The 230,686-nt window shown below is 59.8% G+C and carries 193 protein-coding genes, 1 tRNA gene, 3 rRNA genes, 1 other RNA gene, 38 pseudogenes and 1 riboswitch (2 of these 237 running past the window's edge); of the genes and pseudogenes, 143 read left to right on the forward strand and 93 right to left on the reverse strand.

The features are described from left to right. From purU to G7066_RS17735, 5 genes are all read right to left on the reverse strand, one after another. Positions 1-519 carry the 5' portion of a formyltetrahydrofolate deformylase gene (gene purU / locus G7066_RS03155; RefSeq protein WP_166328950.1) on the reverse strand. The gene continues 366 nt to the left of window position 1, outside the view, so 519 of the gene's 885 nt are visible here — the first part of the coding sequence; its start codon is at positions 517-519; its stop codon lies off the left edge, out of view. A gap of 91 nt (positions 520-610) precedes the next feature. Continuing rightward, a complete protein-coding gene (locus G7066_RS03160; protein WP_166328951.1) occupies positions 611-1,237 on the reverse strand; it encodes a signal peptidase I in 627 nt (208 codons plus the stop codon). Continuing rightward, positions 1,230-2,015 carry a hypothetical protein gene (locus G7066_RS03165; RefSeq protein ID WP_166328952.1) on the reverse strand — a complete coding sequence of 262 codons (786 nt, stop codon included), beginning with the start codon at positions 2,013-2,015 and terminating at the stop codon, positions 1,230-1,232. The genes G7066_RS03160 and G7066_RS03165 overlap by 8 nt, the downstream gene beginning before the upstream one ends. Before the next feature lie 11 nt (positions 2,016-2,026). After that, on the reverse strand, positions 2,027-2,242 hold the full coding sequence (locus G7066_RS03170; RefSeq protein WP_166328953.1) for a hypothetical protein: 216 nt from the start codon (positions 2,240-2,242) through the stop codon (positions 2,027-2,029). Then, complete coding sequence (locus G7066_RS17735) at positions 2,239-2,781, reverse strand: RICIN domain-containing protein (RefSeq protein WP_425280786.1); 543 nt, start codon at positions 2,779-2,781, stop codon at positions 2,239-2,241. Before G7066_RS17735 ends, G7066_RS03170 begins: the two co-directional genes overlap by 4 nt. A gap of 136 nt (positions 2,782-2,917) precedes the next feature. Between G7066_RS17735 and G7066_RS15625 the strand changes: the two genes are divergently transcribed. Next, the gene (locus G7066_RS15625) at positions 2,918-3,127 is read left to right on the forward strand and encodes a hypothetical protein (protein WP_244303238.1); all 210 of its coding nucleotides are present in this window, start codon (positions 2,918-2,920) and stop codon (positions 3,125-3,127) included. Positions 3,128-4,021: 894 nt separating this feature from the next. On the opposite strand, the gene G7066_RS03180 is transcribed toward G7066_RS15625, so the two are convergent. Further along, complete coding sequence (locus G7066_RS03180) at positions 4,022-4,618, reverse strand: alternate-type signal peptide domain-containing protein (protein WP_166328955.1); 597 nt, start codon at positions 4,616-4,618, stop codon at positions 4,022-4,024. A gap of 303 nt (positions 4,619-4,921) precedes the next feature. Beyond that, positions 4,922-5,004: riboswitch (ZMP/ZTP riboswitch) on the forward strand. A gap of 16 nt (positions 5,005-5,020) precedes the next feature. On the opposite strand from G7066_RS03180, the gene glyA reads away from it, so the two are divergent. From glyA to ccsB, 5 genes and pseudogenes are all read left to right on the forward strand, one after another. Continuing rightward, positions 5,021-6,304 carry a serine hydroxymethyltransferase gene (glyA, locus tag G7066_RS03185; RefSeq protein ID WP_166328956.1) on the forward strand — a complete coding sequence of 428 codons (1,284 nt, stop codon included), beginning with the start codon at positions 5,021-5,023 and terminating at the stop codon, positions 6,302-6,304. A gap of 5 nt (positions 6,305-6,309) precedes the next feature. Next, entirely contained in the window at positions 6,310-7,209 is a 900-nt protein-coding gene (locus tag G7066_RS03190; RefSeq protein WP_244303239.1) for a bifunctional methylenetetrahydrofolate dehydrogenase/methenyltetrahydrofolate cyclohydrolase, read from the forward strand. Positions 7,210-7,301: 92 nt separating this feature from the next. Continuing rightward, positions 7,302-8,003 carry a VTT domain-containing protein gene (locus G7066_RS03195; RefSeq protein ID WP_166328958.1) on the forward strand — a complete coding sequence of 234 codons (702 nt, stop codon included), beginning with the start codon at positions 7,302-7,304 and terminating at the stop codon, positions 8,001-8,003. Between the two features lie 73 nt (positions 8,004-8,076). Continuing rightward, a pseudogene (locus G7066_RS03200) lies at positions 8,077-8,816 on the forward strand (VIT1/CCC1 transporter family protein). Between the two features lie 124 nt (positions 8,817-8,940). Continuing rightward, a complete protein-coding gene (ccsB, locus tag G7066_RS03205; protein ID WP_166331883.1) occupies positions 8,941-9,804 on the forward strand; it encodes a c-type cytochrome biogenesis protein CcsB in 864 nt (287 codons plus the stop codon). Between the two features lie 104 nt (positions 9,805-9,908). Here ccsB and ppk2 read toward each other — a convergent pair. The 12 genes and pseudogenes from ppk2 to G7066_RS03255 all read right to left on the reverse strand — a co-directional run. After that, positions 9,909-10,802, reverse strand: a pseudogene (ppk2, locus tag G7066_RS03210) (polyphosphate kinase 2); the annotation flags it as partial. A gap of 185 nt (positions 10,803-10,987) precedes the next feature. Continuing rightward, the gene (locus tag G7066_RS03215; protein WP_166328959.1) at positions 10,988-11,296 is read right to left on the reverse strand and encodes a metal-sensitive transcriptional regulator; all 309 of its coding nucleotides are present in this window, start codon (positions 11,294-11,296) and stop codon (positions 10,988-10,990) included. A 45-nt stretch (positions 11,297-11,341) separates the two neighbouring features. Continuing rightward, positions 11,342-12,256 (reverse strand): EamA family transporter RarD, encoded by a 915-nt coding sequence (gene rarD, locus G7066_RS03220; RefSeq protein WP_166328960.1) that lies wholly within the window; start codon positions 12,254-12,256, stop codon positions 11,342-11,344. A gap of 3 nt (positions 12,257-12,259) precedes the next feature. Then, complete coding sequence (locus G7066_RS03225; RefSeq protein ID WP_166328961.1) at positions 12,260-12,712, reverse strand: GNAT family N-acetyltransferase; 453 nt, start codon at positions 12,710-12,712, stop codon at positions 12,260-12,262. 56 nt (positions 12,713-12,768) lie between these two features. Beyond that, complete coding sequence (locus G7066_RS03230; RefSeq protein ID WP_244303240.1) at positions 12,769-13,689, reverse strand: ROK family protein; 921 nt, start codon at positions 13,687-13,689, stop codon at positions 12,769-12,771. After that, positions 13,686-14,384, reverse strand: a complete 699-nt coding sequence (locus G7066_RS16820) for a hypothetical protein (protein ID WP_280116231.1) — start codon at positions 14,382-14,384, stop codon at positions 13,686-13,688. Before G7066_RS16820 ends, G7066_RS03230 begins: the two co-directional genes overlap by 4 nt. After that, entirely contained in the window at positions 14,372-15,199 is an 828-nt protein-coding gene (locus tag G7066_RS16825; RefSeq protein WP_280116232.1) for a glycoside hydrolase family 3 N-terminal domain-containing protein, read from the reverse strand. Before G7066_RS16825 ends, G7066_RS16820 begins: the two co-directional genes overlap by 13 nt. Before the next feature lie 5 nt (positions 15,200-15,204). Continuing rightward, on the reverse strand, positions 15,205-16,029 hold the full coding sequence (locus G7066_RS03240) for a carbohydrate ABC transporter permease (RefSeq protein WP_166328962.1): 825 nt from the start codon (positions 16,027-16,029) through the stop codon (positions 15,205-15,207). 55 nt (positions 16,030-16,084) lie between these two features. Continuing rightward, a complete protein-coding gene (locus tag G7066_RS03245) occupies positions 16,085-16,879 on the reverse strand; it encodes a carbohydrate ABC transporter permease (protein WP_244303241.1) in 795 nt (264 codons plus the stop codon). A gap of 132 nt (positions 16,880-17,011) precedes the next feature. Next, positions 17,012-17,980 carry an extracellular solute-binding protein gene (locus G7066_RS03250; RefSeq protein ID WP_341873904.1) on the reverse strand — a complete coding sequence of 323 codons (969 nt, stop codon included), beginning with the start codon at positions 17,978-17,980 and terminating at the stop codon, positions 17,012-17,014. 68 nt (positions 17,981-18,048) lie between these two features. Next, positions 18,049-18,354: pseudogene (locus G7066_RS16830) on the reverse strand (extracellular solute-binding protein); the annotation flags it as partial. A 76-nt stretch (positions 18,355-18,430) separates the two neighbouring features. Next, on the reverse strand, positions 18,431-19,639 hold the full coding sequence (locus tag G7066_RS03255; RefSeq protein WP_166328963.1) for an ROK family transcriptional regulator: 1,209 nt from the start codon (positions 19,637-19,639) through the stop codon (positions 18,431-18,433). A 158-nt stretch (positions 19,640-19,797) separates the two neighbouring features. Between G7066_RS03255 and G7066_RS03260 the strand changes: the two are divergent. From G7066_RS03260 to nagA, 3 genes and pseudogenes are all read left to right on the forward strand, one after another. Beyond that, positions 19,798-20,876 (forward strand): annotated as a pseudogene (locus G7066_RS03260) (ABC transporter ATP-binding protein). A 23-nt stretch (positions 20,877-20,899) separates the two neighbouring features. Next, positions 20,900-21,697 (forward strand): glucosamine-6-phosphate deaminase, encoded by a 798-nt coding sequence (nagB, locus tag G7066_RS03265; RefSeq protein ID WP_166328964.1) that lies wholly within the window; start codon positions 20,900-20,902, stop codon positions 21,695-21,697. Further along, positions 21,694-22,932, forward strand: coding sequence for an N-acetylglucosamine-6-phosphate deacetylase (nagA, locus tag G7066_RS03270; RefSeq protein WP_244303242.1), 1,239 nt, complete (start codon positions 21,694-21,696; stop codon positions 22,930-22,932). Before nagB ends, nagA begins: the two co-directional genes overlap by 4 nt. Here nagA and G7066_RS03275 read toward each other — a convergent pair. Continuing rightward, on the reverse strand, positions 22,862-24,283 hold the full coding sequence (locus G7066_RS03275) for an S-layer homology domain-containing protein (RefSeq protein ID WP_166328966.1): 1,422 nt from the start codon (positions 24,281-24,283) through the stop codon (positions 22,862-22,864). The genes nagA and G7066_RS03275 overlap by 71 nt on opposite strands. 219 nt (positions 24,284-24,502) lie before the next feature. On the opposite strand from G7066_RS03275, the pseudogene G7066_RS03280 reads away from it, so the two are divergent. Further along, positions 24,503-25,716: pseudogene (locus G7066_RS03280) on the forward strand (NADP-dependent isocitrate dehydrogenase). 98 nt (positions 25,717-25,814) lie between these two features. Here the strand turns inward: G7066_RS03280 and G7066_RS03285 are convergent. Further along, positions 25,815-26,774 (reverse strand): LacI family DNA-binding transcriptional regulator, encoded by a 960-nt coding sequence (locus tag G7066_RS03285; protein ID WP_166328967.1) that lies wholly within the window; start codon positions 26,772-26,774, stop codon positions 25,815-25,817. 262 nt (positions 26,775-27,036) lie between these two features. Here G7066_RS03285 and G7066_RS03290 point away from each other — a divergent pair, with 262 nt between their 5' ends. From G7066_RS03290 to G7066_RS03320, 8 genes and pseudogenes are all read left to right on the forward strand, one after another. Beyond that, complete coding sequence (locus G7066_RS03290; RefSeq protein ID WP_244303243.1) at positions 27,037-28,686, forward strand: ABC transporter substrate-binding protein; 1,650 nt, start codon at positions 27,037-27,039, stop codon at positions 28,684-28,686. A gap of 43 nt (positions 28,687-28,729) precedes the next feature. Then, positions 28,730-29,680: an ABC transporter permease gene (locus G7066_RS03295; protein WP_166328969.1), complete on the forward strand. Its 951-nt coding sequence runs from the start codon at positions 28,730-28,732 to the stop codon at positions 29,678-29,680. Beyond that, positions 29,677-30,594, forward strand: a complete 918-nt coding sequence (locus G7066_RS03300; RefSeq protein ID WP_166328970.1) for an ABC transporter permease — start codon at positions 29,677-29,679, stop codon at positions 30,592-30,594. Before G7066_RS03295 ends, G7066_RS03300 begins: the two co-directional genes overlap by 4 nt. Next, complete coding sequence (locus tag G7066_RS15630) at positions 30,594-31,079, forward strand: ATP-binding cassette domain-containing protein (protein WP_244303244.1); 486 nt, start codon at positions 30,594-30,596, stop codon at positions 31,077-31,079. The genes G7066_RS03300 and G7066_RS15630 overlap by 1 nt, the downstream gene beginning before the upstream one ends. Further along, positions 31,076-31,426, forward strand: coding sequence for a hypothetical protein (locus G7066_RS15635; RefSeq protein ID WP_244303245.1), 351 nt, complete (start codon positions 31,076-31,078; stop codon positions 31,424-31,426). Before G7066_RS15630 ends, G7066_RS15635 begins: the two co-directional genes overlap by 4 nt. Further along, entirely contained in the window at positions 31,423-32,241 is an 819-nt protein-coding gene (locus G7066_RS03310) for an ABC transporter ATP-binding protein (protein WP_166328971.1), read from the forward strand. The genes G7066_RS15635 and G7066_RS03310 overlap by 4 nt, the downstream gene beginning before the upstream one ends. Positions 32,242-32,312: 71 nt before the next feature. Continuing rightward, positions 32,313-33,376 (forward strand): annotated as a pseudogene (locus G7066_RS03315) (C45 family autoproteolytic acyltransferase/hydrolase). A gap of 81 nt (positions 33,377-33,457) precedes the next feature. Further along, positions 33,458-34,693, forward strand: coding sequence for an MFS transporter (locus G7066_RS03320; protein ID WP_166328972.1), 1,236 nt, complete (start codon positions 33,458-33,460; stop codon positions 34,691-34,693). A gap of 86 nt (positions 34,694-34,779) precedes the next feature. On the opposite strand, the gene G7066_RS03325 is transcribed toward G7066_RS03320, so the two are convergent. The 3 genes from G7066_RS03325 to G7066_RS03335 are packed head-to-tail and all read right to left on the reverse strand — an operon-like array spanning position 34,780 to position 37,224. Then, positions 34,780-35,682: a helix-turn-helix domain-containing protein gene (locus tag G7066_RS03325; protein WP_166328973.1), complete on the reverse strand. Its 903-nt coding sequence runs from the start codon at positions 35,680-35,682 to the stop codon at positions 34,780-34,782. A 28-nt stretch (positions 35,683-35,710) separates the two neighbouring features. Then, positions 35,711-36,796 carry an LLM class flavin-dependent oxidoreductase gene (locus G7066_RS03330; RefSeq protein WP_166328974.1) on the reverse strand — a complete coding sequence of 362 codons (1,086 nt, stop codon included), beginning with the start codon at positions 36,794-36,796 and terminating at the stop codon, positions 35,711-35,713. Between the two features lie 53 nt (positions 36,797-36,849). Further along, positions 36,850-37,224: a DUF2568 domain-containing protein gene (locus G7066_RS03335; protein WP_166328975.1), complete on the reverse strand. Its 375-nt coding sequence runs from the start codon at positions 37,222-37,224 to the stop codon at positions 36,850-36,852. A 160-nt stretch (positions 37,225-37,384) separates the two neighbouring features. Here G7066_RS03335 and G7066_RS03340 point away from each other — a divergent pair, with 160 nt between their 5' ends. The 14 genes and pseudogenes from G7066_RS03340 to G7066_RS03395 all read left to right on the forward strand — a co-directional run bounded on the left by G7066_RS03340 (position 37,385) and on the right by G7066_RS03395 (position 51,306). Further along, on the forward strand, positions 37,385-38,800 hold the full coding sequence (locus tag G7066_RS03340) for a ferredoxin reductase family protein (protein WP_166328977.1): 1,416 nt from the start codon (positions 37,385-37,387) through the stop codon (positions 38,798-38,800). Continuing rightward, positions 38,800-39,210 carry an FMN-binding protein gene (locus G7066_RS03345; protein WP_166328978.1) on the forward strand — a complete coding sequence of 137 codons (411 nt, stop codon included), beginning with the start codon at positions 38,800-38,802 and terminating at the stop codon, positions 39,208-39,210. The genes G7066_RS03340 and G7066_RS03345 overlap by 1 nt, the downstream gene beginning before the upstream one ends. Positions 39,211-39,415: 205 nt before the next feature. Beyond that, positions 39,416-40,003, forward strand: coding sequence for an FAD:protein FMN transferase (locus G7066_RS03350; protein WP_166328980.1), 588 nt, complete (start codon positions 39,416-39,418; stop codon positions 40,001-40,003). A 32-nt stretch (positions 40,004-40,035) separates the two neighbouring features. Next, complete coding sequence (locus G7066_RS03355) at positions 40,036-40,707, forward strand: response regulator transcription factor (protein WP_244303246.1); 672 nt, start codon at positions 40,036-40,038, stop codon at positions 40,705-40,707. Positions 40,708-41,095: 388 nt separating this feature from the next. After that, positions 41,096-41,950, forward strand: coding sequence for a sensor histidine kinase (locus G7066_RS03360; protein ID WP_166328984.1), 855 nt, complete (start codon positions 41,096-41,098; stop codon positions 41,948-41,950). Positions 41,951-42,062: 112 nt separating this feature from the next. Further along, positions 42,063-42,245, forward strand: a pseudogene (locus G7066_RS17310) (amidohydrolase family protein); the annotation flags it as partial. A gap of 113 nt (positions 42,246-42,358) precedes the next feature. Beyond that, a complete protein-coding gene (locus G7066_RS03365) occupies positions 42,359-43,177 on the forward strand; it encodes an amidohydrolase family protein (RefSeq protein WP_341873848.1) in 819 nt (272 codons plus the stop codon). 46 nt (positions 43,178-43,223) lie between these two features. Further along, positions 43,224-43,661: pseudogene (locus tag G7066_RS16840) on the forward strand (hypothetical protein); the annotation flags it as partial. Between the two features lie 113 nt (positions 43,662-43,774). Beyond that, positions 43,775-44,878, forward strand: coding sequence for an ABC transporter substrate-binding protein (locus G7066_RS03370; protein ID WP_280116287.1), 1,104 nt, complete (start codon positions 43,775-43,777; stop codon positions 44,876-44,878). Positions 44,879-44,950: 72 nt separating this feature from the next. Beyond that, the gene (locus tag G7066_RS03375) at positions 44,951-45,928 is read left to right on the forward strand and encodes an ABC transporter permease (RefSeq protein WP_244303247.1); all 978 of its coding nucleotides are present in this window, start codon (positions 44,951-44,953) and stop codon (positions 45,926-45,928) included. Next, complete coding sequence (locus tag G7066_RS03380) at positions 45,925-48,327, forward strand: ABC transporter ATP-binding protein/permease (RefSeq protein ID WP_166328986.1); 2,403 nt, start codon at positions 45,925-45,927, stop codon at positions 48,325-48,327. Before G7066_RS03375 ends, G7066_RS03380 begins: the two co-directional genes overlap by 4 nt. 118 nt (positions 48,328-48,445) lie before the next feature. After that, positions 48,446-49,018: an NfeD family protein gene (locus G7066_RS03385; RefSeq protein WP_244303248.1), complete on the forward strand. Its 573-nt coding sequence runs from the start codon at positions 48,446-48,448 to the stop codon at positions 49,016-49,018. Between the two features lie 10 nt (positions 49,019-49,028). Further along, positions 49,029-50,729, forward strand: a complete 1,701-nt coding sequence (locus G7066_RS03390; RefSeq protein WP_166328990.1) for a flotillin family protein — start codon at positions 49,029-49,031, stop codon at positions 50,727-50,729. 40 nt (positions 50,730-50,769) lie between these two features. Further along, entirely contained in the window at positions 50,770-51,306 is a 537-nt protein-coding gene (locus G7066_RS03395; protein ID WP_244303249.1) for a PH domain-containing protein, read from the forward strand. Positions 51,307-51,336: 30 nt separating this feature from the next. Here the strand turns inward: G7066_RS03395 and G7066_RS03400 are convergent. Further along, positions 51,337-51,923: pseudogene (locus G7066_RS03400) on the reverse strand (YqaJ viral recombinase family protein). 344 nt (positions 51,924-52,267) lie between these two features. Here G7066_RS03400 and G7066_RS03405 point away from each other — a divergent pair. The 15 genes and pseudogenes from G7066_RS03405 (at position 52,268) to G7066_RS03480 (ending at position 72,588) form a co-directional block, all read left to right on the forward strand. After that, positions 52,268-52,990 carry a response regulator transcription factor gene (locus G7066_RS03405; RefSeq protein WP_166328992.1) on the forward strand — a complete coding sequence of 241 codons (723 nt, stop codon included), beginning with the start codon at positions 52,268-52,270 and terminating at the stop codon, positions 52,988-52,990. Positions 52,991-53,036: 46 nt separating this feature from the next. Beyond that, positions 53,037-55,493: an HAD-IC family P-type ATPase gene (locus tag G7066_RS03410; RefSeq protein ID WP_166328994.1), complete on the forward strand. Its 2,457-nt coding sequence runs from the start codon at positions 53,037-53,039 to the stop codon at positions 55,491-55,493. 244 nt (positions 55,494-55,737) lie between these two features. Further along, a complete protein-coding gene (gene rplJ / locus G7066_RS03415) occupies positions 55,738-56,247 on the forward strand; it encodes a 50S ribosomal protein L10 (protein WP_166328996.1) in 510 nt (169 codons plus the stop codon). Between the two features lie 80 nt (positions 56,248-56,327). Continuing rightward, complete coding sequence (rplL, locus tag G7066_RS03420; RefSeq protein WP_166328998.1) at positions 56,328-56,708, forward strand: 50S ribosomal protein L7/L12; 381 nt, start codon at positions 56,328-56,330, stop codon at positions 56,706-56,708. A 237-nt stretch (positions 56,709-56,945) separates the two neighbouring features. Then, positions 56,946-58,681 (forward strand): annotated as a pseudogene (locus tag G7066_RS03425) (ABC transporter ATP-binding protein). Further along, positions 58,681-60,744, forward strand: a complete 2,064-nt coding sequence (locus G7066_RS03430; protein ID WP_166329000.1) for an ABC transporter ATP-binding protein — start codon at positions 58,681-58,683, stop codon at positions 60,742-60,744. The pseudogene G7066_RS03425 and the gene G7066_RS03430 overlap by 1 nt, the downstream one beginning before the upstream one ends. A 170-nt stretch (positions 60,745-60,914) precedes the next feature. Beyond that, positions 60,915-61,748 (forward strand): hypothetical protein, encoded by an 834-nt coding sequence (locus G7066_RS03435; protein ID WP_166329002.1) that lies wholly within the window; start codon positions 60,915-60,917, stop codon positions 61,746-61,748. 4 nt (positions 61,749-61,752) lie between these two features. Then, positions 61,753-61,851, forward strand: an RNA gene (gene ffs / locus G7066_RS03440) — signal recognition particle sRNA small type. A gap of 38 nt (positions 61,852-61,889) precedes the next feature. Continuing rightward, a pseudogene (locus tag G7066_RS03445) lies at positions 61,890-63,336 on the forward strand (phytoene desaturase family protein). Between the two features lie 75 nt (positions 63,337-63,411). Next, positions 63,412-65,538: a phosphate acetyltransferase gene (gene pta, locus G7066_RS03450; protein WP_166329004.1), complete on the forward strand. Its 2,127-nt coding sequence runs from the start codon at positions 63,412-63,414 to the stop codon at positions 65,536-65,538. Beyond that, positions 65,535-66,722, forward strand: coding sequence for an acetate/propionate family kinase (locus tag G7066_RS03455; protein WP_166329006.1), 1,188 nt, complete (start codon positions 65,535-65,537; stop codon positions 66,720-66,722). Before pta ends, G7066_RS03455 begins: the two co-directional genes overlap by 4 nt. 56 nt (positions 66,723-66,778) lie before the next feature. Continuing rightward, a complete protein-coding gene (locus tag G7066_RS03460) occupies positions 66,779-68,686 on the forward strand; it encodes a DNA polymerase III subunit gamma and tau (protein ID WP_425280751.1) in 1,908 nt (635 codons plus the stop codon). Between the two features lie 853 nt (positions 68,687-69,539). Further along, positions 69,540-70,136, forward strand: coding sequence for a recombination mediator RecR (gene recR / locus G7066_RS03470; RefSeq protein WP_166329010.1), 597 nt, complete (start codon positions 69,540-69,542; stop codon positions 70,134-70,136). Positions 70,137-70,231: 95 nt separating this feature from the next. Next, entirely contained in the window at positions 70,232-71,509 is a 1,278-nt protein-coding gene (locus tag G7066_RS03475) for an aspartate kinase (RefSeq protein WP_166329012.1), read from the forward strand. Positions 71,510-71,523: 14 nt separating this feature from the next. Then, positions 71,524-72,588, forward strand: a complete 1,065-nt coding sequence (locus G7066_RS03480; protein ID WP_166329023.1) for an aspartate-semialdehyde dehydrogenase — start codon at positions 71,524-71,526, stop codon at positions 72,586-72,588. 106 nt (positions 72,589-72,694) lie between these two features. On the opposite strand, the pseudogene G7066_RS03485 reads toward G7066_RS03480, so the two are convergent. The 5 genes and pseudogenes from G7066_RS03485 to G7066_RS03505 all read right to left on the reverse strand — a co-directional run bounded on the left by G7066_RS03485 (position 72,695) and on the right by G7066_RS03505 (position 83,526). After that, positions 72,695-73,907, reverse strand: a pseudogene (locus G7066_RS03485) (IS3 family transposase). A gap of 1,200 nt (positions 73,908-75,107) precedes the next feature. Further along, positions 75,108-76,991 carry a glycoside hydrolase domain-containing protein gene (locus G7066_RS03490; protein ID WP_166329025.1) on the reverse strand — a complete coding sequence of 628 codons (1,884 nt, stop codon included), beginning with the start codon at positions 76,989-76,991 and terminating at the stop codon, positions 75,108-75,110. Then, entirely contained in the window at positions 76,991-78,052 is a 1,062-nt protein-coding gene (locus G7066_RS03495) for a hypothetical protein (RefSeq protein ID WP_166329027.1), read from the reverse strand. Before G7066_RS03495 ends, G7066_RS03490 begins: the two co-directional genes overlap by 1 nt. Positions 78,053-79,868: 1,816 nt before the next feature. Further along, the gene (locus G7066_RS03500) at positions 79,869-80,807 is read right to left on the reverse strand and encodes a metallophosphoesterase (RefSeq protein ID WP_166329137.1); all 939 of its coding nucleotides are present in this window, start codon (positions 80,805-80,807) and stop codon (positions 79,869-79,871) included. A 4-nt stretch (positions 80,808-80,811) separates the two neighbouring features. After that, a complete protein-coding gene (locus G7066_RS03505) occupies positions 80,812-83,526 on the reverse strand; it encodes a transglycosylase domain-containing protein (RefSeq protein WP_166329139.1) in 2,715 nt (904 codons plus the stop codon). A 111-nt stretch (positions 83,527-83,637) separates the two neighbouring features. Between G7066_RS03505 and sp36 the strand changes: the two genes are divergently transcribed. Continuing rightward, positions 83,638-83,805 (forward strand): Sp36 family protein, encoded by a 168-nt coding sequence (gene sp36, locus G7066_RS03510; RefSeq protein WP_166329141.1) that lies wholly within the window; start codon positions 83,638-83,640, stop codon positions 83,803-83,805. 1 nt (position 83,806) lies between these two features. After that, positions 83,807-84,280 (forward strand): RidA family protein, encoded by a 474-nt coding sequence (locus G7066_RS03515; RefSeq protein WP_166329143.1) that lies wholly within the window; start codon positions 83,807-83,809, stop codon positions 84,278-84,280. Between the two features lie 65 nt (positions 84,281-84,345). On the opposite strand, the gene G7066_RS03520 is transcribed toward G7066_RS03515, so the two are convergent. The 3 genes from G7066_RS03520 to acs form a co-directional block, all read right to left on the reverse strand. Then, on the reverse strand, positions 84,346-86,763 hold the full coding sequence (locus G7066_RS03520; RefSeq protein WP_244303250.1) for a transglycosylase domain-containing protein: 2,418 nt from the start codon (positions 86,761-86,763) through the stop codon (positions 84,346-84,348). Continuing rightward, on the reverse strand, positions 86,736-87,005 hold the full coding sequence (locus G7066_RS15640; protein ID WP_244303251.1) for a hypothetical protein: 270 nt from the start codon (positions 87,003-87,005) through the stop codon (positions 86,736-86,738). The genes G7066_RS03520 and G7066_RS15640 overlap by 28 nt, the downstream gene beginning before the upstream one ends. Positions 87,006-87,141: 136 nt before the next feature. Then, complete coding sequence (gene acs, locus G7066_RS03525) at positions 87,142-89,130, reverse strand: acetate--CoA ligase (protein ID WP_166329145.1); 1,989 nt, start codon at positions 89,128-89,130, stop codon at positions 87,142-87,144. 346 nt (positions 89,131-89,476) lie between these two features. Between acs and G7066_RS03530 the strand changes: the two genes are divergently transcribed. From G7066_RS03530 to tmk, 8 genes and pseudogenes are all read left to right on the forward strand, one after another. Next, complete coding sequence (locus G7066_RS03530; RefSeq protein WP_341873849.1) at positions 89,477-90,391, forward strand: TadA family conjugal transfer-associated ATPase; 915 nt, start codon at positions 89,477-89,479, stop codon at positions 90,389-90,391. A gap of 68 nt (positions 90,392-90,459) precedes the next feature. After that, positions 90,460-91,053, forward strand: coding sequence for a type II secretion system F family protein (locus tag G7066_RS03535; protein WP_280116259.1), 594 nt, complete (start codon positions 90,460-90,462; stop codon positions 91,051-91,053). Then, positions 91,002-91,346, forward strand: a complete 345-nt coding sequence (locus tag G7066_RS03540; RefSeq protein WP_244303252.1) for a type II secretion system F family protein — start codon at positions 91,002-91,004, stop codon at positions 91,344-91,346. Before G7066_RS03535 ends, G7066_RS03540 begins: the two co-directional genes overlap by 52 nt. Before the next feature lie 147 nt (positions 91,347-91,493). After that, the gene (locus tag G7066_RS03545) at positions 91,494-91,808 is read left to right on the forward strand and encodes a DUF4244 domain-containing protein (RefSeq protein ID WP_166329151.1); all 315 of its coding nucleotides are present in this window, start codon (positions 91,494-91,496) and stop codon (positions 91,806-91,808) included. A gap of 49 nt (positions 91,809-91,857) precedes the next feature. Continuing rightward, positions 91,858-92,160 (forward strand): TadE family type IV pilus minor pilin, encoded by a 303-nt coding sequence (locus G7066_RS03550; RefSeq protein WP_244303253.1) that lies wholly within the window; start codon positions 91,858-91,860, stop codon positions 92,158-92,160. A gap of 41 nt (positions 92,161-92,201) precedes the next feature. Next, a complete protein-coding gene (locus G7066_RS03555; RefSeq protein WP_166329155.1) occupies positions 92,202-92,996 on the forward strand; it encodes a M23 family metallopeptidase in 795 nt (264 codons plus the stop codon). Positions 92,997-93,172: 176 nt separating this feature from the next. Next, positions 93,173-95,990, forward strand: a pseudogene (gene topA, locus G7066_RS03560) (type I DNA topoisomerase). 3 nt (positions 95,991-95,993) lie between these two features. Further along, positions 95,994-96,613: pseudogene (gene tmk / locus G7066_RS03565) on the forward strand (dTMP kinase). Positions 96,614-96,694: 81 nt separating this feature from the next. Here tmk and mtnA read toward each other — a convergent pair. Beyond that, positions 96,695-97,729 (reverse strand): S-methyl-5-thioribose-1-phosphate isomerase, encoded by a 1,035-nt coding sequence (gene mtnA / locus G7066_RS03570; protein WP_166329157.1) that lies wholly within the window; start codon positions 97,727-97,729, stop codon positions 96,695-96,697. Between the two features lie 38 nt (positions 97,730-97,767). Further along, entirely contained in the window at positions 97,768-100,101 is a 2,334-nt protein-coding gene (gene purL, locus G7066_RS03575) for a phosphoribosylformylglycinamidine synthase subunit PurL (RefSeq protein WP_205881516.1), read from the reverse strand. A 162-nt stretch (positions 100,102-100,263) separates the two neighbouring features. Between purL and G7066_RS15215 the strand changes: the two genes are divergently transcribed. Then, positions 100,264-101,211, forward strand: coding sequence for a hypothetical protein (locus tag G7066_RS15215; protein ID WP_205881517.1), 948 nt, complete (start codon positions 100,264-100,266; stop codon positions 101,209-101,211). 49 nt (positions 101,212-101,260) lie between these two features. Continuing rightward, positions 101,261-101,764: a GNAT family N-acetyltransferase gene (locus G7066_RS03585; RefSeq protein WP_166329159.1), complete on the forward strand. Its 504-nt coding sequence runs from the start codon at positions 101,261-101,263 to the stop codon at positions 101,762-101,764. Here G7066_RS03585 and purQ read toward each other — a convergent pair. From purQ to G7066_RS03600, 3 genes are read right to left on the reverse strand one after another with little or no spacing between them, the layout of a single operon-like run. Then, entirely contained in the window at positions 101,761-102,465 is a 705-nt protein-coding gene (gene purQ / locus G7066_RS03590) for a phosphoribosylformylglycinamidine synthase subunit PurQ (RefSeq protein ID WP_166329161.1), read from the reverse strand. The two genes, G7066_RS03585 and purQ, sit on opposite strands and share 4 nt — an antisense overlap. Then, positions 102,465-102,734 (reverse strand): phosphoribosylformylglycinamidine synthase subunit PurS, encoded by a 270-nt coding sequence (gene purS, locus G7066_RS03595; RefSeq protein ID WP_166331888.1) that lies wholly within the window; start codon positions 102,732-102,734, stop codon positions 102,465-102,467. Before purS ends, purQ begins: the two co-directional genes overlap by 1 nt. 52 nt (positions 102,735-102,786) lie before the next feature. Next, a complete protein-coding gene (locus G7066_RS03600) occupies positions 102,787-103,683 on the reverse strand; it encodes a phosphoribosylaminoimidazolesuccinocarboxamide synthase (protein ID WP_166331889.1) in 897 nt (298 codons plus the stop codon). Positions 103,684-103,866: 183 nt separating this feature from the next. Between G7066_RS03600 and G7066_RS03605 the strand changes: the two genes are divergently transcribed. Beyond that, positions 103,867-104,574: an SRPBCC family protein gene (locus G7066_RS03605; protein WP_166329163.1), complete on the forward strand. Its 708-nt coding sequence runs from the start codon at positions 103,867-103,869 to the stop codon at positions 104,572-104,574. 8 nt (positions 104,575-104,582) lie between these two features. On the opposite strand, the gene G7066_RS03610 is transcribed toward G7066_RS03605, so the two are convergent. From G7066_RS03610 to G7066_RS03635, 8 genes and pseudogenes are all read right to left on the reverse strand, one after another. Further along, positions 104,583-105,965, reverse strand: coding sequence for an MFS transporter (locus G7066_RS03610; protein ID WP_166329165.1), 1,383 nt, complete (start codon positions 105,963-105,965; stop codon positions 104,583-104,585). A 99-nt stretch (positions 105,966-106,064) separates the two neighbouring features. After that, positions 106,065-108,254: a bifunctional salicylyl-CoA 5-hydroxylase/oxidoreductase gene (locus G7066_RS03615; protein ID WP_244303254.1), complete on the reverse strand. Its 2,190-nt coding sequence runs from the start codon at positions 108,252-108,254 to the stop codon at positions 106,065-106,067. Then, positions 108,251-108,445, reverse strand: a complete 195-nt coding sequence (locus tag G7066_RS15645; RefSeq protein ID WP_244303255.1) for an NAD(P)-binding protein — start codon at positions 108,443-108,445, stop codon at positions 108,251-108,253. Before G7066_RS15645 ends, G7066_RS03615 begins: the two co-directional genes overlap by 4 nt. Before the next feature lie 30 nt (positions 108,446-108,475). Further along, positions 108,476-110,113 carry an AMP-binding protein gene (locus tag G7066_RS03620; protein ID WP_166329166.1) on the reverse strand — a complete coding sequence of 546 codons (1,638 nt, stop codon included), beginning with the start codon at positions 110,111-110,113 and terminating at the stop codon, positions 108,476-108,478. Between the two features lie 79 nt (positions 110,114-110,192). After that, entirely contained in the window at positions 110,193-110,654 is a 462-nt protein-coding gene (locus tag G7066_RS03625) for a cupin domain-containing protein (RefSeq protein ID WP_166329168.1), read from the reverse strand. A gap of 169 nt (positions 110,655-110,823) precedes the next feature. Beyond that, on the reverse strand, positions 110,824-111,375 hold the full coding sequence (locus G7066_RS15650) for an acyl-CoA thioesterase (RefSeq protein ID WP_425280761.1): 552 nt from the start codon (positions 111,373-111,375) through the stop codon (positions 110,824-110,826). Between the two features lie 35 nt (positions 111,376-111,410). Then, positions 111,411-111,815: pseudogene (locus G7066_RS17315) on the reverse strand (acyl-CoA thioesterase domain-containing protein); the annotation flags it as partial. Beyond that, entirely contained in the window at positions 111,730-112,578 is an 849-nt protein-coding gene (locus tag G7066_RS03635; protein ID WP_341873851.1) for a fumarylacetoacetate hydrolase family protein, read from the reverse strand. The pseudogene G7066_RS17315 and the gene G7066_RS03635, both read right to left, overlap by 86 nt. Positions 112,579-112,760: 182 nt before the next feature. Between G7066_RS03635 and G7066_RS03640 the strand changes: the two are divergent. Further along, positions 112,761-113,141: pseudogene (locus G7066_RS03640) on the forward strand (RidA family protein); the annotation flags it as partial. 183 nt (positions 113,142-113,324) lie between these two features. Then, the gene (locus G7066_RS03645) at positions 113,325-114,116 is read left to right on the forward strand and encodes a PaaX family transcriptional regulator (protein ID WP_166329172.1); all 792 of its coding nucleotides are present in this window, start codon (positions 113,325-113,327) and stop codon (positions 114,114-114,116) included. Between the two features lie 28 nt (positions 114,117-114,144). On the opposite strand, the pseudogene purD reads toward G7066_RS03645, so the two are convergent. Then, positions 114,145-115,397, reverse strand: a pseudogene (gene purD, locus G7066_RS03650) (phosphoribosylamine--glycine ligase). 88 nt (positions 115,398-115,485) lie between these two features. Between purD and G7066_RS03655 the strand changes: the two are divergent. From G7066_RS03655 to tatA (G7066_RS03675), 5 genes are read left to right on the forward strand one after another with little or no spacing between them, the layout of a single operon-like run. Further along, positions 115,486-115,947 carry a VOC family protein gene (locus tag G7066_RS03655; protein ID WP_166329174.1) on the forward strand — a complete coding sequence of 154 codons (462 nt, stop codon included), beginning with the start codon at positions 115,486-115,488 and terminating at the stop codon, positions 115,945-115,947. A 29-nt stretch (positions 115,948-115,976) separates the two neighbouring features. Next, positions 115,977-116,342, forward strand: coding sequence for a sterol carrier family protein (locus tag G7066_RS03660; RefSeq protein ID WP_166329176.1), 366 nt, complete (start codon positions 115,977-115,979; stop codon positions 116,340-116,342). Positions 116,343-116,384: 42 nt separating this feature from the next. After that, a complete protein-coding gene (locus tag G7066_RS03665; protein ID WP_166329178.1) occupies positions 116,385-116,744 on the forward strand; it encodes an MFS transporter in 360 nt (119 codons plus the stop codon). A 33-nt stretch (positions 116,745-116,777) separates the two neighbouring features. After that, the gene (gene tatA / locus G7066_RS03670; RefSeq protein ID WP_166329180.1) at positions 116,778-117,041 is read left to right on the forward strand and encodes a twin-arginine translocase TatA/TatE family subunit; all 264 of its coding nucleotides are present in this window, start codon (positions 116,778-116,780) and stop codon (positions 117,039-117,041) included. Positions 117,042-117,074: 33 nt separating this feature from the next. Continuing rightward, positions 117,075-117,284, forward strand: a complete 210-nt coding sequence (tatA, locus tag G7066_RS03675) for a twin-arginine translocase TatA/TatE family subunit (RefSeq protein WP_166329182.1) — start codon at positions 117,075-117,077, stop codon at positions 117,282-117,284. 44 nt (positions 117,285-117,328) lie between these two features. Here the strand turns inward: tatA (G7066_RS03675) and purF are convergent, their stop codons facing one another. After that, positions 117,329-118,789 (reverse strand): amidophosphoribosyltransferase, encoded by a 1,461-nt coding sequence (purF, locus tag G7066_RS03680; protein WP_166329184.1) that lies wholly within the window; start codon positions 118,787-118,789, stop codon positions 117,329-117,331. Positions 118,790-118,933: 144 nt separating this feature from the next. Between purF and purM the strand changes: the two genes are divergently transcribed. Continuing rightward, entirely contained in the window at positions 118,934-120,046 is a 1,113-nt protein-coding gene (purM, locus tag G7066_RS03685) for a phosphoribosylformylglycinamidine cyclo-ligase (protein ID WP_166329186.1), read from the forward strand. 143 nt (positions 120,047-120,189) lie between these two features. Here the strand turns inward: purM and ispF are convergent, their stop codons facing one another. The 3 genes and pseudogenes from ispF to G7066_RS03700 all read right to left on the reverse strand — a co-directional run. Beyond that, positions 120,190-120,657: a 2-C-methyl-D-erythritol 2,4-cyclodiphosphate synthase gene (ispF, locus tag G7066_RS03690; protein WP_166329188.1), complete on the reverse strand. Its 468-nt coding sequence runs from the start codon at positions 120,655-120,657 to the stop codon at positions 120,190-120,192. Next, a complete protein-coding gene (gene ispD / locus G7066_RS03695; protein WP_166329190.1) occupies positions 120,654-121,433 on the reverse strand; it encodes a 2-C-methyl-D-erythritol 4-phosphate cytidylyltransferase in 780 nt (259 codons plus the stop codon). The genes ispF and ispD overlap by 4 nt, the downstream gene beginning before the upstream one ends. A 95-nt stretch (positions 121,434-121,528) precedes the next feature. Continuing rightward, positions 121,529-122,011 (reverse strand): annotated as a pseudogene (locus tag G7066_RS03700) (CarD family transcriptional regulator); the annotation flags it as partial. A gap of 163 nt (positions 122,012-122,174) precedes the next feature. On the opposite strand from G7066_RS03700, the gene G7066_RS03705 reads away from it, so the two are divergent. After that, positions 122,175-122,777 carry a DNA modification methylase gene (locus G7066_RS03705; protein ID WP_166329192.1) on the forward strand — a complete coding sequence of 201 codons (603 nt, stop codon included), beginning with the start codon at positions 122,175-122,177 and terminating at the stop codon, positions 122,775-122,777. 86 nt (positions 122,778-122,863) lie between these two features. Here the strand turns inward: G7066_RS03705 and G7066_RS03710 are convergent, their stop codons facing one another. Genes G7066_RS03710 through G7066_RS15665 form a run of 3 tightly spaced genes read right to left on the reverse strand, consistent with a single transcriptional unit; the run spans position 122,864 to position 124,856 of the window. Continuing rightward, positions 122,864-123,565 carry a response regulator transcription factor gene (locus G7066_RS03710; protein ID WP_166329194.1) on the reverse strand — a complete coding sequence of 234 codons (702 nt, stop codon included), beginning with the start codon at positions 123,563-123,565 and terminating at the stop codon, positions 122,864-122,866. 14 nt (positions 123,566-123,579) lie between these two features. Beyond that, complete coding sequence (locus tag G7066_RS15660) at positions 123,580-124,299, reverse strand: sensor histidine kinase (protein WP_244303257.1); 720 nt, start codon at positions 124,297-124,299, stop codon at positions 123,580-123,582. Continuing rightward, a complete protein-coding gene (locus G7066_RS15665; protein ID WP_244303258.1) occupies positions 124,242-124,856 on the reverse strand; it encodes a cell wall metabolism sensor histidine kinase WalK in 615 nt (204 codons plus the stop codon). The genes G7066_RS15660 and G7066_RS15665 overlap by 58 nt, the downstream gene beginning before the upstream one ends. A gap of 112 nt (positions 124,857-124,968) precedes the next feature. On the opposite strand from G7066_RS15665, the gene phoU reads away from it, so the two are divergent. The 3 genes from phoU to rlmB are packed head-to-tail and all read left to right on the forward strand — an operon-like array spanning position 124,969 to position 128,148. Further along, a complete protein-coding gene (phoU, locus tag G7066_RS03720) occupies positions 124,969-125,610 on the forward strand; it encodes a phosphate signaling complex protein PhoU (protein WP_166329196.1) in 642 nt (213 codons plus the stop codon). 46 nt (positions 125,611-125,656) lie between these two features. Then, complete coding sequence (gene cysS, locus G7066_RS03725; RefSeq protein WP_166329198.1) at positions 125,657-127,153, forward strand: cysteine--tRNA ligase; 1,497 nt, start codon at positions 125,657-125,659, stop codon at positions 127,151-127,153. Next, positions 127,150-128,148 (forward strand): 23S rRNA (guanosine(2251)-2'-O)-methyltransferase RlmB, encoded by a 999-nt coding sequence (gene rlmB / locus G7066_RS03730; RefSeq protein WP_166329200.1) that lies wholly within the window; start codon positions 127,150-127,152, stop codon positions 128,146-128,148. The genes cysS and rlmB overlap by 4 nt, the downstream gene beginning before the upstream one ends. Here the strand turns inward: rlmB and G7066_RS03735 are convergent. Beyond that, entirely contained in the window at positions 128,143-128,625 is a 483-nt protein-coding gene (locus G7066_RS03735; protein ID WP_205881518.1) for an Rv3235 family protein, read from the reverse strand. The two genes, rlmB and G7066_RS03735, sit on opposite strands and share 6 nt — an antisense overlap. Positions 128,626-128,821: 196 nt before the next feature. On the opposite strand from G7066_RS03735, the pseudogene G7066_RS03740 reads away from it, so the two are divergent. Further along, a pseudogene (locus G7066_RS03740) lies at positions 128,822-130,331 on the forward strand (sensor histidine kinase). Here G7066_RS03740 and G7066_RS03745 read toward each other — a convergent pair. The 3 genes and pseudogenes from G7066_RS03745 to G7066_RS17740 form a co-directional block, all read right to left on the reverse strand. Then, entirely contained in the window at positions 130,328-130,681 is a 354-nt protein-coding gene (locus G7066_RS03745; protein WP_166329204.1) for a hypothetical protein, read from the reverse strand. The pseudogene G7066_RS03740 and the gene G7066_RS03745 sit on opposite strands and share 4 nt — an antisense overlap. Beyond that, positions 130,678-132,051: a hypothetical protein gene (locus G7066_RS15670; protein ID WP_244303259.1), complete on the reverse strand. Its 1,374-nt coding sequence runs from the start codon at positions 132,049-132,051 to the stop codon at positions 130,678-130,680. The genes G7066_RS03745 and G7066_RS15670 overlap by 4 nt, the downstream gene beginning before the upstream one ends. Before the next feature lie 185 nt (positions 132,052-132,236). Further along, a pseudogene (locus tag G7066_RS17740) lies at positions 132,237-132,503 on the reverse strand (PspC domain-containing protein); the annotation flags it as partial. A 77-nt stretch (positions 132,504-132,580) separates the two neighbouring features. Here G7066_RS17740 and G7066_RS03760 point away from each other — a divergent pair. The 3 genes and pseudogenes from G7066_RS03760 to G7066_RS03765 all read left to right on the forward strand — a co-directional run bounded on the left by G7066_RS03760 (position 132,581) and on the right by G7066_RS03765 (position 134,653). Continuing rightward, on the forward strand, positions 132,581-133,528 hold the full coding sequence (locus G7066_RS03760; protein WP_244303260.1) for an ATP-binding protein: 948 nt from the start codon (positions 132,581-132,583) through the stop codon (positions 133,526-133,528). Beyond that, a complete protein-coding gene (locus G7066_RS15675; protein WP_244303261.1) occupies positions 133,474-133,956 on the forward strand; it encodes a sensor histidine kinase in 483 nt (160 codons plus the stop codon). The genes G7066_RS03760 and G7066_RS15675 overlap by 55 nt, the downstream gene beginning before the upstream one ends. After that, positions 133,949-134,653 (forward strand): annotated as a pseudogene (locus G7066_RS03765) (LuxR C-terminal-related transcriptional regulator). Before G7066_RS15675 ends, G7066_RS03765 begins: the two are co-directional and overlap by 8 nt. Positions 134,654-134,658: 5 nt before the next feature. Here G7066_RS03765 and G7066_RS15680 read toward each other — a convergent pair. From G7066_RS15680 to G7066_RS15690, 3 genes and pseudogenes are all read right to left on the reverse strand, one after another. Then, a complete protein-coding gene (locus tag G7066_RS15680; protein WP_244303262.1) occupies positions 134,659-135,276 on the reverse strand; it encodes a dolichyl-phosphate-mannose--protein mannosyltransferase in 618 nt (205 codons plus the stop codon). Positions 135,277-135,422: 146 nt separating this feature from the next. Next, positions 135,423-135,941, reverse strand: a pseudogene (locus G7066_RS15685) (phospholipid carrier-dependent glycosyltransferase); the annotation flags it as partial. Further along, complete coding sequence (locus G7066_RS15690) at positions 135,851-136,183, reverse strand: hypothetical protein (RefSeq protein WP_244303263.1); 333 nt, start codon at positions 136,181-136,183, stop codon at positions 135,851-135,853. The pseudogene G7066_RS15685 and the gene G7066_RS15690, both read right to left, overlap by 91 nt. 60 nt (positions 136,184-136,243) lie before the next feature. On the opposite strand from G7066_RS15690, the pseudogene G7066_RS03775 reads away from it, so the two are divergent. Further along, positions 136,244-138,009: pseudogene (locus G7066_RS03775) on the forward strand (proline--tRNA ligase). 55 nt (positions 138,010-138,064) lie between these two features. On the opposite strand, the pseudogene G7066_RS03780 reads toward G7066_RS03775, so the two are convergent. The 4 genes and pseudogenes from G7066_RS03780 to G7066_RS15700 all read right to left on the reverse strand — a co-directional run bounded on the left by G7066_RS03780 (position 138,065) and on the right by G7066_RS15700 (position 140,825). Then, positions 138,065-140,333 (reverse strand): annotated as a pseudogene (locus G7066_RS03780) (heavy metal translocating P-type ATPase). Next, positions 140,330-140,536 carry a heavy-metal-associated domain-containing protein gene (locus tag G7066_RS03785; protein WP_166329210.1) on the reverse strand — a complete coding sequence of 69 codons (207 nt, stop codon included), beginning with the start codon at positions 140,534-140,536 and terminating at the stop codon, positions 140,330-140,332. The pseudogene G7066_RS03780 and the gene G7066_RS03785 overlap by 4 nt, the downstream one beginning before the upstream one ends. A gap of 26 nt (positions 140,537-140,562) precedes the next feature. Continuing rightward, positions 140,563-140,715, reverse strand: a complete 153-nt coding sequence (locus G7066_RS15695) for a hypothetical protein (protein WP_244303264.1) — start codon at positions 140,713-140,715, stop codon at positions 140,563-140,565. Beyond that, positions 140,712-140,825, reverse strand: a complete 114-nt coding sequence (locus G7066_RS15700) for a metal-sensing transcriptional repressor (protein WP_244303265.1) — start codon at positions 140,823-140,825, stop codon at positions 140,712-140,714. Before G7066_RS15700 ends, G7066_RS15695 begins: the two co-directional genes overlap by 4 nt. A gap of 317 nt (positions 140,826-141,142) precedes the next feature. Here G7066_RS15700 and yiaA point away from each other — a divergent pair, with 317 nt between their 5' ends. From yiaA to infB, 4 genes and pseudogenes are all read left to right on the forward strand, one after another. Continuing rightward, positions 141,143-141,532, forward strand: coding sequence for an inner membrane protein YiaA (gene yiaA, locus G7066_RS03795; RefSeq protein WP_280116234.1), 390 nt, complete (start codon positions 141,143-141,145; stop codon positions 141,530-141,532). Positions 141,533-141,638: 106 nt separating this feature from the next. Next, positions 141,639-142,633 (forward strand): annotated as a pseudogene (gene nusA, locus G7066_RS03800) (transcription termination factor NusA). 209 nt (positions 142,634-142,842) lie between these two features. Next, positions 142,843-143,100 carry a YlxR family protein gene (locus G7066_RS03805; RefSeq protein WP_166329212.1) on the forward strand — a complete coding sequence of 86 codons (258 nt, stop codon included), beginning with the start codon at positions 142,843-142,845 and terminating at the stop codon, positions 143,098-143,100. Positions 143,101-143,175: 75 nt separating this feature from the next. Continuing rightward, positions 143,176-145,951 (forward strand): annotated as a pseudogene (infB, locus tag G7066_RS03810) (translation initiation factor IF-2). A gap of 198 nt (positions 145,952-146,149) precedes the next feature. On the opposite strand, the gene G7066_RS03815 reads toward infB, so the two are convergent. The 4 genes from G7066_RS03815 to G7066_RS03830 all read right to left on the reverse strand — a co-directional run bounded on the left by G7066_RS03815 (position 146,150) and on the right by G7066_RS03830 (position 148,453). Continuing rightward, complete coding sequence (locus tag G7066_RS03815; protein WP_166329214.1) at positions 146,150-146,548, reverse strand: DUF805 domain-containing protein; 399 nt, start codon at positions 146,546-146,548, stop codon at positions 146,150-146,152. A gap of 266 nt (positions 146,549-146,814) precedes the next feature. Continuing rightward, positions 146,815-147,489, reverse strand: coding sequence for a DUF805 domain-containing protein (locus G7066_RS03820; RefSeq protein ID WP_166329216.1), 675 nt, complete (start codon positions 147,487-147,489; stop codon positions 146,815-146,817). A 102-nt stretch (positions 147,490-147,591) separates the two neighbouring features. Next, positions 147,592-147,999 (reverse strand): VOC family protein, encoded by a 408-nt coding sequence (locus G7066_RS03825; RefSeq protein ID WP_166329218.1) that lies wholly within the window; start codon positions 147,997-147,999, stop codon positions 147,592-147,594. Between the two features lie 10 nt (positions 148,000-148,009). After that, positions 148,010-148,453, reverse strand: a complete 444-nt coding sequence (locus G7066_RS03830) for a helix-turn-helix transcriptional regulator (RefSeq protein ID WP_166329220.1) — start codon at positions 148,451-148,453, stop codon at positions 148,010-148,012. A gap of 37 nt (positions 148,454-148,490) precedes the next feature. Between G7066_RS03830 and rbfA the strand changes: the two genes are divergently transcribed. Then, positions 148,491-148,934 carry a 30S ribosome-binding factor RbfA gene (rbfA, locus tag G7066_RS03835; protein ID WP_166329222.1) on the forward strand — a complete coding sequence of 148 codons (444 nt, stop codon included), beginning with the start codon at positions 148,491-148,493 and terminating at the stop codon, positions 148,932-148,934. After that, positions 148,931-149,320 carry a hypothetical protein gene (locus tag G7066_RS03840; RefSeq protein ID WP_166329224.1) on the forward strand — a complete coding sequence of 130 codons (390 nt, stop codon included), beginning with the start codon at positions 148,931-148,933 and terminating at the stop codon, positions 149,318-149,320. The genes rbfA and G7066_RS03840 overlap by 4 nt, the downstream gene beginning before the upstream one ends. On the opposite strand, the gene G7066_RS03845 is transcribed toward G7066_RS03840, so the two are convergent. Continuing rightward, on the reverse strand, positions 149,321-150,244 hold the full coding sequence (locus G7066_RS03845) for an HhH-GPD family protein (RefSeq protein ID WP_166329226.1): 924 nt from the start codon (positions 150,242-150,244) through the stop codon (positions 149,321-149,323). A 39-nt stretch (positions 150,245-150,283) separates the two neighbouring features. Between G7066_RS03845 and truB the strand changes: the two genes are divergently transcribed. The 7 genes and pseudogenes from truB (at position 150,284) to G7066_RS03875 (ending at position 156,495) form a co-directional block, all read left to right on the forward strand. Then, a complete protein-coding gene (gene truB / locus G7066_RS03850) occupies positions 150,284-151,252 on the forward strand; it encodes a tRNA pseudouridine(55) synthase TruB (RefSeq protein WP_244303267.1) in 969 nt (322 codons plus the stop codon). Continuing rightward, a complete protein-coding gene (locus G7066_RS03855) occupies positions 151,249-151,605 on the forward strand; it encodes a hypothetical protein (RefSeq protein ID WP_166329228.1) in 357 nt (118 codons plus the stop codon). The genes truB and G7066_RS03855 overlap by 4 nt, the downstream gene beginning before the upstream one ends. A gap of 84 nt (positions 151,606-151,689) precedes the next feature. Continuing rightward, positions 151,690-152,157, forward strand: coding sequence for a hypothetical protein (locus tag G7066_RS03860; protein WP_166331892.1), 468 nt, complete (start codon positions 151,690-151,692; stop codon positions 152,155-152,157). Continuing rightward, positions 152,144-152,839, forward strand: coding sequence for an adenylyltransferase/cytidyltransferase family protein (locus G7066_RS03865; protein WP_244303268.1), 696 nt, complete (start codon positions 152,144-152,146; stop codon positions 152,837-152,839). Before G7066_RS03860 ends, G7066_RS03865 begins: the two co-directional genes overlap by 14 nt. After that, the gene (locus G7066_RS15705; RefSeq protein WP_244303371.1) at positions 152,794-153,093 is read left to right on the forward strand and encodes a riboflavin kinase; all 300 of its coding nucleotides are present in this window, start codon (positions 152,794-152,796) and stop codon (positions 153,091-153,093) included. Before G7066_RS03865 ends, G7066_RS15705 begins: the two co-directional genes overlap by 46 nt. A 181-nt stretch (positions 153,094-153,274) precedes the next feature. Beyond that, positions 153,275-155,426 (forward strand): annotated as a pseudogene (locus G7066_RS03870) (DEAD/DEAH box helicase). Between the two features lie 31 nt (positions 155,427-155,457). Continuing rightward, positions 155,458-156,495: a 6-phosphofructokinase gene (locus G7066_RS03875; RefSeq protein ID WP_205881519.1), complete on the forward strand. Its 1,038-nt coding sequence runs from the start codon at positions 155,458-155,460 to the stop codon at positions 156,493-156,495. Here the strand turns inward: G7066_RS03875 and G7066_RS03880 are convergent. Continuing rightward, positions 156,492-156,716: a glutaredoxin domain-containing protein gene (locus G7066_RS03880; RefSeq protein ID WP_166331893.1), complete on the reverse strand. Its 225-nt coding sequence runs from the start codon at positions 156,714-156,716 to the stop codon at positions 156,492-156,494. The two genes, G7066_RS03875 and G7066_RS03880, sit on opposite strands and share 4 nt — an antisense overlap. A gap of 301 nt (positions 156,717-157,017) precedes the next feature. On the opposite strand from G7066_RS03880, the gene G7066_RS03885 reads away from it, so the two are divergent. The 6 genes from G7066_RS03885 (at position 157,018) to ilvA (ending at position 162,585) form a co-directional block, all read left to right on the forward strand. Continuing rightward, positions 157,018-158,349: an inorganic phosphate transporter gene (locus tag G7066_RS03885; RefSeq protein ID WP_166331894.1), complete on the forward strand. Its 1,332-nt coding sequence runs from the start codon at positions 157,018-157,020 to the stop codon at positions 158,347-158,349. Next, the gene (locus G7066_RS03890; protein ID WP_166329232.1) at positions 158,346-158,630 is read left to right on the forward strand and encodes a hypothetical protein; all 285 of its coding nucleotides are present in this window, start codon (positions 158,346-158,348) and stop codon (positions 158,628-158,630) included. Before G7066_RS03885 ends, G7066_RS03890 begins: the two co-directional genes overlap by 4 nt. 58 nt (positions 158,631-158,688) lie before the next feature. Continuing rightward, positions 158,689-159,033, forward strand: a complete 345-nt coding sequence (locus G7066_RS15710; protein ID WP_244303269.1) for an aldehyde dehydrogenase family protein — start codon at positions 158,689-158,691, stop codon at positions 159,031-159,033. Then, the gene (locus tag G7066_RS03895; protein WP_244303270.1) at positions 158,946-159,989 is read left to right on the forward strand and encodes an aldehyde dehydrogenase family protein; all 1,044 of its coding nucleotides are present in this window, start codon (positions 158,946-158,948) and stop codon (positions 159,987-159,989) included. Before G7066_RS15710 ends, G7066_RS03895 begins: the two co-directional genes overlap by 88 nt. 158 nt (positions 159,990-160,147) lie before the next feature. Beyond that, a complete protein-coding gene (locus G7066_RS03900; RefSeq protein ID WP_166329234.1) occupies positions 160,148-161,347 on the forward strand; it encodes an AI-2E family transporter in 1,200 nt (399 codons plus the stop codon). Then, entirely contained in the window at positions 161,344-162,585 is a 1,242-nt protein-coding gene (ilvA, locus tag G7066_RS03905; RefSeq protein ID WP_166329236.1) for a threonine ammonia-lyase, read from the forward strand. The genes G7066_RS03900 and ilvA overlap by 4 nt, the downstream gene beginning before the upstream one ends. Positions 162,586-162,610: 25 nt before the next feature. On the opposite strand, the gene G7066_RS03910 is transcribed toward ilvA, so the two are convergent. After that, on the reverse strand, positions 162,611-163,219 hold the full coding sequence (locus tag G7066_RS03910; RefSeq protein ID WP_166329238.1) for a TetR/AcrR family transcriptional regulator: 609 nt from the start codon (positions 163,217-163,219) through the stop codon (positions 162,611-162,613). Between the two features lie 134 nt (positions 163,220-163,353). On the opposite strand from G7066_RS03910, the gene G7066_RS03915 reads away from it, so the two are divergent. Together G7066_RS03915 and G7066_RS03920 are read left to right on the forward strand one after the other, a co-directional pair. Continuing rightward, entirely contained in the window at positions 163,354-165,075 is a 1,722-nt protein-coding gene (locus tag G7066_RS03915; protein WP_205881520.1) for an amidohydrolase, read from the forward strand. 174 nt (positions 165,076-165,249) lie between these two features. Continuing rightward, positions 165,250-166,505, forward strand: a pseudogene (locus G7066_RS03920) (APC family permease). A 14-nt stretch (positions 166,506-166,519) separates the two neighbouring features. On the opposite strand, the gene greA reads toward G7066_RS03920, so the two are convergent. Next, entirely contained in the window at positions 166,520-167,005 is a 486-nt protein-coding gene (greA, locus tag G7066_RS03925) for a transcription elongation factor GreA (protein ID WP_166329240.1), read from the reverse strand. Between the two features lie 142 nt (positions 167,006-167,147). After that, positions 167,148-167,633, reverse strand: a complete 486-nt coding sequence (locus G7066_RS03930) for a DUF4307 domain-containing protein (RefSeq protein WP_166329242.1) — start codon at positions 167,631-167,633, stop codon at positions 167,148-167,150. Positions 167,634-167,719: 86 nt separating this feature from the next. On the opposite strand from G7066_RS03930, the gene mca reads away from it, so the two are divergent. The 3 genes and pseudogenes from mca to recQ all read left to right on the forward strand — a co-directional run bounded on the left by mca (position 167,720) and on the right by recQ (position 170,708). Continuing rightward, on the forward strand, positions 167,720-168,589 hold the full coding sequence (gene mca / locus G7066_RS03935; protein ID WP_205881521.1) for a mycothiol conjugate amidase Mca: 870 nt from the start codon (positions 167,720-167,722) through the stop codon (positions 168,587-168,589). After that, positions 168,586-168,831: a hypothetical protein gene (locus G7066_RS03940; RefSeq protein WP_166329244.1), complete on the forward strand. Its 246-nt coding sequence runs from the start codon at positions 168,586-168,588 to the stop codon at positions 168,829-168,831. The genes mca and G7066_RS03940 overlap by 4 nt, the downstream gene beginning before the upstream one ends. Beyond that, positions 168,831-170,708 (forward strand): annotated as a pseudogene (gene recQ, locus G7066_RS03945) (DNA helicase RecQ). The gene G7066_RS03940 and the pseudogene recQ overlap by 1 nt, the downstream one beginning before the upstream one ends. 6 nt (positions 170,709-170,714) lie before the next feature. Here recQ and G7066_RS03950 read toward each other — a convergent pair. The 4 genes from G7066_RS03950 to G7066_RS03965 all read right to left on the reverse strand — a co-directional run bounded on the left by G7066_RS03950 (position 170,715) and on the right by G7066_RS03965 (position 172,861). Further along, a complete protein-coding gene (locus G7066_RS03950) occupies positions 170,715-171,179 on the reverse strand; it encodes an SRPBCC domain-containing protein (RefSeq protein ID WP_166329246.1) in 465 nt (154 codons plus the stop codon). 121 nt (positions 171,180-171,300) lie between these two features. Then, a complete protein-coding gene (locus tag G7066_RS03955) occupies positions 171,301-171,444 on the reverse strand; it encodes a hypothetical protein (protein ID WP_166328070.1) in 144 nt (47 codons plus the stop codon). Positions 171,445-171,468: 24 nt separating this feature from the next. Continuing rightward, positions 171,469-172,242, reverse strand: coding sequence for a phosphonatase-like hydrolase (locus G7066_RS03960; protein ID WP_166329255.1), 774 nt, complete (start codon positions 172,240-172,242; stop codon positions 171,469-171,471). Positions 172,243-172,270: 28 nt separating this feature from the next. Further along, the gene (locus G7066_RS03965) at positions 172,271-172,861 is read right to left on the reverse strand and encodes a GntR family transcriptional regulator (protein ID WP_244303271.1); all 591 of its coding nucleotides are present in this window, start codon (positions 172,859-172,861) and stop codon (positions 172,271-172,273) included. Positions 172,862-173,229: 368 nt separating this feature from the next. Between G7066_RS03965 and G7066_RS03970 the strand changes: the two genes are divergently transcribed. Genes G7066_RS03970 through G7066_RS15725 form a run of 5 tightly spaced genes read left to right on the forward strand, consistent with a single transcriptional unit; the run spans position 173,230 to position 177,083 of the window. Further along, complete coding sequence (locus G7066_RS03970) at positions 173,230-174,423, forward strand: TIGR03364 family FAD-dependent oxidoreductase (RefSeq protein WP_166329257.1); 1,194 nt, start codon at positions 173,230-173,232, stop codon at positions 174,421-174,423. Positions 174,424-174,471: 48 nt separating this feature from the next. After that, positions 174,472-175,383 carry a phosphate/phosphite/phosphonate ABC transporter substrate-binding protein gene (locus tag G7066_RS03975; RefSeq protein ID WP_244303272.1) on the forward strand — a complete coding sequence of 304 codons (912 nt, stop codon included), beginning with the start codon at positions 174,472-174,474 and terminating at the stop codon, positions 175,381-175,383. Next, complete coding sequence (locus G7066_RS03980) at positions 175,383-176,186, forward strand: phosphonate ABC transporter ATP-binding protein (RefSeq protein ID WP_166329259.1); 804 nt, start codon at positions 175,383-175,385, stop codon at positions 176,184-176,186. Before G7066_RS03975 ends, G7066_RS03980 begins: the two co-directional genes overlap by 1 nt. A gap of 10 nt (positions 176,187-176,196) precedes the next feature. Then, positions 176,197-176,622 (forward strand): hypothetical protein, encoded by a 426-nt coding sequence (locus tag G7066_RS15720; RefSeq protein ID WP_244303273.1) that lies wholly within the window; start codon positions 176,197-176,199, stop codon positions 176,620-176,622. Next, the gene (locus G7066_RS15725) at positions 176,610-177,083 is read left to right on the forward strand and encodes a PhnE/PtxC family ABC transporter permease (protein WP_244303274.1); all 474 of its coding nucleotides are present in this window, start codon (positions 176,610-176,612) and stop codon (positions 177,081-177,083) included. The genes G7066_RS15720 and G7066_RS15725 overlap by 13 nt, the downstream gene beginning before the upstream one ends. A 9-nt stretch (positions 177,084-177,092) precedes the next feature. On the opposite strand, the gene trhA is transcribed toward G7066_RS15725, so the two are convergent. Then, entirely contained in the window at positions 177,093-177,857 is a 765-nt protein-coding gene (gene trhA, locus G7066_RS03990; RefSeq protein WP_166329261.1) for a PAQR family membrane homeostasis protein TrhA, read from the reverse strand. 115 nt (positions 177,858-177,972) lie between these two features. Between trhA and G7066_RS03995 the strand changes: the two genes are divergently transcribed. From G7066_RS03995 to G7066_RS04010, 4 genes and pseudogenes are all read left to right on the forward strand, one after another. Further along, on the forward strand, positions 177,973-178,758 hold the full coding sequence (locus tag G7066_RS03995) for an isoprenyl transferase (RefSeq protein WP_166329263.1): 786 nt from the start codon (positions 177,973-177,975) through the stop codon (positions 178,756-178,758). Between the two features lie 4 nt (positions 178,759-178,762). Continuing rightward, positions 178,763-179,419 (forward strand): annotated as a pseudogene (locus G7066_RS04000) (SDR family NAD(P)-dependent oxidoreductase); the annotation flags it as partial. A gap of 178 nt (positions 179,420-179,597) precedes the next feature. Further along, positions 179,598-180,923: an amidohydrolase gene (locus G7066_RS04005; protein WP_166329265.1), complete on the forward strand. Its 1,326-nt coding sequence runs from the start codon at positions 179,598-179,600 to the stop codon at positions 180,921-180,923. A 43-nt stretch (positions 180,924-180,966) separates the two neighbouring features. Further along, positions 180,967-181,722, forward strand: a complete 756-nt coding sequence (locus tag G7066_RS04010; RefSeq protein ID WP_205881522.1) for a nucleoside phosphorylase — start codon at positions 180,967-180,969, stop codon at positions 181,720-181,722. Positions 181,723-181,726: 4 nt separating this feature from the next. Here G7066_RS04010 and G7066_RS04015 read toward each other — a convergent pair whose 3' ends face one another. Continuing rightward, positions 181,727-182,218 (reverse strand): S-ribosylhomocysteine lyase, encoded by a 492-nt coding sequence (locus tag G7066_RS04015; protein WP_205881523.1) that lies wholly within the window; start codon positions 182,216-182,218, stop codon positions 181,727-181,729. A gap of 146 nt (positions 182,219-182,364) precedes the next feature. After that, positions 182,365-182,718: a hypothetical protein gene (locus G7066_RS04020; protein WP_244303275.1), complete on the reverse strand. Its 354-nt coding sequence runs from the start codon at positions 182,716-182,718 to the stop codon at positions 182,365-182,367. 379 nt (positions 182,719-183,097) lie between these two features. Between G7066_RS04020 and G7066_RS04025 the strand changes: the two genes are divergently transcribed. From G7066_RS04025 to G7066_RS17325, 5 genes are all read left to right on the forward strand, one after another. Beyond that, the gene (locus G7066_RS04025; protein WP_166329267.1) at positions 183,098-183,679 is read left to right on the forward strand and encodes a phosphorylase family protein; all 582 of its coding nucleotides are present in this window, start codon (positions 183,098-183,100) and stop codon (positions 183,677-183,679) included. Positions 183,680-183,739: 60 nt separating this feature from the next. Continuing rightward, a complete protein-coding gene (locus G7066_RS04030; protein ID WP_166329269.1) occupies positions 183,740-184,534 on the forward strand; it encodes an MOSC domain-containing protein in 795 nt (264 codons plus the stop codon). 125 nt (positions 184,535-184,659) lie between these two features. Further along, positions 184,660-184,923, forward strand: a complete 264-nt coding sequence (locus tag G7066_RS04035) for a hypothetical protein (protein ID WP_166329271.1) — start codon at positions 184,660-184,662, stop codon at positions 184,921-184,923. A 205-nt stretch (positions 184,924-185,128) separates the two neighbouring features. Beyond that, positions 185,129-185,851 (forward strand): hypothetical protein, encoded by a 723-nt coding sequence (locus tag G7066_RS17320; RefSeq protein ID WP_341873853.1) that lies wholly within the window; start codon positions 185,129-185,131, stop codon positions 185,849-185,851. 11 nt (positions 185,852-185,862) lie between these two features. Continuing rightward, a complete protein-coding gene (locus G7066_RS17325) occupies positions 185,863-186,867 on the forward strand; it encodes a bifunctional 3'-5' exonuclease/DNA polymerase (RefSeq protein ID WP_341873881.1) in 1,005 nt (334 codons plus the stop codon). 5 nt (positions 186,868-186,872) lie between these two features. Here the strand turns inward: G7066_RS17325 and G7066_RS04045 are convergent, their stop codons facing one another. Beyond that, on the reverse strand, positions 186,873-188,381 hold the full coding sequence (locus G7066_RS04045; RefSeq protein ID WP_166329273.1) for an aminotransferase class I/II-fold pyridoxal phosphate-dependent enzyme: 1,509 nt from the start codon (positions 188,379-188,381) through the stop codon (positions 186,873-186,875). A 290-nt stretch (positions 188,382-188,671) separates the two neighbouring features. Here G7066_RS04045 and G7066_RS04050 point away from each other — a divergent pair, with 290 nt between their 5' ends. Further along, positions 188,672-189,103, forward strand: a complete 432-nt coding sequence (locus G7066_RS04050) for an Hsp20/alpha crystallin family protein (protein ID WP_166329275.1) — start codon at positions 188,672-188,674, stop codon at positions 189,101-189,103. 246 nt (positions 189,104-189,349) lie between these two features. On the opposite strand, the gene fosX is transcribed toward G7066_RS04050, so the two are convergent. Then, the gene (gene fosX / locus G7066_RS04055; protein WP_166329277.1) at positions 189,350-189,805 is read right to left on the reverse strand and encodes a FosX/FosE/FosI family fosfomycin resistance hydrolase; all 456 of its coding nucleotides are present in this window, start codon (positions 189,803-189,805) and stop codon (positions 189,350-189,352) included. Between the two features lie 341 nt (positions 189,806-190,146). Next, positions 190,147-190,236, reverse strand: a tRNA-Ser gene (locus tag G7066_RS04060). A gap of 104 nt (positions 190,237-190,340) precedes the next feature. On the opposite strand from G7066_RS04060, the pseudogene G7066_RS04065 reads away from it, so the two are divergent. The 3 pseudogenes from G7066_RS04065 (at position 190,341) to mqo (ending at position 194,197) form a co-directional block, all read left to right on the forward strand. After that, positions 190,341-191,241: pseudogene (locus G7066_RS04065) on the forward strand (dihydrodipicolinate synthase family protein). A 57-nt stretch (positions 191,242-191,298) separates the two neighbouring features. Next, positions 191,299-192,652, forward strand: a pseudogene (gene radA / locus G7066_RS04070) (DNA repair protein RadA). A 97-nt stretch (positions 192,653-192,749) separates the two neighbouring features. Next, positions 192,750-194,197 (forward strand): annotated as a pseudogene (gene mqo, locus G7066_RS04075) (malate dehydrogenase (quinone)). A 90-nt stretch (positions 194,198-194,287) separates the two neighbouring features. Here mqo and G7066_RS04080 read toward each other — a convergent pair. Together G7066_RS04080 and G7066_RS04085 are read right to left on the reverse strand one after the other, a co-directional pair. Beyond that, a complete protein-coding gene (locus G7066_RS04080; protein ID WP_166329279.1) occupies positions 194,288-195,055 on the reverse strand; it encodes an HAD-IIB family hydrolase in 768 nt (255 codons plus the stop codon). A gap of 8 nt (positions 195,056-195,063) precedes the next feature. Continuing rightward, positions 195,064-195,513, reverse strand: coding sequence for a DUF6941 family protein (locus G7066_RS04085; RefSeq protein ID WP_166329281.1), 450 nt, complete (start codon positions 195,511-195,513; stop codon positions 195,064-195,066). A 107-nt stretch (positions 195,514-195,620) separates the two neighbouring features. On the opposite strand from G7066_RS04085, the pseudogene argF reads away from it, so the two are divergent. Together argF and argH are read left to right on the forward strand one after the other, a co-directional pair. Next, positions 195,621-196,555, forward strand: a pseudogene (argF, locus tag G7066_RS04090) (ornithine carbamoyltransferase). 2 nt (positions 196,556-196,557) lie between these two features. Further along, on the forward strand, positions 196,558-197,997 hold the full coding sequence (argH, locus tag G7066_RS04095; protein WP_166329283.1) for an argininosuccinate lyase: 1,440 nt from the start codon (positions 196,558-196,560) through the stop codon (positions 197,995-197,997). Between the two features lie 96 nt (positions 197,998-198,093). Here argH and G7066_RS04100 read toward each other — a convergent pair. From G7066_RS04100 to G7066_RS16850, 4 genes and pseudogenes are all read right to left on the reverse strand, one after another. Continuing rightward, positions 198,094-199,751 (reverse strand): annotated as a pseudogene (locus tag G7066_RS04100) (GMC oxidoreductase). A 103-nt stretch (positions 199,752-199,854) separates the two neighbouring features. Continuing rightward, complete coding sequence (locus tag G7066_RS04105) at positions 199,855-200,655, reverse strand: YegS/Rv2252/BmrU family lipid kinase (RefSeq protein ID WP_244303276.1); 801 nt, start codon at positions 200,653-200,655, stop codon at positions 199,855-199,857. Positions 200,656-200,657: 2 nt separating this feature from the next. Beyond that, complete coding sequence (locus G7066_RS16845; RefSeq protein WP_341873882.1) at positions 200,658-201,119, reverse strand: FAD-linked oxidase C-terminal domain-containing protein; 462 nt, start codon at positions 201,117-201,119, stop codon at positions 200,658-200,660. Then, on the reverse strand, positions 201,014-202,297 hold the full coding sequence (locus tag G7066_RS16850; RefSeq protein ID WP_280116235.1) for an FAD-binding oxidoreductase: 1,284 nt from the start codon (positions 202,295-202,297) through the stop codon (positions 201,014-201,016). Before G7066_RS16850 ends, G7066_RS16845 begins: the two co-directional genes overlap by 106 nt. A gap of 20 nt (positions 202,298-202,317) precedes the next feature. On the opposite strand from G7066_RS16850, the gene G7066_RS04115 reads away from it, so the two are divergent. From G7066_RS04115 to G7066_RS04145, 7 genes are all read left to right on the forward strand, one after another. Then, a complete protein-coding gene (locus G7066_RS04115) occupies positions 202,318-202,926 on the forward strand; it encodes a TetR/AcrR family transcriptional regulator (RefSeq protein ID WP_244303277.1) in 609 nt (202 codons plus the stop codon). After that, positions 202,923-204,392 carry a glycerol-3-phosphate dehydrogenase/oxidase gene (locus G7066_RS04120; protein ID WP_166329285.1) on the forward strand — a complete coding sequence of 490 codons (1,470 nt, stop codon included), beginning with the start codon at positions 202,923-202,925 and terminating at the stop codon, positions 204,390-204,392. The genes G7066_RS04115 and G7066_RS04120 overlap by 4 nt, the downstream gene beginning before the upstream one ends. A gap of 45 nt (positions 204,393-204,437) precedes the next feature. Next, positions 204,438-204,764 carry a hypothetical protein gene (locus G7066_RS04125; RefSeq protein ID WP_166329287.1) on the forward strand — a complete coding sequence of 109 codons (327 nt, stop codon included), beginning with the start codon at positions 204,438-204,440 and terminating at the stop codon, positions 204,762-204,764. A 110-nt stretch (positions 204,765-204,874) separates the two neighbouring features. After that, positions 204,875-206,086: a metallophosphoesterase family protein gene (locus tag G7066_RS04130; RefSeq protein ID WP_166329289.1), complete on the forward strand. Its 1,212-nt coding sequence runs from the start codon at positions 204,875-204,877 to the stop codon at positions 206,084-206,086. Continuing rightward, a complete protein-coding gene (locus G7066_RS04135) occupies positions 206,086-206,235 on the forward strand; it encodes a hypothetical protein (protein WP_166329291.1) in 150 nt (49 codons plus the stop codon). The genes G7066_RS04130 and G7066_RS04135 overlap by 1 nt, the downstream gene beginning before the upstream one ends. Then, positions 206,232-206,711, forward strand: a complete 480-nt coding sequence (locus tag G7066_RS04140; protein WP_166329293.1) for a hypothetical protein — start codon at positions 206,232-206,234, stop codon at positions 206,709-206,711. Before G7066_RS04135 ends, G7066_RS04140 begins: the two co-directional genes overlap by 4 nt. Before the next feature lie 43 nt (positions 206,712-206,754). Next, entirely contained in the window at positions 206,755-207,261 is a 507-nt protein-coding gene (locus G7066_RS04145) for a hypothetical protein (RefSeq protein WP_166329295.1), read from the forward strand. A 3-nt stretch (positions 207,262-207,264) separates the two neighbouring features. Here G7066_RS04145 and G7066_RS04150 read toward each other — a convergent pair whose 3' ends face one another. Then, complete coding sequence (locus G7066_RS04150) at positions 207,265-208,593, reverse strand: FtsX-like permease family protein (protein WP_166329297.1); 1,329 nt, start codon at positions 208,591-208,593, stop codon at positions 207,265-207,267. Beyond that, entirely contained in the window at positions 208,590-209,312 is a 723-nt protein-coding gene (locus G7066_RS04155) for an ABC transporter ATP-binding protein (protein ID WP_244303278.1), read from the reverse strand. Before G7066_RS04155 ends, G7066_RS04150 begins: the two co-directional genes overlap by 4 nt. 239 nt (positions 209,313-209,551) lie before the next feature. On the opposite strand from G7066_RS04155, the gene G7066_RS04160 reads away from it, so the two are divergent. Together G7066_RS04160 and tyrS are read left to right on the forward strand one after the other, a co-directional pair. Continuing rightward, entirely contained in the window at positions 209,552-210,379 is an 828-nt protein-coding gene (locus G7066_RS04160) for a nucleotidyltransferase domain-containing protein (protein WP_166329299.1), read from the forward strand. Between the two features lie 99 nt (positions 210,380-210,478). Beyond that, positions 210,479-211,792, forward strand: coding sequence for a tyrosine--tRNA ligase (tyrS, locus tag G7066_RS04165; RefSeq protein WP_280116236.1), 1,314 nt, complete (start codon positions 210,479-210,481; stop codon positions 211,790-211,792). On the opposite strand, the gene G7066_RS04170 is transcribed toward tyrS, so the two are convergent. Beyond that, the gene (locus G7066_RS04170) at positions 211,789-212,721 is read right to left on the reverse strand and encodes an Lrp/AsnC family transcriptional regulator (RefSeq protein WP_166329303.1); all 933 of its coding nucleotides are present in this window, start codon (positions 212,719-212,721) and stop codon (positions 211,789-211,791) included. The two genes, tyrS and G7066_RS04170, sit on opposite strands and share 4 nt — an antisense overlap. Positions 212,722-212,872: 151 nt before the next feature. Here G7066_RS04170 and G7066_RS04175 point away from each other — a divergent pair, with 151 nt between their 5' ends. The 5 genes and pseudogenes from G7066_RS04175 (at position 212,873) to G7066_RS16860 (ending at position 218,695) form a co-directional block, all read left to right on the forward strand. Next, positions 212,873-214,585 (forward strand): amidohydrolase, encoded by a 1,713-nt coding sequence (locus G7066_RS04175; RefSeq protein WP_166329305.1) that lies wholly within the window; start codon positions 212,873-212,875, stop codon positions 214,583-214,585. A gap of 55 nt (positions 214,586-214,640) precedes the next feature. Continuing rightward, positions 214,641-215,995: pseudogene (locus G7066_RS04180) on the forward strand (MFS transporter). 106 nt (positions 215,996-216,101) lie between these two features. Next, complete coding sequence (locus G7066_RS04185) at positions 216,102-217,700, forward strand: thiamine pyrophosphate-binding protein (protein WP_166329307.1); 1,599 nt, start codon at positions 216,102-216,104, stop codon at positions 217,698-217,700. Between the two features lie 3 nt (positions 217,701-217,703). Beyond that, positions 217,704-218,177: pseudogene (locus G7066_RS16855) on the forward strand (Rossmann-fold NAD(P)-binding domain-containing protein); the annotation flags it as partial. Positions 218,178-218,260: 83 nt separating this feature from the next. Then, entirely contained in the window at positions 218,261-218,695 is a 435-nt protein-coding gene (locus tag G7066_RS16860; protein WP_280116237.1) for an NAD(P)-dependent oxidoreductase, read from the forward strand. On the opposite strand, the gene G7066_RS04195 is transcribed toward G7066_RS16860, so the two are convergent. Beyond that, the gene (locus G7066_RS04195; protein ID WP_341873854.1) at positions 218,623-219,294 is read right to left on the reverse strand and encodes a helix-turn-helix domain-containing protein; all 672 of its coding nucleotides are present in this window, start codon (positions 219,292-219,294) and stop codon (positions 218,623-218,625) included. The genes G7066_RS16860 and G7066_RS04195 overlap by 73 nt on opposite strands. A 135-nt stretch (positions 219,295-219,429) precedes the next feature. On the opposite strand from G7066_RS04195, the gene speB reads away from it, so the two are divergent. From speB to G7066_RS15730, 8 genes and pseudogenes are all read left to right on the forward strand, one after another. Beyond that, on the forward strand, positions 219,430-220,377 hold the full coding sequence (gene speB / locus G7066_RS04200) for an agmatinase (protein WP_166329309.1): 948 nt from the start codon (positions 219,430-219,432) through the stop codon (positions 220,375-220,377). A 109-nt stretch (positions 220,378-220,486) separates the two neighbouring features. Beyond that, positions 220,487-220,900, forward strand: a complete 414-nt coding sequence (locus G7066_RS04205; protein WP_166329311.1) for a YybH family protein — start codon at positions 220,487-220,489, stop codon at positions 220,898-220,900. After that, on the forward strand, positions 220,897-222,321 hold the full coding sequence (locus tag G7066_RS04210; protein WP_166329313.1) for a purine-cytosine permease family protein: 1,425 nt from the start codon (positions 220,897-220,899) through the stop codon (positions 222,319-222,321). Before G7066_RS04205 ends, G7066_RS04210 begins: the two co-directional genes overlap by 4 nt. Positions 222,322-222,485: 164 nt before the next feature. Then, positions 222,486-223,877, forward strand: a pseudogene (locus G7066_RS04215) (pyridoxal phosphate-dependent decarboxylase family protein). 481 nt (positions 223,878-224,358) lie between these two features. Next, a 16S ribosomal RNA gene (locus tag G7066_RS04220) occupies positions 224,359-225,879 on the forward strand. Between the two features lie 493 nt (positions 225,880-226,372). Next, positions 226,373-229,474 (forward strand): 23S ribosomal RNA (locus G7066_RS04225). A gap of 133 nt (positions 229,475-229,607) precedes the next feature. Next, positions 229,608-229,724, forward strand: a 5S ribosomal RNA gene (gene rrf / locus G7066_RS04230). Together the 16S, 23S and 5S rRNA genes form the textbook arrangement of a ribosomal RNA operon. A 111-nt stretch (positions 229,725-229,835) precedes the next feature. Next, on the forward strand, positions 229,836-230,686 hold the 5' end (the start) of the coding sequence (locus G7066_RS15730) for a hypothetical protein (RefSeq protein ID WP_244303279.1). 1,039 nt of this gene lie beyond the right edge of the window; only the first 851 of its 1,890 coding nucleotides appear in the window; it begins with the start codon at positions 229,836-229,838; its stop codon lies beyond the right edge, outside the window.

A 230,686-nucleotide genomic window follows, 5' to 3' on the forward strand; every position in this document is an offset into this window, starting at 1 on the left:
ATCGAGTTCTTCGACGGCTTCAAGCACACGCGCCTCGAACTCAGCTTTGTCAGTGGCGTTTGCGATCCTGCGCTCTTCAAACGGAACACCATAGAACTCGGCGATGTCTCGTACGGTGTCGTGATTCGAAAGCACCAGTGGCACCTCTATGGGCAGTTGCCCACCGCGACGACGGTACAGCAGATCATTGACGCAGTGGGTAGCGGTAGAGGCGAGGATCAGTGTGCGCACCGGGCGCCCCACCCGGTCAAGGCGCCAGTTCATGTTGTAGCGCTCGGTTACGGGTGCAAGTGTGCCGCTGAAGCGTTCCTCAAACGTCTCGGGCTGCGAGACGGCCTCGACCTGCAGACGCATGAAGAATCGTCCAGTATCGGCGCTCGCAAACTGCTGGCTCTCGGCGATGTTGCCGCCAGCGGCGACGATGGCACCGCTAATGGCGTGCACGATTCCTGGGCCATCGATGCAGGAAAGAGTGAGGACCCACTGAGAGGCGGAGCTGTTCTGAGCGCTGGTGTTCACGAGATACAAGGGTAGCGGGTCAGAACGACATGGCCAGCACCTTAGACCGGTGGGTGCCTCCACGCCAATGTCGGCGGTGAGCGCTTCTTGCTTAGGATGTAGGTTTTTTGCGCGCCCGATCGCGCAGGCTCGAGACCACCATCCAGGCTGCGTATGTGAGGAGTCCACCGACGGCGATCGCTATTGCGATCGCTTTGCTTTGCCCGGTGAACACTGCTGTAACCCAACCCACGTAGGGAATCGCGTACCAAACAGTTCCTCTGATTTGCACCTCTTGAACGGGGGCGGGGTCCGGTTGGGGGTTGGCGTCTCCCTTGGTGACAAATACCGGGGATCCGTCGGCCAGGAACTGTTTCTGGGTGACACGGTGAGTGACCAGGGTGTCTTTGCCGCTGTTCAGTTGATAAGTCAACACCATGCCAGGGCGAATATCTGAGACCTGAGTTGGCCGCACCACCACCATGGTTCCGGGAGGAAGAGCGGGCTCCATTGAGGAGGTCCTGACGGTGAGCGCAGTGGAGCCGGTGACTGCAGGGACGACAATAGTGGCTATTCCTATGCCAACAAAAAGCAGTAATAATCCAAACGTGAGACCGGTGCCAAACGCTCGAAACGTTGCTCGAACTCCCCGTCGACTACTCGTTGCGCGGTCGGCCGCCCTGCGAGCACGTCTGGAATCTGCAGGCTGGTCCGCCTGCTGCACGGCACTATCAGTCATGCGCTTCCACGATCGTGGCGAGATTTTTGGGGTGAGCGTTGAGACCTACAAGCTTGTGCCTTCTGCGGACGAGCACACCCAACAGCAGCCCTCCGGCAACCCCGAGAGCGCCAGCCCACACCGCTAGTACAAACGATGCGCCACCCGTGGTGACCAACTTGGGGCTTGCCAATGGGGCCTTTTGCGTCGATGTCATCTCGCAGGCTGCCCCAACGGCACGCCGTTCTACTGCCGCTGCCTCTTCGAGCACGCCACGCAGCTGAAACCGCACAGTTCCGGTCGCTCCATCGCGTTTGTTGAGGTGAGGATCAATAGCCGCGGTTAACGAGAGTTCTTTGACTTCCCCTGGATTGAGGAGAACCTCATGCGACAAAACCGTACAGGTGCCGTTGCGGATGCCGTGTGCAATTGAAACCGGCTCAGTCCCTGAGTGGTCCTTTTCTGCGATGGACAGCGAAAAGCCTCGGGCGAGTTCCGAACTGTTGGAGATGGGGTTGATGAGCTCGATCTGAAGTCGTCCGGTTGCGGGCCCTTCGTTGCGCACCCAGACTCTCTCAACGTTTTGCGCTCCGGGCACCGATATTCCCATGTCCTCGAAAACCGGAAGAGAGGTGTTGGAGTCGAAGTTCGTTCCATCGTGAGAAACGGTGAGGCCACCAGGAGACGCATGCGCAGTGGTGGGGTTCATGCCGCTGCAAACTAGAAGAAGTAACGCGACAACGCACACTGCCGCACCGAGGGGAGTGCGACGTACGCGGAAGAGTTGATCGAGCTTCATATCCTGCATGGTCACCCGACGCCGGAGGTCGCCGTAACATTGTTGCCGACGCGCGAGAGTTGAATGTCGTCCCATAGCACGACCCCGGTTGTATCCACGATTCTGAATTCACTTGTGCCGCTGGGAAGGTGATTCGTTGACGAAGGACTGCCCGCGGTGTAGGTGTACTGAATGTAGGTACTCGCCGCTGCGGCGGTCGTCACGTTGATCCACTCTGTCCCCCTCAAACGCTGGAGGGTGGCAGAGGCCGAAAGAGATGACCCCCAAACGTAAAACGGAGGGTGGAGCCTGACTGAGAATACGTAAGCGGTTCGCGCTCAAGAACAATTTGAGCGGTGGAATCTGTACAGGGTACGGTTGGCATACTCGCGGTATTTGAGGTGCTTCTGAGGCTCAGGCATCTTCCGTTTGCCACACTGACGAACTGGAACGTTAGGGGCGCGGTAGTAGTAATTTGCTGCACGTACCATTGTTGAGAGGCGCTGGAAGAAGCGTTTTGGATTAGTTCGCTGTTCGAAGCGTCGTAGGTGAGTCTCGTGCCCAAAGCGTGTCGAGGGCGAATGGTGACGAGAGACTGGTCTGATTCAGATACGGGAACAAACTCCCACCGTTGGTTCGAAGCAGCGTGGCAGCCGTATGAAATGGCGGAGGATCCAGCGCCGCCGCTCGCAGTCACATCCATGCAAATGCCATTGTTTGCTTTGCTGCGCATCGTAAACCAGTGTGAAAGTTCTGGGGTAAAGAAGCCTGGTGTAAGCGGAAACATTCCCTGTGTCCGCTGAGTGTTTGTCGCAGAAGTCGCCGACGCTATCCAGCCATCAGAGTTGAGTGTGACCCTTATTTGGGGCTGCGCCTGCTGTGTCCCTGACGTCGTTGCCAAAGCGGTCCAATCGGGGATGGTCGTGCGAACGCAGTATGTGATGCTCTGGCCCGCTGCAAGCGAAGGCGTGAGCGTCGGCGACGCACCCCAGGTGCCGCTTGCAGCACCGCCAGGAACGGTCGCACCAGAGACACATTCGGATGTGTTTGACACGGCCCAGACCGAGATCGGTAGCTGTGCGCCGAGCGTCTCACCGGACGTCATCTGGACGTTCGCTACTCCCGCGATTTGACCCGTGTTGGTGACGGTGAACGTGCCCGTGCTAGTCAACGAGTTCGGAAGGTAAGTCGCCGAAAGATTGGGAAAATTCGAGTGTGTGATACTGACGCTTTGTGTGCTGATCGTCCCAGTAGCTGACACTGTTGTGCTCCAGAATGCCCATGCTCCGCTGCCGCCAGCCGCGAGGAGAAAAGCAACGAGTCCAGCGACCAAGGGGATTCTTCTCCGGCGAAACCAAGATTGGGTTTTCTGGAGAGTAGGGCTCTTATCCTGCATTCTGCTCACCCGTAACATTCAGAGCGAAATTGAGTGATTGCCCACTCGCACTCACAGGGGTATTGGCCGCAAGACCAACTTCGAGGCACAGCCAGCGCGTTGTTCCCGCGGCGGCTGTACTGAAAGCACTCGGCGTAACGTATCCGTTGAGGGTCCCTGCGTGCCCGTGAGACCCGGTGCGCAACTCGCAGAGTTTTGAACAGGTGTAACCCGTGCGGTGGCGTAAGACATCAGGGACGGTGTTGTTGTTGCGGTTATCTGCACAGTGAGAGAGCTGCTCGCGTCTCCAGTATTTTTCACGGCAAATGCCTTGGCGATTGGTTTTGCTGGTGCGACTGACCAGGTGCCAAGCGCTGCCGATGTCGAGTCGTTAATGAGAAGGGTGAGTGTTCCAGAGCTCACGGTAGCTCCCGGGGCCGAACCGCTTGCTGAAAGCCAAGCATAGGTTCCGCCTGCGCCACTCAGGCCAAGTATGACCGCAAGCCCTGTTGCAAAAGTGGAGGTGACCAGTGCGCGTCGCTTTGAACGCAGGGCAAGATCTCGACGTTGTCGACGTGTGCCATGCTGAGGTATTGTTCCCCGCACCGAGTCACCTCCTTTCTTTTGCGATTGTTACTTGTCAAGCTGACTGTTATAGGGAGGCGTCAACCTGAGTCACAGTAAGCGTGAAGTTCGACAGGTTTACCTTGCCGCTCTTCGCGGGATTATCTTGTGCCGTGGTGCCAGTAAAGGGCCAGTCGATGGTTGCAGTAATGGTCGTCGTATAGCTCGCCGACGAGTTGCTCTTGTGGTCGAACGTGTCGGGTTGCGCCGCGACAGGGGTTGCTCCTGTGACGGCGTAACTGACGCTGTTTGTCAAGCGAGCCGCGAGTGCGGTGTCTGCGCTCGTTGGGCTGGCGGGCGCGGCAACCGAGCCCCCTGCCAGGCCGACTTTGAAGCGCAGGTCTTGGCCCTGAGTCGTAATCGATGCCGGGAAGGAATATGTGAGCTTGTCTCCGGGTACCATGCGCAGAGCGGAAATGTCAGCAACAGTTGTCTCCGCTCCCGTCGTGTGTTTGATCTTCCAGGTGGGTGTTCCTGTGGCTGTCAGGTGCAGATTGCCGGCCGTGATCGCGCTCTGGCCGCTAATGTTTGCGCTGTCGTTCCAGTAGGCGAGTGTTCCGCCTGAACCGATGAGCAGCAGCGCTGCTGCACCCGTTGCAATTGCGGCCTTTGCTATTTTCTTCATGTGTAAGGTGTCCTCTCGCGTTTTGGGGGTTGTCAATCGTCGCCAAATTGGCGATTGCTCAAGTCAGACGAAGTTCGCGCCCCAAAGTGCGGCAAAAACCTCGCGAAATATTTGAAGCTGTCTTCCACGTGCGATCATAGTCATGAATCTAAGAGCGTCACCGTAAAATATATGAATCTTGCCTAAGTCATATTTTCGCGGCCTGATTGCGTTGATTTTCTGTTACTAGTCCACAATTGTTCTTTAAGTCGTGACAGTGGATCTGGTGTGTTAGGGCGTTCAACGCTCACTTTTGCTACACTCCTGTCTAGTCGTAACTGGCGTGCAGATGGGACACCATCGGGGAACGACACACGAGTTTTAGGCCGCTCGCCTGGGTCGCTAAGTTCATGGAGGATTTCTATGTCAACCCAGTCCGCTTTTTTCAACGAGCCGCTTGAGGTCGTCGATCCCGAGATCGCAGAAGTTCTGAAGAACGAGCTCAACCGCCAGCGTTCCACGCTTGAAATGATCGCGAGTGAAAATTTCGTGCCTCGCGCGGTACTTGAGTCGCAGGGCTCCGTGCTCACGAATAAGTATGCCGAAGGTTACCCTGGGCGTCGTTACTACGGCGGCTGCGAGTTTGTTGACGTTGCAGAAGACCTCGCTCGGGATCGGGCAAAGAGCCTCTTCGGGGCAAAGTATGCCAACGTGCAGCCCCACTCGGGTGCCTCGGCTAACGCCGCGGTGCTGAGCGCGATTGCTGAGCCCGGCGACACGATCCTTGGCCTTGAACTCTCGCACGGTGGACACCTGACCCATGGCATGAAGCTGAACTTCTCGGGCAAACTCTACAACGTTGTCTCATATGGCGTTGACCCCGAGACCTTCCTCGTTGACATGGATGTGGTGCGCCAGAAAGCGCTTGAGACGAAGCCCAAGGTCATCATCGCGGGCTGGTCGGCATACCCCCGCACGCTCGATTTTGCTGCGTTTCGTGCGATCGCCGATGAGGTTGGTGCAACCCTCTGGGTCGACATGGCCCACTTTGCAGGCCTCGTCGCAGCGGGCATTCACCCGAGCCCCGTGCCGCACGCGCACGTCACCTCGTCCACCGTGCACAAAACCATTGGTGGCCCGCGCTCTGGCTTCATCCTCACGAACGATCTTGAGATTTACAAGAAGCTCAACTCGAACGTATTCCCCGGCCAGCAGGGTGGCCCGCTGATGCACGTGATCGCTGCCAAGGCGACTGCGTTCAAGCTTGCGGCGACCGACGAGTTCAAGGAGCGCCAGCTGCGCACGGTGTCGGGAGCCAAGTTGCTCGCTGACGCACTGACCACCGATGCTTCCCGCGCAGCGGGTGTTGACGTGCTCACCGGTGGCACCGACGTGCATCTTGTGCTCGCCGATCTGCGTAACTCGCCGCTTGACGGTCAGCAGGCGGAGGATGCGCTGCACGCCGTTGGCATCACTGTCAACCGCAACGCAGTTCCGTTCGACCCCCGCCCTCCGATGGTCACCAGCGGCCTGAGGATCGGCACCCCCGCTCTAGCAACCCGTGGCTTTGGCGACGCAGAGTTCACCGAGGTTGCCGACATTGTGGCCCAGACGCTGCAACAGTCGGGCGATGTTGCGGCGCTGTCGGCACGCGTGAAGGCGCTCGCCGACGCGTTCCCGCTGTACCCCGGCCTCGAGGAGTGGTAAGCCGCGTGACAAGCGAAACTGCTAGTCAGTCAGCGCAGATCCTCAACGGCACGGCTGCGGCAGCCGCGATCAAGCAGGAACTCACCGAACGAGTTGCCGTTCTTAAGTCCCGCGGGGTCACCCCGGGGCTTGCGACGGTGCTCGTCGGTGAGGATCCGGGATCGCAGTGGTATGTCGCGGGCAAGCACCGCGACTGCGCTGAAGTTGGCATGAAATCGATCAAGCGTGAGCTTCCTGACACCGTGTCCCAGGAAGAGCTTGAGGCGGTCCTTGCGGAGCTGAACGCCGACGAAAGTTGCACCGGCTACATTGTGCAGTTGCCGCTGCCGAAGCACATTGACACCGACCGCATCCTTGAATGCATAGACCCCGCGAAGGATGCCGACGGCCTGCACCCGACCAATCTTGGTCGTCTCGTACTGAACGCCAACACCAAAATCAATTCACCCCTGCCGTGCACGCCGCGCGGTGTGATCGAGCTGGTGGAGCGCAACGGTCTCTCGTGGGCCGGCAAGCACGTTGTGGTTGTCGGCCGTGGTGTGACGGTTGGGCGACCCATCGGCCCGTTGCTTACCCGCCGCGAGTTTAATGCGACGGTGACGCTGACCCACACTGGTACACAAGATCTGGGTGCCGAGCTGCGACGGGCCGACGTTATCGTGGCCGCGGCGGGCGCTGAAGGTATTGTGCGTGCTGAAGACGTGAAACCCGGTGCGATCGTGCTTGATGTGGGTGTATCTCGCAAGGTTGACCCCGAGACTGGCAAGAGTAAGGTCGTGGGCGACGTCTCACCAGAAGTCGCACAGGTCGCGGGCTGGATCTCGCCCAACCCGGTGGGTAGGCCCATGACCCGGGCCCTGCTCTTAAAAAACGTGGTGGAGATGGCTGAGCGCGCTTCGGCGTAGTCGCTCAGGGTTCGTCCCAGCGGAGAGGTGCATAATGAGTCGGGGCCATTGCTTCGCGCTCAAAATCAACGACACGAAAGTCGAGCCTTTCTGTGACACTGCCGATTTCCGCCGCGAGCGCGCTCGCGACCGTTCCAGCACTTCTCGGGATTGACTGGCTTGACCCTGAAACGCTTCTCAAGACCGGTGGTTGGATCGCCCTGATCCTCGCGTGCGCCTTTGTGTTCTTGGAAACCGGCGTGCTGGTGCTCGCGTTTTTGCCGGGTGACTCACTGCTATTTACCGTCGGGCTGTTTACCGCCACCGGTGTGATCGATGTGCCGATCTGGATCACCTGCATCTTGCTGTTTATCTTCGCGTTTGCTGGTGACCAGATGGGCTTTATGATCGGTCGAAAACTTGGGCCTGCGATTTTCAAGAAAGAGAAGAGCCGCCTCTTCAATCCCGAAAACGTTGCGCGTACGCACGCCTTCTTCGAAAAGCACGGACCGAAGGCGATCATTATTGCCCGCTTTCTGCCTGTGTTCCGCGCCTTTGTGCCAGCCGCCGCCGGCGTCGGCCAGATGCGGTACCGCCACTTTGTCACCTACAACGCAATTGGTGCGCTGCTCTGGGGCGTTGGTGTGACGCTGCTCGGGTTCTTCCTTGGCCAGATCCCCTTTGTGCGCGAGTACAGCGAGATCTTCATTATCGTGCTTGTTCTGATTCCGGGCATCCCGATTTTGATCGAGGCGATTCGCGCATTTATGTCGTGGCGTGCGAATCGTCGGAGTGTCCCAGAAGAGCAGGCTTAGCCTCTGCTCAGACGCAACTAATGCGAGCCTAACCTTGCTTGCGGGGGTACGACCCAGCGAGGATGATGAAGACATGACTAGCAAACCCAGTGACATTGAGGCCGCGATTCATCACCTGCACGAGGCCCACACCGATGAAAAGGTTGGGCAGCGCCTGAACTGGCTTCGAGCCGGTGTGCTCGGTGCAAACGATGGCATCGTGTCGGTAGCGGGAGTCGTTGTTGGTGTGGCCGCGGCGACACCGGGTAATGTCGTCGCGATCCTGACGGCGGGTGTTGCTGCCCTGGTCGCCGGAGCCTTCTCGATGGCCGGTGGTGAGTACGTGTCGGTGAGCACGCAACGCGATACCGAAAAGGCCCTCATCGCGAAGGAAATTCAGGAGCTCAACGAGCAGCCCGCTGCTGAACTGGCTGAACTGACTGGCTTGTATCGCAAGCGGGGGCTCTCCGCGAAGCTCGCGCGTCAGGTCGCGGAAGAACTCACCGCGCACGATGCGCTCGCAGCTCACGCCGAGGTTGAACTTGGCATAGATCCCGAAGAACTGACGAGTCCGTGGGTTGCGGCGCTCTCCTCTTTTGTCGCTTTCACCGTTGGTGCGCTGATCCCGCTTATCTTGGCGGTCGTCTCGGGTGATCATACGATTCTAGTGACGGCTGGAGCGGTGGTTATCGGTTTGTTCTTGACGGGTGGATCAGTGCTCGGCTCGGCAAGGCACCGCTGCTTCCAGCGATCCTGCGCAATGTGCTGATGGGGTCCGCGACAATGGTGGCGACCTATGCGATAGGTCTGCTGTTTGGTGTCGCGATTGGTTAAGTAATTCCAACGGGCGTGGAATAAGATCTGTGCCCATCGAGCGATTTCTGATTCAAAGGATGTAAGGTTGAGCTTTGTGCTGACTGAGCTGGAACAATACTCCACGATTCTTCTGTATTCGGCGATGGTTGTGTACGCGATTGCCTTTGTGTTCTACGCGGTGGATCTCGCAAACCGAAGCGGTGACGTTGATGTTGTGCAGACGGCAACGCCGGCAAAACCTTCGCGATCCCGCAGCCTGCGGATTGGCTTCTCGCTCACCGTGCTCGGCTTCATTCTGCAACTGGGTGCGACGATTTTGCGCGGGATCGGTGCCGAGCGAGTGCCGTGGGCCAACATGTACGAGTTTGCGCTTACCGCCACCTGCGCCATCGTCTTTATCTTCTTGCTGGTGCAGTTCTTCGTTGATCTGCGCTTTCTCGGTGCGCTTGTGACCGGCATGACCGTGCTGTTCCTCGGAGTGAGTAAGGTCAACTTCTACGTTGAAATTGTGCCGCTGCCACCGGCCCTTGACTCTTATTGGCTGGTCATCCACATACTTGTGGCAGTGCTGGCAGTTGGATTCTTAACGCTCTCGTTTGGTCTCTCGGTGCTTCAGCTCTTGCAGTCCCGCCGCGAGGCTCAACTTGCCGCCAAGGAGCCTGTCAAGGGTCTACGCTTCCTGACGAGCCTGCCCACAGCCGTGCGTCTTGAAGACTTGTCCTACCGCATGGCCATCATCGGCTTTGTGTTTTGGACCTTCACGCTGATCGCTGGGTCCATCTGGGCAGAGGCCGCGTGGAGCCGCTACTGGGGATGGGACACAAAGGAAGTCTGGACCTTTGTCATCTGGGTGCTCTACGCCGGGTTTATTCACGCCCGGGCGACGCGCGGCTGGCGCGGCACGCGCTCAGCGTGGCTGTCTATTATCGCCTACACGGCGGTCATCTTTAACTTCACTATCGTGAACGTCTTCTTCAAAGGCCTGCACGCGTACTCGGGGCTGTAGCTCGGACACGCGGTTCGTCCAGCACACGACGAGAGCCCGGTTTTACATGACTTTCCCGAGGTGAAAGATGTAAAACTGGGCTCTCGTGCAGCTGGCCGAAAAGACTAGCCTCCGTTGACGACCGGGAAGGTGCCCGTCGGGGTTTCACCGTCGTCGTAAACCTCAGAAGGCGGCCCGATCAGCTTCGGGTCGGGAGTACCAACAACCGCGTGATCCTTGTCCGGGTAATCGAACCGTGAGAGCACCCATCGCATCGCCTCAAGGCGTGCGCGCTTTTTGTCGTTTGACTTCACCACTGTCCACGGTGCGTGCGGCGTATCAGTGTAGAAGAACATCGCCTCTTTTGCGGCCGTGTAATCGTCCCACATATTGACGCTCGCGAGGTCAGTCGGCGAGAGCTTCCACTGCTTCACGCGATCCTGTGAGCGCGAAACGAAGCGCTCGTGCTGCTCCGCTTTGCCAACGGAGAACCAGAACTTCATGAGGTGGATACCGGAGTTGGTGAGCATACGCTCGAACTCAGGAGCCGACCGTGTGAACTCGAGGTACTGCTGTGGGGTGCAGTAACCCATGACACGCTCAACGCCGGCACGGTTGTACCAGGAGCGATCAAACAAGACGATCTCGCCCGCAGCTGGAAGGTGCTGCGTGTAACGCTGGAAGAACCACTGGGTCTGCTCACGCTCGGTCGGAATCTCAAGGGCGACAACGCGTGCGCCACGAGGATTCATGTGTTCAGTGAAGCGTTTGATCGCACCGCCCTTGCCCGCGGCATCGCGGCCTTCAAACAGAATGACGATACGCTCGCCCGACTCCTTGACCCAGGCCTGCAGCTTTAGTAACTCGATCTGCAGCTTGCGCTTTTGCTTCTCGTACTCCTTGCGCGAAATCTTTGTGTCGTAGGGATACCCCTGTCGCCACGGCGCGTCCTTGCTGTTGTCTTCTTTGGTGTCTTCGCCGAGCAACTCACTGATTTCGTCGATTTCGGGAGTGACGTCGACCTGTCCGGGGGCGCCATGTCGAAGTTGTCAGGCTTCTGAGCAGTAGTTAGTTCGTGTTCCATGGGTGTTCCTTCGCTGTGAGGACCGGCGCGATCACGCACACGCCACCTCTCAGTCTAAAGAATGCAGCGCGTTCTCACAGAATCGTCTGGCAAAATGCTCCAATTCGCTGCGCAATCTGACTAGCGCACGAGTCGTGCGATGGCCGCCGAGACCTCTTCGAGTTTCTCCGCGGCAACCTGTCCTCCTTCGGCGGCTGCCGCGGTGACGCAGTGGCTCAGGTGATCGTCGAGCAAGGCAAGAGCAACCTGTTCCAGTGCTTTCGTTGCCGCTGAAACCTGGGTAAGAATATCGATGCAGTACTTGTCTTCTTCGACCATGCGCTGCACCCCACGAACTTGACCCTCGGCACGCCGCAATCGCTTGAGTACCTGGTCTTTGTTCTCAATGTAGCCGTGCCCGGTGGGTTCGTTGTTGATGGTGTCTGCCATGCCCAGAACACTACACGCGGTGGCGGTGAAACACGTAGTTGCGTGCTAGCTCGATCCGGGCCGCCGTCGGGATCGCAGTACGGTCGCGACGCCTCCGATGACGAGGATGAGAACCGCGGCCCAGATCATGATGTAGATGTACCACTCGCCTCCGGTAATTCGTTCGCCAATGAGGAGCGAAGCCACGACCAGCAGAGCCGGTTCGAGGTAACTGAGCAGCCCGAACAAGCTCAGCGTCAGCAGCCGGGACGCCACCACATACAGCACGAGTGCGATCCCGGTCCACACGCTAAACAGTGGGGCTGACCACCACAGCGAGGGGTTCTCTGCGATCGCCGTTCCCTGAGTAATTTCGATGACAACCAGCACGAGGGCCAGGGGCGCGAGCGCCGAGAACTCCCAGAACATTCCACCGAGATGGTTGGTGCCCAGGGAGCGCCTGAACACAAAATAAACGGGGTAACCGAGGCAGACCAGCAGAGTCTCCCACGAGATGCCCCCCACGCGTATGAGTTCAACAGTTACCCCGGCAGCGGCGACTCCCGCGGCCAGCCACTGCCACCAACTGAGTTTGTCCTTGTACAAGAACCGCCCGATCACAACAAGCACCAGCGGCAGCAAGAAATAGCCGAGCGCCACGTGCAGCCCCCGCCCATGCATAGGAGCCCAGGTAAAGACCCAGAGCTGGGCAGCGATCAGGAGTCCACAAACGATGCTGCCCAGCAGCAGAAGTGGCTGGCGGCGAATGCGATGAGCGATCTCGGTGACGAGGTGCCACTGCCGCACTGCCAACAGGGCGAGCAAAATAACCGGAATGGTTACGAGATTACGGACACCCCAGATCGCCTCCGCCGGGGCAGGCGCGAGCATCGGCGTGACAAAATACACACCCGCGAAGGCGACGGAAGAACCGACGGAAGCGAGTGCTCCGCGAGAACCTCGACTGGGGGAGAGCGTCACGCCTTACAGGTCGATGGCGCCGATAACTTCGCCGTAGGGAGTCTCTCCCACTGGCTTGAAGCCCATAAATAAAAAGAACTCTTCTGGGCCGTCTTCGCCACGCTCCCACAGCACGGTGAGGCGGTCGACGCCTCGGCTGCGAGCCTCTTCAATCAGCGCGTTCACGGCGAAGGTGCCAACACCCATTCCCTGGGCGTCCGCATCGACGTTAATGCGCCACAGTGCCGCGCGGAACTCTTCCTGCGGAGCATCGGGGTCGAAGTTTCCATGAATGAACCCGACAACGCGGTCGTTGTCGAGCACCACACGCTGCCAGGCTGTGTGGGCTGGGGTGACTGCTGCTGCTGCCGCGTAGGAGACAGGAGTGATGAACTGTTCCTGTCCAGGCTTCAGGCTCAGCGCGTTGACGTGCATGATCGTCGCGGCCGAGAGTTCTTCGAGTCTGAGTTGGCTCATGGTTCCAGGCTAGCGTGTGTGGGCGGAACCGCAAGCACGGGTTCCTGCGAAGAGGCTCAAATCCGTTCGTCAAGACTGATATGAGAGTGCAGCGCCCACGGCTGCCGCCGAAGAATCTTCGGGCAGGATCCGAATCCGTGAGCTAATTTCCAGGCTCGCAAGAAACGGAGATTCTGAGGCACTGTGGTCAAGGTTTTTGCGGATCCCGTCGATGAGCGGTTCCCCAAGCAAGCGAAGACCCCCCCAATCACAAGCGTGTGTGGGTCGAGTGTCAGCACCAGCAGTCGAACCGCGGTCGCGGCACCGTCAATGAGGTGTTCAAGGGCCGCCAGGGCGTCAGCGTCTCCGGCTGCAATAGAGGTCAGGAGCACATGTCCGCTTGCATCCGGGCGCCAGAACGAGGTCAGTGCTGAGCCACTCGCCACAGTTTCAAGGCAGCCCTTCTGCCCGCACGGGCACTGCCGCTGCAACGGATCGATTGCGAGGTGCCCAATCTCTCCAGTGATACCGTGCGCGCCGCGCACGGGGAGGTCGTCGATAACGTAGCCCGCGGCTAGGCCGGTGCCGAGATTCAGGTAGGCGGTGGTGCCCTCAAGCTGCATGAGGTGTGCGGCACCAATCGCAGCGGCGGTCACGTCGTTGTCAATGGAGACTGGGATGCTGAGCCTCTCCTGCAGGAGGGGGCCGAGATCAAGGCTGTCGATGCCGATGTTGTAGGCGTGCCGCACCATTCCGAGTTCGTGGTCGATCTGGCCCGGGATCCCAATGCCGAGTGACGCGAACTCTGAACGCTCGCGTCCGCAGCGTTCGGTGAGCCCAGCAACGGCCCGCTCAACGGTGTCGAGCAAACCCTGGGTGCCTTTCAGCGTGGGCAACTGGATCTCAGCCTCGATCTGGCCGCTAGGGTCGAGCGCCAAGGCCACGGTGGAGGTACCGCCGATGTCCATGCCGATGTGAGCTTGGTGTGATTCGGTCATACGGGGGTTTCCTCGATTAGGCTGAGTAGTGCGGAACCGACGAGTCGTGTGGCTCCATAGCAGGCAATATCAGCGTACCCCGCTGGGCTGGCAGGCCACCCGGTTTCTATCGTCAAGATTGGGACCCCGGCAGCACGAAGCGCATCGATGCCGTCGCGGGCGAATGCGTGGCGATGCAGATCACGACCTATGACGATGGCTCCGCTACTGTTGGAATCCGCCACAGGCCAGGGCAGTGGGCTGCCGCTGTCTACTGTGAATTGATCTCGGTGCGCAAAACGCTCGGCAGCGGCTGCCGCTGCGGCCAGGGGAACTTCAGCCGCAGCGAAGGGGCCCCAAGGCACGTGACCAACGGCCATGTTCGATTCGGTCTCCACTCGGATTACGCGTGCACCCGGGTGTGCGCTGATCCATGCCCGAGCGGCGGTGGCTCCCGAAAAGCTCTCAGCGATTCTCGTGAGTTCGATCGCTGAAATCTCACGCTGGGCTGCGTTTTCTGAAGTGGCACTCGCGAATAGGGTTGCGCCTGCGGCGGCAAACTCTCGCACTCGCTCCTGCGCTTCTTGCACGCGCGCCTCCGCAAGAGTGCCGCTCGCGACCGCTTCAAGAACATGGTCTTCAATTTCGCGCAGCTGTTCTAGGGATGTGTGTGCGCCAAGGCACAGCAGATCGCAGCCTGCCTTCAGTGCTCGCACGGCTGCCTCCGGGATCCCAATCTCGCCACTCGCCCGCGCATGTCGAGGGCGTCAGAGACGATGACTCCGGTGAACCCCAGTTGCTCCCGCAACAGTCCTTGCAGAATCGTCTGGCTCAGCGTCGCAGGATTAACCGGATCAAGCTGCGGCAACAAAATGTGGGAGGTCATGATTGCGCGAGCCCCAGCCTCAATTGCCGCACGGAATGGTGGAAGGTCACGCTGCTCGAGCAGTGAAAGGGGAACGTCAACAACAGGAAGTGCAAGGTGCGAGTCCTGTGTGGTGTCTCCGTGTCCAGGGAAATGCTTGGGGCAAGCCTGTGCCCCGGTTCGCTGGAGTCCTCGCACCCATGCGGCCGTGTGCTTCGACGCGAGTTCGGGATCCGCACCAAAACTCCTGGTCCCAATGACCGGGTTCTCGGGGTTGCTATTGACGTCGGCGTCGGGAGCGAGGGCAAGGTTGAAGCCTGCTTCCAAAATGTCGTAACCGACACGGGCACCGATTTCGGCCGTGTACTCAGAGTTGTTGATGCGGCCCAGCACAGCAGCACCAGGGTAGGGAGCGCCCGTGAGGTAGTGCAGTCGGGTGACCTCACCGCCCTCTTCGTCGATGGCGAGGATCGCCTGCGGTGCCGCCTCACGTAGTGCGTTGCCAAGGGCTTGTAGCTGCGCAGTGTCGGCCACGTTTTCACCGTACACGCAGGTCGATTGCAATCCATCGTTTAAGGCGTCGATCAGCCAGGTGGGCGGAGTGAACCCTGCAAAACCGGGCATGAGCGTTCCGCGAATAGTGCGTCGCAGACGTTCTGTGTGCACGGCGCTCACCCCTTCACCGCTCCGCTCACGAGGCCGCTCGTCATTCGGCCCTGCACAAACAGGAAGAAGATGATGACGGGGACAGCCACGAGCGTGGAAGCAGCCATGACCTCTCCCCAATCGATCGCGCGTGAGGAGGATTGCTGAATGAAGCCGCGCAACCAGAGCGGGAGCGTCTGGGTTTCGGTGTCCTGGAGAATAACGAGGGCAACGGTGAACTCGTTCCAGGCCTGCAGGAAGGCATAGACACCACTCGCAACGAGACCGGGTGCGAGGAGAGGGAAGGTGATCCGCAGGAACGCCTGTGTGCGACTGAGGCCGTCGACCATCGCCGCCTCTTCGAGGTCGGCGGGCACACCCGCGACAAACCCGCGCAGCATCCAGATGGTGAACGGCACAACCGCGGCGATGTAGATGATGCTCACACCAATGACCGAATTGAGTAGGCCGAGTGATCCCATCAGTTTGTACTGCGCGATGAACATACCCTCAGCAGGGAGCATCTGAATAAAGAGCACCGCCAGCACAAAACTACGGCGTCCCTTGAATCGGAATCGGCTAATGGCGAGGGCCGCCAAAAACGCGAAGATAAGGCAACAGACGACGGCGAGCCCGGCGACTGTGAGGCTGATCCCGAGGGCCTGGAAGAAACTGCCGTCTTCGGTGACGGAGGCAAAATTCTTGAATGATCCGCCGACCGGAAGCAGCGTGGGGGTTGTCTGCTCGAGCACCACACTCGGCAGTAGCGAGGAGTTGAGCATCCAGTACACAGGGAAGACCCAGACGATCGCGATCACAATTGCGAGTAGACCCAGAAGCGTGCGTTTCATTACGACTCGTCCTCCTTGAGTAGATTGCGCACATAGGCCCAGCTCAGCGCGATGGTCAGGAGTAGCACGAAGATAGACATGGCACTCGCCATGGCGAAGTCGCTTGACCCAACCCGAGCTTGTAGATGAAGGTGCCGAGCACATCGGTCTGGCTGGCGATGGAGCCGCGATCCTGCAGTAGTTTGATTTGGGCGAACACACGGAGATCCCAGATGATCTGCAGGAGCATTACGATGCCGAGCACTGGCTTGATGATTGGGACGATGATGAAGCGTAGCCGCTGCCAGGGACCGGCTCCGTCAAGCTGAGCAGCTTCGAGGACCTCACCCGAGACCTGGGTGAGGCCGGCGTAAATTGCGAAGGCGGCAAACGGAACCGACATCCACACCACGATGATGAGGGCAACGCCAAAAAACGAGAGCGGATCCTGCAACCAGTTGTGGCCCTGCGAGGGGATCCCAAGATTTGTGAGCAGCCAGTTGACGAAGCCGCGACGCCAATCGAACATCCAGTTCCAGATGGTCATGGCCGCGACTACAGGGGTTGCCCAGGCCAGCAGAAGCGCAATCTGTAGGGTGATGCGGATTGGGGTGGAGACAGCCTGCATGAGTAGGGCAAGACCGATGCCAAACGCCATCGTTACCGCGGCAGTGACTAGGCAGAATGCAACGGAGCGACCGACAACCAGCCAAGTCTCGGGGTTCGTGAAGAGTGTGATGTAGTTGTCGAACCAGACCCAGTCGGGTGCCTGTCCGAACTGCTGCGCAAGGCCGAAGTGCTGCATCGAGGTAATGAGCTGCCAAATGATCGGGTAGCCCAGAGCGAGAAGCACAATCAGTACGGCCGGCAATAGCAAGGTGTACGGAGTGAGTAATCGACGGAGTGGCCGCCGCGGGCTAGGTGGGGCACCTGAACTCATCGGGATCCTCATTCTTACGTGTGGAAGAAGTGTTGGGGCGGCTCACACCGCCCCAACAGGTGGTTACTTGACGTTCAGCAACTCGTCGAGCTTCGTGTTGGTGTCTTTTGCGAGCTTGCTGAGGTCTTTCGAGTCACGAATCTGGGCGAAGAACTCCTCCATGATGCCCTTCGACTCGATGGCGGCCCAGCCCGGTGCGGCGGGTGTGAGCTTCGAGTTCGAAGCCGACTCGATGAGGGCCTTCGCAAACTGATCGTCACCGAGTGAAGAGGTGTAGTTCTGGTTCGCGGGGCCGAGACCGTTCTTGCCGAGCATGGTCTGGTAATCCTCAGAGTAAATGATCTTCAGCAACTCCTTGGAGAGCTCGGGCTCCTTTGTTTTTGCCGAGATACCGATGTTCGAGCCACCGGCGAAGACAGGGGCGGGTTTGCCGTCGTTGCCTGGCAAAACGAACGTACCAAAGATGTCGTCGTTCCACTCGCGAACGGGGTTGCCGTCCTTGTCTTTTGTGAGATCACCAATTGACCAGTGTGCCCAGCCTGGAGCCATGATGGTTGCGGCAGACAGTGAGACGTCTGAGGTGACGTTGCCGTTTTCGTCCTTCACCTGATCTGAGTCGTTCAAGAACTGGTACTGATTGGCGTCTTTGGCGTCGTTCGGAGCCTGAGAAGCGGTCTTGTAGAGCTGCTGTAACTGCTCCATGCCCTTGATTGATTCAGGAGAATCGAGTGTTGCGACCCACTTGCCGTCCTTCAGCTGCGCGATATCGCCGCCGTTCGCGAATATCCACGAGATGCCATCGCGCCAGTCCTGGCCGCCGAGGTAGAAACCCGAGAAGTTATCGATCTTCTTGGGATTCTTTTCGGTTATCGTCGCCACATTGGTGTTGAACTGGTCGAGTGTTGTTGGCACGTCGACGCCAGCTGCTTTCCACACGTCCTTGCGGTAGAACATGTAGCGCGAGCCGAAGTAGTAGGGGAGAGTGTAGTTCTTGTCTTCAAACTTGCCCGCCTCAACAAATGACTGCAGCAGATCGCTGCCCCGAGTTCGTCGTACATGTCGCTGACATCAAGAAACGCGCCCACGTTGGTAAATGTGGGCGACTGAGTGTTGCCGATCTCCGTGACGTCGGGAGTGTTGTTTTCGTCGGGCAGAGCTGTGGTCAGTTTCGTGACCAGGTCATTCCAGTTCTGCTCTTCGATTTTGAGGGTAGCACCTGTTTTCGCCTTGAACTCATCCTTGAGATACGTGCGAAGTTCGTCAGGGGTGTCACTTCCTGCGAGCCAGAGAGTGATCGACTTGCCCTCGCCGCTCACCTTGTCATCGGACGCGCCCTGGCTGCAGCCCGTCAGCAGCATTGCGGAGGCAACGACCGCGGCGGTGATGCCCGTGAGCTTTCGTTTCATGGTGTGTACCTTTCTTCTCTGCGTTCCGGCGGGTGCCGGGCCGCGGTCTGTGGGTTGGTTGTTGGCCTTGTGGCCGTCAGCTCACCCCAAGCTGTTCTGTGAGCACGATCGCGGTGGCGCCGCGCAGCACCAGGTCCTTGCCCTGGGAGCTTGTGCGCAACACGAGGTTGCTGTGGGAATCGGGCATGGTGCGACGCTGCAAGATCTCGAGTGTTGCTTCTGCGAGGGTGCCCTCAACGAGTTCTTCTGGTCCCGCAATAACCACCTCGGCGAGGTTGAGAACACCGACCACTGGGGCGAGCGCGATGCCGAGCCGTTGACCGGCCTCGCGTAGAACCCGTTCCCGGCCCGGGGTGTTGAGCCCGCTTGGGGATCCGCCGCTGGCCTTGAGCGCTCTCGTGAGTGCAGGGACCGACAACCAGTGTTCAAGGACCTGCTCGCGAGAGTAGGGGGCGTCGAGGCCAAGGTCGGTGCCGACCATCACCTGGCCGATCTCACCCGATGCAAAATAGGTGCCTGTGACGGGCCGACCGCCGATGATGAGTCCTGAACCGACACCGTCGCCGATCGCAATGAGAATAAAGTTGTCGCTTGAGTCGCCGTAGCTGTACTCGGCGAGGGCCGCCACGTTTGCATCGTTTGCGACCACGGTGGGTAGACCGGTGCGCTCTTCGAGAATGCTGCGAAGCGGCAGATCCTCCCAAGCAAGGTTTTGTGCGGTGCGCACAACGCCCTCGTCGTCGACCACACCTGGAGTGCCAACGCCGAGCCCGAGGAGCGATATGTTGGGATTTACCTGCTGCTGCAGATGCAATGCCAGGTTTGCAGCGAGGGTGCAGGCTTCGTCTCCGACAGCGCCGTCGTTGGCGGCCTCCGCGCGTGCGAGCACCTCACCCGCGATGGTCATGACCGCTCCGCGGAGGCGACGATGGTCACTGAGGTCGAGTGCCACAACTGCGTGGTTATCGCGCGCGAGGTCTACTAGGGTGGCCGGTTTGCCGGGGCGCTGTGACTCTTGATGTCCGAGTTCTCGCAGGAGGCCTTCATTAAGAAGTTCCGCAACCAAGCCTGAGATGGTCACCTTGGTGAGACCGGTCGCCCGCGCGAGGTCGGCTCGGCTGAGCGGATCCGAAAGATACAGGGTCTGCAGCACGAGAACGCGGTTGTGCTGTTTGGCATCACCTGGCGTAGCCTTGAGCGCCGTGCGGGGCGAGCCAGCGCGAAATGCTGCTCCGGACGGGCGTGTGCGCCTGTCGGAGTTTTGGTGCTGCAATGCGACCTTCATAAGAGTTAGTAAAGCTAACGAACTAAATAATTGCAAGTCCATTATTTTGCGCCGATGCCGTGTTACGCTGACCTCGACCGGTGGATTACGGCGATGCTCCGGGCAACAACTCTTCACAATGGATCGTCCGGCGCGTACCTGTCGGTGAGAGGAATATCATGGCGTCAGTAACTTTTGAGGGCATCTCACGCACCTATCCCGGGGCGAAATCGGCCTCTGTTGAGGATCTCAACCTAGAGATAGGCGACGGCGAATTTCTGGTTCTTGTTGGCCCATCTGGGTGTGGCAAGTCAACCACGCTGCGCATGTTGGCGGGCCTTGAAGATGTAGATGCCGGCCAGATTCGAATTGGGGATGAGGACGTTACAAGCACACCCCCGAAGGATCGGGACATCGCGATGGTGTTTCAAAATTATGCCCTCTACCCCACATGACAGTTGCCGAGAACATGGGTTTCGCTCTAAAAATTGCGGGAGTAAGCAAGGAAGAACGTATCGCCCGCGTGGGGGAGGTCGCAAAGATGCTTGACCTGGAACCGTTCCTCGACCGCAAACCAAAGGCGCTTTCTGGTGGACAACGACAACGGGTCGCAATGGGGCGTGCCATTGTGCGTCAGCCTCGTGTGTTTCTGATGGATGAACCGCTCTCAAACCTCGACGCAAAGCTGCGGGTACAGACACGAACGCAGATTGCCTCGCTGCAGCGGCGGCTCGATGTCACAACGGTCTACGTCACGCACGATCAGACCGAAGCGCTCACAATGGGGGACCGCATTGCAGTATTGAAAGAGGGCAAGCTGCAACAGGTCGGGACACCCCGAGATCTGTATGAGACCCCGAAGAATGAGTTTGTGGCCGGGTTTATCGGGTCACCGGCAATGAACTTCTTTGCCTCGAAGATCTCCGACGGTGGGGTGGAATTTGGATCACTCACGATCCCGGTTGAGCCAAACCTTCTCGAGCAGTTGACTAGCTCGGAGGTGACCATCGGGGTGCGGCCGGAAGACCTGGTTTTGGTGGGTTTGGGTGAGCCCGGCCTCGACATCGTTGTTGACCTGGTTGAAGAGCTCGGCGCTGACGGCTATCTCTACGGTCACACACTGGGGGATCGCGTGGACATTGTGGCGCGCGTCGACGGGCGTAACCACCCAGCGGCGGGTGACGCTGTTGCCGTGATACCGAATTCCGAGCATATTCACTTATTCGATAGTGAGAACGGTGAGCGGCTGAGCCGGTAGATGGCCTCGGGAAAGGACACCAGATGCGAGTGTTGATAGTCGAAAACGAGACTGACGTCGCGCGAGCGGCGGCCGAGCAAGTCGCTGGGGTGATTCGGGCTGGCCGAGCCTCGGGCAGAGCGGCCGTGCTCGGGATAGCAACCGGATCCTCACCGCTCGGCATCTACCGTGAGCTCGCCAGCGAGATTCGGGGTGACAAGCTCGATACGGCAGGGGTTTCCGCGTTTGCGCTCGACGAATACGTGGGACTCGATGCGGCGCACCCCGAAAGCTATCACTCGGTTATTCGGCGTACGGTTACGGAGCCGCTGCGGCTCGATCCCGATCGCGTCCACGTACCCAATGGCACTTCTTCTGACCTTGAAGCGGAGTGTGCGGCGTATGAGCGGGCGATTCGGGGCGCGGGCGGGATTGATCTGCAACTGCTCGGGGTCGGCAGCAACGGGCACATCGGATTCAACGAACCCGTCTCTTCGTTTGCATCGCGGACCAGGTTGAAGACCCTCGCGCCACAAACCCGGGCAGACAACGCCAGATTCTTTGACTCGGCAGAGCAGGTTCCCGTGCACTGCATCACGCAGGGGCTCGGCACGATCTTAGAGGCTGATCGTCTGCTATTGGTGGCACACGGCGCAGCTAAAGCCAACGCGGTCGCGCGCATGATCGAGGGGCCACTCACGAGCATGTGCCCGGCTTCCGTGCTGCAACTGCACCCCGACGCGACGGTGATTGTGGATCGCGAGGCCGCCGCCGAACTCCAACTGGTGGACTATTACGAATGGGTGCAACACCACCTGCCCGAGGAAGCCCAAGGTTCGTGACTGAGACGCTGCTCGCGGCGCGCGTAGCGACCGCAACGGAAGTCCACTCGCCGGGATGGATCACGATTCGCGGTGAACGGATTGCGGGAGTGGGGAGCGGAAGGTGGCCTGCGACCGAGGGAGGTGTGCGAGATCTGGGCGACGTGACTCTGGTACCCGGGTTTGTTGACGCTCACGTGCACGGCGGGGGCGGAGCGGGTTATACCGGGATTGGCGTTGAAAGCCAACGGAAATCCGCGCTGGTTGCGCGGGAAGCGCACCTTCAACACGGCACAACTGCAACTATGGCCAGCCTCGTGACCGCGAGCCCTGAGGCGTTGCGGCAAGGGGTGCAGGGTCTTGCTGAGCTTGTGCGCGAGGGTCTTATTGACGGCATCCATCTTGAGGGGCCGTGGTTGAGTCGATCCCGCGCAGGTGCGCACACCATCTCACAGTTGCGGGATCCCGATCCTGTCGAAATTGAGGCATTGCTTGCGGCGGGCGGTGGCACTATCTCAATGGTCACAATTGCGCCTGAGCTGCCCGGAGCCCTTGACGCGGTGAAGCGACTTGTTGAGGCAGGTGTTGTGGTTGCTGTTGGTCACAGCGACGCGGACTACGCGACTGTCGTTTCTGCGATCGAGGCCGGAGCGAGGGTCGCCACGCACCTGTTTAACGCGATGCGACCGCTGGATCATCGTGAACCCGGGCCAATTCTTGCCCTCATGGAGGATCCGCGGGTCGCTCTTGAGCTCATCGCTGACGACGCACACCTGCACGCCTCAGTGCCAGCCTGGGTAGAGGCCGCTGCAGGTGTCGATCGAGTGCTGCTCGTGACCGACGCCATGGACGCCGCAGGGTGCGGCGACGGTGCGTACCGCCTCGGAGGGCTCGAAGTTGAAGTGCGTGGCGGAGTCGCGCGACTCTGTGGCAGCGACACCATCGCGGGCAGTACCGCCACGATGGATGCGCTGTTTCGGAGGCGTGCGAGTGTCGGCGAGTGGAGTGATGAGGCGATCCTGGCGGCTGTGCGTGAAACCTCTACTAACCCGGCGCGGGTGCTCTCTTGGGGTGACGTGGGTGATCTTGCTGTCGGCAAACACGCGAGTCTTGTTGTGCTCGATAGTTCGCGCAGGGTGACCGGGGTCATGCTGCGCGGTGAATGGGTTCGTGGGGTGGGGAGAGCTACGCTCGGTAGTTCTCGACTAGGCGGTACACGAACGCCGCCATGGCCTCTCGCGACAGGGAATCCTTAGACAGGAACTTGCGGCCGTTGGCCGTTTTGCTGCCGGTCGTAAGCTTTGCCTCGTGTAACCAGGTGATCTCAGTGTAGAACTTCGATTTGGGTGTTAGGTCTGCAAATGGCGACTTCTTCGGCGCCTTGAAACCTTTGGGCGCCTCAAGACGGTACATGAACGCTGCCATTGCTTCTCGGCTGAGGCTGTTATTTGGTCGGAAATCGGGTTTGCCTGATTGGTTTGCATACCCCCTCGATAGGCCCCGCTGCCACATCCAGGTGATTTCTTTGTAGAACGGATCACCCGGGTTCACGTCTGCGAAAGGGGATTCGCTCGGAGCTTGGTAGTTCTTTGGGGCCTCGAGGCGGTAAACGAAGGCAGCCATTGCTGAGCGCGTGAGATTTTCACTTGGCTTATAGAGAGGTAGTTCAAACCCCTGTGACCAGCCCCGTGAGTAGCCGTTGCAATACATCCAGGCGATTTCCTTGTGAAATTTGTGCTGGAGCGACACGTCTGAAAAGGCCTGGAATGACTCTGGCCAGCGGCAAGGGCCGTAACAAACAACGACGACTCCAGCAGTTGCAGTGGAAGCTGAGTGGTTGCCGTCGCCAACATAGCTCGCAACGAGGTCGTGGGAAGAGGTGAGGCCCTGAGCAAGAGTGAAAGAGCCTTTGAAACTGCCGTCTTTTGCGAGCTGTGCAGAGCCCACGGTTTTGCCGCCCAAGCTGAAGATAACCGAGCCGGTGGGAGAGGTGCCCAATTGTGTGGTGACTCGGCCCCCTACTGATTCGCCGTTGTCGGTCGTCCACGAAGCATCAATCTTCGTTGTGGCTTGCTTCACCGTGAGTGAACCCTCTGCGGTCGCAAGCACCGTGGCTATCGCAGCGGCATCAACTATGGATACTGAGAGTCGGTGATCGCCCGCCGCAATTGATGCCTTTGGGAGCGTGAGTTTTGCTGTGCCAGATGAAGTGAGTGAAACCGTTTTCAGCACCGCACCGTCAACGGAAACGATCGCTGCAAGTGCAGTGTCAACTGGAACATTAGTGGCTTGCAGAGAGACTGCGGTTGTTTGTCCGAAGCTGATGGTTGGGGCAGTGATCGATACGCTCGGCAGCGGAGCCTCAACGGTCGTCGGGGAAACTTCCGGAGTTTGTGTTTTTATCGGGTCGGCTGCTTCGCTTGAGAGTGATGAGGGATCCTGTACCTCTCCTGCGGAGGTCTGTTCGTTTGCGGTCCCCGAACCCTCTGAGTCCAGTGGTGAAGCGAAGGCAGTGCTTGTGGGAGCCGCCACTGCCATGACGAATGTGGCTGAGAGGACTACGCCGAGCAGGCGCGCGTTTTTTGCTCGGAAAATGGTCTTGCGCATGCTGGGATCACAAGCTTTCTAAGGGGTCCAGGGGTTGGTGACGATTGTAACCCAGGTTTTTGGGTTGGCAATATGGAATTGGAAAGTAATTTATATAGAAGTGACACAAGTTCAAAAATATCTTGACGTCGAGATACTCTTGAAATCTCAGGTAGGATGGACTCTGGCCTCACAAAGGCATGCCCACGGTAGCGATGAATCAAGATATTGGGAGAAACGTTGGCGAAGATCAAGGTTGAAGGAACAGTTGTCGAGCTCGATGGCGACGAGATGACCCGCATCATCTGGCAGTTCATCAAGGATCGCCTGATCCACCCCTATCTCGACCTGACGCTCGAGTACTACGACCTCGGCATCCAGTACCGCGATGAGACCAACGACCAGGTCACCATCGACGCGGCGCACGCGATCCAGAAGCACGGCGTCGGTGTGAAATGCGCGACGATCACGCCCGACGAGGCGCGCGTTGAAGAGTTCGGTCTCAAGAAGATGTGGCGCAGCCCGAACGGCACGATCCGCAACATTCTCGGTGGCGTGATCTTCCGTGAGCCCATCATCATCTCGAACATCCCGCGTCTTGTGCCGGGATGGAACAAGCCGATTATTATCGGTCGTCACGCGTTCGGCGATCAGTATCGCGCGACCGACTTCCGCTTTGTGGGTGAGGGCACCCTCACTGTTGAGTTCACGCCGAAGGACGGCTCCGAGCCGCAGAAGTTTGAGGTCTACCAGTCGCCCGGCGACGGTGTAGCCCAGGTGCAGTACAACCTTGACGATTCGATTCGCGACTTCGCGCGCGCCTCACTGAACTACGGCCTCGGCCGCAACTACCCCGTCTACCTCTCCACTAAGAACACGATCTTGAAGGCCTACGATGGTCGCTTCAAGGACATCTTCCAGGAGATCTACGACGCAGAGTTCAAGGAGCAGTTCGAGGCCGCTGGTCTCACCTACGAGCACCGCCTGATTGACGACATGGTCGCGTCGGCCATGAAGTGGGAGGGGGCTATGTCTGGGCTTGCAAGAACTACGATGGCGACGTGCAGTCGGACACCGTTGCGCAGGGCTTCGGTTCGCTCGGACTCATGACCTCGGTGCTCGCTACTCCCGATGGCAAGGTTGTTGAGGCTGAGGCCGCGCACGGCACCGTGACCCGTCACTACCGCCAGCATCAGCAGGGCAAGCCCACTTCCACCAATCCGATCGCCTCGATCTTTGCGTGGACTCGTGGCCTGCAGCACCGCGGCAAGCTTGACGGCAACCAGGCGCTGATCGAGTTCGCCCTGGCGCTCGAAGACGTTGTGATCAAGACCGTTGAGTCGGGCAAGATGACAAAGGATCTCGCGCTTCTGGTGGGCCCAGAGCAGTCGTATTTGACGACCGAGGAGTTCCTCGCCGCAATCGACGAGAACCTGCAGGCGCGACTCGCGTAGTTGTTTACCGCGTGTCACTCACGTGGGGAGGGGTCGGTGCTTCGGTGCCGGCCCCTTTTGTTCTACAAAGCGGGGTGAGAAGAGAAAGCTGAGCGGGATCAGCGGGCCGTCGACTGCCGCAGGTTGAGCGTCGCGCGCGGAGTGACCAGGGGGCCCTTGACGCGCTGACCCTCAGCGAGCTTGACCGCGATTTCGACGGCGAACTGCGCAATCGCCTCCGGCTTCAGATCGAGGGTGGTGACCGTCGGGGTGGAGGTCTGGTTCTGCAGTGATCCTGAGCCCGCGGCAACCATGAGGTCCTGGGGAATTCGCAAGCCTCGTCGAAGGGCTGCGGCTGTAACTCCGGCAGCGTGGCGTCCGGTAAGGCAGTAGATGGCGTCGGGGTGCTCTGCGGGGTCTCCCGAGAAGAACTCGTCCATCACTGCGTCACCGACGCGCTCACCCTCGGCCTCGGGCACTGACATGACAAGTGGTCGGAGATTCCGCGACTCGCTCCAGCGAACAATGGCGGTCTGTGATGCGAGGTTCCAGTCATTGCGGTCGGTGCCGGTGACGAGCGCGATGCGGTTGGCGCCGGCATCTGAGAGGTGGGCAAGCATCATCTCGGTTTGGGTGTCGGCGTGCTCTTCGATCGCGAGGAACTGACCGCGCCGAGCAGGATCCTCACCCACGCATACAAAGGGGATGCGCTGCTCAGAGAGCATCGTGAGTACGGGGTCGTTTTCGAAGGGTTCGGTGACGATGTACGCGTCCGCCGCGAGTGCGCTGAAGGGGACCCCGGGCTTCGTTGGATCGTCGATGAGCATCATGCTGTAGCCGTGCTCCATCGCGGCGAGTGAGGCGGCGCCGGCGGTGCGCAGAAAGTAGTCGACGCCCTCGGGTAAGAAGGTGTCGAGGCTATGGAAAGGCCTGATCACGAGCGCAAGTAGGCCGAGTTTGGAGTTCTGTAGACCGCGCGCAATTGGGCTGGGGCGATAGCCGACCTCCGCCGCGATTTGTTCGATGCGATCGATGGTTTCTTGCCGCACGATGCCCTTGCCGTTGAGAGCGTGCGACACGGTCGTGGGGACACCCCCGCGGCTTTCGCGACGTCGCGGATTGTTGCTCTGCGGCTCTCCTGCATTTGGCTAGAGTACCGGTTTCGGTGCCGCGTCGCTGAATCACCTGTCTCAAAACGTCGATTCTTCGCCCGTTATGAAACCGCAACAACCAAACCGTTTTGCACAAACCGTTTTGGGTGATACTCTCCTCGTGGATCTTCAGTCCAGCGCTGTGCCGGATCGGTTGGATTCAATGACGAATTTCGAATGGAGAGATATCTTGAAACTCGCAAAGACGAGAGCTTCGATTGCACTTCTTGCGGCGGCGAGCCTTGCGCTCGTGGGGTGCAGTTCCGCAAACCGCGGCGGCGACGAGACTAAAACCCCCAACGCAGAGCTACTGCAGACCACCCCCGCTGCAAAGGGCGACGCGGGCAAGGTCGTGTGGAACTCTACCTACGGTGAGCTGGCAAACCTCGACCCGATCAAGGCGTTCAACTACCCCGAGAACACGGTGGTCGCAAACCTCTGCGAGGCGCTGTTCCAGATGCAGCCCGACTTCTCCATCAAGGAGAACCTCGCAACTGGCGCTACCACCGAAGACGGCACCGTCTGGAAGATCGGCATCCGCGACGATGTCACGTTCTGGGACGGAACCCCCATGACCGTTGAAGACGTTATCTTCTCGCTCAACCGCAACATCGACCCCGCCGAGGGTAGCTACTGGGGTGGCGGTGTTGTCGCCAACATCACAGACATCAAGAAGACCGGCGACAACGAGATCACCATCTCGCTGAAGCAGCCGGACAACCTGCTGCCTTCCTCGCTCTCCACGATCATCGGCACCGTCGTGCAAGAGAAGCAGCGCAAGGCTGCTGGTGACAACTACGGCAACCCAGACACTGGCGTGATGTGCACCGGTCCGATGAAGTACACCCCCGGAAAGTGGAAGCAGGGCCAGTCGATCACGCTTGAGCGCTACGACGGCTATTGGAACTCCGAGGAGGCCGCAAAGTCGAAGGAGGTTGAGATCGGCTTTGTGGTTGATCCGACTGCAATCGCAAACGGACTCAAAACCGGCGAAATTCAGGGTTCCTACGACGTGCCGCTTCCCGCGCTCGGTGAGCTGTCGAGCGGCACTTCGGGCTCGATGTTCAGCGGTCAGGGCATGCAGATCATGGCTATCATTTCGACCGGCAACGGGGCGTTCGGTGATCCCGCTGTGCGTCGCGCTCTCACCAGGGCTACGGATCGCCAGGCTATTGCCGACACGGTCTACGAGGGCACGGGAACCCCGTCCCGCTCGGTCGTGCCGCAGTCGGCGTGGGATCGTTACCCCGACGCCGCGAAGTCGCGCGACGAGAAGCTGCCCGACCTCGGCTTTGATATCGAAGCTGCGAAGGAAGAACTGAAGACGGCAAAGGTCGACACCTCAAAGCCCATCAAGATCGCGTACCCCAGCGAGCGCAGCTTCTACGCCGACATTCTCAACGAGATGGCGAATGGTGCGAAGGAACTCGGACTGACTCTCGAACCCACGGGTGTGCCGAGTGCGCAGTTTGGTGCGTTCTTCTCGGATCCCGAGGCACGCAAGGGCTACGACGGTTTCGTGACAACGAACTACCTGAGCGCACCTGAGCCGCTGCTGCACCTGATCAGCGTTGCGAAGACCGGCAGTGACCAGAACTACTCCGGCTTCTCCGACCCGAAGGTTGACGCCGCACTCGACGCTGCTCTGGCGGAGACCGACGAAACGAAGCGCTCGGAGCTGACCGTCGATGCAGAAGCACTGATCATGCAGCAGCAGCCCTGGGTGCCGATCAATGACCTCGCGGTGCGCATGTACATGAACGGCGAAATTACCGGTGCACCCGCTTCGTTCGTGTACCTCTACTACCCCTGGGCCGCGGACCTTGGCTCCGCCAAGTAAGCATCGCGAATAAGTCAGTGAGTTTCGCAGAAAGGGGTCGTTCATGACCTACGTGCTGAGACGAATCGGCGCGCTCATCGCCGTGCTCATCGTATCCAGTTTCATCGTGTTCTCGGGCATGTATCTAGCTCCGGGAAGCCCCGAACAGTTTCTTGTTCAGGGTCGCACAGTGAGCCCGGAGGTGCTCGAAGCGATTCGAGCACAGTACGGCTTGAACGACCCCTTCCTGCTTCGCTACTGGCACTGGCTGATTGATGTCTTGCAGGGTGATCTTGGGCGGTCATTACTGACACAGCAGGACGTGTCTTCGCTCGTCGCCTCGCGCCTCCCGACAACCCTTTTTTTGGCCGCCTTCGCCGCGCTCCTCATCGTCGTCTTTGGCGTGGGGCTTGGTATTCTTGCAGCTACTCGCTCGGGCGTCTTCGAGAAGCTCGTGGTGTTCGGCTCGAACCTCGGCTTTGCGGTGCCGACCTTTTTTGCGGCGTTGATCTTGATGTTTCTCTTCGGCTCAAACCTCGGGTGGTTTCCGGTTTCGGGTTCGGGCACCGGCTTTGCCGACCGAGTCTGGCACCTGACACTGCCCGCGATCGCGCTTGCCTTCCCAGGAATAGCCGTGGTCGCGCGCATCACGCGAACTGCGGTGCGCGAAGAGCAGGATTCAGACCACGTGGTGATGGCGATTGCTCGAGGAGTACCGAAACAGCTTGTGCTGTGGAGACACACGATCCGCAACTCGATGCTGCCGGTGACGACGGTGCTCGGCACCAACATTGCCGGACTTCTCGCGAGCGCGTTTGTGATCGAGTACGCATTCACCCTCGACGGCATCGGATCGCTGCTCGTCAACTCGGTGCAGAAAAAGGACTTCGCGGTGGTGCAGGCGATCGCGCTCATTATGGTGCTGGCCTTTGGCCTCATCAATCTGATCGTTGACCTGCTGTACGCGGTGATTGATCCGCGAGTCCGACTGAGCACAAAGGTGGCAGCACGATGATGAAGACAAGCACTAACACAACTTCGCAGGACACGGTTGCGGTGCAATTGCTGCGCAAGCACCGGAACGATGTGCCAACTGGGGGCTGGCGACTGCTCACGCGGCGCCTCGGCCCGGTTGGAGTTATGAGCGCCGCTATCATTCTTCTCGTCATCTTGGTAGCGATCTTTGCGCCGCTGCTTGCTCCCTACGATCCACTCGAGGGCACAGTGACCATGCGGCACCAGGCCTCGAGCATTGAGCACCTCATGGGCACTGACCAGTCGGGCCGCGATATTCTCTCGCGGATCATCTGGGGCGCGCGCACAAGCCTCCTTGGCCCGACAATCGTCGTGGTAATCACGGTGGTACTCGCCACGACACTCGCACTTACCGCAGTGTGGTTCGGTGGCAAGGTCGACGCCCTCATCAGCCGAGTGCTCGACATCCTCTTCGCGTTCCCGAACATGCTGCTTGCGATCCTTGCGGTTGCCATCTTCGGGCCTTCGCTGCTGACCGCGTCGATCGCCCTGGCAATCGGATTCACGCCCTATTCGGCGCGCGTGATCCGCTCCGTTGCGCTCCGCGAGCGTAACCTGCCCTACGTCGCTTCTGCACGACTGCAGGGCATCTCGGGCTTTATCATCACGATTCGACACATTTTGCCGAACGTGCGCACGCAGATCCTCACAGGTATGACGATTAACTTCGGCTACGCCATGATCGAGCTCGCAGCGCTCTCGTTCCTCGGGCTGGGTGTGCAACCGCCAACCCCCGACTGGGGCCTGATGGTGTCGAATGGGCAAGCCTCGCTGCAGCAGGGCTACTGGGAGCAGAGCGTCTTTGCTGGTCTCGCAATCGTGATCACCGTCGCGGCTTTCGGGTACGTCGGTGAGCAACTGGGCGGCCGTCGAGCCGCAGGAAGGGTCCGCTGATGCTCAAGATTAATAACCTTGTACTCACCGTGACCGATCCCGACACTGGGCAGCAAACAGAGATCTTGCACGGTAATTCGTTCGAGCTTGCGCAGGGAGAGGCCCTCGGCCTGGTTGGCGAATCGGGCTCGGGCAAGTCAATGACCCTGCGCTGTGTGCTCGGGATTGAACCGCCCGGTGCCCGCGTCACCGGCGAGATCGAACTCGACGGCACCGACATGCTCCGGGCCAACGGAGAAGCACTTCGAAGGATTCGTGCGAACGACCTCGCCCTCATTGCGCAGAACCCGCACGGTGCGTTGAACCCGGTGCTACCCGTGGAGCGCTTCTTGATCGAGGGCATGTCCGACGCCCGTTCGATGGATAAAAAGGCTGCCAGAGCGCTCGCCGCAGACCTGCTGCGCCAGGTCGGCATCGACGATACCGAGCGCGTGTTGCGTTCGTACCCGCACCAGCTGTCGGGGGACTGCTGCAGCGCGTTGTGATCGCCGGGGCGATCTCGGGCGACCCCAAGCTGCTGCTCGCCGACGAACCGACCACCGCCCTCGACGTCACCACGCAGGCGGAGGTGGTTGCGATTCTCGACGAGAAGAGGCGCGAGCACGGGCTCTCGATGGTTTTTGTGACGCACGATCTCGATTTGGCCGCAGCCGTGTGTGACCGCCTCGCTGTGATGAAGGATGGCGAGATCGTCGAGATCGGTACACCAGAGGGGATCCGGGATCACCCCCAGACCGAGTACACCCGTAACCTGATGGCAGCTAGGCCGATGCTGTATCCCAAGGGCCACCCCGCGGCGTTTCTTTCAGAAGACAAGGAGGCCCAAGCATGAGCGCGATCATCGAGGTCGAGCAGTTGAACCGTACCTTCCACCTGTCACGGAAGTCATCTGTGCACGCACTCAACGATGTCTCTTGCGAGCTGCGTCAGGGCACGTGTTTGGCGGTTGTCGGTGAATCGGGATCGGGCAAGTCGACTCTCGCTCGTGTGATTGTCGGCCTGGAAACCGCCGACTCTGGCACGGTGAAGATCGCGGGCACCGAGGTGAAACCAACCACAGCACGGCGCCAGCTACGCGAGCGGGCCAAGCTCGTGCAGATGGTATTTCAAGATCCTCAGGGGTCACTCAATCGTTCTCTGCCTGTCTCCGCCACCATCGATGAGATGCTACAGGCGCACCGCAACGATCTCGACCGGGCGGGTCGCAGAGCTCGTATGCTTGAGCTGTTCGCAGAGGTCGGACTCACCGAGCGTCACGCCGACGCAAAACCCGCGGCGCTCTCGGGAGGCCAAAAGCAGCGCGTCGCGATTGCGCGGGCGCTCGCCGCTGAGCCGCAGATTCTGGTGCTTGACGAAGCCGTTTCGGCACTCGATGTTTCGGTACAGGCGCAGGTGCTCGACCTGCTGAAGCGGCTGCGCGCTGGGCACGGGCTGTCGTACCTCTTTATTACCCACGACCTGTCAGTCGTGCGCGATATCGCGGACGACGTTGTGGTGATGCGGACGGGGCAAATTATCGAGCGCGGCACCGTTGACAAGGTGCTTGATGATCCTCAACAGGCCTACACAAAACTCCTCATCGCTTCAGCACCGAGGCCCGGCTGGAAGCCAGAGAGAGGGCTGCGGGCAGCACTCGTTGGATCCTAGCCTGAGCCTCACTGCAAGATGGATTTGATAAACAATTGTTCGATCACAATGAATTGACGGGAAAATTGGGGATGCTGAACACCACCGAACGGCTGCACCTGCGAGTTGCTGGCGCGACGAGTCGCGAGCTTGGCCTCAGCCGAGGCACACAACTGCGAGGCAGTCTTACCGCTGCCTACACGAGGTACGCAGAGCTTTTTCGTGTGCTGGGGGTGAGCGAGGCGCAAGAGCACGAGGGTGCTGACCGCGTGATCGAGGTACTGCATGAGTGGCGACCTGCTGTGGTCGAAGAACTCGCGGGGATCGCCGAGGGGTCGGGCCTCCAACTCGCTCAGATTGCGGCGCTGAACGCGCGGACCGAGATCATCGCAATGGGGCCGCGCGGATCGAGCGAGTGCTCGACCGTGACTGCGCAGATCAATGGACACCGCTACGGGGTGCAGACCTGGGACTGGCATATTGAACTTGATCCGTTCTGGCACACACACGAGGTCACCGGCCCGGGTTATCGTTACGCGGGCCTGACCGAACAGGGCATTGTAAGTAAGATCGGCGTCAACGAGGCCGGTCTCGCCCTGCACTTCAACATCTTGGGGCATCAGGCTGACGGACCAGGGGAGTTCCGATGCACGTGCTCTCTTCCGCTGTGCTTTCTGAGTGTGCGACCGTGCGTGAAGCAATCGACCTGATCAGCTCCGCGCCGATTGCCTCGTCGTCGGCGTTCACGATGCTCGACGGAACTGAGGCCGTGTCGGTCGAGATGAGCCCGACCGGCATCTTCGAAATCGCCGAGGTTGACGGGGCCGTGCAGCGCACGAACCACTTTCAAAACAGCACCCCACTCGCTGAGCAGAAGACCGAAGTTTATGAACCCGACTCGACAGAGAGACTGATACTCATCCGGGAGCGGCTGGGCTCGGGTGCGCCCGGTGATCTCCCCGCAATGGTGGAGCTGTTGGTAAGCGGTGCCGGTGATCCGCCCCTCAGCTGCGTTGCCGACATGTCTAAGCAGTACGGGGAACGCTGGGCGACTCTCGCCACCATCGAAACCGACCCCGACGCGCGAACGATCCGCATCCTCGACGGCATGCCAACCGAGGCGGCAAACGGTGAGTGGCGGGAACTGCAGGCATAATCGTGTGAGCGCTGGATGATCGGTCGGACGGTCGGGACAGCGAGTCGGGTGGAGCGCTCGAAACCCGGGGAACATGGAAACATGACAACGACTGCCCCCATTCCACTGCAAACGACCGCGCACAAGCAGAACGCCGCGCACCAACAAGGCATGCCGTACGGCGCGCTGATCACGATGATGCTCATGAGCTTCTTTTTGGTCACGGCCGAGTTCTTGCCGAGCGGCATGCTCACTCGAATTGCCGAGGGCCTGGGCGTGACAACGGGCCAGGCAGGCCAGATGGTGTCGATCACGGCGCTCGCTGGCCTGCTGGCCGCCCCAACGGTGGGCATACTGCTGCCGCGCCTTGACCGGCGTTCACTGCTGATATGGATGGCGATTGCCGCAACAATTTCGAACGCGCTGGTTGCGGTTGCCCCGAGCCTGATCCTCGTGATTTTCGCGCGTTTTTTGCTGGGTGTCGCCATTTCTGGTTTCTGGTCGATGTCGATCACGGTAGCCGCTCGTGTCGCAGGGCCGGAACGTCTTGGGCGCGCGGTCATGTTCAACTCCGCGGGTGTTTCGCTGGCGACGGTGGCCGGGGTGCCGCTGGGAGTGATGCTGAGTGAGCTGATTGATTGGCGCGGTGTGTTTGGTGTTGCGGCCCTGCTGAGCGCCATTCTTGCTGTGGTGTTGCGTGTGATGCTGCCGTCGGTGCCGGCCGCGGGATCGGCACGGCTGTCGACGCTGGTCGCTGCACTTCGCAGGCCAGGCATCGGGTTCGGTGTTGTCGCCAACGTGTTTGTTGTTGCTGGCCACTTTCTTGCGTACACCTACGTGCGGGTGGCGCTTGAACGGGTAAGTGAGGGCGGAACTCGGATCGGAGCCGACACCATCGTTATCTTGCTTGCCTTCTTTGGGTTGGGCGGTCTCATTGGCAACGCCGTCATTGGCATGATTGTGGATCGTCGCTACCGCGTGCTCGCCGTTCTCACTCCGCTGGTCATCGCTGGGTTTGTGCTGCTTGTCGCGGCGGCTTCCGGATCCCTGTGGGCAACCGGAGTCGCGGTGTTTGCGTGGGGATTTTTCTTTGCATCGTGGTTGCTCATCGCGAACACCTGGGCTGGGCACCGGCTACCCGATCAGCTGGAGGCTGGCGGAAGCCTGATCGTTGTTGGGTTCCAGTCCGGCATCATGATTGCCGCTGCCGCGGGCGGGGCGCTAGTCGACGTGCTCGGGATCGGACCCGTGTTTGTTACGGCGGCGATTCTGTTGCTGCTTGGTGCACTGCAGTTTGGGCTCTCCGACAGGATTTCGGAGCGGCACAGCAAACAGTAGTAGCTGCCGAGACAACCTCTCGCTGGCGCCCGTGGTATTTATGCCGCGGACGCCAGTGCTGGTTATGCAGCGGGCGCCTGTGCTGGTTATGCCGCGGGTGTCTGCGTTGCGTCGATGCGCCAAGCTGACGGTGACTTGCCAACGTGACGCCGGAAGGCGCGGCTGAAGCCGTCGTCCGAACCGTAGCCGATCATGCGTGACACCTCGGAAACACCAACCCCTTGAGCAAGCAGCTCTTGCGCTGAGCGGATTCTCACCTCGGTGACGTAATTCACCGGTGACACCCCGGTTGCAGATCTGAAGCGTTCGGCAAAAGAGGAACGTGACATCGCTCCAGCCTTGGCGAGGGTGTCGAGGGTCCATTCTTTACCGGGATCGGCGTGGATCGCCTCGACCACTCGATCTAAAAATGGGTCATTCGTAGACGATGGCCACCCGGCCGGGGCGCAGCCACGCAGCACCCAAGCCCGAATGACCGTCACGAGTACAGTGTTTGCCATCATCTTGCACACCACCGAGCTGCCGATCTGATCGGCGCAGGGGTCTTGATCGTAGCTGACGTCTGGGCCGAGCTGTGAGGCAAGAGCTGCAACGGCCGGCTCACTTGTTAGCAGGTCACGCACGGTAATGGTGTCTGGCAGCAACGCAAGAAGGTGCGCCGCAGATTCGGTGAAGTCGAGTGACGACACAAAAATAAACGCGGGATCGGAGGTTCGCAGCGAGTGGGGGTGCTGGCCGGTAAAGAGCAGGGCGTCACCGCTCGTGTACTGCGCTGCACGAGAAAGTGTGTCCACACCAATGGTGCCGTTGATCACATAGACCAGTGTCACGCTGTTTTTTGGTACCGCGATGACGTCTTTGGGCTTCAGCGTGACGCGGTGCTGACGCAGCAGGCGAGCGTCAATGCCCGCGAGCACGCGGTCGATGGCCGCAGCGGAATTGCGCGGAGCCAAGGGCGCCGAGCTGTCGGCGAGCGGGAGGGAACTCATGCGGGAGACAACGCTGGGATGCCTCCCGCTATTCCGCGTAGCTCTCGGCCAGCAGTTCGCGTACGCGCGGGATCACCGCGGTGCCGTAGAGTCCGATGCTTGAGATGAGTTGCTCGTGCGGCATCGTGCCGCTCGAGTACTTGAGATCGAAGCGATCAGCCCCGAGTGTGCGCACGGTTGCGGCTATGCGCTGCGCGACCGTTTCGGCAGAGCCAACATACAGGGACCCAGAATCTGCCTCGCGTTCAAACTCGGCGCGAGTGGTGTTCGGCCAGCCTCGTTCGGAACCGATGCGGTTACGGTTCTTCTCGAAGTGCGGCCACAACTGATCTCGAGCCTCCGCGTCGGTCTCGGCGACATGCCCCGGTGAGTGCACGCCTAAGGGCATCGGGGCGCGGCCCAGCTCGTCCTGTGTCTGCCGGTACAGGTTTGCGAACGGCAAGAAGCGGGAAGGATCACCACCAATAATAGCGAGCATCATTGGGATGCCTGATTGCACGCTACGCAGCACCGAGTGCGGGCTGCCGCCGACACCGATCCAGGAACGCACTCCGTTCGGCTGCTCCGTTGTCGGGTAGATGTGCTGATTTACGAGTGGACTGCGGTGTTTGCCCGACCAGGTCACCGGACCTTCGCGGCGTAGCAGATCGAACAGGTCGAGCTTTTCTGCAAAGAGCGCCTCGTAGTCACTGAGGTCGTAACCAAATAGCGGGAAGGACTCGGTGAACGAGCCTCGCCCGAGGATCACCTCTGCGCGCCCGTTGCTCACCGCGTCGAGCGTCGCGAAGCGTTGGTAGACTCGCACGGGATCGTCGCTCGACAGAATTGTCACACCGGTTCCCAGCAGGATCCGCTCGGTCTTTCCCGCGATGGCCGCGAGCGTGATTTCGGGTGCACTGATGGCGAAGTCATCGCGGTGGTGCTCACCGAGAGTGATTGCGTCAATGCCGAGCTGGTCGGCGAGAACCGCCTGCTCAACAACGTTGCGGAGAACCTGGGCGTGACTCTCGGGTTCGCCACTTGGGGTGTGGGTGATGTCGCCGAAGGTATCGAGGCCGAGGATCAGCTCGGCGGCATTCGCACCGGCGACCGCTTGAATGGGGGAGTTGCTCATGCCGACTGTAACGGCGCTGACTGCCTCTGTATTCCGGGAGGTCGGCCTTGAGGCTAGCGACGCGGCGTCGAAGCGAGGTAACCGACAGTCGCCGCGATGATGCCGAACAGCGCGGCCCACACCCAGAAGATGCCGAAGGTCAGCATTGCGGCGACCGCAGCCGCGAGCAGCAACAACTCAACGAGCGCCTGCCCGAAGCGATCAGTTCGTAGCACCGGTCGCGGGGAGAGGAAGAGCGCCCAGAGGAGCACCGAAAGTACAAGAAACCCGATGCCGGTCAGGACGCCAGGGAAGGGAAGCGGCCACTCGACAAATCCCCACACCGTCACCGCGACGATGGCGATGAGGTGGAAAGCTCCGCGCAACAGCACCAGGGTAGAGCCTGTGCGGGCGGACTGTGCGGGGGAAGGATCAGAAGTGCTGGTCACCCGTACAGCTTACCGGCAAGACAGGTTTTCAGAGTTGCGCCCCTGGTCGACCGGCGACCTTGCGCGACGAAGCGGACTTCGCATCTCTTCTAAGAATGCTGGAAGATTTTCGCTGGATCATGAACTCACGCGCTTACGAAACGCAAGTGAGGAGACGGCAATGACTGTCATAGATCGATCCCAGAAGCTCTTGAAGCCACCTCTGAGCTCCTCGAAGGTGCGCCTACCTGCTGCCTCCCGTAAACGACTATTGGTTTTTGACGTGCTCATTGTGGCGTGCTGGGTGTCTACCGGAGTTGCGGTGGCGCTCTACCTCTCCTCAGGTGGATTAGCCGCGGTGGTGGATCCTGGCACCGCGCTTGAAGGCGCTGGGATTGTCGCCGGCCTGATAGGCACGAATCTGATTTTGATCATGCTGGTGCTTGCCGCACGCATTCCTCTGATTGACCGGGCGGTAGGTCAAGACAGAGCGATGATCCTGCACGGCAAACTGGGTAAGCCCGCACTGCTCTTGCTGATTGCTCACGGGCTGCTGCTGACTGTTGCCTACTCGCTCGAAAACGGGGACGGCATCGTGTCTGAGACCGCCGCGCTCCTGGGTACCCCAGACATGCCTACCGCCTATGTGGGGTTGGGGCTAATGCTTGTTGTTGTTGGCACATCGATTGTTGCGGTGAGAAAGCGTCTGCCCTACGAGGTGTGGCATGCGATTCATCTGGTGAGCTACGCTGCGGTGGTGGTGGCGTTGCCACACCAGCTCAGTGCTGGAGCCGTGCTCGGAGAAGGAACCCTGCAGCGAACCTACTGGATCACCCTCTACGTCGTGGCTTTTGCGTCGATTCTGGTGTTCCGGTTTGTGCGTCCGATCGTGGCGACGTTGAAGCACTCGTTCAGGGTGCTCGCGGTGGAGCGGGTCTCGAACGACGTTGTGTCAATTTATCTCTCGGGAGACAACCTGGATGCCTTCCAAGCGGTTGGTGGACAGTACGCGGTGTGGCGATTCTGGTCACGAGGGACCTGGTGGCATGCCCATCCGCTCTCTTTCTCAGCAGCTCCGAACCCGGCCGCTGTTCGTGTGACACTCAAGGTGAGCGGTGCTGGAACCCGCGCGATAGCCGGGGTGAAACCAGGAACACGGGTGAGTTTTGCCGGACCCTACGGAACATTTACGAGCAAGACCCGCACTTCGCCGTACCTGTCAATCATGTCGGCCGGAATTGGGGTCACCCCGGTTCGTGCGCTGCTCGAACACTCCGCACTCCGCCCGGGAGAAGCCACCATTCTGTTGCGCGGAAGCGATAGCAGTCAGACCTATCTTTGGGGTGAGGTCGAGCGCCTTGCTCAGCTCACAGGTTCCTCTATCTCGGCGATGGTGGGTCGACGGGCCAGCGGACAATCTTCGTGGATGTCGGCTGAGGCCGCCTCGAACGGAGTGTCACTACTCAGCTTGTTTCCCCACTTACTCGAGTCAGATTTTTACTTCTGCGGTCCAAAAGGTTGGGCGAACGCAGTACTTCTTGAGGCGCGGGCCGCGGGGCTGCAGCCTCATCAAATCCACGTAGAGAGGTTTGACTGATGAGAAAACGTGCACTTGCAATCGGTATTCTTTCGACCTCGGCGGTGCTCGGTGTTGGGTGGCAAATCGGGACGACGATTCAGCCAGCCATTTCGACGGCAGCTCCGACTCAGACCCAGGCTGTGACTGGTGTTGACGGAACGTTCGTTGGCGCAGTCTCACAGACTCCCTATGGCAATGTCCAAGTGCAGATTACGGTTGCCAAGGGAACCATTACCGACGTATCGGCGCTTCACTTGACCGACTCGAACGGCAGATCAGTGAGTATTAGTAACCGGGCCGAACCCGTGCTGCGTCAAGAAGCGCTGAACGCCCAATCTGCATCGATCCAGTCGGTCTCGGGGGCAACCTACACGAGCGAGGGGTACATCTCCTCGCTGCAAGCCGCTATTGATCAGGCAGGACTCTAATCATGTTCACTCACGTCTTTTCCACCATGGGTACGGTTGTGAGCATCCAGTCTCTTGCGCCGCTTCGTGACGAGGTGGCGCGGGGTGTTGAACGAGTATTTGCAGAGTACGACCATCGTTTTAGCCTGTACCGACCAGACTCAGAAGCCTCCCAAATTGCGGGGGCGAACTCTCCCTTACCCGCGCTAGCGAGGCATTTCGCCGTGTGTATGCCCAATCTGTTGAGTGGGAACAGCTCACAGACCGAGCATTCACTCCCTACAGGCCTGACGGCGTGCTTGATCTGAGCGGCATCGTGAAGGCGGTCGCGATCGCGGCGGCAGGGAAGTTGCTTGAGGATCAGGGCCCCGCGAACTGGATGCTCAACGCAGGGGGTGATCTGCTGGCAGCGGGTGCCGCCGGTGACGGTTCGTGGAGATTTGGGATCGTTGACCCCTCCGATAGAGCCCGACTGCTTTGTGCGGCATCACTTGAAGGGGCCCAGAAGGCAGTGGCGACGTCGGGCACCTCAGAACGTGGGGACCACATTTGGCGCACGAACGAGCGCTCCGACATTCAGCAGGCCACCGTGGTTGCGGGGTCTATTGAAAAAGCGGATGTGCTGGCAACAGCCATTGTCTCTGGTGGCTCCGAGACCATGCAGAGTGTGCTTGAGTATCGAGACGTAGATGTTGTTGCGGTGGATACACAAGCAACTATCTGGGCATCGCCTCGGTTGCGCTGCAACTCCACTCTGCAAGCAGCACCCCAGCAATCTCCTGCGTTTAGCGCCATGAAACTCCAAACTGCATGACTGTCTGGTGGAGTTCTTCCTATAATTCAGGTGTGACGGAAACGGCCAGAGTTCTCGTGGTGGAGGATGACCCACGCCTCCTATCAATGCTGGTTGATCTGTTGCGGTCAGAGGGGTACGAAGTGGTGTCGGCCCGAGACGGTCAACGAGGGTTGCACGAAGGGCTCACGCAGCGCTTTGATGTGCTGTTGCTCGACCGTGGGTTGCCCGCCATCGAAGGACTCGATGTGCTCACAAAACTCCGGTCTCGTGGTGTGCTCACCCCAGCACTTATTCTTTCAGCGCTCGCGAACCCCGCTGACCGGGTAGAAGGGCTTGACCGAGGCGCCGAAGATTACCTCTCAAAGCCGTTCGATATTGACGAGCTTCTCGCCCGCATTCGTGCGCTACAGCGGCGGGTACTCTCGAGCACACCGGTGCTGTCCATTCCCGGTGGTTCTCTTGACACCCAGAGTCGTGCGATTTCGCAGAAAGAAGGATCTGTGATCCACCTCTCTGAACGGGAGTGTGACCTGCTTGAACTGTTTGCGCGGCACCCTAGCCAGGTGTTCTCACGCGCTGACCTTCTGCGCGGGGTGTTCCCAGAAGCCGAGGATCTTGGCATCATCGACACTTACGTGCACTATCTCCGCAAGAAGAATGGTCGAAACACCGTCGAAACCGTGCGGGGAATCGGGTATCGACTCGGGCGGATGCCGTCGTGACGAGTTCAAAGCGTTCGTTTGTGCGGCGACCGGGTATGCTCGCGCGGCTCACCGCGCAATTTGCGGGTCTCATCTTCGTAATTCTGGCGCTGGTGGGCGTGCTGGTGTACTCAATCGTTGCGGGCAGTACTGACGAGGCCAACGAGCGCGCGCTGCAGAGCGCCGTTCGTATGGATTCTCCCCAGGACGCGCCCAGCGATATGCTGGTGACCTTCTGGGGCGGCCCGCAGCGACCTGACCGGGCTCAGGTTCCACCCAAACTTCCGCCCGGACTGCCGGACACAGACGCAATAGAGCGGGTCGCGCAGACTGGCGCTGAAGAAGTTGGCCGAGTGACTATTGGCGGTGATCCTTTTCTGGTTTTGACCTCTCCGCAGGGGATCGTGTTGTGCAGGTCGCACTCAACACACACGAAACAGAGGAAGAGCTGCGGCGCTTATTGGCAGCGCTGCTCGCGTCGGGTCTCGTGGCGACGCTGGTTGGCGCCGGTCTTGCAGCTCTCATGGCCAGGCGTGCGATGCGTCCAATGGCGGAGGCACTCGCCATCCAGCGGCGCTTCATAGCTGACGCAAGTCACGAGCTTCGTACGCCACTCACTCTCATGAGCACACGAGCGCAAATGTTACGACGCAGCGCTGTCGCTGCGAATGAAGACCCAGCTGGTCTAGATGAATTGATTACTGACGCGAACCAATTGACCGAAATTTTAGAGGATCTTCTTTTGGCGGCTGACCCGCGCGCTGATGGAGAACTGGAGACAGTTGAGTTGGTCGGGGTCGCCCGTGAAATCTATGCTCGCTTCACAGAATATGCCGCCGAGAGATCGATTGTGCTGAAGCTTGGGCATGTTCCTGCGCACGCGCTGGTGCGGGCCAGAGCTGCTGCGTTGCAGCGTGCAGCGACAGCCCTGCTCGAGAATGCGCTCGATCACGCCGAGTCGAGTGTGGTGATCGAGGTGAGGCATGAAGCAAAACGTGTGCTGTTTGAGGTCTTGGACGACGGCCCCGGTTTGCCCGTGGATGCTGAGCAGCACCTGTTCGAACGGTTTGCGAGCAGCCGGGTACACAACCGTGACTCCGAGCCGCGCTCGGGTCGCCACTACGGACTCGGACTCGCCCTTGTCTCTGAGATAGCTCACCGCTTCGACGGGGGAGTGTACGCCACCTGTGCGCCGGGTGGCCGCGGTGCGCGAATTGGTGTGTGGTTGCCAGCTACGAACACAACCGAGCGTGCGGCGCAGTGAATAGGGGTGGAGGCGTCCAGCCGGATGCGACCGGTGGGCACCGGGGGCTGCAGAAGCGGCACACTCGCTCCGTGTGCTGACGGATCGTGGCGATTTTACGCAACCCACTCGTGTGAGCTGGGCCGACGGTACGTTTGCGCTGGGAGGTGACCCGCAGCCCACGGATCTTGACGGCACTGGGCTCTGGATCATTCCGGGAGTCGTTGATGCACACCTGCACGCGGCCTGGCACGAGTTTGCTGCCTCCGACAGGGAATCCGCGGATCCCGAGCACGTGCGATTGGCAACCGCCGCCGCACTCGCACGCACCCTTGCCGCGGGTGTGACGAGTGTGCGTGACGCTGGTGGGCTCACAGCGGCTGCACTGCGTGGGGTTCCGGGGGCACGCGGCCTCGTGTGCAGCTCTCGGTGTCTCTTATTGATCGTGCTGCGGCCGACGCGGCCGGGGGTGTTGCTGCGGCTGCTGAGCACGCACTTGCGTCGGGGGCACGGTGGATCAAGCTTGTCGCAACCGCGGGGGTCGCTGCCTCGCCATCCGCCGAGTTAGATCCCGCGTTTTCGCGAGCGGAACTGCGTGACGCGGTGTGCCGAGCAGATCGAGAGGGGGCAGGTGTGATGGTGCACGCTTGGGGCGGAAGCGCCATAGACGACGCGATTGCTGCGGGGGCGATGAGTATTGAACACGGCATGTACATGACTTCCGCGCAGGCAGCGCATGCTGCCGCAAACGGCATGACCTATGTGCCCACACTTCGTATCTACCGCCTGGTGCAACGCATGATTATCGAGAAGAAATTGCCGCGGGCGTTCCGTGCCCGGGTCGACGATGCAGTTGCGGTGCATCCCGGGGCCGTCCTGCGAGCCCGCGACGCGGGGCTCACTGTCGCGCTCGGCACCGATTATGGTACTTCGCAGCAACACGGCACAAACCGCCTCGAGTTTGATGCTCTCTTGGGTGCCGGGTTGAGTCCTGAAGAAACGTTACTTGCAGCCACCCGCTCTGGTGCGGCCCTGCTCGCGAGGGTAGCGGCTGATCCTGCGGCGTTGCCTGACGGCCGGATCGCGGAGGGCTCTATCGCCGATGGTGTCATCTTGCGAAAAAACCCTTTGGAACCAAGCGGGTTCGCTGATCCCGAAACCGTTGAGGCCGTCATAGTGGCGGGAAGGATGATCGGCGCGAAACAACTTGCAGAATTGCGCTCGCTAGGTGGGTGCCCGACAGAGTGATTGAACTGGTTTAGTGCCACGTGGCCAAAGTGGTCCATCCGTGCTGATGGTTGTACGGTCAGTTAATAGACCATTTTGCTGCGCTCAATTGCGCACCTCAACGGAAGGACTAGCCGTGCTTCGCCAGATCAGAACCCGACGCAGGGGACTCACCCTCGCGGCCTCAGCCCTTGCCGCTGCCCTCTTGCTCAGCGGGTGTGCGTCGGGCGCTGCCCCCGCAGAGACCCAGGGCGGCGGCGCAGCAAAGCCCGTGAGTGGCGGCACCCTCACCTTTGGTCGGGTGGCAGCCGTGAATGACCTCGATCTCAATCAGCAGATCACGGCCAACAATGCATTTGCGATCGACAAGATTTTCGAGCCTCTCGTCAGCTTTGACGAAAAGGGGAAACTTATCCCGTGGCTTGCCGACTACGCGGTTTCTGACGACGGTCTGAGCTACGTGTTTACGCTGCGGGACGGGCTTCAGTTTTCGAACGGCAAAGCTGTGACACCAAAAGATGTCGACTTCTCGCTCAGCCGCCACCTCAAAGTTGAGGGGCCGCTGCCGCTGGGGCACCCATTGAGTCGATTACAGAGACCGGTGAGCGTGAGGTCACGATCACCCTCAGCGAGAAGTACACGCCGTTTTTGTCGGAGCTGGCGGGGTTTTCGAACGGCATTTTCCCTGCAGATTTTGGCGGTAAGCCTGAGAAAGAGTTTTTCAAGAGCCCAGTTGGTACCGGTCCGTTTGTTGTTGACAAGTGGGATCCGAATGGTGACATCAGCTTCGTGAAGAACACACACTACTGGCAGAAGGGGAAGCCGTACCTCGACGGTCTCGTCTACAAGTTCATCGCTGACGACACACAACTACAGCAGCAGCTTGCCGCCGGTCAGATTGACGCGATCGATACCGTGCCAGCAGCGAACGCGGCTGCTATTGACTCCGCTGGCGATACGGTGCTCTCAAAGACCGAATCCTGGTCGACTGAGCAGGTGTTCTTTAACACACAGCGTAAAGAGTTCGCTGATGAGCACGTGCGTCGCGCCATCGCCCATGCCCTCGACCGCGAGGGGATCACCGGGGCAACCACCTTTGACACGGCCGAAGTGGCCAACGTGCTTCTGCCACCGAGCATCCTTTATTCGGCGAACGATGAAAAGGGAATTGCACTCTCCCACGACGTCGCGGCGGCCAAAAAGGAACTCGCGGCCTCTGCGTTCCCAGATGGCTTCTCTGTCACGCTGCTGCTCGCGAGCGGCAATTCGCAGCGCGCCCAGATCGCCCAGGCTGTTCAAGAGCAATTGGCAGAGATCGGGATCACAGTCAAGATCGAGCAACTCGACATCGCCGTGTTCCGCGAGCGCTTCTTTGCCTACGACTACGACTTCATGCTGAATAGCGGGCAGTCAGACGCACCCGACCCCAACGGGTTCATTACCTTCCAGGCCGACCCGGACGGTTTCAGCAAGTCGTACTGGACGCACTATTCAAACGACGAGGTGACCAAACTCATGCTTAAGGGGCGCGCCACACCGGACGGGCCCGAGCGCGAGGCAATCTACCGCAAGATTCAGCAGATTCTCGCGGACCAGGTGCCATACATTCCGCTGTTCTTCCCGTCGAACCTCAAGGCGACGACCGACAAAGTACACGATTTTGCAGTGTTGCCGAACGGCAGCGTGCGCTTTGAAGATGCGTGGATCGAGGCAGTCAGCTAGCTGAGGCACTTTCGCAGGCGTCGCTGAACGACGCAACCCGGAGCAGTTCGAGATGCAAGATAGTGTGAACTCGTGGTGAAGCAGGCGATGATGACAGTCGCTCGGGTGACCGGGCGGCTGCTTGCGCGTGTGCTTCCCGTGATGCTCGGTGTGGTTATTGCCGTCTTTTTTCTACTGAGGCTGGTACCGGGAGACCCCGCACGCATGATTCTTGGTGAGCGGGCGACTCCAGAGTCTATCGCTGCCCTGCGTGAACAGCTTGGTCTTGATCTGCCGCTGTGGCAGCAGTTCTGCAACTTTGTGGCGCAGTTGTTCACCCACTTCGATACGGGTAACTCTCTGGTCACGGGCACCTCCACACGTTTGCTCATCGCTGAACGCGCACCTGTGAGCCTAGGAATTGTTGCGCTTGCGGTGGTGCTTGCAATCGTCATCGCCGTTCCTTTGGCCGTCATGGCGGCGCGTAACAGAGACGGTTTCGTAGACCACGTTGTAAGAATTTTGCCCACGGTAGGCATGGGCATGCCGCTGTTCTGGGTCGGCCTGCTGCTCATCATCGTGTTTGCCGTCCAACTGCGCTGGTTTCCCGTCGGTGGAGTTGGATCGGGGCCGGGTGAACCGCTGCGGAGCCTGTTTCTGCCAGCGCTTGCGGTTGCGCTCGGACTTGCTCCGCCGCTCATTCGATCTCTGAGAACTCAACTTGTTGAAGTGTTTGAGGCTGATTTTGTAACGACGTTTAGGGCGGCCCGGGTGCCCGAACGACGTATTCTAGGGAGACACGTGCTGCGAAACTCGGTGCTTCCCACCCTCACGCTGTTAAGCGTCAGCACTGCGTACCTGATCGGTGGCACGCTCGTTGTCGAGAAAGTTTTTGGTGTTAACGGTCTTGGCACACTGCTGTTTCAATCAATCGGGAGCCGAGATTTCCCCGTGGTTCAGGGAGTTGCACTGTATTGCGCCGTTCTCGTCGTCCTCGTGACGACGGTTGCGGGAGCGCTTGCTGCGCTGCTTGATCCACGGTTGCGGTCGGCCAAGGGGAATCCAACATGAGGGCGTGGCGGCGAGCGCTGCACTCGCCCACGTTGCTCGCGGGTTCCCTGCTGTTCGCCGTGATCGTGCTCCTCGCGTTTTTCGCGCCCGTGATCGCACCCTATTCGCCGACCTCACAAGATCTCTCCGGTGGGTTGCTTCCGCCCTCACCTGAGCACTGGTTTGGAACCGACCAACTCGGCCGAGACGTGCTCTCACGCATGCTGTTCGCCGCACAAACTGATCTTCGTGTTGCGCTCGCCGCTGCGGCTGCACCGTTTGTGATCGGGGTGACGGTGGGGCTTGTCTCGGGATACTTCGGTGGCGCGACAGACTGGCTTGCCTCGCGCGTCACCGACACCGTCATTGCGTTCCCCTTTTACGTGATTGTGATTGCGATTGTGTTTGCGGTTGGTGCGGGCGAGATCGGCATCATCGTTGCGTTCGCCCTCGTCGGGTGGACCGGCTATGCGCGCGTGTTGCGCGCGATGGTTTCTGCGCTGCGTGATTCTGGTTGGGTTCAAGCGGCGCGTGGCGGTGGTTTTTCGCACGCGCGTGTGTTGGTTCGACATATCTTGCCAAACATTCTTCCGCAAGCCCTCGCGCTGCTTGCCAGTGAGATTGTGCTGATTATGGTGGCCATTGTGACGCTGGGCTACCTTGGCCTGGGAATCCAGGCACCAACGCCGGAGTGGGGTACGATGATTGCTGATTCCCAGCAGTTCATCACCACTCACTGGTGGTTGAGCACTCTTCCGGGACTCGCTGTGGTCGTGACCGGCATCGCGTTTTCACTGCTGGGCGACGGGCTCGGAGATGTGTTGCGTGTCGCTGGCGGTCCCGATCGTTCAAGACGTCTCACCGCGAAGGTTAGCTCGCTCCGGCGCAACGGTGAAATCACTCCCGGTGCGGTGCGGCTGAGGGGACTCAGGGTTGTGACCACCGGTTCAGCTGAACCACGTGAGCTGGTGAAGGGCATTGATCTCGACGTTCAACCCGGTGAGGCCGTGGGACTTGTGGGTGAGTCCGGCGCAGGCAAGAGCCTGACGCTGCGTGCGATCCTCGGGTTGATGCCTCGAGGGACACGAGTGTTAGAGCATCATGAGTCAGGGACGAGCGCTGTTGCTGGCGGCACCATTGGCATGGTGTTTCAAGATCCACTCACCGCTCTTGACCCGCTCTCCAGAGTAGGATCTCAGCTTCGTGAAGCTCTTAAGGTGGACGGGAGAGCGTCGCAACACCAGGTACGTAGCCTGTTGGAAATGGTGAGGCTCCCCGACCCTGAACGGATTGCGCGCTCGTATCCGCATCAACTGTCGGGTGGACAGCGGCAGCGCGTAGTCATAGCAATGGCACTCGCTGCTGATCCTGCGGTGTTGCTCTGCGACGAGCCGACCACCGCGCTGGATGTGACGGTGCAGAGTGAGGTACTCACGCTGCTGCAGCAATTGCGGCGAGAGCGCGGCTTGACACTTATTTTTGTGAGCCATGACCTTGCAGTGGTGGCTTCGGTGTGCGAGCGCATAGTGGTGATGCGCCAGGGTAGAATTATAGAGACCGGAAAGACTCGCCAGATCGTGAATGCTCCTCGTGAGGCGTATACTCGGGCGCTCGTGAACGCAGTGCAGGAGCTGCCGCCCGTGTCGTCAATTCGGGACGGCCTTCCGGCACCTCGCTCCGGCGTCACCACTAAGGGCAGCGCTGCCATTGAGCTTGAAGTCCGTGCAGCAGAGATTCGATACGGTGGTGTTGCCGCGGTGAAGAATGTCTCGTTCCAGGTCGAGTCAGGTGGGGCTCTCGGTATTGTTGGTGAGTCCGGGTCTGGCAAGACCAGCATTGCGCGTGCGATTGCGGGTCAGCTGTCATTGGTGAGTGGTGATGTGCTTTTTGAGGGAAATAATCTGAACGGCAGGCGTGATCCGCGAATTCAGCTGGTGCAGCAGGAGCCCGCTTCTTCGCTCAATCCACGCATGAGCGTTGCCCAAACGCTTCGCGAATTTCTGAGGCACCACCGTAACCCCACATCGGTTGAAGAGCTTCTGGCGCTCGTGCACCTGGAAGTTGAACTGGCGGACGCCTACCCCCACGAGCTTTCTGGTGGACAAAAGCAGCGCGTCGCGATCGCGCGAGCGCTCGCCGCAAGACCGCGGGTTCTTCTTGCAGACGAGATAACGAGCGCGCTTGACCTCTCTGTGCAAGCAGCAATTATCAAGCTTCTGGCGGATCTGCGGCGAGATCTGGGGCTCACACTGCTGTGCATCTCTCATGACCTTGGAGTCGTGCGAGCGCTATGCGATGCAGTCGTAGTAATGCGGAGTGGCGAGGTTGTCGAGATTGGTGGTGCCGATTTCTTCACTGCTCCGCGTACCACATACAGTCGAGACCTACTTGCAGCGGTGCCGAGACTACCGCAGGGTTAATTGTCGGCTGAGAGGACTGGTGAGACCCGGAGTATCTCTTCGGCACTGCCCTTTGCTTCCGCATAGGTAGACTGGAGCGAATTGGTAGTCACAATGGAGGCGGACTTTGGACGGCGTCATGAACTGGGTTGATCGGCTCCTTGACGGTTCCCTCTTTGCGGGTAGCATTTTTCTCGTTATTGGCATCGTTGGTGGTGTGCTGCTGATTCTTTCGCTTGTGCTCGACGGAATCTTTGATGCCTTTGATTTTGGTGATGGTCCACTGAGTCTCACTACCATCGCTGCGTTTACCTCAATATTTGGATTCACCGCTTTTGCCAGTGTGGGGGCTGGAATGGCGACTCCCGTTGCCGCGGTTGTCGGAGCGGTCGTGGGGGTTCTGGGTGGCGCAGCCGCTTGGTGGCTCAGCAGACTCATTCGCAGTGCCGAGTCAAGCACCGCGGTGAGTGGAAGCGATCTGATCGGTGCTGAGGGTGCTGTCGTGCTCGCGATTCCTGAGGCTGGCCTTGGCGAAGTTGCACTGACCATGCACGGGGAGCGGGTATCGCTCGCCGCCTCAGCTGACGCTCCAATAGCGCGCGGTACCGCAGTACGTGTGGTGCAGACCCTCACTTCTACATCAGTCCGCGTTGAGCCGGTCCTCCCCGGGACGGGCTCGACAGATAGCCCAGTCGACCACTCGAACCCTTGATCGGAGCCCCGTGATATTTGCTAGCCCTGCCATTATTGGCATCTTTGGTGCGGTCATCGCACTCGTACTCATCGCGCTTGTCATTATTAAGCGATACCGCATCGCAAAACCCGATGAAGCCATCATTGTCACCGGTGGCAGAGGCAAAGAAGTTGTCGACCAGGTGGGTAACAAGACGCGCGATCTCTCCGGGCAAAAGGTTGTTACGGGCGGCGGGGTTTTTGTGCTTCCGTTTGTTCAGAAATCTTTCACAATTTCGCTGCGTTCTCGTCGGCTCTCAATTGTCACCGGGGCTCAGACCACTGACGGTATTACTATTCAGGCGCAGGCCGTTGCCGTTGTGAAGGTTGGCGGCTCACAAGAGATGATCCGCGCCGCGGCTCAGCGATTCCTCTCGAATTCTGACGAGATCGACGAATCCACCCAAGAAGTGCTTTCTGGTTCGCTACGCTCGATCATCGGTGGGCTCACCGTGCTCCAGATCATTCGGGATCGTGCGGTAGTTGCACAGAGTGTGCTTGAGGCGGCAGAGGAAGCACTAACAAAGCAGGGTCTAGTTGTCGATACTCTGCAGATTCAAGAGATTCGCGACGGCGCCGACTACATCTCGAACATTGGTCGCCCCGAGGCCGCGAAGGTGCGCCAGGAAGCCGATATCGCTGAAACCAATGCGTACCAGGCGTCACAGGAAGCAAAAATTGCTGCCGAGCGGGTGCTGCTTGACCGAAATCGTGAGTTGAAGCTGCGCCAGGCAGAGATCCAGGTAGAGACTGACAAAGCAACCGCGCAGGCATCTGCAGCGGAGCCGCTTGAGCAAGCGATTCAGCAGCAGGCGATTGTTCAGCAGCAGCAGATCACCGCGCAGAAAGAGGTTGCGCTCCGCACCGAGCAGCTGAACGCCGACGTGCGTGCCGTCGCTGAGGCCGAGGCTTACCGTGTTGAGGCCCTCGCGAAGGCCGAGGCCGCGGCCTCCGTTTCAGCGGCCGAGGGTCGCGCGAAGGCCATTGAACGTGAAGGCCTCGCAAACCGTGCGGCGCGTATCGCTGCCTCTGAGGCGGTTGAGGCCGAGGGCAGGGCTGAGGCGGCCGCCCTCGAGGCAAAAGGAACAGCCGAGGCAATTGCAATCGACGCCCGCGCTCGCGCGCTTGAAACGCAGTCGCAGGCGGTGCTTGCTCAAGAACTCATTCAGCTGCTGCCTCAGATCGCTGGCGAGTACGCGCAAGCGATTAGCGCTATCGATAGCATGACCGTTGTTTCTGCAGACGGCACCTCAAAGGTTGCGGCTGACGCGATGGGCAACATCAAAGGCATGCTTGAGATGACGAAGGAGACCGTCGGCATCGACCTGGTCGGAATGCTGAATGGAGTTGTCGTTGGGGGCGCCACTGGCGCCGCGGCAGGTCGCGCTTCGAGCGCTCCACGAGCCGGCTACAACAGGCCCACTGCAGATATCGCGCAGGCTTCACATGGGCGCGAAAGCTCTCAGCTGACTTCGGACACCGTGCAAAAGTTGGGAAATACTGCGGAGTCACTCGCTCGCTCAGCTGAAGGGCTTGCAAGCTCCGCAGAAGAGATCGCTGGTTCGACAACAGACATTGCGTCGAAGGCACAAGCGGCTACGCAACGTGTTGCCGCCGAGAGCGGCGGTGCAGCGACAGAAACCGCTCCTGTTGCCCCGGCTGCAGACGCCGCCGACAACTCAGTGGTGTAGTTGCAACCCCTGACGCCGCCTGAACAGGCACAATAGGGGGATGGCTTCTCGAGACAGTGGTGTGCCGAGCGCAGATTTTGATGCTGCGCTCGGCCCCGTACCCGCAAGTTTTTCACGACCCGAGATTGTGGTGGTGCGGTTTCGTCGCCACGGTAGCCGACTTGTTCTGCCAGTTCTTGTGCTTGTCGCCGTCGCTGCAGCCACAGGCTACTGGGTCGGCGGGCTTCCGAACGCATGGATGAATATCGCCGCGGCGGCGGGTGCTGCATTGCTGGCCCTGTTGTTCGGGATCGTCCCTATTTTGATCTGGTTAACCCGCCGAACAACCATCACCACAAGGCGGATTATTCTGCGGAGCGGGTTTTTTGTTCGACACCGCACTGAGGTCATGCTTGCGAGAGTGCGCGAGGTGAAGTCAAGCCGGACTCTTGCGCAGCGGATGCGTGGCTCAGGTGACGTCGTGCTGCTTCACGGAATTGATCGTACTGTCCTAAGCGATGTGCCAGGATCAGAGGGGTCATCGATGCGCTTCAGGAACTCAGCGAACGAAACTATGAGCACTCCACCAGTGTGGTGAACCCGACTCTGGGGTAACAGAGAAGATGGCTCAGCTGGTACGAGCGATGAGTTCATCGATCAGCTGGCTTGCGAGCTTGACCAGGCGTTCGATTTCCGTTTCGTCGCGGTCAACCCAGCGACACTCAGGATCCCCCACCGGCACGAAGTTTTCGTGACGCTCCCACACCATGAGCGTGCGCTCTGCGCCGAGCACGTACTGCTGCCACCACACCTGGCGAAGGTAGTTCCTTGGGATCGTGCGCCATGCCTTGTTGGTCGTTTTGATCTCGGCGAGTTCTATAGTTCCCTGCTCGCGAAACGCGAGTCCGTCGGGGTGGCAAGGTGTCGCAGATCCGCCTCCGCGTGAAACAATGCCTGGCTTGGAAGGATCCCGTATTCTCGAAGCACCCACGCGGCTATCTCGGGTTCGCGAGCTTTGCCGTGCTCTGTATAAGCATTACCCACAAAACGGCTACCGTGCAGCTTCTCATGTGCTGCGGCATTGATTGAGTGTGGCGTCGATAGCTTTGCGACGTCCGTTGCGGTAATGCCCCGTGCCCGCGCGCGCATCCAAGCCATTCGGTCGGTTCCGTCAGTGACGACTCTTGTGAGATAAGCGGGTGAAAGGTCGTGCATCCTGTAAGTTTGACATGGTGGCCCGAACGTGGCTCCCAACTCGCCGGTTCCTGAGCTGTTTCAAGGGTATGAAGAACGGTACTGTGACCTCGTGTTGTGGGACACGACAAAGAAGTCATTACATTATTGTCTACATGAGTAGATTCGACGGGAAAGTATTAAAAATACTGGAGGAAACCCCCGGTTTTTGGGAGAACTTGTCAGTCTGAATGACTACACTCTCAAAGAGGGGTTCCACGATGGGGACAGCGTGGAGAGTTCAAGCGCCAGCTGTGATTAGGGTCAATCGGTACGAAGGAACCCTGTTTTACAGACGCAATTCGTAATAGGGAATCAGGTAAAAAATGGCAACACAAACACCGAAGAACGGTGGCGGGGACAAAATTCGTGCGCTTATCGTAGACGACGAAGAGTCGATCACGCAGCTTATCGCGATGGCGTTGCGCTACGAGGGATGGCACGTTGATACCGCTTCGAGTGGTCAAGAGGCTCTCGAAAAAATCCGCACGACCTCACCTGATGTCGCAGTGTTTGACATCATGCTCCCCGACTTTGACGGCATGCAGATGCTTTCCCAGCTGCGCAGCTCGGGTGAAATGCTTCCCGTGCTGTTCCTGACCGCGCTCGATTCGGTAGAGGATCGTGTGAATGGTCTGACTGTCGGTGGAGATGACTACGTCACCAAGCCGTTTAGCTTGGAAGAACTTATTGCACGTCTGCGCGGTCTCGTACGCCGCTCTCAGATGACGGCAGCGCTGCAGCCCGACCCCGTGTTGCGTGTGGGTGATCTCACTTTGAATGAAGAGAGCTATGAGGTTGAGCGTGCCGGAGAACCTCTCACCGTCACCAATACAGAGTTCGAGCTTCTGCGGTACCTCATGCGTAACCCGAATCGCGTTCTCTCGAAGGCGCAGATCCTTGATCGCGTTTGGGCCTACGACTTCTCCGGAAAGTCGACGGTGGTTGAGCTCTACGTGTCGTATCTCCGCAAGAAGATCGACACCGGTCGCCCGACAATGCTGCACACGGTTCGCGGTGCCGGGTACATGCTGAAGCCTGCGAACTAACCTCGGCTTCACAAAACTGACTGCAATAACCCCGTAGGCTCGTTCCATGCAATCGGGGACTGAAGAGACACGCGACAAAAGCGAACCGCGTGTCTCTTCAGTGTTTTCCGGGCTCCGTGAAGCGGAAGCTGAGAGGCGGCACCTTGCTGGACTCGGTAACGTTCTGCCAAACGGGTCCAGCCGATCCCTCTGGGAAATTCTCCTCGCGAACGTATTCACGCTGTTCAACGCAATCGTCTTTACGGGCTTTGGGATCTTGCTTGCGCTCGGGCGCTGGCAAGATGCGCTCTTTGGGCTACCGGCACTCTTCAACACGATCATTGGGGTTGTCCAAGAGTTCGGTGCGAAGCGAACGCTTGATCGACTCGCCGTGCTGAACGCACCCACCGCCCGGGTTATGCGTGAGGGGCGCGTCTCTGAAATTGCTCTCGATCGTGTGGTTATGGGCGATCTTTTGGTGCTGCGCACGGGCGACCAGATCACCGCTGATTCCAGGGTTGTGCAGACAGACGAGTTCGGGCCGGGCGGGCTTGAAATCGATGAATCACTGCTCACCGGTGAATCGGTCGCTGTTCGCAAACGTGTTGATGCCGAGGTGCTTTCGGGCTCGAGTGTGGTCGCAGGATCAGGACTGGCCGAGGTGATTCGAGTCGGAGCTAATTCGTACGCCGCCAAGCTGACCTCGGAAGCCCGCAAATTTTCGCTCGTGCGTTCCGAGCTTCGCAGCAGCATCGACCGCCTACTTCGCTGGATCACCTGGGCCTTGGGGCCCATGATCCTGATCGTCGTGAACGGCCAGATGCAAGCGCAGGGCGGCTGGGAAGTCGCAATCGAAAATGGACAGTGGCGCGAGGCCGTCGTGGGTGCTGTTGCTGCGGTGATTGCGATGGTGCCTCTCGGGCTTGTGCTCGTGACCAGCATTGCCTTCGCTGTGAGTGGTGTGGCTCTTGCAAATAGGCAGGTACTGATTCAAGAGTTGCCGGCTGTTGAGGGGCTAGCCAGAGTTGACATACTTTGCTTGGACAAAACGGGCACACTCACAACCGGCGAGATGATGTTTGACCGATCCCACATGCTTCACGAGGTACCAGGGTGGCAACAGGTGCTGGGCTACTTAGGGGAGTCGCCGGAGGCGAACGGGACCGCGCGCTGTCTCGCTGAGCCTTTTGGTAGTGCGACAAACGGTTTTGAGCCGGTCGGTGCGGTGCCGTTTGACTCCGTGCGAAAGTGGAGTGCACTTGCCAGTGATAGCTCCACTGGCTCCGTAACTTCGGGAACCTGGGTGCTTGGTGCTCCTGACTTCGTGCTTGTGTCAGAGGGAGGATCCGATGCGGCTGACGGGCCATTGTCACTGGCGGGTGAACTCGCTGAGGCCGGTCTCAGAACACTGGTACTCGCTTACAGTGCTCAGACAATTCACCTCACCTCCGACGATGATCCCGAATTGCCCGAGGGGCTGATCCCCGTTGCGATGCTCACTTTCCGCGAGCAGGTGAGATCCGACGCCGCGCAAACACTGAGCTATTTTGCTGAGCAGGGCGTTGGCGTCAGAGTGATTTCCGGGGACGATCCGCGAACCGTCTCAGCGGTGGCGCGGGAGGTCGGGCTGAGCAGCGAGGCCGGTTTTGATGCCCGGAAGCTGCCTCAAGACCTGGATCAGCTCGCTGAGGTACTTGAGCGAGAACATGTGTTTGGGCGAGTGACGCCGGCGCAGAAACTCGCGATTGTGCATGCTCTGCAGAGTCGTGGACACGTAGTTGCGATGACTGGGGACGGTGTCAACGACGCGCTCGCGATCAAAGAATCTGATCTTGGCATCGCAATGGACACCGCTGCGCAGGCCACGAAGGCCGTCGCGCGCATCATTCTGCTTGATGGGCGGTTTGACCGTATGCCCGGTGTGGTTGCAGAAGGGCGGAGGGTTATTGCGAACATCGAGCGCGTTTCAATGCTCTTTCTCACTAAAACCACCTACGCCTTCGCGGTTGCTGTTGTGTTTGGTGTGCTCTCCTGGAGCTTCCCCTTTTTGCCGCGACAGCTTTCGATTACCGACGGCCTGACGATCGGCATTCCAGCATTCTTTCTCGCGCTCATGCCTAACGCGACGCGATACCGCTCCGGATTCTTGAAGCGCTCTCTTGCCTTTGCGATTCCCGCGGGGCTCATTGTTACAGCCGGACTCATTGCGCTCAAAATACTTGGGGATCAACTTGGTCCGTTCAGTGTTGAAGAAATGCAGTCCGCTTCGACGTTGACACTCGCGGGGATCGCCCTTTGGGTGCTCGCTGTGATGGCACGGCCTGTGAGTCCATTTCGGATTCTGATTGTGCTCTCGATGTATGCGGGGCTGGCGCTCATCTGGTTGATCCCGCTCAGTCAAGGGTTTTTCCAGGTGACATGGCTGCCGAACCCACTGGGGGCGATAGTGCTTGGCGTCGTAGTGGTCGGCGTGGTGCTTGTTGAGGTTCTGCGAGCTTGGCATCTGCGGTTTACGCGCAAGTGATCCGCCAGCAAAACTGTGCTAAAGTATCCAACGGCCCAAGACCGCCGGTAGGATTCGCAAGAACCCCAGAACGTTCGTGAAAGCGAAGACCAGCGCAGGTACGATTTTCCTTGAGTAGGGATCTGATCCCGAACTTTTTGAAGCTCCGTGCGTGCGCGCCGGAGCTTTTGTTGTTTCATGAGCTCTGAGTGGCACGGCCCTCGAGTAGCATCCGCTACCCGGGTACAACAAGCTAGGGAGCGCCATGGCTACGAAGGATGCTACGGTTGCCGATCTTCAGAAGAAGTTTGAAGAGTCGTCCGCCGTTCTGCTGACTGAGTACCGCGGTCTCACGGTTGCACAGTTGCGGGATCTCCGTAACTCCATCCGCGAGCACGCGACGTACGCTGTGGCGAAGAACACGCTGACCAAGATTGCGGCGAACAAAGCCGGGATCACTGTTTTCGATGACGAGCTTGCCGGTCCTTCGGCTCTCGCTTTCGTTCACGGTGACACCGTTGCTGTCGCAAAGGCACTGCGTGACTTCGCCAAGGCAAACCCTCTTTTGGTGGTGAAGGCGGGCTACTTCGATGGCAAGCCTCTGACCGCCGTTGAGGTAGGCAAGCTTGCCGATCTCGAGAGCCGCGAGGTGCTGTTGGCTAAGGCCGCTGGCGCCATGAAGGCTTCGCTGATCGGTGCTGCACAGCTGTTCAACGCTCTGCCCGCTAAGGCCGCTCGCGGCTTCGGCGCGCTGCAGGAGAAGCAGGACGCATAGATTCGGCTCTTGCCGGTTCGGAACCAATAAGATCCGCTCTTTGCGCAGCTGCGTAAGAGCAAATATCAAGGAGAAACACAATGGCTAAGCTTTCAACAGAAGAGCTGCTTGAGCAGTTCAAGGGCCTCACCCTCATCGAGCTCTCCGAGTTCGTGAAGGCATTCGAGGAGGAGTTCGACGTTTCCGCTGCTGCTCCGGTTGCGGTTGCTGCTGCTGGCCCCGCTGCTGCTGCAGAGGCAGTCGAAGAGAAGGACGAGTTTGACGTCGTTCTCGAGTCGGCTGGCGACAAGAAGATCCAGGTCATCAAGGTTGTGCGCGAGCTGACCGGCCTTGGCCTGGGCGAGGCAAAGGCTCTCGTTGAGGAAGCTCCTAAGAACGTGCTCGAGGGCGCGAAGAAGGAAGCTGCTGAAGAAGCAAAGGCTAAGCTCGAAGAGGCAGGCGCTGGCGTCAAGCTCGCGTAATTCTTTTCGCTTACGCGAATCTGGGCGACTCTCCTGCGGGAGAGTCGCCCTTTTTTGCGCGGGAGAGCTGGTGGTTATAGGGATTGAACTGTCAATGTCTGGGGTCCCTCGTACAGTTTCCTTAGCCGAATAACTGGCGTAATTTCGGGTCATCTGCTACGGTGATCCGGCTGCTGTTCCGCTTAGCCGTGTGGATTGCGACTAAGTGTTCAGCACAGGACCAAAGAAAGGACCCTCGTGGCCCTCATATCTCTTGCACTACGACACGCAAAGAAGTACTGGCTCTTCATAAGTCTCGTACTTGTGCTTCAATTGCTTTCGACCATTGCCGCACTTGCTCTGCCGAGCTTGAACGCGAAGATCATTGATCAGGGTATTGCCAATGGTGATACCGACTTCATCTGGAATACCGGCGGCCAGATGCTCCTCATCTCACTTGGCCAGGTTGCTTCCGCCGTTCTCGCTGTCTATTTCGGGGCGCGAAGCTCGATGGGCATTGGGCGAGATCTGCGCCGTGAGGTCTACCGTAAGGTTGACTCACTCTCCACCCTCGAAGCAACCAACTTTGGTGCTGGCACTCTCATTACCCGCGGCACAAACGACGTGCAGCAGATTCAGATGCTTGTGCTCATGACGCTGAACTTCATGGTGTCTGCCCCATTATGGCAATCGGTGGCATCATCATGGCGCTGCAAGAAGACGCGGGCATGGCCTGGCTTGTCTGGGTGTCGGTTGCTGTTCTCGCGGTGATCGTTGGTTTTCTCGTATGGCTTTTGTTGCCGCTGTTTCGCACTATGCAGGAACGAGTGGACTCGATCAACAGCGTACTGCGTGAGCAGATCATGGGCATCCGCGTGGTTCGCGCATTTGTTCGTGAGAACTTTGAAACTGATCGATACGGTGATGCGAACCGAGCTATCACTGATGTTTCGGTAAAAGTCGGCAACATTTTTGTGCTGATGTTCCCCGTAATCATGATGGTCTTGCACTTTGCAACCGCCGCAGTGCTGTGGTTCGGAGGACATCGTGTTGACGAGCAACTTGTTGAGGTCGGGTCTCTGACAGCCTTCCTTCAGTATCTGCTGCAGATTCTGATGGCGGTCATGATGGGTGTCTTTATGACCATGATGATTCCGCGTGCGGTGGTTTGTGCGGAACGTATTCGGGAATTGCTAGACACGAAGTCGAGCCTCCAATTTCCGAAGCAGCAGACTGAACCGACTCCGACCGAAGGTCGCATCGAATTCTCCGACGTGACCTTCGGTTTCCCAGGTGCAGAGAAACCCGTCATTAATGGTGTTTCGTTTGTCGCTGAGCCGGGTCGAACGACCGCTATCATCGGTTCGACGGGAGCCGGCAAAACCGTTCTGCTCAATTTGATGCTGCGTCTGTATGATCCGCAGTCCGGCAGCATCACCATTGATAAGGTCCCTGTTTCTGCGCTCACCAGGGCACAGCTTGCGGAGACCGCAAGTCTTGTTCCTCAGCGTCCCTATCTCTTTTCAGGTACGGTCGCCTCGAACCTTCGGTTTGGGCGAAGTGATGCCACCGATGAAGAACTGTGGGAGGCGCTTCGAGTCGCGCAGGGTGAAGAGTTCGTGCGTGAGAAAGAAAAACAACTTGATGAGCCAATTTCGCAGGGCGGAACGAGCGTCTCAGGCGGACAACGCCAGCGCCTTTCAATAGCTCGTGCTCTGGTAGCAAAGCCGAAAGTCTATCTTTTTGACGATTCCTTCTCGGCGTTGGATGTTGCCACCGATGCTCGACTTCGAGCAGCCTTGCCGGATGCCACCGCTGGCGCAACGACGATTATCGTGGCACAGCGGGTGTCGACGATTACTGAGGCTGATCAGATTTTGGTCATGGAAGACGGTGAGATCGTGGGACGTGGCACGCATGACGAACTTCTTCACACCAATACGGTGTACCAAGAAATTGTGAAATCCCAGCTTGAGGAAGCGGAGACGGTCTGATGGCGCGCAAGAAGAAAGAATCCGCGGCCGAGACAGGTGCAGTCGCAATCGATGAGTTCGAACTGCCCGACGACTACCAGCCTGACGGTGACGACTGGTTCGGTGGGCAGGCAGCTAAGAAGGCCAAGCATTTTTGGCCAGCCGCGAAGCGACTTATTGGGTTGCTCGCGCCTGAGAAATGGCTGTTCCTGTTCGTTGTGGTCCTGGTGGTGGGTTCCGTGGTTCTCACGGTTATTGCGCCCAAAATTCTCGGCCAAGCCTTCGATGTGATTTATAACGGTGTGCTGGGCAATCAGTTACCTGCGGGGGTCCCGCTTGACCAGATCATCGAGCAAGCGCGAGCGACAGGTCACGGTGACTTTGCCGACATGCTGTCAGGTTCTCAGGTGGTGCCGGGGCAAGGAATCGATTTTGCGGCACTTGGACAGTTGATACTGATTGTTCTTAGTTTGTACCTTGTCGCTTCCTTCTTGATGTGGCTGCAGGGATATGTTCTGAACCGCCTGGTTATGCGCGTTGTCTACACACTGCGACAGGACATTGAAACGAAGCTGAATCGCCTACCCCTGAGCTACTTTGACGGACGCCAGCGGGGCGATGTGCTTTCACGGGTAACAAACGATGTCGACAACATTCAGCAAGCGTTGCAACAAGCGTTCTCGCAGTTGGTGCAGTCGGTACTGACTGTTATTGGTATCACCGCAATGATGTTTGTTGTTTCTTGGCAACTCGCGCTCATCGCGCTCATCGCGCTGCCCTTGTCTGGCGCTATCGCGGGGGTTGTCGGTGTTCGTGCACAGAAACTATTCGTGGCGCAGTGGAAAAATACCGGCGACCTGAACGGTCACATTGAGGAGTCGTTTACCGGGCATGAACTGGTGCGCATCTTCAACCGCGACCAAGAAATGGTTGAAGAGTTTGACCGACGCAACGAGGGACTGTTCGAGGCATCATCTAAAGCGCAGGCTCTTTCAGGCACGATCATGCCCGCCATGCAGTTTGTGCAGTACCTCACGTATGTGTTGATCGCAGTTGTGGGAGCCCTACGTGTTACTTCAGGGCAGATGAGCCTTGGCGATGTGACAGCGTTTATTCAGTACTCTCGTGAGTTTGCGCAACCGATCGGCCAAATGGCGGGGATGGCGAACATGCTCCAGTCGGGTGTGGCATCCGCTGAGCGCACCTTCGAGCTGCTTGACGCTGATGAGCAGGATCCTGATACCGCAAACGAGAAGCTGCCCGAGCGGTGCGACGGTCACGTGCAGTTCGACGACGTGAGCTTCAGCTACGATCCCGAACAGCCACTCATCTCAAACCTGTCGCTCGAAGCGAGTCCCGGCCACACGGTCGCGATTGTCGGCCCGACCGGTGCCGGTAAGACGACGCTCGTGAACCTCGTCATGCGGTTCTATGAACTCGACGGCGGCAAGATCCTGCTTGATGGCGTTGATATCACGCAGCTCTCTCGGGCCGATCTGCGTAGCCAAGTTGGTATGGTCCTGCAGGACGCGTGGCTGTTCAACGGTACGATCCGCGAGAACATTCGTTACGGTCGTCTCGACGCTACCGACGAAGAAGTTGTCGAAGCCGCGCAAGCAACCATGGTGGACCGCTTCGTGCGGCAGTTACCTGAGGGCTACGACACGGTTATCGAAGAGAACGCTTCGTCGTTGTCTGCGGGCGAACGTCAGCTGCTGACGATCGCGCGTGCGTTCATTGCGAACCCGTCGCTGCTGATCCTCGACGAGGCGACATCATCCGTCGATACCCGCACTGAGGTGCTAGTGCAGACGGCGATGCAGGCGCTGCGCGCCGACCGCACCTCGTTTGTGATTGCGCACCGACTGTCAACGATTCGTGACGCCGACTCAATCCTCATGATGGAGCGCGGTCGCATTGTTGAGCAGGGCACACACCTTGAGTTGCTTGAGCGTCGTGGCGCCTACTACAAGCTGCACCAGGCTCAGTTCGCCGGAGAAATCGACGAGGAGCAAACTGAGGAAATCCTCACCGGGCCGGCTCCGATAATGACGGAGTCGATTGCGACCGAGGTAAAGGAATAGCCGTACCCCATGACAGTGAAATCCTTGAGCGAACTGGAGCGGTTTCCGCGACGGGATGACGCCTCGCGAGACTCACCAATGGCGAATCTCGCGAGGCAGGCCTTGTCTGTCGGTGAAGCGATGCTGGGAGCCGAAGCCGACGGCTTGGTGCGTACCCCAGAAAATCACCAATGACCAAAGCGCGAGCCATAATCTTGGGCTCTGTTCTTGCGGTAGTCGGGCTCTACGGAGGACTGACTTCGCTTGGAGTAGACAGCAAAACACCCGGCATTGTGACGATTGTGGTTTTTGGGTTCTTCGCGCTGATCGCTTTTGGGATGGTACCTCAGGGCGATCCCCGGGGGTCGTTTCGCCTCATCAATGCGACTGTGATGACTCGTGCTGAGCGACCAACGGCCGATTCGTGGGTGCATCTCGCACCCACGCAGGCCGCGCGCATAGCGCTTGTTTTCGGTGTCATTCTAGGATCACTCGGGCTACTGGTAATGGCACTGAGTGGAGTTCTGCAAGTGGTTGGGGTCATGCCAAAACTGAACTCCGCAACAAACTCCGTGTTTCTGCTGTTGATATCTGTGGTGGTTGCCGCACTGGGGTGCTTGGGTCTTTGGATCTCAGTGCTTCTCTTGGGGCGTCGCCAACGCAATGGAAGCTTTGGTACTCGGCCAAGCGGCATTGCTCTTGGTGAATCTTCCGTTGCGGTGCGAGTACCGGGCAAAGACATTGAAATTCCTTGGGCTCAAATCAAGAGTGTGGAACCCGTGATTGTGCCTGTGCGAGATGCCGAGGACCTCTGCATGATCCGGTTGGTGCTGTCGCCGGGCGGATCGATTACTGACCGGGTGCAAATGCTCTCCGCAGACGGCTACCAAGTGCCAACAGATGCTCTTTACACCTCGCTGCGCTGGTATCACGCGCATCCCGAGGCTCGTCGAGAGCTGGGGCGGGTGGAAGGTCAACAGAGATTGCAAAGCTGGTGTGATCAAGCGGTCGCCAAGATCCGCTAGACTGTGTAAGCCCCCATGTGGCGGTACCTCGGCGAACTCCCCCAGGACGGAAACGGAGCAAGGGTAGTCGGGCTCTACCGGGTGCATGGGGGGTCTTGCATGCCCGGAAGTGTTTGTCTGTCGGCGCGGTAGGCTCAACGCATGAGTTCTTCACGTGGTGCCGCTGTCGTTGGTGCCGGCCCCAACGGGCTTGCGGCGGCGGTGACGCTGGCCCGAGCGGGCATTCCAGTCACCGTATATGAGGCCGCCGAAACTGTCGGTGGCGGAACCCGCACAGCGGAACTCGTGCAACCGGGAGTGCTCCACGACGTGTGCTCGGCGATCCACCCCATGGCATTAGCCACCGATTTTTTTAGGCAGTTCGAGCTGACCCGCAGAGTGGAGTTCGTTGTGCCGGAGGCGTCCTACGCGAACCCCCTCGAAGGCTCGCGGGCTGCAATGGCTTATCGCAACCTCGATCGGACTGCTCAAGAAATCGGTAGAGACGGGGCTGCCTATGCCCGCTTCTACCGTCCGCTTCTCAGGCGCCTTGAAGGAGTCATCGATTTTTCGCTCGGTGGTAACATGCTGCGCTGGCCCTCAGACCTTCCTGCCGCGATCGCGACTGCGCTCCGAACTGCTGAGCAGGGCACCCCTCTGTGGAATCTGCGGTTCCGCGAAGAGTTTGCTCCCGCGCTCATCTCTGGTGTTGCCGCGCACAGTATCGGGCGGATGCCCAACCTTGCTACCGCGGCGGTTGGCACCGTGCTCGGTGCCCTCGGCCACGCGAGTGGGTGGCCGGTGCCGGTTGGTGGTTCCCGAGCGATCACCGATGCGCTCGCGGCTGATTTGCTCGCGCACGGTGGCCGAATTGAAACCTCGCGCGATATTGAATACATCGATGAGCTCGGCGACGCGCTCGTGCTCTTCGACACCTCCGCGCGTGGCCTCGAACGAATCGCTGGGTCGCGCCTTCCGAAGCGCTACCGGCGTGCGCTTTCCAAGTTTCGCTACGGCAATGCCGCCACCAAGGTTGACTTTGTGCTCGACGGTCCAATTCCTTGGACCGATCCCCGCGTCAACGCCGCGCCCACGGTGCACCTGGGTGGTTCCCGAGCCGAGGGGCCGCTGCCGAGCAGATCGTCGTACGCGGCGGGCACCCCGGACGCCCCTATGTGCTGCTCGCGCAGCCGACCGAGTTTGACCCCGAGCGTAATCCTGCGGGAGTCAACGCGGTCTGGAGCTACACGCACGTGCCTGCCGGATCGACGATAGATATGTCGGGGCCAGTAATCTCACAGATCGAACGGTTTGCCCCGGGTTTCGAGACCGGATTCAAGCCGTTAAGGTGACTACGGCGGCCGATTTCGCGGGGTACAACCGCAATTACATCGGTGGAGATTTTAGTGCGGGTGCCGTTTCGCTATTGCAACTGGTCAAACGTCCTGTTATTGCGCAGGATCCTTGGCGCACCCCGGCGAAGGGTGTGTATCTATGCTCATCGTCGACTTCTCCGGGACCCGGCGTACACGGGTTATCTGGCTGGTACGCAGCCCTCTCAGCCCTGAAAAACGAGTATGGCCTGCCTGCGCCCGATCTGTCTATGTAATCCGTGACAAAAGCTCCGCCGCAGGAACTGCGAATCGGGAGCTAAGCCTAAGGCAAGCTCACTAAGCTTAAATACGTGGCAGCAAGCATTTACTTGACATCGGCCGAAGGTAGAACTGGTAAGAGTGCGGTTGCACTGGGGGTGCTCGACGCGCTGCTTCCAGATGCACCGAGAGTTGGTGTGTTCAGGCCGCTGATCCGCGCTGGCGCACGTCGTGATCGGGTGCTCGAGTTGCTACGTGGGCGAGCTACCGCCGACGTGCCGTACGAGGCATGTATTGGCGTCACGTATGAGGAAGCGAATGCTGATCCTGACGGGGCTATGGCAAGGATCGTCGCCGCGTACCAATCGCTCAAGGCACACTGCGATGCCGTTGTTGTCGTTGGTTCGGACTTCACCGATGTGGCGGTGCCCACTGAACTGTCTTTTAACGCGCGCATCGCCGCGAACCTTGACGTGCCGGTTATGTTGGTGCTCAGCGGCCGTGCAAGCGACAGCCTCGAGCAGCTCGGCCAGATCCCGGCTCGCGCTCCAGAGGAGATTGCGCAGATCGCTGAGATTAGTCTGAATGAGCTCAAGAAGGGGCACGCGACGGTACTTGCGGCGCTGGTGAATCGCTCTGATCCCGAGCACCTTAGCGACATTAGTGTCGCGGTGTCCGCTTGCCTACCCAAAGATGTGCCCGTGTGGGCGGTGCCCGAAGAAGTGCTGCTGGTGGCGCCGCAGGTTTCTGCCGTTGTCGCCGCGGTTGAGGGCAAGCTGGTGCGAGGGAGCGCCGAGCTGCTTGCCAGGGAGGTACGCGAGATAGTTGTTGCGGGTATGGCGATGGAGCACGTGCTACCGCGGTTGCTCGAGGGATCCGTTGTGGTGATCGCGGCCGATCGCGCTGAGACGCTGCTAGCCGTGTCGATGGCGCACGAGGCCCCAACGTTTCCGACTATCGCGGCGGTTGTGCTGAACGGCGACTTCGCGTTGCCGCCTGATGTTGAGCGACTGCTCGACGGCATCGACTCTAGGCTGCCGATTATTCGTACGAGCTTCGGTACCTTCGAGACTGGGCGTCGCATCATGCAATCGCGCGGCTTGCTCACTGAGGAGTCACCTGCGAAGTTTGACACAGCACTCGCGCTGTTTGAGCAGCACGTTGACACGGCTCTGCTGCGCGAGCGGCTCCGGCTGCACCGCGGCGGGATCCGCACACCAGTCATGTTTGCGTACGAACTCTTCGAGCGGGCCACCGCGGCGAACGCTCACATTGTGCTGCCGGAGGGTGGGGATGACCGGATCCTGCGCGCCGCGAGCACACTGCTTGCGCGCGGAGTGGTGAGACTCACGATCCTCGGCGACGAATCCGCCGTGCGCAAGCGTGCAGGTGAACTGGGCCTATCGATTGATGCGGCAGAGGTTATCGATCCGGCGACCTCCGTTCTGCGAAACCGCTTTGCTGCCGAGTATGCACGGCTGCGGGCTCACAAGGGTATGACCCTGGAACGAGCCCGAGAGGTGATGCTGGACGGCAGCTATTTCGGCACGATGATGGTGCAGCTTGGCATCGCCGATGGCATGGTCTCTGGGGCAGCGAACACGACCGCCCACACAATTCGGCCGAGCCTGGAGTTCATTAAGACCAAGCCAGGTGTGTCCGTTGTGTCGAGTGTGTTTTTTATGGCTCTTGCAGATCGGGTGTTGGTCTACGGAGACTGCGCGGTAAATCCCGACCCGACCGCGCCGCAGCTCGCTGACATCGCAATATCGTCGGCAGAGACCGCCGCTCAGTTCGGAGTAGAGCCCCGCATCGCAATGCTGTCCTACTCGACGGGGGAGTCTGGAACCGGCGCCGATGTCGACGAAGTGCGAGAGGCGACCGCCCTCGCCCAGGCGGCACGCCCCGATCTGCTCATCGAGGGTCCCCTGCAGTATGACGCAGCGAGTGACCCTTCGACCGGTGCTTCGAAGTTGCCTGGATCCGAGGTTGCAGGACGGGCGACCGTGTTTATCTTCCCCGATCTGAACACAGGGAATAACACCTACAAAGCTGTGCAGCGTTCCTCGGGGGCAGTAGCTGTTGGGCCTGTACTTCAAGGACTGAATAAGCCCGTTAACGACCTCTCGCGAGGGGCGACGGTCGAAGATATTTTGAACACCGTGGCGATCACCGCGGTGCAGGCGGGAGCTCAGAAAGCGGCGGAGGCTGTGGCATGACGACAATTTTAGTGGTGAACAGCGGTTCGTCCTCGGCCAAGTATCAGCTGGTAAACGCAACAAATGGTGAGCGCTTCGCCTCGGGGCTCGTCGAACGGATCGGCGAATCCGTGGGTCGAATCAGGCATGAGACCGACGAAGTGCTGAGTGAGCTTGAACTCGCGGTTCCGGATCACGCGGCCGGATTCGCTGCGATGCTTGACGCGTTTGCGCGCGCCGGTACTCCTGTCTCTGGACTGGGCATTGCGGCTGTAGGGCACAGGGTTGTGCAGGGCGGCAGCGAGTTCGTCGAGCCAACACTGATTACTGATGCGGTGGCCGAGCGGATCCTCACGCTCGGTGAGCTTGCCCCTCTGCATAATCCGGCTCACTACCAGGCGATCGTTGCGGCCCGTGTTGCGTTTCCCGATGTTCCGCACGTGGCAGTGTTCGACACCGCTTTTCACCAAACGATGCCTCCCGAGGCCTACACCTACGCAATTGATACGGCAGTAGCCGGTGAGCACGGGATCCGACGTTACGGATTTCACGGGATCTCGCACCTGGTTGTGTCGCGGCGCGCCGCCGCATTCCTTGGCAAGCCGGTCTCTTCTCTGAAACAGGTTGTGTTGCACCTGGGAAACGGTGCCTCTGCGTGCGCAATTGACGGCGGCATTTCAGTTGACACGTCGATGGGGCTGACACCGCTTGAAGGTCTTGTCATGGGGACCCGTAGCGGTGATCTTGATCCCGGCCTCATGCTGCACCTGCTGCGTGCCGGCTACGACACAGATCAGCTCGATCAGCTGCTCAATAAGCGTTCGGGGCTGATGGGGCTTGCTGGATCCAATGATTTCCGAGACTTGCAGCGCGCGGCAGGGAGCGGCGACGCTGCTTCCCAGCTCGCCTTTGGGGTCTACGTGCATGCGATCCGCCGGTACCTGGGTGCGTACCTCGTTGAGCTCGGTGGTGCAGACGTGATTGTGTTCACGGCTGGTGTGGGGGAGAACTCACCTGCTTTGCGCGCCGCGGTCTGTGCAGAGCTGGACTGGTTCGGGGTGAGGATCGACGCCTCCCGAAATGCTGCGGTCGGAGGCGGCCCGCGCCGCATCAGCACGGACAATTCGCGTGTTGACGTGTTGGTTGTTCCGACTGACGAGGAAGCTGAAATCGCACGTCAAACCTGGCAATTGGTGTCAGCATAGCTTTCGCTCCGCTGCAGACCCCGTGAACGTCGGAGGGTGCCGGTAGCATTGGTTTTGTGGTTGCAGCTCTCTATCGCCGTTATCGGCCAGACTCCTTTGCTGAGATGATCGGCCAGTCCCAAGTGACTGAGCCGTTGATGACTGCGCTGCGCACGGGCAGGGTTGGCCACGCCTACCTATTTAGCGGGCCACGAGGTTGCGGCAAGACAACCTCGGCCAGAATTCTGGCGCGCTGCCTCAACTGTGCTGAGGGGCCGACCGATGTTCCGTGTGGCACTTGCCCCAGCTGTGTTGAACTGAGCCGTGACGGTGGCGGGTCACTTGACGTCGTTGAGATTGACGCTGCGAGCCACGGTGGTGTAGACGACGCGCGAGACCTTCGCGAGCGTGCGGTGTTCGCTCCGGCCCGCGACCGCTTCAAAATCTTCATCATTGACGAAGCGCACATGGTGACGCCGGGCGGCTTCAATGCGCTACTCAAGATCGTTGAAGAGCCGCCGCCGCACGTCAAGTTCATCTTTGCAACGACCGAACCCGACAAAGTGATCGGCACAATCCGTTCGCGCACCCACCACTACCCGTTCCGGCTGATCGCACCCGCTACTCTCATCGACTACGTGCAGACACTCTGCGACAGCGAGGGCGTGCAGGTTGAGCCCGGCGTGTTGCCGCTTGTCGTGCGGGCTGGCGGCGGATCAGCGCGCGATACGCTTTCAATTCTCGATCAGCTGATCGCGGGATCCGAGGGTAATCTCGTCACCTCGATTCGAGCGGCGGGACTGCTCGGGTTTACGCACACGGAACTGCTTGACGATGTTGTGGTTGCTTTTGGAACACACGACGCTGCCGCGGCCTTCCAAGCGACCGATCGAGTGGTGCAGACGGGTCAGGATCCGCGGCGCTTTGTCGAAGACCTGCTTGAACGCCTGCGCGACCTGATCGTTGTGACGGCCACGACCGTCGAGGGCGCTGCCGCGGTGTTTCGCGGGGTGCCGCAGGATCAGCTCACCCGCATGTTCGAGCAGGCGCAAGCCTTTGGCCCGGGTGAGCTATCTCGCATCGCCGACACTGTGAGCGCGACGCTCGACAAGATGGTGGGTGCGACCGCTCCGCGCCTCCAGCTTGAGCTCATGATTGCTCGTGCGCTTGTGGTGCACGGAGAGAGTGCTCAGCGGAGTGCTGGTGCTGGTGTTTCGGCGGGTCTTGCCCCTCGACAGAGCGGCGGTCAGCCTGCGCCCGCAGTGGCCGCTCAGCCAACCTCGCCGCAGCCACCGGCTCGACCTGCCCACGATCCCGTCGCAGCTCTTGCGGCCGCTCGGGGCGCGGTGAATGCACCGGAACCAGCACCCGTGCCGGAGACGGCACCCGCGACTGGCCAGGCACCTGCCCCCGCTGCACCCAACGCCGCGCAGACAGCAGCCTCCATCCGCGACTTCTTACGCGAAGACGACTCAGTGGCGACCCCGCCGGCTGCCCAGCAACCCACGCCACAGGGAGCCCCGCAGCAGGCGGCTCGGGCCCCGCAGTTGGCCGAGCCGAGCTCTGCGCCCCACCCGAACGAGGCAGCGGCATCCTTTGGCCGCCCGATCTCCGACGTACTCAGCACGAGCCAGATTGAGAGTATCGGTTCTGAACCCGCACCCGCACCCGCACCCGCGGAGGCTGCTCCAACACTAGCCTCTGTGCCAGCGCCGGGGCCCGAGAGCGGTGCAGAACGCGCAGCGGTCACCGCACCCGGCCCGGTAGCCGAGGCTTCCGCCGCTGAAAATGCTGACGGCCCGCACCGAAGCCCCTCAACCCGGGCGAAGGGTCGGAGCTTGAGGATCTGCTTGAGGTGTGGCCCGATCTTCTCGAAGAGATTCTCGAGCGTGATCGCGAGGCCTGGAACGCCGTTCGCTCGGTCGTGCCACTCTCGCTTGAGAGCGACGTGCTGGCGGTTGGACTCGCTTCGCAGTCAGACCTAGCGGCATTTAAGTCCGTGGGAGCCGGACCGCTTCGCGAGGCGATCCTGTCCGCAGTTGGCGTGAGAGTGAAGTATGTTCCGAAGCGCCTTCCCGAGGGCCATGCTGCCGGACCTCAGAACGCTCCCCGTGAGACGCAGACCGGCTCAGCGGCTGACGCAGAGGAGCCCCATCGAGCGGGGCAATCCAGCGGCCCGGTGAACCAAACGAGCCAGAGCACACGAGCGAATTCCGACGATCCTGAACAACGCGCTGCAGCGCGACTTAGTGCTCTCGGTCCCGCGCTCGCCGCACCAGCGTGGGCAGATCCGCAGCCTGACTCAGTGTCCTCGATTGCCGAGGTGCTTGAAACTTCTTCGACTCCCGATCCAGAAATTACCGCGGCACACAAAAACCCACAGCCCACAGTTGACTCTTCGGAGGAACCCTCCGCTGAGCAGGCTACGTCAGAGCAGACCTCCGCTGAGGCGCCGGATGCATATGTTGAACCCAGTGACGACCTGTATGGAGACGGTGATCCGTACGCCGAGGGGGATCCCTGCGCAGAAAGTTCTGCTGGAATCGCTCAAGACACTTCTGCGCAGTCGCAGTCGCAGATGCAGGAGCAGACGTATTCAGCGCCCGAAGGGGCCACCTCGAGCCAAGAATCCGCCGATCCCGAGCCCCCGAAGCGGTCGAAGTAGCGGCCGACACTTCGCCAACAGCTGACCCCAATTCAAGTGCCGCCGCCCCGCCGCAAGAAACGGTGCGTGCTGCGCCGACCTTCACTCGCTACGGTGAGGCCGTTGTGCGCGAAGTGTTGGGGGCCCGATTCATTGAAGAGCGTCCGCTCCCACCTCGCCAGGAGGCATAGCCCGTGTACGACGGAATTATTCAGGACCTAATCGACGAGTTTGGCAGGCTCCCCGGCATCGGCCCGAAGTCGGCACAGCGCATTGCGTTCCACATTCTGCAAACGCAAAACTTTGACGTGACCAGGCTCGCGGAACTACTCAACGACGTGCGAGAGAAAGTGCGTTTTTGTGAGGTGTGCGGCAACATCACCGAGCAAGAGCAGTGTGCGATCTGTCGAGATCCGCGGCGTGACGAGACCCTCATCTGCGTGGTCGAGGAACCGAAGGACGTGGTCGCAATTGAGCGCACCCGCCAGTTCCGCGGTCTTTACCATGTGCTCGGTGGTGCGATCAGCCCGATCGATGGCATCGGCCCCGACGACCTCAGCATCCCGAAACTCATGCAGCGCCTTAGCTCAGGCGAGGTGAAAGAGGTGATCCTCGCCACCGATCCAAACCTTGAGGGTGAGGCAACGGCCGCCTACCTCTCGCGCCTACTCACCGCCATCGAGGTGCCCGTATCGCGCCTCGCGTCGGGGCTGCCCGTTGGCGGCGACCTTGAATTCGCTGACGAGGTCACTCTGGGTCGTGCCTTCGAGGGGCGTCGCAAGGTCGAATAACCTCTCTGTGAACTACGGTGCCCAGCCACCCGCCATAACACGCATACATCGTCCGGTAGACTGGCCCTGGCCCAGAATCCAAGGAGGAACCCCGCGTGGCATTGATCGTGCAGAAATTTGGCGGATCCTCGGTGGCCGATGCAGAAAGCATCAAGCGTGTGGCGAAGCGAATCGTTGAGGCGCGTCGCGCGGGCAACGAGGTTGTTGTTGCGGTGAGCGCGATGGGCGACACTACTGACGAGTTACTCGATCTCGCTGCCGCGTGTACTCCGATCCCTGCCCCGCGTGAGCTCGACATGCTGCTCACCGCGGGCGAGCGCATTTCGATGGCGCTGCTTGCCATGACCATCAAGGGCATGGGCATCGAAGCACTATCGTTCACGGGCAGCCAGGCCGGCATGATTACCACCGCCGAGCACGGTTCCGCGAAGATCGTCGATGTGACGCCCGGTCGTGTGCGTGAGGCGCTCGACCAGGGTGCAGTAGCGATCGTGGCTGGATTCCAGGGCTTCAGCCGTGACTCCCGCGACATCACCACGCTGGGCCGCGGGGGATCCGACACCACTGCCGTTGCCCTCGCAGCCGCACTCGGCGCCGATGTGTGTGAAATCTACACCGACGTTGACGGGGTTTACACGACTGATCCTCGCATCGTTCCGCTCGCGCGCAAGATCGATTCGATCACTGCAGAAGAGATGCTTGAACTTGCGGCTTCTGGCGCGAAGGTGCTTCATCTTCGTGCTGTCGAGTACGCACGCAGGCACGGAGTGGTGCTGCACGTTCGCTCCTCATTTTCAGATGAGCAGGGCACAATCGTCTACGACCCCGCGAAGGGGCATCCGAAGGGAGAACAGGTGGAAGAGCCGGTCATCACGGGTATCGCCGCGGAGAAGGACGAAGCAAAAATTACGGTTGGTGGCGTTCCAGACGTGCCGGGCAAGGCAGCACAGATCTTCGAGATTGTCGCCGCCACCCACGCCAACATTGACATGATCGTGCAGAACGTCTCGGCCGCCGATACGAACCGCACCGATATTTCCTTCACTGTTCCGACTGGTGACGGCAAGCGGGTCATTGACGCGCTTGAGGCTGAGCGAGAGGTACTCGGCTTCGAAAGCCTGCAGTATGACGACCAGATCGCCAAGGTCGCCGTCGTTGGTGCGGGCATGCGCACGAGCACGGGTGTTTCAGCGATGCTGTTCCGTGCTTTGTTTGAGGCCGACATCAACATCGAGATGATCTCGACCTCCGAGATTCGCATCTCGGTCGTCACGAGGGCTGACCTTATGGACAAGGCCGTGCGAGTATTGCACACCGCCTTCGGCCTTGACAGCGACACTGAAGCAATCGTTTACGCCGGTACCGGCCGATAATAAGGGGAGTAGCCATGTCTGAGCAGCAGGGAGTTTCCGTCGCCGTTGTTGGAGCGACCGGTCAGGTCGGTGCGGTGATGCGCCGTCTGCTTGATGAGCGTGATTTTCCAATTGGATCGCTGCGCCTCTTTTCGAGCGCTCGTTCGGCAGGCACCACTATTGAGTTCCGTGGCCAGCAGATCGTCGTGGAAGACACGGCGACCGCCGATCCTGCTGGCATCGATATCGCACTCTTCTCTGCGGGAGGCGCGGCCTCGAAGGCCCACGCCGAGCGCTTCGCCGCGGCAGGTGCCACGGTGATCGACAATTCGAGCGCGTGGCGCATGGACCCCGAAGTGCCGCTTGTGGTGAGCGAGGTCAATCCGCACGCGATTGAGGATGCCGTGAAGGGCATCATCGCAAATCCGAACTGCACGACGATGGCAGCAATGCCCGTTATGAAGGCGCTTGACGCAGAGGCCGGTCTTGAACGTTTGATTGTCACGACGTTTCAGGCAGTTTCAGGATCGGGCCTCGTTGGTGCCACAGAACTCGCCTCGCAAGCCGTGGCAGCCGTTGAGAGTGGCAATCTTGAGCGACTCGTGCACGACGGTGCAGCCGTCACTTTCCCTGCTCCACAGGTCTACACCAAGACGATCGCCTTCGATGTGCTCCCGCTTGCGGGTTCAATCGTGGACGACGGCCAGGGCGAGACCGACGAAGAGAAGAAGCTTCGCAACGAGAGCCGCAAGATTCTCGAACTTCCCGAACTGCTCGTAGCGGGCACCTGTGTGCGCGTCCCCGTGTTCACGGGTCACTCGCTGTCGATCAACGCTGAGTTCGCGCGTCCCATCTCTGCGGATCGTGCGCGCGAGGTACTCGCAGCTGCGCCTGGTGTGCAGCTGAGTGACGTGCCCACGCCGCTTGAGGCGGCGGGCCAGGATCCCAGCTTCGTCGGCCGTATCCGCGAGGATCAGTCGGCTCCCGAGGGCCGCGGTCTCGCGCTCTTCATCTCGAATGACAACCTGCGTAAGGGTGCGGCGCTGAACGCTGTGCAGATCGCAGAGTTGGTGGCGGCTCGGAAGCTGGTTGCGGCGTAGTTTGTCGCGCAAAGCACTGACTGGATTGCCCTGAAACGTCTGTTGGGCGGATGAAACAGGGGAAGCCGTTGGACCTTTACCCCGGATAGTGGACACGGGGTTATGGCTACGCTGCAGCAGCAAGCATAGCTGATTCAAACGCGTCAGGCGCGACTTGCCCGAGGTAGGAGTGGCGGCGCTTCGTGTTGTACCGGTTCACCCACCTGAACACCTCACGGCGACATTCATGCTCGTCCCGAAACGCTGCCCGTCCGTGCAGGACTTCACGCTTGAGCGCCGCGTTGAACGACTCAGCGAGCGCGTTATCCGCTGAGGAACCGACAGCCCCATTGACTGCGTCACCCCCAGCTCTGTACACAACTGCGCGTACGCTTTCGAGGTATAGACGCTGCCGTGATCTGAGTGAAAAATGGTTCCGTCAAGTGAGCCACGCGCGGCTCTGGCTGCGGTCAGTGCATCACTGACGAGTTCGGTACGCATGTGGTCGGCAAGCGCCCACCCGGCCAGCTTTCTCGAACACAGATCGATCACCGTCGCGAGGTACCAGTTCTTCCCACCCACGATGGGCAGGTACGTGATATCGCCGACATAGCGGGTGCCTGGCGTGTCAGCGGTGAAGTCACGCTGCACCAGATCAGCGACCTTCTGATCATTGGGGTCAGGGACCGTGGTCTTCACCCGACGCAAGAGCCTGATCCCTGAAAGCCCGTGCTCGCGCATCACTCGCGCGACGCGCTTGTGATTCACCCGTTCGTTCTCGGGTGCCCCGTCGTTTAAGTCCGCGGTCACCCGGGGTACCCCGTAGGCGGGATCCCCGCCAGCCTCACGGTCTTGCGCACGTCTCACTCGCGCAGCAAGCGCTTCGTCGGCTTGCGTGCGGGCGGCCCGTTTCGGGGCAGCTTCCACCCACGCATAATACGAGGAGCGAGCAACGTCGAGGACTCGGCATAGCCACTTCACCGGGATGGTGTCACGGTGGTCGTCAATGAACTGGAAGCGGCTCACCAGTTCATCTCTCCCGCGAAATATTTGGCTGCCTGGCGGAGAATATCGCGCTCGGTCTCAAGCTTGGCTTTCTCGTTTTTCAGGGCGCGGTTCTCGGCAAGGAGCGCAGCCACCTCACCCGTCTCTACTAAGTCGGTAGCAGCGCGGCTGTCACGGTTTGGGGGCGGCGTGGTGCGGTACTTCTGCAGCCACAGCGACAGTGTTGACTTGCCGATGCCGAGATCACTCGCGATCGAGTCGAGGGTCGCTCCTTCGGTGGTTTCGTAGAGGTCAACGGCTTGCCGTTTGAAGTCCTCGGAGAATTGTTTGGGCATGGTTCTATGGTCTCGCTTTCTGCCGGAAAACCCGGCATCAGCGTGTCCACACTTCGGGGTAAAGGCCCGTTGGCTCCCGTGGAGTATGAGCGAATGTTGCTTGCATGAACTGAGTACCGCCGTAGCAATACAGATTGATGAAAAGTTTGGCCGTTCGCGAGAAGACTCGCCGTGACTGCTGAGAACCTAAAAAGCGTCCGCGATACGGTAGTAAAAGCCGCACCGAACAGAAGTCACGCGCTACCCGTTAGCCAAACCAGGAGGCTCACAAACCTCAACGGGACGATCAGTGCGTGAACTAATGTGGTGCTGAATTTAGTAGTGCAAATGAGACTGTGGCTGTGGGTGCTACAAGAGCTATCAGCGCGAACGGCCCGGTAAGGGGTCTTGGGAGTTTTGAGTACCGGTAGATCAGCGCAAGTGGGCCCGTTAAGAAAGCTGTTAGACATATTGCGAACTCGACGGCGAAGGCAGTGTCGTAGTCGTTTTGGGGAGTGTTCCAGAACGTGGGAGTGACAACGTGTCGCAATGCGATACACCCCAAAGTCCGACTGCAGCGACGACTAGGAGAGCCCAGTTCTGCACATAAATCGTTTCAGTTCTATTGAAGAATGGGACTGCGGCAGCGCTCGTTATGCAAAATAGGGTCATCCACGCAAGCGTCGGCGTGACGTGCAAGATATCGCCAGTCTGTGGCCCCAGGAAGCTATTGATGGCGCTCGTATAAGCAACGATTAAATACGCGATCGTAACTGCGACTCGAGGGAGCCAGACCATCATCTTCATCCGAGTCGGTTGAGTCTTTGGGTAACAGCAGCCTTGAATTCAGAGAGCTCCGAGGCTGTTGGGTCAGGTGCCCCATCCAAAAACTTACTTCGTGGAATGGTGTTCCAAGGCCAAAAACTGAAGATACCCCTATTGCGCTACTCAACGTCGTATTGTTTGTGAAGCGTTTGGAAATGAAAGCTGCAATTCGTGAAGTAGGGTTAGAGTAAGTTACCATGTGCTCTCGCACTGCTTCATCAAGCGGGATGCCAGGATAAACTTCCATTTGCCTGCCGATCAGCCATCCATCGGCATCAGCAACAAGGTCTGCATAGGAAAAGGATGATGAAGGGTCACTCTGGTTGCCAAGGTGTTGGTTTACCCATTGTGTAATGGATAGGGAGCTTCTTGTATTTTTGTAGTCTGCCCAAAGAGTCACGAGGTCAAGCGCCCATCCCCCAAGGTCGCCCATACCGCAGCCTGAACTCCCCGCTTCTGCCCCCAATCTAGGACGCCCTGAAGTGTCGCGAACATATGGAAAACATCCCCGCCGTCATATCCTTCTTCGAACTCGGAATCTTGCGGACTGGTGCCGACAGCACGGACAGCAGAGTAGATATTCGAATACAGGGGATTGTTCTTGATTTGGCCGACAAAGGATGCATACAGTTGCCACGACTTGTCGTCGTAGTGACCTATCAGTAGGCAGGCTACAGAAATTCGATTGATGTATTGAAACTCCACACTAAATTTTGTGTAGACGATGTGCTCAGTTAGTGTCTGGTGCTTAGCAACTGCCCGAAAAAGAGAGTTCCAATTGTCATCAATTCGGGGTACCGAGCGAATCTGAGTGCTATTTACAGGTTGAGCACGTGAAGATACTTGGTTTTTGTCGATGTTGATGGAATGGAGCTCTTGAATTTGGCTGTACATCCAGTTTTGAGGCATCGGGAAACCGAGATTTCCGCTGTATCCCGTAGACATTGCGCTGACCCAGATACCTTCAGCACGACCTGCTTCTTGAACGATCCGACACACATTTCGCGTGCCATAGACCCCAACTCGGTAGTTGTAGTAGAGAGAGATTGCGAGGCCTGCCTTGACACCGTCAAAGTAGTCGAGCACAATACTGGAAGCTTCGTCGCCTGTCGCGTCATAGTCAACGGCGAAGAAAATCATGATTCCTTCACTGAACCCGAGTTGTCTTGCGCGGATAGCGGCTTGTTGTCCGTGGTCGTATCCAATGGCGTATGTGAAATAATCTGGACCGTTGTTGTAGTTCTGGAAGATTGGGAGCAACTTTAGCCCATGGTCGAAAAGCGTTTCTAACTCGCCCGGAGCGATCGCTTGACCGGCTACAGTGAGGTAGCGCCCCGCCAAGCGGTAGCCTTCGTTCCAGCGTGCTGTTGCGAACGCCGGTGTGATTGGTGTGCTCGTATCAAAACCAGTAACGGCGCGGTTGGGGTCGCCGGTGGATACAAGCAATGCAGCCCAAGTCCCAAAGTCCACTGTGCCAGTGGCGGAGATTTCCATGAACTCCTGAAAGGCGGTGATTTGGTTGATCATCTGTTGGCTGCATACCCCGTTGATTGTTACGGAGTAGCCATTCCCTGCCAAGGCAATCTGGCATAACCGGACAAAATTCTTGGCTCCGTCTGTTGCTCCTGGCCCGAACGAAGCTTGTGCTTTAAGGCCGGTCTGTGTACCTGGGCCGAAGTTTCCATTTGCAGTACCGTCAGCCATGCCGAGCTCGTACTGTATCGCATACATGACAGCCTGCTGGAGAGAGCGAGTGAACAAACCATCGCAAGGCACCACGGTGAAGTCTTGTCGGTTCATATATTTGCCATTCAGCCAGCGCTGTCCTTCCCGGATGCTCGCAGTGCCACCGCTCAACAACACGTAAGCATCCATCGTGAGAAGCGACCGCATTAGCTTTACATCCACCGTCTGCGCTATGGATAGTCCGAGATCGGAACGTACTGAAGCAACAGATGCACCAACAGTTGAGCCCCAGGTGTCGCCCACTACGCCGCCGTTGTAACCTTTGCACCATAGGGCGCACTGCAGAATCCAGCTAATCCTTGGTTTGTTTGAAGACGAGGAGAGTGTGCCAACTTGGCTTGTGAATGCGGCAGTAGTGGCAGGTCCAAAGCCATCCGACCGGGGGGATACCCCCAATTCAATTTGGAGTGCCCTCGTGAGAGCAAACATCGTAGGCCAGCCGGTTTTCCCGTTTTCAGGTGCAGCAACATAACCAGCTACACCTGCGTAAGCTTTATTCAAGAATTGCTGGGAGGCAAGTACTTGCGTATCCACTATTGTGTCTCCTTCGTCCACCCATGAGATGTGTTCCCTGTCTGTCGGATGAGACTCAACTCTGCGTTCTCTGGCCCGAACATGCTCACAACGCAGCTTAGAAGTTGTTCGCCCAACGTTTCCTTGAGTGCATCATCGATGGGGGCAAAGTCCAATCGGATGCTTTGCCCGGCCGGAATCGGGGCTTGAATAACAAACTTCGCCGTAGTCTTGTCGGGATTCGTGTCCTCAAAGTACTCAAACGGCACCTCACTCGTTTCATCATTATCCCAGTACGCGGAACTTACAGATAGCTGCATCTCCCCACCCGGAGCAGACTCTACGGTCAGCGAAGCACCTGCAGGAACAGCGCCTGGGCCTATAGATGACAAGCGAACGCTTTGTGGCAATGTCCGTATCTCCTGGTCTTCCGGCTTCCCAGAGACAGACGCCCAAATGATCGAAAGCTCACTCCCCCAAACTTCACCAGGTCTCGCAGATAGTGAGGACGTCGCGACTATCTCAATTGGTGGCTGCTCGGGAATCGAGATGCGAGCAACCGGTGTGTATTCCCCTGCGATCTGATCGTTCGGGTAGGCGATTCTCGAGCGTAGTGGTAAAGCGCAGACGAGCTCCTCGGCAGATGATCCCTTGTCAATACCGGAGAGGGGGAATGACATGGTTGAGATTCCGGCATGCTCGGTAATCACGTGTTTCGTCAAGGTGAGGGAGTCGCCAGCTACTATCACGACTGAATCCGAATGAACTGCCGCAACTGAGCTAGCCCAAGAGATGTCCACGGTACCTTCAGAAAGCTCTTCAAAGCCAGCTGTGGGGCGAAGCAATAGGGTTAACGGAATGAGTGCAGGCAACGCCCCTGACCAATCCTGTGCAAAGCCGTAGCTCTCGCCAATGCTAAGTTCTGCTGAAACTGCGTTTTCCTCAGCTCGTGCGTGCGCCGAACTCGGGGCATGGAAGAGTGAGAATGCAGCGACGCCGAAAGTTACTCCGAGCAAAGTGCGACGGTTAACACCTGAATCTCCCACCGGGTCTTTGTGTTGAGAAAACGACTCAATTCTCATTTCGAAATCTACTCATCTCAATTCGGGTGGAAGTGTCCTGGCAATGACATTCTTAACGCCGCTCCTGATGGAAGCAATCTCCCCACGGAACGGGTCAGTATCAAGAGGAAGACGCTATTCTGCTTAGGAAAAGCTGCCGAGGTTCACATACTATGGGCGTTCTAGATGGAGCTTGGCGTGAGTCATGGAGCGGTGCAGCGTGTCTGGGATCAATTCGGTGAAAGTGTTGAGCCGGCGCGCTTCTAAGTGCAGTGAGTCGGCTCAACTCGTTGCATTCATATCCCCACTTGTGCATGAAGATGTTTGGGTGGCAAGTGTCCCCCCCTAAAGAACCGCCGCCGTAACTGCAGCAGCAGGTCAACCCAAACGAAGTTCACGCTCCGTCGAACCCTGGAAGTGTCATGAGGGCTTCATAAGGGCCTGTAGGTCAGGGGAATTCGTTCCAGAGACGGCTGCATCTTGGAAGGGGGAGCCGGGTAGCGGAGATGACATGATCAGCGAACTCTTGCTGACCAATCGGATTGGAATTGCATGGTTAGCAGGAGTTCCCTGTGTTCAGTTTTTTGGGGCACACGCCCATTGTTTATCAAAGTGCTGGTGTGGACCTTATCCCCAGGGGCTGGTTGCAATATTGTAGTAGGATGACCCCTGTCCGTTATAACCCAAATACATCTGGGAAGTTACCTGCAAGGCATTCCAAGTGATGATCGATGGATTATAGCAGACTGTTCGATCGCCTCCATATAGATTGGCTGTTGGGCAGCTTCCTTGGCCTGCGTACGACACCTTTCCGTTGTTATTCAAATTGTAGGATTGGCCGGGGCTAATCTGAATCTTCTTTGACCCCGTATTTCGAATAATTACTGCCGATTGCGCGACGTTTTGCCAGCGTATGACGCAGGAACGCATAGCGGTCGAGGTGTTGGTGGTCTGCATGGTGGCTGCCTTAGAGCAGGTCCAGTTGCTTGGAACGGCCCAATCGCTTGCAATCATTTGATACCACCCTTTTTGTGCGACTAACCCTCGGCTGGGTGTGGCGGTTGTTGCGTTGGGCGCATGGCCTGAGTTGGCAAGCGCCACCGACGAAGGTTGTGCGCTCATCAGAGACAAAACGAGAAGGCCTCCGGTAGCTATGGCTGTGTATACTCTCTTCAAAATACATCCTTTCTAAGAAATATTTCTTTTTACATTACCCATAGGCGTAGTTTTGCGTCAAATTGACGGCTTGACTCATCTAAGAGGCCTGGGAACAACTGCGCCTACCTTACGGAAGAATGTCCGCGTAGTTTCTGGGCTGGACGATTAGGTAGCTATCGATGAGATTGGTGAGTTCCTGCCGACCGATTTCCCTGCTACTTGGATCATTGCTTCCACATACGTAATCCGGCGCGTTGTACCTGCAAGAGTTGGCACATGAGCGTGACACGGTGGTGGCCTTCTTTACAAGGACCGGCTCATACTTGCGCGCTACCGCTGTTCCCTTGTTCAGTGACCAATCGAACGGCATTTGCTTTGAACTCGGTCGTGAACTATTTCCTGGGCCCGGGTCAGGAGAAAAGCATGTAGAACGGTTTCCTTTCATCGAGGGCACCGTTGTTTGCGCAAAGCATGACACCCCAAGTCGTTTTCTCTAGCGTTTGTATGTGGCATTCATTAGGTGGTGCTATTAGGCGGGTAGGCCTGCAATCATTGAAAAGGGTGTGAGTGTAATTCAGCTTGGATAGGTCCGAAACAATTGTGTGCTTCCCTGACCACAGAAACTCACTATGACCAGATTCTTGTACCGATCAGGCGCTTCTTCAGTTACCTGGGCATTTTAGCGAGGCGTTTCCAGGGTAATGAGGCTCGCCTCCGGCCTGCAGGCAAAGCGCACGGGGGCGTAGATTGAGTTGCCGAGGCCCGCGCTCACGTTAAGGAATGCCGCTCGGTGAGCGTCGTACCAAACGCTCAGGCCACGTGCCTGAGCCACCGGCAGGTCGCAGTTGGAGGTGAGTGCGCCGACACCGGGTACGCGCACCTGTCCGCCATGGGTGTGACCCGCGAGGATTAGGTCAGCGCCGTCTGTAAGCAGCTCGCCAAGCGGTTCCTGGTACGGCGCGTGTACGACGCCGATGCGCAGGGGATGGGTCGAGGCCGATGCCGAGTCTGTCGGTGCGGCGATTGACGCGAGCGACTCGCGCATTAGCTCGACATCGTCGTAGCGGATGTGTGGATCATTGAGTCCGAGTAGCTCAAGCCCGGTATCACGAAGCTGAAGCGATGCTGCCGCATTATTGAGGTTGATGCAACCGAGATCCTCGAGCCCGCGAGTGAGTCTCGCGTTGTCGATGTCGGGCTTCCTCGTACTGAGGCGGCTCGGCTCCATGAGGTATTTCAGCGGGTTCTTGAGGTGCGGTGTGTAGTAATCGTTTGAGCCGTGCACGAATACGACCGGGGCCACCTCGGTGAGAGGCTGTAGCGAGTGCAACAGCGCCGTCCGCGCTTCCAGGTGCCCCATCAGATCACCGGTCAGCACAACCAGGTCTGGGCGAAGCTCGGCCAGCGAGCGTACCCAGTTGATCTTGTTGGTCTGCCAAGGTGCGAGATGCAGGTCTGAGAGCTGTAGCACGCGAAGCGGTGCGGCACCCTCAGCAAGCAGCGGCAACGTGTGCCTGCGAATCGTGAAGAGGCGGCGCTCAATGAGCGTTGACCACAGCACAGCGCCGGCAGCGACCGTCCCAAGGACGGCCGCTGCGCGGCGCGATGAAGCTGTCACCGAGTTATCGCTTCGAGCAGGCCAGGGAGAGTGTGATCTGGCTGTCAGATCTCACCTCGGTTCCGCTGCTGGGATTGACGGCAACGACCTTGTTCTTAGACGGGTTTTGCTTGCCGCCAGCCTCACATGTGAAGTCGACATTGGAGAATCCGGCACTGCTCAGTGTGGCCTTGGCGCTGTTTCCGGTCGCACCCACAAGGCCGTCAGGAATGGGGAAGGCTTCGCCATTACTGCGATTGACCGTGATTCTCGAACCCAAACCAATTGAATCTCCAGCCGCAGGATCGGTTCCTGCGACCAGCCCTCGAGCGACCGAGGAATCAACCTCGCCGCCGTCGATTACGTCGAATCCGTTTGAGGTAAGCAGTTGTCTGGCTTCCTCGAACGACTTGCCCTTCACATCGGGGACAGTCACCATCGTTTGCTGAACCGAGGTTGCTGAGGGTTCGGGAAAGGCGTCTCCGCCGTATTTTGCGTCTGCCACATTCATGGTCGCTGGCCAGATAGTTTGGTCAGCTTCCATCAAACGGTTGCCGGAAGGTCCGACAAACCCCTGAGTCGTAACCCTGCCGCAGGTGCTGGGATCTTCAGGATTGGCGCAGACCGGACCAGCATTGCCGACCCAGGTCGCGGTCGCAACCTTGGTGCTTGCGCCCACGGTCCAGTTGTCTACAACGTCATCGGTTGTTCCGGTCTTTGCGAGGTGCGGAGTGCCGATGTTTGACTGTGCGTGCCGTGCGAGTCCATTGTTGACTGTGTACTGCAGGGCGTACGCAACACCGGCGGCGACCTCGGGACTGAGCGCCTCGCTGCACTTGCTCTTTGTGAACGCCACATCCTTGTCGTCTGCGTCAGTAATTCGATCGATCGGCATGGGGGTGCACACCTCACCGTTGCCGGCAAAAGCTGCAAACGCGGAGGCCATTGTGATCGGCGCGATCTCGTCGACGCCACCGTATACGTTTGAAGGCACCATTGACAGGTCACGCGGCTCACCGTGGAGGGTTGGGATCTTGTTCTTGCCGACCTGGTCTTGGCCAACGAGGCCGGCGTCTGCCTCCCCCTGGGTCCAGGTAGCCTGATCTGAGGCGCGGTGGATGCCGAGCTTCTGGGCCGTGGTGAAGGTCTCGCACAGGTCCATCTTCTGCTGCATCGAGACGAGACCACCGTTGACCGAGTTTGCAATCGCGGTCAGTACGGGTTGGTTGCCCTTGGTGCCCTCATTATCGTTGGTGAACGCAAACGAGCCATAGCCGTAGACGCCGTCGGGCAGACAGGATGCCTGGAATGAGTTCTCTTGCACAGTGCGACCGTTGAGGTTTACGATGTCGCGCACTGAGTGACCCGTGCGGATCCACTCTGCCAGGGTGACGGGTTTGAACGTTGAACCAACCTGGAAGCCGCTTGAGCCACCATCCTCGTAATCGGTGCTGTAATTGATCGTGGTGTAGCCGGGGTTCTCTTTCAAGAAGTCTTCGGCATTATTGAAGGGTCTGTTCTGAGTCATGGCGAGGACGCGCCCGGTACCGACCTGGACGCTAGTGGTTGCGGAGCCCACGTCAATGCCGTCCATCAGCTCCGGCACGTTTTCTCGTGTGGCCTGACGCGCTGCCCACTGCATATCGAGATCAATCGTGGTGTAGATCTTGTAGCCACCTCGACTGAAATTGAAGGCGCGCTCCTCAGGGCTCCCGCCAAACTTCGGGTCCTTCTTAATGGTGCGAACGACATAGTCGCAGAACGCGCCGAGGCCGTAGTTCGTAGTTTCGCTCTGCTCTGCAATATTACAACCAGCAATATTCCGCTTGATGTTGGGTTTGACCTCGGTGGCAACCGCTTCGTCGTGCTGGGCCTGAGTGATCTTGCCCGTGCGCAGCATGCTGCCCAGAATCTTGTCGCGACGCATCTTGTTGTCGGGAATGTTTTCAGGGACGTCGATCTGCAGCTTGCTGGGGTTGTTGACCGTAGCGATGAGGCTCGCGGCCTCAGCAAGGGTCAAATCCTTAGCCGACTTATTGAAGTAGAAGTTGGCGGCTGATTCGATGCCGTAGACCTTGCGACCGAAGAGCGCGATGTTGAGGTACCCGAGCAGGATCTCGTCCTTCGAGTACTTCTTCTCGATGCTGATCGCGTACTTCATCTCCTTCAGCTTGCGATCGATGCTGTCCTTCATCGCGGCCTTGTACTTTGCCTTGCTCTCTTTCTCATCCGGGATCGCGAGCGCTTCCTGGATGAGTACATTTCTCACGTACTGCATCGTGACCGTTGAGGCACCCGAGTACCCGGTGCCCGCTGCGTTCTGAAGCACTGCACGACTCGAAGCCAAGACGTCAACACCGCCGTGAGTGTAGAAGCGCGGATCCTCCTCCGCGACAGTCGCGTCTTTTGCGTACTGCGAGATGTCTTCCCACTTCACCGTCTTGCGATCCTGGTCGTAGAACGTCGCAAGCTCCACGTCACCCTCAGGAGATGACGCGTAAAGCGTCGAAGGCTCAGCGAGCTGACCGGGGTTCAGATGGTTTGGCAGCTTCTCGAAGATATCTACCGCGGTCGTTGCCGCCATGCCGCTTAAGGCTACGACGGGCGTGACTGCTGCGGTCACGAGAACGCCCGCAATGAGACACATTGCGATGGCTCCAATGATGCCGCCGAGGGCATTTCCGGCTGAGCGAGGCTTCACCGTCCGGGCGCGCGAAGACTGAGATGTCCGTTGGGTCATAGAATCTAGGGTAAGCGAAGCTTGCTGACAATTCAGCTAGGTGGAGAAATCAACTGGTTCTATCCAGGTTTCTCCGCGCTTATTTGTTCGTCTATCGGAGAGGATCCGCACGTGAGTGAATCCGCAGAAGTACAGCGCTGGGAGTACTTCGTAACACCGTTGCTCCTGCACAATGAAGCGCAGATTCTCAATAACTGGGGTGCGCAGGGCTGGGAGCTCGTGCAGATTATCGAAGGACCAGCTGGTGGAAACGTCGCGTATCTAAAGAGGAAGGCCTGAAATGTCAGTGATTGAAGAGCGTTTGAGCGAACTTGGATTTGAGATTCCCGAGGTGGCCGCGGCCGTTGCCGCCTATGTGCCTGCGATCCGTGACGGCGACTACGTGCTGACTGCGGGGCAGCTGCCCTTCGTGGACGGCAAGCTGCCAGTCACCGGCAAGGTAGGCGAGGGCGAAGGCCTCGTGTCTCCCGAAAAAGCTGAGGAGCTCGCTCGCCTGTGTGCACTGAACGGTCTGGCAGCCGCGCGCGGTGTGCTCGGATCACTCGACAAGATTACGCAGGTTGTGAAGGTGACTGCGTTTGTCGCCTCCGATCCCTCCTTCGCGGGGCAGCCCGCGGTTGCCAACGGGGCCTCGGTGTTCCTAGGCCGTGTGTTCGGAGACACTGGGATCCACGTACGCTCCGCGGTTGGAGTCTCGGTTCTGCCGCTCGATGCGCCCGTTGAGATCGAGTTTGTGTTTAAGGTCGCTGACTAGTCTTTAGGTCGAACCAGTGCGGGGTCAGGATCCCAAAGGATCCTGACCCCGCACTTTTTGTGATGTTATGGCTTCGAACACGCGAGCGTCAGCCTGATCTCTTGGCTGAACGGGACCTCCGAGCCACTCGCTGGATCGACCGAGACCACCTTGTGCTTGCGCTTATCGGCCTTCCCGCCAGCCTCGCAGGAGAAGGTCACTGAAGAGAACCCTGCCCCGCTGAGTGCGGCCTCCGCACTGCTTCCGGTCTCGCCAACGAGGCCATCAGGTATCACTGAAGCCTGGCCATTGCTTATAAAGAGGGTGATGCTTGATCCGATAGCGACGGTGGCGCCAGCCGCGGGTTCGGAGTTTGCTACTTGACCCTGCGGCACCGAGGAATTGACCTCTCCGCCGTTCACGGGAGTAAAACCAACGTGCGTGAGCATGGCGGCGGCCTCGTCGTAGCTCTTGCCCCGCAGATCCGGGATCTGGGCAGTGTTCTGGCGCACGGATGCGCTTGACGGTTCAGGGAACGGGTCTCCGCCGTACTTGGCATCAGCGACGTTCATGGTGGCTGGCCAGATGCGCTGGTCGGCCTCCATCAGCAGGCCCCCTGAAGGACTTAAGAACCCCTTCGTGGAGACACGATTCCAAGTACCATCGGCGCCCTGAGTTGGGCCCACGTTACCAACCCAGGTTGCCGTAGCAGCTCTTGTGCTCGCACCAACGGTCCAGTTATCGACCACATCGTCGGTGGTGCCAGTCTTAGCAAGATGCGGGATACCGAGCGAGGACCTTGCATGATCGGCGAGACCATTGGTCACTGTGTATTGGAGCGCATAGGCCACACCCGCAGCAACCTCGGGGCTAATCGCCTCCTTGCACTTTCCCTTGGTGAACTCAACCGGTTTGTCGTGAGCGTCAAGAACCTCATCGATGGGGGAAGGCTCACAGACGACACCATCGGCAGCAAACGCGCCGAAGGCCGAGGCCATCGTGAGTGGCGCGATCTCGTCGACGCCACCGTACACGTTCGAGGCCGCAAGCGTAAGTTCGCGGGCGCCTCCGTTGAGTGTGCGGTTGATATTCTTGCCGACCTGGTCTTGAGTGGTTCGTCCTTGATCGACGTCTTCCTGCGTCCAAGTTGGCTGATCGGACGCGCGATGGACACCAAGCTTTTGAGCCAGACCGATGGTGTCACAGATGTCCAACTTCTGCTGCATGGAAACGAGCCCGCCGTTGATGGAATTGGCGATCGCCGTAAGAACGGTTTGGTTGCCTCTGATGCCTTCATTGTCGTTGGTGAAGGCGAAGGACGCACCCCCGTAGACCTCACCAGGGAAACAGGAGGCCCTCAACGAGTTTTCTTGCACCGTGCGACTGTTGACGTTTACGATGTCACGCACGGAGTATCCGTTGCGGAACCACTCCGCGAGAGTAAACGGCTTGAAGGTCGAGCCGACCTGGAAGCCGCTTGAGCCGCCATCTTCGTAGTCGGTGTTGTAGTTAACCATCGTGAACCCAGGATGGGCCTTCAAGAACTCGTCGGCGTTGTTGTAGGGCCGATTCTGCGTCATGACGAGTACACGACCCGTGCTTGGCTCGATACTTGAGGTCGCAGAACCCACGTTGATGCCCTCCATGAGCTCGGGAACATTCTCTCGGGTCGCCGTACGCGCGGCATCCTGCATCTCAAGGTCGATTGTGGTGTAGATCTTGTAGCCACCGCGGCTGAAGTTGAAGGCCCGCTCTGCCGCGGACTTTCCAAATTTCTCATCATTCTTGATGGTGTTGAGTACGTACTCGCAAAACGCGCCAACACCGCGACGCTGCTCAGCCACGAAGCATCCCGGCTCACGCGGGGTAATATTCGGCTCGATCGGGGTTGCGACGGCATTGTCAAACTGCGCCTGCGTAATCTTGCCGTGCTTCAGCATGCTCGCCAGAATCTTGTTGTCGCGGCGTTCTTTGTTCGCAGCCCTATACTTGGGAATATCGATCTGCAGGCGGCTCGGGTTGTTGACCGTTGCGACTAGGCTGGCTGCCTCTGCCAGCGTCAGATCTTTGGCTGATTTACCGAAGAAGTAATTTGCCGCCGACTCGATGCCGTACACCTTGCGCCCGAATAGGGCGATGTTGAGATAGCCGAGCAGAATTTCGTCTTTGGAATACTTCTTCTCAATGCTAATCGCGAGGCGCATCTCCTTGAGCTTGCGCTCGGGAGTATCGGCAGTAGCCTCTTCGTAGGCGGCGTCGCTTTCGTTCTCGTCGGGAATGGCGAGGGCATTTTGAATGAGCACGTTTCGCACGTACTGCATCGTGATCGTTGAGGCACCCGAGCGTCCGGTTTTCGACACGTTCTGCAGAGCGGCGCGGGCAGAGGCGAGCAGATCAACGCCACCGTGAGAGTAGAAGCGGGGATCTTCTTCAGAGACCACCGCGTCTTTGACGATCTGGGGAATCTCTTCCCATGTCAGGGTCTTGCGATCCTGGTCGTACACAACCGCGATCTCCTCATAAACATCATCAGCATTCTTTGCAAGGAACGTCGACGCTTCAGCGAGCTGCGAGGGTTGAGGTGATTCGGGAGTTTTTCGAAGATATCGACCGCCGTTGTCGCCGCCATTCCGCTCAGCGCCACAACCGGTGTGATGGCTGCTGCCACGAGCACACCCGCGACCACACTCATGGCTATGGCACCGAAAGCCCCACCAAGGCCGCCCCCGGCTGAGGGAGGTTTCACTGATTTTGTCTGCGATGACTGAGGAGTCCTTTGGGTCATGGGACATCAGGCTAAGTTAGCTTGCTGACAAAAATGGTGAGTCTGAGTAAACGTTGCGCATCTACTCAGGTTTCTCAACTCAGCCGGAGACCGCGGGTTACAGGCCCTTTTCTGAGCGCACGCGATCCGAAATGATCTGCATAACGGAGGTGTCGGCGAGGGTAGTGACATCGCCGATCTCCCGTCCTTCAGCAGCGTCTTTGAGTAGACGGCGCATGATCTTGCCAGAACGAGTCTTGGGCAGCTCATTCACCACAAACACCTGTCGCGGTCTCGCGATCGCGCCGATCTGTGTGGCTACGTGCTTTTTGAGTTCGGCTTCGGCCTCATCCGCAGTAATGATCTGCTGCTGTGATTTGAGGATCACGAACGCAACCACTGCCTGGCCCGTCGTTTCGTCATCAGCGCCCACAACGGCCGACTCTGCAACCGCTACGTGGTCCACGAGGGCTGACTCGATCTCGGTGGTTGACAGGCGGTGCCCCGAAACATTCATGACGTCATCGACGCGGCCCATGAGCCAGATGTCGCCGTCCTCATCGACGCGTGCGCCGTCGCCCGCAAAGTACTGTCCCTCTACCTGTGACCAGTAGGTGTCGACAAATCGAGCGGGATCCCCCCAGATGCTGCGCACCATGGACGGCCACGGGCGGCGGATAGTGAGTAGTCCGCCCTGGCCACGATCCACCCGACGGCCCTGGTCGTCGACGATGCTGACGTCGATGCCGGGCTGGGGTGATTGCGCGCTGCCCGGTTTCAAAGCCGTGAGACCGGGTAGCGGCGAGATCATGATCGCACCGGTTTCGGTCTGCCACCAGGTGTCAACAATCGGTGCTTTCTCGGCGCCGATGACCTCGTGGTACCAGCGCCAAGCCTCTGGGTTGATCGGCTCACCAACGCTGCCGAGCACACGAATCGACGAGAGATCGTATTGTTCGGGCACCTGACGCCCGACTTTCATGCAGGCGCGGATCGCCGTGGGAGCTGTGTAGAAGATGGTGACGCCGTACTTCTGAACGATGCTCCACCAGCGGCCCCAGTTGGGCGTCTCAGGCGTGCCCTCGTAGATGACCTGGGTGGCCCCATTAGCGAGAGGGCCGTAAACGACGTAGCTGTGACCTGTGATCCAGCCGATGTCCGCCGTGCACCAGTACACGTCGGTTTCTGGTTTGAGATCGAAGATGTCACGGTGGGTGGCTGTCACCTGGGTGAGGTAACCACCTGAGGTGTGCAGGATCCCCTTTGGCTTCCCGGTGGTGCCGGAGGTGTACAGGATGAACAGCGGGTTTTCTGCCGGGAATCCTTTGGCCTCGTGTTGGTCGTCGTAAGCCGTGACTTCTTCATGCCACCAGAGATCGCGGCCTTCCTGCATCGAAACATCGTTGCCTGTGCGTTGCACGACGAGCACGTTTTTGACCGTGCTGCCACCCCCGCGCAGAGCGAGCGCATCGTCGACGGTGGGCTTGAGCGCTGACACCCGGCCCTTGCGGTAGCCGCCGTCGGCGGTAATGACGAGTTCGGCCTCGGCGTCGTCAATGCGGGCACGCAAGCTGTCTGCGCTGAAACCGCCGAATACCACAGAGTGTGCAGCGCCGAGGCGCGCGACCGCGAGCATTGAGATGACCGCCTCGGGAATCATCGGCATATAGATAGCGACGCGGTCGCCCGCTTCGACCCCCAGACTCGTGAGCATGTTTGCTGCGCGCTTTACCTCGTGGGTGAGCTCTGCGTAGGTGATGGTGCGGGTGTCGCCAGGCTCACCCTCGAAGTGGATCGCCACGCGATCCCCGATGCCCTCCGCGATGTGACGGTCGAGGCAGTTCGCAGCAACGTTCAACTCTCCGTCGGCAAACCACTTCGCAAACGGAGGGTTTGACCAGTCAAGGATCTCAGTAAAGGGCTTCGTCCAGCGCAACTCGTTCGCGCGTTTGGCCCAGTAGGCTTCAGGATCCTCCGCCGCCCGCCAGTATACCGAGGGGTCACTTACGTTGGCCTGCGCACGAAATTCCGCTGACGGCGGGAAGGTGTTCTGCGCTTCATCCTGGCCTAGAGGATGGCTTTCAATGGTGCCGTGATGCTCAGTCATGGACGTCGTTATCCGTTCAGTCGACCTTGTAAGGAATTGGGCCGCGATACTGCGGGACCAGCGCGGCTGGGCCGCAATTCCCAGCGTATATCTTTGCTTTGAACTTCGCTCACAACCCCCTACTTTCGGAGGGGGCTGCCCATAATATCCACAGTTTCGTCAGGGGGCACCGCAGCCGCGAGCACTCTGTTTGTCTTGTGGTGTGAGCGCACAATTTGATCTGAGATCGTCACCTGTGGGTCCTGCAAAAGAACTTGTTGCTGTCAAATCTCTGGACCATCAACCTCAACGTGTCCCCGCCCGAAGTGACCGCTTGAACTCTGCTGCTCGACGAGCGTTGGGAGGGTTGCTGTCGTTGCTAGATGACCCAGAACTGCGCGACCTGTTGGTGCAGGTGCGTGAGGGGATCGGAGAGCTCTGGGTGGATCGTGGTGGGCAACTGCAGGAAGTGACGAAATGGAAAGCGACGCCCGAAGCCGTGTACGGCTTTGCGAGGGACCTGATCGCGGCGGGTGGTAGGCATCTTGATGAACTGCACCCCTGTGCAAACGTGCAACTCGGTGATGGGATTCGAGTGCACGCGGTACTCCCACCAATCGCGGTGTCGGGGGCAGCTGTATCTATTCGCGTACCCCGGATGACGGTGCCCGACTTCGGCGAACTTGTTGACGGTGGACTGTGCGGAGCCGCAACGGCCGACCGCCTTCGGCGCGAGGTGAAATTGCGGCAGAACTTGCTCATAACGGGTGGTACGGGAAGTGGAAAGACGACCCTGCTCGCGGCTCTCATGGATCTTGTTGGCAAAGAGGAGCGCGTCGTGACGATTGAAGATGTTGCAGAGTTGCGACTGAAGCACCCACATATCGTTGCTCTCGAAGCCAGGCAAGCGAATATTGAGGGTTCTGGTGAGATTACGGTTGATCGCCTCTTGCGAGAAGCTCTGAGAATGCGGCCTGATCGAATCGTTTTGGGGGAGTGTCGCGGTGCAGAAATTGCGACGCTGCTCGCCGCGTTGAACACCGGACACGACGGTGGCGCGGGCACCCTTCATGCGAGTCGACTCTCTGACGTGCCAGCCAGACTGGAAGCCCTTGGGGCCCTGGCCGGGATGGAAGAGCGAGCACTTGGACGCCAGGTGGTTTCTGCACTGCACACAATCGTGCATGTCGAGAGAAGCGCCGCTGGGCACCGGATCGCTGCCCTCGGGAAACTCCTCATGTCTCCGCAAGGCACACTCACAATAGAGAGAACTGCGCTGTGAAGTGGTGGCGTTCAGTATCCGGCAGAAATGTGTCTGACCCGGGAACGATTGCGGCGCGCTGTGCTTCAATGCTGCGGGGTGGGGTAATGCCCCAGCGTGTCTTTGGTCTTATTGCGAAGGACGCCCCCATGTCGGCGATCGAACACCAGATTCACCGACTTATTGAAGCGGGCGAGTTGCCGGGCGTCGCAATCATGGCCTGCGCAATGGAGTGGCAGACTGCCTATCGCGGACGTACAAACGACACGATTGAGTGGAGACTTCTTGCTGCAGCCTGGCAGCTCGCCGAAGAGACCGGAGCACCGCTTGCGGATGCGCTTGAGCGTATCTCGATGGCGTTACTTTCCCTGCGCCGATTGCAGGAGCGCAGAGACATACTGATAGCCGGACCGAAGGCAACCACCCGAATGGTGGTGACCCTTCCTCCTTTGGTTCTCGCAATGGGGTGGTTATTGGGGTTCGATCCATCGCCGGTGCTCCTCAGCTGGGCGGGAGCCACTATGGTCTCTGTGGGGCTTTTGCTGCTTGGCGCGGGGGTGTTCTGGGCTCAGCGGCTCACACAGCGTGTCCAAACGCAAGACCGTGTTGCTGGAGTTGAACTCGAACTTGTATGGATCGCGTTGAGAGGCGGAGGATCCCCGAGGACGCCGTGCGTCGGGTAGTTGATTGCATCGATCAAACTGGAAATGACTGGGTCGCCTTTGAGCGTTTTTGTGGGGATGGGAGTCTTTCCGAGGTCATGCGGCGCGCTACTTCTGTAGGCATCCCACTTGGGCCGTTGCTGCTGTCTGAATCGGCTGCTCTGCGAGCGAGCAGCCACACTGAGCTTGAAGCCGCGGCCGAACGTCTCGGTGTAGGCATACTCGTTCCCCTGGGCATCTGCATACTGCCCTCTTTCATCGTGATGGGGGTGCTTCCCGTCGTGATCAGCATGGTGGGAAATCGGCCGTTTTAAGTCGACCACTTTCGCTAACACCCCGGTTGTGTCTGTTGTTTCTCAGATCCTTTCCACAAACAGCACCAATTCCACATCTGCCATGTGCATCCAAGGCAGCATTGAGTCACCGGTGGATGCCGGGTCGTGTTAACGAAAGGAGTTCCCATGGGTAGCAAACTCGAGCTTGTCCGAAACGAACATCAGTTGCAGGCTGCTGAGAAGCCAATACATAACCCTGTCGAGCGCAGTGGTCCATCACAAAAAGATGAAGCGACTTGGCTGGACACAAAGGCACGCAGGGCTGTCGGTGTCGTCAGGCGTGTGCTGCGAGACGAAGAAGGTGCTGTTACTGCAGAGTATGCGATTGTGATCGTTGCGGCCGTTGCATTTGCTGGAATTTTGGTTGCCATCATGCGCTCAGACACAATTCGCACGATGCTCGTTGGGCTTATTGAAAATGCGCTGGGCACAGGTGGCTGAGCACAATCGACGAGGGCAGTCGACGCTGTGTGCAGACGAACAAGGAACTGTGACTGCTGAGTTCGCGCTTGTTCTTCCCGCTGTGGTGATCGTGCTGGGTTTGGTGATCGGAGGGATACTGCTCGCGACTCACAGAATCACTCTGGTGTCTCTCGCGGGAGAGATATCCAGGGCCGAGGCGCGCGGAGACAGCAACGCGGCCGCGGCGGTTCTCGCGCGCGTTGGCAACGAAACCACTATTCGGAGATCGACGGAGGGAGCGTTGTACTGTGTCGCACTCCGCTCACGCCCGGCATCTGGGCTTCTCTCTCAGGTCTTCATTACAGCAAAATCCTGTGCTGCCGTAAGTTAGCTCGATTGAGTTAGGAAATCGCAAATGATTGAAACAAACAGATGAGCGTCCCCATCATGGTGGCGTGTTCTGCTGCAGCGCTTTGCCTGGGGCTGCCGGTGCTCGTTGCTTCCGGCAGCCTCGAAGCTAAACATCGCGCTGCCAACGCTGCTGATGCAGCCGCGCTCGCCGCAGCCGATGCCATGACCGGATGGATCGAGGTGGGCTCCACGCCCTGCGACCTGGCCGAGCAAGTGGCTGCTGCTTCAAATGCAAAAGTGTTGGAGTGCTCTGCCGACCCTGCCGAAGTAGGCATGAAAGTTACTGTGCGAACTGAGCCTCCAATTGTTGCTGAGGCGAAAGCCTATGCCGCGGCTGAGCGAAGTGCCTGGACTGACATGAGTCCAGTGGGCGAAAACGGGTGGGCCTGGCCATCGAACGTGCGCGGTATTTCACAAGGGTTTCATGACGGGCTGGCTATTGATCTCGCGGTGAGCGGAAGTGGGACGCTTTATGCCCCGTTTGGCGGCGTAGTCGTTCGCGCGGGACCCGATGGTGGCGGAATACCAGAGGCGTGTGAAACGCATCCGAACTGGTGGCGGGGGCAAAACTACACCGTGTTGATTCGGCACGAGTACCAAGGTGAGGTCGTCTATAGCTCACACAATCATCTCGTACCGAGTTCTCTTGAGCAGTGGGGCATTTCTCCGGGGACGAGAGTGAGCGCTGGGCAGCCAGTTGCCGAAGCAGGCATGAGCGGCTGTACGTCTGGGCTGCACACCCACTTCACCCTGAGTAGCAAACCGATAAATGCTTTCCCCGATCTGAACCCCTACAAATATCTAGGTCCGCCCTAAAAACGTCGTCGGCGCGCGGTACCTGAGAACGGAAGGATACCTTTTACATGTCAGACTGTGTATCGTGACGGTGCGGCCTCAGTTAATGAGCCCACGCCGGGGCTTCGGCCGCGATTATCGCATCGAACGTCCAAAGCGTCGTAGACATTGAACCTGTTGAACCCAGAAGGAGTCCCGTGGAGGGCACGAAGAAGCTTGTCATCGTGGAGTCGCCGACAAAGGCGAAAACCATTGGTGCGTACCTCGGCAATGATTATCAGGTCATTGCCTCGGTGGGACACGTGCGTGACCTCGCGGAACCGTCTGAGCTGCCGACGGACCTGAAAAAGGGCCCCTTTGGCAAGTTCGCTGTAGATGTTGAGAATAACTTCGCCCCCTACTACGTCGTAAACGACAACAAAAAGAAGACCGTCTCTGAACTGAAGCGCGCGCTCAAGGATGCGGATGAACTCTGGCTCGCAACTGATGAGGACCGTGAGGGAGAAGCCATCGCGTGGCACCTGCTTGAGGTACTGAAGCCGAAGGTGCCTGTTCGTCGAATGGTGTTCCACGAGATCACTAAAGAAGCTATTGAGCAAGCGAAGCAGAACACTCGTGATCTCGACACCGCTCTCGTTGACGCGCAAGAAACCCGCAGGATTCTTGACCGTCTCTACGGCTATGACATCTCCCCCGTGCTGTGGCGCAAGGTCGCTCCGAAGTTGTCCGCCGGGCGTGTACAGTCTGCCGCCACGCGACTCGTTGTTGATCGTGAGCGTGAGCGTCTTGCGTTCCGCTCTGCGGAATACTGGGATCTGCTCGCAACGTTCCAACCAAATGGTGGGACTGGCTTCGAAGCGAAGCTTGTTCGGCTCAATGAGCAGCGGCTCGCGACTGGCGGGGATTTTAACGATGACGGTGCCCTCAAAGATAAGGCAGCAAAGGCAGGCGTGATCCTGCTGGGTAAGGATCGTGCGCAGAGCCTCGCTGCCCTGCTTTCCACGAATGTGCCAGCCAAGGTGCTGTCGGTAGAAACAAAACCACACACTCGACGCCCAGCAGCTCCGTTTACAACTTCGACGCTTCAGCAAGAGGCCTCTCGTAAGCTTCGCTACAGCTCGCGGCAAACGATGTCTTATGCGCAGTCGCTGTATGAAAACGGCTACATCACTTATATGCGTACCGATTCCCCGACGCTGTCTCAGCAAGCAATAACCGCAGCACGGGCGCAGGCCGCCGCGCTTTACGGTGCTGAAACCCTGCCTGAGAAACCGCGTGTGTACACCGGCAAATCCAAGGGGCTCAGGAAGCGCACGAGGCTATCCGGCCGGCAGGAGACACCTTCCATAAACCAAGCTCGCTCAAGGGCAAGCTGAACGGCGGGGAATTCTTACTGTACGAACTCATTTGGAAGCGCACAGTGGCCAGTCAAATGGCAGATGCGAAAGGTTCGACCGACACGGTCACCCTCGGTGCGCAAGTGCAAGAAGCAGGCGTATCAGGACAAACCGACGCTGAATTTACCGCAAGTGGTACCGTCATCACCTTCCCAGGATTCCTGCTCGCCTATGAAGAGGGCAAAGACGAAAAGCGCGGCGCTTCAGAGGAAAACGTCACGCTGCCCCAGCTCAGCAACGGTCAGAAGCTTGCCATTAACGACCCTGAGGCAAAGGGCCACGAGACGAGCCCACCACCGCGTTACACCGAGGCAAGCCTTACGAAGCGCCTGGAAGAGCTCGGCATCGGTCGTCCGTCGACGTACGCGGCGATCATCAGCACCATCATGGACCGCGGTTACGTGACCAAAAAGGGTCAAGCCCTCGTACCGAGCTGGATCGCATTCTCGGTTGTTCGTTTACTTGAGGAACACTTCAGCGAACTTGTTAATTATGACTTCACCGCTGAGATGGAGAGCGACCTCGACCAAATCGCTGCGGGCGAAACTGACCGCAGTTCGTGGCTGAGCGCCTTCTATTTCGGCAGTGATGATCACCCTGGACTGCGAGGCGTCGTTGATAACCTGGGCGAGATTGACGCTCGCGCCATCAATACGATCAAGATCGACGACGAGATATCTCTACGAAACGGTAAGTACGGTCCGTTCCTTGAAGTGTTTGACGAGAAGTGTGAGGTCGGTGAAGATGGCGCGCTCAAGCCGCGCAGCGTCAATATTCCAGATGGGCTTGCCCCCGACGAGCTGACCCCGAGAAGGCCCACGAGCTAGCTGATGCCGAGCCGGCAGAAGATCGCGTAGTGGGTATCCACCCCACAACGGGCAAAACCATCATTGCCAAAAATGGTCGTTTTGGGCCCTACGTCACTGAACTTCTCGCCGAAGGGGAAGAACTGCCAAAGGGACAGAAGCCTCGAACCGCCTCACTTTTCAAGAGCATGGATCCTGCAACGGTCGATCTAGATACGGCTGTCGCGCTGCTTGATCTGCCACGCGTGGTGGGCAAAGATCCTGAGTCTGATGCCGAAATTACGGCTCAGAACGGCCGGTACGGCCCTTACTTGAAGAAGGGGACCGATACTCGTACATTGCCCACAGAAGACGCAATCTTCTCGATTGACCTTGCCGGTGCCCTCGAACTACTTGCTCAGCCAAAATACGGTGCCCGCAAGGCTGCATCCGCGCTTAAGGAGTTCGATGCTGATCCGGTGAGCGGTAAGCCGGTGAAGGTTAAGGACGGCCGCTTCGGCCCGTACGTGACCGATGGTGAGACAAACGCGACGATCCCGCGCGGTGACAGTGTCGAAGACATTACCTTCGAACGAGCAACCGAGTTGCTCGCGATCAAGCGGGCTAAAGGTCCTGCGAAGAAGAAAACTCCCGCCCGTAAAGCAGCAGCAAAGAAAAAGCCCGCGACCAAGAAGCCAGCTGCGAAGAAGCCGATCGCCGCGAAACCTCGTGCGGAGCGTACACCCGAGCAGAAGGCGGCCACAGCCGCTAAACGTGCAGCTACAATCGCGGCAAAGAAGGCCGCTGCCGCGGCCACAGCCGCGGGTGAGTGACGCATGAGCGGGCTCTTTATTACGCTGGAGGGTGGAGACGGTGCTGGGAAATCCACCCAGGCAGAGATGCTTGCCGGATGGCTCAGCGAGCGCGGTCATGAAGTAGTGCGCACGAGGGAGCCCGGCGGCACGTCCCTCGGCATTGAACTGCGGAAGCTGCTGCTGCATGGGGAGAGGTATCTCCGCGCGCGGAGGCACTGCTCTACGCAGCAGATCGCGCTCAACACGTCGCGACCATCGTGCGCCCGGCGTTAGAGCGTGACGCTGTTGTTGTGCAGGATCGCTACATTGATTCGTCGCTTGCTTACCAGGGAGCCGGACGAGTGCTCGACGTCGAAGACGTTCGCGGGATCAGTGAGTGGGCGACCGAAGGGCTGCTGCCCGACCTCACCGTACTGCTAGATATCGACCCAGTAGAAGGTACGGCGCGTCGAGAATCGCGTGGAGGGTCTGACGACCGTTTAGAAGCAGAAGCGATTGAGTTTCATCAGGCTGTGCGCGAGGGCTTCCTGGGGCTCGCGAGGCAGGATCCTGATCGCTTCCTCGTGCTTGATGCGACTGCTCCGGCAGACGAGATTCATGCGCGACTACTTGCAGCGGTGTCTCCGCTTCTCCCGCGCTAGTACAGCCCCTGTAAACGCGTCCCAGCACTATGGTTACTCAAAATGCTGGGACGCGTTCACCGGCAGGGAGACTAGCCCTGCTTAGGAAATCGCGGGAAAGAGCGGTTGATTCTCTGTAGCTGGCTCGACCACACTGCGCTCCGTCACAATTGCTGAGATCAGGTCATGCGGTGTTACGTCGAATGCCGGGTTGAAGGCGCGCACGCCCTCTGCGGCAGCGCGAACCCCAGCGAACTCGAGAACTTCAGCATCTGACCGCTCTTCGATCTCGATCTCGTCTCCCGTGGGAGTTGCCTCATCGACGGTGGAGTACGGTGCAGCAACGACAAACGGGATGCCTTTGCGTTCGCAGGCAAGTGCCAGCGCCACGGATCCAACCTTGTTGGCGGTGTCGCCGTTCGCGGTGATTCGATCGGCACCGATTACTGCAAAGTCAACGAGGCCGCGCAGGATGGTGCTTGCAGCGGCACCATCGACCTCAACCAGGTGCGGGATTCCGTCGTTTTTGAGCTCCCAACTGGTGAGGCGGGTTCCCTGCAGCAGCGGGCGTGTCTCGTCCACGTACACAAGCTCCAGGCGTCCGCGCAGGTGCAGTTCGTGCAGAATGCCGTATGCCGTACCCCAAGCGGTTGTCGCGAGTGCTCCGGTATTGCAATGGGTTACCGCGCGCAGGGGCCGGTCGCCAATCTTAGCGAGAAGCCAGTCTGCGCCGAGTCGTGAAAGTTCGCGGTTTGCCTGTTCGTCTTCTCGGCCGACGGCGTGAGCTTCGGCGAGAACTCGTTCGAACCCCTCGGCCACAAACTGCTCGGCACGACGTGCGCCCCAGGCGAGATTGACCGCGGTGGGGCGAGCATTCGCGACCGCGTCGATGTTCTGTTTCACCTCATCAACCGACCACCCTTTGCGCGCACCCTCGTGCAGCGCGAGTGCAACCCCGTAGCCTCCGGAGGTGCCAAGAGCGGGAGCGCCGCGCACCGCGAGGCGCTGAATTGCGTCGATCAGCGCTTCAACGGTCGACACCTCAAGATAGGTTTCTGACCCCGGAAGCAGCGTCTGATCGAGCAACCGAATATGCGACTCGGTTCCTGCATCGATCCATTCGATTGCGCGCACCATAATTATTTGCTCCCCTTGAAATGTGTGGTGATAGAAAACTACTCGGCGACGACCGGGCCAAAACGGGCCGGGAGTGTCTCACTCGAGGCGGCCCCGAGTTCCGCGAGTGGTAGTGTAAAGCGATCCTGCACCTCGATCGCAGCCTCAGCCCCAGCGCCATCGGTCACGCCGATGCGCAGCACGGGGAAGTCACGACCCGAGCACAGCCCGCGGAACTTCACCTCTTCTTCGTGGGGCACAGCAACGAGCACACGCGCCTGCGACTCCGAGAACAAGGCAGCGGTCTCATCAACCCCGTCGCGCGACATGATCTCGTCGATCCACACGCGCGCTCCCACACCGAAGCGCAGCGCACCATCGGTCAAAGCCTGTGCTAGGCCTCCCTCGGAGAGGTCAACGGCCCCTGACAGCAACCCACCCTGTGCGGCAGCGTGCAACAGTTCGGCGAGCGCGCGCTCGGCAGCAAGATCTGCGATGGGCGGGCGGCCACCGAGGTGGTCGTGCACAGTTTCGGCCCAGGCAGAGCCGTCGAGTTCGTCGCGGGTCACACCGAGCAGGTAGAGGTGCTCGCCCTGATCCTGCCAGCCACTCGGCACACGGCGTGCAACGTCGTCGATGATGCCAAGCACACCAACAACAGGGGTCGGGTGGATCGGAGTGTCGCCGGTCTGGTTGTACAGCGAAACGTTGCCGCCGGTGACCGGCACCTCAAGCGCGAGGCAGGCGTCCGAGAGCCCCTCGACCGCGCGCGAGAACTGCCACATGACCTCGGGGTTTTCGGGGCTGCCGAAATTGAGGCAGTCGGTGACGGCAGTAGGCACCGCACCCGAGGTGGCGACGTTGCGGTACGCCTCTGCGAGGGCGAGCTGTGATCCGACAAAGGGATCAAGCTGGCAGTAACGGCCGTTGGCGTCGGTTGCGATTGCGACGCCGAGCCCACTCTCCTCATCGACGCGGATCATGCCAGCGCCGTCAGGGAAGGAGAGTGCGGTGTTTCCGAGCACGTACTTGTCGTACTGGTTTGTGATCCAGTCGACCGAAGCTTGGTTCGGTGACGCCGCGACCGCAATCATCTGCGCACGCAGTTCTTCGCCGGCCGTTGCACGGGCGAGCCCGGCCGCATTGACCGAGTCAGCCTGCAGTGCGTCGATCCAAGTTGGGTAAGCAACAGGGCGCTCGTAGACGGGACCGTCGACCGCGACGGTGGAGGGATCGACGTTCACGATCTCCTCGCCACGCCAGTTGATGATCAAGCGGTTCGTGTCGGTCACCTCACCGAGCACACTCGTCTCAACATCCCACTTCGCCGTGACGGCCAAAAAGGCCTCAAGCTTCTCGGGGGCCACAACTGCCATCATGCGCTCCTGGCTCTCCGACATGAGGATCTCCTCAGCGGTGAGCGAGGGGTCGCGCAGCAGCACACTGTCGAGCTCGATGAACATGCCACCGTCGCCGTTCGCGGCGAGCTCCGAGGTTGCGCATGAGATGCCGGCCGCGCCGAGGTCTTGAATGCCCTCAACCAATTCTGCGTGGAACAGCTCAAGGCAGCACTCAATGAGCACCTTTTCGGCGAAGGGATCGCCAACCTGCACGGCTGGACGTTTGGTCGGCCCGCCCTCGCTGAAGCTATCTGAAGCGAGGATCGACGCACCGCCGATGCCGTCGCCGCCCGTGCGGGCACCAAACAGAACGACCTTGTTGCCGAGACCCGAGGCGTTGGCGGTGTGCAGATCTTCGTGACGCAGCACACCAACACCTAGCGCGTTGACGAGCGGGTTTGCCTGGTACACCCTGTCAAACACCGTCTCGCCGCCGAGATTCGGAAGACCGAGGCAGTTTGCGTACGACGAGATGCCGGAGACAACGCCGTGCACCACGCGGGCTGTGTCGGGATCATCGATCGCACCAAAACGTAGCTGATCCATGACGGCTACCGGGCGCGCACCCATCGAGATGATGTCGCGAATAATGCCGCCGACACCCGTTGCCGCCCCCTGGAACGGCTCGATGTACGAGGGGTGGTTGTGGCTCTCGACCTTGAATGTCACCGCCCAACCCTCGCCAATATCGACCACACCGGCGTTTTCGCCCATGCCGACGAGCAGGCGCTCTTTCATCTTCTCGTTGACCTTCTTGCCGAACTGGCGCAGGTACATCTTTGACGACTTGTATGAGCAGTGCTCCGACCACATCACTGAGTACATGGCGAGCTCTCCCGAGGTGGGACGACGGCCCAGGATCTCGCGGATGCTCAAGTACTCGTCCTCCTTGAGCCCGAGCGCACCGTACGGCTGCTCCTTCTCGGGAGTTGCTGCCGCGTCGGCAACAGTGTCAGGGCGGGGACCGGTAATGGTTGCGCTGGATTCAGTCACGCTCGATGTGCTCCGTTGATCTAGGCGGGGATCGGGCGGCTCGCGCCCGTGCGATTGCCATGGGCTGCGAGCCGAAAGTACTGCTCCAGTCTACGCGGGAATTGCTGTTGCTTTTTGCTTCTGAAAGTAGCGATTCCCAGCAGAACACGAAAGACTGAACGCATGAGTGACTTGAACACACCGACACCACACTCGGAGACGCCAGCGCCGACGCAAGCTGCTCCGGCCTCTGCCGCCCCGGCAGCTCCTACGGCCCCAGCTTTGCAGCCGCCTCTCACAGGCGCACCGTTGCCGTCTCAGACGGATTCTGCAAAGAGCCCACGCAAGCTGCCGATGTTTTTGAAGATCAGCATTGTGCTGCTTGCGGCGCTGACGCTCGCTTCGATCTCGCTGCTGTTTATTGGTGATTTTGAGGGTAAATTTGAGCGGGTTTTCTCGACCTTCGCGCTCTTTGCTGTCTTTGTGCTGCTCACGGCATTCGACACGCGTCGCCAGCAGAAATCAGAGTGGTACGCTCCCGTTGCGCTGGTCGCTAATGCCTACATTCTGGGTGTGCTGCTCACCGTTATCTGGATGACAAAGTTTGACTACTTCTCGCTCCTTTTTGAGATCTTCTGGAAATCTGTCTTTGTCATCTTGGTGACTCGGCTCGTGATTCTGTGCTGTCAGTTGCTGCTGAATATGGGTGCGAAGGTAAGCGCTGTCGTGACCCGGTTCGCTTTTGTGACGAGTGCGTTTGCAGTGCTGTCTGGCATTCTCTTCACAGCACCGGTTGCTATCGACGCCTTCGATCTGTACATTCCCGATGTCTACTGGAAGATTGCTACGGCAATGCTGATATTGACCGCTCTGGGACTCTCCATCACGCTTCTGTTGCGCTGGTCCGCTGGATCAGAAGAGCGTGAAGCTACGCGAGCTCAGCAGCGTCAGTTCGCGAACCAGATGCCTTACTCTGCGGTTCCCGCGCAGTCGTTCCCGCAGGTCCAGCCGCTGCAGGCCGCCCCTGCGCCTCAGCAGACACCAAATCTGCTGCCGTGGCCTACATTCGCTGATGGGCGTCCGCTGCCCATGGGACCAGACGGTCAGCCGGACTTTTCGGTTCTGGGCTAAGTGTTCATATGGCCCCGCGGCTATCGGCCGCGGGCCATATGCTTCTACGGTGAGCAATCCCTTGAATATCCGACGCGTTCGGCCAGAAGAGTACCCGTCCGTAGGTGAGCTTGTGCGAGCAGCCTACGAGAGTGAATATTTGCTTGAATCCGACTACCTCGACGAAATTGAGGATGTGGCTGGTCGAGACTCCGTCTCTCAGGTGCTCGTGGCAGAAGAGGGCGGCAAGATTCTTGGCTCCGTCACAATCCCTCACGAGGGCGAGCGATTGCTGTCTAGCAGCGCATCTGATGAGATGGACGTGCGGTTGTTAGGGGTCTCTGGAGGCGCCCGCGGAAAAGGTGTTGGTGAAGCGCTAATGAGGTACGTTGCCAGCGTTGCTCAGGATCGCGGCTTGTGTCGATTGGTTCTCCATACCGGCGATCAAATGGTCAAGGCGCACCGACTCTACGAACGCCTCGGTTTCCAGCAGATCCCTGAGCGGGAATTCACGATCGAGACGATCAGCGGTACGCGCCGAATCATTTCGTATGGGCTCGAAATCGCGAGCTAGACCTTCTGTGCGAGCGCCTGCATGGCGCTCGTGAAGAATCGCAGGCCGTCGAGCCCGGAGCGCATCGCAGCGGGAGTGTCAGGCCCGAAACCTGGCTCGACCGCGTGTTCTGGGTGGGGCATGAGACCTACGACGTTGCCGCGCTCGTTCGTAAGCCCCGCAATGTCGTTGAGTGACCCGTTCGGATTGACACCCGCGTAGCGGAAAGCAATCAGGCCTTCACCCTCGAGGCGCTTCAGGGTTTCGTCGTTGGCAATGTAGCCGCCATCGCCGTTCTTCAGCGGAATGACGATTTCTTCACCCTGCTCAAACTCGCTCGTCCATACCGTGCGGTTGTTCTCGACGATCAGTCGCTGATCACGGCGCACAAACTGCTGGTTTGAATTGCGGATCAGTCCGCCGGGAAGCAAGTGTGACTCAACGAGCACCTGAAAGCCGTTGCAGATGCCGAGTACGGGCATGCCAGCGTTAGCAGCGGCAATCACCTCCGTCATGATCGGTGAAACAGCAGCGATGGCGCCGGGACGCAGGTAGTCGCCGTAGCTAAACCCTCCGGGGAGCACAATCGCGTCGACACCCTGGAGATCATGATTAGCGTGCCACAGTGCTACGGCCTCGGCATCAGCTAGACGGATCGCGCGTTGCGCATCGCGGTCATCAAGTGAACCGGGAAACGTGACAACTCCGATGCGGGGTGCCATTACGCGTCCACCCCAACGGGTGCACCATCAACGGTGATCGATACGACGTCTTCGATGACTGCGTTTGAGAGCGTCTCGTCTGCTACCTTGCGGACCTCCGCGAGCACTGCATCCGTCACGTCGCCGTCAACGGTGAACTCGAAGCGCTTTCCGATGCGCACATTCTGAAACTTACCGTGACCGAGGCGATCCAGCGCTCCGGTGGTTGCCTTGCCCTGTGGGTCAAGCAGTTCGGCCTTGGGCATGACATCTACAACAATCGTGGGCACCGGTTCTCCAAATCCGTAGAAAGTGAGCAGGCTCATTCTAGCCTGTGTGAGATCAAGCCCATGTTTCACCGGTGAGTCGGGTATACAACTCGCGGTAGCGTTCCTGGGTCTGGGCCACAATTTCTTCCGGGAGCACGGGAGGAACGCCCTGCTGATCCCAGTTGCTGCGCAGCCAGTTGCGCACAATCTGCTTGTCGAACGACGCGAGTCGTTCCTCCCCGCTCAGAGCCGCATCGAAGTACACACTCGCGTCCCAGTAGCGCGAGGAATCGCTCGTGAGCACCTCGTCTGCGAGCAGCAGATCACCCGTTTCAGGATCTCGCCCAAACTCAAATTTTGTATCGGCGAGGATCACGCCGCGCTCTGCAGCGAGGTCACGTGCCGCAGCGAAAATTCGCGTGGAAGCATCGCGCAGTGCGGCGGCTACCTCGCGGCCAACGAGTTCAACGCTGCGTTCAAAAGAGATGTTTTCGTCATGTTGCCCGAATGGTGCCTTGTATGCGGGGGTATAGATGGGGGTTTCGAGCAGGTCTCCGTCTTCGATTCCGGGCGGCAACTCAATTCCGCACACGGCTCCCGTTTGCTGATACTCCAAGAACCCCGAACCGGTAAGTGCGCCTCGCACGACACACTCGATGGGATACATCTTGAGGCGGCGGGACAACATTGAACGATCCGCAACCTCGCTGGGAACCGTGGGTGCACTCTTGGAGTCGGCCAAGTGATTCGGCATATCTATGCGCGAAAACCACCAGTTAGATAGTTTCGTCAGTAGGGCTCCCTTGCCCGGGATCGGGGGTTCGAGCACGAAGTCAAATGCGCTGACGCGGTTGCTCGCAACCACCAGAAGGGTGTCGTCGGGGCCTTCAACGGGCACATAGAGATCTCGCACTTTGCCGGAGTAGCTGTGCGTCCAGCCACGGAGCTCGGGTGCAGTGGGCAGGGGCATGGCTGAGGAAGTTTGCGGCACCCATTCATTCTTGCACTTCGGTGGCGGACAATTGGATCATTTCCGTCTCGACATTCCCACTCGGATAGGGCTAGTTGTCAGAGGAGAGGATTAAGGTCTTAACGTAAGACAGGGGGCTGAGTTGCAAGGGTCCTCAACTTACGAAACTTGCACAGTTCTGAAGTGTCATCCGAAAGGGGAGCAATGATCCCGTTGGGACCAGTGGTAGCCCGCAGTAAAGCGCGTGCTGCCCGAGCTGCGGTATGGCAATATCTGGTTGACCCTGAGCGCCGAAAAGTGTGGTGGCCCGAGTTGCGACTCGACCCGCGAGTGGGCGGAGCCGTCTCGGAGCGCTGGGCCGAAACTAGCGGAGACTCCCAGGTGAGCCGCGATGCCTCGGGCGAGGTGGATGTTCTCGTTGAGGGGCACGCTATTGGTTTTCGCTGGAGCGAGGCTGGGGATGAACACTCGACAGCGGTACTCGTGACACTGCGTTCGAGTGGGCCGAACACCGGAATAACTGTCACCGAGACTGGGTTTGACGCGCTCTCTTCACCCGCCGAGAGCGCCGCCGCCTCGCAGGAAGGGTGGCACGTGCTGCTTGGTGACTTGGTTGAGGCTGTTGAAGCTGCGGTCGCTTCGGGTGCGTACTCTGAAGACGCGGTCGAACCGGTTGAGGTCGTTCGGCCCGTCGAAGTCCTTGAGCCTGAGCTCGAACCCGCTCCTGAACTCGAACCCGCTCTTGAGCCCGAAATCCTTGAAGACGAGCCGGAACAACCCGCCGACGAGCTCAAGTCTGAACCCGCCGACGAGGCGAATGAGGGTGAAAACGATACTGATCCTGAAGAACCCAACTTCGATGATCTGATCCGAGGGTCGCAGACTAACTAGTCGAGCGCCTACTGTGTCGCTCGAGGATCCTCGAACGGTGTCTTACGCGGAATCAATGCCACGGCAAAGGCTGCGACGAGCGCCACGATACCGAAAGTGATGAAGTTCCATTCGGTACTCACCTGCATTGAAGACAGCCAGCCGCCCACGACCGGACCGAGGATCGCGCCGACGCGCGCGAAGCTGAGTGCCCAGCCTGTGGCGGTTGCTCGCATGAAACCCGGGTAATAGTCGGCGATGTATCCAGTTAGCACGAGCGATGTTGAGATGGATCCCACCCCGGCGAGACCCACAAGGGTCATCGTCAGGAACAGCGAGTGCGGGAACATCATCAATACACACGCGGCTCCGCCAACGAGGTAAAACACAATCAACACTGAACGCTGTCCGAAGCGGTCGGCGAGTGCGCCAAGGATAAGTCCGCCGACCGCTGCCGACAGGCTGAACACCAGTAAGAACGTGAGCGCCTGTCCCATTTCATAGCCAGCCTCGCGCATCACGTTTGGCAGCCAATTGTTGAGACCGTAGACGAGTAGCATGCCGCAGAAAAGTGCAATCCAAAGTGGGATCGTTGAACTTAGATACCGCAGTGAGAACAGTAGGGACAATACCCTCTGCCAAGGAGCCTGCGTCGAAGCGCTCTCCTTTGGTGCTGGCGCAACTGGGTCGTAGGGCGTAATTTTGAGTTTTTCCGCGAGTTTCTTTGCCCGATCCTGCAGACCGCGAGCTTCCAGGGACTCCAAGGATTCCGGTAAGAATATGGCGATGACGGGGATCAATAACACAGGAACTGCACCGAGGCCCACGATCCAGCGCCAGGCGTCTTGGTTTTCGACGAGCACGGTATCGCCGATCGTTGCTGGGAACTGCGCAAAGACCGCGGTACCCACGAGCGCTGCGGCAACGATGCCGAGTGAGTATGCAGAGAACATGATCCCGTAGTTCAGAGAGCGACGTTTCGGTTCGGAGAATTCAATGGTCATTGCGGCCGCTACGGGGATCACGCCGCCCATGCCGAGCCCGCCGATCAATCTGTAGAGCCCAAACATGTCGGGGGTTGTTGCGAACGCGGCCCCAAGCTGGGTGAGTGTGTACAGCGCCATCGAAACGAGAAGCATGTTCTTGCGGCCGAATCGATCGCTGAGTGTGCCGATAACGAGGGCACCGATCAACATGCCGACGAGCGCGTATGCGGCGAGGCCACCGAGTTGCAGCGGATCTGGCGGACCCCACGGCGCATAGGTTTTGAGCGCCGGGATGATCACTCCCAGTACGCCAATGTCGTAGCCCTCAGAGAGCGTCGCGAGCCAGCAGCAGATGAGAACGCCGAGAGTGACTCTGCGCGGAACGGGCCAGTGGGTTGCGGGGGCGGTTTTTTCAGTGGTAGACATCGTTGTCTCCTTGTGTCGGAACCGTTGTGGTGACAGGCAGGTTCGCCAGTGTCCGTCGACTAGTTTGGGGCCGTCGACAGACACTGGCGGTCGTAAGTTTTAGACGTTGACGGTGCTGCCGTACACCGCGGGTGTCCAGCGACGGTGCGGGTACTCGTGGCTCGCTTGCGGATCACGAATCAGCGACAGCCTGGGGCGGATCGCGTCGGTGCGTGAGCTCGGCGGCTTACGTGATCCTGCCCGGTACTGGGGAATCCACTCGGCACCTTCGCCGCGGTATCCAAGGTCCGCCGCCGCATGCAGGGTCCAGTGCGGATCAAACAGATGCGTTCGACCAAGTGCCACGAAATCCGCGCGACCCGCGACCAGGATCGAGTTCACATCGTCGTAGGACGAGATCGCCCCGACCGCAATCACGGCGACGCCAGCGGCTTCGGCAACTCGGTTGCGGATCGCGTCTGCAAACGGTGTCTGGTAGCTGCGGCCGAAGACGGGTTTCTCCTCTGACGTGATCTGACCCGAGGAGACATCGATTGCATCTGCGCCGTGCTCAATAAATGCCCCTGCAATTGCGACCGCGTCATCGATGGTGTTGCCGCCCTCGATCCAGTCAGTTGCCGAAAGGCGCACGGTGAGAGGGCGCTCAGCTGGCCAGGCGGCGCGCACCACGTCGAACACCTCCAGCGGGTAGCGGAGGCGGTTTGCGAGGCCGCCACCGTATTCGTCGCTGCGTTTGTTAGAGATGGGCGACAGGAAAGATGAGAGCAAGTAGCCATGTGCAGCATGCACCTCAAGCAGGTCAAAGCCAGCAGCCGCTGCTCGTTTGGTTGCCGCTACAAACTCATCGCGCACCTGATCCATGTCGTCCCGATCCATTTCGCGCGGTGTCTGGTTTGCCGAGCTGTACGGGATTGCTGAAGCAGAAACGAGAGGCCAGTTGCCATTTTCGAGGGGTTGATCGATGCCCTCCCACATGACGCGCGTGGATCCCTTTCTGCCAGAGTGGCCGAGCTGAACTCCAATCTTCGCGGTGGAGGTGTCGTGCACATAGTTGACGACGCGTGACCATGCAGTGCCCTGCTCATCTGTATAGAGCCCGCTGCAGCCCGGTGTGATGCGTCCTTCCGATGAGACACAGACCATTTCGGTCATGACAAGTCCGGCACCCCCTGTGGCGCGGGAACCTAGGTGTGCGAGGTGGAAGTCGCCGGGCAGTCCGTCGATCGCTGAATACATATCCATCGGTGACACGATGATGCGGTTCTTTAGCTGGAGCTGCCCAATGCTGTGCGGCCGGAACAGTGGGGGTTCATCTTCGGTGCGGCCTGGGCCAGCAGACTCAAGCACGCGCTTCGCAAACTCAGGATCGCGCAAGCTAAGGTTCTCGAGGGTGATGCGACGACTGCGCGTCAGGAGGTTGAACGCAAACTGCAGAGGATCCTGACCTGCGTACTGGCCAATGTTCTCGAACCACTCCATCGCTGCCTGCGCGGCGCGCTGCAGTGAGGCGGCAACCGGGCGCCGCTCGGTCTCGTAAGCAGTGAGGGCCGATTCGAGTGTCGAGTTCTCGTGAATGCAGGCTGCGAGCGCGAGAGCATCCTCCATTGCGAGCTTGGTGCCCGAACCGATCGAGAAGTGTGCGGTGTGTGCTGCATCGCCTAGGATGACGAGGTTTTGGTAGTGCCATGCCTCCGCGCGCACCACCTGGAAGTTGATCCATTTCGAGTTGTTCGCGAGGGTGTCCGCTCCATCGAGAATGTCGGCGAAGTAGTGCTTTATCTTGGCGATTGCCTTTTCGTCGCTGACCCCGGGAGGAAAGATCTCGTTTTCGGTCTCGTCAAAACCCGCGGCGCGCCATACATCCTCGTGCATCTCGATGAGGAAGGTGCTGCCCTTGTCAGAGTAAGGGTAGCCGTGCAACTGCATGACACCGTGGGGAGTGTTTTGCACGTCGAAGGTGAATGCCTCAAACACGCGGTCGGTGCCGAGCCAGATGTACTTGTTGACGCGGCGATCAAGAGTGGGCTTGAAGTGCTCTGCGAACTGGGTGCGCACGAACGAGTTGAGGCCGTCGGCGGCTAATACGAGGTCGTAGTCGCGCATGAGGTCGGCGGCATCAGGGGCGAGTGTGCTGAAGTGGATCTTCACTCCGAGTTCTTGGCAGCGATCCTGCAATAACATGAGTAATTCTTTGCGGCCCATGGCAGCAAATCCCTGGCCGCCGATTGTAAAGGTTTCGCCGCCAAAGCGAATGTCGATGTCGGTCCAGCGAGCAAACTGCTCGCTCATTCGCTGAGCGATGACGGGATCGGCGTTTTCGATCCCCCGAGGGTCTCGTCGCTAAACACGACGCCGAAGCCGAACGTGTCGTCTGCAGCGTTGCGTTCCCAAATGGTGATGTCGTGGCTGGGGTCCAGCTGCTTCATGAGTGCGGCGAAGTACAGCCCACCGGGGCCGCCGCCAACAATTGCTACTCGCATGATGTTCTCCTTAGATTGTTGGGAAAGAGTTCAGTGAGTTGAAACGGTCGCCAGTTCGGCGGCAACCCGGTCACGCAACACAAAGTGCTGAACTTTTCCACTGGGGTTTCGGGGCAGCTCGTCGACAAAGTCGATGCGCCGGGGGCACTTGTAGATCGCCAAGTTCTCTTTCACGTGTGCCTTAATCGACTCTGTGATCTCTTCAGATTCGGCGACACCGTCGCGCAGCACCACAAAGGCGTTAACGATGACGCCCCTGGCTGGATCCGGTCGCCCAATCACGGCGCACTCAAGCACCTCGGGATGTGTTTCCACAACCTCTTCGACCTCGGGAGCACCGATGTTGTACCCGGCCGCGATGATCATGCTGTCGGTGCGTGACTGATAGAAAAAGTAGCCGTCCTCGTCCATCAAGTAGGCGTCACCGGTCACGTTCCAGCCGTTCACCACGTAGTTCTTCTGGCGTTCATCATTGAGATAGCGGCACCCGGTTGGGCCAACCACGGCGAGCCGTCCAACCTGGCCGGGTGGCAACTCATTACCGTCATCGTCGAGCACCGTGGCTCTGTACCCAGGGACCGCTTTGCCGGTGGCGCCTGGACGAATGTCATCGCCCGCAGCCGAGATAAACACGTGCAGCATTTCCGTTGATCCGATGCCATTCACGAGTTTGAGGCCAGTTGCCTGCCGCACGGCTTCGAACGTTTCCTTGTTCAGGTGTTCGCCGGCTGATACGGCGACACGCAGCTTCGCAAGCTCACTCGCTTTGCCTTCTTTAAGGGCGGTGCGGTAGCCCGTCGGGGCCGTGTAGAACACGGTAACCCCAAAATCTGTGATGAGGTCAGCGAGTTCCATCGGGCTCGCTTTTTCAAGAATGACCGAGCTGCCTCCTGTGCGAAGCGGAAACACGACGAGCCCGCCAAGACCAAAAGTGAAGGCGAGCGGTGCGGTGCCAGCCGTCACGTCCTCTGGTGTGAGTTTCAGGATGTGTTTAGCGAAAGTGTCTGCGTTCGCGAGAATATCGCGGTGAAAGTGCATGGTGACTTTGGGCTCACCCGTTGTACCCGATGTGGCACCGAGCAGTGCCACGTCGTCGGCTGCCGTTTCAACGGCCGCGAATTCGCCACTCTTGGTCGCGCACGCAGCCATGAGTGTGTCATCGTCACCACCCAGGACTGCGATAGGGGTGCTGCCAAAGACCTCCGACATCTTCGACATTGCTCGATGGTCGATGATGGCTACATTGGGGAGCAGCTTTTTGGCAACGTTACGCACCTCGCGCTTGCGCCAGGCGACCATGGTCGTTGCGACAATGCCGCCCGCCTTTATGATGCCGAGCCAGCAGGCGACGGTCCAGGCGTTGTTGGGGGAGCGAAGCAACACTCGATTGCCGGGTATTAGGCCGTAGTCTTCAGTGAGTACCTGGGCGACCTGGTTGGCGCGCTTTTGTAGATCGCCGTAGGTCCAGGTCTCGGCACCCGGCACGCGAATGGCAAGATTGTCGCCACCAAACTTGCGCACGCCCTCATCGATGAGTTCTTCGGCGGCGTTGAGCTTGGTGGGGTACTGAAGCTCAGGAAGTGAAAATTCGAAGTTTGGCCAGCTGGCCTGCGGTGGGAGTGATTCTCGAGCGAAGTGGTCAGTGTAACCGGATGGGGAAAGCTCCATTGCTTATCCGTGCTTCCTAATAGATGTGCAGGTCTCTAATGGGGTGGTTGGTCGGCCTCAGGAAAGGCCGACCAACGCGCTATGCGCGGCGGTATCCCTCAAGCTCCGAGTCGGCGACATCAGGCAGGTCGAACACGATGTTGTCGGGGGTGCGGGCGGTCAGCCAGATGAGTTCGTCGGTTACCGACATATTGACTTCAACGTGGGGCATGAACGGGGGAACCCACACCCAGTCGCCAGCCTTCATGTCGACATAGGTTCTGAAGCCCTCGCCAAAGTAAATGCGACCATGGCCGCGCAGCACGTAGCCGCCTGTTTCTGCTTCACCGTGGTGATGGGGTAGGGAGCGGTATCCTGGCTTGTTTGAAACCTGACCGAACCAGATCTTGGTGGCTTCGGTGTGCTGCGGGCCTACGCCAGTGACCCGAATGCAGTCTCCCGAAGACAGCGTCCGGGTGTCTTCTTCGCCCGAACGGGTGACCTGGGGAACCTTGTCCCAGCGCAGATCTTGCTCGGCAACAACCGCTGAAGGTGATGACATATTTACTCTCCTTTGAATTGATTACTGGTGGTGAACGCTCAAAACGAGACAGGTCTCTTCGGTGAGGTGAAAATTATCCCGCTTATGTCATTATGGTGACGTTCGTTACGTTGAACGTATATTGAAGATTACCTCTGCGACGTTCGGGTGTCAAAGGAAAACCTAAAATTTATGCATGCCGGATCATGCCCTCCTGTAGAACTGTTGCGACAAGGTCGCCCTGTTCTGAGTAGAAGCGACCAAGGTTGAGGGCTCGACCCCCCTGTGCCCCGGCGCTTTCCTGTGCATATAGGAGCCACTCGTCGGCTCGCGCGGGCTGGTGGAACCACATGCTGTGGTCGAGGCTTGCCGTGACGAGCCCGGGGGAGGACCAGTTCAGGCCGAGTGCTCGCAGTGAGGGCTCGAGGATTGTGTAGTCGCAGACGTAACTGAGGGCGATCTGCTGTGTGCGTGCATCGTCGGGTAGCTTGTCGAAGGCACGGATCCAGACCCCCTGCTCGGGCGCATTTTCTGACGAATTTGTGTACACGGGATTGGGTGCATGGCGTATGTCGAAGCTGCGGCCGCGCGACCAGTAGTCACCCTCGGGTGAGGATCCCGCATTGCGTGCGTCGAGATAATCGGCGGAGCTTGGGAGGGTGCCCGGTGTTGCGTAGTTAGGTGCTGTGGGGCGTAGCTGTTCCCTGTCTCGGGGGCCTGAAACGAGGCCGTGGTAATAAATACCACCTTGCCGCCCTGGTAACCCCGTACGTGGCGCGTTGAGTAGCCGCGACCGTCGCGCAGCAACTCAACCTCGTAGCGCACGGGCTCGCCGATTTCGACGGGGCGCAAAAAGGAGCTGTGTAGTGAATGCAACCCGCGATCATCGCCGATTGTCGCGATCGCGGCGGCGGCGGCCTGAGCTACGGAATCGCCCCCGTAAGCCTTTGGCCACGGTACGTACTGCGGCATGGCGGTGAATGCTCGATCAAACACCTCTGGCTGTGTTTCTTTGAGTTGGATCGCCGCGAGGAAGCGTTGTGAATCGGCGCGATTCTCGCGGGTGATTGGGGGGTGGCTCATCTTGTTCTCCTTTTTACACTGACTCGCTGCTGGGTAACCGCATCCGGTTGCGCAGTGTGCCAATGCCTTCGATGTGTGTGGTGAGAACCTCACCGTCATGCAGCCAGCGCTGCGGATTCCTTCCCAATCCCACCCCACCCGGAGTCCCAGTCAGCACGATATCGCCGGGCCTGAGTATGGTGAACTGGGACACATAGGAGATAAGGGTGGCTGAGTCAAACACGAGTTCTCGTGTGTTGCTCAGTTGCACGACCTCACCGTTAATATCTGCGCGGATCTCGAGCCCGTCTTTCGGGGAGATCTCGTCGGCCGTCACAATGAACGGACCGAGAGGTGTGGTGTTATCCCAGGCTTTGCCCTGGAACCACTGCAGTGTGCGGGATTGCCAATCCCGAGCTGACACGTCATTGGAGGTTGCATAACCCAGGATCGCGTTTGCCGCCTCGGCGGGAGTGGCGCGCTGAACCGGGGAGCCAACGATAACCGCGAGTTCGGCCTCCCAGTCAACCTTGTGCGACCCGGTGATCGTGATGTCGGCATCAGGGTCGGTCAGTGTGTCGGCGAACTTTGCGAACAGTGTTGGGAATATCGGGATCTCGCGCTTCGCCTCGATGATGTGGTCGTGGTAGTTCAGGCCGCAGCACACGATCTTGGCTGGGTGCTGAACCGGGGTGAGCATTGTGGCCTTATCTTCTGCGATGCGTTGGCCTGTGGTGCGCGCGACATCAATCCCGTTTCGCCAATCGGGGTTGGCTACGAGCGCGCCGACATCCGCAGCATCAAGCAGAATCCAACTGTCGCCTTCGCGCAGGGCGGCCCTGGTTTGTTTGTTGGGCAGGCTAAGTGTTCCTAAGTGCATCATTGCTCCGAAAGGTAGGTGGGGTGGGGTTTTGAGGGTGCCGCAAATCAAACCGCGCGAAAACACCCCAAGTATGTCAGAATGTTCACGAACGTCACAAGTGCGAGATGTGTATCTCAATTGATTCGGGTTCAGAGAATCCGTCACCATGAAAAGGAGACAGTGTTGTCCACACAGGTCATTAACCCCCGCAGCTCTGCAAGCCTGTTGGGTTTGCTCACGGAGTGAAAGCCGGTCCCTTCGTGTACCTTGGCGGGCAAACCGCGCTTGATGCTGACTACAAGATTGTTCCAGGCGGGATCATCGAGCAGTTCGTGCAGGCTTTCGGTAATGTGCTTGCCACTCTCGAGCACGCTGGAGGTAAGCCGAGCGATCTCGTTGACGTGACCATCTACCTCACTGACGTGGAGGACTACCAGCGAAACGGCCGCGAGATCGGTAAGCTGTGGCGTGAGATGGCGGGCACGGAGTACCCGGCAATGGCGGGTATCGGCGTGACGAAGCTGTGGCAGCCCGAGGCGCTGATTGAGATCCAGGGTGTTGCCTACATCGCCGGTGAATCATAGAAGGTTGGTCTGCGCCGACATTCTGACCACACGCCGCGGGGCACGATCTCAAGGCTAGCTGTTTCTGAAATGATCACATCTGGACGACTGGGTTCAAACGTAGCGAGCCCAGTGGGTTGAACTCCCGGTGAAATCAAGCAGAACAGGACGCCAATGAGTCCCAGTACTTCAAGGACACTCCTTGTGACTCTGATTGGCGCGTTCGCGAGGCGGACCGGAGACTGGTTGTCAATCAAGGGCGTTGTCGGACTACTTGAAGAACTAGGTATTGACGACTCAAGTACACGCACCGCAGTTTCCCGTTTGAAGAAGAAGGGGTGGCTCGCTCCCGAAAAACGCGATGGCAGAAGCGGTTATCGACTCACTGAATTGGCAAAACAGTCATTCGCCTCTGGAGACGCGGTGATCTGGCACGCTCGGCAGCCCGCGCGCCTTGAAGATGGCTGGTGTATCGCGACATTCTCGGTGCCTGAGCAGCAACGGGCCAAACGACATCTGCTGCGCTCTCGCCTCGCGGCTCTAGGATTTGGCAACGTCGGTCAAGGATCTTGGATCGCCCCAGCCCGCATGGCGGCAGATGCACTTGAAATCATCGACGGGCTTGGGCTGACGGACTACACCAACATTCTGGTTGGACGTCATGCGGGTGGGCAGGATCTCGCCCGTATGGTTCGCGAGAGCTGGGATCTTGAAACGATTGAAGCGGGATACCGTAACTACATTTCTCGACATCAGCTTGGCTTCCAGGCGCTGTTGAGGCAGTTTGACGGTGATGTGCCTCCGCGTGAGAGCTACATTCACTACCTTCGTGCCCTAGACGACTGGCGCGTGCTGCCGATGCGCGATCCAGGTTTGCCGCGAGAGTTGCTCCGAAGCGATTGGCCGGGAGATCCTGCAACGAAGCTTATCGAGGAGATTGTGATGCAGCTCGAAGATTCCGCTCTCGTGTTCGTGCGTGAGGCACTTGGGAGCTAGTCGTCGTTCTCTTAGTGGAGCTGGCTGGCTAGGCTACACGAGCCGCGATATCGGTTCGGTTCTGCGAGCCCTCAAGTTTGATCTTGTCAACCGCCTCATAAGCGCGAGAGCGAGCCTCGGCGAAGTCCGTACCGCGCGCCACAACTCCGAGCACACGGCCACCGGTTGCGATCCACTCGCCGTCACTCCCGCGGGCGGTCGCGGCATGCACAGTGTGAACACCGGGCACCTGAGCAGCCTGGCTCAGTCCGCTGATCACCCGGCCAGCCGTAACCTTGCCGGGATAGCCTTCGCTGGCGACTACCACGATAACCGCGGGATCCGTGGCGAACTCCGGCTCAGGCTGCTCGGCGAGCGCTCCGGTTGCTGCCGCCAGCAGATACTGGCTGAGAGGAGACTTGAGCCTCGCGAGAACAACCTGGGTTTCGGGGTCGCCGAAGCGTGCGTTGAACTCGATAACCCTGACGCCGTTCTCCGTGACAATGAGACCGCAATAGAGCAGTCCGATAAAAGGAGTCCCCTCGGCCTCAAGCTGACGGATAGTTGGAATTGCGACGGTGCGTGTGATCTCTTCGACGAAGTCTGCGGCCACCCAGGGGAGCGGTGAGTATGCTCCCATACCCCGGTGTTTGGGCCTTCGTCGCCGTCGAAGATTCGCTTGTAGTCCTGTGCCGGACTGAGGGCGACAACATCGTGTCCGTCAGCGAAGAAAAAAAGTGACACCTCTTGGCCGTCGAGAAACTCTTCTACAAGCACGTCACCGTAAGGTGACCATGTCGCAACGTGGTCTAGCGCAGCCTCCCGATCCGTTGTGACCAGCACTCCCTTGCCCGCGGCGAGCCCATCAGCCTTCACGACGTAGGGAGCACCAAAGTCGTCAAGTACAGAGCCCGCTGTTTCGGCGGAGTCCACACGCGCGGCGCGGCCTGTTGGCACACCGGCAGCATCCATGATGCGCTTTGCGAACGCCTTTGATCCTTCAAGAGCCGCCGCATCCTGATTTGGACCGAACACCGGAATGCCGGCGGCCCGCAGCGGGTCCGCAACCCCGGCTACGAGTGGCGCCTCGGGGCCGATGACCACAAGATCGAAGCCGCGATCCTGAACGAACGCCGCCACTGCCTCGGGATCTGTATACGCAAGCTCGGGTGTCTCCACCCCGCTCGCGGCGATGCCTGCATTACCGGGGGCGCACACAACTTCGTGGGCCGCCTCCTCGGAGAGCAGGGAAAGAACAATGGCGTGTTCGCGGGCACCGGGGCCCAGCACGAGTATCTTCACCGCTCCAGAATACTGGTTTGTGTCGGTGAGTGTGGATAGCGCGTTGGTCACCTCCATAAGTGGCGGTCTGCCGCATTATGATGGGGATATGGCGCTCTACTGGAAGCTTGTCATTGATTGCGGTGATCCGAACGTGCTCGCCGATTTCTGGGCGGCTGCGTTGGAGTACCTGGTTGAAGATCCGAGCGCCCTTATCGCGCAGCTGCGTGCCGCAGGTCAATTGCCCGACGCGGCCGTCGTTGACTATGGCGGTGGGCAGCGATTTGCTGGGCTTGCTGCGATCCGCCATCCCGAAGATCCTTTTGACGAGCTCAGTGACGTCGGGCATGGGCGAAGACTTCTGTTCCAGGAGGTTCCCGAGAAGAAAATCGTAAAAAACCGTCTGCACATTGATGTGCACGGCGGCGACGGTTCGCCTGAGTCGCTTGAAACCCTCGTAGAGCGGCTCGAGAGGCTTGGTGCTGAGCGAGTGAAACTGGTCGATCAGGGTCCTGCGGGGCGCTGGTGGGTTATGCACGATCCTGAAGGAAACGAGTTCTGCGCTGCCTAACAGCGCCACGATTGGTAGGGGCTGTACAGTTGGCAAAACGCAAGATTTCGATCGAAGACGGGCAGGCTGCGTTAGCAGCGGTTGTCGCAGGGGGCAGTGGCCGCAGTAGCTTGGCTACCGCAGTGCGTTTTCTGCTTGAGGATCTCGCTGAGCTTGCACCCGGAAATTCCGTTGAGGTGAGGGTGCCACCCTTTGGTGCAACACAGTGTGTTCCCGGGCCGCGGCACACTCGTGGCACGCCTCCCAATGTGATCGAGATGGATCCTGAAACCTGGATCGCGCTTGCTACTGGGACGTTGGATTGGAATGAAGCGCTGACCTCGGCACTGGTGGTGGCTTCGGGATCGCGAGCCAATCTTGATGGGTTGTTGCCATTCGCACGCCCTCGTGTGTGATGGCTGTTCGTTTGCCCAGCTGTAAGCTGCGAGAATAGGGGTATGAGTATGTCTGATCCCGCGGCTGAACCGGTCGAATCTGCTGATTTCGACGGCGAAGAAGTTGCGCAGGAGCCCATCGTTGTGGAGTCTGAGATCGAGGTGACCCTGCAGCGTTCCGTGCGAGTTGGTCGGGTCATTATTGGCGCCGCCATCGTCGGGGGTGTGGTTGCCGCGCTGGCGGCACTGTTCTTCCCGATCGACGAGAAGGCCGACTACACGATGGGTCAGGTCATGGGATTTTCGGCCTTGATTGGGATCGCAGCTGGGCTGGGCATTGGCGCTCTGCTCGTGCTGATTCTGAATGCCGCAGCAAAACGGCGACGCGGTACCGGGGTCGCTATCCAGTCTGACGTGCGATAATCGCACTATATCCGATCGAACGGAGTCTAGATCATGCTGCAAAATCTCGGGGGTTGGCACCTTCTTGTCATCGTCTTTATTGTGCTGCTGTTGTTTGGTGCACCCAAGTTGCCGGGTCTTGCGAAGAGCCTGGGACAGTCGATGCGAATCCTGAAGAAGGAAGTTTCGTCGGAGAACACCGAAAAAACAGACGGTACGGCCCCTGCTGCTGCGCCTACGGTTGCCTCTGAAACTGCTGCTCCCGCTCCGGTCGTCGAGCAGCCTGTTGCCAAAGAGCCAAACACTGACGTGCGATAATGGGCAGACCTCTATGATCGGAGCAATCCCGTAATGTTTGGAAACCTGTCAGGACCGACCATGATTGTCATCCTGTTCATCGTGCTGTTGTTGTTTGGTGCACCCAAGCTGCCGGGTCTTGCGAAGAGCCTGGGACAGTCGATGCGAATCCTGAAGAAGGAAGTTCGACCTGACGAGGATGCAAAGGCCGATGTTTCGGCCGAGGCTCCCGACACAGAAAAGCCTGACAGCGAAAAGAAGTAGGGGCTTCTTCGGCGTTCTGTGATTTCTGAGCAGAACGCCCCAGCCTAGCTCTCTTGCGTCGCCTCGACCCACGAGAGGTACTCGGAGTCGATGTTGCCAGCCGCATAGACCCCGGTGAAGCAGCTTTCCTCAAGCTGGGTCACCACGGACTGGCCATCGAGAATCGCGCGGTTCATTCCCTCAACAGTCTGATAAATAAGGTGATCCGCGCCGAGCTCTGCAGCAATCTCTGCCGGAGTGCGATTGTGGGCGATGAGTTCGTTGCGTGAGGGCATATTGATGCCATAGACGTGCGGGTGCGTGACCGGCGGTGCTGCAGAAGCAAAAACGACAGACTTTGCACCTGCGGCGCGGGCCATCTCGACGATCTCGCGTGAGGTCGTGCCGCGCACAATTGAGTCGTCAACGATCAGCACGTTTTTGCCCCTGAACTCGACGCTCATCGCGTTGAGCTTCTGGCGCACGCTCTTCTTGCGAACGGCCTGGCCCGGCATGATGAAGGTGCGGCCGACGTAGCGGTTTTTGAAAAAGCCCTCCCTGTAGGGGATCCCGAGCTTCTGCGCGACCTGCATAGCACTGGGTCTCGCGGAGTCGGGGATCGGCATGACCACATCGATATCGAGGTCAGGTAGTTCGGTCTGGATCTGCTCGGCGAGCACGTCACCAAGACGGAGACGCGCGTCGTACACCGAGATTCCGCTGAGCACCGAGTCTGGGCGTGCGAGGTAGATGTACTCAAAAGCGCAGGGCAGCAGACGCGGATTCTTCGCGCACTGTCGCGACTGCATGGTGCCGTCGGGGGAGATGAGAATGGCTTCCCCTGGCTCAACATCGCGCACGATCTCGTAGCCACCAGATTCAAGCACCAGGGACTCGGAAGCCACAACCCAGTCTTCGTTGCCACTTGCATCGACACGACGACCAAGAACGAGCGGGCGGATCCCGAACGGATCACGGAAGGCGAGGAGCCCATATCCGGAGATCATCGAGATTGCTGCGTAGGATCCTTCGACCCGATCATGAAGGCGCGACACCGCACCAAACACCTGATCGGCGTCGAGCGAGAGGCCAGCGATCCCTGCCTGCAACTCGTTTGCGAGAACATTCAGCAGCAGTTCCGTGTCGGAGTGGGTGTTGAGGTGGCGGCGATCCACGTTGTAGAGATCCGCCGTCAGCTCGCGGGTGTTGGTGAGGTTTCCGTTGTGCACGAGAATGATGCCGTAGGGAGCACCAACGTAAAACGGCTGGGCTTCTTCTTCTCGCTCGGCCGATCCGCGCGTCGCATAGCGCACGTGTCCGAGGCCGACATTTCCGGTCAAGCGGCGCATGTCGCGAGTGCGGTAGGCCTCGCGAACCTGACCCTTGGACTTCACAATCTGAAAGAAGTCACCATCGAGGGTAGCGATGCCGGTCGAGTCTTGACCGCGGTGCTGCAGTAGGAGCAGGGCGTCATAGACCTGCTGGTTGACGGGCTCGGACGAGACAATACCAACAATGCCGCACATGCTTTGTGAATAGCTCCCTGGGAGATGGGTAGGCGCCGCGCTGACGCACCTCAATAGTTTCCCACACTCAGGCTGGGTGTGCGGACCCGGGGCGACATTTATTTCGGTTCAAACCGGCATCCTGTGGCAGGGTACGCTGGTGGGGTGACTGATAACGCGTCGATCTATGCCCAATCCGGAGTAGACACCGCTGCAGGTGATCTCGCCGTCGAGCTCATGAAGTCTGCGGTGTCGCGCACGCATGGCCCAGAAGTGGTCGGTGGTGTTGGCGGATTCGCCGGTATGTTCGACGCTTCCGCGTTGCTCGGCTACAAAAAACCCTTGCTTGCCTCGTCGACAGACGGGGTCGGTACCAAGGTCGCGATCGCGCAGGCGATCGACAAACACGACACCATTGGGCAAGACCTGGTGGCAATGGTCGTTGACGACATCGTTGTTGTTGGTGCGAAACCGCTGTTCATGACCGACTACATTGCGTGCGGCAAAGTTGTGCCGCAGCGCATCGCTGACATTGTGCGCGGGATCGCTGAGGCCTGCGAGGCGACCGGCACCGCTCTGGTTGGTGGTGAGACCGCAGAGCACCCCGGGTTGCTCGGGCCCGACGACTACGACGTTGCCGGCGCAGCAACCGGTGTGGTTGAGGCCGACCGAATGCTCATGCCATCACGCGTACAGGATGGCGACGTTGTGCTCGCGATGGGTGCTTCAGGTCTGCACTCGAACGGATTCTCGCTCGTGCGGCACATTCTTTCGGAGCGGGGCATCGGCTACGAACAGCACAGCAATGAGCTCGGTGCGAGCTACGGTGAGGCACTGCTGACACCGACGGCCCTTTACACTTCACCCCTGTTGCGGGTACTTGAAGATCCCACGCTCGACGGCGCGATCCATTCCTTGAGCCACGTGACTGGAGGTGGGATCGCGGCGAACCTCGCTCGTGTACTTCCTGTTGGTGCGTGGGTGGAGTTGGATCGTGGCACCTGGTCTCCGCTGCCCGTGTTTAGGCATCTTGCAGATCTCGGTGGCCACACGCTTGAGTCGCTTGAGGGGGCGTGGAACCTTGGAATCGGCATGTTTGCGGTGGTCTCGGCTGAGCGATCGGCACACGTCGCTGCCGCGTTGACTGCGGAGGGCCTCGACACCTGGGTTGCAGGTACGATTTCGACCGCGCCGCGTGACTTAGTGGGCTTTGAGCAGGGAGCAAAGGGTGTTGACGGTGGTGCGGTGCGCCTCGTGGGGGCCTACACCGAAAGGTAACCCTTTCGTGTTGACTGGCCTGGCGACCGCAGAGACAACCCTCCGCATGAACCCATCAGGCTCGATGGAACGGCTCGGGTTAGTGGGACGCGGGGATCTTGCAGTCGTGCATCTGAACCTCATTGTGGAGCAGGAACCAAGGGTTAGCTTCGCGTAATTAAGGCTGTCGCTATGACCGCGATGCCCTCGCCGCGACCAGTGAAGCCGAGGTGATCGGTAGTGGTGGCGCCGAGGCTGACCGGAGCCCCGACGAGTTCTGACAGAATCTGTTGCGCCTCGTTGCGGCGAGGGGCGAATTTGGGGCGCTCGCCGATGATCTGAACCGAAACGTTGCTGGGCTGCCAGCCGTGTCCGGCAAGACGTGTGAGTGCGGCTTTGATGAAGTCAGTGCTGGCGGCGTTTTTAGTGGTGGGATTGTCAACACCCACGAGGCCACCGATGTCTCCGAGGCCAGCCGCTGAGAGCAGGGCATCAACGATCGCGTGGCACACAGCGTCTCCGTCGCTGTGGCCAGCCAAGCCTGGCTCGCCGGGCCAGTCGAGCCCCGCCAAACGAAGAGGTGATGCCGGGTCGTAGGCGTGTACGTCGAACCCGGTGCCGACACGGATCATGCTTCCTCCGCCAGGCCGACCACATTGGCTGCGAGAAAGAACTCAAGGATTCGTAGATCATCGGGAGTTGTGAGTTTATGCGCGCGCATCTCGCCGGTCACCGTGCGCACACGAGCACCGGCACGCTGCACAACCTCGGCATCGTCGGTTGGAGGATCCGTGTGTAACTGCGCTGTAGCGTGTGCCGCGGCAATCGTTTCTCGAGGGAACCCCTGGGGGGTTTGAACAGCAACCAGGGGAGTGCGGTCAATGGTTTCGTGAACAATGCCTTCTGCGTCAACGCGCTTGAGCGTATTAGCGATGGGAAGCGCAGGCACGACTGAGTCACCTGTCCGATGCACCTCGCTAATGACCCGCTCGAACAGCTCAGCGCTGGCAAAAGGGCGTGCTGCGTCGTGGACGAGAACCGTGTTGACTGATTCTGGCAGAGCATCGATGCCAAAACTGACCGACTCATGACGTTCTCTGCCGCCGGGCACGACCGTGACTGACCACGAGCTGTCGGGTTGCACGATGCTGTCGATGAGGTCAAGGGTCTGCGCTGCGCGTTGCTCTGGGACAACAATGACCAGGTGGCCCCGGTGCGGGAGCGAAGTGGCCACCGCGATCCCGAACTCGATCAGGGTGCGACCTCGCAGTTCGACGAACGCTTTGGGAACTGCGGCTCCGAGGCGTTCGCCGCGGCCAGCGGCGACGAGCACAACCCCGAGCATTGGGAGGCTGTGTGGCGTTGCCCCGCCGGGCGTCTGTTCGTTGCTCAGTGCAGAACCATTCATGTACATAGGTTACTCGGGTCCGGTCGGAATCGCCGCGGCAAAAAGAAACGCCCTGCACAATTGTGCAGGGCGTTTCGCGTTAGTCTCCCACTATGGGTGGCAAGCACCTCGTCGAGCACCGCGTTGGCCTTATCTTCATCAGTCTTCTCGGCGAGCGCGAGCTCAGACACGAGAATTTGACGAGCCTTCGCGAGCATGCGCTTCTCTCCGGCGGAAAGTGAACGCACCTCTTGATCTCGACGCCACAAATCGCGCACAACCTCGGAAACCTTAATGACGTCTCCGGAAGCCAGTTTCTCAAGATTCGCCTTGTATCGGCGCGACCAGTTGGTCGGTTCTTCGGTGAAGGGCGCGCGCAGCACCTCGAACACACGCTCGAGGCCCTCCTGATCAATGACGTCACGCACACCAACCAGGTCGCAGTTCTCCGCGGGTACCTCGATGGTGAGATCGCCTTGATTCACCTGCAGCTTCAAGAAAAGTTTCTCTTCGCCGCCAAGTTTGCGTTTCTTCACCTCGATGATCTTGGCTGCGCCATGGTGGGGGTAGACAACGGTCTCTCCGACCTCAAATTGCATCGAGTGGCTCCTTTACAGTCCAGCCACTAGAATACCACAGCTCTCCGGTATTGGGTTAGGATTACCTAAGCTGCGCCGGTTGTGTGCTCACAGATAAGATAAATATCAGACTGTGGTCGCTTCCCGTGGCCCATCTTACGTATTTACGGCTCGGAGGATCACCTTGAAGATTCGGATCGCCTCGTCTATCGCACTCGCGGCGGCTATTGCACTCGGTGCATCCGGTTGCACCCTGATTGCGCCACAGGCAACGCTCATCCCTTACGCACCAAGCGATGGCGTCGACGTCACTGTTGATGGCGTGAACGTGCGCAACCTGATGTTGATCGCCGACGAGACTGGCGAGAACTTCAATGTTGTCTTCAGCTCGGTGAACCTCACCGGCCAGGAACACGACCTCACGATTACCTTCACTGGCAAGGGTTCAGAGACGGCCCGCGCTGAGTTCACTATCCCCACCGGCAACACTCGCTTCGGCAACCCCGATGGTGCCGAGGTGCCCGTGCTCGTCACGATTCCGGGCCTTGAGTCAGGACAGACAGTCGACGCATATTTTCAGACTCAAAAGTCTTCAGAAAAGCAGAAATTTGTTCCTGTGCTGGATGGTGAGCACGAGGAGTACGCGGATTACGTGCTGCCGGCCGACTTCAGCAAGAAAAATGATAACGCTTCCGAAGCAGCCAAGAAGAAGGCTGCTGAAGACGCAAAGGCAAGCGACACAAAGATCAACGATGACAACACCACTGAGAGTGACACCAGCAACTAGTCACCCAGTTTGCAAAGCGCCCGCCCGAACCTATTCGGGTGGGCGTTTTGTGTTGTCGGGTGGGATCCACAGCGACCCCGCGGATGTCACCCGAAACGGTATCCAACTCCTCGTACGGTTGAAATGAGGGAGGGTTTCGAAGGTTCTTCCTCGATTCGAGCCCGGATGCGCTTGACGTGCACATCGAGAGTTTTCGTGTCGCCGTAGTAATTGCTGCCCCATACTCGATCAATGAGTTGTCCGCGTGTCAGTACTCGACCGGAATGTCGCATGAGCATTTCGAGCAGCTCAAACTCGCGCAGTGGCATTGCCACTTCTTCACCACGCACTGTAACCGCGTGACGTTCCGTGTCGAGGCACACACCAAGTTCATCGAGCACCTGTGAGTCGGCGGGCGGCGCAGCCGATTCGTCAACGGGGGCGGACACGGGTCGACGTAGAGATGCGCGGATACGGGCGAGTAGCTCTCGAGTTGAGTAGGGCTTTGTGATGTAATCGTCGGCTCCCAGCTCAAGCCCTACAACGATATCGATCTCACTGTCTTTTGCGGTAAGCATGATGATCGGAACCTGAGACGTGAGCCTGATCGCGCGGCAGACCTCGGTGCCAGGCAAACTGGGCAGCATTAAGTCAAGCAGTACTAGGTCGACAGGAGCGGCTGCGAAGGATTGAACAGCCTCGGCGCCATCGTCAACAACAGTCACCCGGTATCCCTCGCGCTCGAGAAGAAACGCGAGTGGTTGCGAGATCGATTGCTCATCTTCAACGAGCAGAATGTGCTGTGGCATGGGCGAGACTCCTTTTACTGATCTGACGAGGGGTTTTGGCGCTCAGCGGGTCGAGTGGCAGAACTCTTTACAATGCGACGCGCTTTCTTGACGCGCTTTGCAGACTTTGCGGAGACCCCCGAATTTGAATCTATGACTGGAAAATGAAGAGTGAAGCTTGATCCCACTCCGGGCTGGGACCACACATCGACATCGCCGCCGTGCGCTCGCATGGTGTGTCGGGCGATACTGAGGCCAAGCCCGGTGCCGCCCTCACCGCGCGTGCGAGCGCCGTCGATGCGATAAAAACGTTCAAAGATGCGAGAGAGGTGTTCCGCTGGCATGCCTGCACCCTGGTCCGTGACGGTCACCAGAAAATTATCTTTATCGAACGACATGCCGATCCCGACTCGCCCTCCCTCGGGCGAGTACCGTATCGCGTTGCTGAGAAGGTTTGCCACGGCCGAGCCAAGCGAGGTTGGTCGGCCGAGAATCACGGCCTCGCGGGCCGTATCGGCATCGTCGGTTACAACAAGCTCGACACTGTTTTGTGTTGCAAACTCGCGGTGTGATTCGACCTCGCTGCGAACGAGGTCCCTGAGGTGCACTCGTTCGCGATCCTCAGGTCGCAGCGTCGACTGTGCTTCAGATAGTTGGATCACATCTCGCGAGAGTTCACCCAGGCGGCGAGACTCCTTCACGAGACTCTTTGCAAAGCCGCGCACAACCTCGGGTTCTCCAGCGGCTTGCTGCACGGCCTCCGCGAGGAGGCCGATCGCTGCGATGGGGTCTTGAGCTCGTGGCTCACGTTTGCGATGAAGTCTCGCCGCATGGCGTTCACCCGCTGTTCTTCACCTATATCCTCGGCGAGGACAACCACAAAGCGGCGCTGCAGTCGCACGATATGAATGCGTACTGTGTCTCCGGGGTCGCTCGGATCAGGCTCGTGGGTATCGGGCATGCCCGTGGTCATAACGTTTCTTACACGCTGCAGGAAGGAAGGGTCTCGCAACTCCTCGCCACTAATGTGCTGCTCTTGGCGGGCTGTGGGGTTGGCGTAGACCGCGGTAAGTGAGGAATCGAGAATCACCGCAAACGTCTCAACCTCATCGAGAATTGAGGTTGCGATCTCTGGCAGCTCGGGTCGCATCTCTGCGGATCGCCTCCGTCCCGCTGCCTTGGCGCTCACTATTGCGGTAGCGGTGCCCGCCCCAATGACAATGCCGAGCCCAACAGAGGCGAGCACGAGCGCGGTCGGATCCATGCCTTTATCGTAGGCTGCTTGGCCGAGCGGAAGAGTAGAGTTCAACATTTGTTCATCTGGTGGTGTGGCGCGGTTCATGAGAACAGCCCACACTTGAAGCAGTGCGCACAGGCGCAATTAGAGGCGCCGCTGGCGCAGCAGCAATGAGAGAGGGGACCGCATGCGTGAGGTCTTTCAGCAGTCACTTCGTGAAGTGCAAGATCGTCTGGTAGAAATTGCCAGCCTCGTGGAATCTTCGATTACCGCGGCGACAACGGCGTTTGGCGAGTCTGACGTGGCGCTCGCTGAGGGAGTCATTGACAACGTGGACGAGATCGAAGAGATGGCGGCAACGCTTGACCAGCTCGCGATCGACATTCTCGCAAGACAGCAGCCAGTCGCATCGGACCTGCGGCTTGTCGTGGGAGCTTTGCGAATGAGCGCCTCGCTCGAGCGTATGGCCGATCTGGCGCAGCATATCGCGCAGTTGGCGCGCTACCGCTACCCGGAGAGCGCGATCCCGAAGGGGCTAAAAAAGACCTTTGCGCGTATGGGGGCTCTCGACGTCAAGATGGCGGGAAAGATTGTCGAGCTGCTCCGGACGCAGGATGCGGCCGTCATTGACGAGGTTCGAGACCTCGACGATGACCTCGACGAACTGCACGCAAAAGTGTTCGAAAAGGTACTGAGCGACAAACTCGCAAACGACCCTACCGGTGTCGTAGACGCTACGCTTGCGAGCCGCTATCACGAACGCTTTGGTGATCATGCCGTGAGTGTTGCCAAGCAGATGCAGTTCTTCTTGAGCGGATCCCTAGATTAAGGATCAACACACGTAACAAAGCGAGTGCTCACGGTAGGCTTTGAGCGTGAAACAACGCATTTACGACTCGCGCGCACAAGGGCTCGTCGACTTCACCCCAATGGTGGCCGGAGAGATCGGCATGTATGTGTGTGGGCCGACGGTGCAGTCAGAATCCCACATTGGGCACCTGCGCAGTGCGCTCGTCTACGACCAGATGCGGCGCTGGTTTACCGCAACGGGTCACCGAGTCACGCTGATCCGTAACGTGACTGACATTGACGACAAGATTCTCGAAAAATCTCAGCAGGGTCAGGCGGTCGGTTGCTTCGAGGAGTGGTGGGCTCTTGCATACCGAATCGAACGTGAGTTCACCGCGGCATACGAGGCCATCGGCGTACTTGCGCCAACATACGAGCCCCGTGCCACCGCAAACATTCGCGAAATGGTTGCGCTGATTGAACGATTGATCGAACGCGGTCACGCCTACCCTGCGGCGGATGGCTCTGCGAGTGTCTACTTCGACACTGCAAGCTGGTCGGACTATGGGTCTTTGACTCGGCAAAAGCGTGATCAGATGGAGGATGCCGCCGATTCTGAGCCGGTTGGCAAGCGGGATCCGAGGGATTTTGCGCTTTGGAAGGCGCATCGTGACTCTGAACCTGAGACGGCAGCTTGGCCGTCGCCGTGGGGACTCGGTCGCCCGGGGTGGCACATTGAGTGCTCGGCCATGGCGTCGCGGTATCTCGGTGAAGAGTTCGATATTCACGGCGGCGGGCTCGACCTGCGCTTTCCGCATCACGAGAACGAAATGGCCCAGTCGACGGCGGCGGGTTTCAGGTTTGCGCGACACTGGATTCACAACGGCCTTGTAAATACCGGTGGCCAGAAGATGTCGAAATCACTCGGCAACTCGCTATTCGCTTCTGAACTGTTGCGGGCTGCGCGGCCGATCGTGCTGCGTTACTACCTGGGGTCGGCACACTATCGTTCGGTGCTTGACTACTCAGCAGAAGCGCTCGAAGAGGCGGCAATCGCGTTTAGTCGCATTGAGAGCTTCCTCGATCGAGCCTGGCGTTTTGTAGCGGAAACCCAGGCTAATCCCGTCGCGGGCGAAGCCCACGCTGCCCTTTACTTAGGTGCACGTAACGGCTCAACCTCGAGCGAGGCTTTGCCAGACGCCTTCGTGGCGGCTATGCTTGACGACTTCGGCGTTCCGCAGGCGCTTGCGGCGCTTCACGGCGCTGTGCGGGCAGGCAACACGGCGATTGATGCGGGTGACACCGACTCCGCACTCGCTCGCGCGTGCGAGGTCGTCGCGATGCTTGATGTGCTGGGAATTGACCCTCGCTCGAAGGAGTGGGGTGGATCCTCAACCTTCGAAACGAGCACTGGGGGAGAACCTGCGGCCCTCGATGCTCTCGTAGGCGCACTCATTGAGCAGCGTGCTCAGGCCCGCGCAGAAAAAGACTTTGCCACAAGCGACGCAATTCGAGTTCGTTTGCTTGAGGCGGGAATCACACTTGAAGACAACCCAACCGGAACACGCTGGAGCCTGACATGAGTAACAAGAGCAACCGCACGGGAGCCGTGCGCAAAAAGGGACTCGGCAAGGGCGTGGGTTCCGGAGGGCAGGGGCGTCAGGCTCTTGAGGGTCGTAAGCCAACTCCAAAGGCTGAGGATCGACCCTACCACCCCGCTGGTAAAGCAAAAGCGGCGAAGGATCGTTATGAGGCCGCCAAGAAGCGCCATATGGCGGGTGGCCCTGATCGTGGAGGCCAGCGTGGTGGTAGCAAAAAGAGCGATGATTCCGAGCTAGTTACCGGGCGCAACTCGGTTGTCGAGGCGCTGCGCGCCAAGATTCCCGCGACGACGCTCTACATTGCCGCACGTGTCGAAATGGATGATCGCACGCGCGAGATTCTTCGCCTTGCAACGCAGCGGAATATTCCGGTTCTTGAGATCATGCGGCCCGAAATGGATCGGATGCTGGATCGTGACAGCGTGCACCAGGGTGTTGTGTTGAAGGTGCCGCCGATGGAGTATGCCCATCCCATGGATGTGCTTGACGGTGTGCTTGATCATGATGGAAATCCCCTTCTGGTTGCGCTTGATGGTGTCACGGATCCGCGCAACCTTGGTGCCATCATCCGGTCCGTCGCCGCGTTCGGCGGGCAGGGCGTTATCGTGCCGCAGCGGCGCTCAGCGGGCTTGAACTCTGCCGCTTGGAAGACTTCGGCGGGTGCCGCGGCGAGGATTCCGGTGGCGATGGCCTCGAATCTGACGCAAACACTCAAAGAGCTCAAGAAGCGTGGAGTGTTTATTGTTGGGCTTGATGGCGGCGGCGATGTGATGCTGCCTGGCCTGGAGCTTGCGGACCGTCCAATGGTGCTGGTCATTGGCAGCGAGGGCAAAGGCCTTTCACGTCTCGTCGCCGATACCTGTGATGCGATTGTGTCGATCCCGATCTCTGCGACGACGGAATCCCTCAATGCAGGCATCGCTGCGAGCGTCGCGCTGTATGAAGTCTCAAAGTTGCGCGCAGAAAAGTCCTCATAATACGGTGAGGTCGGTCGCTCGCCAGCGCTGGTGCAGAAACTCCAGTCGGATGGCAATTGCGGTCGATCGAACCTCTGTCTGTACGACCACAGTTGCCTCGGCAACGCGGTTTGAAAGCTGGCTGAGGTGGACCTTGCCGGGGACGGGAACTAGGCGGCGGTTGTCGCGGTAGAGAGAGCGCCGTTCGGTCCAAGCTGCCCGGCGTGATGTGAGTTGTTCTACGACACCCCTCGTGATCCAGGCGCCAAGCTGCGCAATAGAACGAGATCCGTCGAGTGCTTCATAACCGTAGATTGCGAGTTTTTGAATCATTCGCGAGTCCGGCGGGGGAATGTCATCAGAGGGTAGTCGCTGGTGGTCCTGAAAGCCCTTCAGTCTGGGGACCGCGTGTAAGTGTCGTTTGGGGTGGGAGTCGTGCGGCGTAAGTGCGAGAACAGGTTTGAGCGCGAGCGATCCCCTTGTTGTATGCGATGACATTACAGAACCTTTCTGGCTATTTTGTGGCTATTGGAAAGTTTTTAGCTGATGTTTATTTATGAGAAGGCTTCGGGTTTTAACCATAAAACGTTTGCCTTAGTGTGCGTCAAGATCACCTGAGCCCAGGCCATTTATGGCGTGATTGAAGAGTGCAAAATGGAGCTCGTTGTTGTCGTGAGTGCCATAGGCTTGTCTGGTGGCAACTTTGCGGAACCTTACGGAAAAGTACTCGTCTCTCAGCGAAGAAGAGATCGAGTGGCTTGAGCTGCTCAGCCTCGACTGGCAACTGCTTGCCGACTTGGCACTGAGCGATGTGGTGCTTTGGGTGCCAACCTCAGATGACGGTTACCTCGCGGTGGCGCACAGCCGTCCGGCGGGATCCGTGACGCTGTTCTATCGAGATGTCATCGGTGATTTTCTGCGTACAGATTGGCGTTCGCTCGTTGATGAGGCGATGGAAACTGAGCAGCCCGCGGTTTCAACCTCACCTGCCTGGTACGAAGAGAACCCAATGCGTCTTGCAGCGTATTCGGTCAATCGACGCGACAGTTCGGGACAGACGCTCGGCCCGTTCGCGGTGATCACCGTGCACACAAGTGTGGCTGACACTCAAAAAGCCTCACGCATTGCCGCAGCTTTCCGTGAGGTCTCCGAAGATCTATTTGGTATGGTGCAGCACGGTGAGTTTCCGGTTCCCGGAAATACCAGGGGGGAGAACAGGGATCCCCGCGCGCTTCGGATGGGCTTGTCCGGGTTAACCTGGACGGCATCGCGACCTTCGCTAGTCCAAACACCCAGACCACGTTCTACACGATTGGGTTTCGAGACGAAATCGAGGGCGAAGACTTCTCAGAGGTGATCGCGAATGTTGTCAAGGGCCAATTCGACACCAATGAGTCGCTCCCGTTAATCGCCCAAGCGAAGGTTGCGAAGCGTGTCGAGATCGAGGCTGGTGGTCGAACTATTACCCTGCGTTCGATCCCGGTTACTCGAGACGGTCAGCGGGTTGGTGGTGTGGTGCTCACGCGCGACATCACTGAACTCAGGCAGCAGGCCCAAGAGCTGGTCACCAAAGACGCCACCATTCGCGAGATTCATCACCGCGTGAAGAACAATCTGCAGACCGTTGCCTCACTCCTGCGTGTTCAGGCTCGCCGTGCGCGCAGTGAGGAAGCGAAACAGGTACTTGGGCAGGCGATGCGACGTGTTGCGGCTATTGCGGTCGTGCATGACACGCTTTCGACTGGGCTCTCACAGATTGTTGACTTTGACGTTGTGTTTGACCGTGTGCTGGGTCTGGCAGCTGAGGTTGCAAGCCTGCACGGCACTACGGTTCACCCGCGCAAGGAAGGCAAGTTCGGTGAGCTTCCCTCCGAATACGCAACTCCGCTCGCGCTTGCCCTCACCGAGATTGTGACCAACGCCGTGGAACACGGACTTGCTGGACGCGAGGGGAGGTCACTATCAACGCTCATCGCAGCGATGAGCGGCTCGCGGTTGAGGTTATTGACAACGGTACGGGACTGCCCGGCGGCACCGTCGGTGACGGACTCGGTACTCAGATCGTGCGCACCCTCATCGAGGGTGAACTCGGTGGATCGATTGCCTGGGGTCCTGATGTGGGCGGCGGAACCCGGGTGGCGATCCAAGTGCCACTGCACTGGATCTCCACCCAGACCCGCGAAATGCCGCGTGTAAAGGGTTAAGGGCGGCGGTTGCGGATCAGGACCGCTGCGCCGACCCCGAGCAACAGCAGGCCGAGCCCGATGACGGTTGCGGTGATCCACGTGGTTGTGTCCGGCAGACCCGGGTAGAGGGTTCGCTGCGCAACGTAACCGCAGAACGCGAGGATCAGGGCACCCCAGACAATCGGCCCCGTTCGTGGTTGAACTCGACGAGATACTGCCGTTCTTCCCGCACCAGCATCTCGCAGTGTTGGTGCTGGGGGTGCGGCTGGTGAGGAATGTGGCTGCTGCTCTCCCAGCGCTTCAGTGGGTAGCGAGCCCGTGGGATCCTCGTCGGGAACCTGACCTATTGGTTGTGGCTCGGTATTCATCGTGCTGCCTCCAGCTCTAAGTCTTTGATGTCTTGCTTGAGCTGAGCGCGTTCTGACTCGAGCTTGTTGCGGTCGCTCCTGCTGAGCCCGGGCTCATCAAGCTGCCACTCGACAGTTGCGAGCTTATCTTCGAGTTGCTCCATTTTTTCGGAGGAGCGCTGGCTCGGTTGTTCCGTGGAGCTCGGGCTCGTCGGGTTGATCTCGGAAACCGTTGTTCCCTGTGGATCAATCACTTTCACATTGCCGGCGAGTAGATAGACAGTGACTTGAAATACCGAAGCGGAACTGCCCTCGTTTGAGCTGAAATTTGCCGTGATCGTTTTGCCGAGAAAGGGTCCTGCCGCATTCAGCTTTGTGTCACCTTGCTGCTCTGTGATGTTTCCCGCGAGCACTCTGACATTGACCTTCGTGGATCGATCTTGGGGAAGCGTTACCGTCGAGTTCCCGGCGAGCTGCCAGATCACAAAGTCATCTGCTGTGTCTGCATCAGGACGATGCCCCTTGGAATCATTGAGATGGCTCAGGTCGAGCCGTGTGTTGCCCGCGATGAGAACGGCTCCGGGGGCCTTTGCGCCATTGAGATCCATCGTGCCGAACGGCTGGAACTGGGTACCCCACGGAAGAATCGAGGTAAACATCAGCGTTACTACTCCACAGGCTGCGAGAAAGCCTATCCAGCCGGTATTGCGGCCGCGAATTCCCGCGACGATCAGCGAGATCGCTAGAACCGCGAGTGCTGCGACGAGCGCCGCGACAGCGATGCTGCCAGGGGCCGATATGACACCACCGACGCCGTTTGCCCAGAGTGCGGTGATCCCACCGGCGAGTAATGCGAGTGCGAGGGTGAATGTAATGTGCGCGGTTCCCAGCTTTCGGGCCTCGTGCTGCTCCGCATACCTCGCGCTCCAGTCGTCTGCGCGTTTGCCAAGATCTTGGCCCCAGGCATCGGCCTTTTTGCCGAAATCCTGGCCCCAGGCGTCAGCTTTCTTGCTGAAATCCTCGCCCCAGTTACGGGCCTGCTCGCCGAACGGCGCGCTGGAGCCTGCTGTCCAAGTGGAACTGCGTCCCGCTGAGTCTGCCGTCCATTGCTGTTGTGAGGTACCGCCGGTTGCGTCCGCTGAGTCAGCCTGGTCCTTCGAACGTTGGGTGTCGGCTGGCGCTGGTCCTGCGTCCGTTTGAGGTGGCGCGGTGGCGCTGGGAGTATAATCGGTGCTTCCAGGGGTGCCTGAGTTTGTGTATCCCGACTGCTGTTTGGCAGCTTGCTCTCGTGCGAGGTGCTCGGTACCCCGAGCACGAACGGTTCGCGAGATCCAGATTGACGCAAATACGATAATGGCGATCCAGACGAGCCAGGTGATTGTTCCTGACAACCAACCGGGTAGACCAAACACGCCCCAGGGGCAAGGGCCCATCCGAACGCACTGGGGGTGAACAGATTGAGCAATGCTGGGATGGCCATCAGTGCCACCACAACTACTGCGACGATCGTCCACCCCTCTGCTCGCCCCCGGAATAGATCCTCCAGTCGGATCCGACCTGAGAAATCTGGCAAGAGGAGCCAGCCGGCGAGGTAAAGAAGAATCCCTGGGCCGCCAAGCAGCGCGAGAACAACGAAGATGCCACGGACGATGAGCGGGTCAATGCCCGCTTTCGCTGCTATTCCGCCAGCTACACCGGCGAACCAGCGATCGGATCCGCGGGCAATACCGAGCCCGCGAATCCAAGCGAAGAAACCGCCTGTGGGTTGAGGAGGAGACTGAGGATCTGGATCGGGTGTTGTGTTCATGTTGTAAGTCTGCCGATGTTGCGTTGGTCGTGCCATCGGGGTTCACCCTGATTTGCCCCTGAGTCTTGTGTTCTGAACCCCTGAATGTCGGCGCTAGGTGCTTGGATAGATGCATGGCCGCTGTCCCACTCACACGTTCGCGCGATGACCGCATTATCGCGGGTGTGTGCGGTGGACTCGCAGCCCATCTGAGCTTGCCTGTGGTTGCAGTGCGTATTGCAGTACTGGTACTCGCGCTGTTTGGGGGAGCAGGAACCCTGCTGTATCTCTGGTTGTGGATCACGGTGCCTGTGCGGAGCGAGGCAGATGGCATCGTGCCGCTACGCAAGGCACTAACGAGACCTTCTGAGCCAAAACTGCCGCCTCTCTTTTCTTCTCCCTTGAACGGCAAAGCCGCGTTCTTTCCGCCCGTTGGTGAATCGCAAAGTCCGCCAAAACCAGAGACCGACACGCACCTGCGACCGCGATGGCCAATCGCGGAACTGCTGTTAGGGACATGTCTGCTCGTCGCCGGAGTAGGGCTTGTGCTCTCTCAAATTGGGGTACAGATCAACCTTGAACTCATCCTCCCCGCAATGGCGGTGCTGGTAGGGGTTGGGCTGGCCTGGTGGCAAATCGCAGATCGGGATCGGCCAGACCGTAACCAAGTGCCCCGTGTGCTGGGTGCACTAGCGCTCGTGGCCGTCGGGGTACTGATGTTTTTTGTGACGGCCCAAGAGCCGAGTGTCTGGACGGTCGTGGCAGCGGCAGCGGCTGTCTTGGCGGGAGTGGCCCTGGCTATTGCGCCGTGGTTGCTTCGTGTGAACCGCGAGCTCATGGCTGAGCGCGCTGCTCGTGCGCGGGAGAGCGAGCGCTCGGAGATTGCTGCCCACCTGCACGATTCGGTGCTGCAGACGCTTGCTCTGATTCAACAGCGCTCGGACCCGGGTAGCGAGGTCGCGAGGCTCGCCCGTCGGCAGGAACGTGAATTGCGAGAGTGGCTGTTCCGCACCGCAGACGGTGCCCCGTGGAACAGGTGGAAGCCGTTGACACTGAGTTGCGAGCGCACGCGGCGGCGCTAGAAAATGAGTATGCGGTTCGTTTTGAAATTGTCGCGGTCGGGGCTGGCGAAGGGGTTGTTGCCCCGACGGCAATCGTTGCCGCGGCGCGTGAGGCAATGCTGAATGCTGCCAGGCACGCCGGTGGTGATGTCACTGTGTACCTTGAAGTGACTCCGGATCGCGTCACTCTTGACGTTACAGACCGCGGGCCGGGTATTGACGCTGAGGCGCTACCAGAGGGCCGCATGGGCGTGCGGGAGTCCATTCTTGGGCGCATGGAGCGCGCCGGCGGAACCGCGAGGATTGTTCCGGGGCCGGGAGGCAATGGCGCCGCTGTCAGGCTATCCCTTCCGAGAGATCAGGATTCGACTCAGGGCCAGTCAGTTGGCGGGCCAACAACTGTGCCAAATCACACCGTCAATGTTACCGAGGGGAAATCACATGAATGAGCCATATCGTCCCCAACCGAGGGATCATGCGGGTGCCGAGCCGAATCCCATTCGTGTGGTGATCGTTGACGACCACCAGATCTTTCGAACAGGTTTGCGCGCAGAACTCGGAGCAGAACTCGACGTTGTTGGAGAATCGGCGACGGTCGACGAGGCGATTGCTGCAATCCCGAGTCTCAAGCCAGACGTCGTTTTGCTCGACGTGCACCTCCCGGAGGGAAAGGCGGCGGTGGTGCCGAAGTGCTGCGAGAACTCTCTGAACGATCGGAGGTAAAAGCGACGCGATTTCTTGCGCTGAGCGTTTCTGATGCGGCTGATGACGTGGTGAGTGTGATTCGAGCGGGGCGCGCGGATATCTCACGAAAGCCTCCTCCGGGGCCGAAGTCACGGCCGCCGTGCTGCGGGTTTACGGTGGAGACGCGGTGTTCTCCCTCGGCTCGCGGGGTTTGTGCTTGATGCTTTTGGAACGGGCACTGGTGAGACGGCAGACGCTGATGACGAGCTCGACCGGCTGTCAACGCGTGAACAAGAGGTGATGCGCATGATTGCACGCGGGTACGCTTACAAAGAGGTCGCAGCCGAGCTGTTTCTTTCGGTAAAAACGGTGGAGACTCACGTCTCGAATGTGCTGCGTAAATTGCAGCTCTCGAACCGCCACGAGCTGACCGCCTGGGCCCTGAGCCGCCGTTTGCTGTAGCGAACTCAGTCCCAGCCGGGTAGCCACATGTGAGCCTGCCAGAACCAGTCGGCGACTCGCATGCCCGACCACACCGGAAAGAATAGGAGCGCAAGGACCGTGGCAGCCACGAGAAATAACGCGACCGCGACTCTTCGACCACGTATCGCGTCTTCGTTAAACGTTAGTCGAAGCCCGGGCACGCGAGCGGGTGCTTCTCCGATGGAGACGCTGCACAGCATTCCCAGCACCATGGCTAACGCGAGTGCCGAAAAAGGTGTGAGCACGACCGCATAGAACTGGAAAACGGCGGAACGAGACAGGGTGAGAACCCAGGGCAGCCAGCCCGAAAGGTAGCCAACTAACACGAAGGTGCTCGCGGTCGCGAGAGAGCTCACGAGCCGTTGACTCGGGTGCGACGCAAATGATCGCAGTACGAGCCACAGCAGCACAAGGAGAGCTGCGACCCCACCCCAGGTCACGAGAATATTCGGAAGCGCCGAGATCCCTGCGGTGCAGCCTCCACCGCAGCCCTTGTCCCAATTGACTTCGTACATTGCTGTGGGGCGAAGGGCGAGCGGCCAGGTGAGCGCGTCGGCCTGGTAAGGGTGAGGTGCAGAAAGTGTGCTGTGCCACTTGAACATGTCGAGGTGGTACTGGACCAGGCTGGCGGGCCAAAACTCTCCGGGTTTACGCCCCAACCGCCAGTGGTGAAGATCCAGCCGCTCCAGCTAGTGAGATATACGAGTAAAGCAGCGGGCACTGCAGTGGCAGCGGTGAGGCCGGCGCGCACAACTGAGCCTATCCAAGAGCGCCCGTCATTTCTCAGCAGGAGCAGATCCCGGACCGCAACGAACACCATAAAAAACGCGAGCGGGTACAAACCGGACCACTTGATTGCGGCGGCGGCTCCGAAGGCGAGGCCGGCCGCGAGTAACCACGGCCTGAACCAGCGTGGGGTCGGTCGTTTGCGGGCGTCCGGTAGTGCCGGCTCTGGCGTGGCAGCTTCAGCGGACGCCTGAGTAACAATGCTCAGATGATCTCTCCACACGAATAAGGCACCCAACATGATCGCCAGTGCCAAGAACCCGTCGAGCAGGGCCACCCGGGTCAACACAACGTGCACTCCGTCAACGGCCAATAACAGCCCCGCGACACAAGCGATGACCATGCGCCGAGAGATCAACCATGCAAGACGCATGGTGATCCCAACTGTCGCTACTCCTGCAAGCGCAAGGGCGCTGCGCCACCCCCACCCGTTGTCAGGACCAAATAGCAGGATCCCGAGCCCCAGAAGCCACTTGCCCAGCGGGGATGGACCGAGTAAGAGGCCGTATCTGTGAACCCGAGCGCGTTCGGAAGCGTCGGATCGTCATTGGGCCAGGTCGTCGGGTACCCGTGTGCAAGCTGGCTGATCGCATCGCGCACGTAGTAGATCTCGTCGAATACAAGCGTGCTCGGGCTGCCGAGCGCCCAGAACCGCAACACGGCCGCGATCCCGAGCACAAACAACGGCGCAATCCAGCGCAGGTGGTGACGGACAGCGAGCATGAATACAGCATATGCGGCAGAGTGCGCCACAAGCGGCCTGGTGCGGGCTACGATGGTGGGGTGATTACGCGCCTCAGCAACTACTTTCTGAAGACCCTCCGCGAGGATCCCGCCGACGCCGAAGTGATGAGCCACAAGCTCCTCGTTCGTGCGGGATACATTCGTCGCCAGGCGCCGGGTGTGTTCGGATGGATGCCACTCGGACTCAAGGTAAAGGGCAAGCTCGAGCAGATCATTCGTGAGGAGATGCTCGCTGCTGGTGCGCACGAGGTGCACTTCCCCGGGCTGCTGCCGCGAGAACCCTACGAGGCGACGGGCCGCTGGGAAGAGTACGGCGATGCACTGTTCCGCCTGAAGGATCGGCACGGCGCCGACTACCTGCTCGCGCCGACGCACGAGGAAGCCTTCACCCTCATGGTGAAGGACATCGTTACTTCGTACAAAGACTTGCCCCTCGCACTGTTCCAGATTCAAGACAAGTATCGCGACGAGGCACGGCCCCGGGCCGGTCTGTTGCGCGGGCGTGAGTTCACCATGAAGGACGCGTACACCTTCGACGCCACCGACGCGGGGCTCGACGCCGCCTACCAAAAGCAACGCGACGCCTATGAGCGAATCTTCACACGGCTCGGGCTTGAGTATGTGATTGTGTCGGCTGACGCAGGGCCATGGGAGGATCGCGCAGCGAGGAGTTTTTGCTGCCAACCGCGATTGGCGAGGACACGTTTGTGCGCTCTGCCGGAGGGTACGCCGCGAACGTTGAGGCGTATGTAACGCCCGCGCCCGATGCACTGCCGATTGAAGGATTACCCGCGCCCGTAGAACTGGACCCCGCTGTCACTCCGACCATCGACACGCTGGTCGAGCACCTCAACAGTGAGATGCCGCGTGAAGACGGTCGGTCTTGGACGGCAGCTGACACGCTGAAGAACATCGTGCTCGCGGTGACACCCGTCGGTGGTGAGCGCGAGATTGTGGTTGTGGCGATCCCGGGCGACCGCGACGTTGACATGAAGCGCGCCGAGGTTGCGTTCCCAGGGTGCGAGGTGGAGCCCGCAACGGCTGCTGATCTTGAGAAGAACCCACTGATTGTGCGTGGGTACATCGGACCCGGCACGGCGGGCGCTGCGGTGCTCGGTCTTGAAGGCAGCACGGGGCTGCGCTACCTGCTGGATCCGCGCATTGTTCCAGGCACCTCCTGGGTGACCGGCGCCAACAAAGATCTGACGCACGTCGCAAACCTGGTAGCTGGCCGCGATTTTGTTGGCGACGGCACCGCCGATATCGCGAACGTGCGCGACGGGGATCCGGCGCCTGACGGATCGGGGCCGATCGAGACGGCGCGCGGCATGGAAATTGGCCACGTGTTCCAGCTCGGCCGTAAATATGCTGAGGCCCTGGGCCTCAAGGTGCTAGACGAAAACGGCAAGCTGGTCACGGTGACCATGGGGTCGTACGGCATCGGCGTGACGAGGATCATGGCGATTCTCGCCGAACTGCACCACGACGATCGTGGCCTCATGTGGCCTGCGGCCGTCGCTCCGTTCAACGTGCACGTGGTTGCGACGGGTAAGGATCCCGTGGTCTATGAGGTCGCGGAGCCGCTGGTTGCCTCCCTCGATGCCGCTGGCATTGAGGTGCTCTTTGACGACCGCCCGAAGGTCTCGCCCGGTGTGAAGTTTGGTGATGCCGAGCTGCTGGGTGTGCCGTGTGTCGTCGTCGTGGGTCGTGACGCAGCCGAGGGTTTTGTTGAGGTGTGGGACCGTGCGGCAGGCACGAAGGATCGCGTTGCGATTGCCGACGTGCCCGCGCTGTTTGGCATCTAACACGATGTCGAAAGAGGCATAGAACTTCCCAGGGTTCTATGCCTCTTTCCTATTGTTATGGGTTTGTCGTCTTAAAGCCGCGCAGCCTGAGGCTGTTCGTTACAACAAACACCGACGAGAATGCCATTGCCGCCCCGCGAGCATTGGGTTGAGTAGCCCGGCTGCCGCGAGCGGGATCGCCGCTACATTGTAGGCGAACGCCCAGAACAGGTTTGTTTTGATTGTGCCGAGTGTGCGTCGCGAAAGCCGGATCGCGTCGACCGCTGCACGCAGATCTCCGCGCACCAGGGTAATGTCGGAGGCCTCGATCGCCACGTCGGTTCCCGTGCCCATGGCGAGACCCAAATCCGCTTGTGCGAGAGCCGCAGCGTCATTGACGCCGTCACCAATCATCGCGACGGACTTCCCCTGAGCCTGCAGCCGCTTCACAACCTCGACCTTGTCGGCGGGCATGACCTCGGCTATGACGGTCTCTGGCCCCGCGTCGATGCCGACTGCTTCTGCCACCGTGGCCGCCACGGCCGCGTTGTCTCCAGTGAGCAGAACCGGCGTCAAACCGAGAGCTCGCAGCCCGCTTATCGCTTCGGCAGAGGTTTCCTTGATGGCATCAGCAACCACCAATACACCTCGCGCTTTCCCATCCCAGCCGACGGCGACCGAAGTCTGTCCGCGCTCAGAGGCAGCGACCATAGCGCTCTCCAGGCTGGGTGTCAGTGGCAACGACCAGTCAGCGAGCAACCGCGGACGGCCGACGAGCGTCACGTGGCTGTTTCCCTCGTGCGAGACGGTTCCCTGCACTCCAAGACCCTCGACGTTTGCGAAGTTCTCGACTGAGGGCAGCTCACCGACCCTCGCTGTGGCGCCAGCAGCGATCGCCTGTGCGATCGGGTGTTCAGAGGCATCTTCGAGCGCTCCCGCGTACCGCAGCACATCTTCTTCGTGCTCACCGTCGGCGACAATCACCTCGGTGAGCGTCATCTTGCCCGTGGTGACGGTGCCGGTTTTGTCGAGTATAACGGTGTCGATGCGACGGGTGGTCTCCAATACCTCGGGTCCCTTGATCAAGATCCCGAGTTGCGCGCCGCGACCCGTTCCCACCATAAGTGCGGTTGGTGTTGCGAGTCCCAGCGCGCACGGGCACGCGATGATGAGTACCGCAACAGCGGCGGTAAACGCCGCTGTCAGACCAGCGCCTGAGAGCGCCCAGAACACAAAGGTGGCAAGAGCGAGACCAATGACAATTGGCACGAAGATTCCTGAAATTTTGTCGGCAAGCCGTTGAGCCTTTGCCTTGCCATTCTGGGCATCCTCAACGAGCTTCGCCATTTGGGCAAGCTGGGTGTCGGCACCGACCCTGGTCGCTTCAATGACGAGGCGTCCACCCGCGTTGATCGTTGCGCCGACGATGGTGTCGCCGATCCCCACCTCCACCGGCACGGACTCGCCAGTGACCATGGACGCATCAACCGCTGAGGCCCCCTCAACAATCGTGCCGTCCGTGGCGATCTTCTCGCCCGGTCGCACGATGAAGTGGTCGCCCACCACAAGGTCGTCAGTGCTGATTCGCTCTTCGACACCGTTGCGCAGCACCGAGACCTCTTTCGCGCCGAGCTCAAGCAGCGCCCGCAGCGCGCCCCCCGCCTGCCTCTTGGAACGCGCTTCAAAGTAGCGGCCGAGCAAAATGAAGGTGATGACTCCGGCGCCAACCTCAAGGTAAATATTGCCGGCTCCATCGCTCTGCGCAACGGTGAACTCAAACCCGTGGGTCATGCCGGGCATGCCGGCGGTGCCGAAGAACAGTGCGTACAGCGACCACGCGAAGGCAGCCAGTGTGCCCATCGAGATGAGGGTGTCCATAGTGGCCGTCGCGTGCTTCAGGTTGGTCCAGGCCGCCTTGTGGAATGGCAGGCCGGCCCACACGATCACGGGTGCGGCGAGCGTGAGTGACAGCCATTGCCAGTACGTGAACTGCAGGGCTGGGACCATCGCCATCGCAACGACGGGCACGGTGAGGATCGCGGAGACGATCAATCGGTTGCGCAGTTCACGCACGGGGCCTCTGCCGCCACCTGTTCAGGATCAGTGCCCTTTGGCCTCTTCGGCTTCGGCAGTGCCGCCGAGTAACCCGCCTGCTCGACTGCCTCGAGCAGTGCTGCGGTGTCGACCCCCGGCGCGAAGCTGACCTTTGCCTTTTCGGTGGCGTAGTTGACCGTGGCCGTCACGCCGTCGAGTTTGTTGAGCTTGCGCTCGATCCTGTTCGCACAAGATGCGCAGGTCATACCGCTAATGGCGAGCTCGACCTGCTGGGTGCTGAGTGCTGTCATGAGAGCTGGTAGCCGGCTTCTGCGACGGCCTCACGGATTTTCTCAGTGTCGACGGGGTCGTCGCTTGTGACGGTGAGGTTGCCGCTTGCGAGGTCAACATTCACGTCCGTGACACCGGCGACCTCGCTCACCTCTTCGGTGACGCTGCGCACGCAGTGGCCGCAAGTCATTCCGGTGACGGTGTAGGTGGTAGTGGTTGCCATGAGGGGCTCCTTTTGTTATTAAAATCTTATGACCGCACGAGGCAGGCGATGGCATCTGAAGCTTCCTGCATCTTCTCTTCGGCGATTGTTCCGCCGGTCGCTCCTGCGTTCGCCGCGTAATGACTGAGGTGGTCGTCGAGCATCTTGAATGAGATGGATTTAAGCGTTTGGGAGGTCACTGGTCTTTTTCAACCATGCGCCGTAGACCACGCACTTGGCCCTCGGTGAGTCGAAGGCTCGCGAGGTACTTTGCCTTGTTTGGTAAGTAGCCATGGTCGTGGGTATTCACGGTGATCCTTTCGTAGGGGAACCTCTGCTGTGCCGAGAGTTAGATACCCCATAGGGGTATTTTGTGTTTATGAACTTATACCCCAGTGGGGTATAAGTCAACCGGGTTCTGGTGAGGGGTCATATTCCCGACCGGCCATGCGTCAATGGCATAGTGATCTCAGGAATGCAGGGGCACCACATAGGGCGCCCAGGTGCTTGAGAACAAAGGAGTTTGAAATGGTTGATTCGCAGGAAAATGCATCGAAACCGACCCCCGCCTTTATTGGTGCGTCTTGGGTTGCACTGGCACTTGGCATGGGCACTTAGCTCATCGGATTGTCTAATGCAGGGATGGAGCTCAATGAAAAGGGTTACTATCTCACCCTTTTGCTGTTTGGGCTTTTTGCTGCTGTATCGCTGCAGAAGACAGTTCGAGATCGATCCGATGGTATTGCAGTCACGAATCTCTATTACGGTCTCGCATGGTTTGCGCTGGTTGCCTCGCTCAGCCTGCTCGCAATTGGGCTCTGGAATGCCGGGAGCCTCTCTCTGAGCGAAAAGGGGTTCTATGGGATCAGTTTTGCCATGAGCCTGTTTGCATCGGTGGCGGTGCAAAAAAACGTGCGAGATCTTTCGCAGTTCAAGGGTGAAACAGAAGCCGAGGAACCCGCCGCGTATCAGGCCGAACCCGCACACAACTTCTTGCCGACATCCGGCGCGCACTAGTTGCCACGGGCTCACGTGTGGCATACGCCGGACTCCCTGGAGTACCCTGGTCACTTGACCCATTTGGGTTCACATCTGAATAGACATTTCAATACGAGGAGGCATCGTGAAGATTGATCTCGCCATGTTGCGCGGACTTGAGCGTGAGAAGGACATTCCCTTCGAAGAGCTCGCCGAAATTATCGAGCAGGCAATTCAGTCTGCATATTTGCGGCACGCGGAGAACCAGGGCATCCCTGTTCCAGATGAGCACCGAGTGAGGGTGCAGCTCGACCGGAAGAGCGGCGAGATTACCGTCCTCGTGCCCGAGGTTGGCGATGAGGGCCAGGTAGTGGGCGAGGCTCACGTTATGACTGACGAGTTTGGTCGTGTTGCCTCGAGCGCGGCGAAGCAGGTTATTAACCAGCGCCTTCGTGATCTTTCGGACGACGCTGTTCTCGGCGCGTTCAAAGACAAAGAGGGTCAGATTGTCTCGGGTGTTGTACAGCAGGGGCCGAACCCCCGCATGGTGCAGATTGATCTTGGTGAACTTGAGGCGATCCTGCCCCTGAAGAGCAGATCGCGGGGGAGTCTTACCCGCACGGTACCCGTATGCGCGTGTATGTTACGAGCGTTTCAAAGGGTCTGAAGGGGCCGCAGGTTGTCGTGTCTCGCACCCACCCCGGACTTGTGCGCAAGCTGTTTGAGCGTGAGGTGCCGGAGCTCTCGGAGGGGCTTGTTGAGATCGTCTCGCTCGCTCGCGAGGCCGGTCACCGCACAAAGGTTGCCGTTCGCGCTAAGAAGTCGGGGATCAACGCCAAGGGCACCTGCATTGGTGAGATGGGCAGCCGTGTGCGTGCTGTGATGGCCGAGCTCGGTGAAGAGAAGATCGATATTGTCGATTATTCGCCGGAGCTGCCAATGTTTGTGGCAAATGCACTATCACCCGCCAAAGTGACCGACGTGTTTATGCTGAACGAGTCGCTCAAGCAGGTGCGCGCGCTGGTGCCTGACTTCCAACTTTCTCTTGCGATTGGCAAAGAGGGACAAAATGCCCGACTCGCCGCGAAGCTGACGGGCGCAAAGATTGATATTCAACCCGACTCGATCATGAACGACTGAGCTAGTCGGGTTGAGCATTGATCTTTGCGCCGGAGCGCGTTGAGAAAATGCGCCAGCGTTTTCGCGCTCCGGTGGCGAGCGATAGTGAGCCCAGCAAGTACTGATATTCAACCCGACTCGATCATGAACGACTAGTCCAGGTGGTCTGTGTGCACTCTCAGGGTTGAGACCCTGAGAGTGCGCAAGCGTGAAAGAAGGATGCTGGTAAGATGGTTCCGGTTCGGACCTGTGTCGCGTGTCGCAAACGCGCCCCGCGCACAGACTTGCTTCGAGTGGTGCTGCGCGATGATCGGCTAGTGGCTGATGATCGCGCGGTTCTTCCTGGGCGAGGAGCTTGGGTTCACCCCTCAGCTCATTGTCTGGATCTAGCGGTGACTCGCGGAATGTTGTCGCGTGCACTGCGCGCATCGGGGAAGCCCGATGCAAGCCCTTTAGAGAACAGGCTGAAAACACTTATGGATAACTAATGAGCGGCTCAAAATGAGACCCGTCCGTTAATCATGGTTCTCGCCTGTCTGGGCGTGAACCCAGACAGGAGAAAAGTGGCTAACCCACGCGTACACGAGATCGCTGCTGAGATCGGTGTAGATAGCAAGGTCGTTCTGGCCAAGCTGAAAGATATGGGCGAGTTCGTTAAGGCGTCCTCGTCAAGCGTTGCGCCCCCGGTAGCGCGCAAAGTAAAGGCTGCTCTTGAAGCAGAGGGCGTCACCAAAGCGAAGGGCGAAGAGCCCGCTGCGCAGGCGTCGGAGGCAAAGCCTGCCGCCAAACCAGCGGCTGACAAGCCCGCTGCGAAGAAGCCTGCCGGACCTCGTCCTGGCCCCAAGGCCCCGCGAAGGCTGCAGAGCCCAAGCCCGCCCCAGAAACTCCCTCCCTCGCACCTCAGGCCCCCGCCGCAGCTGAGAAGCCTGCCCCGGCAGCGCCAGAGGCCGCGGCTAAGACTGAAGCAAAGACCGACGCGAAGCCCAGCGCTAAGCCCGGTGCCAAGTCGAACGCTCCTAAGCCGGGCGGTCCGCGTCCAGGTAACAACCCGTTCGCTTCAAGCCAAGGCATGGGCATTCCTCGTCCACCGCGTCCAGGTAACAACCCGTTCGCGCCGAATCAAGGTATGAACCGTGGTGCTGGCGGAGCCGGTGGTGCTGGCGGCGGCAGTGGTCGTCCTACGCCAGGCAATATTCCTCGCCCGACACCTCGCCCCAGGGCGCCGGTGGCGGCGGTCGCCCCGGTGGTGCTGGTCGCCCCGGTGGTCGTCCTGGCGGTGGCGGCGGTGGCTTCAACCGTCCCGGTGGTGGCGGTGGCGGTGGCGGTGCTCCCGGTGCAGGTGGCTTCGGAGCACCTCGTCCGGGTGGTGGCTTTGCCGGTCGTGGCCGTGGTGGCCGTGGTGCTGGCACAGCCGGTGCGTTCGGTCGGGGCGGCTCCAAGAGCAAGGCGCGTAAGTCGAAGCGGGCGAAGCGCGCAGAATTTGAACTGCGCGAGGCCCCGTCACTTGGTGGCGTAAGCGTACCCCGCGGTGACGGATCCACAATGATTCGCCTGCGCCGTGGCGCTTCGCTCTCTGACTTCGCAGACAAGATCAACACGAGCGCGTCGAACCTTGTCACCGTGCTCTTCCACCTCGGTGAGATGGCAACGGCAACCGAGTCACTCGATGAGGCAACGTTTGAGGTTCTTGGCGACGAGCTGGGTTACAAGATCCAGGTTGTTTCGCCCGAGGACGAGGACCGCGAGCTGCTTGAAGGCTTTGACATTGATATCGAGGCCGAGCTTGAAGAAGAGGGCGACGATGTACTGAAGCCACGCCCGCCCGTCGTTACGGTGATGGGCCACGTGGACCACGGTAAGACTCGACTGCTCGACGCGATCCGCAAGGCAAATGTGGGCGGCGGCGAGGCTGGCGGTATTACCCAGCACATTGGCGCGTACCAGGTGCACACCGAGCACGAGGGTATCGACCGTGCGCTGACCTTTATCGATACCCCGGGTCACGAGGCGTTTACTGCCATGCGTGCCCGTGGTGCTCAGGTCACCGACATCGCGATCTTGGTTGTTGCTGCAGACGACGGCATCATGCCGCAGACGATTGAGGCATTGAATCACGCGCAGTCGGCAAACGTGCCGATTGTTGTTGCGGTCAACAAGATCGATAAGGAAGGTGCGAACCCCGACAAGGTTCGTCAGCAGCTCACCGAGTTTGGTCTCATCGCCGAAGAGTACGGCGGAGACGTGCTGTTCGTAGATGTCTCGGCGAAGAACAACGTCGGTATCACCGAACTGCTCGACGCTGTGCTGCTCACCGCTGACGCCGGTCTCGATATGCGCGCCAACCCCGACAAGGACGCGCGCGGTGTCGCGATTGAGGCTCGCCTCGACAAGGGTCGTGGCGCGGTCGCAACCGTGCTCATCCAGTCAGGTACGCTGCGCGTCGGTGATGCTATCGTCGCGGGCACGGCTTACGGTCGTGTGCGTGCGATGAGCGATGAGAACGGTGATCCGGTGCTCGAGGCATTGCCCTCCCGCCCGGTTCAGGTGCAGGGACTCTCGACGGTTCCTCGTGCCGGTGACACCTTCCTCGTTACCTCCGAGGATCGCACGGCCCGCCAGATCGCTGAGAAGCGTGAGGCGGCCGAGCGCAACGCTCTGCTGGCGAAGGCCCGCAAGCGCATCAGCCTTGAAGAGTTCACGAAGGCTCTGGAAGACGGCAAGGTCGAATCGCTCAACCTCATCATCAAGGGAGACGTGTCGGGTGCTGTTGAGGCACTTGAAGAGTCGCTCATGAAGATCGAGGTCGACGATTCCGTGCAGCTGCGCATCCTGCACCGCGGTGTGGGTGCGATCACGGAGAGCGATGTGGATCTTGCAACGATCGACAACGCCATCGTTATCGGCTTCAACGTGCGACCCGATGTCAAGGCTCGCGAGCGCGCTGCGCGTGAGGGTATCGACATCCGCTTCTACAACGTCATTTACAACGCTCTCGATGACATCGAGGCTTCGCTCAAGGGCATGCTCAAGCCCGAGTACGAAGAGAAGCAGTCGGGTGTGGCCGAGATCCGCGAGGTGTTCCGCTCCTCGAAGTTCGGCAACATCGCTGGTGTTGTTGTGCGCAGCGGCGTCATAACACGCAACGCCAAGGCGCGCGTCATCCGCGAGGGCGTTGTTATCGCCGACGGCCTTGCGATCGACTCGCTGCGTCGCTTCAAGGACGACGTCACCGAGGTGAAGGTCGACTTCGAGGCCGGTATCGGCCTCGGCAAGTACAACGATATTCAGATCGGCGACGAGATCGAGACAACTGAGATGGTGGAGAAGGCGCGCGACTAAGCTCGTCTGATTCTAAACAGGGGTGGCCCCGGCAGTGTGAACTGCCGGGGCCACCCTTTGTGTTTCCTTACGGGACGGTGCGTCATTCTCGTCGTGACGAGGGGCATGGTCGCTGACCCCGGAGGTCCCGTGGGCTGAAAAGCCCGTTCTGGACCGGCTGGATGGTTACCAACGGCCGACACATCCAGCGCGAGGGCTTTACCGTCGGTCGAAGCGTCTGCCTTGAGGATTTGAAGACAGCAGCGTGAGGATGAACACTGTGAAGCTGCCGCCGTAGGGAACAAAAGAGATGAACCACAACGGACCTGCAAAATTTGCGTCATGTAGACGACGCCACGTCAGCGCCAGCATCGGCACGAACAATCCAATTGCGGCCAAGAAAATTAGCCACCCCAAAGCGATCAGAAGCGGATCTGATCTGCCCGAGATATCGCTTGAAACGTCGGTATAGACGCTACTGCTGGAGAGATAGTCGCTAAGTAGAGCGTCTGCAATTCCAAAGACAGCTGTCGGCACAAAGATGATCAGAGCAAAAAATAGGCTGAAGAACCAGTACTCGCTGCGCGAAGCACGACCCCGAAACCTCGCGTAGTTCATGAATGCTCGTCGAATTGCCTGCCCAAAATTAGCGCCATACAGGGGTCGGGTGAGGTCTTCCGGCGAGGCTGCCCCATCGAATGGCTCTCCGGGGCCTGGGATCCATTGTGCCGCGTATTGCGCCGGCGGTGCGTACTGAGGTGGTGGAGCCATGTACTGCGGCGGAGGAGCATAGAGAGGTTGTTGTTGGGGCTGGGCGTACTGGGGCGACTGCGCATCGGAGTTCGAGGGTTGGGACACAGATCAACTATTTCAGACTGCGACGGTTAGCGCCTATCGAAACGACGTCCCTCAGGGTTTGGTGGCATGAGTAGAAAAATGAACACAACTAGGCTGCCCGCAGGAACAAAGCTGAGGAAGTAGAACGGGCCAGCAAAGTTTGCATCGTGCAGTCGGCGCCAGACCAGCGCCAACGACGGAATAAAGGTTCCAAGAGCAATCACTAGCAGGAGCCCCGCGCCGAGGAAGAACAGGAAAGCACCAAGGCCCGACCCCGGGGTTGGGCCGTCTGAATAGCTCCGGTAGCTTGCGGAGCCAATGATGTAGGTGAAGAGCCCGAGCATGTAGAGAATCGTGGGGACGATAGAAAGCATTACCCCAAAAAGTGCGATCCACCAGTACTCGCTGCGCGAAGCTCGACCATCGAAGTTTGCGTAATTCTTGAAGTAACGGCGAACGGCCTGGCCGAACGTCGCACCATACAGCGGGCGCAAGAGGTCTTCGGATGAACTGGCGCCGTTAAAAGGTTCTCCGGGGCCCGGTTCTCCGGGAACACCGAACTGGTTGTAATTGGGTGTAGCGGGGTATGCCTGCTGGATCGGATACTGCGGCTGTACGTACTGCGGAGGCGGCGCGTACTGCGGAACCTGGTACTGCGACGGTGGCGGCGCGTACTGGGGTTGCTGCGGCTGCTGATCTTCAGAGTTTGGAGGTATCGACACTATCCGACTTTCTGTTCGCCCGGTTAAGGAACATTCTGCTTCTTCCTACCATGGTATTCCAGGCAAAAAGCGGCCCGCGTTTACGAACCGCTCCACGGAAACTCAGAGCTGTTGCACACGAACCGTGTTGCCGGCGGGGTCGCGGAACGCGAAGTCGCGGGATCCCCAATCCTGATCCATCGGCTCCTGCAAGATGTCGGCGCCGGAACCTTCAACTTTCTCGAACAGTTCGTCCAAGGCATCGGTTGCGAACACGATGGAGGCGTATGAGCCCTTCGCTACGAGCTCACCAATGACTCGGCGTTCCTCATCACTGAGACCGGGATCGACCGCCGGTGGTGAAAGCACGATTGATGTTTCGGGCTGATTTGCTGGCCCGACTGTAATCCAACGCATGGCCTCGTAGCCAACGTCTTTACGAACTTCAAAGCCGAGAACATCGCGGTAGAACGCGAGTGAGGCTTCTGGATCGGTGTGAGGCAAGAACGTAACGTGAATGTTGATCTTCATGGTCGTAAACTTACTCCCCGAGCGCAGCAGAAACTTCTTGATTCCTGACCGGTTTCAGTGCGCGCGAAACAACGCAACTGGGCAGATCGTCGATCCCGCTTTCCGCTGCCTGACGGTATGCGCGAGGAGATAATCCAACAAGTTCGCTGAAGCGGGTGCTGAAGGTGCCAAGTGAACCGTAGCCAACCGCAAAGCAGACCTCGGTCACACTGAGGTTGTCCCTGCGCAACAGCGTCATAGCGCGCTCGATTCGCCGCGTCATGAGGTAACTGTAGGGGGACTCACCGTACGCTGCGCGAAACTCTCTGCTGAGGTGCCCGGCAGATACGTGGGCTCCACGGGCAAGTGCCTCAACATCGAGCGGACTCGCATACTCCCGGTCGATGCGGTCGCGAACCTTTCGGAGCAGCCGGAGTTCGTCGAGTCGCTTTTCGGTCGCGGAGTTCTCAGTCATCAGGGTTCATTCTCTCACCCGGCGGTAGGATTATCGCATGAGTAATCCACGTGCAGGCAAGGTGGCTGAACGCATTCAGCAAATCATTGCGAGAAGACTGGAAAAGGGGCTGCGGGATCCTCGCCTCGGCTTTGTCACGATCACTGACGTGAGAGTGACCGGCGACATTCAGCACGCCAGTGTGTTCTATACGGTGTACGGAAACGAAGAAGAGCAGGCTGACTCTGCCGCGGCGCTCAAAGCGGCAACGGGCATGCTGCGCAGCGAGGTTGGCAAGCAACTCGGCACGCGACTCACGCCAACCCTGGAGTTTATTCACGATGAGTTGCCAGAGAGCGCGCAACATCTGAACGACCTTCTTGCCGAGGCTAGGCAGCGGGACGAGGCGGCCCAGGCGCTTGCCGCGAATGCTGAGTACGCGGGTGAGAAAGATCCATACGGAAAACTAAGCGACGCAGCGCCTGAGGGAGAAGAGAAATGAAGAAGATCCGCACGACAGCTATTACTTCTGCGGTGGGGGTGGCTCTCTTGCTGGGGCTCACACTCACGGGCTGCGCCCCAGGGAATAACCCAGACGTGCCCAAGGGTGTGCCGACCGCAGTCGCCACTGTGCAGGGTGAGGTGTCGAACAAGGCATCCTCAAGCGACTCAAACTGGTCATACTCTGTGGAGGTCGAAACCAAAAAAGCGCAAGACGAGGCCATCACGAAGCTGAAGGACAATGGCTTTAAAGTGATCGGCAAAAACGAGCAAGACGGCACACGCACTTACGCCCTCACAAATGACAAAGAGAAGATCAACGTGACCGTTGTGCTCACCAAACAGGACAAGAAGTTTTTGGTGATCTACAACATCGTCAAGTTGTAATCAGGGCAGCTGTGCCCGGCCCTCGAGCTCTACGATCAGGCCGTCCGCGATCAGCGAGTCGTAGGCGCGCTGAGGCTGAGTGACATCGTGGGGCTCGCGGTGCTTGCCCCGCGCTGCGTTCAGCGCGGCATCGCGTGAGACCGGCTCAGCTGACCGGCGCACCAGCGCCATGATCCGACCACGTGCCTGGCGGTCGGATCCCTCAAACTTCGCCTGCTTTGGCCTCTTCTCAGGAGAATTGTCGGGATAACCCGCCCCGCGCCACTCGCACCACGCCGCGATCGGGCACGCGTCGCAGAGCGGCGTGCGGGCTGTGCACACGATGGCTCCGAGCTCCATTGCCGCGGCGTTGAACACGGCCGCTTCTGCCGGGTCCGGCGGAAGTAGCGCGGCCATATCGTCAAGATCGGTAGATCTCGGCATCCCCGCGGCCGCTATGCCGTGAATAGCCCGCGCCAGCACTCGTCGAGTGTTTGTGTCGACCACAGGATGGTGCTCACCGTAGGCGAATGCTGCAACTGCGCGCGCGGTGTAGGGTCCAATGCCTGTGAGCGCCAGCAATTGCTGCACGTCCCTGGGCACGACATCACCGTGCAGCGTTGCGATCTCAACCGCTGCGCGATGCAGCCACAGGGCACGTCGAGGGTATCCCAGGCGGTCCCAGGCGCGCACCGCTTCTCCGGGTACTTCGGCGGCGAGTGCGGAAGGTGTCGGCCAGCGTTCAATCCAGGCTGTCCAGCGTGGGATCACACGATCTACCTGTGTCTGTTGCAGCATGAACTCTGAGACCAGCACTGCCCAGGGCGAGGTACCCTGGGCCCGCCAGGGCAGATCCCGGGCTGCGTGAGCGAACCAATTACTCAGGGTCCGAGCCAATCCTGCACGATCCGGTGTCGAGGCAGGGACAGAACGAGAGGTGGGCATCAGTCCAGTCTAGATCGGCGGCGCGGTTAGGATGGGACGGTGACGAGAGCCCCGATAACCGCGCCGACAATCTTGCCCCCGCAGGGAGGAATCCTGCTGGTCGACAAAGAAGGTGGCTGGACGAGTCACGATGTTGTTGCCCGGTCTCGCCGGGCGCTTGGCACTCGCAAAGTCGGGCACGCCGGCACTCTTGACCCGATGGCTACTGGGCTCCTGGTGTTGGGTGCAGGCCCAGCGACCCGGCTGCTGACCCACCTTGTTGGCCTCGACAAAACCTACACAACGACCATCCGCCTCGGCACCGCGACGGTCACCGACGATCGGGAGGGGGACCGGATTAGTGCCGTCGAGCAAAGTGTTGTCGAAGCGCTCGCAGCAGATCCCGCTCGGATTGCCCTTGCTGTCGCGGAGCTGACCGGCGCGATTGAGCAGGCCCCAAGTGCAGTGAGTGCGATCAAGGTTGATGGCAAACGAGCCTACGATCGAGTTCGATCCGGGGAAGCAGTCGAGCTCAAGAAACGCCCGGTCACGATCTACTCCTTTGAAACGAGTGAGCCACGTATTACTGCGGAAGACGACGGAACGCGGGTGATTGATATCGACGCGACGGTACGCTGCTCCACCGGTACGTACATTCGTGCGCTGGCGCGGGATCTTGGCGAGAAGCTTGGGGTGGGAGGACACTTGGTCGCACTGCGGCGCTCGGCAGTGGGTCCGTTCGACGTGGCGAGCGCCGTGAGCATGGACGCACTCACTGCGGGAGGCTCACTTCCCCTCATATTGCCAACGCAGGTAGCTGAACGACTCTTCCCCGTGCTTCGTCTTACTGAGCAGCAGGCCATTGATATTGGGCACGGCAAACGCCTCGAGGTGGACGCCTCGAACGATGCAGCACTCGTCGCCGCTATCGCGCCCGGCGAGAGACTGGTAGGTCTCCTTGAAGTAAAACACGGCCGCACTCGGGTTGTCACCAATTTTCCAACTCCCGATGGGCAGGCGGTCGTATGATTCTCTGGTTTGGCATTGTCATCATCGCTGTGGCGATTCTCGCTGCAGTCGTGTGCGCTGTCGCCGCCGCCCGCAAGATCACTCCAAACGACTACACACTCGGAGCGACGGTGCTCGTTGTTCTCCTGCTTGTCGCACAGCTCGTCATCTCGATTGTGGCCCCCTTCACGGGCAACAATGCAGTTGGGGATCCTCTTGAGTTTTGGCTCTACCTCATAGTGGTGTTTGTGCTGCCGCTGGGAGCGGGATTTTGGGCGCTCATGGATCGCACCCGCTGGGCCAACCTGGTGCTTGCCGTGGTGCATCTCTCAATAGCCGTGATGGTCTATCGCATGATGGTCATCTGGGGTTAGTTCGCTCGGGATCAAGCCAGCACGAGCCGACCGCGGTCGCGCGGTAAGCTGTAGGGCGTGTCTAACGACGAATCCCGAGGTGCGATGTCACCCTCCGCATCTCAGCGAGTTGCCCAGCGGGTTGAGCGGCTAAGCGGTCTGGGACGTGTACTCATCACTGTCTACGTGGTGCTTGCGCTCGCTGCAACATTTCGCTCGCTCTACCAGATCGTTGCCAAGTTCGATGAGGCACCGCTCGCCTACTCGCTCTCTGCACTTTCTGGGCTCGTGTATATCGTCGCAACGATCGCGCTCATTAAGAGGCGCGGTGTGTGGCGTGGGATCGCGTGGGGTGCGCTCATATTCGAGCTGTGTGGCGTCGTTATCGTTGGCACCCTGAGTATCCTGGTTCCCCAGTTCTTTGCGCACCCGTCAGTGTGGTCGCATTTCGGCAGCGGTTACGTGTTTATTCCGCTGGTACTGCCGGTGCTCGGCCTGATCTGGTTGAAGCGCGACGGCAATGCCGCACGCGCTGCTGCCGAGACTGCGGGGGAGCACAATGCGAGTATTTGAGTCGCTTGCGGCGATCCCCAAGGCCGATTTCGAGACTGGCAGCGCGGTCGCTATCGGCAAGTTCGATGGAGTCCACTTGGGGCATCAGGCGATTCTTGCCCGGTTGCTTGAAGCAGCACAGAATAACGGCTCACACTCGGTGGTGTTCACGTTTGCAAACAATCCGCTCAGTTATCTGCGCCCTGAGGTATGCCCGCTGCCCCTCATGAGCCGGGAACAGCGCATCGAAGCGCTCTCTGCCGCGGGCGTTGACAACTGTGTGATGGTTGAGTTCGATGAGGCATTTTCACAGATTCCCGCCGAAGAATTCGTCGAAAAGATTTTGGTCGGCCGGTTGCGTGCACGACACATCATTATGGGATCCGACTTCAGGTTTGGCTATGGCGGAGTCGGTGACGCGGATTTGCTACGCAAAATGAGTTCTCGGCTTGGGTTTACCGTCGAAGTTGTCTCGGCAGTGGTTGATTCCGACGCCGGGTGTGTGTCGTCGACGCGCGTGCGTCAGGCGATCCTGGCGGGTGACGTAGAGATGGCATCGAACATGATTGGCCGCCCAGTGATGGTGCGCGGAGAAGTGGTACACGGAGATGCTCGGGGAGAGACCTCGGATTTCCTACCGCCAACCTGGGAGGCCGGATCGAGGGACTTGTGCCGGCTGATGGCGTCTACGCGGGTTTTGTGAGGATCGGCGACACGCTGCTCCAGGCAGCAATTTCGATCGGCACAAACCCCACGTTTACACCGGATGGCCAATCCCGTGTTGAGGCATTTATTCTCGATTTTGACGAGGATATCTACGGCACCATCATTGAGGTGTTCTTCACGCACCGCATTCGCGCGATGGAGCGATTTGACTCGCTCGAGTCTCTTATTGAGCAGATGGACGCGGATGTTGTGTTGGCCCGTCGGCTCACAGATGCCGGTTCCACTCCCTGAGAATGCGAATTTGCTTTAAGTCGGGCGTGGCCAAGTTGATGATGCTAGTATCGGCGTAAGGTCGTGTTTCACGAGCAATCCTGGGGTCCCATGCTGCGCATGATGTCAGACTTCGAACTGGTGAACTGCCTGCGTCTCGATAATTCGATGCGAGTACGCTCTACGCTGATCAGGAGATCCATTGGCAATCAACACTGCCACCCGCGACACTAATACCTCGGGTAAGACACACTCACGCTCAAACGGGCGGCGCAAACACTCACACAACGAGGGCATCATTCCGCTGCTCGCTCGGGCCGTGCGTGAGGTCGAGGCCGCCACGCAGCGTGGCAAGGCGAATTCCGCGAACCGCACGAAGTTCCAGGTGATTGCTCTCCTCATGCGAGAGGAACGCGCGCGTGTCAAGACCACCGAGGGTGTGAGCGATGCTGAGCGCGCCGAGACACTGAAGCGACTCGACGGTGTGGCCGCGATCCTTGCTAAGACCGCCGCGCGCGATACGAGCCTCATTACACTTCTTGAGCCGGGTGCGCCCGTAACCGATGCGACTCGCCAGCTCAAGCGCAAGATGCTAGTGCAGGCGGGCTTCGACTTGCCGGAAGAAGAGAAGGTTGTGCCCGAAGCGGCCCAGACCTATGTTCCGCCGGAGCTCGCGGAGCGTCAAGTTGAGCCGGTTGGCATCGACTCGCGCCACCGTGCTAACCCGTTCCTCGCTCCAGACCTGTCGGCTCCGCGCCGCCCCACACCGGTTGTGCGCCTCGCCAACTGGGAACTGCTCGGGCCGCTGCTGAAATCGTTCGAGCAGGGTGGCGGGGGTCTGCCTGCATGACGCTGCCCGAGCCGCCCGTGCCGGATCGCCTTGCCCCCCAGGGGCGGAACTCATGAAGCACCAGGCGCGTTTCCTTGCGAGCGTTCGTAACGGCCACCGCAGCTTCCTGCTTGCCGATGAGCCCGGACTCGGTAAAACAGCGCAGTCGGTGCTCGCAGCGAGCGTTGCGGGTGCCTACCCTCTGCTTGTTGTCGTACCAAACGTCGTCAAGATGAACTGGGCGCGTGAGGTCGAGCATTGGACTCCTCACCGTAAGGTCACGGTGATTCATGGTGACGGTGTCGACATCGACCCATTCGCCGACGTGTTTGTTGTGAACTACGAGATTTTGGATCGCCACCTGAGCTGGATCTCTCGGTTTGGGTTTAGAGGCATGGTCGTTGACGAAGCACACATGATCAAAAATGTGCAGTCGCAGCGTTCACGCAACGTGCTTGCGATCGCCGAGAGTATTCGCGAACGCAGCCCAGGTGTTTCCCCGCTGCTGATTGCGCTCACCGGAACTCCGCTCATCAATAGCATTGACGATTTCCGCGCTATCTGGAGGTTCCTCGGGTGGACCGAGGCTGACAAGCCCGGACCCGAGTTGATGGCCCGCCTTGAAAACAATGGCTGGACCCCGGCTGATCCTGGTTTCTATCCCGATGCCCGTCAGAGTGTTATTGATATGGGGATTGTGCGCCGCCGTAAGATCGACGTCGCGGCAGATCTGCCGTCTAAGCGTGTGGTCGATCTGCCTATCGAGCTCGATGACGAGTTGGGACGCGGTATTCGCGAGGCTGAGGAACAACTTGCTCGTAAGCTCTACGACCGTTTCATCGTGATCAAGAATGGCAAACTTGGGGCCAAGCTCAGCGACGAAGCAATCGTTCGTATGGTGTGCATGCAGGAACTCGAAGAATCGAATGCCTCCGCAGACGGCCTAAACGTGTTTACCATGGTGCGAAAGATCGGTCAGGCAAAGGCTGGGCTGGCCGCTGATTACACCGCGCAGCTTGTGCGGTCGGTTGGCAAGGTTGTCTTCTTTGCGAAGCACATTGACGTGATGGATCGTGCTGAGGCACTGTTTGCCGAGCGTGGCCTCAAGACGATTTCGGTTCGCGGTGATCAGACCGCAACGTTCCGTCAGCAGCAGATCGACGCGTTTAACAACGACCCAGATGTTTCCGTGGCAGTGTGCTCTCTTACTGCAGCGGGTGTGGGTGTGAACCTGCAGGCAGCCTCGAACGTTGTGCTTGCTGAGCTCAGTTGGACTGATGCCGAGCAGACCCAGGCAATCGACCGCGTGCACCGCATTGGCCAGGATGAACCGGTGACGGCATGGCGCATCGTTGCGGCGCAGACCATCGACGCGAAGATCGCTGAACTTATTGACGGCAAGGCCGGGCTTGCGGCCCGTGCGCTTGACGGTGCTGAGGCGAAGCAGGAAGATGCCGATTCTGTGCAGCTTGAGTCGCTCATGCACGTGTTGCGGAGGGCTGTGCGCGAGCACGAAGGCCGTTAAGCTGGACACTCCTGCAAATAGAGGGGTGCGCATGAAACTCGGAGTCCTGTGTTCCGGCGGCGATAGCCCCGGCATGAACGCTGCCATTCGTGGTGCCGTTCTGCGAGGTGTCGATGTGCACGGCTTTGAGATGATCGGCTTCATGGACGGCTGGCGGGGCTTCCACGAGAACGACTGGATTCAACTGGATCGGCTCGCCGTTCGAGGTCTCTCGCCTCTCGGCGGTGTGATCCTCGGTACGAGTCGCGTGGCGCCGTTTGTCGGGCGACGCGGCGACGACCTCGACCTCACGGAGTTTCGTAAGCGTTTCGCCTCTTACGGGCTTGACGGCCTACTATTGATCGGTGGTAACGGCACTCAGAACGTTGCGGGCATGTTGAGTGAGGCGGGAATCCCTACCATTGGACTGCCCAAGACCATTGACAACGACCTGGCTGGCACTGACTACACCTTTGGGTTTGATACAGCGGTGTCTATTGCTGCGGAAGCGATCGATCGTCTGCGCACTACGGGGGAATCACATCGCCGCTGCATGGTGCTTGAGGTCATGGGGCGTGACGCAGGCTGGATCGCGCTGCACGCGGGTATGGCTGGTGGTGCGCAGGTCATGTTGCTGCCGGAATACCCTGAGACACTTGAGCAGGTGTGTGAGTGGGTCACCAGTGTTCGGGATCGCGGACGTTCATCGCTCGTGGTGGTGGCAGAGGGGTTCAAGCTTGTTGGGGCTGACCATGCGGTCACCCGGGAGGGGCTTGACGGGTTCGGTAGGCCTCGGCTTGGCGGCATTGCAGAGGTGCTTGCCCCGCTGATCGAGCAGGTTGCAGGGATCGAGGCGCGCGCGACAGTGCTCGGCCACGTACAGCGAGGCGGATCACCCACAGCGTTTGACAGGGTTCTGGCCACCCGCACGGGTACGGCAGCGGCGGATGCAGTCCTTGGCGGAGAATGGGGCGCGCTGGCGGCTCTGCGTGGTGACCGTATTGAGATGGTGCCCTTTACGGAGATCGCGGACCGTCTGAAAGTGGTTCCAGAGGAACGTTACGCCGCCGTGCGCCTTAACTTCGGCTAAACGGCGAGACGATCCTGCACGTCACGCAGCGAAGGGTTTGTGGCAGAGGTGCCGTCGGGGAAAATGACCGTGGGAACAACTGCGTCACCGCCATTCAGGGTCTTCACCAACTCTTCGGTGCCCGCAACTGCTTCGATATCGACCTCGGTGTAGCCGACCCCTGTCTTATCGAGCATGAGCTTGAGGCGCTTGCAGTAGCTGCACCATTCGGTTGAGAACATGGTGATTGTTCCCTCAGCGGGGATGAAGTCTGAAACCTGCGCAGTGTTCAATTGAGGCCTCCCTTTTTGGTCGTTGATCGGCTAGTTTACGCTGCAAAGCTGGTTCAAGCATGAGTGGTGAAATAACAAGAAACAGGTAAACAAATTGTGAACACGCGCTGTCAGCTTGACCTCTTCTGAACGAGGTGAAACTATGAGTGTGACGCGCGCGTTGATCCAGATTCCGCTGAACGTTTGGGGGCAATCTGGTGAAAGGTTTGCGCGTTTTTCAGGATCGCTGACTCCGAACGAAAGATGCCGGGTGGAACTCACCATCGTCGTGCTGCTGGTTATTGTGCTGGCACTTTTTTTTGACTTCACTAACGGCTTTCACGACACCGCAAACGCGATGGCTACGCCCATCGCCACCGGTGCCCTGAAACCAAAGACCGCGGTGTTGCTCGCCGCTATTTTGAACCTGATAGGCGCGTTCCTCTCAACCGAGGTCGCAAAGACAATCTCTGGGGGCCTCATTAATGAGGGCTCCGGCGGTGTGTTGATCAGCCCCGAAATCATTTTCGCTGGTCTGATCGGCGCCATCGTCTGGAACCTCGTGACCTGGCTCTACGGGCTGCCCTCGAGTTCTTCACACGCGCTTTTTGGTGGCCTGATCGGGGCCGCGATCGTAGGTTTTGGGTTCGCTGCAATCAACGGCGGAGTATTCCTCTCCAAAATCATTATTCCGGCCCTTGCCGCGCCGCTGACCGCTGGCCTCGTCGCGTTCACGGCTACCAAGGTCGCGTACGCGATTACTCGGCGTCACGACGGCAAGAAAGACGGTCGTGGCCGCTTCAGACATGCGCAAATCGCCTCCTCCTCGTTGATCGCACTGGCGCACGGCACAAATGACGCGCAGAAGACGATGGGTGTTATTACCCTGACGCTCGTTGCTGCGAATCAGCAGGAACCGGGCACCGGCCCGCACCTCTGGGTCGTTATCACCTGTGCCCTCGCCATCGCAATTGGTACGTACACGGGTGGGTGGCGAATTATTCGCACCCTCGGTGCTGGCCTCACCCAGGTCAAGCCAGCACAGGGTTTTGCGGCTGAGACCAGCACGGCCGCCACGATCCTCGCCTCGACCCACCTCGGTTTTGCGCTGTCGACGACACAGGTCGCTTCCGGATCTGTGATTGGCTCAGGCCTTGGGCGACGCGGTTCGAGTGTGCGTTGGCGCACCGTTGGTCGCATCGTGTCGGGCTGGCTCTTTACGCTTCCCGCAGCCGGCGCTGTTGGTGCTGTTGCTGCCTTGATCGCACATCTCGGAATGGTCGGTGTGATTATCGACTCGATTCTTGGGTTTGGGTTTATTCTGTTCATCTTCTGGCGCTCAAATCGCAACAGGGTCGATGCTTCGAACGCAATCGCCGTGCCAGATGTCGCAGAGTCAGGTTATGCGGTGCGGATCCGCAAGTCGAAGATCAAGCGAGTAAAGACCGAGACTGGAACACTTCCTCCCTTGACCACAGTGGCGCAGACGGCGGCCCGTGAGGACGTCGCTGCACGTGAGGCTGAGCGAGAGGCGGCGCTCGAGGAGAGCGCGGCGAAGACTGACAGCCACAGCCAGAGCGATACGAAGAGAGATGCACGATGATTGACTGGGGCGCATTTCTGGTTGTTTTCGTAGCGGCACTCTCCTCCGCTGTGTTTGTTGTAGCGCTGTACTCATTTGGCATCCGGTTTCTCGCGACGCCCGCGCGTCAACCAGAGGGGAGCCTCTCGTCAAGTGGGCCGTCACGTGACGATGAGGACGACGACGTTGACGATCTCGATCGCCCTCGCTGGGCCACCGTCGCGGCCTACACATGCTTTGGTCTGTCGGTTATCGCGGTGCTCGTGGGCATCTATCTGATTGTGCCGGCGCTGCACGGCTAACCTGCCGATTTTACAGCCAGCACTTGGGAAGAACAGCCGGGGCGAGTAGCCTGGGCGCATGAGCGCGACGACAGCAACAACGCGGATTCCCGGGATTGTGAGCGGACTGCGGCAGGGGTTTCAGCAGGGGGTCACTCGGCCTGAGAAATGGCGTCGTGACCAGTTGCGGCGCTTGCGCTCGCTGCTGGTGGATCGAGGCGTCGAGTTTGAACGGGCTCTCTTCGAGGATCTCGGCAAGTCCGGCACGGAATCGCAGCTCACCGAGATCGGTTTTCTGGTCTCAGAGATCGACTACGTTCTTGCGCACCTCTCAAAATGGATGCGCCCACGCCGGGTGGGGGTGCCCTTGCGGTGCTGCCCGCTTCCGCGAAGATTGTTCCTGAGCCGCTCGGTGTTGCGCTGATTATTGCCCCCTGGAACTATCCGCTGATGCTCGCGCTCTCGCCCATGATCGGTGCGCTTGCTGCAGGGAATGCTGTTGTGGTGAAGCCGAGTGAGCTCGCGCCGGCGACATCCTCGCTCATCGCGCGTGCGGTTCCTGACGTCTTGGACCGCAGAGCCGTGGCCGTAATTGAAGGCGGTGTACCTGAAACGACTGCCCTGCTTGAGGTGCCTTTCGACCACATCTTCTACACGGGCAGTGGTCGCATAGGTCGGGTTGTGGCTCGAGCCGCCGCAGAACACTTGACACCGATTACGCTTGAACTTGGCGGCAAGTCGCCCGTCTATGTAGACGACACGGTGCCTCTCGCGGATGCTGCCCGCCGCATCGCCTGGGGCAAATACATGAACGCGGGGCAGACATGCGTTGCTCCCGATTATGTGCTCGGTAAGGGCGAGGTGTTGCGTAAGCTGAGCCCGCTGCTCGCCGAGGCGATCCACGAGCTTTATGGAAGCGCGAGCGACCGAAACCCCGACTACGGTCGCATCGTAAACGATGCCCAGTTCGGGCGTTTGGTCGGCTACCTCGCTGATGGACACGTTGCTGTTGGAGGCCGGCACAACGCTGAGACTCGGTTTATCGAACCCACCGTGTTGACGGGGGTGGAACGGGAATCTGCGGTGATGCGCGATGAGATCTTTGGTCCGATCCTGCCTCTGGTCGAGGTTCAGGATATTGATGACGCTATGAGTTTCGTGACGAGTCGAGACAAACCTCTCGCCGCTTACGTGTTCTCTGGAGACGGAGCAGTGCGTCACCGTTGGGAGCGCGAGACCAGCTCGGGTGCCCTGAACTTTGACGTTCCGGTTCTGCATTTAGTGGCCCCGAACTGCCGTTTGGTGGTGTTGGTGCGAGTGGCATGGGGGCGTACCACGGCAAGCGTTCCTTTGAAGTGTTTAGTCACCAGAAGGCCGTGATCTCGAAACCGCTTAAGCCGGAAACGCTTGCCGCGACGATTATGCCGCCCTTTACCCCGGCAAAGGAGGGCTCGTGAGGCGCTGGTTGGGCAAACTGCTGTAGCGGTTCCTGAATGCCGGTGAGCAAGTGAGCATATGCTGATCGGTAGGATTGTGTCGTGGAAGAACACAACAGCGAGAGCAAACCCGGGGTGCCCGAGATCACTGCCGATGAGCTGCCACTTGGCGTTCGCGTGGCGGCTGCCTGGTCGTGGCGCCTGATTATTATCGGGCTTGCCTTCGCCGGGTTCCTGTGGCTCATCGTTCAGGTGCGGATCATTGTGATTCCGCTGCTCATCGCGATCTTGCTGACTGCCCTGCTTAATCCGGTTGTGCACTGGTTTGAGCGGCGCGGGGCCCCGCGCTGGCTCGGCGTGATTATCGCGCTAGCCGTGTTTATTGCGTCGGTGTGGATTCTCGTCACCCTTATTGTGACGCAACTGCGCAGCGGATTCTCTGACCTTGCGCAGCGCTCCGAAGAAGTGTGGTGGGAGTTTCTGCACTGGATTGAGGGCAGCTCGTTCGGTTTCTCCGCTGACCAACTCGACGGGTTTGTCGCGCAGATTATGAAGACGGTCGAGGGACACCAGGGCGAGATCTGGAGCGGCGCACTCGGCGTTGCCACCACCGCCGGGCAAGTCATTACCGGCAGCCTACTGACGCTCTTTTCTCTCATCTTTATGCTGATCGACGGCAAACGTATTTGGTACTGGGTGCTCGGCTTTTTGCCGGCTAAAGCTCACGCCCCAGTCGACGCCGCTGGCATCTCTGGCTGGATCTCGGTCGGGCAGTATGTGCGTGTGCAGATCTTCGTGGCATTTGTTGACGCGGTCGGCATCGGTGTCGGCGCAGCGTTGCTCGGGGTGCCGCTTCCGATCCCGATCGGTATTTTGGTGTTCCTCGGATCCTTCATTCCATTCCTCGGTGCGATCTCGACCGGCCTGCTGGCCGCGTTTATCGCCTTGATCTACAACGGACCGGTCAACGCGCTTGTCATGCTGGGCGTTGTGATCCTGGTCAACCAGATTGAGGGGCACGTGCTGCAGCCGCTCGTGATGGGCAGTGCCGTAAAGGTGCACCCGCTTGGTGTTGTGCTCGCCGTGTCGACGGGTGCATTGGTAGCCGGGATCCCTGGCGCACTGTTTGCGGTGCCGCTCGCGGCGGCGGCCAACTCGATTGTGAACGTGCTGGTCAGTAAAGAGTGGACTCCGGGAACCGATCCCGTTGCCGATTACCACCGAAGCGCCAAGATTCACCAAAAAGCCAAACACCGAGCCCGCATTGTCTCGCGTCTGCAACGCAAGGGAGCAAACTCATGATCCAAACATTCGCGCCCACCCTCGCATCGTTCGAGCGTGCGTTGAAGAAGGTGCACGAGGTCACACAGCGCACCCCACTGGAGTCGTCGCGATTTCTTGCCGACGTACTGGGAGTGCCTCAGGTCTACCTCAAGTGTGAGAACCTGCAGCGCACCGGCGCGTATAAGCTTCGTGGAGCCTATAATCATCTGTCTCAGCTGAGCGACGAACAGAAGGCGCGCGGGGTTGTAGCGGCCTCCGCGGGTAACCATGCTCAGGGGGTGGCTTTTGCGGCGCGAGAGCTCGGCATCAAAGCCACCATCTTTACGCCCCTGGGAGTTGCCCTGCCGAAGCTGCAGGCAACGCGCAACTACGGCGCCGAGGTCATTCTGCACGGCAACACTTTCAATGAAACCAACGAGGCCGCGCAAGCGTTTGTGCGCGAGACCGGTGCGCACTTCGTGCCCCCGTTTGACGACGAAGCCGTGATCGAGGGGCAGGGGACTGTGGCCCTTGAGATGTTCGCTGACGCGCCCGATATCGAAACCCTCGTGGTGCCGATCGGTGGCGGTGGTCTGATCGCCGGTGTTGCCGTCGTCGCGAAACTGATTGCGGACCGTCAGGGGCGTCCGATGCGGGTTATCGGCGTGCAAGCTGAGAATGCCGCTGCTTACCCCGACTCGTTGCGCATGGGCGAGCCAGTCACTATCGCCACCAAGCCGACGATCGCCGACGGTATCGCCGTGGCACGGCCGGGTGAACTGAACTTCGAGATTATTCGTGACTACGTCGATGAGGTTGTCACCGTCAGCGACGACGACATTGCTCGTGCGATCGTTTTGCTGCTCGAGCGGGCCAAACTTGTTGTAGAACCCGCTGGTGCTTCCGGAGTTGCCGCGATGCTCGCGGGTAAGATCGAGGCTACCGGTGTGACGGCCACGATCCTCTCCGGCGGCAACATCGACCCGCTGCTGTTGCAGCGCGTGATTGGACACGGCCTTGCGGCAGCTGACCGATACCTCAAGCTGAGGATTCTGCTGCCTGATATTCCAGGGCAGTTGGTGCGCACTGCCACTATCGTTGCCGAGAACAATGCGAACGTGGTGGAGGTGATCCACACGCGGCACGCGACAGAGCTTCCGATCAGCGAGGTGGAACTGGAACTGCACGTTGAAACGCGTGGACTTGAGCACGGTGAACGGGTTGTGCAGGCGTTGCGTGAAGCTGGATACTCGGTGCGGGTCGGCGAGAAATACTGATTCGAAGAGCCCGGAGGCGCTGTTTTTAAGCGCTCTGTGGCGGTAGCGGCGCGCCCGCTTGGGTAGCGTAGACCCTGATTGCGCGAAGTGCGTCTGGCACGGTGATGCTGCCACCCGCGACGATGTGCAGGCCGTAGGCGTCTTCGAGCGCCACAAAGTTCATTGCGGTGTCGTCTAGTGGGCCGGTGAGCGAGAATTCCCCGCTCGCCACACCCTCAGTGAGGATGTGGCGATACAGCGTGAGTTGCTCGCTGTAAAGCTTCTGCACCAGCTCATCGTGCAGGGGAGACTTTCCGGCGAGTACGTCGAACTCGTACAGCAACCGCATCAGGGCGTCCTCCGGGCCCCGCGGAAGGCCCGCTTCGATAGCGGTGGCGAGTTTCTCGGCGGCGCTCACCCGTTGTGTCACAAGAGCGGCGCGTTCCTCACCGACGCGCGCCATGCCCGCAGCGTGTGCCTCAACGAGGATCGCTTCAAGATCGTCGTAGTAGTACAGCAGTGCGCCACGTGTCACCCCTGCTTGGTTCGCCACATCGGTGAGCGACAGGTTGCGTAGCCCGTGCTCGGCCGCCGCATCGAGTGCGGCATCAATGACTTCTCGGCGGCGCTGTTTCTGGGTGCTCGGACGTGCCATGTTAGCCAGTATGGCAGTTGGGGCGGCGGAGTCGCTGACCCAATCGAGTTTCTTGACATTTGCGTAAATTAATTTACTCTTGAGTAAAAGAACTCGTCCGCACCCAGCGCGGACCTGAATAAGCAGGAGTAGACATGGTGGTCGACACACTCTTTACGGGCGGCAGGATCCGAACGTTTGATCCCGAGCAGCCCTGGGCTGAAGCCCTCGGGGTCACTGACAACCGCATTAGTTACGTCGGTTCTCTTGAGGATGCTCCAGAGGCTCGACACACGGTGCAATTGGAAGGGCGTCTGCTCACCCCGGGAGTTGCAGATACCCACAACCACCTGTTGCTCGGGTTTGACGATCTCGCGGTGAGTCTCGACCAGGTGCAGAGCCTCGACGTAGTGCGTGCTCGCATCGCGGAGTTTGCCGAAACGCATCCTGAACTCGACTGGGTCTGCGCAGAGAACGCGCTGTACTCCGTCGTGGAGGGCCGACGGCCCAACGCCGATGATCTTGTTGGGGTTACCGACAAACCCGTTTTTATTACGACCTACGATCAGCACTCCGTGTGGCTCAACCGCCCGGCGCTTGCCAAGCTTGGCATACTCAACGGTGGCGATATCGCCTGGGGTAACCCTGAAGTCGATGCCACCACTGGTGAACCAACCGGATGGATTACCGACTTCTACACGAGCGCGATGACCATTGCCGGTCTGGCCGAGCTGCAGCGAGACATTCCGATGTATTCACCGGATCGCCGCTACCGCAAGATTACGAACAGTCTAGAGATGGCGGCTCGTGTTGGCATCACGACCGTCGTGGAACCGCAGGTCCCACTCGCCGAACTCGATCTGTTCGCCCGGGCTGAGCGCGAGGGTAAACTCACTTCTCGCACCATCGCGGCAATCTACCACCCGGTGGGTGCTGACGGAGACTTTCGTGAGCGCATTACTGGGGCGATTCGTGAAACCCCGCAGCACGACCGCTTCGCTCTCGGGCCCGTCAAGCTGTACGCCGATGACGTGATCGAACCCCACACCGCGGCCATGCTCGCTGACTATGCAAACCGGCCAGGGCATCGTGGGCACACGAGCCTGGAGCCAACAGAGTTTACGAAGCTGTTTGTCGAGCTCGACCGGCTCGGATATCAGGTACACACGCACGCCACCGGTGATTGGGGGACGCAGCTCACTCTCGACTCAATCGAAGCGGCGCTGCAGGCCAACGGTGCCCGCGACGCACGGCACGGCATTGTGCACGTTGAGTGTCTTGCCCCCGAAGATTTGCCACGCTTCCGTGAGCTCGGAGTTGTTGCTGCGATGCAGCCGCGGCACGCGTCTCCCGACCTCGTGGCAGGCACCTGGATGGACAATGTCGGTGAGGCTCGGTGGGATCGCGCATGGCGTTTCCGCTCGATGATCGAGTCTGGGGCTCGTGTGACATTCTCGAGCGACTGGCAAGTGGGTGAGATGGATCCTCTCGTGGGAATCTACAGTGCCATGACGCGTGCGCGACTGGACGGGCAGGACGCCTGGACCGTGGGAGAGCGTCTCGATCTTGACCGGACGCTTGAGGCATACACCAAGGGCGGTGCTGAGGCATTCCACCGTGAAAGCACTGTCGGCATGCTGCGGGTCGGCTACCTCGCTGACCTGGTCGTGTGGTCGGGTGACCTTTACAGTATGGAGCCCCAGGAGATTCTCGAGCAGCAGGCTGACCTCACGGTTGTCGGAGGAACCGCGATCCACGACTTGCGTGGCGAGCTCAACGGAGTCGCTGTCGCCGCTAAGCTTTCGGACCCTGCTGGGCACGGCCAGGCGTGCAGCGAACCGAACGCTGCCCAGCATTCACACTCTCACATTTCTTAACAAAAAGGACTACCAACGATGTCAACGCTGCCATCCCACTCCGCAATCGCCGCGGGTGACGACCAGATTGCTCACACCCTTACGCATCAATCCGGCCAACTCAAACGAACGCTCAAACTGCGGCACCTTGTGTTCATCGGACTCGCCTACATGGCACCCCTGGCGGTATTTGACATGTTTGGCATAGTGGCGGAGGAGACCGACGGACATGTGCCGTTGGCCTACCTTGTTGTGATCGTCGCGGTGCTGTTTACTGCGTTTAGCTACTCACGTATGGTGCGGTTCTTTCCGATCGCGGGATCGGCCTACACCTACGCGAAGGAAGCGATCAATGCTCACCTGGGCTTTCTCGTCGGGTGGGTAGCCACTCTCGACTACCTGCTGCTGCCGATGATCAATGCGATTCTGTCGGCGATCTACATGGGCGCAGTGTTTCCTGACGTGCCGTTTTGGGTGTGGGTGCTGCTCACAATCGGTATCTGCACCGTGTTCAATCTGATGGGTGTGAAGCTTGCCGCGAGCATGAATGTGCTGCTGGTGTCCATCCAGCTTGTTGTTGCCGTGGTGTTTGTGGTGCTGACGATCGTGAACATCTCGAACGGCGCAAACGGTGCCGAATTCAACGCAACGCCGTTCTTCTCGAGCGATATTCAGATGGTGTCTATTGCCGCTGGTGCTGCGATACTCGCGCTCTCGTTTCTCGGCTTCGACGCGGTGTCTACGTTGGCTGAAGAAGCCGAAAAGCCGGAGCGAGACATCCCCGCGCGATCTTCATCATCATCGGTGTTGCCGGAGCGTTTTTCATCACCGTGACCTACGTCATGCAGACCCTCTTCCCAGACGTTACCCTGCTTGCCGATGTGGTCGGTGCGTCACCCGAGATCGCGAAGTACATCGGTGGGGCGGCGTTTCAGGCCATCTTCGTTGGGGGCTACATGATGGCCGTGCTCGGGTGTGGCATCACACAGCAGATGAGCGCGGCCAGGCTTCTCTACGCAATGGGACGTGACGGAGCACTGCCGAGACGACTGTTCGGTGGAGTGAACCCGCGCACCGGAGTACCCGTTGTAAACGTACTGATCGTTGCTGCTATCGCGCTTACCGCTTTGTTTGTGGATCTGGATCAGGCCGCGTCAATGATCAACTTCGGAGCCTTTATCGCGTTCACCTTCGTGAATCTCTCCGTGGTCTTCGTGTTCTTCCGCTTTTTGAAGCGTCGGAGCGCTGATGCTTGGCTCGGATTCGTAGTGGTCCCAGCCATAGGTGTTGTCATCAACGTCTGGTTGTGGTTGAGCCTTGACACAGTTTCCATGGTCATCGGTGGAATCTGGCTCGCGATAGGGGTCGTTTATCTGCTCGTGAAAACCCGGGGGTTACGAGCAGCGGCGCCGGATCTCACGGGCCCAATCAATATCGGGATGTACGAGTAGCCCGACGGCCTATCTCAGTGAGTGTAGGTATCGACCGCGAGGATCTTGACCGCGATCTCGTTACCGTTGGGGGCCCGGTAGCTTGCTTCTTCGCCCACTTTGAGACCAAGGATCGAGGCCCCCAGGGGGCTCTCGGCGCTGTACACGTCGAGGTCTGAGCCATCAGCGAGTTCGCGGCTGCCGAGCAGGAAGCGCTCTTCGTCGCCGAAGAGCTCCGCAGTGATGACGGTGCCGATCTCAACGACACCCTGCGCCTTCGGGGCCTCGCCGATTACGACGTGCTTCAGCAGCTCTTCGAGGTCACGGATGCGCGCCTCCATCTTGCCCTGCTCGTCTTTGGCGGCGTGGTATCCGCCGTTCTCTTTCAGGTCGCCCTCTTCGCGGGCCGCCTCAATGCGGGCCGCAATGTCTTTTCGGCCAAATCCTGTCAGATGGTCAAGCTCACCCTTGAGTCGGTCAAAAGCGTCTTGCGTCAGCCAAGTCTGCGTGGGTTCGGCCATGGTCGATCCTCATTTCAGAGTATGCGCGGTGTGCCGCGCGGGATAAGCGCAACGCCCCAACGAGGTTAGGGCGCGCGATCAAGAATATCAGTGGAGATTCTCGGCGGTCGCATTTTCGCAAGTATGTCGAACTACTCGAAACCTACTTGGAGGGTTCGACGATCCAGCATTCCTTTGCGTAGGCGGCTGTAGCCGGGCCAACCGTGTGTACGGGCGCGTTGACCGTTGTGATGCGCTTGTCGCTCACCGGCAGTTCAACTACGCTCCAGCCAACGGATGCCTTCGATGTGTTGAGTGCCTCGACCACGCAGGCCACGGGGGTGTTCGCCGGAGCCGTCACTTCAAATTTCATCGTGCCCGAGAACTCGCCTGTCTTTTTGAAGACAATGTCTTGTGCTTTGATTTGATTCGCGTTCTGCCAGCCGCTGAAGGCCAGAAAAGCAACTCCTGCGATGACAAGAGTGACGCCCGCAATCCAAGCGAAGCGGCGATCCACTCGACGTTTTTTACCGCGTCCGTAACGATCTTCGAGGCTCTGTGTGGTTGTGGCTGGCGCAGAAACCGAGGCGTTCGCCGCGGTTGCGTCAGGATCGAGTGGGGGTGCTGCCGGGGAGGCGGCCTGTGACACGGGATCCTCCGATGTGAACAAAGCTAAACTAGATGCCACTGCCAGCGTACCGGGAACTTCCGGGAGGCACTTGTGAAAGGAAGCGCATGACGCTCAGGTTGATCGCGGTGCACGCGCACCCCGATGACGAATCCAGCAAGGGTGCCGCAACCTACGCGCACTATCTTGACCACGGTGTTGAGGTGCTGATTGTGAGCTGCACGGGTGGCGAGCGTGGTGATGTGTTGAACGAGTTGGTCGCCCGCGATCCCAAGAGTCGTCGTGATCTTGCAGGCCTGCGTCGCGACGAGATGGCCCGTGCTCGCGACATTATTGGGTTTGAACACCGCTGGCTTGGCTATCAAGACTCAGGGCTGCCCGACGAGGGCGATCCTGTGCCAGCTGGCTCCTTCGCCGATATTCCCGCCGAGGTCTCAGCTGAGGCACTCGTGCGGATCGTGCGCGAGTTCCGTCCGCACGTCATGATCACTTACAACGAGCAGGGTGGCTACCCCCACCCCGACCACATTCGCTGCCACGAGGTCAGCAAGATTGCATGGGAGGTCTCGGGTGACGCCGAGAGCTATCCCGACGCCGGCGAACCTTGGACCATCAAGAAGCTCTACTACGAAGAGATCTTTAACGCAGAGCGTATGGAGTCGGTGTACCAGTGGCTGCTGCAACACGAGCCCGAATCGCCGCTGATTGAGCAGTTCGCAGAGATGCGCGAGTGGATGTCCCGCCGTCCGAACCGGGGCACCGCCAAGATCGACGTCGGTCGTTTTTTCGAGCGCCGCGACGAGGCGCTGCGTGCACACGCGAGCCAGGTTGCGCCCGACAGTTCGTTCTTCTTCTGGCCGAACGAACTGCAGCGACAGGCCTGGCCGTTTGAGGATTACCGTCTCGCGGCTTCGCGGGTGGCAACGAGCGAGTTTGAAGCAGATCTGTTTCAGGGGATTGAGGAGAAGATCGCGTGACTTTGATGAACCAAATGATGTGGATTGCCGAGAAGAACGCTGAGTTTGATCCCGACAAGGTGACCCCGGGTGTTGCCGGATTCGTGATGGTGGCCATACTTGCCGTTGCCATTATTCTGCTCGGTTTCAACCTGGTGAAGCGACTGCGTCGTAATGCGTACCGGTCAGAAATTCGTGAAGATATTGCGAATGAACTTGCCGGGGAGAGGCTCAGGACTCCGATCCGCGTGGCTGATTTGTGATGGTGGGCGATAACGGGGCTTCTGCCCGCGCGGCACGCGATCCGCTGCTGGTTCTCTCCGAGGTCTTTGGTTACGACAGTTTCCGAGGTGAGCAGGAAGCTGTCGTTCGGCACGTGATCGCAGGGGGCGACGCGGTTGTGCTGATGCCCACTGGCGGTGGCAAATCGATGTGCTTCCAGATCCCGTCGCTGATTCGTGAGGGCACCGGGATTGTGCTCTCGCCGCTTGTCGCGCTGATGCACGATCAGGTGGCTGCGCTGCGGCTCGCGGGTGTGAATGCTGCGGCACTGAACTCTTCCATGAGCATCGAGGATCGCCGCGAGGTTGAGCGAGCCTACGCCGCAGGAGAGCTGGAAATGCTCTACCTCGCCCCGAGCGCTTGGCCGCTGCGGGTACGGTCGAACTGCTCAAGCGTGGCCGCATTGCGCTCTTTGCGATCGACGAGGCTCACTGTGTGTCGCAGTGGGGGCACGATTTTCGGCCGGACTACCTGCGGCTCGGGGCGCTCGCCGAGCACTGGCCCGAGGTACCACGGATTGCGCTTACGGCGACCGCGACACCCGAGACTCACCGTGAGGTCACCGAGCGACTGCACCTCGGCGGCGCGCGACACTTTGTTGCGAGTTTTGACCGCCCCAATATTCGCTACCGCATCGAATCGAAGCAGAACGCGCGCGCCCAGCTGATCGACTTTGTGCGAGGTTCGCACTCGGGCGAGGCCGGAATTGTGTACGCGCTCAGCCGCAAGCGAGTCGAGCAGACTGCTGCAGCTTTGTGCGCCGCGGGTATTGATGCGGTTGCCTATCATGCGGGCTTGCCTGCCTCTGAGCGTCTTGAAGCGCAGACTAGATTCTTGCGTGAGGACGGTGTGGTTGTGGTGGCCACCATTGCCTTTGGCATGGGCATCGACAAACCCGACGTGCGTTTTGTCGCACACATCGACCTGCCGAAGTCGGTGGAGGGCTACTACCAAGAGACGGGTCGCGCGGGCCGAGACGGTCTGCCTTCCGAAACCTGGCTCGCATACGGCCTCGCCGATGTTGTGCAGCAGCGGCAGATGATCGAGTCGGGGAAGGCGACGCCGCTACGCGCGCGAATCAGACGCGGCATCTCAACCAGATGCTTGCGCTCTGCGAGGGTGTTGAGTGTCGGCGCGTGTTTTTGCTGCGCTACTTTGGTGAGACCGGGGTTGCGGCCTGTGGCAACTGTGATGTCTGCCTCAATCCGCCAAGTTTGTGGAACGCGACGATCCCGGCACAGATGCTGCTCTCGACGGTGATCCGCACGCAGCGCGAACGCTCGCGCACCTACGCCGCTGGCCAGCACATCGACGTGCTGCGCGGGGTTGCTTCAGAACGGGTCACGCAGATGCGGCTCGACGAGCTCTCAACCTGGGGATTGGCAAAGACTGGTCTGTCGCCCAGTGGCGTGGCCTGGTGCGGCACATGCTCGCGGTTGGGTTACTTGAAGCGCAGGGCGAGTGGGGTGTGCTCGCACCGACCGAAGCGGCGAAACCGGTGTTGCGCGGTGAGGCCGAGGTGCACATGCGCGAAGAGGTTGTGGTGCGGGCCGGGCGCAGTGGGCGTGCGGTGCGCGGGGCACCGGGGTCAGGATCCGGCGCTGGATCGAAGCGGTCAGCCGCTGCGGCCGACCTCACCGCCGATCAGGCCGAGGTGTTTGAGCGGCTGCGATCCTGGCGTGCTGAAGAAGCGAAGCGACAGGGCGTGCCTGGCTACGTGGTGTTTAGTGACGCGACGCTCGCTGCGCTGTCGGTGCACATGCCCGGTGACGATGCGGCGCTCCTAGCGATCTCCGGCATCGGTGAGGTGAAGCTGGAGCGCTACGGGGCGGCGGTGCTTGGAGTGTTGCAGGGGTAACTTCTGTCAGGATTCAACGAGGTTGGCGAGTTGCTCCGTGACGAAGGTCCACCCTTCAAAGAGACCAAGTTCATTGTGCTGAGCGAGAGCCTCGGGGGTGCCGTGTCGTGCAATGATTCGGTACAGGGTGCCCTCGGGATGGTCTGCGAGAGTAACCTCGCCGCTTACCGCAACAGGAGCAGGCGAGGCCGGCCGCAACTTGCTGTCCACCGCGTTTGTGAACACCAATCGCTCGTGCCTGTCGACGACGAGGAACGCCGCGTCCATGTGGGGACCGTACTCTCGACCGTCCTCGCTCATGGAGGTGATGAACCCGCCGCCCGATTTTGGGGTGAACGAATCAACCCGGCACAGGTAGGGCTTCGGGATCCACCACTGTGAGAAGAGGTCCGGTGTTGTCCACGCGTCCCAGACTGCTGCCCGGGGTGCACGAATGACACGTTCAATGGTGAGATCGAGTTCGGGATTCATTCTGGTTCCTCCGGTTCACGTTGTCATCACGCAACTTGCAGTGGCGTAATCGTGGCTATTTGCTCGGCGGCCCGGTCTTCGGCGAGATCAAGATGGACGGGCGCTAGCTTGTCAGTGGTAGTCAACGATTTCCACTTCCTCTGCTCCAGTCTCCGTCCGCACGAAGCTTTCGCAGTGCCACCTGGTGAATACTCGGGTCAACCGAGGGCACTCGTTCTCGTCGCCACAGTCGTTCGGTCTCTTTGTCGCCGAACGACTTGATCACAATGGCATTCTAAAACGCCTGGCGTTAACTTGGGGAGGTATTTTGAAGATGCAGGTCTGCACGGTTGCGCAGGTAGTCGGGCACCTGCGCAACCGATTCAAGGAGATCGGCGTGGGGTTGGCCCGCAAAGTCTTCGCGGACGAGTTTTCCGCTGAGCACACCGAGAGTGATCTTGGCACCCGCATTGGATCCGGCGGTGACATCAACGAGCGTGTCACCCGCGACGAGTACCTCTTCGATTGAGAGAGTACCTGTCAGTTCCATCGCTCGATGAATCATATAGGGGGCAGGCCTGCCCATCGCCACCTCATCGCCGCACACCAGCGCGTCAACGGTTACTGCGTCAGAGGTCGCGGATCCCGAACCTGCAGATACCGCCGCCGGGTCGAGCTTCTCTGTCTCAACGCCCCATCCGAGTGCGTCGAGCACTCCGGTCGCCACGTCGCGCGAGAACCCGGTGGTCAGGGCTACCTTGATTCCGTCTGCTCGCAGTGCCGCAATAGCCTCAGGTGCTCCCGCAATCGGGGTCGGGGGAGTCGCCGCGTAGAGTTCCGATAGAATCGCGCGAAAACGGTCGAAGGTGGCATCGACCTTGTCCGCGGGGTGCTCGGGATCGCCACCGCCAAGCGAGATCAGGGCGGTGATTGCTGCGCGTTTCTCGGTGCCCATCCAGGTTTGCAGGTCTGCTTCAGAAACGGTGACCCCTGTTTCTTCCACAGACTGTTTGAGGGCTTGATACACGCCACCACCGTCGTTCACGGTGGTGCCGGCCATGTCGAAAACTGCGAGTGTGATCATGATTCTCCTATGGGGGCTGGGGGGGGATCTAGTTGTGTGACAGGCGGCCAGCGCCCGCAGCGAGTGGATCGCGCGTTGCCTCGCCGGCTTCTCGCAACAGCGGTGTTCGTTGCGCTGCGGAGTTCTCGACCACGAAGCTGGCCATCGATGGCAGGTACTGGTCGTCGGCGCTTTCAATAACCGCTCCGTGCTCGCTGGTTGACACACGGCGCGCCCGCAGTAGCGGGGTCCCAGTTTCGACACCGAGATACTTCGCCTCAAGCGAGCCTGCGCCCACCGCGTCAATTACGTGCCGGGCGCGCATCGGTACGATGCCGTGGCTGCGCAGAGCCTGGTAAAGACTCCCGGTGTCCACTCCTGCGGGCAAGAGGTGCTGCCCGATTTCGTAGGGGAAAGTTGAGCGTTCCAGCATCGCCGGCTGGTCGTCAAGCAGCCGCAGTCGGGTGATCGTTACAACGGGGCTGTCGGGGGCAACGTTGAGTTCACGGGCGATATCTTCGCTCGCGGGATGCCTGCTCGTCTCAATCGAGAGTTGGCCAGGTCGAAACCCAAGATCCCGCGCCCACTCGGTGAAGGACATGAATATGTCGAACGACTGGGCAGGGGTTGTGCGCTGCACTCGTGGTGGCGCCCCACGCCCACCCGCAATCAATCCTTCCGCCCGCAGCGCGGCGAGTGCCTGTCTGACGGGGCCGCGAGAGGTACCGAATTCCTCAATCAGAGACTTCTCGCTGGGTACCCGATCCCCGGCCCGCCAATTTCCCCCTCAATGCGGCCCAGCATCTCTAAATACAGCTGGGCGTGTAGAGGGGTGTTGGTGCTCATGACCATAGATTACAAGTTGTCACTACTTCTTTTCTGGGGTTGGGTGACCGGGGAATGAACAAAACATGACAAGATGCGGCAATTTTCTCGCAACAGTGAATGCTGCGAGAACAGCGCGCTAAAAAGTTGTATTGACTACTTTGTTGCACGCAAGATCGACCCATGACCATCCATACACACGCCCCGCGCTTCGTCGTTATCGGCGCAGGAATTGTTGGCCTGGCGCATGCCGTGGCTGCTCTTGACGCTGGCTATCGCGTTACCGTGATTGAACAAGATGCCACCGCAGTGCTTGCAAGCGTGCGAAATTTTGGGCACGTTGGTACCTCCGTGCAGGCTGGCGAACTTGGTGAACTTGCGCGCGAGGCAAACGCTATCTGGCTGAGCCTGGCCCAGCGCACCGGTCTCGATGCGCGCCGTTCTGGCACCCTCGTGGTTGCGACCACCCCGACTGAAGAGGCAGTGCTGCACGAGGTAATGTCTGATCGTGCCCCCAATGGGGCGCAGCTGCTCACATCGAATCAGGCTGCCGAACAACTGGGGCTCGGCAGTGGGGCACAGGGGCGTGGAACGCGGATACTATCGGCGCTCCTGCTCCCTGGCGACCTCACGGCAGACCCACGAACTGCGGTGGCACGAATCGCCGCCTGGGTGAACGCGCACGAGCGCGGCGAGGTGCGCTTCGGCACGACCGTGCGTGGTATCGACACCGGTGTGGTTGACACGAATCGTGGGCGTTTCGAAGCCGATCACACGGTTGTGGCGGCCGGTCATCTCGTCGGGCGCCTCTTCCCTGAGCTCGCGGAGCGCGGTGGCGTAGTGGAGTGTGCGCTGCAGATGTCACGGGTGCGCGCGCCACACCGCATGGGGATTGGACCCGCGGTGCTCACCGGAACCTCAATGCTGCGTTATGGGCTGTTCGAAGGAGCCGCGTCTGTCAAGCTACGCGCTGAACTGAGTGTGACTCGCCCCGAATTGCTTGAGATCGACGCCAACGTCATGTTTACACAGCAGGCGGATGGCACCCTGCTCGTTGGGGATTCTCACGCGAACTTCGACACCGCCCCGCCGTTTCAAGATGAGCACTGCTCTCAGATTTTGCTGGGGGAGGTCGCCGCGTTGCTGGGCGCGGAACGCCTCGAGGTGCTCGAGCGCTGGCAGGGGCTTTACGCGACTAGTCAGCGCCAAGACATCCTGTGTGAGGAGCCGCTGCCCGGTGTGACCGCTGTCACCGTCACAACGGGAACAGGTATGACCGTGGGGCTTGCACTCGGCGCGCGCACCGTTGCTGCGCTTGAATCCGGCGAGGGTACTGCGCACGAGTTCGCAACTGAAACAACCAACTTAACTAGCTGATGTGACTGACCCTCCCGACAATTTTCCTTTTTAACCTTTAGGAGCATCGTGAAAAAGAACACTCTGATGGCCGCTGCAGCGGTCGCATTGCTCGGCATCAGCCTCGTTGGCTGCTCAGCGAGTGAAGACAGCGCCTCCGGCGCTGAATCAGCAACTTGCCCCGGCGGCAAGATCCGCTTCGGCATTCTTCCCTACGAGGATCCCGAAGCTCTCGGCCCCGCCTATAAGGTTCTGGGGGATGCGCTCTCAAAGAAACTTGATTGCCCGGTTGAAATGATTATCACCGAGGACTACGCGGCCGAGGTGCTCGCAATGGAGAACGACTCGCTCGAGATTGCCCAGTTCGGCCCGCTTGGGTTTGTGTTTGCGAACGAGCGTGCCGGGGCTGTGCCAATGGTCTCATTCGGTGATGCCAAAGGCCAGCCCACTACCTACACCGCTGGCATCTGGGTTCCAAAGGATTCGAAGATCAAGACCATCGAAGACCTGCCGGGCAAGACGCTCGCGCTGGGTAGCCCCGGCTCCACCTCGGGCGATGCGCTGCCAATGTCGGCGCTGACCAAGGCCGGGATTGCCGACAAAGTGACCGCTGATTACGCTGGCGGGCACCCCGAGGCACTGCTGATGCTCGTCAACGGAACCGTTGATGCGGCGCAGATCAACTCGCAGACGCTCGAAACTGCGACTAAAGAAGGTAGCTTCGATCAGTCGAACTTCCGCCAGATCTGGAAGTCGGAGGAGATCCCGAACGACCCGGTGACCGTGCGCAAGAATCTGCCGCAAGATTTTCAAGACGCCGTGAAAGAGGCGCTGCTCGGCTTGGAGGCCACAGACGTCGAGCAGGTCAGTGCGTTTCTCGGGGTGGATCCGGCTGGCCCGCTGATCCCCGTGACCGTTGACACCTACCAGCCGCTTTTTGATCTCGCGAAGACAATGGGCCTCACCGAGAAGGACGTGTAATGAGTGTCGCAACGGTTGCAGGCGAGACGCGCGCAGACAGCGCGGTGACTGAGGTTCGTATCGAAAAAGAGGTGCTGCTCGACGTGCAGGCGATCTCCAAGAGTTTTGGTGATCGTGTGGTGCTCAAAGACATGAGCATGCAGGTGCGAGCGGGCGAACTAGTCGCCTTTCTCGGGGCGAACGGTTCCGGCAAATCAACGACGCTGCGAGCCGTGAACGGACTCATCGAGGCAGACTCCGGCGACATCACGATTGCGGGCACGAAGCTGAACGAGGCGAGCAGCGCTCGCCGTACCGAGGCCCGCCGTGCCGCCGCAACGGTGTTTCAGAAGATCCATCTGGTGTCGCGTCGCACCGCGCTGCAGAACGTGTGTGCTGGCGGATTCTCGCGGCTTCCCGCATGGCGCTCGCTGCCGCCAGTGTACGGGCGCGAGCTCAAAGAAGAAGCGATGGCGTGCCTTGGGCGAGTCGGGCTCGCCGACCGGGCGCACGACCGTGCGGGCAGCCTGTCGGGCGGTCAGCAGCAGCGTGTTGCCATCGCGCGAGCGCTGTGCCAGCGCCCGCGCATGATCCTCGCCGACGAACCCGTCTCTGCGCTCGACCCCAAAGCCGCTGACGACGTGATGCGACTGTTGCACGAACTGGCGGTCGATGAGGGGCTGGGCGTGGCCGCGGTGCTGCACCAACCCCATCTCGCCCGCGCCTATGCGCACCGCGTGGTTGGGTTGCGCGGCGGGCATCTGGTGTTTGACGCACCCACCATTGACATCGACGACGTCCAGCTGGCGTCCCTGTACCTGTGAGGAATCTCTCGTGACCAACACGCTTACTTCAAAGCTCGAGGAGGGCACTGTTTCTTCGCAGTTGCCTGACGGGTCGCGGGAACGGGCGGCCGCGCCGATCCGCTCACTCGCGGTGCCGCGCGACCCCAAGGTTCCCTACCGCGCTGGGTCGTGGGGTGTCATTATTCTGGTGCTTGCGGTGCTGCACTGGATGGCGTTTCAGGCAACAGACTTCAGGCCAGATGCGCTCGTGACCGGTGCTCGCGGCATGTTCAACTTTCTCTCGGAGGCGATTCCGCCCGATCTGAGCCCGAAGGTGGTTGGCGCAGGTGTTGCTGGGGCGCTCACAACGTTGTGGATCGGGTTGCTTGGAACAACTGTGTCGATCCCCTCGGCGCTCTTGCTTGCGGTGCTCGGCTCCCGCACAACATCCCCAACGCCGTTGTGTATCAGGTAGCGCGAGGGATCCTCTCGTTTTTCCGTGCAGTACCCGACATTGTGTTTGCGCTGATTTTTGTGACCGCCGTGGGGCTCGGGCCGTTTGCGGGTGTACTCGCGCTGATCTGCCACAACACCGGAGTGATGGGGAAGCTATGGTCTGAGGCGATGGAAGACATCGACCCTGGCCCCGAGCAGGCGCTACGGACGGCGGGCGCGAGTCGGTGGCAGGTCGTCGCAAACGCGACGATTCCGAGTGTCTTGCCGCAGCTCACGGGGTTGTTGCTTTACCGCTTCGACGTCAACGTGAGATCTTCGCTCGTGCTTGGACTGGTCGGTGCAGGTGGCATCGGATTGCTCATTAACAAGTCGATCAAAACGTTTCAGTTCGACGAGATACTGACGTATCTGCTGATCATTCTTATTGTGATCGTTGCGGTTGACCTCGCCTCCGCGTGGATTCGTAAACGACTGCAGTAGGTGGGCGCACTACCGCAGATACACCGGATCGAGCGCAATCAGCAGAATTGCGACCCAGTGACACAGGAACGCGAGCACCGTGAGGGCGTGGAAGATCTCGTGGAAGCCAAAGACTCCTGGAAACGGGTTTGGACGTTTAAGTCCATAGACAACCGAGCCGAGTGTGTACAAGAGGCCGCCGGCGACAATCAAGACCATCGTTGCGAGGTTGGCGTGGGCGATATCGACGATGTACATCATTGCCGCCCAGCCGAGCAAAACATAGAGCGGAACGTAGAGCCACCGTGGTGCATTGATCCAGAACACCCTGAAGCCGATGCCGAGCAGTGCGCCAACCCACACTAGAACGAGCAACAGGATGCCCTTGTCGAACGGTAAAGCGAGTAGGGCGAGAGGCGTGTAGCTTCCGGCAATGAGAACAAAAATGTTGGCGTGATCAATTCTGCGGAAGACCTGTTTGATCTCGGGTCGCCAGTTGATGCGGTGGTACAGCGCCGAATTGCCGAATAGCAACATGCTCGACAGCATGTAGACGGCAGAGGCCCACTTCGCCACTGGGCCGTGTGCGAGGCAGATGAGCACAACGCCGGCGGCGATTGTCACGGGGAAGGTGCCCGCGTGTAGCCAGCCGCGCCAGAGGGGTTTGGTCTCGGGAACCGTGGCTGTGGGTGTGTCCTCAGCGTGTGTGAGTTCGTCTTCAAGCAGAGGCAGCGACACTGCATCGGGCTCGGGAAAGGTGTGTTCATTGTGCTCAGGAGCACCTTGAGGGGTCATGTCCTGAGTGTACGTTGCCCACAAATCTGAGGAGGCATATGTGTAGAGAATGCCCAGCTAGTTGGTGATCGCAACTCGGAGCTTCGGTCGCCCCCTGCCCGATAGAATCATCAGGATGAACACTCCGCCAAAGCCTCCGCGCACCGGTTTGCTGTACCGGCTGTATCAGCGCAGACTTCGACGAGAGATTGATCTCGACCGAGTCCCACACCACATCGCAGTGATTGTCGACGGAAACCGTCGATGGGCCAAACAGCGCCTACAGGAGCGCGCCGCGTTTGGGCATCGCGCGGGCGCCCGCAAGATTCCAGAGTTTCTGGGCTGGTGCGAAGAAGCGGGCATCGGAGTCGTCACCCTCTATTTGCTGTCGGCTGACAACCTGCAGGCGCGGGATCGCGAAGAACTCAACGACCTGTTTGGTATTGTTGCCGAGCTTGCGCTTTTGCTGGCTGAGAATCCCCGTTGGCGTGTAAAGCATGTTGGCTCGTGCGAGGGTCTTTCGCGGGAACTTTCGGAAGCGCTCGCTGAGGCTGAAGCAAAAACCGCCGACCATGAGGGTCTGCATATTAACCTTGCGGTGGGCTACGGAGGACGCAGCGAGATTACCGCTGCCGTGCGCAGCGTCATTGCTGAGCATCAGCAAGCTGGCGGGTCGATCGACACACTCGCTGAGCGACTCACACCCGAGACAATCGGTGAGCACCTCTGGACGCGTGGGCAGGCTGATCCCGACCTCATGATTCGGACCTCTGGAGAGCAGCGCCTCTCAGACTTCATGATCTGGCAGTCTGCTCACTCAGAGTTCTATTTTGTTGAGGCGCTGTATCCCGACCTGCGTGAGGTCGATTTTTTGCGTGCGCTGCGTGACTACTCCACACGACAGCGCAGATTGGGGAGCTAACGTGATGCGGCGAGACAGTAGTTTGCCAGACCTTTCGGGCCAGCGGGTGCTGGTAACAGGGGCTTCTGGCGGGGTTGGGGGTGGAATCGCTCGTAGCTTTGCGGCGGCGGGAGCGCGAGTGGCAGTGCACTACCGGGGCGTGACTCCCGGTTCGGTGGACGCGGCGTTTGCCCTGGTGGAAGAACTCCGTGAGCACGGCACTGACGCCGTGGCGGTACGGGGAGATCTGAGCGAGCCCGGTGCTGCGGAGGTTCTCGTGGGCGAAGCTTCCCGAGCGTTTGGTGGCCTCGACGGGCTCGTCAACAACGCCGGGATCCAGCCGCTTACAATGCTTGCCGACACGAGTCGCGCTGAGTGGGACGAGGTGCTCGGCACCAACCTCGGGGCGGTGTTCGAACTGTCCCGGGCCGCCGCTAGAGTGATGGGTGAGGATCGCGACGCCGATCCTGAAGTAACTTGTGACCGCTGGATCACGCACATTGCCTCGATCGAAGCGAGCCGGCCGGCCGTTGCGCATGCACACTACTCGGCTGCCAAAGCTGGCCTGGTGATGCACGCACGAGCTGCAGCGCTTGAGCTTGGCCCCGAAAGGATCCGGGTGAATACGGTGTCACCAGGGCTCGTTGAACGACCCGGGCTGGAGCAGGCGTGGCCCGAGGGGGTTGCAAGTTGGCGTGAGAAAGCACCGCTCGGACGCCTCGCCACCCCGCCGACATTGGGAATGCGTGTGTGCTGCTGGCGTCGCCCGCGGCGTCGTTTGTTACGGGGCAGGATCTCGCCGTTGATGGCGGCATGCTGGCCACCCCCGGTTGGTAAAGCAGAGGAAAGAGGAGAAGTCGATGACCGAGACGATTCTGAGGGCCGACGCGATGCTGACGCCCACCGGTGTGGTGGTTGGTGCCGAGCTGGCATTCGACGCGACCGGCCGGATCACCTATGCCGGATCCGCGCGGCCCGATTCCGCGATCCCTGCCGACGCGATGGTGCAAGATCTGGTGGGCCAGGTCTTGATGCCGGGCCTTGTGAACGGGCACACTCATTCGGCCATGACCCTGTTGCGCGGCGTGTCTGATGACGAGGGATTTATGCCCTGGCTTGCGGCGGTGCAAGCGCACGAGCAGCACCTCACTCATGAAGATGTTGCACTTGGACTGCAACTAGCCATGGTCGAAATGATCGAAACCGGCACGACCGCCTTCGCTGACATGTACCACTGGGATGCTGAACTGATCGAGCTCGTGCGCTCGGCGGGCATGCGCGTCATGGCGGCTCCGGCCACGTTTGCGCCTGAAATTGTTGGATTTCCGAGTGTCTCCTCAAACAATGGCGACGATGCCGTCGCCGCGACCGAAGCGCTTGCTGAGCAATACGCCGGCGATCCGCAAATTAGGATCGCTTACGGCCCGCACGCGCCGTACACCAGCCCGCCCGAGTTTCTGAGCGATATTGCGCGCAGGGCGGTCGAACGCGGGATCCCGATCCACACCCACATCTCGGAGTCCACGGCGGAGGTCGAGCAGATTCTTGAGCAGTACGGCGCGACACCGGGGGACCACCTCGACTCCGTTGGGCTTTTTGAGGCTGATGTGCTTGCAGCGCACTGCGTGCACCTGACCGACAGCGAGATCGCGCTGTTTGCTCGGGAGGGTGTGGCCGTCAGCCATAACCCTGTTTCAAATCTGAAGCTTGGCAACGGTATCGCCCGTCTGCCCGAGATGGTTGATGCCGGGGTGCGGTTGGCCCTCGGCACTGACTCCGTTGCAAGTAACAACAGCCTCGACCTGTTCGAGGAGATCAAAACGGGCACGATCCTACAACGCGGCGTTCGGCAGGATGCCGCGATTGTGCGATCAGCTGAGGTTGTGCACATTGCGACTCGCGGTGGGGCTGATGCTCTGGGGTTTTCTGAGACAGGTGCGCTCGAGATGGGCATGCTCGCCGATGTCATTGCGCTCGATGTGACGGGCTCGTCTGCGACTCCCTTCGACCCCGCGGCACTTGTCTCACACATCGGCTTTGCCGCAACAGGTGCCGACGTGCGAGAGGTGTTTATCGGTGGCCGCCATGTTTACACCGACGGCGCACATCTCACTCTTGACGCGGCTGCAATTCGGCGCCGTGCGGCCGTTGCCGGGCAGCGAATTCGTGCTGCAGCCGGCGCTTGAGCCGTCGTCTCACCAAACCCTCATCACCGAAAGGTTCAAATTAATGTCACCCGTTAGGCTTCCCTCCGACGCTGAACTCCCTCTGCTGCGTGCCCGTGTCGCAGACCTTGCAGACCGCGCGCTGGTAGTTGGTGATCCTGGCCGTGCGGCTCGTGTTGCTGAACGCCTCGACGACGTTCGTCAGCTCACCGCGAATCGTGAGTACCACGTGTATGCAGGTACCTACCGTGGCGTGCCCGTGACGGTAGCGTCACACGGCGTTGGAGCTGCGGGCGCGGCAGTCTGCTTCGAAGAACTTGCTCGCGGTGGCGTGACTCGGATTGTTCGTTCAGGTACCGCCGGTGGCATTCAGCCCGAGGTTGTTGACGGGGCGATTGTTGTGGCGACCGGTGCTGTGCGTGCCGATGGTGTGAGCCACCAGCTTGTGCCGACCGAGTTCCCCGCGATTGCAACGCCTGAACTGACAATTGCGCTGCGAAGTGCGGCTGCGACGACGGGGCTGTCGGTGCACAGCGGTATCGTGCTGACGGGCGACATGTTCTACCCGAGTGACGTGATCACCGGCATCGACCACCGCATGTGGCAGCGCGCAGGTGTTGTCGCGGTTGAGATGGAGGCGGCTGCGCTGTTTGTGATCGCCTCACTGCACGGGATCGAGTCGGGTGCAGTATTCGCGATCGACGGTAACCCACTTGCCGAAAAGGACGACTCGATGGGTGGCTACGATCCCTACCGCGAAATCGTGACGCAGGCGGTCGACGGTGCGCTCACCGCGGCGCTTGACGTGCTGGTTTCTTAACGGTCTACGCGATCCGCGAGCGGTCGAACGCGTCTAGGCTGATGCCTTGCTCCAGTACCTGTTTCGACCACTCCTTCGCGGAGTGCAAGCTGTGATCTCGGTAATTGCCGCAGCTGAAGACGTCTGTGCCGGGCACGTTGTCCCATGTGACGCGCTCCACAAGATCCTCAAGGGAGTTCTTGATCGCCGTGGCGACCTGCTCGGGAGTCGGCTCGCCCCAGGCAATCAGGTGGAAGCCGGTGCGGCAGCCAAACGGGGAGATATCGATGAGGCCGTCGAAGCGGGTGCGCAGAAGCGCAGCAATCGTGTGCTCGATCGTGTGCAGACCGGCGGTCGGTATTTCTCCCGCGTTCGGTTGCACGAGGCGAATGTCGTAGTTTGAGATCGCATCACCCTTGGGTCCGTGCTCAACTCCGATCAGGCGAACATACGGGGCCAACACTTTGGTGTGGTCGAGGGAGAAACTCTCCACCTCTGCCAGTTCAACATCGCTCATGCGCCAAGTGTAGCGAGCGGGTTTTCGCGCGGCGAAGCCCGACGTCATAAATCCGGTGTAGCCATATTGTGAGTTGAGCAGAGTTCAACTCACAATATGGCTACACCGGATTGAGGATCGCGGGCGGGACGGCGGGCACTTAGCTGCTATGCCGCCTTAGCCAGTTCCCTGCGGGTTAGCGCAATGCGGGTGGCGGGGCCTGTTGGGTCCTCGGCCACCTGAACTTCCCAGCCAGCACGGCTGAGTCGCTTCAGGTCGAGAGTAGCATCGCTGACGCGGTCAGTCTCGATAAGGTAAAGAGTGCGCCCGCCCGCGCGGTAGACCGAGCGGTGCTGTGCCCATGCGGGAACCCGCATCCCCTCTGCGCCACCGAGGGCGTGGTAAGGGGTGCGTGCAGAGTTGGTCGCCGTATCCTCCGTGAATGAGGGCACTGCGTTGGTATGGGATCGCACGGCAGTTTTGCGGCCTGTTGCGCGGCGTGTGGTGCTGTAGTTTTTCATAATGGTCCTTCCTGGTGCACAAGGTGCACGTGGCGGCTCGCGCCTTTCTGCGCAGCGAGCTGCCGATTGCCCAATCTGTGGGCGTCGTAATGCTGTGCGCTGGGGCGCACTCTGAACTGCTAGCCAGGCGACTAATGAATCTGGGATCAAACGTCAAGCCCTGCAAGCTGAGCGGTGCTGAACTCTCGCGGAGTTGGAGTAATTCTGCAGGGCCCTACCCGTCTCACCCGTCTCTGGATAAAAGTCGGGGGCGAGGCTTCCTGCGAAAAACACGCGGTTCAAAAGCGTACTCAGCTTATCAGTGTACGGCAGATTCCTGTTCAGCGCTAGGCTTGAATCGAAATTTTCTTGTAAGGTACGTTCGCATCCGGGAGTTTTTATGCCGAATAGTTCAACCCTCCTGGTGTTTGCGCACCGCGATGAAGCGACAGCGTTCGCCGATGTGCCTCATCTCGTGACGGGGGTTGGCAAGATCAACGCGGCCGTTTCGCTGGCGGAGGCGCTCGCGGCTCGGGATCCGAAGCTCGAAACTGCGAGCGGTGTTGAACGTGTTGTTGTGCTCGGCACCGCAGGCGTAGTGGGTGAGGGGCAACACCGCCTCGATCTCAACACGGTGTACCAGGTCACGGGAGCCGTGCAGCACGACTTTTCGCTCCCATCACCGGAGCTGCGACTGGCGGGCCCGGTGATCCTGCCGGAGCACACCACCACCATTGCGACCGGTGATGTGTTTGTAAAGGATGACGCCCAGCGCGCCCACATTCACGAGTTGGGGGCAGCACTCGTAGATATGGAGACCTACGCGTTTGCGAGTGTGTGCGAGCGTTTCGGCGTGCCGCTTCAGGTGTTTAAGATTCCCTCTGACTTCGCGGACTCGTCGACAACGGACGAAGAATGGGACACCATCGTCTTTCGTAAGAGTGAACAGCTGCGAGCATTCTGGGGCGATCACCTCAGTTGAAACTGGGGCGGGCTCGGTGCCGTTAGTGTTCAATGGGCGCGCGTAGTGCAGGATACTTGTATGGCACACGTTATCTCACTCACTCGATACCCAGTCAAGGGGTTCACTGCGGAACCCCTTGAAGCACTCACTGTGCAACCCGACGGCCGCATCGAAGGGGATCGTGTGCTCGCGTTTCGATTTGCCCGCGCGGCTGAGCCTGAAGAGCGGGAAGGGCTAGAGCATTGGCCCAAAGCAAAGGGCCTCGCACTACAGGACTTTCCTGCGCTGGCTGCCCTGCGATTGAGCTATGACCATGCCGCGCGGCGGGTACGGATTACGCACGATGGCGCGGAGCTGATCGAGGCGGGGCTCGATGAAGCTGGCCGCGTGCAGATGGCCGAGGCGGTCACCGACTACGTGCTGTCGACACCTGAAGGGGCCCGCCTGCGGGGGCCGGGGCGATTGCCGCTCGTGATGGTCGGTGACGGTACTACTTCTCGGTTTCAGGATCGGGCACGCGGTTTCGTGTCCGTGCACGGTCAAGCGAGCGTAGATGCCCTCGCGGCAGAATTTGGCTCAGCGGTCGATGGCCGCAGGTTTCGCTCCAATGTGGTTATCGACGGATTTCCTGCCTGGCAAGAACTCGAATGGACAGGGGAGGTTCGCATCGGCGAGGTAGCTTTCTCTGCGGAAGGACCAATTGTGCGTTGCTTAGCTACTCACGCGAACCCCGATACCGGAGACCGTGACGCACCGGTGCTGACAACGCTTACGCGAGGGATTGGCCAGAAGCAGCCGACGCTCGGGCGACTTTTGTTGCCGAGTGATCGAGGCGGTGTCATTCGCGTCGGTGATGAAGTGAGGGTTGGCTGAACACTCACACGAGAAGGGGCATACAACCTTTTGAGAACGAGTTAGATTTCAGTTTTCTCCGCGTCTACTTCGCTCAGAGGGAGAGAAAACACGTATTCGGAGTTCCGAAGCACTGGTCAAATAGGATGAGTAACGTAGGCGTTGCGCTGGGTGCTGTAGTGGTCACTGCAGCCGGGACGATTGCGCCAGCGGTGATCGCCCAAGCGGTTGAGCTGGAGGCGATCGATGCCTTCTCAATAGTCTTTACTAACTCGATTGATCCAAATACACCGCTGCTGGTTGCTGAGAACTCAACGGTCGCCTTCAACTGGAGTCTTGAGGGAATGCACGCGGTGCCGGGAGACTCGATTCCCGAGAAAATCTGGATCGTCAAGCTACCGAGTGCGTAGCGGGGCGGTTTGCTTCCGGTTCTAACCGGAGTTCTAGACACCGCGACGACTCCCCGGTTACGGCGAGTTGGCCCCAATTCTCTGTGCGAGCTTTGGTTTGTGCTGAGGGACGGGGCCTCTTCATTTATGGTCTGACACGTTGCTATCAAGATTGCCAGGCGCCTACCAAAAGCAAAATGTCGGGGGCCGCCAGTAGCCTAAAGGCATGACCGATTCCGAGCCTGCCGCTGTGCGCTGGTGCGTGCTTGGACGGTGTGCCGATGGTCGAGTCGCTGTCGTTGAAGTGAGAACAGACGGCTCACGTGGCGAGACTCATTCGGTCGACCAGGCCGAGCTATCAGCGTTTGTTAGCGGGCGAGAAGAGTCTTCCGCGCCGCGTTGGGTGTGGAGTGATACTCCCACTTGGTATCCGGCGTTGCTCGCGGCAGGGGTGAGGATCGCGCGGTGTACGGATCTGCGGCTGTCACACGCGATTCTGCGTAATGCCGCCGCGGTGCAGCACGCGAACGAACTGCGCGCGGCAAACGAGTGGAATGTTGCTTCGGCTGTGCCCGATCCTGAACCGAATGGACCCGCGCTGTTCGAACTTGAACGAAACACGACGCTCTCGGTGCCTCACGGTGCTGAAGATGCGTTGGCTGAGTTTGCGCGACAACGCGAGGCGCTGGCGTCCGCTATCGAACCAGCGCGGCTTGGATTGCTGCTCGCGGCCGAGTCTGCGGGCGCACTGGCCGCGGTCGAAATGAGTGCTGCCGGAGTGCCGTGGGATGTGGCTGAGCACGATCGGCTGCTGCGGGAAGTGCTGGGGTCGCGACCGGCGTCCGGCACGAAACCAGAGCGCATGATTGAGGTTGCTGAAGAAGTGCGAGCGGCTCTGGGGACCCCCAGGCCAGTCTTGATTCGCCGCCGAAGCTGCTTCGTGCGCTGAAAAACGCGGGGATCGAGGTGTCATCAACTTCACAGTGGGAACTCGCCGAACACTCGCACCCCGCTCTCGAACCGCTCCTGCGATACAAGAAGCTAGCCCGCCTGTTTACGGCGAACGGATGGGCTTGGATGGACGAGTGGGTGCGCGACGGACGCTATCGTCCTGTCTATGTTCCTGGCGGGGTGGTGACTGGGCGCTGGGCCTCGAGCGGTGGAGGTGCGCTCCAGCTGCCCAGGCAATTGCGGCCGGTTCTTCGAGCGGATCCCGGTTGGCTCTTTGTGAGTGCTGATGTTGCTCAGCTCGAACCGCGTGTGCTGGCTGCGATGTCGGCAGACCGTGCGATGGCTGAAGCCGGTCGCGGCAAAGATCTCTACGCCGGTGTTGTTGCGAGTGGCGCGGTTGCTACACGGGATGAGGCAAAGATTGCCGTGCTCGGAGCCATGTACGGTGCCACGACCGGCGACAGCGGGCGGCTGGTGCCGAGACTGCGGCGCAGCTTTCCGAGGGCGATGGGTCTCGTCGACGAATCGGCCGAGACCGGGGAACACGGAGGAACCGTTTCTACCTGGTTAGGGCGCACCTCGCCACCGCCCGGGGCTGAATGGGCAGAGGTCCAGGCCACCGCAAACGGTGTCAACGCCACCTCACGAGACGAAGATCGAGCTCGACGAGTGGCCCGCGACTTCGGTCGGTTTACACGCAATTTTGTGGTGCAGGGCACCGCGGCGGAGTGGGCTCTTGCCTGGATTGCAGATTTGCGTACGCGCTTGATGGACTTGGGCGAGGACGATGAGGTGCAACCGGCAACGGCGTCGGGACGGGTGTTCGGGCGTCGCCCCCATCTTGTGTTCTTTCTGCACGACGAAATTATCGTTCACACACCAGCCAACCTTGCTGAGAAAGTTGCTGAGGTCGTCGCTGAGACGGCGGTGACTGCCGGGCGGCGCATGTTTGGATCCGTGCCGGTAGATTTTCCGCTCGACCTGCGCATCTCTGAGCGCGCTGAGAAGGGTTGAGCGCGCTAGTCTGCCACTACCCGGATCTGTGAGACCTTAGGGTCCGCTGCGCCACGCACGTAACCGGTTGAAGTTTGTGCGACGGCCCGCAAAAACCTGACCGTCTCTGCCGTTACCTCTTCGCCTGGCAAGAGGTTTGGAATGCCCGGTGGGTAAGCAGCGAGCGAGTCGGCGCTGATCCGACCAATCGCTGCCTCTGCCGCCACTAACTCAGACTTTGCAAAGAATGCCTCCCGAGGAAGCTTGCGTGCAATCCCCGGTTCTGGCAGCGCGAGCGCCGCATTCCATGCAGCTATGGCCGCTGACTCCGTGGCCGCCTCAGCTCTCGAACCCGCGAGCTGAGTAATGACGTCGAGCAGACGGTCTAGCTTCGGACGTTTGCCTGCACCAACAAGCGGCACGATGGTTGTCTGCGTTGACATCTCGACCCAGATGGCCTTTTCTTGGGCGAGTCGAAGACGAAGGTCATGGCCGGTCATGCCTGTCGCTGTGACATCGAGCGGAATGCGAAGAGGGTCGAACGCGACGATGTCGGGGTAATTGACAAAGGTCTCGTCGATGAGCGTACACAAGCGGTTGGTGCGCACCTGCTCCCTGAACTCGGTGACGAGGTCGAGCGAGCCCTTGATTCGGTCCCCACCATGCTGCAGCTCTTTGCGTGCCACATCAATTGAGGCAAGTAACAGCGAACTCTCGCTGGTTGACGCCGTCATGCGGTAGGCGCGATCGAGCAGTGGTTCGAGCTCATCAGCGAGTGCGGTGTCGCCGAGGTGGATCACGGCACTCTGATGTAGCGAGGTCGCCATCTTGTGGGTGCTCATGATCACAATGTCGGCACCCTGTTTAACAGGGGAGGCTGGTAAGTCGGGGTGAAAGCCAAAGTGTGCGCCCCAAGCACAGTCCACAATCAAGGCCGCTCCAGCCGCGTGCACGACATCGGCGATTGCAGGGATGTCTGCGACCGCCCCAAAGTAGCTCGGGCTAACGACGTAGACCGCGGTGACCTGGCCAGGGTGAGCGGTGATTGCCTGCTTGACGCTCTCCGCAGTAACGCAGTGCGCGATCCCGTTCTGCATGTCGATGCTGGGAATCACGAAGCTTGAGCGAAGCCCCGCTGCAATAACACCGTCGATGATGCTCGAGTGAGCGCTGCGCTGCAGCACGATGTCCCGGCCCAACTGGCCGACCGCAAGCGCTGCTGTCTTGTTGCCCTGCGAAGAGCCGTTGGTCATAAACCAAGTTCTGCGGGCGCCCCACGCTTCGGACGCTAGTTGTTCTGCCTTTATGCGGGGCGAGTTCGGCCCGAGATCGATGCCGCTGAGCAGGCCGGTGACGTCGATCCCGAGGGTTTGCTTGCCGAGCAGCTTCTCGAGGTCTTTGGCGGCTCCTTCGCCGTCAGCCAAGTGGCCTGGGACCAGAAGCGATACGGGCTCGCGTTCTGCGTGGCGTACGAGAGCCTCTGCGTACGGTGCGTGTGCGAAGGAGACCTCTGCGCTGAGGGGAGTGTTAGGCATGGTCTTATCGTAGGGGAGAAGTGGGTGCGCCAAAGATGGGTTCGCTAGTCGAGGACTGTTGATCTGTGGCTGCCTGAGTAAGGCACCCCCGCGATCCCAAGCTCTGAAAGCGGGATCGTGTCTAATTCCAGTTGTCCTTGTCGGGTATCGCCTGACGCTCATCGCTGAGCATCCACTTTTGAGCAATTTTTCAGCACCCTTTATTAGCACTCTCAGGTGTCGAGTGCTAATCTAAAACCACTTGAGCATCCCAAGCTCAAGCACCACCTTTGGAAGGAGATTAATTCATTATGTCCATGTCTTTTGATCCTTTTACCGAGATGGAACGCATCGCCAACAGCGTGACGCAACGATCACCAATGCGCGCGATGCCCGTCGATCTCTATCGAGATAACAATGCTTACCTACTCAACGCCGACCTCCCAGGAATGGACCCAGGATCTATCGACGTTGATGTTGACGGACAAATCCTCACCATCCGAGCCAACCGAACAACAGCACGAACAGATGGCGTGAAATGGCTCGCCAAAGAACGACCAGCGGGAAGCTACCTGCGACAGTTCAGCATCGGTGAAGGAGTTGACACGACGGCAATCTCGGCAAATTACGAGAACGGCGTGCTCAGTCTCATTATTCCCATGAGCGAAAAGGCAAAACCGCGAAAGATTGAAGTCCAATCCGGCATGAGCGTGCCAGACGGACACAAAGAACTCGCCACCTAACCAACAGGACACATAAGCGAGAGGTGGGGTCCACCCGGGCCCCACCGCTTGTCGTTTGCGAAACATGATCCTCAGGCATCGCAAACAACCGAGGACAAAGAAAGACCTCTCTCACCCGAAGGGCAGGTTCTCGTGGTCGACACAACACAGTCGATAGATCCACCTTGACAGAGATTGCCCCGGCTACGAAACATTGGTAGCCGGGGCCGTTTTTGGTGCAGTAAGAGTATGCGAAAGTGGCCGTGTCTATGCAGGTCTCGCTTCGTAGGTCAGCAGACGGTCTCTGAGAGTGCCCGTGTGTAACTCAAACAGGTGGTTGTCTTCGTCGTAGAAATAGAGCGATTGCCCTTCGCCATCGATTCTGGTTCGAGGGGGACGGATCTCTAGCCCAAGGCTAGAGATAACCTCACGGAGTTGGCTTAGCGCAGCTTCATGTACTTGGAAAGCCGCGTGATTATAAGACGCGGGAAGGCTCCCGTCTCCCTGCATGGTTGCAACCCACGTCGCGGAAGGCCCCTCGCCGATCAGGAAGAAGCGCTCTTTTGAGATCGAGAAGGTTTCCACACCGCTGTCGTACACCCTGACCGCGCCAAGAACCCGGGTGAGGATCTGTTCCATGCGGTCGAGGTCTTTCACGACGAACGTGATGTGACTCAGACCCGAGCTCGCAAGCGACTGACCTTGCCTTTTTGTTTCATTCATTGCCCCAGTCTGGTCCACCACCACTGCATGAGCGCTGAGCATCAACGCCGCGCACTCGAGTGGTGGCTGTACCTGCATTCCGAACATCTGGACTCGACCAAGGTGCTCACCGACCACCAGCAACAGTCACTCAAAGCACTACGGCGAAGTCTCACGGAACCAGCACTAGGACCAGTGCTCTAAGACACCGGACTCGATGCCACAGGAGGGCTCTGGATCCGCACGGGCTGGGCCGGACGCGGATGACACACCCAACGCCATCCACTCTTTTGGTCGGTAACCCAGGAACGACGAGGGCCCCGCCTCCCCAGTGTTTTCTATGGGAGTTGGGGCCTTCGTGGTGGCGGTGACGGTGGGATTTGAACCCACGGTAGGGGTTACCCTACACGACTTTTCGAGAGTCGCACCTTCGGCCGCTCGGACACGTCACCGCGAAAAAGCTTATGTGATTCTGAATCAGAATGCGAATTGAAGTTTGACGCGTGTCGGGAACTTCTGTCATGATCCCGCACCGAATGCTAGATAAGGTGCAACAATGAGTCTCTTCACTGGACTAAGCGCGTTTCCACTCACACCGATCCACAATGATGCCGTTGATGAACCCTCGTTTGTGGGGCTCATCAAACGATTGGTTGCGGCTGAGGTCGACTCCATCACCGTGCTCGGGTCTACTGGGTCGTACGCGTACCTCACGGTCGAAGAGCGGGCGCGTGTGGTTCGTCTGGCAGTTGACCATGCTCAGACCGTGCCCGTGTTTGTTGGTGTGGGGCTCTGCGCACCTCTCACGTACTAGCGAACGTGCGTAACGCTGAATCGGCAGGGGTGGCAGGCGTGCTGCTCGCCCCAATGACTTACCAGCCGCTTACCGACAGTGATGTATTTGAGCTGTTTCGGACCGTCACCGAGTTCACCGAGCTGCCAGTGATCGTCTACGACAACCCCGGCACCACCCACTTCACTTTCACGCTGGATCTTTACGCCCGCATCGCTGCCCTCTCCGGAATTGCATCCATCAAGATTCCGGGGGTGCCTTCCGATCCTGCGGCGGCCCGCGAACGCGTTGCGCAGATCCGCGCGGTGATCCCAAAGCACGTCACCATTGGAGTGTCGGGGGATGCGTTCGCTGCTGCTGGGCTGAATGCCGGATGTGATGCCTGGTACTCGGTGATCGGTGGGACTCTGCCCGGGCCGGCCCTCGCCGTTGCCCGTGCAGCCCAGCAAAGTGGAGTCGCAGAAGCGCTTGCGATATCCGCGGGCTGGACCCGCTGTGGTGCCTCTTCGCCGAGTTCGGGGGAAGTCTGCGTGTGGTTGCGGCGATTGCCGAGCAACTGGGATTGGCCCCTCGACATTGTTTGCCTCTACCCATCCAGGGCCTCAACGACGCCCAACGGGCAGAGGTAGCTGAGGTGCTGGATCGACTGAGCCTAGCGCAGTAGGTCCCGTTTGACTCGGCTTCGAACATGAACGTCTGAGGTCACCGCTAGGCTCCCAGCATGGCAAAAATAACAAGCGGGTTCGTGTGCACCGAGTGCGGGTGGCAGGCTGCCAAGTGGGTTGGGCGCTGTGGGGAGTGCCAGCAGTGGGGCACGGTTGTTGAAGCGAGTGTGCCGAAGGCGTCACTCTCCCGCACTAACCGTGCAGCTGCGCCAGCGGCAGGTCGAGAAGCTCGGCCAATTACTGAGCTTCAGGGCGATGCTCTTTTTCATCGACAGACCGGCATCGGTGAGTTTGACCGTGTGCTCGGCGGTGGTGTCGTGCCTGGGGCGGCGATCTTGCTCTCTGGAGAGCCGGGGTAGGTAAGTCGACGCTGCTGCTTGATGCGGCCGCGCGCGCAGCTATGACGGGAGCCAAAGTGCTCTACGTCAGCGGTGAAGAGTCGACCGGGCAGATCCGCATGCGGGCTGAGCGCACCGGTGCGCTGCACAACACGCTCTTCCTTGCGAGTGAGACCGATCTCGCAACGGTGCTCGGGCACATCGAAGCTGTCAACCCCGAACTCATCATTGTCGACTCAGTGCAGACTCTCGCCAGCAGCGAGGTTGAGGGCGGTGCTGGCGGGCCGGCACAGGTGCGTGAGGTCGCAGCGGCGCTGATTCGGGTCGCGAAGGGTCGCAGCACCCCCGTGATCCTCGTCGGACACGTTACCAAGGACGGTGCCGTTGCTGGCCCCGGCTGCTTGAGCACCTCGTTGACGTTGTGTGCCATTTTGAAGGCGATCGCAATACAGCTTTACGGTTTCTTCGTGCGTTGAAGAACCGCTATGGCCCAACCGACGAGGTCGGGTGTTTTGAAATGACGGGCCAAGGAATTCGAGAGGTCTCCGACCCAAGTGGACTGTTTCTCAGCCGAGCCACTGATCCCGTGAGTGGTACTTGCGCAACCGTCGCCATGGAAGGGCGACGAGCGTTGCCTGTCGAGGTGCAGGTGCTTGTGGTGCCAACGACAGCGCCGAATCCACGTCGCGTGACCAGCGGCGTTGAGTCTGCCAGGGTCGCGATGATTCTTGCAGTGCTCGAGCGCCGACTCAATGCCAAAACGGGCGACAAAGACGTGTATGTCTCGACCGTGGGTGGCGTGAAACTCACGGAGCCTGCGGCTGACCTTGCGATTGCCCTTGCGATCCTCTCGGCGCTTGAAGACCGGCCTCTTGCGCACAATTTGGCGGCGTACGGCGAGATCAGCCTGGCCGGTGAGGTTCGCCCAATCACCGCTGGTCAGCAGCGAGCAAACGAGGCTAGGCGGCTTGGTTACACGACAATTGTAGATTCGGGAGTCGAGCGATTGGACCATGCGCGAGACACTGCGGGCCTCTCCGTCCCTAGAATACGAGCCTCGCACCGAAGTTGAGTGACAGGTGTGCGGTTAATCACCAGAAGTAACAGCGGTAGACTTAACGTTTGTGAGCAAGAACACAGTAGATGTCGTCCTCATTGGTGGAGGCGTGATGAGCGCAACCCTTGGCACCCTGATCAAGCAGGTTCAGCCTGATTGGTCGATCGAGATTTTCGAGTCGCGCAATAGCGTCGCCACGGAGAGCACCAACGCATGGAACAACGCCGGCACGGGCCATGCGGCCCTGTGCGAGCTGAACTACATGCCAGAGGGTGCCGACGGCAGCCTCTCGCCCGACAAAGCCATCGACATCAACGAACAGTTCCAGCTGTCTCGACAATGGTGGTCGACGCTCGTGAAGAAGGGCATCCTGAACGATCCCCTTCCTTCATCAACCCGACCCCTCACATGACCTTCGTGAGCGGCGAATCCAACGTTGACTACCTCCGTCGCCGTTTCGAGATTCTCAAGAACGAGCCACTCTTCGCCGACATGGAGTTCAGCGACGACCCCGAGCAGATCGCCGAGTGGGCTCCGCTTCTCATTGACCGTCGTTCGAAAGACGAAGTGTTTGCGGCAACCCGCTCGGAGAGCGGCACCGACGTTGACTTTGGTGCGGTCACGCGCCAACTCTTCGACTACCTCGTTGCCGAGGGCGCCAAGATGAATCTTGGCACGCAGGTTCGCAGGGTGCGTCGCCGTGCCGATGGTACCTGGGACGTGTTCGTGCGCAATCTCTCGGGCTACGGCAGGACCGTTGTTAACGCGAAGTTCGTGTTTGTTGGTGCGGGTGGCGGCGCGCTGTCGATCCTGCAGTCCTCGGGCATTCCCGAGATCAAGGGTTTTGGTGGCTTTCCCATCAGCGGCAAGTTTCTCAAGACCGACAACCCCGAAATTGTTGCCCAGCACAAGGCAAAGGTCTATGGCAAGGCTGCGGTGGGTGCGCCTCCAATGTCGGTTCCACACCTCGATACTCGTGTTGTTGACGGCAAGGAAAGCATCCTCTTTGGGCCGTACGCCGGGTTTAGCCCCAACTTCTTGAAGAAGGGTTCGTGGTGGGATCTGCCCGGCTCAATTCGCCTGCACAATCTCGGCCCGATGATCAAGGTTGGCCTTACACAGTGGTCGCTTGAGAAGTATTTGGCCGGTGAAGTCGTTGCTAGCCGGCAGAAGCAGATGGAAACGCTGCGCCAGTACATGCCAGCGGCGCGCACCTCCGACTGGGAGATGATCACAGCCGGCCAGCGTGTGCAGGTCATGAAGAAGGATCCCGAGAAAGGTGGCATCCTGCAGTTCGGCACCGAGGTCATCACTGGTGCGAGCGGTTCGATAGCGGGCCTGCTGGGGGCATCCCCTGGAGCTTCAACCGCGGTTCACGCCATGCTCGGAGTGCTCGCAAAATGCTTCCCTGAGCAGTTTGAGAAGCAATGGAAGAAGACTTTCACCGAGCAGGTGCCTGCGTTTGGTAAGGGTTTGAATGGCGATGCAGCGGCCGCAAAGGCCTCGCTGGCTGAGACCGCCGAGACACTCGGTCTCAACCGAGTGTCTGAGACCGCTTAGTTTCCGTCAGGCTTTACCCCTGCGGTGAACGCAAGTCAACGCTATGGTCACTCATGACGTTGAGTTGCGTTCACCGCAGGAGTGTTTTGGCTAACCCAGTAGCTGCTCCAAGAAGTCTGCGGTGTCTTCCCAGCCGGTCACTGCGTGGCAAGCAACGCCGAGCGCCTTCACCGGGTAGTCATTGCCGTCAGGATCAAGTCGATCCCCAACAAAGAGCATTTCACTCAGGGGGATTCCGGTGTGCTCCTCAAGCTTGCGCATGCCGTATGCCTTGTCGATCCCGCGGCGGGTGATGTCGACCGACGTCGAACCGCCACTGCGTACCTCAAGCCCGGGTAACCGATCCGCAACCGCCGCGCGGAGTGTGTTCTTTTTGCTGCCGTCTGGATCCCAAGCCTGCTTCGCCGCAACCGGTGCGCGTTGCCCGAGGGCTGAGAAGGTGACCTGTGAGCCGCGATCCTCAAGGATCTCGCCCCAGGGTGCGGTCTCCCAGAGTTCGAGGCGTTCGGCCTCTTCGCGCAGTGCGGTTAGGGCGGACGCGCTTTCAGACGCGGCGAGGTTCTCACGATAGACAGTGCGCCAGGCCCCGTTTTCGCGGCGTTCGTAGCGAGTACCGCAGGTGGGCAAAAGGTGGAGTCGCTCAAGCGAGGCTTCGTCTAAGCTCTCGAGTCGCTCCACTAATTGCATCTCAAACTGTTCAAAGTTGCCGCCCGAGATGACGGCCACGGTTGTGCGTTCAAGCAGGCGCGAGAACACCGCGAGCATGCGCGGATCAACCGCTGACTTGGAGGGTGCGAGAGTGTCGTCGAGATCGAATGCAATGAGGCGGGGAGCGTGGTCATCGGGCCATTCTCCCACGCACGGACTTACTCCTCGAAGTCGGAGTCGGTGAAATCAGTGTCTTCAAGGCCGGGCATCGAACTCGGGTTTGCGTAGAAACGCACATCGACACGCTCAAGACCGGTGCCCTCGAAGATGATTCGGTAGCTGCCAGGCATCGGGATCTGGGCCTCCGCGAGCGGGAACACCATTGGGATGTAGCCGAAGCTGTCGTTGCCGCCGCCGAGGCTGAAGGTTCCCTCAAGACTGAAGATCTCGCCGCCGCCTATGGCAGGTTCACAGCGGGCCCTGAATGTACGCTCGGGATCACCGCGGCGGGCCTCGTTTTCATCGTATTCAACGACAACCACGAGTGTCGCGCCCAGTGAAGCCGGGAACTCGTCGCGGTTAATGGTGTTGATGAAGCCGGAGAGAACGCCGAGCGTACCCTCGCGAATATTCGCGGCATCAGCTAAGAAGGCTGCTGCAATTCTCATGGGTTCCTCCAAGGCTCGGTGTTTCAGTGCTAATAGTAACCCTTTCACGTCTTGCTGAGTGATGTTGCTTGGAGTCCTCCAATGCCCGCCCGTACTAGGCTAGAACGGTGACACGACACTTTCTACGCGATGACGATCTCACCCATGCTGAGCAACTTGAGGTTCTTGACCTCGCTGCGCGACTCAAGCGAGCGCCGTTCTCGGAGCGACCACTTGAGGGGCCGAAGTCTGCGGCGGTGTTCTTTGACAAGACCTCAACGCGTACTCGATTCAGCTTTGCCGCGGGTATCGCTGAACTCGGGGCAACGCGATCATCGTGAACGCGGGCGAGTCGCAACTGGGCATCAAGGAGTCGTTTTCCGACACCGCCAGGGTGCTTTCGCGCATGATGTCGCTAATTGTGTGGCGCACCTTCGCGCACTCGGGTCTCGAAGAGATGGCCGCAAGTGCCACAATCCCCGTGATCAACTCGCTCTCCGACGACTTCCACCCGTGCCAGATCCTCGCCGACCTGCAGACCATTCGTGAGAACAAGGGCGACCTGCGTGGCCTCACCGCTGCCTACGTCGGCGACGCCGCCAACAACATGGGTCACTCCTACCTTCTCGGCTTTGCGACTGCCGGCATGCACATTCGTGTTGCGGGCCCCGAAGGTTACCACCCGCGCGCCGATATCATCGCCGATGCTGAGAGGATCGCCGCCGAAACCGGAGGCAGCGCTTCAGTGATGGTTGACCCCGCGACCGCCGTCACGGGAGCTGATGTGGTTATTACCGACAGCTGGGTGTCGATGGGTATGGAAGACGAGAAGGCCGAGAGGATTGCCGCTTTCGGCGCATACCGAGTCACCTCTGAGCTGATGGCGCAGGCCAAGCCTGAGGCCATTTTCTTGCACTGCCTGCCCGCGTATCGCGAATACGAGGTTGCTGCCGAGGTGATCGACGGACCTCAGAGTGTGGTGTGGGACGAAGCGGAGAACCGCGTTCACGCCCAGAAAGCCCTCATGACCTGGCTGCTGACCCGGCCCCAAGACGGAGAGTAAAAATGAGTACGGTAGCGAACGAACATCATAACGACGGTAACCGCGCGGCCGAGGCAGGTGCGCTCTGGGGAGGTCGCTTCGCGAGTGGCCCCTCCGCCGCCCTCGCTGCGCTGAGCAAATCGACGCAGTTTGATTGGGTGCTGGCTGACTACGACATTCGCGGCTCCAAGGCCCACGCTACCGCGTTGAACGCGGCGGGCTATCTCAGTGCAGAGGAGCTGAAAGAGATGCGAGCGGCTCTCGATGAACTCGCTGCCCGCGTCGCCGACGGTCGCTTTGTTGCCGCCGAAGAAGACGAGGATGTACACTCGGCGCTCGAGCGCGGTCTCATCGAGATCACGGGTGTGCAGCTCGGTGGCAAACTCCGCGCGGGCCGCAGCCGCAACGACCAAATCGCCACGCTTGTGCGGCTCTACCTGCTTGATCACGCGGCCGTGATCCGGAATCTGCTCCTCGATCTTCTCGGCGCGATCCTCGACCAGTGTCTCGCCCACCCGACGGCGATCCTGCCCGGGCGCACTCACCTGCAGCACGCGCAGCCCGTATTGCTCGCGCACCAGCTGGCTGCACATGCTTGGCCCGTGGTTCGGGATCTCGAGCGCCTGCGCGACTGGTCCGTGCGCGCAAGTGCATCGCCGTACGGTGGTGGCGCGCTCGCCGGGTCGTCACTCGGGCTCGACCCCCGACTCGTGGCAGCTGAGCTCGGTCTCGGTGATCCGCTCGAAAACTCGATCGACGGCACGGCAGCGCGCGACGTGGTCGCCGAGTTCACATTTATCTGTGCGCAGATTGGAATCGACCTCTCGCGCCTCAGCGAAGAGATTATCCTTTGGAACACGAAGGAGTTCGGCTTCGTGCGGTTGCACGATGCGTTCTCGACCGGATCCTCGATCATGCCGCAGAAGAAGAACCCCGACATCGCTGAGCTCGCGCGCGGTAAGTCCGGTCGCCTGATCGGCAACCTGACTGGGCTGCTCGCAACTCTCAAGGGCCTGCCGCTTGCCTACAATCGCGACCTGCAAGAAGACAAAGAGCCGGTCTTTGACTCTGTTTCCCAGCTTGAGGTGCTGCTGCCCGCCTTCACCGGCATGGTTGCGACCATGACTTTCGACACCGCCCGCATGGCTGAGCTTGCGCCGCAGGGATTCTCACTCGCGACCGATGTTGCCGAGTGGCTGGTGAAGCAGGGCGTGATCTTCCGCGACGCCCACGAGATCTCGGGTGAGCTGGTGCGCTACTGCGAGGAGCGCGGGATCGAACTGCACGAGCCGAGCGACGAAGAGCTCGCAGCGGTGTCGCCGCACCTGTTGCCCGCGGTGCGCGACGTGCTCACGATTGAGGGATCCGTGAACTCTCGTGTGGGTGCAGGCGGAACGGCGAATGTTCGTGTCGCGGAGCAGCTCGCGCGCCTGGCGGAGCGGATCGCGGAGTTTCGGGGGTAGGTTTTTGTGCCGAGGAGCCCCCATCGATTCGTGTCAGTTCGTCGGGTATGGCGACTTCAAGCGGCAAATCGGTACCAAACGAACACCTGAGTGTGCTCAATCCTTAAGAAGTGCCTCCTGTGCGGGGCGCCGGTCGGGTTTGCCGAGAGCTGGCCAGTGCGAGAGCGCACGTTCGGCCAGGGCAGTGATTGTAAGTGACGGGTTCACACCCGGGTTTGCCGGGACCGCCGCGCCGTCAACCACGTAGAGTCCTGGGTGGCCCCAGACCCGGTGGTACGGGTCGACCACCCCATCGGCGGGCGCAGCCGAGATTACCGCGCCGCCGAGAAAGTGCGCGGTGAGTGGGATGCCGAACACCTCGGGCCAGGATCCGCGAGCCTCTGCAAGAACGCCAGTCTCTTGTTCCAGGCGTGCAGCGATTGCCTCGGTCGCCCGGTGCGCCTGCGGCAGGTACGAGGGGTTTGGTTCACCGTGGCCTTGCTCACTCGTCATCGATAACCGCCCGAAACGGCGTCGCAGCGAAAGTGTCAGCGAGTTATCGGCGGTCTGCATGACAAGCGCGATGATCCCGCGATCACTCCAGCGGCGGAGTGATCCCAATTTGAACTGTTTCACGGGGTTGCGCAGCGCACGCCCAAGTACAAAACCTAGCCGAGAGGGCAGCGAGCGGTCGCCGGGCACCATGACGGTCGCGAGTGCTCCCATCACATTGGATCCGGGGCCGTACCGCACATTTTCGACGTGAGTGCGCTCGTCAACGTGAAACGAAGTGGTGATCGCGACACCGCGGGTCAGCTCGGCGGACGCAGGGACCGCTGTCGCAACCGCGCCGTCCAGCGCCTCCGAATTGGTCCGAGTGAGCACACCAATAGCATCAGAAACGCGCGGCAGATCCCCACTCGCCTTCATGCGGTGCAGCAACTGCTGCGTGCCCCAGGTGCCGGCCCCCAACACAACCTCGCGGGCGGTTACGGTGCGCTCATCTTTCTGCGTCCAGGATCCGCTGCGACGTGATGTAACGGCGAACCCACCACCGGGCAGCTCCCGCACGCGAGTCACCGTGCGCAATGGCTCGATCGTGACACCCCGCCGTTCGGCGAGGGCCAGGTAGTTCTTCATCAGCGTGTTCTTTGCACCAACACGGCAGCCGACCATGCAGTTGCCGCACAGTGTGCAGCCGGTGCGCGAGGGGCCTTCGCCGCCAAAGAAAGGGTCGGGCACGCCCACCCCGGGAGTGCCGAGGAACACCCCAACCGGTGCGTGTCGAAACGTCGGACCAACTCCGAGATCTTCTGCGGCTCCTTTCATAATCCGCTCCACTGGGCCAGTGTGCGGATACCGCTCGACCACTCCGAGCATGCGCTTCGCCGTTGCATAGTGCGGCGCGAGTTCCGCAGCCCAGTCAGCGATCTCGCGCCACTGCGGGTCGTCGAAGAACGAGGATCCTGGCTCGTAGAGAGTGTTGGCGTAGTTCAGAGACCCTCCGCCAACACCCGCACCCGCGAGAACCATCACGTGTGGCAAACGGTGGATGCGCTGTACGCCAAAACACCCGAGGTAGGGGCCCAGAGGTAACGCCGCAGATTCCAGCTCGTCTTTGCGAAGTCTTCGTCTTCGAAGCGACGGCCGGCCTCGAGTACCCGCACGCGGTAGCCCTTTTCGGCGAGCCTGAGCGCTGAAACGGATCCGCCAAAGCCGGAACCGACAATCAACACATCAGTGTCGAACTCAACAGCACTGTCGAAGTCAGTCATGGTTTCTCCTACTTAGGCGCCGGAACCATCATTCGCAGCATCGCGGGGCATACCGAAATCATGCACTCGTCGACGCCGACAAACTCACCATCAGCGTAGACGGTCAGCCCCGGGCCGAAACCCGTACCGACCGCGTTCGTCGATGTGTCACCTCGGGGCGCGAAAGGTGCTCGCCCTTCAATAAGAGGGGAAATAGTCGGATCAGGCTGAGGCGCTTCAGCGGGGCAACGTGCACAACATCGAGTAGGCCGTCATCTGGCGCAGCCCCAGCACAGATCGGCATCCCGCCGCCGTAGGTTTCGGTGTTGCCAATGGCGATGAGGGTACCTGGTTCGGCAGTGGTGGCCTCCCCATCGATCGTCACATTGAACGCGAACGGTCGCAACTGAATGAGCTCAATGACGAGCGCGATGTAATAGCGCAGCGCCCCGTGTGGCCAGCGCAGCCGGTTGGTCCGATCGCTCACCTTCGCATCGAAACCGAGCGCGGCGATCGTAAAGAAGTGTTTCACCCGCCCACTGCAGCGCAGCTCTCCAATATCAATCTGTTTTGCGACTCCGGCCAGTGCGAGTGCCGCCGCTTCAGCCGCATTGCGCGGTATACCTAGTGCCCTTGCGAGGTCATTGCCCGTACCCGCTGGAATGAGCGCCATCGGCACCTCGCTGCCGATCAGCTTCTCCAAGATCTCAGTGAGTGTGCCGTCACCACCAACGATGACGAGCAGCGCAGGATCGTCTTGAAGTGCCCGCCCCGCGAGCTCGATCGTATCGGCCGCGGAAGCCCCTGCATAGGCTCGCACCTCTGAACCCCGAGCGCGCAGCTCAGCGATCGCTTCTTCTGAGGCTCCTCGTCCACGGCCCTTGCCCGCGAAGGGGTTCGAGAGCACCGCGATGTGCTTGCCCATGATCAGGAGTCCTGAACTGACAAACTGACAGGGTCAACAGCAATGACCGCCCCGGGGTTGAGGATCCCTTGCGGGTCGAGCTCTCTTTTGATCGCCTGGAGGATCCTGACCCCGGTTTCACCTACCTCTTCCCGCAACCACGGTGCATGATCCCGACCCACAGCGTGATGATGGCTGATCGTGCCACCGGCAGCGAGGATCGCATCGTTGGTGAGCGCCTTGATCTTGCGCCAGGCGTCAAGCGGTTCCTCGCGGATGTTTGCAAGCACTGTGAAGTAGAGAGACGCCCCTGTTGGGTAAATGTGCGAGACGTGGCACATGATGTACGACTTCGAACCGATGGCGGAGAAGCCGTCCTTCAACGCCGCCTCGACCGCGCTGCGCAGTTGCGGCAGATTCGTCCAGGTTGTTGCCGTCTCGAGGGTCTCGCAGAAAACTCCAATGTTGAGCAGCGAGTCGCGCAGATAGGGGCCGTCGAAGCGCCCCTCATCCAGTCAGCGGCGTCACCCTCGCCAGAGGAAGTGCCGCCCGCGGCCCGCAGCAGTTCTGAGGTGCGCGCTCGCCGCAGGGCAATCCCCTCACCCTCGTACACAGTGACGACACTCGCGCCCTTTGCCAGGGCCTTACCGATCTTGCCGACCTGGGCGAGGCTCACTGCGGTCTCTGCCTCGTCCGAGAGACGAATCACCGTGGGACCCGAGGCGTGCTGCGCCACCTGGCGAAGTCCCTCTGAGCCAGCTGCGAAGCTCGGAAACGACCACGCCTCAAACACACGATCCTGCGGTACAGGGTGCACCCGAACCTTGACCTCGGTGATGACCCCGAAGATTCCTTCTGACCCAAGAAACACTCGAATCAGGTCTGGCCCAGCGGCAGAACCGGGGGAGCGGCCAAGTTCGAGGTCGCCGGTTGGGGTGGCGACGCGGATCCCGGTCACCATCGTGTCGAATCGGCCGTACCCCGCCGAATTTTGCCCTGACGACCTGGCCGCGGCGAACCCGCCGACTGTTGCATAACGGAAGCTCTGCGGGTAGTGCCCAAGCTCAAAGCCGTGCTCGGCGAGGAGAGCCTCGGCCTCTGGTCCGGTGGTACCGGCGGCGAGTACGGCCTCACCGCTGACCGGGTCAAGACTGACGAGCCCACTCAGGCGTCGCAAATCAAGGCTCACGACCGCCCGCTGCGCACCGCGCACGGGGTCGAGCGCACCGACCACGCTCGTGCCGCCACCGAACGGGATAACGGCAATCTTGCGAGCCGCCGCGAGGTCGAGGCAGGCGCGGACTTCTTCGTGGTTACCGGGGCGCATAACCGCGTCGGGTGCGTCCTGTTCAACCTTTCTGCGCTGAAGCAGGTCAGGGGTGGATCGCCCGCCCGCATGGTAAATGCGCGTCTCGGGTGCGGTGGAGACATTGTCGTCGCCAACCACGCCGCAAAACGCCTGGAGATCTTCACTGCTCAGCGCCGTGGGTTTCAGTTGAACGCTCGCGAGTTCGGCGGGAGTAGCTGGTTTTCGGACCCGACCGAGTAACAGGGGTAAAAGTGCTTGCACGGCTCGGGGCAGGGGCTTCGCTCGCTCAGGGTCGCCCCAGCCATTCCAACGCATCGGCTGGTCGTCATTGGCCCTGCCATTTTCTGCGGTCATGCATTACAGTGTGACACATCATGGAAAAACGTCAAGCTTCTATGTTGCCCTCTGGTAGCAAGATTCCAGTGTGGGATTCCACGCAGTCTCGTGTGCTTGACGCTGCCGACACGCTCATACAGCAGCGGGGCATTCACGGCGTGACGATCGCTGAGTTGGCACGAAGCTCTGCACTCAGTCGCCCCACGATCTATCGCAGTTGGAGTGATGCGGATGATGTTGTGCGGGCGGCACTTCTTCGTCGGGTGGTTTTTGTGCTCGAGGCCTTTCCTGATCCCGCAACCACCCGCACCGCGCTAGTTGATGACGTCTTGCGGTTCTCCACGCTCTTCCGAGCCGACCCGGTCTATGCTTGCCTGCTTGAGCGGCAGCCAGAAGCTTTCACTCGGTACATGTTGCAGCGTGTGGGGTCGAGTCAACGACTCATTCAAGGATGGTTGACCCGAGCAATCGCCGTGGCTCAGCGTGACGGGTCAGTGCGAGAGGGGGAACCCCAACAGATTGCAGTCATGCTCCTCCTCATTGCCCAGTCCGCAGTGCTCTCCCACGACACGGTTGCCGAACTCATTGATGAAGAAGCGTGGGAGCGCGAACTGCGCATTGCGCTCGAAGGGTACTTGCAGTCATGATTCTCTCCGCCACTTCTCTGAACGCAACCAGGCGTCGTAGCGACCTTGAACTCGCTGCGGTAGACACCGCGGATGTGCTCGTGGTGGGTGGCGGGATTACGGGAGCGGGAGTCGCCCTTGACGCGGTTTCCCGCGGTCTGAGTGTGGTGCTCATCGAGGCCGAGGATCTCGCTTTCGGAACCAGTCGTTGGAGTTCGAAGCTCGTGCACGGCGGCCTCCGTTACCTTGCGACAGGAGACTTCGCTACGGCGAAGGAGAGCGCGTTCGAGCGCCATCTATTGATGACCAAGATTGCTCCCCATCTAATCCAGCCATTACCCCAGCTCTTGCCCTTCGTGCCCGGTGTTAGTCTCATGCAGCGCGCCGCCGGAGCTGTGGGTATGGGGGTCGGGGACCTGCTGCGCATGCAAGCGCGCACTCCTCGCAGTGTGCTTCCAGGGCCGCGACTAGTGGGCGCTCGTAAGGCGCTGAGTCTGGCGCCGCCTCTTAACCCCAGAGGCCTGCGTGGTGGCATGCTCTCGTTTGATGGACAGCTCGTAGACGATGCCAAGCTGGTTGTCACCGTCGCGCGAACTGCGGCCGGTTTGGGGGCGAGGATCCTCACCCGCGTGCGAGCTCTCGAGCTGCGGGGTGACGGTGCCAGTGTTGAAGACACACTTGCTGGTGAACGCTTTGAGATCCGCGCACGCAGTGTGATCAATGCCACCGGGGTGTGGGCCGGTGGGCTTGACGAGGAAATTACCGTACGTCCGAGTCGCGGCACTCACCTGGTGTTTGATGCAGCTGATCTAGGCAATCCGCGGGCGGCGATTACGATCCCGCACGAGGGATCAGTGAGCCGTTACGTGTTCGCGCTGCCTCAGGCAGATGGGCGCGTGATCTTGGGCCTCACTGACGAGGACGCGCCGGGACCGTTACCTCTGGTTCCGAAGCCGACCGAGCAAGAGGTATCGTTTTTGCTCTCGAGTCTCAATCGTGTTCTTGAAGCGCCTGTGCGGCAGGACCAGATTCGTGGATCTTTTGCAGGTCTGCGGCCACTCATTGACGCTGGCTCCGAGAGTACGGCCGACATTTCGCGAAAGCATCTCGTCAAGCAGTCGACTGCGGGGTTCATCAACGTACTCGGAGGCAAGCTGACAACGTATCGCCGCATGGCGGAGGACGCTGTTGATCTGGCCGTGGACGTGCGTGGTTTGCATGCTTTGGCGAGTCGAACATCGTCTCTGCGACTGGCCCCAGTGGATGACGCGATTGCCCGTTCGCGGCGTGCCGACGCGGCGGAATCGGTTGTCGATGGGCTCTCGGTGACGCAAGCCGAGATTGAATATGCTGTGCGGGCGGAGGGGGCGCTGACCGTAGATGATGTGCTCGACCGCCGCACCCGTATTGGGCTGGTTGCTGCCGACCGGGCTCGGAGCGAGGCTGTGGTCTCGCGCATTGTGGAGGATGCGCTCTCGCAACTTTGATCCTATGCTCGAAAACAACGTGATGATGCTGAAGGAGAGTTCACAATGGCGGGACTGAGTAGGCGCAGTTTTATGCACGGCATTGGTGCGCTCGCCGTGGTGCACGGGCTGCAGACCGATGCCTTTGGCAGGCAGACGGTTCGCAGGCTGGAGGGCATCGAAAAGGGTGCGCCGCTCGACGATTTCCCGACAACACTGCAGCAGACCTTCCTGCGTGGCCCGGTGCTGCAGGGGAGTACCGCAAGCTTGAGACCGGCCCCGGCGAAAAGTACCTACCCCGCCTCGACATCCTTCGTAAGAAGGCCGATGCGGCGCGCACAAAAAATCGGCGCTCGCTGCTTTACTTCGCGCACCTCTCCGATCTGCACTTAATCGATGCGCAGTCGCCGTGCCGCCTCGAACCACTGATCGATCTGAATCACGGCACCTGGGCGGGAGCCTTCCGCCCGCAGGAGCAGCTCACCGCGGCGGTCGTCTCCAAAATGGTTGAGGGTTACTACGAGGCCAGGTACAGTCCGCTCACGGGTGCGCCGCTTGGTGCCGCCGTGGTGACCGGCGACAGCACCGACATGCTGTCGGAACTTGAGTTGCGCTGGTACATCGATCTGCTCGACGGCGGCACGGTTGATCCCGGATCGGGCGGCGACGAGTACCACGGTGTGCAGGCCTGGAACGATGCCAACTGGGCGTACCGGCCTGGCGATCCCGAGGGCAGCGAGTTCGCCAAGTACGGCTTTCCGAAACTTCCCGAACTGCTGCAGCAGGCGGTCAGTAAGAAGATTACCTCTATTGGGCTCCCCGCGCCGTGGTACAGCGTGTTTGGCAACCACGACGTGTTGCTCTACGGAGCGTTTGGGGTGACCGATAGGATGCGGCAGGTCGCGGTTGGCAACCGTAAGTCATACTCGATGACCACAACCCTCGCGAACATGCTCAACGAGTACTCCTCACAAAATAGCGCCTGGACACAGTCGGGCGGATCGATCCGCGACGTTGTTGGTGCGGCCGGCATGAAGACGGTGCCCGCCAACGAAAAGCGGAGGCTGCACGATCAGCACATGTTTATGGCTGAGCACTTCAAGTCTCCGGCGAGCCCTGGGCCGGTCGGGCACGGGTTCACCGAGCACAATCTGCTCTCGGGTGAGACCTGGTGGAAGGCCGATCTCAGCGGATCCGTGCGCTTGCTCGGCCTCGACACCTGCAACGGGGTTGCTGGCCCCGACGGCGCGGTCACCGAGGCCCAGTTCACATGGCTCGAGGGCGAACTGAAGCGGGCCGAAAAAGAGCGCAGGCTGATCCTGATCGCCTCACACCACAACAGCCACACACTCGACAACCCCTCGCGCAGGCCGGGGAGACAGGACGCCTGTACTGGTCGCAAGAATTGCTCGACCTGCTGCTGCGTTACCCAGTGGTCGTCGCGTGGCTCAACGGGCACACTCACGTCAATGAGATCCTGGCCCACACGACGGACACGAGCGGGTTCTGGGAGATCACAACCGCATCCTGCATTGACTTCCCGCAGCAACAGCAGACCGTTGAGATCATGGACAACCGCGACGGCACTCTCTCGCTGTTCACGACCGTCATTGACCACGCTTCGCCCTCCGCGCCAACCGGTGACGGCTCAGCGTCAGATCTCGCATCGCGCAGCCGTGAGTTTGCACTCAACGACTGGATCGAGGCCCCGCTGATGCGCCGCGGATCCCCGCTCGACCGCAATACCGAGCTGCTGTTGCCAGCACCTTTCCCGCTCGACGACGTTACCGACGCCAAGATCGAGGCGGAGCGCATGAAACACCTGGCGCGGATCGCGGCACACGAAAAGGAGGTCGAAGGATGAGCGGTCAGAGCACGGCACAGAGCCGACCACAAGGAAGGCCCACCTGGCCGATTCGTGCGCTCGTCGCGGTGGCCGAGATGGTGCCGCACACGCGGCTTGCCCGCAGGATCATCCTCTCGGTCGTGGGTTTGCTCGGGGCAGTCGGGGTTGTGCTGCTGGGTCTCTCGGTGTACTCCCTGACGCAGGGGCTCGCGCCCGTGAGCGGGGATCGCGCCTCGACCGTGCGCGTCGCGACGATCGACTTTTTAGTGACGCAGAACACTGCGTTTCTTGAGGTGCCAGCGTGCGAAACCGCAGAAGACTGGACGGTAACCTGCTCGGGAAAAACTGTTGACGGCGAAGCGCTGAGCGCGACCTCACCGGGTGAAAAGCCAGAAACCGTCGAGATTAGTGTGGGGGAACGAGTGGTCTACTCGGGCTCGATTGACGATCTGCTGTCCGCGGCAGCCGACGGCACGAAGGCGGTGAAACCGTGAGTGATGCAGTGATGACCAAAGCAGCACCCCGGTTGGTGGTGTAGTGATCACCCTGGCAGCGCTGTTGCAGGCCCTGCTGTGGGGCTTCGGTGGTGCGCCGATTGCGGCGGTGCTTTCGGGGCTCGTCATCACGCTCGCACTGGCCGTTTCGGCTGCCTGGGTTGCAGGCGGCTCTGTCGAAACGTTTCGTGGCCCCGGATTGGTGCTGACGCTGTGGAGCCTCGGCGGAGTGCTCGTCGTCAGCACACTGCTGGTCGCACTGCCAATGGTGGCCCCGGTGATTGCGGCGATCCTGCCCGCCACCCTGATGACCGTGGCTGCGCGGCGCCCCTGGCGAGACCTTGGCTGGATCTGGCGGAGGGCACCGCTGCGAACCGCGGTGTGGTTACTGCTGACCATCGTGATCTGCGCGGCCATCTGGTTGCTCAGTGTGGTGCTGGGCCTGGTTGGTGCCGGTGTGGTCGGGGCCTTCGCCTGGTGGGTGCTGTTCGGGATCGTGCAACTGCGCCTGCTCAGGGTTTGGCGCGGTGTGCTGCGCCGCGCGCACTGAACCTCACCCCTGCACGACCTGCCGCAGCAGCGGTTTTGTTGCGGTGAGAGTCGCCACAACAACCAGCACGCCGACCGCAATACTTGACAGCGTGATAGCCAGCGAGAGTGGCGCAAAGACCACCGCCATGCCGACGAGTGGAAAGAGCAGGACTCCAGCGAGGATCGCCGAGCCAACCGAAGCGAGCAGCAACGGGAGCATGGTTGCGCCCCGGCGGGCCCGATCCTGCACTTCAAACGGAGTGCCCATGATCTGGAGCGAGCGCGATACGTCGCGTCGATCGAGAATCTGCGCGGCTTGATTCACCGCGACGGAACAGGCGACCATCAGGAACGTGCCGATCACCGTGATGGCGACCCCCGTGCGAACATCACCGATCAGGTATCGCCCCAGTGGATCGTCGGTGATTGAGCCCTCGGCCTCGGCAATGCTCATGAGAGCGATGCCTGATCCGGCAAACACTGCCATAAAGCTCGACATTGCAACGCCCGACACCTGGCGCCAGGCCGCCCGGGGTGACTCAAGGATGAATCGCGCTGAGAGTAAATCAGCGGGTTTCTGCGCACGGCGGGCCTTTGAACGACCGAACAGCGAGAGCACCCACGCTCCGATCAGGTCGATGGCAAGAAGCGTAACGGCGAAGCTGATCCCGAGCGCTGCAATAATGACGCCGAAGCCGTCAAGAGTTCCGACACCGTTCACCACCATGGCCGAGACGAGGATCGCGGCGATCGCGATGAGGGCCTGCAACCAGGGGATCTTGGGTGCCGACTGCTTGAGTGCAACACCGAGTGGAGAGATGATCACACGACGCAGGCTGATCAGAGCGCTCGCCGCGGCAATGACTGACACCCCGAGTACGAGCGCTGTCGCGATGCCGAGCGGCAGAGCGACTCCGCTTGCTCCGAGGGCTTCGCCGCGAAAGTGAATCAGACCGATGAGAGGTGACAGTGCGTATGCGAGCGCCGCCCCAAGAAATGCGCCAATGAAGGCAATGCCCGTTGCTTCGATCACTGCGAGGCCCGCCGTGGATCGACCTGTCGCACCGAGCAGGCGTAGGATCGCGAGTCTGTCGTCGCGCCGCCGTGCCGACAGCCTGGCCGCCGCCGCACCGAGCGAAACGAGTGGCACCACGAGCAACGCGAGCGCGATTACGGCAAAGGCGATGTAGAGACCTGCGGCGTCATCGGTGTACCCCCAAAAGGTCTGCGCTCCGCCGAGCACGATGGCGAGTAAAGCTGTGACCGCAAGAAAAGCAAACCCGGGGAGCAGGATCGCGCTCGCGCCCTGGCGACTAGGCCGCGAGAGCAGGGGGAGAACGTTGAGGATCATCGTGCTGCCCCGGCTTCACTCGCGGCGGTGTTCAAAACGTCACCGATGATCCTGCCGTCACTCAGTGTGACAACCCGCTGGCACCTCGCCGCTATGGAGGGATCGTGAGTGACAACTACGAGCGTGCGGCCCTGGCCTATCGTCGATCCAAGTAGCGCGTCCATGACCTCACGTGAAGTCGTGGAGTCGAGTGCGCCGGTTGGCTCGTCCGCGAATACGATGCGAGCTCCGGTCACCTGCGAGCGTGCGATGGCAACTCGCTGTGCTTGGCCGCCAGAGAGCTCGCCGATCCTGCGGTCCTCCATGCCCCCGAGCCCAAGGGCCGCGAGCCACTGGGTCGCTGGCACGATCGCTTCGCGCTTCGACATGCCATTGAGCATGAGCGCCAGGGCGACGTTCTCTGCGGCTGTTAGCTCTGGCACCAGCAGACCCTGCTGAAACACAAAACCGAACTGCTCACGACGCAGGCGACTGCGATTCGCGTCAGAGAGGCTGCCGATTTCGGCCTGTGAATAACTCACCGTGCCGTGATCAGGGGCGACGATCCCAGCGAGCAAGTGCAGCAGCGTCGTTTTGCCCGAGCCCGAGGCCCCCATAATGGCCGTCGAGGTGCCTTCTGCGAACCCGATGGAGACACCGTCGAGTGCCCGAGTCGGGCCGTACTGCTTAGTGAGGCCGATCGCCTGAAGAATGTTCTGGGGTGGAGCCGAAATGTTCATGCTTCCACTCTTGTGGTGTTGCTCTCGATCCGGATCGCCCCTTGGTACCACAGCGTTGCACCCAGGTCTGATTGCTAGCGGGGCTCCCATTGGTGGATACGCCGTCGCGTACCAGTAGAGCCCCCTGCCCAAAGTGCTAGCTCCCCACGAAAGTGCCACTTGCCGCCGCGTTTGCAGCGCGGGCAAGTGGCACTTGGGCGGGTAGACGGCACGTTCGTGGGGGGCGATAGCATCTGTAGATGCGAGCTATCCCTCCCTCCATGGACTCTGCGGTCGTTGAGAGTATCGACTCCCGTCTGGCAAGGGTCGAAGCCAACCACGGCGTGCGGATCCCGTGGTCCATCGAGAGCGGCAGTCGGGCGTGGGGATTTCCTTCGCCGGATAGCGACTACGACTGCAGATTCATTTACGTGCGGCCCGCGTCGGATTATCTGTCGCTGTGGCCAGCGCGCGACGTTATCGAGACCCCACTCGACGCAGTGCTCGACGTGAGCGGGTGGGATCTTGCGAAGGCCGTTCGCCTGATCCTCAAGGGCAACGCGGCCGCGCTTGAGTGGTTGCGTTCACCCATTGTGTACACCGGTGATGAGGGATTTCGAGACCGGCTGCTTGCGCTCGCCGCCGAAACCGTTGAGAGAGACCTGATCCTGCGTCACTACCTGCATGTCGGCCAGCAACAGCTGGCCGGGGGCACGTCGCTCAAGCGGTTCTTCTACGCGCTGCGGCCCGCAGTGACGTTGCGGTGGCTGGCCGATCACCCCGAATCAGCCGTGCCGCCGATGGACCTGCCAACACTCATTCGTGAATCGTCGGTGAGCGCCGAGGAAGCCGAAGCGGCGGGTGAACTCATTGCAGCGAAAGCAGTGACCCGAGAAGCCGGCGACGGCACCAGACCTGCGGTGCTGCTCCGCTTCGTCGAGGCCGAGTTTGAGCGCGCCGCCAAGCACGACGAAATGGTGCTCGTGCAAGACCGGGATGGTCGAATCGATTCAGCCCGCGAACGCGCTGACGCTTGGTTCCTCGCTGAGTTGTGTGCCCTCAACGGGAGCGCAGTTTTGCATGATTAATTCCCAAAAAATACGTAAAAATGAGCTCTCGGGTGGGGATCCTTGCGGAGCTGCGCGTATTCGATGAGAGTGCCCTGTGAACGCGGTACGATGGCTGGCGTGTCTGTAGTAAATGAACGCACCGAGATCCTGTCGGCCCAGAAGAACGACGACAGCTTTGCCACCCTGTGGGAAGAGCTGGAGTGGCGTGGGCTGATCCATGTGTCGACCGACGCTGAAGCTCTGTCGAACCTGCTCGAGGGCGAGCCGTTCACCTATTACTGCGGGTTCGACCCGACCGCACCGAGCCTGCACCTAGGCAACCTCGTGCAGCTACTCCTGCTGCGTCGACTGCAGCTTAAGGGACACAAGCCTCTCGGTTTGGTGGGCGGCTCCACCGGACTGATCGGCGATCCTCGCCCCACTGCGGAGCGCACGCTCAACAGCCTCGATACTGTTGCCGAGTGGGTTGCCCGCCTGCAGGCTCAGGTCTCTAAGTTCCTGTCGCAGGACGGCGAGAGCGCGATGCGCCTCGTCAACAACCTCGACTGGACTGCGCCGCTCAGCGCAATCGACTTCTTGCGCGAGATCGGCAAACACTTCCGCGTTGGCACCATGCTCAAGAAGGACGCTGTTGCTGCCCGTCTCAACTCCGAAGAGGGCATCAGCTACACCGAGTTCAGCTACCAGATTCTGCAGGGTTTCGACTTCTTGGAGCTCTTCCGCCAGTACGACTGCGTGCTGCAGTCGGGCGGCAGCGACCAGTGGGGCAACCTGACGAGCGGCACCGACCTGATTCGTAAGGTCGAGGGTGCGTCGGCCCACGCGATCGGCACGCCGCTGATCACGAACTCCGACGGCACCAAGTTTGGCAAGAGCGAGGGCAACGCCATCTGGCTCGACGCCGAGATGTGCTCGCCCTACGCGTTTTACCAGTTCTGGCTCAACCAGGCCGATGCTGACGTGGTGGATCGCCTGAAAGTATTCACCTTCATGTCTCGCGCCGAGATTGAAGAGTACGCGCGCCAGGTCGCAGAGGAGCCGTTCAAAAGAGCTGCCCAGAAGCGCCTCGCGCTCGAAGTCACCACGCTCGTGCATGGTGCGGCTGCGACCCAGGGTGCTATCGATGCTTCCGGTGCGCTGTTTGGCCAGGGGGATCTCGCCGCGCTCGATGCGGCAACCCTCGGGGCGGCTCTCAGCGAGCTTCCCCAGGCAATGGGCACTGCCGGTGCGTCAATCGCGCAGCTGATGGTTGACGCCGAACTTGTCAAGAGCCTCGGTGAGGCACGCCGGGCGATCAAGCAGGGTGGGGTGTACGTGAACAACGTTGCCGTGACCACAGAAGATCAGACGCTCGCCACCGAAGACCTGTTGTATGGTGAGTTTGCTGTCCTGCGCCGCGGCAAAAAGACTCTCGCGGGTGTGCGCGCCTAACTTGTTTCTTCCCGCGCGTGCTGCAGGATCCGATCCATACCCCATTCATAGCGCTCTAACCACACGTGAGCGTGTATCCAAGTTTCTACGAGGTGCACGCTCGGGTGCTCTCGTATTCGGCGCGCGATGTCAGTGAAATCGGGCAGAGATCTTGCGGCGATGGTCGCAATGATGCTGTAGCGTCCGAGGGTGCGCGCCGCGAACTCGATGGTAGGCAGCTCAAGCAGCATCTTCTCGACCGAGGCTTGTGTGTCTTCTTGGCCAGTGAGCATGACGCCAAAGCCGGAGAGTACGGAGCTTGTAGCCGTGCGCCGTCGCCGCACGGCGCCAATACGCATGACTCGAGACTCCAACAGCCGGAGAGTTCGGGCCCGACAAGCGGAGGCTGATCGCCCGGTACGTCGCGCGAGTTCACCAAAGGTGAGTCGCCCGTCAGTCTGCAGCTCTGCCATGAGCGCGATATCGAAGTCGTCGAACACAAGGTCGCTGGGCTCAGGATCTCGCCCGAGGCGCAGCCTGCGCAGTACGCGGTCGTAGATAGTGAACTGGGCCTCGACGACACCCTCGATGGCTTGGATCTCACGAACGGAGCGGCCGACATCTTCGAGATCGGCGGCCCAGACCTCAACCACTGCCTGCGATTGGCCGCTAATTTCTGAGAGAAACACCACATTTGGAAACTCAAGGAGTCGTTCAAACACTGGGGTCGTTGGCCCGCTGATGCGCACCTGCAGATTCACCTGAACGGGCAGCCCGACGGCGCTGGGGTGCACAGCGGCGAGGACTCGGATCTCGTCTGATTCGAGTAACTCATTGACTCGCTGGGCAACGAGGGTGCGATGTACCCCGAGTTCGTTCGCCAGAGTTGAGAACTGTGCCCTACCGTCGAGCTGCAGCGCCCGGATGAGGTCTTCGTCAAAGCTATCCACGGGTAAATTGTCTCAGAGGCAAACCGATGCGTGTGGCATAAAAGCGAGTTGTGATCAATATTTGCAGTAATCGAAGCGAATATGGTGAGCATGCGTGACAATTTTGCTTTCAGGTGATCCATCAGCAATTTTTGGTCTGCAAGCACCGTGAATGTTGCGTATTCTCATATCGATTCGCAACAAAGGAGTTCACCGTGCGCAAACTTGCTTTCACCCAGGCCCCACGCTGGCTGCACCAAAGATTGTTACCGCCGAGCGCATCCACGCGCTTGATGACAGCGCCTCAACGCCGGAAGCGTTTCTCGTGATTGATGATCGGATCCACCACGTTGGAGCTGTGGAGGAGTGCCGCGAGGCGGCGGGCAGGATCAGCGCACTTGATCCCGAGCTCATAGACCTCGGCGACAAGACGGTGGTGCCGGGCTTCATCGATGCCCACGCGCACCCCCTCATGCTCGGCCAGATGATGAGCTGGGTCGACTGCGGACCCGACAAAGCGAGCTCGATCCCTGAGATCGTAACCCTCCTCGCTGAGGCTGCAAAGGAACTGCCCGCCGGCCGACCGATTCGAGGTTACGGCTACGAGCAGCGTAACCTCGCCGAGCGCCGCCACCCAACCCGCTTTGAGCTCGATCAGGTCGCGACCGACCGCGAGGTCTACCTGATGAACGCCTCCGGCCACGGTGGTGTGGTCAACAGCTACACCTTCGAGCTGCACGGCGTCACCCGTGATACCCCCAACCCAAAGGGTGGCGAATTCTTCCGTGATGCCAACGGTGAACTCACCGGCGAGCTGTCTGACGCTGCGTGCAACGTGCTGACCGGACTCGAAGGAGTGAAGATCGGCCACCACGGCCCGAATTTCCACCTCGCTGACGAGCCCGACGAGCACAAACGCCAGCTCGCGGCGGCTCAGGAGAACTTCCTTGAGGGCGGTGTCACCACCATCGGCGACGCGCAGGTCAGCCGTCGTGAGTTCGACATGTACCTGCGCCTCGCCGAGTCGGGGGACTTGAAGGTGCGCGTCAGCATGTACCTGCTCTCGCATCTGCTCGAAGAAGCAATCGAGATGGGGCTGCACGGTCAGTTCGGCAACGAATACCTGAGCTTCGCCGGTATCAAGTTCTACTCCGATGGCACGCTTGGTGGCTGGACTGCCTACTTCCCAGACGGTTATGTCGGTGACCCCTGCCGCACCGGTCAGCTGTACCACGACCCCCGCGACTACACCGAGCTCATCGCGAAGGCGCACCGCGCTGGCCTGCAAACCGCGACCCATTCGCAGTCACCCACGGCACTCGAAATGGTCATCACCGCAATCGAAGCAGCGCAGACGGAGCGCCCCGATGCGGACGCCCGCCACCGCATCGAGCACTGTGGATTGCCGACCCCTGAGCAGATCACGCGCATGGCCGCTGCCGGCATTATGCCCGTCAATCAGCCACAGCATCACTACAACTGGGGTGAGGGAGTTGAGCAGGCAGTCGGCACTCCCGGTGAACGCTTCAACCCGCTCGGCGAGTTTGAGCGCGCGGGTGTGCCCGTAACGATTTCCTCGGACGCACCGGTCGCCGATCCTCGGCCCATGGAAGCGATCCAGGCAGCTGTCTCGCGGATCACCCGCCGTGGCACGCAACTCGGGTCCGACGACCTTGCGGTCTCGCTCGACACGGCGCTGCGCGCGCACACTATCTCCGCTGCCCGCGCACTCGGACGCGAAGACGAACTCGGCAGCATCGAAGTTGGCAAACGCGCCGACTTTGCAGTGCTTGACCGTGACCCGCACGCAACACCGATCCCTGAGCTCGCCCAGGTCGGCATCGCAGAAACCTGGATCGGCGGCGAACGTGTCTTCGCCCGATAAACCGCACGCTGATCACCACGCACGACCCCTCTCCATGTCCAGCAAAGGAGCTCATATGTCCACAACTACGGCGTCCCAGCCGAACACGCATAAGCGTGCCTTGAAGGGAGGTTTTGCCGCGCTCGTAGGCACCTCCATCGAGTGGTACGACTTCTACGTCTACGCCACCGCAGCCGCGATCATTTTCCCGAAGGTATTCTTCCCAGCGGATCTTGATCCTGCACTTGCGACGCTCGCGTCGTTCGGCACCTACGCGGTTGCCTTCTTCATGCGGCCACTCGGCGGCATCATCTTTGGTCACATTGGCGACAAGCTTGGACGCAAACCAGCGCTCACCATCACCCTCGTGCTGATGGGGGTTGCCACGACACTTGTCGGTTTGCTGCCGGGGTACGCCACGATTGGCATCTGGGGACCGGTCCTGCTGATTCTCTGCCGAATGCTGCAGGGGCTCGCGGTCGGCGGCGAGTGGGGTGGCGCAAGCCTCATGGCCGTCGAGAGCGCACCGTCGAAGTGGAAGAGCTTTTACGGTGGCTTCACCCAGGTCGGCAACCCACTCGGTGCCGCAATGGCAACGGGTGCGTTCTGGGCGCTTTCTGGTCTGGGCGAAGAAACGCTGTTGAGCTGGGGCTGGCGCCTGCCGTTCATCTTCAGCGTCGTGCTGATTGCCGTCGGTTTCTGGGTGCGCTACCGCGTTGAAGAGACCCCAGTGTTCGAACAAAAAGTGGAGGGTAAAGAGCAGTCGACCCCGATTCTCTTCGCGCTGAAGAACAACTGGCGACCGATTCTGCTCGGCTTCTGCATCATTGCGATGTCTTCAGGCGGCTACGTTATCGCCACCACATTCGTGCAGAACTACGCTGATACCCCGAGATCGGCCTTGATCCCGGGATCATTCTTGGGGCTCTGACGGTCGCCTCGCTCGTGGAGATGGTCGTTACCCTGCCGATTGCAGCGCTCGGCGACAAGATCGGTGTGAAGTGGGTCATGTACCTGGGCATTATTCCCTCATTCCTGGTCATCATCCCCTTGGTGCTCTCGATCCAGGCAAAGAACGTAGCTCTGATCTGGCTGTTCGTAATCTTGATTCGTGTCACGCTCAGTGGTGCGTGGGCCCCGCTGTCGACCCTGATGGCGCAGATGTTCCGCCCCCAGGCTCGGTACACCTCGATGTCGCTGTCCTATGGCATTGGTGCTGCCGTGTGGGGTGGCCTGTCTCCCGCGATCGCTTCGCTGCTGCTTGTCGTTACCGACGGCAACTTCTGGTCAGTGGTCGCCTTCTTCGGCTTGCTCACCCTGGCCGCCTGGATCGGCGTGCGTTTCGCGCCGCAGCACTCCGACACCGCCCCGGTCACGGGCTCTTTCACGGCCCGCACCGACACCACTGCAGTCAACATCTCTGATTCGTAACCTCGCATCTGCCCCTCGCGAATGCGAGGGGCAGATCGCCCCATCACTCTGAAGAACTCGAGGAACACATGCAAACCACCCCAAGCGCACGACCGGCTGGGTCGTCATGGAGACCCTTCGCGGCTACGGCATCGACACGGTCTTTGGTATCCCAGGCACCCACAACCTTGAGTTCTACCGGCCGCTCACCTCGCTCGGGATCCGTCCCGTTACAACCCGTCACGAACAGGGCGCGGGTTACGGTGCCGATGGCTGGTCTCTGCAGACCGGCCTGCCTGGTGTGGTGATCACCACCAGCGGCCCCGGACTGCTGAACGCTCTCTCTGCGGCCGGCACCGCCTACTGCGAGTCGCGACCGATGATCCTGCTGTCACCCGGACCCGCGCTCGGTGCGGAGTTCGCCGACGTTGGCACGCTCCACGAGACGAAGGATCAGCTCAGCGCTGCCTCCGCGATTGTCGAGTGGGGGCGCCGCGTTCGTTCTGCCGAGGAGGCGGTCGCCGCTGTGCACGATGCGTTCGAGCTGTTCGCAACGTCCAGGCCTCGCCCGGTCTACATCGAGGTGCCGCTCGACGTGCTTGAAGAGGTGACCGATCTCGCCGAGGCGGCCACCGCACCCCGTGTATTCGCCGCACCCGCGGCCGCAGATTCAAAGGCCGTCGCAGAGGCGGCGACGCTGCTAGCCTCGGCCGAGCGCCCCGCGATTCTTGCGGGCGGCGGCTCTCGCGGGGCTACTGCCGAGCTTCGGGCGCTCGCCGAGAGCCTGAGCGCGCCGGTCGTCACAACACTCAACGCAAAGGGTGTGCTCGATGAGTCCCATCCGCTTGCCGTCGGTTCTTGCCTGCGGCTAGCGGCGGGCCGTCAGGTCGCGCAGCAAGCTGACGTGTTGTTGGTTGTCGGCTCAAAGCTGGGGGAGGCCGAGCTGTGGGTTTCCGCCCTTGAAGCAGCGGGCACGGTGATTCGTGTAGACCTGCTCGAGTCGCAGATCTCAAAGAACCAGCGGGCAGATATCGGGCTGGTTGGCGACGCGGCCGCGACGCTCGCTGCTCTCAATGCGACGGTTCAGGATCGCGGAGCGGACACAAAACTCCTCGAGACGACTGCAGCCCGGGTGCGTGAGATCCGTGCTGCCGTGCGTGCCGAGTCGGCGGAGCTGTCGGCTGTCAACACAGAGCTTGCCGAGGCGATTGCTGCGGCGCTGCCGGCGAACGCGATCGTGGCGACCGACTCGTCGCAGATCGCTTACTGGGGGCTACTCAATACGCTTACCGTCGCCGAAGCAAACTCGACCCCCTACATGGCAACATACGCCACACTCGGTTACGGGCTGCCAGCGGCGCTCGGCTCGCGGATCGCAGCCCCACACCGTCCGTCGTTTGTTGTGACCGGCGACGGCGCGCTGATGTTCTCAATGAATGAGTTCATCACCGTGGTCGAGCAGGGTGAAGACGTCACCGTGATTGTTGTTGACAACGGCGGTTATGCAGAGATCAAGCAAAACGAGGCTGACGCTGGCATCGCGCCGGTTGGTGTTGATCTTGCGCAGCCCGATTGGGCCGCCGTCGCGACGGCCTTTGGTGGCAGGGGAACGCGGGTGACTGACGCAGCTGAGCTCTCCGCGGCGGTCGACGCGGCTGTTGCCTCGGGTGGCCTGCAGTTAATCCATATCGATCAGAACACCTTCTCGACGAATCAGGGGGCGTGAAACATGACGACATCCACACGACCCATCGCGGTCTACACCGATGTTGACGACACGGATCCCACCCCGGGAATCCGACTGCTCGAGGCGAACGGTTTTGAGGTGCGGGTGCTGGGCACGCGTGACCCCGACCAGATTATCGCCGGGGCTCAGGGGGCGACTGTCCTACTGCCCGGTTACGCAGAGATTCCGCGCCGCGTAATCGAGGCGCTGCCCGAGCTGAAGCTCATTGCACTCATGTCGATGGGGTTTGACTATGTTGACATCGAGGCCGCCACCGAACGCGGTATCTGGGTCACCAACGTTCCCGGTGCCGCGACGGAGGAGGTGGCGACCCACGCACTCGCGATCCTGCTCGCGAGTGTGCGCCAGCTGAACTTCTACACGAACTCTGCGAACCCGACCAACTGGAACGACCGCGCTCCCGCAGCTCCGCCGCGGCTCAGCGAGACCACCCTCGGTATCATCGGGCTTGGCAAGATCGGGCGTGAACTCGTCCGTCTCGCCGGGCCGCTGTTTGGGGACGTCGTTGGCTACGACCCGATGCTGCCCGATACCCCGAGGTGCGCGACGAGCTCGAGGCCTTGGGTGTTCGTCGTGCAGAACTCGAAGAGGTGCGAGCAACTGCCAACGTGCTCTCGCTTCACCTGCCGCTCACCCCGCAGACCGAGCGCATGGTTGATGCGGAGTTTATCGCGGCGATGCCGCGAGGTTCAGTGCTCGTCAATGTGTCGAGAGGAGCGCTCGTTGACCATGTCGCACTCGCTGCCGCGGTCGATGCGGGCCACCTGTCGGGGGCAGCCCTCGACGTGCTTGAGCAAGAACCCCCGGCACCCGACCATCCGATGCTGGGCCGAGATGACGTTGTGTTGACCCCGCACATTGCCTATTTCTCCGCGCGCACCGAGATCGAGTATGTACGCATTCAGGCGCAAAACGCGGTGGCAATGCAACTGGCGGGCATTCCAGAGACCCCCGTTAATCGCCCGGGGGCATAACGACCAGGAGTGGAAAGGCTAGGCCGATCCGCTCCACGCCGCGGGCACGAGGGTCCAGGTAATCTCGGCCCCTCGTCGTCGGTGCGCCAGGTGTGCGGAGTTGGACCGGGGAAGGTGATGGTGTCGCCAGCCTGCAGCTCTTCCTCGCGCCCCACGAGCACCAGTGTGAGGCGGCCGGAAATGACGTGGAGCACCTCAAGTGTGCAGTTGACCGTGTAGAGGGTGTCGCCGCCGGTGGCGTGCGGTCTGAGGGATGAGCGGATCACCTGCACCTCGTCAACGGATCGTGGGGTGACGAGCCGCTCATCCACGAGCTCTCCGCCCATGTTGATGTGGGGTGCATCCGCCAGCGCAATGCGTTGAATGTTCGGTTCTTCAAAAAGGCTGCCGATTGGCAGCGAGAGTGCCTGGCAGAGTTGCACGAGTGTCGGCACGCTGGGCAGAGTGTCGTCGCGCTCGATCCTGCTGATGAATCCCTTCGTGAGGCCGGTGGCCGTCGCGAGCTGCTCCAGTGTGAGCCGCTGCGAAGTGCGTGCGGTGCGGAGCTTTGCGCCGATTTGCACGTTGCCTTCGTCCGCTGTTGGGTGGACTGGGCGCACGGTCTGACCGTCCTTAATCTGCGAGATTTCGGGGCACGGCTTTGACCGCGCGGGGGATTCCAGCCTATAGTGTGAGAAAGTTAACTACCAGACTTCACAAGTTTACTGCCATGCAACTCGAAGGGATAAATAATCTTGAGTGATCACACCCCGCAGGGGCCGGTCGATGCAAGTCTCACGCCCCGCTACGCGGGCATCGCAACATTTGCAAAGCTGCCACGTATCGAAGACGTGCCCGCCGCAGACATCGCAGTTGTTGGGGTGCCGTTTGATAGCGGTGTGAGTTTCCGGCCCGGTGCCCGTTTTGGCCCAACACACGTACGCGAGGCCTCGCGTCTGCTGCGTCCGTACAACCCCGCGCAAGACGTTTCACCGTTCGCGGTCAAGCAGGTCGTTGACGCGGGTGATATTGTTGCCAACCCGTTCAGCCTCGACGAGGCAGTCCGTCAGGTCGAGGAAGCCGCGACAGAGTTGGGCGAGCGCGTTGACAAGATCGTCACGATCGGTGGCGACCACACCATCGCGTTGCCGCTGCTGCGTGCGATCAACAAGAAGCACGGCCCGGTCGCTGTCCTCCACTTTGACGCGCACATTGATACCTGGGACACGTACTTTGGTGCCCCGACCACACACGGCACTCCGTTCCGTCGGGCGTCAGAAGAGGGCCTCATCGACCTCACCGCCAGCATGCATGGTGGCACTCGCGGTCCGCTCTACGGCAAGGGTGACCTGGAAGACGACGTGAAGCTCGGCTTCCAGATCGTCACGAGCGAGTTTATCGAAGAGAACGGCGTGCCTGCCGCCCTCGAGCGCATCCGCGAGCGAGTGGGCGACAAACCCCTCTACATCTCGATCGATATTGACGTGCTCGATCCCGCGCATGCTCCCGGAACCGGCACCCCGGAGGCCGGCGGTCTGACCAGTCGTGAGATGCTGCGTCTCATTCGCGGGCTCGCAGATCTGCACATCGTCGGTGCCGATGTCGTTGAGGTTGCTCCTGCATACGACCACGCGCAGATCACCGCCGTGGCTGCGAGCCACGTTGTTTATGAACTGGTGAGTGCTATGGCAGCACGCGACTAGAACTTCCGCCTGAGGTGCGGTTCCTCGGATAGGCAGGGGCCCGGGGGCCGCACTTTACAACTCAATTCAACGGCGTATCGCCAACCCAATATTCTCGGGGAGAAATATTATGAACACACCAAGCGAAGCTGCAGTCCTTGCCGCGGCCGACAACATTATTCGCGCGTTCGCAGACACCGATACCGAAGCATACTTTGCTGGTTTCGCAAGCGACGCGACCTTCATCTTTCATCCAGAGGCCGCCCGCCTTGATTCGCGCGAGGCATACGAGCAGCTCTGGTCCTCGTGGCTTGAAGCAGGCTGGCGGGTCACCGCGTGCACGTCGACTGATCGCCTCGTGCAGGCGTTTCCGGGCGGCGCGGTCTTCAGCCACACCGTCGCCACGAGCATCGACTCGAACGACGGCCCCGATTCGTATGTCGAGCGGGAAAGCATCATCTTTCGCGCCGACGAAGACGGGTCACTAACGGCGATCCACGAGCACCTCTCAACGACGCCTGAAACTGAGGCGGCGGCATCATGAGTTCACCAGAAACCATGGCCGTCAACCTCGACGGCGACGACGACTCCGCCGGTCCCGTACGCGGCACGCAGTCGTTGCTCCGCATCGGAATGATCTGGCTCGCGGCTAACCTCGTGGTCACCACGCTGCTCACCGGAACCCTCTTCACACCCGCCGTGTCGTTTGGCACGGCGAGCGCGATGATCGTGGTGGGTACTTTGATTGGCGTTGTGGTGCTTGTGCTTGTTGGCAACATGGGAACCCGCACCGGTCTGCCGACCATGGCGCTGACGCGTGGTTCATTTGGCATCCGTGGCAGTGTGCTTCCAGCGGCGGCCAACCTGATCATCCTGATGGGTTGGAGCTGGGTGCAGGCGATGCTCGCTGGCGTCACCGTGAATTACCTCGTGCACGAGGCGACTGGGTTCTCAAACCCGATGCTGTTCTCCGCGCTCTGCCAAGCGATTGTTGTGGTGCTCGCCATCTTTGGGCACACCGGCATTTCGCGGGTTGAGCCCTGGCTCGCACTCGCGATCCTCATTGTGATGGGGTTTGTGTTCGCGACTGCATTCGGAGCGTTCTCGCCGTCTGAGTTTGCGGCGATCCCGGTCGACGCCTCGCTTGGCGGCACCCCGTTCATCACGCTCGACATGGTGATCGCAACCGCGATTTCTTGGACAGTGCTTTCGGCGGATATGAACCGGCACGCAAAGAGCAGCAAAGCGGGCATCATTGGGTCGGGGATCGGCTACACGCTGTCGACCTCGATTGCGATGTTCCTCGGGCTCGTCGCCTTCTCCGCGGTGCTGCTCCGCGGGCACGAGGCGACGCCGTTTGATCCGACTGTCATTGTTGCTGACTTTGGCTGGCCGCTCGGTATCGCCATTTTCTTGTCGGTGATGGCGACCAATACCATGGTGGTGTTCGGGATGGTGACTTCAGTGGTCAATGCGCAGTCCAAGTGGCACCTGAAATTTTTGCCGACCGCGCTGGTGCTCGGGGCCGTCTCGGTCATTGGTTCGACGTTCCTTGGTCTGTTGAACCAGTTCACTGATTTCCTGTTTGTGATCAGCGCGTTTTTCGTGCCGGTGTTTGCGATCATGATCGCTGACTATTACCTCCTGAAAAAACGTGGTTATTCCCGCCAGATTCTGCACGAGCGACCTGAGAGTCGCTACTGGTATCTCTGTGGTGTGAACTGGGTTGCTGTTGCCGTCTGGGTGATCGGTGCCGTGTTGTCGTACCTGCTGGCATACATCACCCCGAGCCCGATTGGCGCGAACATTCCGGCGTTCGCCGTGAGTTTTTTGCTCTACCTAGGTTTGATGCTGCTCATCGGCCATAATGGTGCGATGGGCCTCCGGGATCCGCGCGATGCGCAGCCAACGGGACACCTGCTCGATGGCGCTGACGAGACCGCAGCGCTGCGGTTAGGTGGGTGACCGCTGACTCTCGCTAGCTGTCGATCTGCTCAGAAGCGAGTCGACTCCTTGGAGCCGTCCACGGTTTCGGCTCGCTTTGCTGTTCCAGTTGGCCAAGACGAAGCGGGGCTTGCCTCAGACCCCTCAAACCCGAGATGATCTTGGAGACAGATGAGGAGTTCTGGATGTCACTGGGCAGCACACCCGAGGCGGATCACACCCGCATGCACTCGGTTTCAGACGAGACCCGGCGAATTGTGGATCAGGTCCTCGAATACTCCCGGCGCAGAATCCTCGCAGACAACACGCCGCTCGACCATGCAGCCACGGCGGCCGAGCTCAAGCGCATCGCTGGCACTACGATCAACGAAGAAGGGATCGGGGCTTCCAGGGCGCTTGCCGTGTTTGAGCACGTGCTCGCACCCGCGTGTATCACCACTGATCACCCGCAGTTCCTGTCGTTCATTCCGAGTGCCCTTCGAAGGCCGCGGTTGCGTTCGACCTGGTGGTGTCCGCGAGCGCGCTCTACGGCGGCTCGTGGCTCGAGGGGCCGGGGTGGTGCACGCTGAAAATGAAGTGCTGACCTGGCTGGCCAATGAGTTTGGCTTACCTTCGGGATCGGGTGGCGTGTTTGTGCAGGGAGGCACAATCGGAAATCTGTCAGCGCTCGTTGCTGCCCGAGAATACGCGCGGGAGCGTATTGACGATCGCGATGCTCCGCGCGGTCGTTGGGTGATCGTGTGCAGTGCGGAGGCGCACTCGTCGATTGCATCCGCTGCGCGAGTCATGGACGTTGACGTGGTCGCCGTTCCCGTGAGCGATGACGGAGTGCTGCGTGCTCCCGAGGTGCGCGAGGCGCTTGAGCAATACGGTGATCAGGTCATCGCTGTTGTGGCCACCACCGGATCCACAAACTTTGGGATCGTCGACGACGTTGCTGGAATCGCGGCGCTCAAGCAAGACTTCGACTTTTGGCTCCACATTGACGGGGCCTACGGGCTCACCGCGATGCTCTCCCCGCTGACGCGGCATTTGTACGCGGGTGTGGAAGCCGCTGATTCCGTCATCGTTGATCCGCACAAGTGGATCTTTGCGCCCTACGATGCCTGCGCGCTCATCTACCGCGACCCCGAAATTGGGCGTCGTGCGCACACCCAGCACGCAGAGTACCTCGACACCCTGACTGAGGCAGCAGAGTGGAGCCCCTCCGACTACGCGGCGCAGTTGACGCGGCGGCCTCGTGGACTTCCGCTGTGGTTCTCGCTCGCGACCTATGGCGCAGCGGCCTACCGCGAAGCGATTGGACACGCGATCCTGCTCGCGCGCCAGATTGCCGAGGAAATCGCGCGTCGACCCGGGCTGACTTTGGTTCGGGATCCACAACTCTCCGTTGTGGTGTTCGAACGTGACGGGTGGGAGCGAGAGGACTACAACAGGTGGTCCGACCGACTCTTGGCGGACCAGCAAGCGTTTGTCGTACCGAGTTCATACCGGGGCGGCCCAACACTCGCTTTGCGATTGTGAACCCGCTCACCACCTTCGAGCAGCTCACCGCGATCCTGGACACAATGGCGTAACGTGGTGCGACACGCCCGGGTAGGGGGCGCAGCTTGCGGGGAGGGTGGATCCCCGTAATGTTATCTCTTGTCAGCGCGACGGAGCGGGCAGCGAGAGCGGCCCGCTGATAACGTTGCGCTCAAGACTTACCGCCACAGCTCGTGGAACTCGGTCTTCGGAACGAGTGAGTTTTGCATGTGAGGGAATTTGATTCCAACACGGATTTGCAAGATGAAATCGGGTGTGGTAAGTTTGACAGGTTGCTTTTCGGAAGCCCGGTTGGGTGTGTACGGGGGTGTCTGGTCCTTGAGAACTCAATAGTGTGCACTTTAATTGTCAAATGCCAATTATTTATCCCGTCGCTGATCACGTTTTGTGGTTGGTTGATGGCGATTCCTTTTGGACAAAACATATATGAACGTCAGTAATGATGTTTGTTTTTTTGTCAGGTTGAACTCGTTCACGTTCTAGCTTATTCCGCTGGTCGTGGGCATGTAATTTTTTACGGAGAGTTTGATCCTGGCTCAGGACGAACGCTGGCGGCGTGCTTAACACATGCAAGTCGAACGATGAAGCCCAGCTTGCTGGGTGGAAGAGTGGCGAACGGGTGAGTAACACGTGAGTAACCTGCCCTGACTCTGGGATAAGCGCTAGAAATGGCGTCTAATACTGGATATGACCTATCACCGCATGGTGTGTGGGTGGAAAGATTTATCGGTTGGGGATGGACTCGCGGCCTATCAGCTTGTTGGTGAGGTAATGGCTCACCAAGGCGACGACGGGTAGCCGGCCTGAGAGGGTGACCGGCCACACTGGGACTGAGACACGGCCCAGACTCCTACGGGAGGCAGCAGTGGGGAATATTGCACAATGGGCGCAAGCCTGATGCAGCAACGCCGCGTGAGGGATGACGGCCTTCGGGTTGTAAACCTCTTTTAGTAGGGAAGAAGCGAAAGTGACGGTACCTGCAGAAAAAGCACCGGCTAACTACGTGCCAGCAGCCGCGGTAATACGTAGGGTGCAAGCGTTGTCCGGAATTATTGGGCGTAAAGAGCTCGTAGGCGGCTTGTCGCGTCTGCTGTGAAAACCCGGAGCTCAACTCCGGGCCTGCAGTGGGTACGGGCAAGCTAGAGTGCGGTAGGGGAGATTGGAATTCCTGGTGTAGCGGTGGAATGCGCAGATATCAGGAGGAACACCGATGGCGAAGGCAGATCTCTGGGCCGTAACTGACGCTGAGGAGCGAAAGCATGGGGAGCGAACAGGATTAGATACCCTGGTAGTCCATGCCGTAAACGTTGGGAACTAGATGTAGGGCCTGTTCCACGGGTTCTGTGTCGTAGCTAACGCATTAAGTTCCCCGCCTGGGAGTACGGCCGCAAGGCTAAAACTCAAAGGAATTGACGGGGGCCCGCACAAGCGGCGGAGCATGCGGATTAATTCGATGCAACGCGAAGAACCTTACCAAGGCTTGACATATACGAGAACGGGCGAGAGATCGTCAACTCTTTGGACACTCGTAAACAGGTGGTGCATGGTTGTCGTCAGCTCGTGTCGTGAGATGTTCGGTTAAGTCCGGCAACGAGCGCAACCCTCGTCCTATGTTGCCAGCACGTTATGGTGGGAACTCATGGGATACTGCCGTGGTCAACACGGAGGAAGGTGGGGATGACGTCAAATCATCATGCCCCTTATGTCTTGGGCTTCACGCATGCTACAATGGCCGATACAATGGGCTGCGATACCGCGAGGTGGAGCGAATCCCAAAAAGTCGGTCTCAGTTCGGATTGGGGTCTGCAACTCGACCCCATGAAGTCGGAGTCGCTAGTAATCGCAGATCAGCAACGCTGCGGTGAATACGTTCCCGGGCCTTGTACACACCGCCCGTCAAGTCATGAAAGTCGGTAACACCCGAAGCCGGTGGCCTAACCCTTGTGGAGGGAGCCGTCGAAGGTGGGACTGGTGATTAGGACTAAGTCGTAACAAGGTAGCCGTACCGGAAGGTGCGGCTGGATCACCTCCTTTCTAAGGAGCACTCAACCCCTTGTGGGTTGCAGAATGGCTCGAACAGTGGCGAATGTTCACTGCGAGCTGCTCATGGGTGGAACATTCGACAAGACAAGTCTTGATTCATTCGTCTGTGTTAGTACACCGGATCCTTTGTGGGTCTGGTCGGAACAGGTGGGCGACTCGAGTGAAGGCTTTACTTAAGTGCATACTATTGGGTCCTGAAGGCCCAGCCACCACGGTAATGGTCGTTCCCTGAATTTGGGGAGTGGTTGTTGGTGTGGGAACTGAGTCTTCGACCCTGGGTTGTGGAACATGTTGTCCATGGCGCGGGGATCGACCGTACGTTGAGAACTACACAGTGGACGCGAGCATCTTTCAAGACAAGGATGTGCTTCTCTCCTTCGCGGAGAGTAGTGCTTGTCTTGTCTTGAGATACTTTATTTTTAATTTCATTGGTCGCACACCATTTTTTGGTGTGTGTCTTTTTATGATGATTATGCTTATGTGATTTCAAGTTTTTAAGAGCAAACGGTGGATGCCTTGGCATCTGGAGCCGAAGAAGGACGTAGTAATCTGCGATAAGCCTCGGGGAGCCGATAAACGGGCTGTGATTCGAGGATTTCCGAATGGGGAAACCCCGCCAGGGCGCTTGCGTACCTGGTGACTCCCGCCTGAATATATAGGGCGGGTAGAGGGAACGGGGGGAAGTGAAACATCTCAGTACCCCAGGAAGAGAAAACAACATGTGATTCCGGTAGTAGTGGCGAGCGAAACCGGATGAGGCTAAACCAGTCATGTGTGATACCCGGCAGGGGTTGCATGGTTGGGGTTGTGGGACATGCCTGAGTGGTCTGCCGGCCACTCGACGTGAATGTGTAGCTATAGGAGAACCGCTTGGAACGGCGGACCGGAGTGGGTGAGAGTCCCGTATCCGAAATGGTGGCACTGCGTGGTGTGTATCCCAAGTAGCACGGGGCCCGAGAAATCCCGTGTGAATCTGTCAGGACCACCTGATAAGCCTAAATACTCCCAGATGACCGATAGCGGACTAGTACCGTGAGGGAAAGGTGAAAAGTACCCCGGGAGGGGAGTGAAATAGTACCTGAAACCGTTTGCTTACAATCCGTTGGAGCACCCTTGTAGGTGTGACAGCGTGCCTTTTGAAGAATGAGCCTGCGAGTTAGCGATATGTGGCGAGGTTAACCCGTGTGGGGTAGCCGTAGCGAAAGCGAGTCTGAATAGGGCGATTCAGTCGCATGTCCTAGACCCGAAGCGAAGTGATCTATCCATGGCCAGGTTGAAGCGCGTGTAAGAGCGCGTGGAGGACCGAACCCACTTAGGTTGAAAACTGAGGGGATGAGCTGTGGATAGGGGTGAAAGGCCAATCAAACTTCGTGATAGCTGGTTCTCTCCGAAATGCATTTAGGTGCAGCGTTGCGTGTTTCTTGCCGGAGGTAGAGCTACTGGATGGCCGATGGGCCCTACAAGGTTACTGACGTCAGCTAAACTCCGAATGCCGGTAAGTGAGAGCGCAGCAGTGAGACAGTGGGGGATAAGCTTCATTGTCGAGAGGGAAACAACCCAGATCACCAACTAAGGTCCCAAAGCGCGTGCTAAGTGGAAAAGGATGTGGAGTTGCTGTGACAACCAGGAGGTTGGCTTAGAAGCAGCCACCCTTGAAAGAGTGCGTAATAGCTCACTGGTCAAGTGATTCCGCGCCGACAATGTAACGGGGCTCAAGCACGCCACCGAAGTTGTGGCATTCATATAACAGGTAGGCCTTCGTGGTCCAGCCGTATGGATGGGTAGGAGAGCGTCGTGTGGCGAGTGAAGCGGCGGTGTGAACCAGCCGTGGATGCCACACGAGTGAGAATGCAGGCATGAGTAGCGAAAGACGGGTGAGAAACCCGTCCTCCGGAAGACCAAGGGTTCCAGGGTCAAGCTAATCTTCCCTGGGTAAGTCGGGACCTAAGGCGAGGCCGACAGGCGTAGTCGATGGACAACGGGTTGATATTCCCGTACCGGCGGTAAACCGTCAAAGACCTAACGAGTAGTGCTAAGCAAACTGAAGCTTCACGGATCCTTCGGGTGATGTGGGGTGGAGGCTGCGAACCCAAACTCGGGTGGTGAGCGTGAGGTGTGACGCAGGAAGGTAGCCTGTGCCGGGCGATGGTTGTCCCGGTGTAAATGTGTAGCCTGTCGATTATTAATAGTTTTCGGCTTTGGGTGAGACATGATGCGGACCCGTATGGGGAAGCAGGTGATCCTATGCTGCCGAGAAAAGCATCGACGTGAGGTTTGCTGTTGCCCGTACCCCAAACCGACTCAGGTGGTCAGGTAGAGAATACTCAGGAGATCGAGATAATCATGGTGAAGGAACTCGGCAAAATGCCCCCGTAACTTCGGGAGAAGGGGGCCATCCACTTATTAGGATTTACTCCGAAAGGGTGTGGTGGCCGCAGAGACCAGTGGGAAGCGACTGTTTACTAAAAACACAGGTCCGTGCTAACACGCAAGTGGACGTATACGGACTGACGCCTGCCCGGTGCTGGAAGGTTAAGAGGAGAGGTTAGACTTTCGGGTCGAAGCTTTGAATTTAAGCCCCAGTAAACGGCGGTGGTAACTATAACCATCCTAAGGTAGCGAAATTCCTTGTCGGGTAAGTTCCGACCTGCACGAATGGCGTAACGACTTCCCAGCTGTCTCCACCGTGAACTCGGCGAAATTGCACTACGAGTAAAGATGCTCGTTACGCGCAGAAGGACGGAAAGACCCCGTGACCTTTACTACAGCTTGGTATTGGTGTTCGGTGTGGCTTGTGTAGGATAGGTGGGAGACTGTGAAGCAGGGACGCTAGTTCTTGTGGAGTCATTGTTGAAATACCACTCTGGTCATATTGGATATCTAACTACGGACCCTGATCGGGTTCTGGGACAGTGCCTGGTGGGTAGTTTAACTGGGGCGGTTGCCTCCTAAAAAGTAACGGAGGCGCCCAAAGGTTCCCTCAGCCTGGTTGGCAATCAGGTGGCGAGTGTAAGTGCACAAGGGAGCTTGACTGTGAGACTGACAGGTCGAGCAGGGACGAAAGTCGGGACTAGTGATCCGGCAGTGGCTTGTGGAAGCGCTGTCGCTCAACGGATAAAAGGTACCTCGGGGATAACAGGCTGATCTTGCCCAAGAGTCCATATCGACGGCATGGTTTGGCACCTCGATGTCGGCTCGTCGCATCCTGGGGCTGGAGTTGGTCCCAAGGGTTGGGCTGTTCGCCCATTAAAGCGGTACGCGAGCTGGGTTTAGAACGTCGTGAGACAGTTCGGTCCCTATCCTCTGCGCGCGTTGGAAATTTGAGAGGATCTGACCCTAGTACGAGAGGACCGGGTTGGACGAACCTCTGGTGTGCCAGTTGTTCTGCCAAGGGCATGGCTGGTTGGCTACGTTCGGGATGGATAACCGCTGAAAGCATCTAAGCGGGAAGCCGGCCTCGAGATGAGATTTCCGTCACCCTTTGTGGTGGTGAGGCTCCCAGTAGATGACTGGGTTGATAGGCCAGATGTGGAAGTGGGGTAACTCATGGAGCTGACTGGTACTAATAAGCCGATGACTTGACTTCAACCCCAACACTCTTTCAGGGTGGGTGGGGACATGAGAGAATTTTGTAACGATAATCGCGTCCGCTTTGTGGTTCTTGACGTACGGCCACACACTCCTAAAATGAAGTGGGGTGTGGGACATGTCAATAGAGTTACGGTGGTTATAGCGTCAGGGAAACGCCCGGTCACATTCCGAACCCGGAAGCTAAGACTGACAGCGCCGATGGTACTGCGAGGGGGACCTCGTGGGAGAGTAGGACACCGCCGGACAACTTTTCAAGAGGAGGGTTGTGTAGTGATTGCCAAAGCTGGCTCTCACTACACAGCCCTTTTCGCATTTATAGACTCTTACTTAAACAGCGACAACTCGGGAGAAATAACATGAACGACCGTCCACAGAGGAACGACCGGTCCGACCGCGACCCCCGAGATCGCAACAACCGCGGTGGCCAGCGTGGTGCCGGTGGCCAGCGTGGCGGCTATGACCGCAGCGATCGGCCTCGGCGAGACGAGCGCGGTGGTAGGGAACAGCGCGGTAGCCATGACCGCAGCGAGCGTCCCAGGAGAGACTTCGATCGTAAGGATCGGCCACAGCGTTCCGGCTATGGTCGGGATGAACGTCCGCAACGTCCCAGCTACGGTCGTGACGAGCGGCCCCAGCGCACGGGTTACGGCCGTGATGACCAGCGTCCGCAGCGTGACGACCGCGGTGGGCGGGAGGAGCGTGGCGGCTACGACCGCAACGGCCGTCCCCGGCGCTCGAGCTATGGGAGTGACGAGCGCTCAGACCGTCCCGGCTACGGTCGTGACGAGCAGCGTCGACAGCGCGGCGGCTACAGCCGTGATGATCGTGGTGGCCGCGAGCAGCGTTCCGGAGACGACCGTCCACAGCGTTCATTCGACCGCAACGATCGCCCGCGGCGTGACGCCCGAGGCGGTCGCGACCAGCGGTCGGGTGGGGATCGTCCGCAGCGTTCCTTTGATCGTAGCGACCGACCCCAGCGTAATGATCGCCCGCACCGCGACTATGATCGTGGTGACCGCAATGACCGTCCGCAGCGCGACGGCGGACGCCCGGAGCGTCGTGACTTCGACCGCGGCGACCGCGGTTCTCGCGAGCAGCGCGGAAGCGCCGCGAGCTACGGCCGAGGCGGCACTCGCGGCGACAACCGCAGTGACCGCGGCGGCCGTGACCGCGAGTTCACCGAGGCAGAGCGCCTGCAGCACGAGCT

This window comes from Leucobacter coleopterorum, assembly GCF_011382985.1.
Taxonomy (GTDB): Bacteria; Actinomycetota; Actinomycetes; order Actinomycetales; family Microbacteriaceae; genus Leucobacter; species Leucobacter coleopterorum.

What these genes read in the sequence shown, in the direction of transcription:
- G7066_RS03620 (WP_166329166.1), bottom strand. Translation starts at nt 110,113, where the DNA reads ATGGAGCTTTCCCCATCCGGTTACACTGACCACTTCGCTCGAGAATCA.
- G7066_RS03610 (WP_166329165.1), bottom strand. Translation starts at nt 105,965, where the DNA reads ATGTCTACCACTGAAAAAACCGCCCCCGCAACCCACTGGCCCGTTCCG.
- G7066_RS03300 (WP_166328970.1), top strand. Translation starts at nt 29,677, where the DNA reads ATGATGAAGACAAGCACTAACACAACTTCGCAGGACACGGTTGCGGTG.
- G7066_RS03505 (WP_166329139.1), bottom strand. Translation starts at nt 83,526, where the DNA reads ATGACCCAACGGACATCTCAGTCTTCGCGCGCCCGGACGGTGAAGCCT.
- purF (WP_166329184.1), bottom strand. Translation starts at nt 118,789, where the DNA reads ATGTGCGGCATTGTTGGTATTGTCTCGTCCGAGCCCGTCAACCAGCAG.
- G7066_RS03745 (WP_166329204.1), bottom strand. Translation starts at nt 130,681, where the DNA reads ATGAATACCGAGCCACAACCAATAGGTCAGGTTCCCGACGAGGATCCC.
- G7066_RS04160 (WP_166329299.1), top strand. Translation starts at nt 209,552, where the DNA reads ATGCGAGCTATCCCTCCCTCCATGGACTCTGCGGTCGTTGAGAGTATC.
- G7066_RS16850 (WP_280116235.1), bottom strand. Translation starts at nt 202,297, where the DNA reads ATGACCGCAGAAAATGGCAGGGCCAATGACGACCAGCCGATGCGTTGG.
- G7066_RS03865 (WP_244303268.1), top strand. Translation starts at nt 152,144, where the DNA reads ATGCGAGTATTTGAGTCGCTTGCGGCGATCCCCAAGGCCGATTTCGAG.
- G7066_RS15680 (WP_244303262.1), bottom strand. Translation starts at nt 135,276, where the DNA reads ATGTTCAAGTGGCACAGCACACTTTCTGCACCTCACCCTTACCAGGCC.
- G7066_RS04050 (WP_166329275.1), top strand. Translation starts at nt 188,672, where the DNA reads ATGTCCATGTCTTTTGATCCTTTTACCGAGATGGAACGCATCGCCAAC.
- tatA (WP_166329182.1), top strand. Translation starts at nt 117,075, where the DNA reads ATGTTTGGAAACCTGTCAGGACCGACCATGATTGTCATCCTGTTCATC.
- greA (WP_166329240.1), bottom strand. Translation starts at nt 167,005, where the DNA reads ATGGCCGAACCCACGCAGACTTGGCTGACGCAAGACGCTTTTGACCGA.
- G7066_RS03385 (WP_244303248.1), top strand. Translation starts at nt 48,446, where the DNA reads ATGAACTGGGTTGATCGGCTCCTTGACGGTTCCCTCTTTGCGGGTAGC.
- nagB (WP_166328964.1), top strand. Translation starts at nt 20,900, where the DNA reads ATGCGAGTGTTGATAGTCGAAAACGAGACTGACGTCGCGCGAGCGGCG.
- G7066_RS04185 (WP_166329307.1), top strand. Translation starts at nt 216,102, where the DNA reads ATGGAGACCCTTCGCGGCTACGGCATCGACACGGTCTTTGGTATCCCA.
- G7066_RS03435 (WP_166329002.1), top strand. Translation starts at nt 60,915, where the DNA reads ATGACCAAAGCGCGAGCCATAATCTTGGGCTCTGTTCTTGCGGTAGTC.
- G7066_RS17735 (WP_425280786.1), bottom strand. Translation starts at nt 2,781, where the DNA reads ATGTTTCCGCTTACACCAGGCTTCTTTACCCCAGAACTTTCACACTGG.
- G7066_RS03910 (WP_166329238.1), bottom strand. Translation starts at nt 163,219, where the DNA reads ATGGCACGTCCGAGCACCCAGAAACAGCGCCGCCGAGAAGTCATTGAT.
- G7066_RS03875 (WP_205881519.1), top strand. Translation starts at nt 155,458, where the DNA reads ATGAAACTCGGAGTCCTGTGTTCCGGCGGCGATAGCCCCGGCATGAAC.
- G7066_RS03225 (WP_166328961.1), bottom strand. Translation starts at nt 12,712, where the DNA reads ATGAGCCAACTCAGACTCGAAGAACTCTCGGCCGCGACGATCATGCAC.
- G7066_RS04030 (WP_166329269.1), top strand. Translation starts at nt 183,740, where the DNA reads ATGGCACACGTTATCTCACTCACTCGATACCCAGTCAAGGGGTTCACT.
- G7066_RS03230 (WP_244303240.1), bottom strand. Translation starts at nt 13,689, where the DNA reads ATGACCGAATCACACCAAGCTCACATCGGCATGGACATCGGCGGTACC.
- G7066_RS04210 (WP_166329313.1), top strand. Translation starts at nt 220,897, where the DNA reads ATGAGTTCACCAGAAACCATGGCCGTCAACCTCGACGGCGACGACGAC.
- G7066_RS03880 (WP_166331893.1), bottom strand. Translation starts at nt 156,716, where the DNA reads ATGTTCTCAACCGAATGGTGCAGCTACTGCAAGCGCCTCAAGCTCATG.
- G7066_RS04015 (WP_205881523.1), bottom strand. Translation starts at nt 182,218, where the DNA reads ATGAGCGATGTTGAACTGGCAGAGGTGGAGAGTTTCTCCCTCGACCAC.
- G7066_RS15690 (WP_244303263.1), bottom strand. Translation starts at nt 136,183, where the DNA reads ATGCTCGCTGTCCGTCACCACCTGCGCTGGATTGCGCCGTTGTTTGTG.
- G7066_RS03160 (WP_166328951.1), bottom strand. Translation starts at nt 1,237, where the DNA reads ATGACTGATAGTGCCGTGCAGCAGGCGGACCAGCCTGCAGATTCCAGA.
- G7066_RS03535 (WP_280116259.1), top strand. Translation starts at nt 90,460, where the DNA reads ATGCTGCGGGGTGGGGTAATGCCCCAGCGTGTCTTTGGTCTTATTGCG.
- G7066_RS03380 (WP_166328986.1), top strand. Translation starts at nt 45,925, where the DNA reads ATGAGGGCGTGGCGGCGAGCGCTGCACTCGCCCACGTTGCTCGCGGGT.
- G7066_RS03840 (WP_166329224.1), top strand. Translation starts at nt 148,931, where the DNA reads ATGAAGAAGATCCGCACGACAGCTATTACTTCTGCGGTGGGGGTGGCT.
- G7066_RS04045 (WP_166329273.1), bottom strand. Translation starts at nt 188,381, where the DNA reads ATGCCTAACACTCCCCTCAGCGCAGAGGTCTCCTTCGCACACGCACCG.
- glyA (WP_166328956.1), top strand. Translation starts at nt 5,021, where the DNA reads ATGTCAACCCAGTCCGCTTTTTTCAACGAGCCGCTTGAGGTCGTCGAT.
- G7066_RS04155 (WP_244303278.1), bottom strand. Translation starts at nt 209,312, where the DNA reads ATGAACATTTCGGCTCCACCCCAGAACATTCTTCAGGCGATCGGCCTC.
- G7066_RS04005 (WP_166329265.1), top strand. Translation starts at nt 179,598, where the DNA reads ATGACCGAGACGATTCTGAGGGCCGACGCGATGCTGACGCCCACCGGT.
- G7066_RS03950 (WP_166329246.1), bottom strand. Translation starts at nt 171,179, where the DNA reads ATGAATCCCGAACTCGATCTCACCATTGAACGTGTCATTCGTGCACCC.
- G7066_RS03855 (WP_166329228.1), top strand. Translation starts at nt 151,249, where the DNA reads ATGATTCTCTGGTTTGGCATTGTCATCATCGCTGTGGCGATTCTCGCT.
- fosX (WP_166329277.1), bottom strand. Translation starts at nt 189,805, where the DNA reads ATGAATGAAACAAAAAGGCAAGGTCAGTCGCTTGCGAGCTCGGGTCTG.
- purQ (WP_166329161.1), bottom strand. Translation starts at nt 102,465, where the DNA reads ATGGCACCCCGCATCGGAGTTGTCACGTTTCCCGGTTCACTTGATGAC.
- G7066_RS03735 (WP_205881518.1), bottom strand. Translation starts at nt 128,625, where the DNA reads ATGTCATCGCATACAACAAGGGGATCGCTCGCGCTCAAACCTGTTCTC.
- G7066_RS03805 (WP_166329212.1), top strand. Translation starts at nt 142,843, where the DNA reads ATGGTTCCGGTTCGGACCTGTGTCGCGTGTCGCAAACGCGCCCCGCGC.
- G7066_RS04105 (WP_244303276.1), bottom strand. Translation starts at nt 200,655, where the DNA reads ATGGGCAAGCACATCGCGGTGCTCTCGAACCCCTTCGCGGGCAAGGGC.
- G7066_RS04150 (WP_166329297.1), bottom strand. Translation starts at nt 208,593, where the DNA reads ATGATCCTCAACGTTCTCCCCCTGCTCTCGCGGCCTAGTCGCCAGGGC.
- G7066_RS04205 (WP_166329311.1), top strand. Translation starts at nt 220,487, where the DNA reads ATGAACACACCAAGCGAAGCTGCAGTCCTTGCCGCGGCCGACAACATT.
- G7066_RS03825 (WP_166329218.1), bottom strand. Translation starts at nt 147,999, where the DNA reads ATGAAGATCAACATTCACGTTACGTTCTTGCCTCACACCGATCCAGAA.
- G7066_RS03240 (WP_166328962.1), bottom strand. Translation starts at nt 16,029, where the DNA reads ATGAAACGCACGCTTCTGGGTCTACTCGCAATTGTGATCGCGATCGTC.
- G7066_RS03895 (WP_244303270.1), top strand. Translation starts at nt 158,946, where the DNA reads ATGGATGCGCCCACGCCGGGTGGGGGTGCCCTTGCGGTGCTGCCCGCT.
- ispD (WP_166329190.1), bottom strand. Translation starts at nt 121,433, where the DNA reads ATGAATGGTTCTGCACTGAGCAACGAACAGACGCCCGGCGGGGCAACG.
- G7066_RS03615 (WP_244303254.1), bottom strand. Translation starts at nt 108,254, where the DNA reads ATGAGCGAGCAGTTTGCTCGCTGGACCGACATCGACATTCGCTTTGGC.
- G7066_RS15710 (WP_244303269.1), top strand. Translation starts at nt 158,689, where the DNA reads ATGAGCGCGACGACAGCAACAACGCGGATTCCCGGGATTGTGAGCGGA.
- G7066_RS04010 (WP_205881522.1), top strand. Translation starts at nt 180,967, where the DNA reads ATGTCACCCGTTAGGCTTCCCTCCGACGCTGAACTCCCTCTGCTGCGT.
- trhA (WP_166329261.1), bottom strand. Translation starts at nt 177,857, where the DNA reads ATGACCCCTCAAGGTGCTCCTGAGCACAATGAACACACCTTTCCCGAG.
- G7066_RS03495 (WP_166329027.1), bottom strand. Translation starts at nt 78,052, where the DNA reads ATGAGAATTGAGTCGTTTTCTCAACACAAAGACCCGGTGGGAGATTCA.
- G7066_RS03515 (WP_166329143.1), top strand. Translation starts at nt 83,807, where the DNA reads ATGTCAGTGATTGAAGAGCGTTTGAGCGAACTTGGATTTGAGATTCCC.
- ccsB (WP_166331883.1), top strand. Translation starts at nt 8,941, where the DNA reads ATGGTTGTGTACGCGATTGCCTTTGTGTTCTACGCGGTGGATCTCGCA.
- G7066_RS03980 (WP_166329259.1), top strand. Translation starts at nt 175,383, where the DNA reads ATGAGTGTCGCAACGGTTGCAGGCGAGACGCGCGCAGACAGCGCGGTG.
- rplJ (WP_166328996.1), top strand. Translation starts at nt 55,738, where the DNA reads ATGGCTACGAAGGATGCTACGGTTGCCGATCTTCAGAAGAAGTTTGAA.
- argH (WP_166329283.1), top strand. Translation starts at nt 196,558, where the DNA reads ATGAGTACGGTAGCGAACGAACATCATAACGACGGTAACCGCGCGGCC.
- G7066_RS04120 (WP_166329285.1), top strand. Translation starts at nt 202,923, where the DNA reads ATGATTCTCTCCGCCACTTCTCTGAACGCAACCAGGCGTCGTAGCGAC.
- G7066_RS03540 (WP_244303252.1), top strand. Translation starts at nt 91,002, where the DNA reads ATGGATCGCGTTGAGAGGCGGAGGATCCCCGAGGACGCCGTGCGTCGG.
- G7066_RS03785 (WP_166329210.1), bottom strand. Translation starts at nt 140,536, where the DNA reads ATGGCAACCACTACCACCTACACCGTCACCGGAATGACTTGCGGCCAC.
- G7066_RS03395 (WP_244303249.1), top strand. Translation starts at nt 50,770, where the DNA reads ATGGCTTCTCGAGACAGTGGTGTGCCGAGCGCAGATTTTGATGCTGCG.
- G7066_RS03255 (WP_166328963.1), bottom strand. Translation starts at nt 19,639, where the DNA reads ATGAAGGTCGCATTGCAGCACCAAAACTCCGACAGGCGCACACGCCCG.
- ispF (WP_166329188.1), bottom strand. Translation starts at nt 120,657, where the DNA reads ATGATCCGTGTCGGCACCGGGTTCGACGTACACGCCTACGACCCGGCA.
- G7066_RS04135 (WP_166329291.1), top strand. Translation starts at nt 206,086, where the DNA reads ATGCGCCGCGGATCCCCGCTCGACCGCAATACCGAGCTGCTGTTGCCA.
- G7066_RS03655 (WP_166329174.1), top strand. Translation starts at nt 115,486, where the DNA reads ATGGCGCTCTACTGGAAGCTTGTCATTGATTGCGGTGATCCGAACGTG.
- G7066_RS03830 (WP_166329220.1), bottom strand. Translation starts at nt 148,453, where the DNA reads ATGACTGAGAACTCCGCGACCGAAAAGCGACTCGACGAACTCCGGCTG.
- G7066_RS03600 (WP_166331889.1), bottom strand. Translation starts at nt 103,683, where the DNA reads ATGCCCCTGCCCACTGCACCCGAGCTCCGTGGCTGGACGCACAGCTAC.
- G7066_RS04085 (WP_166329281.1), bottom strand. Translation starts at nt 195,513, where the DNA reads ATGAGAATTGCAGCAGCCTTCTTAGCTGATGCCGCGAATATTCGCGAG.
- G7066_RS04130 (WP_166329289.1), top strand. Translation starts at nt 204,875, where the DNA reads ATGGTTGAGGGTTACTACGAGGCCAGGTACAGTCCGCTCACGGGTGCG.
- G7066_RS15665 (WP_244303258.1), bottom strand. Translation starts at nt 124,856, where the DNA reads ATGTTGAACTCTACTCTTCCGCTCGGCCAAGCAGCCTACGATAAAGGC.
- G7066_RS04035 (WP_166329271.1), top strand. Translation starts at nt 184,660, where the DNA reads ATGAGTAACGTAGGCGTTGCGCTGGGTGCTGTAGTGGTCACTGCAGCC.
- G7066_RS03325 (WP_166328973.1), bottom strand. Translation starts at nt 35,682, where the DNA reads ATGAGTTCCCTCCCGCTCGCCGACAGCTCGGCGCCCTTGGCTCCGCGC.
- G7066_RS04140 (WP_166329293.1), top strand. Translation starts at nt 206,232, where the DNA reads ATGAGCGGTCAGAGCACGGCACAGAGCCGACCACAAGGAAGGCCCACC.
- tatA (WP_166329180.1), top strand. Translation starts at nt 116,778, where the DNA reads ATGCTGCAAAATCTCGGGGGTTGGCACCTTCTTGTCATCGTCTTTATT.
- G7066_RS03995 (WP_166329263.1), top strand. Translation starts at nt 177,973, where the DNA reads ATGAACACTCCGCCAAAGCCTCCGCGCACCGGTTTGCTGTACCGGCTG.
- G7066_RS03320 (WP_166328972.1), top strand. Translation starts at nt 33,458, where the DNA reads ATGACAACGACTGCCCCCATTCCACTGCAAACGACCGCGCACAAGCAG.
- mca (WP_205881521.1), top strand. Translation starts at nt 167,720, where the DNA reads ATGACGCTCAGGTTGATCGCGGTGCACGCGCACCCCGATGACGAATCC.
- G7066_RS03275 (WP_166328966.1), bottom strand. Translation starts at nt 24,283, where the DNA reads ATGCGCAAGACCATTTTCCGAGCAAAAAACGCGCGCCTGCTCGGCGTA.
- G7066_RS03555 (WP_166329155.1), top strand. Translation starts at nt 92,202, where the DNA reads ATGAGCGTCCCCATCATGGTGGCGTGTTCTGCTGCAGCGCTTTGCCTG.
- G7066_RS04125 (WP_166329287.1), top strand. Translation starts at nt 204,438, where the DNA reads ATGGCGGGACTGAGTAGGCGCAGTTTTATGCACGGCATTGGTGCGCTC.
- acs (WP_166329145.1), bottom strand. Translation starts at nt 89,130, where the DNA reads ATGACTGAGCATCACGGCACCATTGAAAGCCATCCTCTAGGCCAGGAT.
- G7066_RS17320 (WP_341873853.1), top strand. Translation starts at nt 185,129, where the DNA reads ATGACCGATTCCGAGCCTGCCGCTGTGCGCTGGTGCGTGCTTGGACGG.
- mtnA (WP_166329157.1), bottom strand. Translation starts at nt 97,729, where the DNA reads ATGGTGCGCGCAATCGAATGGATCGATGCAGGAACCGAGTCGCATATT.
- G7066_RS03430 (WP_166329000.1), top strand. Translation starts at nt 58,681, where the DNA reads ATGGCGCGCAAGAAGAAAGAATCCGCGGCCGAGACAGGTGCAGTCGCA.
- G7066_RS03405 (WP_166328992.1), top strand. Translation starts at nt 52,268, where the DNA reads ATGGCAACACAAACACCGAAGAACGGTGGCGGGGACAAAATTCGTGCG.
- G7066_RS03180 (WP_166328955.1), bottom strand. Translation starts at nt 4,618, where the DNA reads ATGAAGAAAATAGCAAAGGCCGCAATTGCAACGGGTGCAGCAGCGCTG.
- G7066_RS03970 (WP_166329257.1), top strand. Translation starts at nt 173,230, where the DNA reads ATGACCATCCATACACACGCCCCGCGCTTCGTCGTTATCGGCGCAGGA.
- G7066_RS03480 (WP_166329023.1), top strand. Translation starts at nt 71,524, where the DNA reads ATGTCTGAGCAGCAGGGAGTTTCCGTCGCCGTTGTTGGAGCGACCGGT.
- G7066_RS03860 (WP_166331892.1), top strand. Translation starts at nt 151,690, where the DNA reads ATGTCACCCTCCGCATCTCAGCGAGTTGCCCAGCGGGTTGAGCGGCTA.
- G7066_RS03625 (WP_166329168.1), bottom strand. Translation starts at nt 110,654, where the DNA reads ATGTCATCACCTTCAGCGGTTGTTGCCGAGCAAGATCTGCGCTGGGAC.
- G7066_RS04115 (WP_244303277.1), top strand. Translation starts at nt 202,318, where the DNA reads ATGGAAAAACGTCAAGCTTCTATGTTGCCCTCTGGTAGCAAGATTCCA.
- ilvA (WP_166329236.1), top strand. Translation starts at nt 161,344, where the DNA reads ATGATCCAAACATTCGCGCCCACCCTCGCATCGTTCGAGCGTGCGTTG.
- G7066_RS03710 (WP_166329194.1), bottom strand. Translation starts at nt 123,565, where the DNA reads ATGCCACAGCACATTCTGCTCGTTGAAGATGAGCAATCGATCTCGCAA.
- G7066_RS03340 (WP_166328977.1), top strand. Translation starts at nt 37,385, where the DNA reads ATGACTGTCATAGATCGATCCCAGAAGCTCTTGAAGCCACCTCTGAGC.
- G7066_RS03215 (WP_166328959.1), bottom strand. Translation starts at nt 11,296, where the DNA reads ATGGCAGACACCATCAACAACGAACCCACCGGGCACGGCTACATTGAG.
- G7066_RS03665 (WP_166329178.1), top strand. Translation starts at nt 116,385, where the DNA reads ATGAGTATGTCTGATCCCGCGGCTGAACCGGTCGAATCTGCTGATTTC.
- G7066_RS03845 (WP_166329226.1), bottom strand. Translation starts at nt 150,244, where the DNA reads ATGCCCACCTCTCGTTCTGTCCCTGCCTCGACACCGGATCGTGCAGGA.
- G7066_RS04175 (WP_166329305.1), top strand. Translation starts at nt 212,873, where the DNA reads ATGTTGCGTATTCTCATATCGATTCGCAACAAAGGAGTTCACCGTGCG.
- G7066_RS03760 (WP_244303260.1), top strand. Translation starts at nt 132,581, where the DNA reads ATGGCCGCTGTCCCACTCACACGTTCGCGCGATGACCGCATTATCGCG.
- G7066_RS04025 (WP_166329267.1), top strand. Translation starts at nt 183,098, where the DNA reads ATGCCGAATAGTTCAACCCTCCTGGTGTTTGCGCACCGCGATGAAGCG.
- G7066_RS03635 (WP_341873851.1), bottom strand. Translation starts at nt 112,578, where the DNA reads ATGATGCACTTAGGAACACTTAGCCTGCCCAACAAACAAACCAGGGCC.
- G7066_RS03960 (WP_166329255.1), bottom strand. Translation starts at nt 172,242, where the DNA reads ATGATCACACTCGCAGTTTTCGACATGGCCGGCACCACCGTGAACGAC.
- G7066_RS04020 (WP_244303275.1), bottom strand. Translation starts at nt 182,718, where the DNA reads ATGAAAAACTACAGCACCACACGCCGCGCAACAGGCCGCAAAACTGCC.
- G7066_RS03330 (WP_166328974.1), bottom strand. Translation starts at nt 36,796, where the DNA reads ATGAGCAACTCCCCCATTCAAGCGGTCGCCGGTGCGAATGCCGCCGAG.
- rlmB (WP_166329200.1), top strand. Translation starts at nt 127,150, where the DNA reads ATGAGTAACAAGAGCAACCGCACGGGAGCCGTGCGCAAAAAGGGACTC.
- G7066_RS03295 (WP_166328969.1), top strand. Translation starts at nt 28,730, where the DNA reads ATGACCTACGTGCTGAGACGAATCGGCGCGCTCATCGCCGTGCTCATC.
- G7066_RS15645 (WP_244303255.1), bottom strand. Translation starts at nt 108,445, where the DNA reads ATGCGAGTAGCAATTGTTGGCGGCGGCCCCGGTGGGCTGTACTTCGCC.
- G7066_RS03545 (WP_166329151.1), top strand. Translation starts at nt 91,494, where the DNA reads ATGGGTAGCAAACTCGAGCTTGTCCGAAACGAACATCAGTTGCAGGCT.
- G7066_RS03455 (WP_166329006.1), top strand. Translation starts at nt 65,535, where the DNA reads ATGACGACAATTTTAGTGGTGAACAGCGGTTCGTCCTCGGCCAAGTAT.
- rbfA (WP_166329222.1), top strand. Translation starts at nt 148,491, where the DNA reads ATGAGTAATCCACGTGCAGGCAAGGTGGCTGAACGCATTCAGCAAATC.
- G7066_RS03310 (WP_166328971.1), top strand. Translation starts at nt 31,423, where the DNA reads ATGAGCGCGATCATCGAGGTCGAGCAGTTGAACCGTACCTTCCACCTG.
- G7066_RS03345 (WP_166328978.1), top strand. Translation starts at nt 38,800, where the DNA reads ATGAGAAAACGTGCACTTGCAATCGGTATTCTTTCGACCTCGGCGGTG.
- phoU (WP_166329196.1), top strand. Translation starts at nt 124,969, where the DNA reads ATGCGTGAGGTCTTTCAGCAGTCACTTCGTGAAGTGCAAGATCGTCTG.
- G7066_RS03890 (WP_166329232.1), top strand. Translation starts at nt 158,346, where the DNA reads ATGATTGACTGGGGCGCATTTCTGGTTGTTTTCGTAGCGGCACTCTCC.
- G7066_RS03410 (WP_166328994.1), top strand. Translation starts at nt 53,037, where the DNA reads ATGCAATCGGGGACTGAAGAGACACGCGACAAAAGCGAACCGCGTGTC.
- G7066_RS15215 (WP_205881517.1), top strand. Translation starts at nt 100,264, where the DNA reads ATGAGTGACTTGAACACACCGACACCACACTCGGAGACGCCAGCGCCG.
- G7066_RS03165 (WP_166328952.1), bottom strand. Translation starts at nt 2,015, where the DNA reads ATGAAGCTCGATCAACTCTTCCGCGTACGTCGCACTCCCCTCGGTGCG.
- G7066_RS15630 (WP_244303244.1), top strand. Translation starts at nt 30,594, where the DNA reads ATGCTCAAGATTAATAACCTTGTACTCACCGTGACCGATCCCGACACT.
- G7066_RS03915 (WP_205881520.1), top strand. Translation starts at nt 163,354, where the DNA reads ATGGTGGTCGACACACTCTTTACGGGCGGCAGGATCCGAACGTTTGAT.
- G7066_RS03815 (WP_166329214.1), bottom strand. Translation starts at nt 146,548, where the DNA reads ATGAACTACGCGAGGTTTCGGGGTCGTGCTTCGCGCAGCGAGTACTGG.
- rplL (WP_166328998.1), top strand. Translation starts at nt 56,328, where the DNA reads ATGGCTAAGCTTTCAACAGAAGAGCTGCTTGAGCAGTTCAAGGGCCTC.